Genomic DNA, 230,686 nt, shown 5'->3' with positions numbered 1-230,686 from the left:
AACTCAATTTGATTTAAGTCAAGCAAAATACCATCTATTTCTCCCCTTAATAGATCAATTATCTGTAATCTCAGTTCATTTGTATTGGGGCCATCTAATATCCCCTGAGGTTCAAGAATCACAAATTCCTTAGACATGAGCTTTTCTCCAAATGCAAATAACGATGACTTACTTGTCTCCTAAAACAAGCTATTGTTCTTCTGGCTGCCAGTAAGCAGCTCTGATAATACTCCACAAAAGACCTAAATGGTATACACACCATACGGCATTAATGAAGTAAGTCAATTCAGAAAGTCCATCATAGAATAATAACTGAAATCCTCCCCAGATCAAGGCCATTATTGTTGCCAAAAAGAAAAATATTTGAACCGGAATTAGACTGAAGTATATACCAGACTGGCGTTGTTTTGGGGTGACTTCAAACTTAATCGATGTTCCAGTAAAAACGCTCAAAACAGCCTGTATCTGCAAAGGGAAAAGACCGATCATATATTGTTCATTACGCCAAAGCTCACGCCATGATATTCCCCAAGCGGAAATCCATAATGTTATTCGATTTAACATATATGCTGGAATAAAATGCCACGCAAAATCAGCTCCAAAGGAGCCCACTGGAATTAGTCCTGTCCCCAGAGAAATTAGCGGACAAGATAATAAAATCAAAACAAAAAAACCGGAAAAATAACTGTACATAGTTTGGAAATATTGAATACGTTGTCCAAAACTTAAACCAGTTTTAAATAAAGGATTATCTCGAAGTAAGACTTGAATTGTGCCCTGAGCCCATCGTAGTTTTTGCTGCAACGTAGATCGCAGATCATCTGGAGCCAAACCTTCTGCAAGAATTTCATTATGATAAATAGATCTCCACCCTGTCGCATGTAAACGCATCGCTGTATTCATATCTTCAGTAATACTAATGCTAGACAAAGCCCCAATCATTTCAAATTCTTCTAATTTATTTTCATTACTAATATAATCATCAGAAAAATGTTGCAGCCCCATTTGAACCAAGGCTTCTCGTCTTAGAACAGCATTTGTTCCCGTGTAAAAAGCTGCATTCATGCCGTCTTTTCCCTGTTGGATAGGGCCATAAAAAAAGTGGGCATTATGACCAAAAGGATCATCACTGGGAAGATTTGAAAAAGCTTGAGGCGTCTGTACAAAAGCGACATGATTTAATTCATAGCAGCCATTTTCTATATTGAATCTATAAAAATGTGGAATTACTCTTTGTAAAAAATTTGGTTTAGGGATATGATCAGCATCCAGAGTGAGAATCAACTGGCCATTGGTTTCTCCAGAAAAAATTGCATGATTTATGTTGCCAGCTTTGGCATGATGGGGACGACCTTTTGGTTTTTGACGAGCAATGTAGCGACATCTGGGGAGATCGATCAGTTGCTGCGTATACCTATTAACTTCGTCTTCTAATTCTTTGATTTTTTTCTCATAAACATCAATTATACTTTGAGAGTTTGTGGAATCACTCAATATCAACTGTTTAAGGCCTTGAAGATAATTTTGATACTTTTCTTTTTCGTCTTGGGCACCAACAGGAGAAAGTTCTTTGACGATAATCAAACAATTTTGTTCATCGTCAGTGCGAATATAAAAGAATTGATCTGCCAATTGATAAATAATAGAAATGCCTCGCCCATGTTCAGCGTCCTCTTCGACATCATTGAGATCTTTTAGATGGCTTTCTAAATCAAAAAAATCACCTTTATCCCAAATTCTAAGAACAAAAGCATAATTGAAAATCGCAATTTCTAAAGTAATTGACTGCTCTTGAGGTGAATTTTTATGGGCATGGACAATAGCATTATCTAACCCCTCTCCGAGGATTGTTTGACAAATTATCCAGTCTCGATCTGAAATTGTATTTGGACGAAGATCATTAAGCCAATCAAGGACATTCTTCAATTCTTGGTGATTGCTAGGAATAATCAAGCGATAGCTATTAATAAATCCTTCTATTTCGACTAGATCTTTTTTAATAGCATTCAATTGAGCAATATGCGATTGGCGTAAATATTTTTGTCTTTGAATTGTTTCTGCTATTTCTTGTAGGGCTGGCCGCTGTAAATCTTGAAGACAGACCTTTTCAGCCATTGCTCTCATTTCGGGAGAATTACCATCGTCTAAAATATAGACTCGGAGTTTTTCCAATGGATAGTCCATTGATAGTGCTGCCTGAGCCGTTGTGTAGACCATTTCACTCGGCTCATTGTAACAGGTAATAAAAACATCAACTGAGGGGAAATTTTTTGATAAAAACTGCGGCTTGAGAGCAGATAAGTTTTTATTATTACGCTCAATCGGTCGCCATATAGAATAGAAAAAAAGTATTCCTCCAAGAAACATATAGGTCTCTGCACAAACGAGAGGTATGGCAAACCATAATGCCTGAGGATTTAATGACTCCGTCCAACGCCAATACAAATACCAAGCACCTATAATCAGATTGATTAAAATCATATAGCGCATTAACAATGTATGCTTTCGGAGTGTGACTCTTTTATTTTTAAATGAGGGGACTAGTTCCAACATGGTTAATAAATAAAATGAATAAAAATAAGCTCGCCAAGAAATTAAATCAAAGAAAAATAAATTCGATTTAGTCTAGTGCCCAAGTTCAATTAAATATTGTTTTGATTCAAAAAAATAGTGTTTCATGAGACAAGTTGATTGTATTTTTGAATTGATTTTTTGTAGAATGTATTCTTTTCTTGAACACTATATTTCTCTTGTATGACCTCCATAGAACTTTGCCCTAAGATTATTAATAACAAGAAAAATTCCTAGTAAGAAGAATGATTTTTATGAAAAATAGCCAATTAAATTTTGACTTAATCTTTTCTAGATAGATCATTTGCTTACTCATTTAGTTAGTATGTATTAGCAGTGATTTTATTACCTATGGCTTTCCTTAGACAAGTCACACTCAAATTGAGTTTATATTACATCCAAAAAAACAGTTTATAATCTCTGTTAAGAAAAATATTTATAAATCATTTTGTCTATCTTCACTATGTTACTGAATATTGACAGCAATACCACCCCGATTGAAGTACTAATTCAGAGGGAAGAACGAGAGATAAAAAAGGTTTGGTATCTAGCGGCACCGCAAAATTTAAACCCTAGTTTACGAGAAACATCTACATCCTTTGAAGATGTAACGGAAGATTTACAGACTATTCCTGAGACTTCTTCTACAGACAATGAAGAACAAACAAAAAAGCTAACATCTTTTTGGGATTTGGAATCAGTCACCATAGATTTTCGCTACTTTACCACCAATTTTGAGCAGGATAATCTTTTAATTCAACCTAGAATTACTGGTACTTTACCTAATGGCGATCGCCTGAGTTTGACAAGTGGCTTTAATCGATTCCAGCAACCAGAGATTGATTCGATCCAAAATATTCCTTTACAGTTTGATTGGGAAGGAAAAATTGCTGGTTTAGAGAGTGCTATTGGGACTGGAATTGATTGGTTTGATCGCGTTACGCCAGCTCTTAGTTTTCGGGCTAATAGCCGTGTGAATATCGGTGAACGAGCCAGTTTGTCTTTTTTTGTCGAACATGCTCCCTATAAATTTAATGCAAAAACCGTTGAAAATGAAATCACAAATTGGCGTTATGGCCCCAATCTATTCTGGCAAATTTCTCCAGATACAAGTTTTTTTAGTTTGGTTCGTTGGGGTCGTTACAGTGATGGCAATCATGAACAACAATCCTTTAGTCGATTAGAACATACTAGCGGTGAATTTCAGCTAGCAGCGAATCTTTTTAACTGGCGTTATCGCGAAGATAAAGAAATAGAAAGTGGCTATTTTTCACCAGAAGATTTTCTTGTTATCAATGGTGAATTGATTTGGAATAAAAATATTTTTTCCTGGCTGGATTGTAATTTGTCCGCATCTGTTGGCCAGCAACGCCTCCAAGGACAATGGGATTTTGTATATGGCTATGGTGGTCGCTGTACCACAACACTTGCTGAAGATATTTTCTGGGATCTAGATTATCGTTTTAGTAATGTTTTAGGAGACAACAGTAACAGTCGATATAATAGCGAAACATGGAGAACAATATTGCGGGTACAGCTTTGATTTTTTAACTAATGATTTCTGAGATTTTGAGACACGAAAAAAGAAGATTCTACTTAACAAATAGAAATAAAAATGAGACGTTTATAGTTAGTCATTTACATTAGTTTTGAGATCCCAATATTGGCGATTTCCAGTCCCTTTAAGTTCGATGCGAGGAAAGCTCCGACTGGGGAGTCCTAAGCCATGGCGATCGCCATTTTTGATTTCCTGCCACCAGCGACTTTCTAGATTTTGATGGGGTCGGATAATCGGTTGTTGAGCCATGTATTTATAGAGCAAAGCCTGCAGGATCAAGCTATTTGTACCGCTGGTCAGTCCGAGGCTAAGCTGTCCGCTCTCTTCGTACAAACCTTCGTAATAGCCTAGGTTTGGATCGTATAGGTCTAACGTTGCTTGCCATAGGGTTTTCCCATAGTCATCATCTGGAAACAACGCATGGTAAGCAGAGGCGATCGCCGTACTGACAACACGGCCTTGTGGTACCAGGTTTCCCCCGTCATCCACTGCGGCCCAAGGCTTCCCATTATTAATGACCGTACTGTGGATCACATAGGGGGGCTCCTGAATCAGTGTGGTTCCCGATGCGCTCAACTTCCCCGTCTCTCCATAGCGTTTTGCCTCTGCTCGATAGATACTGTTAATAAAATTACGCCTTTGGGGGTCAAAACCAAATTCCAAACCATAAAGCAGAAAGGGATTCGTGATAGTGCTGGCTCTCTTCTGTTGTTGACCCTGGTTTACTTGAGAGCGCGCCACAGGAATTTTTTCCCCAGCAACCGTTTGGGTTACATAATCATCCCCAATGGCAGAACGATGGACATCAAAACCCCAAAGCTGAAATCCTCGCGCAGCATATTCTTCATAACCAAGCAGATGAGCTGGCTGAACTTGGAGACGCTGTTGTCTGCCCCGGTTATTTTTCTCCACACTGATATTCGCAACTTGGCCATCGCGCACAACCCGTAGATACGACCAATCTAAAACTACCTGATCGACTGCCTCTTGATATTCTGGGTGGCAAGTTTTTAAAACATGGAGAGAGGTCAAAAGCCGACCCAGATCTAAGCCAGACCAACCATTGTTGCTGTGGTTACCACCATAGTCGATGGGTTTCAGGGTCAAAGTATCATAGGCGCGGTAGGGCAACTCCGCCCCAAATAGCTCCATTTCTTGCAAGGCACCGAGAAAGTGGCGCACGCGCTGATCAAAGGTTTCTGGGGAAATTATATTAAGGGTACGGGCCGCATGGAGTGCAGCCAAATAATCTCCCATTCCCCACGCGGTTATGCCTTCTAAATCGCTTCGATCTGGCACCAGACCCGTTTTTCGATGGTTGGTTTCAAAATATTGCCAGGCGATTTCTGCGTAACGACGATCAGCCGGATTTATTTCCTCGCCTGGGGCAGGACAATTGCTGGATTTCACTGGGCGAACGGGGGCGATCGCCGCCACATCAATTTCTTCAGCTTGGGGCGCACAACTAACCGTAGCACTATTGGTAGGTGGCGCAATGGGAGCAACTGAAACCCTTGGAACAGGGGAGCTAGCGATTGAGCTTTGCCCCTCAACCATCGGTTTAAAACCCCTGGCTTTGTAGTAGAGAATTTCAAGGATCAACCCATTGGTATTCCCCGTCAAAATATCGTTGAGGGGCGGCTGCGGATCATAGAGACCCGACTCATAAATCCCCGCATAGTAACCTCTACCGGAATTTGTACTGTCTTTGATATGGTCAAAAACTTTCTGGGCATAGGCATCGTCGGGATAAATGTAGTGCCAACCGAATGCTGATTTTGAACTGAGAGTGCGTAGTTCTGGATATGCTTCGTTGTTTTCTGTGATCACAGCCCAGGGCTGACCATTGGCATAAACCGTGTTGTAGAGAAAGTGGGGGGCCTGATTAATATTATCTTCTGAAACAGAGGTCAACAGTCCTGTCTCCTCATAACGCCGTTTCTGCGCTTCAAATACCCGACGAGCGTGATCTGCCCGTTCTCCCTGTAAGCCAAACTCGATGGCATCTAAAATGTAGGCTTCGCTGACGACGTAGTTATTAGCATTAGTCTCAAAGTAATCGCGGGTATCAACCGGAATTTGCACACCATAGATATCGACAAATTCAAAAGGTTCGTGGGCGATCGCCGCTGGTACCTCAAATCCCCAGAGAGAATAACCCCGGGCTGCATATTCCTCATAACCAAGCCGCCCCTCCTGTACCTTGAGGGTCGAGCCGTCGGGTAAAACCATTGCACCATAGAGGCTGCCATTTTCAACGGACTCCGCAACATTCCAACTTGAAACAATGCCAGAAATCCAGTCTGAATATTGAGGATGGCACCTTTGGACGATATGAAAAGCAGCAAGGAGACGGCCTATATCAAGGGCAGACCAGCCAATGCCTCGTTCAATGGCATTGTTGCCATAGTCTACGATCTCTTTAGTTGCGCTGTTATAGACTTTATTGGGCAGGGTATTTTCAAAGAGTGGCAGTTCGGCGAGGCTCGTCAAAAACTGATTTAATCGACTATCAAAGTCCTCTTGGTTGATCAGTCCTATCCCCCGTGCCGCATTCATGGCCATTAAGTAATTACCTAAATCCCACATCGTACTAGCTGGGAAACTCCCAGCAGCATTTGATAATCCAGTACTGGGTTGTACATTATCGACAAAGTATTGCCAAGCAGACTGAGCATATTTTTGCTCTTCCGGGGTCAGAGGTATGGCGATCGCCCCACACATTTCTGGAGCAGATTGCGCTTTTACCAGTGGAGTTGGCATAAAATTCAGCCCGTAGGATAAAAAAAGACCGAAAACCAGACAAACGAGAATAACCTTAGATCTGCGAATCATGTAAGAAAAAGACATGCGCTCTTAATTCAAATAATAGAAAAGCAATATCAGTCGCACTTAGATTGAGGCTGGCTGAAAAACGAAGACGAAGAGTAATCACTCCAGGGAATAACCATTGAGATAACTCGATGATTAGAAGTTGAACTTGGTTGGGGCGGATTTTTTTTACTTAAGTATTCCAGGAGAATAATCAGTCCGATACCAGATAGCACCCCTGCAATTACGGTACCTATAACCAATATTGTGGGGGGAGCTTCAAAATTCTCATCATCCATAAATCAAAAAACATCCTCACCAAGTGTCAAGCAATACGTAAAAATAATTAATACTCTTGATGGCTTAGCCCTATTGGCTTACTTTTATTAAAATGACAGTATAACAATATTTTAAAAATCAAAACATTCTAGTTAACAAAGTCTGATACTAATATCAATCCTGAGTTTTAAACAAAACAAATAACTGCTTTAGCCTGCCTGGATTACTCCAGCGCAATATACACATATCTTTTTTATGTTATCTACTAAGTTCTGTTAAACAAAAATGCAACCAGCCGCCGAAATCCTTCTCATTGATGATGATGCCCTATCCAGAAAGCTAGTTAAACATATTTTAATCAAAGCGAATTATCGAGTGATTGAAGCGGAAAATGGAGAGCAAGGGATTTCACTCTTTCAAGAGCGATCGCCAGCTTTGATTTTAGTAGATGCTTTGATGCCCGAACTTGACGGCTTTGATTTTTGTCAGATTATTAGAGAGTTCCCACAGGGCAAAGATACTCCCATAATGATGTTAACTTCCCTTGGAGATAATCAATCTATCGATAAAGCATTTCAAATAGGTGTCAGTGATTTTATTACAAAACCCATTCGCACTTCAGTCTTGCTTGGACGGATTCAACATATGTTAAAACTTGTTGATACGATACAAGCACTACGCGACAGTAAAAAAGTATATCAAACACTTGTAAGCAGTCTTCAAGAGGTTTTATTTCACCTTACTCCAGAGGGATATATTACTTTTGTGAATCCGGCTTGGTATCAAATTATGGGCTATCGGCCAGATGAAACAATTGGTCAAAATTTTCTCGATTTTCTTCATCCCAAAGAGAAAAATCATAATCAAACAAAGCTGCAAAAAGCACTAGGAAATGGCAAGATAAGGACCTATAAAACTCGTTTTATTACGAAACTAGAAGAAGTTCGTTGGGTAAATATTCAAATTTCCGGAAAAATCGATAAAAAATCACTAGAATCATCCGGAATCGCTGGCAGACTATACGATATTACTAAAGATTTTTATAATGAAAAATATCGTCGATTGGAACATATAATTAACAAAATTATTTCCCGCTCCGACAGTACCAATCTAACCATTCAATACATATTACAAGCAATTAGCGGAAATTTAGGGTTTTCCCTTGCAGAATTCTGGCTATTAGATCCCCAAAAACAAGAATTAAAAAAAACTGTTCATTGGTATTTAAAAAAATATGAAATCAAAAGTTCAAACAATGCGCCTGATTCTTTTTATCTAGAAGATTGGATGGAAAGTATTTATGATATTACATCTCACATCAGTGAAATCCAGTCTCAACAAGAAATCCTTGAGGTCGAAAGTACGCATCAATCTTCCCAGATCATTTCATTTAAATATGCTCAAAACTGCATCCTTAATCATAGCCAAGAAACGCTAGGCTTAATGGTCTTTTTTGATACAAAACAACAAAAAAGAAATGATATTCTCTCAAGGGGTTTAGAGGTTTTAGGAAAACAAATTGGACAGTACCTCAAAAGAAAACAAATCGAAAAAGAACTACAACAAAAAAATGATCTACTGCAATTTGAACTTGATCAGGCGGCACATTATGTAGAGTCACTATTGCCGAATGAAACCCTTTCTAAGACGCACTCCTCAGTACAAATTGAAACACTTTTTAAGCCCTCCAATGCTCTCGGTGGAGATATCTTTGATTATGTATGGCTTGATCCAGAGAATTTGATGTTCTATGTTTTAGATGTCGCAGGCCATGGCATCAAATCTTCGTTGCTTTCAGTATCAATTTTAAACATCCTACGTCAACAGGATTATACAAAAATGAATTTGTATGAGCCTGAAATTGTTTTAGGGAATCTAAATCGATTGTTTCAAATTAATGAGAGTGGTGAAGATTATTTCACTATCTGGTATGGTGTTTTAAATAAAAAATCTAATATCTTAAAATATGCTTCAGCGGGTCATCCTGAGGCTTTTCTTCTGACCCCAAATAAACAAAAAGTAGATTATGAAGTTCAAGGTCTAAATTCAGGCAATATTGCTGTAGGGTTATTTTCTGACTTTCCTTTTATATCGGCTGAAATTGAAGTAACAAAAGAAAGTCGACTTTTCCTTTTTAGCGATGGCACCTATGAATTTTTTGTCAATGAAAACAAAAACATATTTGGGCTACAAAACTGGCGTCAGTTAATCTTGTCCTATGCTCGATCACATTCATCACCCGATTTGCAATTTCTTTTTCAACAAATCAACCATCTCAATTATGACTACGAGTTGGAGGATGATTGTTCAATCATGGAAATAATATTTTAATCAAAAATATCTCATGTATTTAGGTCACGTCATTTTAAAATTAAATTTCTCGAAGAAATAGCTTTCAAAAAAACAAACTCAAAAACTCCGATGACGTAAAAAATTACAATGAATTAATACCGAATCGCTTGAATTTTACCTTTTGTCAGAGAAGGAGTAACCCATCATTAATATAATCATAGAACGAATGAACTGTTGGCCCCGGAGTGCTTGCGGGGAGCCAGTAACTTTTGGATTCTTTATGGCAATCGGACTAGCCAAGACCTTGAATTGTGCTTAGAATAGTTTAGACCCCTGGAGAGGTGGCAGAGTGGTTGAATGCGGCGGTCTCGAAAACCGTTACTGGGGCAACTCAGTCGGGGGTTCGAATCCCCCCCTCTCCGTTTTAGGATTGACCCCGATAAAAGGAACGTCGTAGGCGTTTGAGTTGCTGCCGGAGGTAGTCCGTATTGGCAGGCTGTTCACCATAGCGCCAGTTGACATAGGCTTCGGTCAGTTCCGTCAAAATTTCTAAGGTTTCAGGACGATATTGTGGTTGAATCGTCTGCAAAAACTCCCAAGGAGTTTGGGTACGTTGTTTTTGGTGCCCTTTGTTTTGGAGCAGCAGGAGCATTTGTTGGTAGAGCTGTTCCATCATCGGTAATCGAGCAAAGCGACGCCGTTGGAACCAGTTGCGAATTTGTTTAATGACAAACCAACCGCCCATGCTGGCGACAGCAACGGCGATCGCTCCCGTAATGGCCCCAACGAGGCCACTGGAAACAAAGCCCCACAACCGCGAAACCACGTAGCCTAGTATTTTCAGGGTGGTAAACCAAAGCCCCTCAAAGAAGCCAAGAATCGGCGACGGCACCCAACCCGCAACCCAACGCCAAAATGATCTCAATACGCCAAAAGCACCACCATCCTCAAAGGAAGGCGGCACAACTTCATAACCCGGCAGTGGATTGAACGCAAACCAACCCTGGCCCGGAAAATAGGCTTCTGTGACAGCATGGGCATCGGTATTGTGGACGAGGTAATAGCCCGTAAATGGATTAAAATCTCCCTGGTCAAATCCCGTTGCAAACCGAGCCGGAATCCCAATAGAGCGCAACATAATTGTGAGGACTGTGGCGTAATGGTCGGCATAGCCCCCCTTGTATTTGAACAGGAAAGCTTCAACGAGATCTTCATCGTCTGCGAAGAACGGAATTTCTTGGGCTTGGGGGAAGCGTTGCTTCAACCCTTGGGCGAGATAGAGAGCCTTTTCGTAGGGGGAAGTGATGGGGCTATTTGCCTGGGAGAGAATTTCCTCGGCAACGGCCCGTACCTCCGCTTTGATTTCTGGGGGGACATCTAGATATTTCTCGGTGACAAAGGGAGGATAATCTGTCCCTGCTGCCGCCAATTCTGTCCGGTTACGGTAGGGTACTTTAGAGACAACGGTATAGGTTAAACCTTCTAAAAGTCCCAAAGGCGATCGCAAATTACCCTCTGGATCTTGGCCAATCTCCGCCGTGGGAAAATAAAGCTCCGTCGGATACTGCATCGCCGGGACAATGTTCGGCAAAGACAAAACGGCGGTATAGCTCTGGATAATTTTTTTCTTTTCCACTGGGTTGGGGATAAAAGGCGTTAGGAAAAAACGTCCTGCCCAGCGGGAACGCTCCGTGAGTTGCAAATCATCGGCATTGGTGACTTCCCAGCCCTGGCCTGTGTAACGGTCAAAGGACATCACGCGCCAAAAACCAGGAGCCTGCGATCGCACCCGCATCACCAGCACCTTTTCCATCTCACCCCGGAGATTTTGGTTGATTTTGCTATTGAAACCGTAATACTGGGTTTTATCGAGTTCCCCTTGACCTTCGCTGGGACTACTGCCCTCACCAGTGCCCGGACTATTCCCAAAGGTCGCACCATCGGCGTTTTCATTTCCTTCGCCGCCAGGATTCTCATAGCCAGGATTGACGAGGCTAAGGTTAGTCGGGCTAAAACGCTCATTTTCAGGGGCATCGGCGGGCAAACTCACAGGCAAGGTGCTGAGTTGATAGCCAGGAAAACGGGGCATGATGCTAAAGAGTCCCAAGCCCAATACCAAGGTGATCCCCAAAATTGCGCCCAGGCGTTTGGGTGACAGGGGAGAATTTTTCAGGAGGTCAGCGCGACCTTTACGGGCACTGGAGCGCTGCGGCCAAAGGATCGTCTCCAAGCCAGCTAGGCCGAGGCGTGAACGGTAATCTAAAACTAGAACAGGGAGGGCGATCGCCAAAAATAGAATTAACCAGGGCGCAAAGGTTAGCGTTTGAGAAACAGTGCCTGCCACCCCCAACAAAATAAGGCCGATCACCATCGAATAACCCAGATCCTTTCGGCGGGGCAAATCGAAGCTGTGAAGAATTTGCAGTTGAATGAGGAGCTCTGCCAGCACCAAACGCGTATCGTTTAAATTGGCATACAGATTCCGGAAAAAGAGCAACAGCATGCCCAACATGCCAATGGCAATAAAAAATTTTGCCCCCACATTCGCCTTCTGACGGTTTTGCCAACTCCAGACTCCCCCCAGGAGCGTTAAGGGTACCGCTAAAACACTGATCGGCCAGCCAAACCAGATCATGTTTCCTTCTGAGGCCACATCCGTCGCAATAATGCCGACAACCACCAATAGCTGTACCAAGGCCCGCAGCAGTACAGAATCTTCGCTTTGGGGTTTGGGAAAATTACGCAATTGGGCCACTAAATCCGCAAAGGATTTCGGTTTGAGGCGTTGGGAAGAGGGTGATGTCATCGTGCTGTAGGCGGAAATCAAAAACCTTCTACTAGACTACCCTTATCCTTCAAATTCAGCATAAATCCCACTGAAGCCATAAAGCAGAACAGCAGCCTACAGTTTTTTGTGAATCCTGACTTAAACCGATGAAAGCCGCAGTTCCATGGTTCGATTAGCGAGATTATCGATTGATTTAATTTTTGTACTCCCCAGGCAAGATTCGAACTTGCGACCAATCGATTAACAGTCGACCGCTCTACCGCTGAGCTACTGAGGATTGTGTGGCGCGTTGTGTTCCAACGGTTTAACATTGTAGCCACAGTTTTTGGATTTGGCAATACCTTGGTTCAAGTTTTTTTTGAGCCGGTTGAACTTTTTGGGTAAAGGTTCAGTCTAAAAAGACGTGCGATGACTGGAGAGGGATATGCCCGATCAAGCTGTTGACCACCCTACTGCCATTTCGGATAGGGAATTGGTTTGTCTTTGCCAAGGGAAAATAGGGTCTATTCGGGGGCGGCGCGATCGCCAAAGTTTCCGAATCCTGTACCGACGCTATCACCAAAAGGTACGGTCTACCCTGTATCAACTCTGTGGGGTGGCGCTCTTGGATGATTTAATTCAAGAGGTATTTTTAAAGGCCTGGCAGGGGCTCCCGCGCCTCAAAAATCCGGACTATTTTGCCACCTGGTTGTACCGCATTACTTGGAATGTGGCGACGGATCAACGGCGACGCTTTGCGAAGCAGATGACCTTAATCACAGGCTTAGAGGCGCAAATTGGTGCGGTAGCAGATCCGGGGCCGGAGGGGCTGAGTCAAATTTATTATCAAGATTTGGTGCAGCGGGGTTTGCAATCGCTAAGCTTGGAACACCGGGCGGTCTTGGTGCTCCATGATCTCAAGGATCTGCCCCAAAAGGAGGTGGCTGAAATTCTTGGGATTCCGCCAGGAACGGTGAAATCTCGCCTCCACCATGCCCGGCGATCGCTGCGTCAGTTTTTAGAAACCCAAGGAGTCAGTCTATGAATTTCCATGACCATGACAACTTAATTCGGTTTTTAAAGAACCACGAACCCTACGGGCCACCGCCACCAGGGGATCACGAAGAAAGGCTTTTGGCGCGACTCAACCAAACAGAACCGTCAAACCTGACAGCTTCGTCCCAGGGGAAATGGTGGGTTCCGACAGTGATTGCTGCCGGGCTTGTGCTCGTGGTTGGCCATGGACAACTGCACCAAGAATTTGGGTCGCTGCCGGAGGTGATGCCGCAACAGTATTGGGGGAGAGTTGAACAACCCCAGCCAAAGGCGATCGCCGGGGGAGCCGATGAAGAACTGGAGGCTTTTCTTGAAGAAAGCTGGTCTTACTCCTTTGGGGAGCACCTTTACCAAGAACAGGAACTGTCCTACGAGTACGTTGATTTTGTTGTCAATACTGATCCCTAGTGCTTCGCAAAACATTCCTAAATTTCAACACTGGGCTAATGCCGTCCTAGCGGAATCTGTGATTAGTTTTGGAGATGAATTTTAATCATGTTTAAAAAACAAGTATTAATGGCTTCTGCGGTGGCCCTCTCGTTGACAGGGGAAATGGCGATCGCCGACTCAACCACGAAAGCCACCCACTTCACCGTTGCCCCAGCACCAGTCCTCATGAGCCAAGGGGATGAGCGGGAAGCAGATCTCGTTGATCGGCTTGACCTCAGTACCGCCCAGAGACAACAAATCCAAGGAATCCGCGCCAATTACCGTAGCCAAATGGGGGCCAAACGGGCAGCAATTCAACAGGCAAAAAATACCATGCGGACATTAATGCGCAATAGCACGACTTCCCGCAATCAATTAGAGGCCCAACACCGTACCATTACAAACCTGCGCCAAGATTTAGCAGATCTCCATTTCCGGCAGATGTTAGACATTCGTGAAGTGCTCACCCCCGCCCAACGGGCAGAATTAGCACAGCATATGGCCCAAAAACGCCAGGGCGATCGCTTCCAACGGTGGCGGAGCTGGTTTGGCTGGCGGCAGTAGTCAAAATTATTGAGACGAGCCTTGCACTTTGCGCCAAATTTCCCCGAACCACAACACAAAAGAGGTTCCTCCGATAATCCACAGCCAATCGCGGCAGGCCAGGGGGACGGTACGAAAGGCACTGCTTCCCCACTGCACCATGGCCACTTGACCGATAAAAATGGTGGCAATAATCGCGCTAAAAGCTGGATTTTTTGAGAGCCCTGTAAACGCAGAAATCGAGAGGCCAAAACAGCGGGCATTAAATAAATTCCACAGTTGCAGAAAGACGAAAATCGCAAAAAAGACGGAAAGCTCGTAGGTATTGATGGTGCCATCGCGCATTTCATACTCCAAAATGCCTACCATCAGCACCAGAAATCCACACCCTAAGAAGGCAATTTGTTTGGCCATGGCCCCGGTGATGATAAATGCCTCGGCTTGACGGGGCGATCGCCCTAGGACTTCTGGATTGGGCGGTTCCGTGGCTAAGGCCAGGGCGGCAAAGGTATCCATAATCAAATTGACCCACAGCATTTGGGTCACCGTTAGGGGAAGCTCAATGCCAATAAATGGCCCCAAAAGAGCTGTCCCCAGGGCTACCACGTTAATGGTGAGCTGAAAGAGAAGAAATTTTTGAATATTTTCATAGAGCGATCTCCCCCAGAGCACCGCATTCACAATGCTGCTAAAGGAATCATCCAAGAGGATAATGTCACTGGCTTCCTTGGCGATCGCCGTACCACTCCCCATGGCGAGGCCCACTTGCGCCTGTTTGAGGGCCGCCGCATCATTCGTCCCATCCCCCGTCACACCAACCACTTCTCCCGATTGTTGGAGCAACTTCACCAAGCGTAATTTATCTAGGGGGCAGGCGCGGGAGAGGATCTTTAAGGACTTCACGGCTTCCCGTGCGGTGTCATCATCCATGGCGGCAAACTCCGGCCCCGTCAGGTGCAAGGCTTTAAAGTTAACCTCTTCGGTTTGGTGCCAGAGGCCAATTTGTCGGCCAATTTCCCTCGCCGTTTGGGGACTATCACCGGTAACAATTTTGACCTGAATGCCGGCACGGAGACAGGCTTTAACGGCGGCGGGGACATCGTCCCGCAGGGGGTCAATAATCGCAAAAAAACCAAGCCATACCAGGTGCCGTTCGATTTCAGTGATTTTAAAATGCTTGAGATCCCCCAGGGGACGGTAGGCAAAACCAAGGGTCCGCATCCCCCGGCTTTGGTAGTCTTGGAGTGTTTTGATAATGGCAGCCCGTTCGGTGAGGGGCATAACCCCACCAGCACTTAATTGATAATCACAGCGTTTGAGTACGACTTCTGGAGCGCCTTTAACGTAGAGAACTTCCTCCTGCAAAATGGGCGATTTGCCGAGGCTGGTCATGTACTTTTTTTCGGCAGAAAATGCCCCCTGGGAACTGAGGTCAAAATTGTAACGGTAGTCGAGGTAGTCAAGGTTTTGTTGATCGAGCCAGAGTAAAAGGGCTCCCTCTGTGGCGTTCCCAATGACCGTGGGCAGCGCTTGGGTGGCGTACTCTAGGTCGGCGGTACTGTTAGCGGCGATCGCCTCGGCGAGGACCTGACGAACATGGGTGGCTTGCGCCGGTTTAGCCTCCACCAGCCCAGGGATACAGGTCTCATGGACATGCATTTGATTACAGGTCAATGTTCCGGTTTTATCGGAGCAGATCACGGTGGTTGCGCCAATGGTTTCACAGGCATGCATCCGCCGCACCAGATTATTTTCGGCGGTCATGCGGCGCATACTGTAGGCCAAAGACAAGGTGACACTCATGGCCAGTCCTTCTGGCACAGCTACCACGATAATCGTCACGGCCACCATGAAGTAATTGAGGAGGGCCAGCCCCACATCTAGGGGAAGCCATTCTCTCACTGTGGGGGATAGCCAGTGGGTAGCAACACCATAGCCGAGACTCCCCCCTAACCAGAGGCTACCCCCAAGCAACATCAAGGGGGTATTTTTTAGGGCCGCCGGGGCTGGAACAGCGAAAACTTCGGGTAACTTTCCCAAGCGTTCGAGTAGTTCTTGGCCATCTTCGAGCACCGGCAGCCACACGGATGCTGACATTACGGCGATCGCCCCCAATAAACAGGCCATCACGTAACCCTGGGAACCTGTTAGCCTCAGTTCTTGGGTGAGGAGACCCCGAATTAACAGAGCAATAAACGTCAAGATGGCGACGGTTAAACCCACCACCCCAATTGCTTTACTCAGGGTTTCGAGTTGTTGATTGAGGGGCGTATTGGGATCATCTTCAACGGTGGCCACCGCTTGGGCTAACTTACCAATTTCAGTGCGATCGCCAACGGCAATGACCTCACAAAAACCATGGCCTTGGGTGACGATGGTACTGCGGTAGACACAATTAAACGGGTAAGCGGACTGCTCGGCTTCTACTTGGAAAGGATCCGCTTGGGCTGATTTGTTAACGGGTTCTGATTCCCCCGTGAGTTTTGCTTGATCAATGTGAAGGGAAACGCTTTCAAGAATTTTGGCATCGGCGGGAACTTCATGGCCCTGTTCGATGTAGATAATGTCGCCCACCACCAAATCCTGGCGCGGCAGACTGTGATACTGGGCCTCGCGAATTACCTTGACCATGACTTGATCGTAAACATGGTTGAGGAGGGCAAATTCTTGGTTCGCTTTAAACTCATTAAAAAAAGCAACGACGGTAGCCAACAAGATCGCGACAATAATCCCCAGACCTTCGGCATATTCGCCCCGCAACACCCCCACCGCAAGGGCGATCGCCGCCGCAATCATCAGAATGCGAATCACCGGATCAGTAAATTTCTCTAAAAAAAGTTGCCACCAGGGACGCCGTTGGGGCGGGGTTAAAACATTGGCGCCATATTCGGCACGATTCGCCTGAACTTGTGCGGCCGTCAACCCTGCATAGGGCAGATGGCGATCGCCTGGAGATGCAATAGTCATAGGTAGTAATGCTGGGAAAAGTCTGACCCTTACGGTAGTGGTCGCTACTTCTACTCCTATGGTAGGTTTCACCCTTTGGCCGATGGGGGGGAACGTTAAAAAAATTTAGCTGAGTCGCGGGGAAGCCCGCGCTGTATGCGTAGCGTCAGCATCGGGATGAAGAGCGAGCGACTGACCAACGGGAGGAAGCAAACTTCCAATAAGTAGTCTTAGGGACTGGCACAACGTCCCTAAGTATTTGCTACAATAGGAGTATGCTCAACCTAACTTACGAGTACAGAGCTTATCCAACTGCCGACCAAGCCCTTCAAATGGCTCAATGGTTGAACACCTGCCGCCGTGTGTATAATTACGCGCTGGCGGAACGTCGTGATTGGATTCAGGCCCGTAAGTGCCCCGTTAATGCTTGTAGTATCCAGCGGGAATTTATTTACCCAATGGATTCAGAAAAGCCGACCTATTACAGTCAAAAGCGCAATTTGACCGCCGCAAGGAAAACTAATTCTTTTCTGCAAGCGGTGCATTCTCAAGTGCTTCAGGATGTGATGGGTAGGCTGGAAAAGGCGTTTAATGCATTGTGGAATAGTGGGTTCGGATTCCCAAGGTTTAAGAAGCGTTTTCGCAGCTTTAACTTCCCGCAGTTGGGCAAAAACCCAATTGGTGACAATCAAATTAAGTTGCCTGTATTTGGTTGGGTTAAGACCGTGATGCACCGCCCGCTCCCTGATGGGTTTGAGGTGAAGCAAGCACGGGTAGTTAAACGCGCTTCTGGTTGGTATATCCAGCTAGTTATCCAAAGCGACGTAAAGATTCCAGATCCCCCGATTGGTGGTTATGCCATTGGGATTGATGTGGGATTAACGGATTTTGTTGCGACATCAGAAGGCGAGTTGATTGGGAGACCCCGATTCTTTGTGGAGGCACAACACAGGCTGAAAGTGCTGAACCGTGCCGTTGCCAGAAAGCAGAAAGGTTCAAAGAACCAGCAAAAAGCTCGTCAACGAGTCGCCAGATTCTATGAACGAATTGTGAACCGACGCAAAGATTTTCACCGTAAGTTAGCCCATCATCTCTGCGACCAAGCAGGGATGATATTTGCGGAGGAGTTGAACCTAAAAGGACTGGCAAAAGGAATGCTGGGGAAGCATTGTCTGGATGCTGGTTGGGGGCAGTTCCTCGAGACATTGAGATGGGTCTGCTTTAAGCGTGGTGTGCATTTCCAAAAGGTTGCTGCTAATGGCACGAGTCAGGAATGCCCATCCTGTGGTGTAGCGGTGAAAAAAGACTTGTCCATGCGTCGGCATGAATGCCCAGAATGTGGCTACACCACCAATCGAGATGTGGCCAGTGGTCAAGTAATTCGCAATCGTGGACTAGCTAGCACTGAGCATGTTGCTGAGCTTGTCGAAGCATGTCGAAGTGTAGCGGTTGGACAGACCGTTCAATCCTGTGGAGCTACGCCCAGTAGGGAGGCTTTGAAGCAGGAATCTCTTAAGGCGACTTAAGAAGCCCGTGCTGTCTCGTAGAGCAGCGCCGGGAGTATGTCACTCTCTGGGTTACTGCTCTAGCCCTTGGTTTTCTGGAAATCAGAAAGGCGATCGCCTTTTTGAAAATATCAGCGAAAAATAATGCTGTACTTTGCCCCTAGGCGACGATGCCTTCACTAAACACCCGGCCAATTACTTCTTCAACGGGAGGATCGTTGACGCTGAGATCCGCTACGGGCAAATTTTCTAAGATTTTGGCGATGCTCTGGGTCAAATTTTCTCGCTTTACCAAAAAACGTACCGCTTGACCATCGATGTGTTCTACTTCTCCAAAAAAGCTCAGGGCCTCGCGGGAATAGGTTTCTGTTAATTCGACCCGCACTTCTCGATAGGGCGCAAAGCGATCCAGTAACTTTTCTAAATTGCCATCGTAGATCAGTTTTCCCTGGTAAATGAGCAACACCCGCTCACAGAGGGCGGTAATATCCGCCATATAGTGGCTGGTTAAAAGAATTGTCGCCCCATAGCGCTGGTTATATTCCCGCAGAAAGTCCCGTACCGCCACCTGGGCATTTACATCTAAACCGAGGGTCGGCTCATCCAAAAAGAGCACCTGGGGATGGTGCAATAGGGCGGCCAGGAGTTCCGCCTTCATCCGTTCTCCTAGGGAGAGTTTACGCATGGGTTGGGTCAGCTTCCCTTCTAGGGAGAGCATCGCGCTGAGTTCTGCCAGGCGTTCTTCAAAAACAGGTTCGGGAATGTCGTAGACAGCAGCATTGATGCGGAGGGAATCGAGGGCAGGCAAATCCCAAAGGAGCTGTTGTTTTTGCCCCATGACCAGGCTGATTTGCTTGAGAAACGCCCGTTGCCGCTGGAAAGGAATCGCCCCTGCCACACGTACTACCCCCGTGGAGGGATAAATTAGCCCCGTGAGCATTTTGAGGGTCGTGGTTTTGCCGGCCCCATTTGGCCCCAAAAAGCCCACAATTTCGCCAGGTTCAATGTTAAAGGTGATCTCCTCAACGGCTTTAATTTGTCGGTATTGTCGCTGGAAAAAGTGTTTGAGAGTTCCCTTAAAACCGGGTTGCTTGAGGGCGACGGGATAGATTTTACTGAGGGAATCGACTTCAATAATTGGCATGGTCAGGGAACGGGCCTAGGCAGCACTCAAGATAGACCTAGATCATATCAGGGGCGATCGCCTCTGGTTCGGGCGATTTTTGTTCCATGATCGTGGCCTTGTAGGGAATGACACCCGTTTCCACGCTATTGAGACAGCGGGCGGCACCAAGGGATAGATCCAGGCTCCGGGGCGGAATATAGGGGCCACGGTCATTGAGGCGGATGATTACACTCCGGTCATTGTTGAGGTTGGTGACCTTGAGGTAGGTATTCAGGGGCATTGAAGGGTGGGCCGCTGTCAGAGCGTATTGGTCGTAGGTTTCCCCATTGGCCGTCAGGCGACCATGGAAGTAGGGGCCATACCAGGAGGCTAGTCCTTCGAGGGATTGACCTGTTTCTTCGAGCTGATACATTTGCTGCTGGGCAGTGACCATATCCAGCGCCGGGACACCGAGGGCGAGACGGAGATTATTCGCCCACTGAATGGCGAGGATCTCATGGTTGAGAACGTCCTCATGGGTAATTGTTTCGTCCACCACTAAAAGAATGTCATCACCAAAGGCGATCGCCGGTTTGTCTTCATGTAACGTCGGGGCGATCGCCGTGGCTTGAAATTCCGCCATCGCCACCAGTTGTTCAAGGCGTTGGGCCAACCGTTCAGCCTCCTGTTGGGAACGAATGGTGGCAACGGGCTTATTCTGGAGCCAAAGTTGATGGCTTTGGGGGTTGGTGGCGGGGCGGTCTGCGTTGTAGCTAATCAGCTGTGCCCCAGACTCAGCAGCAGCTTGGGGTGTTGCTTCCGGCGTAGGCACCACCGCGACGAGGGGGGCAGTGGCCAGCGGCACTTCTAACTGGAGTAAAGCATCGAGGCCCAGACTTTGAGTAAATCGCTGAAATAAATTAAAGGCCCACCACTTAGAGACCTGGGGCGTGAGTTGTTCCGGGTTTGTATCGGCCACGAGTTGCGCTTCCGGGGCCTTATCCAGGGTACTCGCTAAACGGCACAGGGGATTTTCGGCCAGGGTTTCCCGTTGGGCGTTGAGGCTCACTGTTTTGACTGGGTCGGCACTGGTGGCGATCGCCTTAGTTTGAAAGGGAGCGAGGTTAACGGCTGCCGCGCCGAGGCCCATCACTAGGGAAGCGCCCAAAGTAGATAATAATCCTGTGAATTTCGGTAAATGCATACAGAATAAAAGAAAAGCTAAAAATCACAGACAGCACCCATTGTTTAGCAGAGATAATCTGAAACTGGGTTTTAGGTGCCGCGTCACATTGCAGGTTCATCAGATAAATTGCTCTATGTTTTATAGCCCATGAATTTCCGAAAAAAGTTGGCCTTCAGCGACAATCCGAGGCTGAATTGACAGGAAATCCCCCTCTCCGTCATCCCAAAAATTCTTCCAGGCGCTTACTGTGACCACCTTTAGGCACCGCTGGGCAAATCTCTGGTTAACACGACATTATGATTTCTTATTTAATGTTTTTACTAATGCAAAAAATCGCCACTGATAACGAAAGCTAATTTAAAATCCCGCTATTTTGTTCGTTCCGCTACAAAACTTCCAGGCAGTAAGTGAGACCCATGAACCACCTTAGTGTGCATCAACAGCAATTTTTAACGCAACTGGCCGCTGGCCTCCGCCCTGGTCAAGATGCGTTGGCCCAATGGCGGTCTGGAGAAATGGCGATCGCCGCCGTTCCCGGTTCCGGAAAATCCCATGCCCTAGCCGTTGCCGCTGTCCTCACCCTTGCCCGGCAATCTTTGCACCACGGCCAACAGTTAGTCATTGTGACCTTTACGCGAGCCGCAGCCGAGGGGATTAAGCAAAAAATTCTGACCCACCTCAAGGCCGCCCAGTTACCTATCGTGGGTTTTTCAGTACAAACGATTCATGGTTTAGCCTTGCAAATTGCCAGTCGGCACCCGGAGGTTTCTGGCGTGGATCTAGATAGCCTTTCTCTCCAGGATATTCCCGCAAATCACCCCATCCTCCGCACCGCCGTTGAGCAATGGATTCAAGCCCATGGGGAACAATACGAACGTCTTTGTCAGGGGGCACGCTCTGATCAGGAAAAAACGGAGCAATTGCGCCGCCGCTTTGCCCTCAGCACAGAAATTTTGCCAGACCTTGCCCATACGGTGATCCATGAAAGCAAAAGTTCTAATCTCTCGCCCCAGGCCGTAGCCCAACTGGGAGAAACCCTGGACGATCCTTACCAATCCTTGGCGATCGCCGCTGGCATTTATCAGAATTATCAACAACTGCTCCAGGAGAACAATGTCCTTGACTACGACGATCTGGTGTTAGGGGCCATCCGGGTGCTGCAACAGCCGGAGTTACAGCAATATTGGCAGGGACAAATTTACGGGATTTTTGAAGACGAGGCCCAGGATTCTAGTCCCCTCCAAGAGCAATTGATCCGCCTCCTGGCCACAGCTCCCGAATCTGGAGAATGTAACCTCGTGCGGGTGGGCGATCCAAATCAGGCGATCAATTCCACCTTTACCCCCGCTGACCCGTTTTATTTCAATCGCTTTTGCCAGGCCGTAAACTGTGCCGAAATTCACTACGCGGGCCGCTCTAGCCTGCCAATTATCACTGCGGCGAATCAGATGCTCCACTGGGCCAGCCACACCCTTTCACCGCCGGATCGGTTTGCGTTTCGCTGGCAAGAAATTTTTCCGGTGCCCAGCCATGACCCCCAACAAAATGCCAATCCTGATCCCATTGGGGCGGGGGTAGAACGCCATTACCCCCAGGATATTTACGCGACGGTACAACAACTTGGCGATCGCCTCGAAACTTTATTAACCGAAAATCCAGACCACAGTGCAGCAATTCTCGTGCGCAAACAACGTCAGGCCAAATTTGTCATTGAGCAGTTAAGGGCGCGATTTCAGCCAACGACGATTCGCCTTTATGATGCCCGCAGCGGTAATGATGCTAACCACTTGGTGCTAGAGCTTTATCAAATTCTGCGGTTTCTGGAACGGCCCCACTCCCCCGACTGCCTCAAGGGTGCCCTCGATGTTTTAGGCGATCGCCAAAAAATTCCTACCCAGGATTTAGCCCGTCTCGCCACCTATCCCGAAAAATTTCTCTATCCAGGCCCCCTCGATCCGCACCTCTCCTCTGGCCCCGCCCAGGCCGCCCAAACCCTCTGTGTTCAACTGCTCCAGGCCCGCTGGCAACTGCCCCACTACCAACTCTTACCCTTTTTGGCGATGACCCTAGACTATAGCGATGTCGAACTCGCCACGGTGCAAAAACTCGCCGAACGCATCGCCCAGCAAACCCAGGGCCAAAAAAATCTACGCCAGAGCCTCGAAGCGTTAGAAATGCTTCTCCGGGATGGTTTTGAAGGCATTGAACTCGACACCGACGCCCGCTACACTCGCCCGCAGCAAATTACGGTGATCACCATGCACAAGGCGAAGGGCTTAGATTGGGACTATGTCTTTATTCCTTTTTTGCACGACTCCGAAATCCCCGGCATGAGTTGGGTGCCTAGTGGGGCGCAATTCCTTGGTGATTACAACCTGGCGCAGGTGGCCCGGGCCCAAATTCGCCATTTTGTCCATGGCCAAGATCAGGGGCGATCGCCAACGACCCCAGCGACGATTGCGACCCTTTGGCAAGAAGCCCAACAGCTTAAAACCGAAGAAGAATACCGACTCCTCTACGTGGCCATGACCCGCGCCAAACGACTCCTGTGGCTTTCTGCGGCTAAACAAGCTCCCTTTTCCTGGAGTACCTTTAAACCCCACCAAAGTTCATTGCAGTCCCAGAAACCCTGTCCAATTTTTGACGTTTTACAAGGAAAAATTTAAGGATAAAACGCCAACTGCGGTAAGCCTGCCGTTTCCTCCCAGCCCAGCATAATATTCATGCACTGGACGGCTTGGCCCGACTGTCCCTTCAGGAGATTATCAATGGCAGACATCACAATGACGCGGCCCGTGCGGTGGTCTACTTCAATCCCTAGATAACAGAGGTTTGTGCCACAGGCCCACTTCGTCTGGGGATAAACACCGTTGGGTAGAACTTCTACACAGGGAGCTGCTCGATAAAAGGCGCTGTAAATGGTCAGTAAATCATCGCGCACCAAACCCGGATCCCGGAGGGTTGCGTAGACCGTCGCCAGAATGCCCCTGGGCATCGGGATGAGGTGGGGCGTAAATTGCACGCGAATATCTTGGCTGGCGAGTTTGCTACAAATTTGTTCAATTTCTGGAGTGTGACGGTGGGAGGCCACCCCATAGGCTCCCAGGGAAGCATCGGCTTCAGCTAAGAGTAAATTAATTTTCCCTTGGCGACCCCCGCCGGATGTGCCGGATTTGGCATCAATAATTGCGGTTTCTGGCTGAATCAAGCCCTGTTTGAAAAGGGGGGCCAGGGCCAAGAGGCTAGCAGTAACATAACAACCAGGGCAACCCACCAGTTGGGCGCGGCGAATGTCATCCCGGTAGAGTTCTGGCAGACCATAAACGGCGATCGCATTGGTCTCTTGGTCGGTGCGTTCTGTTTTATACCAAGCCTGATAGGTGTCGAGATCCTTGAAGCGATAGTCAGCTGAGAGGTCAAGGACTTTGCAGCCCCGTTCGATCAGTTGGGGGGCAAGGTCACAGGCCAAGCCATTGGGCAAACCGAGAAAAACCACCTGGCAACGGCTGGCAATCACATCGAGATCAATGGGCTCAACGATCATTTTGATGCGGTGGCCGACATGGGGATAAAGTTCTGCGTAGGGTTTTCCGGCACTGCTGTTGCCCCCTAGATAGGTCAGCTCCACTTGGGGATGATCACTCAGCAGACGGACGAGTTGCATACCACCATAGCCCGACGCGCCGACAATCCCGACCGAAACCTTTTCCGAACTGCTCATAAATCCTGCTATTACCTGAACATTGCCTGGGGGCGATCGCCCTTGTTGGCTGCAATTGTACAGGGAAACGCTAAGGACAACCGATTTTATTTTGCGCCATCACCGTGGCCAAGAAAAACCGTTGTCATTCGGAGGGAAACTCGCCGATCAGTCTGGCCCTAAATCAAGCGACACAGTTGATCTTGGTGGAGCACAACTTCCCCTTGGGACGGGAGCCAAGCGACCCAGGATTGTTCTCCGTGGGGACATAACAAAAGCGCATATTCTTCTTCGGCGATCGCCTCAGGGGTTTGGGCTAACTTAACCCAATCACTGTTTGCTTGGGCCGGCGCAAAAGCCGTATCAAAGGGGTGTTCCGTTGTGTTGGGGCAGTAGCGAATACTGGATAAATCAAGGGAAGGGGTGCGTTGCATCAGGATTTTCTCCGAGACGAGTATTTGAGATACAGAGCATAGATGATTAGCCAGCCTAATCATTGCAATGTTTGTATTTAATGATACAGAAAATATTCCAAAAACCAGGGTCTGCCATAGAAGTTTACGGATTGTTGCCCAGGACAACCGCGCCAAAATCTATTGATTTACCCCCATGATTAGGTACAAACGAACGATATTTGTCCTAGGAACAAGGGTGATCATTGTGGGCATAAATGAGTTTCATTAGCCCATCAAAAGACCTTACCCTGGAAATTCCCCCTTGAATGGAGGGGGGGGTTAGATGTTAGGATGAAATTGGATAGGGATAATTAAATTTTTTGAAACTTTAGTTTTCTACACAGAATAATAACCCCTTAAGCCCAAGCAGAATGCCATTTAGGTGCTGCCTTGGGGAGTCCCCCTTAAGTGGGTCGATCTATTTTAGATCTTAATTGGTTCGGGAAAATACGGCCTAATTTTGGCTTTTATTTTCATTGAATGTGTGTGTAAAAAGCGAAGAATGGGAATATTAAAGCTGTAAAGAAAAGCGAACAATAGTCTCAGGTTGATCCCTTTGGGAAAAATCTGAGGACTTAGCGTAATTTCCAGTTGTAATTTCGGATTATGGGGAACAAAAAAACAATTTTACCTGTGGCATAAAGATTAACCACCGGGAAAGTTGGTGCTTCGGAATGCAACTTTTCGCTGCAGTTGATTGTCTCTGTCCAGCACAGAGAGACACCATCTAGTTCAGATATGTGGGGGAAGATCATATGCCAGTACAAATTTATTTCTTGATCGTTGTTTATCTATTCACGATCCTGTGGGAGAAAATTAAATATCAAGATCCTCATTAGGCAGTTGCAGCGGTAGGGTGAAGGTTAGCCAAGCGCCTCGATATTTGGGGTGATTGCGGGCGGTAATTGAGCCGCCGTGGGCAGTAATAATTTGCTGCACGATCGCTAAGCCTAGCCCACTCCCCTGGCGCAAATCGGTATTATCTCCCGGTCTTGTTCTTGCTTGGTCGCCCCGGTACAAGCGCTCAAACACAAATGGCAAGTCTTCTGGATCAAAGCCAACGCCTTGATCGATCACTTCTACGGTAACGAAGTCTGAATCGACTTCAGGGGGAGATACAGTAACAAAAATGGCCTCCCCAACGGGATTGTATTTAATGCCATTGTCAAAAAGATTGAGAAAAACCTGGGTGAGGTGATCGCCATCGGCGGTCATTTTTAATGCATCTGGCCCCTGATATTGTCGCGTGACTTGTTTTTGTTGGGCGAGGGGGGTGAGGGTTTCCCAAGCATCGTTAATCAACTGCACCAGATCAAAGGTTTGGTAGCTCAAAACTTGGTGGGGGTGGGACTCTAGTCGGCTCAGTTCTAGCCAGTCCTGGACAAGGTAAAATAAACGATTAATTTCCTTAAGAATTTGACCAGCCCATTTCAATTCCAAGCCCGTTAGACGCTGTTCTAGGGTTTCTGCGAGGAGCCGCATCGCCGTTAGGGGCGTTCGGAGCTCGTGGGTCAGATCAGACAGTAATTTTTCTTGGGAACGTTTCAGGATGTGAATCGGCTCTTGGTTCTCTAAAAAAACCGCCACATCGCCACGACTTAAAGGGATAGTGCTTCCCCGCAGGTGTATCGGTTGGTTGGGGCCTTCAGCACGGGTTTGGGCGTCATGGCTCGGAAAAAATTCCCATTCCTGGCTTTGGGCGGTGCGAGCGCTGCGGGTGGTTTCGATGAGCTGGTCTAACTCATAGGAGCGGACTAATTCCAGCAAGAGACGAATTTGCCCTGGCTGCCAACGATTCAAGCACAGGAGCTGTCGGGCCTTTGGGTTGCACAAAATGAGTTGATTATCCATGTCAACCCGCAGATATCCAAAGGGGGCATTTTCGATCACCCGATACCATTGGTCTAGTTCTGCCTGGAGTTCTTGTTTTTCTTCGTAGAGGCTTTTTAGTTCCCGGCGGAGGGAAGAAAGGGGCGCAAAGAGAAGCTCGTCACTGGGATGTTCACCGTAGGAGTAAAGCATTTGTCGGACTTGTTGCTTTTGGCGCTGTTGCCAAGTGAAACAAATAATGCCTGCTGTGCCACAGCCAATGATTATCGGAATCCAAATCATGCTTTGATACGGGTGCTTTTGGCGATCGCCGTTATTTGCTAGGGGTTACTCAGGATGATGGCGTTGAGAATGGGGCAGGACTTTCCCATTGGTGGTATTACTATTTAGAAACCACCGTGCCGTTCTTCGCCTGACAACATGGATCTTACCCTGTTCCTCCAGCAACTTCTCAATGGTCTTTCCATTGGTAGTGTCTACGCGATTTTTGCCCTGGGCTATACCCTCGTTTTTTCGATTCTTGGCATTATTAACTTTGCCCACGGAGCGATTTTTACCCTAGGCGCTTACTTCACTTATCTCTTTGCCGGGGGACAATTTGGCTTCAATGGCTTCTTGGCCCAGGTGAAATTACCCTTTGCCCTGCCCTTTGGTTTGGCGTTATTAATTGGCTGCGGCTTCGCGGGCTGCGTTTCGATGTTAGTAGAATGGCTCGCGTTTCGTCCTTTACGCCTCCGGGGCGCCGATCCTCTCCTGAGTTTGGTCTCCAGTCTGGGGGCTGCCGTGGTGATTGTGAATGGGATTCAGCTGTTGGTGGGCGCAGAGATTTATACGTTTCCAGCGGATATTTACGGTGGTTTGCCGGAGTCGATTAACTTTGGCTCTCCAGAGCGACCGATTCTGATCCGGACAGTACAGCTCATTATTTTGATGGTGTCCGCACTGGTTGTGACCCTGTTGACCTATGGCATGACCCGAACGAAATTTGGGAAAGCGATCCAAGCGGTGGCAGAGGACAGCACAACCGCCAGTCTCTTGGGGATTAATACGGAACAAGTGGTGCGGGTGACGTTTTTTGTGAGTGGTGCCTTGGCGGGCCTGGCGGGAACATTGGTGGGTTCTAGCGTGAGCATTGCGGGGCCTTATTTCGGCATTAGCTATGGTTTGAAGGGATTAGGCGTAATTGTTCTAGGGGGTTTGGGAAATATTCCGGGAGCGGTGCTGGGCGGTTTAATTATCGGCATGGCAGAAGCATTCATTCCAGCGGATTTTTCAGGGTATCGGGAGGCGATCGCCTTTGCGTTACTGTTTGGGATGTTGCTGCTCCGGCCCCAGGGGTTATTGGGCCAAAAAACGATTCAAAAGGTGTGAGATGGCGGCATTTTTGAGTACCTATGGCTATTTGATCGTTTCTACGCTTCTGGGGGCACTGTTGGGGATCTCGGTTTACCTACCACTGATGGCGGGGCAGCTTTCTTTGGCGACACCGGGTTTCTATGCCCTGGGGGGTTACATTGCGGCGATCCTCTCGACCCAGGCGATCGCCTTTACGGGGACTATCTTTCCACTGCCTTGGCTCCTGGGGGAAATGGCCCTGGCGGGGTTAGCCTCTGGAATAGTTGCTCTGATCATTGGCGTGCCTGTGTTGCGGTTGCGGGGGATTTATTTGGCGATCGCCACCATCGCTTTAGTGGAAATTGTCCGGGTATTGTCGCTAAATTTGCCCATTACCGGGGGCGCTGTGGGGATTTTTGGCATTCCCCAACCCTTTCGCAGTCCCCTCGGTTATCTGTGGTTGGTGGGGCCGTTGCTAATCATCATGGGTGTTTTGGTATGGCGTCTAGAAAATACCAAGGTGGGCCGCGCCTTTAACGCCATCCGTGAGGACGAACTCGCCGCCAGTGCCATGGGCATTAACCCGACTCAATATAAGGTGTTGGCGTTTGTACTGGGGGCAATTTTAGCGGGTGTTGTCGGGGCGATCGCCGCCCATTTTCTCAACACTTGGAATGCGCGCCAGGGTACCTTTGATGCCAGTATCACCTACCTAGCCTTTGTGTTGGTCGGGGGTAGTCGTACTTTTTTAGGGCCGATTCTGGGGGGCATTGTCCTCACGGCTCTCCCGGAAGTGCTGCGGGGTCTAGGAGATGCGCGGCTGATCTTTTTCGGTTTGCTTTTGCTGCTGGGGACGATTTTTTATCCCCAGGGTTTGATTACCCCCGAACTGCTACGTCGTTGTTTACCCACTGCTTTGAAGCCTAAAATCTAATTTTTATCGTTAAATCGCCGCTTTTTTCCCTTGTTTGACCAATTTATCTAGAAATAATGGAAACAATCACTCTCACTCGCCCCGATGACTGGCATTTGCACCTCCGCGACGGGGAAGCACTCAAGGCTGTTTTGCCCGATACGGTGCGCCAATTTGCCCGGGCCATTGTGATGCCCAACCTCAAGCCCCCTGTGCGTACCGTTGCTGAGGCCGCTGCCTATCGCGATCGCATTTTGGCCGCCATTCCCCCAGGGCAGACCTTTGAACCTCTGATGACCCTCTACCTCACGGACAATACCAGTCCTGCTGAAATTCAAGCCGCGAAAGAATCCGGGTTTGTGAAAGCGGTGAAATATTATCCCGCTGGTGCCACAACCAACTCTGACTTTGGCGTCACAGATATTCGTAAATGTGATGCGGTGTTTGAGGCGATGCAAGCGGTTGATCTGCCCCTGCTGCTCCATGGAGAGGTGACCGATCATCGGGTGGATGTGTTTGACCGGGAAAAAGTTTTTATCGAAACTTATCTCCGTCCCCTGAAGGAACGCTTTCCGCAGCTACGCATTGTTTTAGAGCACATCACCACTAAAGATGCGGTGGAATTTGTCCTGGCGAGCGATGAAAAAGTGGCGGCGACGATTACCCCCCAACATTTGCTGTTCAATCGCAACAGTATTTTCCAGGGCGGCATTCGGCCCCATTTCTACTGTTTACCGATCTTGAAACGAGAGACCCACCGGGAAGCACTTCTGGAAGCGGCAACCTCTGGCAATCCAAAGTTTTTCCTCGGCACCGATAGTGCGCCCCATGGCCGCGATCGCAAAGAAAGTGACTGTGGCTGTGCGGGGTGTTATTCGGCGCTCCATGCCCTAGAGCTATACGCCACGGTGTTTGAAGCAGCAGACGCCCTGGATAAACTTGAAGGCTTTGCCAGTTTCTATGGGCCAGATTTTTACCAACTGCCCCGTAATACGGAAAGAATCACCTTAACGAAAACCCCTTGGCAGATTCCCGACGCGCTGCCTTTTCCGGAATCAAGTCTTGTGCCCCTTTGGGCTGGCCAGGAATTGAGCTGGAAATTCGCCCCGGTCGCCTAGGAATTTTCGTACCAACTGGCGCGCCAGGCGGCCTCTGCTTCGGCGATCGCCAAATCCTGTTTTGCCTTTTGGTAATACTTTTGCAAATTACGGAGCTTATCAACTTGTTCCCGGAGACGGCGGCGCTGGGCCGAAACTTCCGGTTCCGTAAACTCAACTTCTGAAACTTTGAGGTGCACAGCCGTCAGGTGGGTACGGTGCTTCCTCTTCTTCTTTTTCTTACCCAGTTCAGCTTCAATGACGACGTTTACTAAATGGCTTGGCATCTGACCGCCATGCTGTTGATTATCGGCTTGGATCGCCATATCGAGGACGGTGGTTGGGATATTTTCCGGGAGAATCTTGGCGTCCTGGAGCTGGTGATTAACCGTTTGGGAGACTTGGTTAAGGGTGCGACGAATACGTTTTTCAGTGGTTTTGCACCATTCGAGCCAATAATCTGGGCTATTTTCATCAGTGGAGACTTCTACCGCAGGCCCCTGCATCATTTCGGCCAAACTATCGGCGATGCGCTCTGCCAACTGGGACAATTCCCGCCGCTTTTCTTTGTCTTCGAGTTGGGCTGGCAGTTGATCATCTTTATCTATTTTGTCTTCTGGCGGCTCATCGGTGGCGATCGCCTGATCGAGACTTTCAAAAACTTCAAACAATTCTTGATCAAGATCCTCGCTATTTTCCATGTCGCCAGCATCAACAAAAAATTCGGCCATCACTTCCGATTCCGCTTCACTCGGCTGATCCTCTGGCTCTGTTAGGAGGGTGTGCAAGCGAGTCTGGAGGTCGATTCCCTGTTGGCGTAGTTCCTGTTGCAGGGCTTGCCGCTGACTATGGGAAAGTTGCAAAAACTTTTGAGGATAAATCTGGGTGCAGAGTTGGTAACTGGCGAGAACCAATTGACGTTTGAGGCTATCTCCGAGGCAATTGAGGTAATCGCCATAGGCGCTGGTCAGGGCTTCACGCACCCCCACTACCCGCTCACTAATGGTGGCTAAATCTCGACGAACCTGTTCAATTGCTTTGACCATTCACTTCCTAAATCTTATTGGTGTACGGGGGCTTATTTGGACGGGTAACGATGTAACGATTGCAAAAATCAAACCTCAAGATGTTTTATTGTCTGAGATGGTCGACGAAAAGGAAAGGGAGGATGCCGCACTCCCCAAGGGGCGATCGCCCCACCTAAGCCGTCAATTTCTGCTGGGGAAAGTCAAGACGACGAATGTTGCCTAGCTGTCCCCCTTTTTCCTAAGCTTAGACAATCAGCCCCCAAAGCTGACCCTAATCTTTTTAGAAAATCCTTTACCAAACCATTTATCAAATTATCAAAGCAATTTCCTATGTCCCACTCTACCGATGCCCATACCCTTGCCCGCTGGATGGCAGGGGAGTTTTCTAACGAAGCCCAGGCCCTCGCCAATCCGCCCCTCTGGGCTCATATCAAAGTTTGTATGCGCCCCCTGCCTAATCAATTTTTCGATGGCTATGGCCTCTACCTCGAACAGGCCTACAGCTCTGATACCTCTGCTCCTTACCGTTTGCGCCTGTTTCATATCAAACCCGTCGATGACCACATGGAACTGGTGCATTACAAACCCAAGGATGATGCCAAAACCAAATATATGGGTGCTGCCCGCAACCCTGCCATGATGCAGCACTTTGACATGGCCGATCTAGACCCCATGCCCGGTTGCGACATGATCGTCACCTGGAGTGGGACGAGCTTTAAGGGCACTGTTCAGGCCGGAAAAGGCTGCCGGGTTGTGCGTTATAACAAAGAGAGCTACCTCGATAACAGCTTTGAAATCACCGATAACGCCTTGATCAGTATTGATCGCGGTCGTGATCCGGTCACCGATAAAATTCTCTGGGGCTCCCTGGCGGGAGCGTTTGAGTTTGAAAAGATCAACAATTTCTCTGGGGAAGTTCAACCCCATTAACCTCTAAAATAAAATTCATCACAATTAGGAGAGAAGCAAAAATTATGGCGGCTAAACTGAAGAAAGGAAGCCTTGTGCGGGTGATTAAAGAACAATTCACCAATAGCCTCGAAGCGAAAGCGAGTGATTCCCGTTTACCCGCCTACTTTTTCGGAAGCCAAGGCGAAATCCTCGATCTCGACGATGAATATGCCTTTGTACGTTTCTATACCCCAACCCCCAGTGTTTGGCTCCGTCTCGATCAACTCGAAGCTGTTTAAATTTGGAATAGTCCCATGTGTGCGATCGCCGTCCCTTCCATTTCCTGTAAAGCGCCCCAAGTGACGGTGATCGGTGCCGGAAAAGTCGGTAGTACCCTAGCCCAACGGGTCATCGAAAAAAACCTCGCGGATGTGGTCTTGCTCGATATTGTTGAAGGTCTTCCCCAAGGCATTGCCCTTGATTTATACGAGGCCCAGGGTTTAGAAGGGCACCATAAAACCATTCTCGGCACCAATGATTATGCTGATACAACGGGTTCCGACATTGTGGTGATTACCGCTGGGCTGGCCCGCAAGCCCGGCATGAGCCGAGAAGATCTGCTCCATTACAATGCCAAGATCGTTGTCCATGCCACAAGAGAAGCCATGGAGCGCAGCCCCCAAGCCATTTTTATCGTGGTGACAAACCCGATGGATGTGATGACCTACCTCACCTGGAAGGTGACGGGTTTGCCAGTGAACCATGTGCTGGGCATGGGGGGCGTCCTAGATTCAGCCCGTTTACGCACCTTTATTGCGATGGAACTAGGGGTCAGTACCGGGGATGTTTCAACCCTCGTCCTTGGGGGCCATGGAGATTTAATGGTGCCGCTGCCCCATTACTGTACGGTGAGTGGTATCCCAATTACTGAGTTGATGGATGCCACTAAAATTCAAGGATTGATCGAACGCACCCAGAATGGTGGCGCAGAGATTGTGTCCCTCCTTAAAACGGGCAGTGCTTTCTATGCTCCGGCTTCGTCTGTTTGTCACATGATTGAGTCCCTCATTCAGGATCAATCTCGTCTGTTACCTGCCTCGGTTTATCTTCAAGGTCAGTATGGTTTGACGGATTTGTTCTTGGGGGTGCCCTGTCGGTTGGGGTGCCGGGGCGTAGAAGCAATTGTTGAGATCCCTTTGACCGATGCTGAACTGGCACAATTGCATCGCTCTGCGGCTTCGGTACGGGATAGCCGCGATCAGGCCCTCTCTAAACTGAGTTTTTGATAGACCGTCCATGGCAGTGTCGGTGGAATATTGGTTAATTTCCCTGGAAAAACTGGGACAGTCGAAGGCACTGTGGTGGCTCTTGAGCGATGACGAACAACGGCGAGCCAAGGAGTTTAAATTCCTAGACTTGCAACGGCGTTTTATTCTGGCACGGGCTGGTTTAAGGCAAATCCTTGGGTTTTATCTCCAGCGAGATCCCAGGGCGATCGCCTTTGATTATGGTGACCACGGGAAACCGCTGTTGCCGGACATTGCGTTTAATTTATCCCACACAAAAAAATTAGCCCTTTGTGCCATTAGCTTAGATGTTCCCCAAGGCCACTTAGGGGTGGATTTAGAAGCAAAAAGACGAAAAAGTGACATTCTAGGGCTTGCAAAACGATTTTTTACGGCAGCAGAATTTGATTTCCTGCGACAGCTCCCAGAAACAGCGCAACAATCGGCCTTTTTACAACTCTGGACAGCAAAAGAAGCTTATCTAAAGGGCACCGGTTTGGGCCTACAAGGGGGATTAGACGCCGTTGAAGTGCACCTAAAACCCACACCCCAACTCATTACCCCTGACCCGCAACCTTGGTCGTTATTTTGGGGGGAGCCGGATCAAAATCATTGGGGGGCGATCGCCATTGATCAACCTAGTGCCCAGTTTACAAACCGGGGGGAATGGATGCTATATGATGGGGCAGTTTGAGGCTTTCCTTCGTCTTCTCAAAACAAGCTTTTTAATCTCCATCCCTATAAAAAAAATCACAAATCACTATGGTCGGCTATCTCGTCTATCTCACCATCTCAGCGGCAACCTACGGCATTTTTTGTCTGGGCCTCAATTTGCAATGGGGCTTTACGGGCCTGATTAACTTTGGTCATGTGGCTTTTATGACCGTCGGTGCCTATGCCACAGTTTTACTCTCCAGCCAAGGCGTGCCCTTACTGCTTTCTCTCGCCATTGGGGCTGGGGTCGCGGCTTTACTGGGGCTGCTCATTGGCCTCTCAACCCTGCGGCTGCGGGAAGATTATTTGGCAATTGTGACCATTGGGGTGTCTGAATTGGTGCGGTTGGTGGCCCTCAACGAAGAATGGTTAACCAGGGGAGCCTTTGGGGTGCAGGGTTATCCGTTGCCCCTGGGAAGTTTTCGACCGAACCAAGTGGGTAAGATTTCTTTGATTTTTTGGTTGACGATCATTGCAATTTTTGCAGCATGGCAATTGTGGCGGGGGTTGCGCTGGCGCTGGAAAAAACTCAAAAAACAGGAAAAATCTGGTTTAGGGGTGATTGTCTGGGGCATCCTTGGGGGCGGCATCATCACCAGTTTGTTTATCAATGGCTGCATTGCCCTCCAAAATTACAACTACAAAGCAGGGCTGATGTTGCTGTCGGTGGTCGCCTTGACTTTGGTGTATGCCGGTCTGGAATATCTGGTGCGATCCCCCTGGGGTCGGGTGCTGAAGGCGATTCGCGAAGATGAGGAAATCCCCCGTGCCCTCGGTAAAAATGTTTTTTGGTATAAGTTGCAGGCCTTTATGCTCGGTGGGGCGATCGCCGGTGGAGCGGGTTCTTTTTATGCGTGGCAGTTGACCAATGTTTATCCGGCTAATTTTGATCCGTTAGTCACCTTCAACGCTTGGACAATTGTGGTGTTAGGCGGCGCTGGCACGAATCCCGGTACTTTAATTGGTGCGCTCATTTTCTTTGCCTACGACTCCCTGACGCGGTTTGTGTTGCCCCAGTTAAATTTGGTGGACGATGCCCGCCTCGGCGCATTACGGATTATGGTGATTGGTCTAATTTTGATGGTGCTGATGGTGTGGCGGCCCCAGGGAATTTTGGGGAATAAAGATGAGTTGACCCTTGGTAAATAATTGGCAAAATTTCCGGCATTACCGTTATTACTGCTGAGATAAACATAACGTCCTGGCATTTCCTACGTTAATCTATGGGAAATGCTTTTTTGTCGCCCATTATCTCCGTTCATTTGCCATGTCTACCGTTAGCTTACTTGCGGCCCAAGCCTACGAGCTGCCCGAACTGCGCCAATCCCTTGAAACTTTGCTGGAGCCATTGGGGGGGATGGCGGCTTTTGTGAAACCAGGCGATCGCGTTTTGCTAAAACCGAATATGCTCACCGGGGCACGGCCGACCAAAGAATGCATTACCCGTAAGGAAGTGGTTTACTGCGTCGCCCAGATGGTTTTAGAAGCAGGCGGCAAACCCTTTATTGGTGACAGTCCGGCTTTTGGGTCGGCCCAGGGAGTCGCGAAAAATAACGGCTATTTACCCTTGCTCGAAGAGTTGGAGATTCCCCTGGTGGAATTCCACGGCAAACGGTACCGCACGGAAGGGGACAACTACCAAAATTTACGCCTCTCGAAGGAAGCGATGGAGGCGGATGTGGTGATTAATCTGCCCAAGGTAAAATCCCACGTGCAACTCACCCTGACCCTGGGTGTAAAAAATTTGTTTGGTTGTGTGCCTGGGAAAATGAAAGCTTGGTGGCACATGGAAGCGGGCAAAGATCCCGAACAGTTTGCAACGATGCTCATCGAAACGGCCCAGGCGATCGCCCCGGATTTGACGATCCTTGATGGGATTATTGGTCACGAAGGCAATGGCCCCAGTGGTGGCGAACCGAAGCAATTGGGCGTATTGGGGGCTTCTACGGACGTTTTTGCCCTAGACCGGGCGATGGTGGATATTTTAGGCGTTGAACCGGAATTAGTGCCGACGGTGGCGAAATCCATGGAACTAGGACTCTGTAGTGATCTGACAAACATTCACTTTCCCCTAGCGACGCCGCAACAGTTGGCGATCGCCGATTGGAAACTCCCCGAAGCCCTAATGCCCATCGACTTTGCCCTACCCCGCATTCTCAAGTCTACTTTTCGACACTTCTACATTCGCTTTATCAAAGAACCCATGGCTTCCTATAGCGGCAAGTAGGTTGAGTTTGGCCCTGTCTAGTTGCAAAATTTAGTCTGGGCCAGCACAAATTATCTAACCTAGAATTCCTTCTCGGACAATTGCGGCTTTCGGTTTTCTGTAAACTAAGCGGGTGAGGGGAATCGAACCCCTATCATCAGCTTGGAAGGCTGAGGTTTTACCACTAAACTACACCCGCAAGCGGTTTAGACACTCACACAAATCTAGCATCTTTAAGTCACTTTGACCAGAAAAATCATAAATTTTTTCTCTTCTCCCCCAAGGGATTGTTACCGGAAAAACTGTGGTTTAGTCGCGGTACGAGATTCTAGGTATTGGGTCATTAATAGGCTTAGGAAAGAAATCCCTGTCAAAATCGCCACAAATATGGCAGCAAGGGTCTGATCGCCCGTTTGCACCGCTTCATAAATGGCCATGGGCATCGTTTGGGTTAACCCAGGGATATTGCCAGCTACCATCAGGGTTGCGCCAAATTCACCGAGGGCCCGGGTAAAACTCAGCAAAATTCCCACTAAAACGCCACGGTTTGCTAACGGCAGCCACACCCGCCAAAAAATTTGCCATTCCGATTGCCCCAGGGTCGCCGCCGCCTCCAAATAAATGGGATTGACGCTTTGTAGGGCTGCTTTGGTGGTTTTAAACATAAGTGGCAGAGCCATGACTGTCGCCGCGATGGTGGCCCCTTGCCAGGAAAAAATTAGGCGAATTTGAAACCATTGATCTAACCAGAATCCCAGTAAACCCTGTTGACTCAAGAGTTGTAGTAAATAGAAGCCAACGACGGTGGGCGGCATCACTAACGGTAAAGTGGCGATCGCCTCTAGCCAAAATTTCCCCCAGAACTGATAGCGCACGACGCCATAGGCCAACCCTCCCCCAAAAAACGTCGATAAAATTGTGGCGAATCCGGCCACCTTGAGGGAAATCCATAGGGCAGGCAACACAACTGCGATCGCCTCAGGCGAGAACATCAAACCCCAGACCTCAAAACGCGCTTAAAGTTCAAAAAACAGCGGAGAATCCCAGAAAAAATCTCGATTTGCCGGAAAATTGTCAATTCAATCACGTTTTTTCCAAGCCAATTTATCGATACTAAAATAGAGTTAACCCCCGAAACAAGTCGGCATTTGTTTGGCGATCGCCCCAAAATCCCCTACACCAAATTTTCCCATCATCGCTCCGCACACCCATCATTTTTATCAAGGGATCATCTCAATGCACTCTTCTCCTAGTAATCGTCATCATCTTCATTATTCTGGCCTTTTTCGCAACCGACGCCTTGATTTATTCCAATCCCTACGATTTTGGCTCAATGCCATCGAATTCACGACCCCCGAAGCCGCCCACCTCGTCTGCCGCTTGATTCCCGCCCAATGCCCCTTTGCCCGCGATGTGAGCCTTTTAGGGCGCGTTTTATTTAGTATTCCGCCCTTGTGCAAACTCAACCCCCTCTATAACGAACTGGTCGCACTCCGCTTTCGGGCTCTCACCTTCCTCGCTGAAACCGGTGAAGACATCAATATGTACTGCCAATGAGAAACACAGCCCTATGGCAGATCCCACAACCTGAGATACACTAGGTCAAGAATCAATTACCCTTTGGTTTTCCTGAATTTGACCCCTGCTGAGTACAAGACCCTATGCCCAGACAAGCAGACGAATACGCTATTTTTTTCCTGATCGAAGGTGGTCACCGCGAGGAAGTTCGCTTTAGCGACATCAAAGAATTTCAAAAATGGTACAGCAGTGTTCTAATTCCCAAGGCTGAGGCCGACGACTTTATCAATGTGCCGATTAAGAATATGCAGGGAGAATTTATGGTTGTTCGCCCTTCTAGTATCAAGGCCATTCGGGTAGAACCTGTATTTCTCGGTAGTATTGAGCGTTTCTAAAATCGTTCGTTCTCGGAATTATTTGAACTTCATCGGATCACACTGGCCAGTGATTTATCCGATACCGTACAGCTCAAAACAGACCCAGTTTCCTTTGAAAAGCTAAGAACCGTGACACAAATATTAATTTGAAAGTACGAATTTGACTTTTGATGGGGGTAGAGAGACTTGAACTCTCACGACATTTTACTGTCAACGGATTTTAAGTCCGCAGCGTCTACCATTCCGCCACACCCCCGTTTGGGCACTCTTACAAGTAAATCATAGTTTTTAGGTTTCGACAAGCATTCATCTCTGTTTATTACCCTAGAAAAGCAATTTAGTCACTGTTTCGAGTGAGAGCGTGATATGCTTGTTGAATTGTGGAATTTTCTAAAATCCTTGATTGTCTCCATTAAAAAGACAGTCAAATTTTGGAATGTTTACAGCCCGTGGGACGTCAAGTTTCGACCTCCCTCCCGTGGGTAAAAATCTCAAAAAGAGCCGTAGTAAGCGGTTTGGGGTCTTTATTTCTACACTCATTTTTTACTTGTAAGGAGAAAGAAAACCTTATGGCTCGTTATCGTGGAGCACGTCTACGCATCACCCGTAGACTCGGAGAACTACCGGGTTTAACCCGTAAAAGCGCCCGTCGGGAATATCCCCCGGGACAGCATGGCCAGGGTCGCCGCAAGCGTTCTGAATATGCAATTCGTTTGGAAGAGAAGCAAAAGCTACGCTTCAACTATGGTGTATCCGAAAAGCAGCTCATTCGTTATGTGCGTAAAGCGCGACGGACGACTGGTTCTACGGGACAGACCATTCTGCAATTGTTAGAAATGCGTTTGGATAATACTGTCTTCCGTTTGGGGATGGCTGGTACCATTCCTGGGGCGCGCCAGTTGGTAAACCATGGTCACATCTTGGTTAATGGCCGGGTTGTGGATATTCCGAGTTATCAATGTCGTCCTGGAGATGTGATCACCGTGCGTGACCGCGATCGCTCTCGGAAATTGGTCGAAGCGAACATGGAATTTCCCGGTTTAGCGAATATTCCCAGCCACTTGGAATTTGATAAGCCCACTCTAACCGGTAAGGTTAACGGCATCATCGAACGGGAATGGGTTGCACTCCAAATTAACGAGCTACTTGTGGTGGAATACTACTCTCGGATGGCCTAAATATTATTTGGCAATTTTTGCAAAGTTCATTATTTGGGAGAGGGGCAATTATGCCCCTTTTTTTGTAGGGGAGAGTGGCTAGAATGAGGGAAATGTCAGAGGCGATCGCCTTTTTCTTTGTGTTGCTATGGTTCAGTCTGTTCCGATCCTCAAACAAATTCAGGTCGCCCTTGCCGCAAAGGACTATGGCCGGATGCGCCAATTGCTGCTGCAATGGCAAAAGGTAGAGCCAAAAAATCCTTGGTTCCGTTTGTATGTGGCCCGGTGGTGTGAAGAAACGGAACAATGGCAGAAGGCCGAAAAGGGTTATCGACGGTTACTCAAAGGCGTTTCTGTGCCCAAGGTAGTCACCCAAGCGCGGCAAGGTTTGGCCCGACTCGAAGCAAGGGAATTAGCTCTGACCCAAGCTGCGATCGCCGAAGAAAAGGCTGCCCCCGGCGGAGAAGTTTATGGTCTGATCGTGTTAGAGCCCATTAGCCCCAAACAAAAGAAAACAGCCGCCCAATATTTCGCGACAGTATTACGCACCGATGCCTACTCGGCGGGATTACAACTGCCCCTGAAATCTTGGCGCTTATTCCGCACAGGTGCCTTGGGAGAACTCCGTTTTTTAAAGAAAGCCCTCACCCAGGGCAATATTCCCAGTTTTTGTCTCTCTTTGGCCCAGTTACAAAATATTCCGGTGATCCAAGTCCAGACCATTGAACAACTCGATCCCCATTTGCTGCTCCGGGGCCTTGATGAAACCCAACAGGCCGTTGAATATACAGTGCCTTGGTCGGAGATTTCCCAATGGGTAACGGGCATGTTGCCCATTTTTGAAGAATCTCTCGAAAAAGACGGTCGCGGCAAATCTTATTACAAAACAAAAATCCTTGATTATGCTCAATTCTGCGATTTACATTGGGGCGATCGCCAAGTGATTTTCCGGCTGAATGACCAGCATTACCAATTCCAGCAGGGATTATCTTTTCTCGAAGCAACCCAAAATCCCATTGAACATCTCAGTAACCGCCACAACTGGAATCAGATGCAACACCGTCTTACTGAGCACCTGAGCCATAGTCGAAAATGGTCAGACTTTAAGAGTTTCGCAAATAATGCCCGTGACTTTCCGGAACTGCTGCGTAAAATCCAACCCCAAGTGAATCTATTCCGCCAGGAAACTCACCAAGATACCTATTGGGATCCGGCCTGGCACCTCTACAGCACAATTATTTTCGCCCATGGTGCCGAAACCCATTCTGAGGCGATCGCCCAAAAGAACTAACGATTGATTTTGTTAACTTAAATAACCCTAAAAAGTCGGCACCGTATCAGTGCGCATATTGGGGTTGCTGCCAGAACTGGAGTTGGGGTTAGTTGCATTGGGATTCGGCAGCGCCTCCACCGTCCCAGCACAATAATCAGACGCGGGCCAAGCGGCAATGCGAGTATTATTATTGCGGAAATTTACGAGGAAAGACCGGTATCGCTCCAGACTAGACCGATCTTTGGGACTAATGCGCTTCATGGTGTCGAGGACTTGGATCGCCCGGGGCCAGTTTTGCCCGCAGAGGGCTTCTCGCATCTGAACATTGAGAAAGCCATTTTTCATATTGGCCTGGGCGATCGCCTTTGACCCCGGTAGGAGCATTCCCGCCAAGGCACAGGCCCAAACAAAACCCTTTATCTTCATCGGATGTTTCCTCACAGCGATGTTCACGCCCATATTTTACTGGAGAAAACCTTTAGACTTTGGTGAAAGGTTAATTGATTACCTAGGTGGGAATCGCCTCCCCAGGCCGGAGCCGCGCCCATTTTCCTTTTTCTTGGGAAAAACTCGCACAACCCACCACATCCCATTCCATCTCGATCATCTCCCCCTCGGAGCGGATATTGACGTTGATCGTCGGTTCGATGGGAGAAAAATTAGGCTGGTCGGTTAGGTGGGGTTGTTGGTGCTGGGTTTCAACGACATGGTAGGTTTCGCAGCGGTCAACATATTCACAGTCCACGCAAATGCACATGGGGCGCACCTCCAGGGGTTACGGAACTTTGTTTTAGTATAGCGAGATCCCCAGAGGCGATCGCCCCCAAAAAGAATCCCCAATGCCGCACACACCAGGGATTTATTACTTTTTGGCAATAATTAGATTTAATGATCTTTTAGGGTTGCCAAAACCTGTTCCGAAACTTTATCTGGTACCTCCTGGAGGTGGTCATATTGCCAATCAAAAAAGCCGACCCCAAAGGTGAGCGATCGCAGTTCGATGATTAAATTGTGCATTTCGGCGAGGGGGAAATAACCCGTGATGTGGTCCCAACCGCGCCAATCGGTCAAACTTTCGTAGCCGAGAATTTGGCCCCGTTTACTGCTGATGAGCTGCAAGGCATTGGAGGTAAATTCATTGGGAATATAGATATTGATCAGCAAAATAGGCTCTAGCAACTGAGGATCACATAAGGGCATCCCTTCCGTCATCGCAATGCGTGCCGCTTGTTTAAAAGCTTGCTCAGAACTGTCTACGGCATGATACGAACCATTGGTGAGGGTCACATCCACATCCACCACCGGGAAACCCAAAGGCCCCTGAGTTAAGTATTCCCGCACTCCCATTTCCACCCCAGGAATGTACTGTCTAGGGACAACGCCACCGACGATGGTTTCGTGGAACTGAAAACCCGTGCCCCGATTAAGCGGCTTAATTTCGAGGTACACATCCCCAAAGGCGCCATGGCCCCCGGTTTGGTGTTTATAACGACCATGGGAGCTACCGCCATGGCGGATTGTTTCTTTGTAGGGCACCCGTGGTAAATGGGTCGTCATCGGCAGGTTATATTTGCGGCGGAGACGTTCGAGGGCCACCTGGAGATGGATATCCCCTTGGCCCCAGAGGATGACTTCGTGGGTGTCACCATGTTGTTCCCAGGCCAGGGATGGATCTTCATCGACTAGTTTGTTGAGGGCATTACTCAGCTTGACTTCATCTTTGCGATTTTCTGGGGCGATCGCCAAAGCATAAACCGGTTGCATCACCGTGGCTGTCCGGAGCGGCTTCAGGGGTTTATCACCACTACTGAGGGTTTCGCCGACCTTGACATCCTCCAGGCGAGCCAGGGCAACAATTTCTCCGGTAATCGCCCTTTGGATCGGCTTTTGTTGGTGTCCCATCAGTTGGTAAATTCCCGCTGGTCGGAGACCATTGAGGAGCATCCCTTCCTGGAGTTCCCCTTGCCAAACCCGCACTAGGGATAGTTTTCCACCCTGGGGCGTATAGAAGTTCTTTAAAACCTGCACAACGGTTTCCTGGGGGGAAGCTTTGAGTTCCCGACGGGCGGTGGTATCCACAGGGGCCGGGGCCTCCTGCACCAAAATATCGAGGAGTGGTCGGACACCATAATCTTCGCTGGCAATCCCAAACACCACGGGCACAATTTGATCTGCGCTGAGTTCCTTGCGGAGATCCTGGAGAATTTCTTCTGAAGAAGGGGCTACTTCTTCCAGGAGCATTGCTAAAAGTTCATCATCAAAGTCGGCCAGGGTTTCTAGCATTTCTTCCCTGGTGATCTTTTCTTCAATGTGCAGTTCTTCCGGGAAAGGGACTGGATCTGCTGGACAGTCGGGATGGTAGTGATAGGCTTGTTCTGAAACTAAGTCGATGTAGCCCAGGAGGGTTTGCTGATCCTTGCGGATGGGGTACTGTTGGGGCACCAAGGGACGGTTCGAGGCTTCCTGGAGAGCAGCGAGGACATCGAGGAAGTTATTCTTGGCCCGATCCATTTTGTTGATAAAAACGATGTGGGGAATATTCCAATCGTCGAGGAATTTAAACAGGGGCGACAGGGTGAGAATTCTTTCGGTTTCTGGCTCACAAACAATCACAGCGGTGCCGACGCCCACAAGGGCATTGTAAGTTTCCTGGAGAAATTCAATGGAGCCGGGACAATCGAGAAAGGTCAGTTCAATATCTTGATATTTTGTGCTGGCGATGGACAGTTCGACGCTCATGGTATGGTCACGGGCCTCGGGGCTACTGTCACCAACGGTATTTTTGTCTTCGATGCGGCCTTTGCGAGTAGTGGCTTGGGTGAGAAAAAGTAGGCTTTCGAGGAGGGTGGTTTTACCCGCAGAATAGGGGCCAATGATCGCGATGTTACGGATATTTTCGGTCGTTCTGGTCATGATTTTCTCGTCTCGTGATTGAAGCAGGGGGCGCAATGGGGCAATATTTGCGGGGAAGTAGGAGATGATCCGCTGAAAAACGCTGGAACTTATGGGAAAAGCTAATCTTCTTGGGTAAGAGGGACAAGATACGCCCTAGTGGTAAGCCTAACGCCGTTTGGCAGCCTGCCGCGTAAAACTGATATGTCTCGTAAGGTATTTTGCGTTTAAGTTTAAGTTGGATAAATATCTGTAAATCTGTGCTGAATTTGTTTACGCTTCGCAATGTTTTGATCGCGCTGATCTTGGTGGGTTGGCCGAGGGGAGGGGCGATCGCCCAAGATGTTCCCCAGACTTCAGTGCCGCAAACATGGCCGAGTATTACCCCAACAACTCCGGCAGCCAAAGCCAAGCTCAGTGAGGGATTAGCCCTGATCCAACGGGGAAATTTAGACGGGGCGATCGCGCAATTTCAACAGGCGATCGCCCTTGATCCGCTCCTGTGGCAGGCCCATTACAATCTGGGTTTAGCCCTGGGGCAACGGGGTGATTTACCAGGCGCAGCCCAGGCTTTTAGCGAAACCATTGCCCTCCAGCCTAATTTTGCGGTGGCCTATGGCAATCTGGGGGGCGTGCTCATTGATAGTCAAAATTGGCCCCAGGCAGAAACCTATCTGCGGCGGGCTTTAACTTTAGATCCCAATTTGGCGATCGCCCATTACAACCTCGGCTTAATTCAGCGTCACCAGGGCAACCGGGACGCCGCCATCCAAGCGTGGCAAAGGGCCCGTGAATTAGCCCCTAATTTTCCTGACGCCACCATCCAACTGGCAGAGCTATACCTCGCCGGCGAGCGCCCCGAAGCAGCCCAACCCTTGATCCAAGATCTCTTGCAAAATCAGCCGAACCTCGCCGCTGTGCATTATCTCCAGGGACGTTTGCTCACCCAGCGGGGGGATTTTTCGGAAGCCCTCGCCGCTTTTCGGGACAGTAGTGAGCGGGACCCAACCTACGCCAATGCCTACTTTGCGGCGGCCCAACTTCTGATCAGAAATAACCAACGTGCCGCCGCGATGCCCCTGTTGGACTATGCCCATTCCCTCTACGGCCAGCAGCAACAGGCTCCCTGGCTAGAAGCAGTTCAAACCCTACGGCAACAACTTCAAAATCCGCAGTAGGGTCAGAAATAGGCGATCGCCTTTTCCCAAAAAATCCATTAGTGAATGGCTTTTGTTTGTAGGGTCATAATGGTTTGAATCCCTTTTTCTGCAACATCGAGAATTTGATTCAGTTGGGCGCGGTTATAACTGCCTGCCTCGGCGGTGCCCTGCACTTCGATGAGATTTAACGCCTGGCCGCCGATCATCACCACATTGAAATCCACATCCGCCGCCACATCTTCGAGGTAATTCAAATCGAGGTAAGCTTGCCCGGCTATGAGACCCACGGAAATGGCTGCCACTGGGGCAATAATCGGCGATTTCCCTAGGATGCCCGCCTTGACTAAACGCTCACAGGCGATCGCCAAGCCCACATAACCCCCTGTGATTGCCGTGGTCCGTGTTCCCCCATCGGCCTGGAGCACATCCGCATCGATGGTAATTGTCCGCTCACCCAAAGCCTTGAGATCGATTGCCGCCCGTAAACTGCGGCCGATCAGCCGTTGAATTTCCTGGGTGCGCCCCGACAATTTCATAAACTCGCGCCGTTGCCGTTCTGGGGTTGCGCCGGGCATCATCCGATATTCTGCGGTGAGCCAGCCTTGGCCACTATCCCGTAAAAATGGCGGCACCCCTTCCTCTACGGAAACCGTACACAAAACCTTGGTATCGCCACAGCTTGTTAAAACAGAAGCTTGGGCAAATTTTGTAAAATCTAGCTCAAACTTAAAGGGACGCAGTTGATCGAAGAATCGATTATCCGGACGCTGCCAAACCATAGCTTACTCAAAAACACAAACACAGCCCATCATACCGGAACCTTTCCCAAAGGCTATGTAGAGCAAAAAATGAGGAAGTCCCACAAACGTGATGCTTGCAGGACTTCCTAAAAAATGGGTCGTCAGAGATTCGAACTCTGGGCCAATCGGTTAAAAGCCGAGTGCTCTACCGCTGAGCTAACGACCCGTCGTGCTTTTCAACACAGTTATACAATGTAGCACCGAATTTTTGAAAGCGCAAGGTTTTGCGTTAACTTTTTTCTGAAAAATGTCGCCAACCGAGTCAATGGGCCACCCACATCTTGTCAAGCAGGGGGGTTCTCTCTAGAATAAAGGGCATTATCGGCGCAACTTTTGCCCCCAGAGGAAGTGATTCTGGTTACTAAACCAAATGCTTCTGTCATAAATTTTTTTACACATTTGTTTTAACGTTCTTCGTCTATCCCAAAGGATTGATTCGGTTACCATGGCCCCTGCTCCCGGCATTCTCAAAGAAAGCGATCGCCAAACAGTCCGTAAGCCTTACCCAAACTTTAAGGTGATTGTCCTCAACGATGATTTCAACACCTTTGAGCATGTTGCCCATTGTTTAATGACCTACATCCCGAATATGACGGCGGATCAAGCTTGGAATTTAACCAATCAAGTGCATTTCGACGGTCAGGCCATTGTCTGGGTCGGCCCCCAGGAACCAGCGGAACTTTATCACCAACAATTGCGACGGGAAGGTTTGACCATGGCTCCCCTTGAGGCGGCATAGATGGCATCAGAGGAAAAAGGAAGACTCGTTTGGAATCATTCGACCCACATTGAGGGGCTGATCCCAGTGCTCGAAAAATTAGTCAACTGTGAGGGGATTCGCACGATCACACCCGGCGCCCTCAGTCGAACCAGAGGCAATATTCCCCGGTTGAAACTGCGGGTGTCTGTGCCATTGCAAGGGGGCTTTAAGGTCATTGCCCGCAAGGGAAAATCGGTCCAGGAGGTTTTTATCATTACTGACCTCGCCCAGGAACAACTCCAAGCGGCGATCGCCACGGTACTCTAGGAAGTCTAGGGCGAACTTTTCATATCCCCTCGTAGAACACGATGAAAAAAGTGCATCTCATTTTTAATCCGGTATCCGGTGCGGGCCATGCCCCCCAGGAACTGGAACAAATTCGAGCCAAGCTCCTCGATCAGGTTGAGCTTGAGGTTCAATTTACCTCCCCCGAAGAAAGTGCAACGGCCTTGGCAGAAACGGCGATCGCCCAGGGAGCTGATCTCATCATTGCGTCTGGGGGCGACGGCACTGTTTCAGCGGTGGCGACAGTTTTGATGCACAATAATATTCCCCTGGCCGTTATTCCCCGGGGGACGGCCAATGCCTTCGCGGCGGCTTTGGATATTCCCACAGCTATCGACCAAGCCTGTGATGTGATTTTGCAGGGACAGCCCCAACAGATCGACTGCGCCACCTGCAATGGTCAACCGATGATTCTTTTGGCTGGGATTGGCCTAGAGGCGGCGACCATTGGCGAAACTGACCGGGATAGTAAACAACGGTTTGGTTTCTTTGCCTATTTGTCCACGGCGGTACAACAACTGCAAAAGCTGCAACCCTTCCAGGCGACCCTCGATTTTGGCGATCGCCAACAGACCTTTGATGACGTGCTCGCGATCACCGTAGCGAACTTGGCCCCCAGCACTTCAATTTTGGCCCAGGGAACGGGCGGGGCCTCGGGTCAAGATGCCCTACTCGATGTCACCGTTCTCACCATGGCTGACGAGGGAGAGCTTTTTGGTTTGCTCAGTGCGTCCTACGAATTGTTCCAGGCAGCTCTCCAAGACAATCCCGCTGATCATCCCCATATCCAATCTTGGCGCACCGCCGAGTTAACAGTAACCACCATGTCGCCCCAGGCTCTACTCTTAGACGGAGAATTGCTAGAGGAAATAACCATGGCCCAGTTCGCGGCGGTACCCCGGAGCCTCTGGGTGCAGCTTCCCCCTAAAGCGGCAACCCCCCCCTGAAGAATCACCGTAATCCCTGCAATTAATAAACTCAGGCCGATTAACCCCAAACTCCCCAAAATAACCACAATCCGGGCGCGGGGTTGGTGGCTAATCACCCAAGGGATAAGGATTTTGTGCTGGCGATCACGCCGGATCAGCTTGCCATAGATGTAAACCGGATCCCCCGCCACCCAAATGTATTCCCGCAAAACTAGCCCCCGACGATTTCCCAGGGGGCCTCTGGGGTTAATGTGATTCGCTTCTAAAAAGGCGATCGCCTGGGGATCTTTGAGGGGCATGAAAATGTTTTGCTGCACTTGGTAATGGCATTTGCCGAGGCCCACGTAGTTATCCAGTTCCTGCTGGGGAGACGACAGCACAACCCGACTTTTTCCGATGGCGATCGCCGTACCAGAGTGTTGCTGACGGGGGAGCACTTCTAGGATTTGTTGTTGATCGGCGACAAAAAAAGTGCTTTTAGAAGTTTGATCGATGAGGCGTATTGATTGTTTTCCTCGCGTTTCTATCACCATCAATTGCCATCTTAGACAAGTCGTTTTTGTTAAGGGAGAAAGAATACTTTTGCCAACGCTATATTGTCCCTGAAAATAAATTTTCTCACCAGGGCGAATTTGGCCCAGGGGAGGCTTACGGTAGCTCAGTAAAGGACGTAGTTGCTGACCAATAGTTGCTTTAAGGAGCATTCCCCCAAAGAGAATGAACCAAAAACCGATAAACCAGGCAAAAAAGTAGGACATCATTAAAAGAGGCTTCTTTTGCTTTTCAAATCGCCCCAAAAGCCACCATTGTTTGAGTTGGATGGTTATGTGAAAATGCCATCAAAAGCAATTTTAAAAATACTTATAAATTCATTTGGGAGACAAACAAATTAGTTCTTTAAATTAGAATTATTTTGTTTTTTACGCTACTCAAGAATATGTTTTTTGATGAAAATAAGCACCGCCTCTAAGCCAGTTTGGGTCTTGAGATTGGTAAAAATAAAGGGCTTATCCCCCCGCATTTTTTTTGCATCGCGATCCATCACATCTAGGTCAGCACCCACCGCTGGGGCTAAATCGATTTTGTTAATCACCAACAGATCCGATTTAGTGATACCAGGGCCACCTTTACGGGGAATTTTGTCACCTGCGGCCACGTCAATCACATAGATCGTTACATCCACGAGTTCTGGGCTAAAGGTCGCCGCCAGATTATCGCCCCCACTTTCAACGAACATCAGGGTTAAGGGCTGAAATTTTTCTTCGAGTTCGGCGATCGCCGCCAAATTGAGGGACGCATCTTCGCGGATTGCCGTGTGGGGACAGCCCCCTGTTTCAACTCCCATAATGCGTTCTGGGGGAAGTGCGCCGGAGCGGGTTAAAAACTGGGCGTCTTCTTTGGTGTAAATGTCATTGGTGACGACGGCGATCGCATATTGGTCGCGTAGCGCCTTACATAGGGCATCCAAAAGGGCTGTTTTCCCTGACCCCACTGGCCCCGCAATGCCCACTCGCAATGCACTCATTTTTGATTCACTCCAAAATCACCACAAAATCATCATAGTGAGACCGATTCGCTTTTGTCGTAAATGTTGTTGAATTTCACAAAGTCCAGGGGGATTTGGGGCAGAAACAGTAGAATGGGGGACAGATTTTCATGGAAGGGGAATATTTCGGTGGTAAGCGCGGCAATGGATAACGTTGTTTTACGGCAGGTGCGGGTTCTGGATCCCGTGGCCAACTTGGATCATCGCCAAGATGTCTGGTTTAAGGATGGTCAGCTCCAGGCGATCGCCCCCCAATTGTCAGATCTCCCCGCCGCAGTAGAATCCATCGAAGCCGCAGATCTAATCCTGGCGCCCGGTTTAGTGGATCTTTATAGCCACAGTAGCGAACCTGGGTACGAATCCCGCGAAACATTAAAGCAACTCGCCCAAGGTGCCCTCGCGGGGGGGTTTACCCAAGTGGGCATTTTGCCGAATACCCAGCCTCCCCTCGATAATCTTGGCCAACTGCAAAGCTTTCAACAACTCCTCCAGCAATTACCCGGCCCCAAACCAAATTTTTTACCCTGGGCTGCCCTGACGAAAAAATGCCAAGGGGAAGGCCTCACGGAATTAGGAGAACTCGCAGCCGCAAACATTGCCGGATTTAGCGACGGCCAAGCGTTAAACAATTGGCTTCTGCTACGGCGTACCCTCGAATATTTACGCCCCCATCACCGACCCATCGCCCTCTACCCGCAAAATTTAGCCCTCCATAACGGGGGCACGGCCCGCTACGGCAAAGCGAGTTTAGCTTATGGTCTGGTGGAAGAATTAGTCTCAGTAGAAACCACGGCGATCGCCTCGATCTGTGAACTGGTGGCCGAACTGAAAACCCCTGTCCATCTCATGCGCATCTCCACCGCCCGGGGGGTCGCCTTAATTGCGGAAGCCAAACAACGGGGATTGCCAATTACTGCCAGTGTTTCTTGGATGCACCTCCTCTGGAATACGAAGGCCCTCAGCACCTATGACCCGAATCTCCGCCTAGATCCGCCCCTTGGTAATCCCGAAGATCAACAGGCTTTAATCGAGGGGGTGAAAACTGGTGTCATTGAGGCGATCGCCATTGACCACCAACCCTATCTCTACGAAGAAAAAACCGTCAGCTTTGCCGAAGCCCCTCCCGGCGTGATTGGTTTAGAAATTGCCCTGCCAATCCTCTGGCAAAATTTTGTTGTCTCCCAAGAATGGCAACCGATTCAACTCTGGCAAGCTCTCAGTACCAATCCCCAGAAATGCTTAGGTCAGGAAATAAAGGCGATTACTCCCGAAAATTGCCAACCCCTAATCCTTTTTGACCCCAGCAAAACCTGGCAGGTTAACCACGAAAATCTCCACTGTCCCCAGACCAATACCCCTTGGTGGCAAAAAACGCTCACGGGCAAAGTGATCAAGACATTTTTAGGTTAAAACCCGCCATCAAAAAGGGGTTGATCTGGGTCAACCCCTGTCATATTTATTCAAGTTAAAAAGAAATCAAGCTTTAGTACTTGTAGCTTTCCGTTTTGAAAGGCCCTGCCACAGGCACATGGATGTAGTCCGCTTGGGTTTGGGTGAGTTGGGTGATTACACCGCCAAAACCTTGCACCATGTAGCGAGCCACTTCTTCATCGAGATGCTTCGGTAATACCTCAACCGTAATCTTGCGTTCACTGGGATCTTGGTTGGCAAACTGGCGCTCAAACAAGAACATTTGCGCGAGAACTTGGTTAGCAAACGAACCATCCATAATCCGGGAGGGGTGCCCCGTCGCATTCCCCAGGTTGACCAAACGACCTTCCGCCAAGAGAATCAAAAAGTCCTGGGGATCATCACTGCGATAAACCTTATGAACTTGGGGCTTGATTTCTTCCCACTGCCAGTTTTTCCGCATGTAAGCAGTGTCAATCTCATTATCAAAGTGACCAATGTTGCAAACCACTGCACTGGGCTTTAGGGCAGCGAGCATGTTGGCATCGCAAACATTAAAGTTACCGGTGGCCGTCACCAAGAGATCCGTATTCGCCAAGAGATCTTTATTGATGCTTTCTGGCCCATTGTTGATGCCGTTAACGAAGGGTGAAACCACTTCAAATCCATCCATACAAGCCTGCATCGCGCAGATGGGGTCAACTTCAGTGACCTTGACGATCATGCCTTCCTGACGGAGGGACGCAGCCGAGCCTTTGCCCACATCGCCATACCCAATCACCAGGGCTTTTTTCCCGGCGAGGAGGTGGTCAGTGGCGCGTTTAATCGCATCGTTTAAGCTGTGGCGGCACCCATACTTGTTGTCGTTTTTCGCCTTGGTAACGGAGTCGTTAACGTTAATGGCGGGGATTTTTAGTTCGCCCTTTTCGAGCATTTCGTAGAGACGATGGACACCAGTGGTGGTCTCTTCAGTGACGCCATGGATGCGGGAGAGCATTTCGGGATAGGTAGTGTGGATGTAGCCTGTCAGGTCACCACCATCGTCGAGGATCATATTGGCATCCCAAAGTTCGCCGTCAGGGGTGCGGCAGGTCTGCTCAATGCACCACATGTATTCTTCTTCGGTTTCCCCTTTCCACGCAAAGACGGGTACGCCTGCCTCGGCGATCGCCGCTGCGGCATGGTCTTGGGTAGAGAAAATATTACAGGATGACCAACGCACTTCGGCCCCTAGTTCGACCAGGGTTTCAATCAGCACCGCCGTCTGAATGGTCATGTGGATACAGCCAATAATCTTTGCCCCAGCTAAGGGCTTGCTTGCACTGTATTTTTTCCGGATGGTCATGAGGGCGGGCATTTCGCCTTCGGCGATCGCAATTTCCTTGCGGCCCCAGCTTGCCAAATTAATATCGGCGACCTTGTAGTCACGGGTGAGGGTTGAAGTGCTCATAGTTTTGCTGTTGAGTTTAATGTCCAGAGAAAAGTGATTAAAAATATATTGTGGCTGATCTAGAAATATATCGATCCGGTAATCATGCCACTCGCTCGCATGGCTCAGATAGAATTTTCCCTTAGGATCAGCAGTGTTTAAAGTATTCTAAAGTTTAACCTTAAGTCCATTGACTTTGTCAGTCCCATGTTGAGTGTAAATGGGCATAATTGGCGGCAAAGCAATAATTAGGGGTATGGGAGAACGTCAAAAATGTTTAATTGCCTGAAGTCGCTATTTGGAAAAAAAGCAACGGGGATTCATGCCAAGGTTGAAATTTATACTTGGCGGACTTGTCCCTACTGCATTGCAGCGAAAATGTTGCTCTTTTTTAAAGGGGTACATTTCACGGAATACAAAATTGATGGGGATGAGATTGCCCGTAAAAAAATGGCAGAGCGGGCCAATGGCAAGCGTACTGTCCCCCAGATTTTCATCAATAACGCCCACATCGGCGGTTGTACAGATTTATTTGCCCTTGAACAAAAAGGCGAACTAAACGTATTACTACGCCAGTGATTACCCAAGCAGAATATCAACGCCATTATCACTGGATGCAAAAGGCGATCGCCCTCGCAAAAGTTGCCGGACAATCTGGAGAAATCCCCGTCGGTGCTGTGATTGTTGATGGCAAAAATCAATGCCTTGCCCAGAGTGGTAATCGTAAAGAAAAAACCCAAGATCCCACCGCCCACGCCGAAATTCTGGTGATCCGTGCTGCCAGCCAGATGCGCCAAGATTGGCATCTCCAGGACTGCACCCTCTATGTCACCCTCGAACCCTGTCCCATGTGTGCCGGAGCGATGATTCACAGCCGTCTTAAGCAAGTCGTTTATGGTGCTGATGATCCGAAAACAGGCGCTCTACGCAGTATGGCTAATTTTCCCGATGCTCCCTTTTCTAATCATTCTTTCCCAGTTCTTGGCGGGATCGCAGCAATGGAATGTCGGCAACTTCTCCAGAATTGGTTTCAACACAATTGCCGTCCCTGACGCATAATGGGAGGCAAGTATTCATGTTGTCATCTACGGTTTTTGAGTGCCCATGATCTTGACGGGACAATCCAGCAGCTCTACCACCACGGCCCAAACTCAACCATGCCCCACTGATTCTCGACCCTGGGGTACTTTTACGGTTCTCGATGAAGGGCCAGGCTACAAAATCAAACGCATCGAAGTGAAACCCGGTCATCGCCTCAGTCTCCAGATGCACCACCATCGTAGTGAACATTGGATCGTTGTGTCTGGAACGGCCCACGTTGAATGTGGCGACAAAACTGAACTCCTGACCCCAAACCAATCCACCTACGTCCCGGCCTGTACCAAGCATCGCCTCCAAAATCCTGGCGTTGTGCCCTTGATCTTGATCGAAGTGCAGAATGGTGAGTACCTGGGCGAAGATGATATTATTCGCTTCCAGGATGACTATGCTCGCCAGTAGAGCTTGGTTACCATTGGCTTTTCTTTTTTTGAAATGATTCAAATCACTCCGAGCGCCGCCCAAGAAATTAAACGTATCCAGCGTAGTCGCCAAGCGACTGATAGTTATCTCCGGATCACTGTGCAGTCTGGCGGCTGTTTAGACTACATCTACCAATTTTCTCTAGATGCTGAACCCCAGAGCGGCGATCACCAAGAAACGATCCGCAACATCAACATCTTGATTAATCACGATGATGCCGAGCAGCTCAAAGACCTCAGCATTGACTACTCCGAAGATTTAATGGGGGGAAGCTTTCGGTTTAAAAATCCCCACACAATCAAAACCTGCAACTGTGGTCAGTCCTTTCAGAAAGAACCTTGACAGTAGCCGATCTTTGTCACTAAGATTGTAATTTGTCAATGTTAATGACCTACGTTAAACCATCCGCGTAGGGCAATTGTCCATGCCAACTATCCAACAGCTTATTCGTTCAGAGCGCTACAAGCTCAAGAAAAAGACTAAGTCCCCCGCTCTTAAGCAATGCCCCCAGCGTCGTGGCGTTTGCACCCGTGTGTACACCACCACCCCCAAGAAGCCGAACTCTGCGCTTCGGAAGGTGGCTCGTGTACGTTTGACTTCTGGCTTTGAAGTAACCGCTTACATTCCTGGCATCGGCCACAACCTCCAAGAACACTCCGTCGTCCTCATCCGGGGCGGTCGTGTGAAGGATTTACCTGGTGTCCGTTATCACATTGTCCGTGGTACCCTCGACGCGACTGGCGTTAAGGATCGGAAGCAAGGCCGCTCCAAATATGGTGCTAAGCGTCCTAAAGAGTAATCTATCCGGTTGAATGATTGGCAAGAGTTGCGATCGCCAATTTTTCCCAGAATTTAGATTCTCCATTGAATTTATTTAAGCTTGTTGCGAACCTCCCAAAGCTCACGACTACCGGTGGAGTGTTCCATTTATATAAAATTGCTGCCCCTATTTTAAAAATCGCGCCTAGGCCACCTAGCGCAACCACCCTAAGAAAACCCTCTATCTGTAAAAGCATAGAAAAATATGTCTCGTCGCTCAGTTACTAAAAAGCGTGTTGTGCCGCCTGATGCCGTGTACAACAACCGTCTTCTCAGCATGACTATCCGCCGTGTGATGAAAAGCGGCAAAAAATCCTTGGCAGCACGGATTGTTTACGATGCCCTCGACATCATCAAAGAAAGAACTGGCAGCGATCCCATCGAAGTCTTTGAAACAGCAATCCGTAACCTGACTCCCCTCGTGGAAGTTAAGGCCCGTCGTGTTGGTGGCGCAACCTACCAGGTGCCCATGGAAGTCCGCCAAGGCCGGGGTACTGCTTTGGCCCTCCGTTGGTTAATCGGTTATGCTCGGCAACGCTCCGGTAAAAGCATGGCGATCAAGCTTGCCAACGAATTGATGGATGCAGCCAACGAAACGGGCGGCGCCATCAAGAAGCGGGAAGATACCCACCGGATGGCAGAAGCGAACAAGGCTTTCGCTCACTACCGCTACTAAAAACAATCTATGCCGGGGAAGATTTCAGTTTGTTTTTCACAACAAAAAATCCCCCGGTGCTAGACGAAACGAAACAGCAAGACTATAATAATGAGTCGCCATTGCTAAGAAGTATTAAGCAACTGTTTTCATCATCATTTTTCGGCGCGCACACTTTAAAGAGATTTTTTTTGATTGTGCGATCGCCTTTAGAAAATCAGTTTGCAGGAGGTCATCGTGCCACGTAGCATCGCCCTAGAACAAGTCCGTAACATTGGCATTGCCGCGCATATTGATGCGGGTAAAACCACGACAACTGAAAGAATTTTGTTCTACTCCGGGATTGTCCACAAGATCGGAGAGGTTCACGATGGCAACGCAGTGACCGACTGGATGGAACAAGAACGGGAGCGGGGTATTACAATTACCGCTGCCGCGATCAGCACGAGCTGGCGTAACCACAAAGTTAATATTATTGACACCCCTGGACACGTTGATTTCACGATTGAAGTAGAGCGCTCGATGCGGGTGCTCGATGGTGTAATCGCAGTTTTTTGTTCCGTTGGTGGTGTGCAACCCCAATCAGAAACCGTTTGGCGTCAGGCTGACCGGTACCGCGTGCCCCGGATTGCCTTCGTCAATAAGATGGACCGCACCGGCGCAAATTTCTTTAAAGTTTACGAACAAATCCGCGATCGCCTCAAAGCCAATGCCATCGCGATTCAGATTCCCATTGGTACCGAAAGCGAATTTCAAGGCATCATTGACCTGGTGAAAATGCGGGCCCATATCTACAAAGATGATATTGGTCAGGATATTGAAATTACAGAAATTCCCGCAGAACTACAGGATAAAGCCGCTGAATATCGCACGATTATGATCGAGGCGATCGCCGAGAGTGACGAAAGCCTCCTGGAAAAATATCTAGAAGGAGAAGCCTTTACCGAAGCAGAAATCATGGCCGCACTCCGGCAAGGAACCATTGCCGGGACGATTGTTCCCCTGTTGTGTGGCTCTGCCTTTAAAAACAAAGGCGTACAACTCCTCCTTGATGCCGTTGTCGATTACCTGCCCTCCCCCCTAGATGTTCCTCCTATTCAAGGGGAACTCCCCGATGGCACCCTAGGCGATCGCCCAGCCGATGACGAAGCCCCCTTTGCCGCTTTGGCCTTTAAGATTGCCTCTGATCCCTACGGTAGACTCAGTTTTATCCGTGTCTACTCCGGTGTTATCGAAAAAGGCAGCTATGTCTACAACTCCACAAAAGACCAAAAAGAACGAATTTCTCGTCTAATTGTCCTCAAATCCAATGAACGGATTGAAGTTGACGAACTTCGCGCCGGCGATCTCGGTGCCGTCATCGGCATGCGTGACACAATGACTGGTGACACCCTCTGCGAGGCAAATGACCCGATCATCCTCGAATCCCTCTACATTCCAGAACCTGTCATTTCCGTCGCCGTCGAGCCGAAGACCAAACAAGATATGGAGAAGCTCTCTAAAGCGCTCCAAGCCCTATCCGATGAAGACCCGACCTTTCGTGTCAGTGTCGATCCGGAGACCAACCAAACAGTAATCGCAGGGATGGGAGAACTTCACCTCGAAATCCTTGTGGACCGCATGCTGCGAGAATTCAAAGTTGAGGCAGATGTCGGTCAACCCCAAGTCGCCTACCGGGAGACAATTCGCCAGAAAGCAGATGCCGAAGGTAAATTTATCCGTCAGAGTGGCGGCAAAGGCCAATACGGCCATGTTGTCATCCAGATTGAACCTGGAGATGAAGGCAGTGGCTTTGCGTTTGAATCAAAGATTGTTGGTGGTGCCATTCCACGTGAATACATCCCGTCTGTAGAACAGGGGATGAAAGAAGCATGCGAATCTGGTATCATCGCAGGCTACCCGATGATTGATCTCAAAGCCACCCTGCTTGATGGCTCTTTCCACGACGTAGATTCCTCAGAGATGGCGTTTAAGATTGCCGGTTCTATCGCAATCCGTAATGCCGTTGACCAGGCCTCTCCCGTGGTGCTAGAACCCGTCATGCAGGTTGAGGTCGAAGTCCCTGAGGAATTCCTTGGTGACATCATGGGTGACCTCAATGCCCGTCGGGGCAACATCCAAGGTATGAATTCCGAAGAAGGCCTGGCTAAGGTTTCTGCAAAGGTTCCACTGGCAGAAATGTTTGGTTACGCTACCGATATCCGTTCAAAAACCCAAGGACGTGGTATCTTTTCGATGGAATTCAGCAACTACGATGAGGTGCCTCGCCATGTGGCTGAAGCCATCATCGCAAAAAACAAAGGGAACGCAAACTTTTAACGATTAAGGAATAACGAAACTCATGGCACGCGCTAAGTTTGAAAGAAACAAAGACCACGCCAATATTGGTACTGTTGGCCACGTTGACCACGGTAAAACAACGCTAACCGCAGCGATCACTATGGCCTTAGCGGCTCAAGGTGGCGGTAAAGCGAAGAGCTATGAAGATATCGACGCGGCTCCTGAAGAAAAAGCGCGTGGTATCACCATCAACACTGCCCACGTAGAGTACGAGACAGAAAATCGTCACTATGCTCACGTTGACTGCCCTGGTCACGCTGACTATGTGAAAAACATGATCACTGGTGCAGCACAGATGGATGGCGGTATCCTTGTGGTTTCTGCAGCCGATGGCCCGATGCCCCAGACCCGTGAACACATCCTCTTGGCCAAGCAGGTTGGTGTACCTAGCCTTGTTGTTTTCTTGAACAAAGAAGACCAAGTTGATGACGAAGAACTCCTTGAGTTGGTTGAACTTGAAGTTCGTGAATTGCTCAGTGAATATGACTTCCCTGGCGATGATATTCCGATCACCACTGGTTCTGCGCTCAAGGCTGTAGAAGCCCTCGTTGCTAACCCCAACATCAAGCGTGGCGAAGACAAGTGGGTTGACAAAATTTTGGCCCTGATGGATAGCGTTGACGAATATATGCCCCTGCCTGAGCGGGATGTTGACAAGCCTTTCTTGATGGCTGTCGAAGACGTCTTCTCCATTACTGGTCGTGGTACTGTTGCCACCGGTCGGATCGAGCGTGGTCGCGTTAAAGTTGGCGAAACCATCGAAATCGTTGGGATCAGAGACACCCGCAGCACCACCGTTACTGGTGTTGAAATGTTCCAGAAGACCCTCGATGAAGGGATGGCTGGGGACAACGTTGGTGTACTCCTCCGTGGTGTACAAAAAGATGATATCGAGCGCGGCATGGTCCTTGCTAAGCCCGGTTCTATCACCCCCCATACCAACTTCGAAGCTGAGGTTTACGTTTTGACTAAAGAAGAAGGTGGTCGTCACACGCCTTTCTTCCCCAACTACCGTCCTCAGTTCTACGTCCGGACAACCGACGTAACTGGCACCATCTCTGCTTTCACCGCCGATGATGGCTCCAGCGCTGAAATGGTTATGCCTGGCGATCGCATCAAGATGACCGTAGAACTCATCAACCCCATTGCCATTGAGCAAGGGATGCGTTTTGCAATCCGTGAAGGTGGCCGCACTATCGGTGCTGGTACCGTTTCTAAGATCCTGAAGTAAGCCTAACGGCTGAATTCACTGGTGGGGAGCGGGTTTAAAGCATACGCCTACTCCCCATTCAGGCTCAAAACCTAGCTTGGTAAAATTACACAGCCGCTTTTTCGACGTGTGATTTGTAATCTATCCTGCACCTTGACAAATAAAAACAATGGCAACTCTGCAACAGCAAAAAATCCGGATTCGTTTGAAAGCATTTGACCGTCGCCTACTCGACACATCTTGCGAAAAAATTGTTGATACCGCTAACCGTACCAACGCAACGGCGATCGGCCCAATTCCTCTTCCCACGAAACGTAAAATTTATTGTGTGCTCCGCTCTCCCCACGTCGATAAAGATTCCCGGGAGCACTTCGAGACCCGGACTCACCGTCGCATTATTGACATTTACCAGCCCTCTTCTAAAACCATTGATGCTTTGATGAAGCTTGACCTACCGGCTGGGGTAGATATTGAAGTGAAACTCTAGGCTAAGGCCAATATTTTTCAACCTTAAAAAAGTCATCTTTGAATGATATTCAATCTGGGTCTTTTCTGAATTTATTTCGGGGAAGACCCTTTCCGTTTCCCTTAGGTTTTGTATATCCGCTACAGTATAAACAGATCGTATTTGTCACCGCCCATGACCTCTTTTTCCGTTGCTGTCCGAGAACTACCGCTTTTCCCGTTACCGGAATTGGTGCTGTTTCCATCGCGGCCTTTACCGCTCCATGTGTTTGAGTTTCGGTACCGCATTATGATGAACACGATTTTGGAGCATGATCGGCGTTTTGGGGTATTAATGGTCAATCCTGTTGATGGCACGATCGCCAATGTGGGTTGTTGCGCAGAAATTGTCCACTGTGAAAAATTACCCGATGGCCGAATGAAAATGTTGACGATTGGCCAACAGCGATTTCGGGTTTTAGATTATGTCCGTGAAAAGCCCTACCGGGTCGGTTTGGTGGAATGGATCGAAGATGATCCCACGACAGGAAATTTATCTTCTTTGGCGGTGGATGCGAAACAGGTGTTGATGGATGTGGTGGGTTTATCCGCTAAGCTCGCCGGTCAAGATCTAGAACTACCGGAGGAATTGCCGGATCTGCCACGGGAATTGTCTTTTTGGATTGCGGGTAGTTTGTATGGCGTTGCAGAAGAGCAACAGGCCCTGTTGGAATTACAAGACACCCAGGAAAGATTGCGGCGGGAGGTGGAAATTTTGACTTCTACAAGAAATCATTTGGCGGCCAGAACGGCGTTGAAAGATGTGTTTGAATAACTGAGATTGTCCCTAGATAGTCATGGAAAAGTTGTATTAAAGCGATGGTGGACTGGTCACAGACGGATTTGGAAGGGGCGATCGCCAACTTTTCAGAGATTCAAACGGAAATCAATTACCAACACGCCCAGGATGTACTCCGCCAGGCATTGCAACATCTGGATCTCACCCAGACAGAACAACAGGGCCTAGAGGGAGAAATTGCCCAGCTTTCACAGATGCTGGATAAATTAGAACAAACCCGTCTGCAAATCGCGGCCTTTGGTTTGGTGGGACGAGGCAAATCCTCGGTCTTAAATGCACTGTTAGGGAAAGAGGTTTTTCAGACCGGGGCCCTCCATGGTGTCACGACGGATATTCAGCAGGTGCCTTGGACATTGCAGACGGAGGCGATCGCCAATAGCGAAATTCAGCGGGCGACTTTTTTTCGGGAAGGCCAGGGACGTTTAGAGTTGATTGATACCCCAGGTATTGACGAGGTGAACGGCGAAACCCGCGAACAGCTCGCTAAACTGATTGCCAAGCAAATGGATTTATTGCTGTTTGTCATCGCTGGAGATATGTCACGGGTCGAGTTTGAAGCCTTGTCCCAACTCCGGGACGTGGGCAAGCCGATGATCTTGGTTTTTAACAAGGTAGATCAATACCCCAGCACTGACCGAGATTTGATTTACCAAACCATCTGCGATCGCCGGGTGAAAGAATTGCTCTCCCCCGCAGAAATTGTCATGGTTTCGGCGGCTCCCCTCGTCACCAAAATCACTACCGATGCCACAGGACAACGCCACATCCTTCGGGAACGGGGAACCGCGAATGTCATTGATCTCAAGTTGAAAATTCTTGAAATCCTCGACCGGGAGGGAAAAGCCCTTTTAGCGCTCAATTCCATGCTCTTTGTGGATCGGCTCCATGGCCAACTGACCCAACGTAAACTTCTATTGCGCGCCCAGGCAGCGGATCGCCTCATTGAGCGGGCGATGCTCACCAAAGCGGTTGCTGTGGCTTTAAATCCCGTGACAGTTGTGGATGTATTTAGTGGGGCGGTGGTAGATGTGGCCCTGATTATTCGTTTGGCCCAGTGGTATGGTTTGCCCTTAAACCAACGGGAGGCGATCGCCCTGCTCCAGAAAATTGTCTTGAGTATGGGCGGCATTAGCCTTGGGGAAGTGTTGGCAAATCTTGGCCTCAGCTCCCTAAAAACCGCCCTGGGGGTTAGTGCGCCACTTACGGGAGGATTATCGGTCATGCCTTATCTTTCTGTGGCAGTGACCCAGGGGGCGATCGCCGGACTCACGACCCAAATTATCGGCCAAAGCACCCAAACCTATTTAGCCAATGGTGGTTCCTGGGGGGACGCTGATCCGAAAGTCGTCGTTAAAAACATCATTGAATCTTTGGATCGAGACTCTATTTTGCACCGACTACGCCAGGAACTCACGGCCAAATTACAGCCCCAGTAGAGCATCCCAGAAAATCACCGCTACCATGATTGTATCGATACATAATTTTTTAGTAAAAAATGACGAGCCAACCTCTTCCCCACTATTACGCCGTCCAGGCTAGGGCAAGCAACATTAGCAACGTCACCCTCGAAAGTACTGGCCTAAACGCCATGGAGTCTGCTCCTCCTGTAGAATTTGGCGGGCCAGCAGGATATTGGTCGCCAGAAACTTTATTGGTAGCGGCGATCGCCGATTGTTTTATCCTCAGTTTTCGGGGGACAGCCAGGGCCTCTAATTTTGCTTGGGAATCTTTGCATTGTTCCGTGGCAGGCACCCTAGAAAAAGTGGATCGTTTGACCCAATTTACCCATTACCAAATCACCGCAACCCTCATGATCCCCCCGGAGAGTGACCCCGCCAAGGGCGATCGCCTCCTCCATAAAGCAGAAGCCAATTGTTTGATTACGAATTCCCTTTTGGGCACGGTCTCCCTTGAGACCACCATTCAAGTGCATTAAATATTGGCGATCGCCCCCAGGATTTCCTGGGAAATAAAAGGGAGAATGGCGCGATTTTTCGCATTGGCTTCCCCTTCTGTGAACACAACCAATAAATAAGGTTGCTGCCCCGGCACTTCGATGTAGGCCGCATCATGGCGGGCGCGGCTCGTCCAACCCGCCTTCGACCACAGTTGACTACCGTCTGGGAGCACTTCCCCCAAAAAGCCTGTTACTTGATTTTCCTCTTCAAATTCCTGCAGATCCGCCGGATCAAGGGAGCGGTTCAATAAATGAATCATGCTTTGGCACCGTTCACGGGAGACAGCAACGCCACCCATAATGCTGTGAAATAACCGGGCGATCGCATTGGTGGTGAGCATATTTCGATTTTCATAGTTTGCCCCCAAAAACTGCCGCTCCCGACCGTAGGGGCCATTACTCCAAGGTTTTTGATTGACATTGATCGGCGCGAGTTCCGCCCAACCGAGGGACTGATAATAGCGATTGATAATGTTGCGTTGGTGGCTCCAGGTTTGCAATGGTTCCGGGGGGAGTTCCGGGCCGCTGGTGGTTCCGGTGAGACTATCGACAATGTAGCTCGTGGCGTCGTTGCTCGACTCAACAATCATGTCCTGGATTGCCCGTTCTAGCTCGGTGCTGTCCTGGAGCATTCGTCCCTCTAGCCATTCGTGGATCGCCACTAAATAAAAAAGTTTCACCACACTCGCCGGATAAAGGCGCACATCACCCCGATATTGAAACCCCCTGACTGGGTGCTCCCAAAAAGCTTCTGGGGAAAGGGCACCATCGGTATTGACCACCACCGGATTGTCATAGACCAACCACGTTAGGGCGATTTGTTCGGGACTCAGGCTGGGAAATTTGCGCCAGGTCGTCTGTAAAATCTGCTGTCCTAGTTCCGTGAGGCGATCGCAACTTTGATAGAACGGCACACCCTCTCTCCTTGCTTACATTAATGGTAAGATTCTGGCATATTTTCAGTGGGAGGCACGGTTATCGATGGCGGAACCCTGGCAAACGGTCTTAAATTTTTGGTTTGGCCGACCTGATGCGCCGGATTATGGTCAACCCCGCAAAGAATGGTTCCGCAAAAGCCAAGCATTTGACAATGCTGTTGCCGAAACTTTGGGGCCTTTATACCGAAAGGCGATCGCCGCAGAATTCAGTACCTGGCGTGATGCCCCCGAATCTTGCTTGGCTTTAATTTTGCTTTTTGATCAAGTGCCCCGCAATCTCTTTCGTGGTGATCCCCAAGCCTTTGCCACAGATCCCCAAGCATTAGCCCTAGCGAAACAGGCGATCGCCCAGAAATTTGATCAAGATCTTTGGCCAATTCAACGAGTATTTCTCTACCTTCCTTTTGAGCACAGCGAAAATCTTGATGATCAATACCAATCTCTCGCCTTGTTTCGTCAACTGGAAAAAAATACTGCAATGGGCAGCGATTTTTTAGAATATGCCCAGCGCCACTTTGACGTTATTCAGCAATTTGGGCGTTTCCCCCACCGCAATCAAATTTTGGGCCGCACCAGCACCGAGGCCGAATTGGACTTCCTTGCCCAACCAGGTTCCTCCTTTTAACGGGTGCGGGTGCTAAAACGACTGCGCCATTTTTTTATTACAAACTTAGACCGAAACCATGGATCAATTTGCACTTTTTGACCAAGACCTCAGCCCCGAAATTTTAGAACGCTACCTCAAATCTGGGGCGATCGCCGTTGATACCGAAACCATGGGCCTCAATCCCCACCGCGATCGCCTTTGTCTGGTGCAACTCTGTGATGATGCTGGCTATGTCAGTGCGATTCGCATTGCCCAGGGTCAGACCACCGCTCCCAACTTAAAAGCCCTAATGGAAGCCCCTAAAATCACAAAAGTTTTTCACTTTGCGCGGTTCGATCTTGCCCAACTACGCCATGTCTTTGGCATCGAAACACAACCTTTTTTTTGCACTAAGATCGCCAGCAAATTGGGCCGCACCTATACTTCTAGCCACGGTCTCAAAGCATTGGTCAAAGAATTAATGGGCGTCGAACTAGACAAATCAGCCCAAAGCTCTGACTGGGGAAATGTGGCGGCCCTCAGCGTGGAACAGCTCAAATACGCCTCAAACGATGTGCGCTATCTCATTCCGATGATGCACAAGTTGACGGCCATGCTCCAGCGCGAAAACCGTTGGCCCCTGATGGAAGAATGTCTCCGTTGTCTCCCCACCTTTATTAGTTTAGATCTTGCTTTTTATGACAATGTTTTCGAGCACTAAAAGCGTTCGTTAATTACTGGCTTTAGCGGTGACTTCTGCACTTTTTTCGGGTTCAATGATCCGACGAATTTCTGAGTAAAAAGCAGTCTGTAAAACGCCTGTTTTATTCGTGACGATGTTGGTTCTGAGGCGGAGATTTTCATTGCCAAACCATTGCCGCTCGATAATTTTCACTTCTCCCGCTTCCAGGGTAACGATCAGAATTTGATCTTCCCCAAGGCGATACCGACCCTGGGCAAAGGTACGCTCATCTAGGCTGAAGGCTTGCCCTTGGGTCGGCTGGTCGGGATTAATCACAAAGGCAAATAAAGAACTGCCAATCGCTTTCGGTTTGCCCCAATCTACGGAGGTGTCCCAACTGCTCTGGAAGACACGCCAATGTTCATTGGGAGCCTGGGCGATCGCCGTTGCAAAACGACTCACTTCAGGGTGATCGAGGGGCAGTAGCTCAAAGGCTAAGTTGGCTTTGCCATTATCAGGCTCTGGGTGGTGGGCTTGATAAAATGTGCGCTGGGCGAACCAATTGCCCGCACTCTGATGGATAAAGGCGTTGATATCCATAAAAACAGTTACAACAGGATAAAAGTCAGAATTCGATCCATCATACCGGACTGCCCCAGGGCTGACAAAAGTCAGTTATTCCCAGTAAGTTACTCCCAGTAAAAATCGTCATTGCGCACGGTTTGGGGAGTGCGATAGTTGTAAGGCTCGATGCTTAGGGCACTGCTGAGGATTAAATCCAGGTCACGGTCAGCATCAAAGGCGATTACTTCACCGCTGCTATTACCGCCAAGCAACCACCCCCCGAGGGCACCGAGGCCGCCACCCAGGAGAATTTCGCCGAAATCAATGCTGCGATCGCCTGTGAGTAAAGCAATAATCGCTGCCGCCCCAGCCCCGATCGCTGCCCCTTCTAGGAGATCACCGCCATCGGCACCTTGGTTAATATTTTCAACGCGATTATTGACCCGGGATTCAGCATAGATACGCTGGGTGTCGTTATTATCAAAAATCAAGCGTTCAGCAATGAATTGGGAACCGCCCCGCACGGGTCGAATTTGTCCCTCAATTTCTGTGCCATAGGGAATTAAAATCTGGCCATTGCGATCTCGCAGGTTGGCGGCTACTTCCACGGTCAAATCCAGGGTTTCTTCAGAAGACACGAGAATGCGCTCGGCGTCAGGGTACATCACCGGAATACTCGTCCCCCGCGCAATGGTGATCGTTTGGCCGTAATATTGGCCCTGGCGTTGAATGGTCGTGTTGCGGTTCGACTGGCGTGGGAAAAGTTGGGCCTGGGCTGGATTTAGTGCAGCAAAGGGGGCGATCGCCGTACTCAAGAGCAAGGCACTCAAACAAGTAATGGTGCCGGTTTTCCCAGGAGAGATTGAAGTAGTAGACATGGCAAATATCCCTTTACTGAATAATTAAACTGAAAAACTGATTCACATAGGTCAGTCTTTAAAGACGTGCGCTTGGGGTCGTTTGTTTCCAATGACCAGAGCATCCCTCGTTATAATCATAGGCATTCCCTTGAGAAGGCCCAGAATTTTTGCATGTTTGGACAGTTTCAGCAGAGTAACATTCGCCTCGAAATCAACGCTTCTAGCCAGACCATCCGTGAGAGCCTAACCCAGCCTCAGCAACTCAAACAATGGCTCTGGTTGCAGCGCTGGCCGGAGCTGCCCGCCCAATTGACGACGGGGACGACCTTTACGACCCAGATTGGGGTTGTGCCGATTCACCACACCGTTGAGACGCTCCATGACCACGGCATTCGCTTTCTATTGCGCCAGGGGATTGACGGTTTCCATGGGTGGTCTTGGGATGATGGCTGGCTCCAGTCCCATTTAGAAGGCGTTTCTCTGTTACCGTTAAATTTGGGTCAGACAGTAACGCTGCTCAGTTTACGTCGTTTCATCGAAACCAAAGCAGCAAAATCGTAAACAAAATTTCTGTGTGAATTATTTATGGAAAGGGGATTATTGTGGCTGCCGCTATTGGCGCTATTTATCGGGCTAGCCTGGGCTGGTTGGGCCGAATACCAAAAAATTGAGGCCTATCAACGGTGGGCCGAAGGTTTTGATCAAGCAAAATATGATTTGTATTCGATTCTGGGTTACCGCAATGGTCAGATTACCTACGGTAAAGCGACCCGGCGAGGCATGGTGGATCTGCAAACGGTGGCGATCGCCTCAATCCAAAAGATTGCCCTACGCGTTGATCAACAAGTGATTGATCGCTTAGACGAGCCAGAAAAATTACCCCGCCAGGGAAAAGCCTTTTTATTACTCGAAACCCAGGATCAAGGAACCCTCGAAATTCCCTTTACCCAAATTGAATTAGCCGCCCAATGGGGCCTGTATCTCCGCAAATTTCTGGGATTAGGGATCTAGAGATTGACCCTTCTGGGTCCGCAACCGCACGGAATCCCCATGGGAGGGCAGACCTTCGGCTTCGGCCAGGGTTTGTACGGCACTGGCAACGTTTTGGAGTGCCTTGGCAGAATATTGAATAATACTGGAGTGCTTCATAAAAGTTTCTACCCCCAGGGCCGAGGCATAACGGGCTGCCCCAGCCGTCGGTAGAGTATGGTTTGGCCCGGCGAGATAATCCCCCACTGCTTCCGGGGTTGAGTGGCCCAGGAAAATCGCGCCAGCATGGCGAATTAAGGGTAATAGTTCCCAGGGTTCTGCCACTTCCAGTTCGAGGTGTTCTGGGGCAAAGAGATTAGACAGTTCGGCGGCTTTTTCGAGGGAGTCAACCACCACCACGAGGCCATAGTGGGCGATCGCCTTTTCCGTTAACTCTTGACGGGGGTGATTTTCTAACTGTTGGGCTACCGCTGCTTGTACCTGTTCGGCGAATTCTTGGTCGGGGGTGAGGAGGATCGCCGCTGCTAGGGGGTCATGTTCTGCCTGGGCGAGGAGATCCGCTGCTACATGGGTCGGATTTGCACTATTGTCTGCAATCACCAGCACTTCCGAAGGCCCTGCCAAGGAATCGATCCCCACGCGACCGTAGACCATTTTTTTGGCAAGGGTGACGAAAATATTCCCCGGCCCAGTAATCACATCCACTGCCGGAATTGTTTCTGTACCGTAGGCGAGGGCGGCGATCGCCTGGGCCCCCCCAACGCGATAAATTTCTTCGATGCCTGCTTCCTGGGCCGCGACTAAAACCGCCGGATTAATTTTGAGATCTGGCCCTGGGGGCGTCACCATCACAATTTTTGGCACACCAGCCACCTTTGCTGGAATCGCATTCATCAGCACTGTACTCGGATAGGCCGCGCGGCCCCCTGGCACATACAAACCCGCCCGATCCACAGCCGTGTAACGTTTCCCTAAAACCACATCATTTTGGCCAAACTGCACCCAGGATTTAGGCACCCGTTGGCGGTGAAAGGCTTCGATTTGGCGACTGGCCAGTTGGATCGCCTCTAGCAGGGGACGGTCAATTTGTTGGTAGGCCGCATCTAGCTCGGCGGCAGAAACCCTTAATTTTTCGGGGGTGAGGGTTTGGCGATCAAATTTTGCCGTGAAATCAACCAACGCGCGATCGCCACTATTTTTCACCGCTGTGACAATCTCTTTCACCGCCGCCTCTTGGGTTAGAGCTACATCATGGGAGGTGCGGTTCGCAATACGTTGTAACTCAGAAGGGGCATCAGTCTGCTGATAGAGAATGCGCAGCATAGAAAATATCAATCACTCATTGCTTAAAATCTTGTCTCATTCTACTGAATTTTCCTAACCAATGGCAGCCATTCCGCGCTTATCCTCGGTTTTCGTGGTAGAATTTCACCTCTGAAATTAGAGACTTCCAACTCCTAACCTAAATTCTGCGGTGATTGATCTCAGTGGGGCAACTTTTGCTACAATGAGATTTTTGATCATCTATATTTATCTGTCCACCTAAATTAACCTAGACCACTGTGGCTAATATTAAATCTGCGATTAAGCGTATCCAAACTGCTGAACGTAATCGTCTCCGCAACAAATCCTATAAGTCTGCGGTCAAGACCCTCACCAAAAAGTGCCTCCAAGCGATTGAACAATATGCAGCGGCTCCCTCTGCAGATGCCCAGGCAGAAGCACAAAAATATCTCTCTGCAACCTACAGCAAAATTGATAAAGCTGTAAAACGGGGAGTTTACCATCACAATACGGCTGCCCGGAAAAAAGCACGGCTCGCAAAGGAATTTAAACAAGCAACTGGACAAGTGGCCGCCTAGGACGAGAGAGCGGTCGCGTTCTCTGGGGTTTTCCCTATTTGCTAATCATTTGAAGGAGCCGCTGTCACTTTTACCATGCAACTTGTTGACACCCATGTGCACATCAACTTCGATGTTTTCCAAGAAGATATCGAGGCGATCGCCAGTCGTTGGCGTGCCGCTGGTGTTGCCCACTTGGTCCATTCCTGCGTCGAACCCCAAGAGTTCACTGAAATTCAAGCCCTGGTTGATCGGTTTCCGGAGCTAAAATTTTCTGTCGGCCTGCATCCCCTCGATGCAGATAAGTGGACAGAGACCATGGCTGCAGAAATCAAGACCTTGGCCCAGAGTGATTCGCGGATCGTTGCCCTTGGGGAAATGGGCCTAGACTTTTTTAAGGCGGAAAATCACCGTCACCAAAAAAAAGTACTCAGAGCGCAACTTGAGCTGGCGGCGGAACTCGATTTGCCGGTGATCATTCACTGTCGTGATGCAGCGGCAGAATTGTTAGCAATCCTCAAAGAGTTTCAGGCGAATGATCAACCCGTGCGCGGTGTAATGCATTGTTGGAGTGGCACCCCCGAAGAAACTCAATGGTTTCTTGACCTTGGTTTTTTCGTTAGCTTTAGTGGTGTGGTGACTTTTAAAAATGCTGAACAGGTCAGGGATTCCGCTCGTCTAGTGCCCGATGATCGCCTTTTGATCGAAACAGATTGTCCTTTTCTTGCCCCTGTACCCAAACGGGGAAAGCGAAATGAACCAGCCTTTGTCCGCCATGTGGCAGAATACCTTGCCCAATTACGGGAAACTTCTTTGGAAACCCTTGCCCAACAAACGACAGCTAATGCCCGCCAGCTGTTTCGGCTGCATTTCTAAATATCTTTTTTATTTTGTCGGCATTCTCGTCACCTTAGGGGTCAACCTAGGGATCAGAGAAGGTCGCATTCTGCTGTAGGAGCCTTTGTCCCGGACTATCATTGAAGGGCCTTTTGACTTCTACACAAACTCTCTACCTAACCCAAGGCGATCGCCTGCCATCTGCTGCACCATTGCCTCCCAGTTATCCCGACCCAAGATAATACTTATGACTCATATCACCCAAAGCCTGCTTCCTGATCTAATTGATATTCAACGGTCAAGCTTTCGTTGGTTCCTTGAAAAAGGGTTAATTGAGGAGCTCAACAGTTTCTCGCCCATCACCGACTATACCGGCAAATTAGAGCTGCACTTCATTGGGGAAAAATACCGTCTCAAAGAACCCAAGTACAGCATGAGTGAGGCCAAGAGTCGGGATAGCACCTATGGTGTCCAGATGTATGTGCCCACCCGCCTCATCAACAAAGAAACTGGCGAAATCAAAGAACAGGAAGTCTTCATTGGGGATCTACCTCTGATGACAGACCGTGGTACCTTCATCATCAATGGTGCAGAACGGGTAATCGTCAACCAAATTGTGCGATCGCCTGGGGTTTATTACAAATCCGAAGTCGATAAACATGGTCGTCGCACCTACTCCGCATCCCTCATTCCTAACCGTGGGGCATGGTTGAAATTTGAGACAGACAAAAACAACATTGTCTGGGTGCGGATTGATAAAACCCGTAAGCTTTCAGCCCAGGTACTCCTCAAGGCCATGGGTCTATCCGACAGCGAAATCCTTGACGCCTTGCGGCATGCTGACTTCTACCAAAAAACCCTCGAAAAAGAAGGCAATCCCAGCGAAGAAGAAGCACTCCTCGAACTCTATCGCAAGCTCCGCCCCGGTGAGCCTCCCACGGTCAGCGGTGGTCAGCAGCTATTAGAATCCCGTTTCTTCGACAACAAGCGCTACGACTTGGGTAAAGTCGGTCGTTACAAAATCAATAAAAAGTTACGGCTCAACATCCCCGATACCGTACGGGTACTTACTCCCACCGATATCCTCTCGGCGATTGATTATCTTATTAACCTAGAATTCGATACCGGAAACATTGACGACATCGATCACCTGGGCAACCGTCGTGTCCGGTCCGTGGGGGAACTCCTACAAAACCAAGTACGTGTTGGTCTAAACCGTCTTGAACGCATCATTCGTGAACGCATGACTGTCAGTGAAGCCGACACCCTAACACCAGCCTCCTTGGTTAACCCAAAACCCCTTGTTGCGGCGATTAAGGAATTTTTCGGCTCCTCCCAGCTTTCTCAGTTTATGGATCAAACCAATCCACTCGCTGAGTTGACCCACAAACGGCGTCTATCCGCCCTCGGCCCTGGTGGTTTAACCCGTGAACGGGCCGGCTTTGCTGTGCGAGACATTCACCCCACCCAGTATGGTCGGATTTGCCCTGTAGAAACCCCAGAAGGTCCCAACGCTGGTCTCATCGGTTCCCTAGCAACCTATGCCCGCGTTAATGAATATGGCTTTATCGAAACGCCCTATTACAAAGTCGAAAACGGCAAAATCCTCTTTGACCAAGGCTCTGTTTACCTCACGGCAGGCGAAGAAGACGATCTGCGGGTTGCCCCCGGCGATGTACCACGGGATGAAGACGGTAACATTCTCGGTGAAACAGTTCCCGTGCGTTATCGTCGCGAATTCTCGACCACCACTCCCGAACAAGTAGACTATGTGGCAGTTTCGCCCCTACAAATCGTCTCTGTTGCAACCTCACTGATTCCGTTCCTAGAGCACGATGACGCAAACCGTGCCCTGATGGGTTCTAACATGCAACGGCAGGCTGTTCCCCTCCTCAGACCAGAACGTCCCCTTGTTGGCACCGGTCTGGAGGCACAAGCAGCCCGTGACTCTGGGATGGTTATTGTGTCCCGGTGTGATGGTGTTGTTACCTTCGTTGACGCTACCGTAATCCGCGTGCAACCAACCGGTGAAGGAACCGAGGACGCCGCTGAAATTGTTTATCCTCTGCAAAAATATCAGCGTTCTAACCAAGATACTTGTCTTAATCAGCGTCCCCTTGTAGACATTGGTGAAGATGTTGTCGCTGGTCAGGTTCTCGCAGATGGCTCCGCAACTGAAGGTGGTGAAATTGCCCTCGGTCAAAATGTGACCATCGCCTATATGCCCTGGGAAGGCTACAACTACGAAGACGCAATCCTAATCAGTGAGCGCCTTGTATATGACGATGTGTATACCAGTATCCACATTGAAAAATTCGAAATTGAAGCCCGTCAAACAAAGTTGGGGCCTGAAGAGATTACCCGTGAAATTCCCAACGTTGGGGAAGATGCTCTGCGTCACCTCGATGAACAAGGGATTATTCGCATTGGTGCTTGGGTAGAATCTGGTGACATTTTGGTCGGTAAAGTCACTCCGAAAGGTGAGTCCGATCAGCCACCGGAAGAGAAACTCCTACGGGCAATTTTCGGGGAGAAGGCACGGGATGTACGGGATAACTCCCTCCGGGTTCCCAACGGTGAAAAGGGACGTGTGGTTGATGTCCGTGTCTTTACCCGTGAGCAGGGCGATGAATTACCCCCGGGTGCCAATATGGTGGTTCGGGTCTACGTGGCTCAAAAACGAAAAATCCAAGTTGGGGATAAAATGGCAGGCCGCCACGGGAATAAGGGGATTATTTCCCGGATTCTCCCGATTGAGGATATGCCTTACTTACCCGATGGTTCCCCTGTCGACATTGTGCTCAATCCCCTAGGGGTTCCCTCCCGGATGAACGTAGGCCAAGTTTTTGAGTGTCTCCTAGGCTGGGCCGGCGAACATCTCAATGCTCGCTTTAAGATGATGCCTTTCGACGAAATGCACGGAGCTGAAGCATCACGGGAAACCGTACATGGCAAAATTCGCGAAGCAGCGAAAAAGCCAAACAAAGACTGGGTCTTTAATGAAGATGAACCTGGCAAAATCCAAGTCTACGATGGTCGGACTGGGGAATCCTTTGATCGAGCCGTGACTGTCGGTAAAGCGTACATGCTTAAGCTTGTTCACTTGGTTGACGATAAGATCCACGCGCGTTCTACGGGGCCGTACTCTCTGGTGACGCAGCAGCCCCTTGGTGGTAAAGCCCAGCAGGGTGGTCAGCGCTTCGGGGAAATGGAGGTTTGGGCTCTCGAAGCTTATGGAGCCGCCTATACTCTCCAAGAGTTACTCACGGTGAAATCCGATGATATGCAAGGACGTAACGAAGCCTTAAATGCGATCGTCAAAGGGAAGCCGATTCCTCGCCCAGGTACTCCCGAATCTTTCAAAGTTCTAATGCGAGAATTGCAATCCCTGGGTCTCGACATTGCTGTTCATAAAGTGGAAGCAGCCGATGATGGTACCAGTCGTGATGTGGAAGTAGATTTGATGATGGACAATCAACGTCGCGCCCCTAACCGGCCCACCTATGAGTCAGTCACCAATGAAGATCAAGAGGATTTAGTAGAAGAGGCAGCAGAGTAAGCATCCTTAAAAGTAGTGGGGCCAGCATTTTGCCAAATGTACCCCATGCTTTTTGAAGCTTACACAGGCCAAATTTTATTCGTCGAGTCGTTTTTAAAGAGCAGTTACGGGCATGAAAAGTCAACAAGAGCAACATTTCGATTACGTCAAAATTGGTATTGCTTCTCCTGAACGGGTACGCCAGTGGGGAGAGCGGACTTTACCAAATGGTCAAACCGTCGGCGAGGTCACAAAACCAGAAACCATTAACTACCGGACGTTAAAACCGGAAATGGATGGTTTATTTTGTGAGCGGATTTTTGGCCCGGCCAAGGACTGGGAATGCCACTGTGGTAAATACAAGCGGGTTAGACACCGGGGAATTGTCTGTGAGCGTTGTGGCGTAGAGGTCACTGAATCCCGGGTGCGTCGTCATCGCATGGGGTACATCAAGCTCGCTGCGGCAGTTACCCACGTTTGGTATCTCAAGGGGATCCCCAGCTACCTCAGCATTTTGCTGGATATGGCACTGCGGGATGTGGAGCAGATTGTTTATTTCAATGCCTATGTCGTCCTCGATCCGGGTAATGCGACTAACCTCAGCTATAAGCAACTATTGACGGAAGATCAGTGGTTAGAAATTGAAGAGCAACTCTACAGCGAAGATTCTCAGTTAGAGGATGTGGAAGTTGGCATTGGGGCTGAAGCGATTGAGCGTTTGTTGCAAGAGCTTGAGTTAGAGGCGGTTGCTGAGGAACTACGGGAAGGCATTGCTAATTCTAAAGGTCAAAAACGGGCGAAGTTAATTAAACGTTTGCGCGTTATTGATAACTTTATTGCGACTGGGGCACGCCCTGAATGGATGGTTCTGAACAGTATCCCTGTCATTCCACCGGATCTGCGCCCGATGGTGCAGCTCGATGGGGGCCGCTTTGCCACCTCCGATTTGAATGATCTTTATCGCCGCGTTATCAATCGAAACAACCGTCTCGCTCGATTACAAGAAATTCTGGCACCGGAAATTATCGTCCGCAACGAAAAACGGATGTTGCAAGAGGCGGTGGATGCGCTAATTGACAATGGCCGTCGTGGTCGGACAGTTGTCGGTGCAAATAACCGTCCCCTCAAGTCTTTATCGGACATTATTGAAGGGAAGCAAGGTCGTTTCCGGCAAAACCTCCTTGGGAAACGGGTTGACTATTCTGGTCGTTCTGTCATCGTGGTTGGGCCAAAGCTAAAAATTTATCAGTGTGGTCTGCCCCGTGAGATGGCCATTGAACTGTTCCAGCCTTTTGTAATTCAGCGACTGATTAAGAGCACTATTGTCAGCAATATTAAGGCGGCGAAAAAGCTGATTCAACGGGGGGATGAAAGTGTTTGGGATGTGCTCGCTGAAGTAATTACGGGTCACCCTGTACTACTCAACCGGGCACCAACGCTACACCGACTAGGAATTCAGGCTTTTGAACCGATTCTCGTGGAAGGTCGCGCGATTCAGTTGCACCCGTTGGTTTGTCCTGCGTTTAACGCTGACTTTGATGGCGACCAAATGGCGGTGCACGTGCCTTTGTCTTTGGAGGCCCAAGCTGAGGCTCGTCTGTTGATGCTGGCTTGTCATAATATTCTTTCGCCCGCTACGGGTAAACCCATTGTGGCTCCTTCCCAGGATATGGTTTTAGGTTGTTATTATTTGACGGCGGAAAATCCAGGGGCACAGCGGGGTGCGGGACGCTACTTTAGCAGTATGGATGATGCGTTGCGGGCCTATGAGCAAGGGGATGTGGATTTGCATGCCTATGTATGGTTGCGCTACCTCGGCGATGTTGAGACCAATGAGGCGGATGATCGGGTGTTGGAATCTGAAACGTTAGAGGATGGTTCTATTTTGAAAATTTACCGTGAACGGAAGGTTCGGGAAACGGCAGAGGGTGAAATGATTAGTCAGTTTATCCGCACAACGCCGGGACGAATCATCTACAACAAGACGATCCAAGATGCCCTTGATTTAACCGAGCGGACGCTCCCAGAAGGACTACCTGTATAAGGTGACTGTAAGCGGAAAGAAAAGGGCGATCGCCTTTTGCTTTCTTTAAGTTTTTCTTCTTAAGTTATTAATACCAGAGATCACAAAAAACCATGACCAAGGAAAAACCCGCCGTTTTTTACAACCGCATCATCGATAAAGGACGTCTGAAAAAGCTGATGTCCTGGGCCTACACGAGTTTTGGTTCTGCCCACTGTGCCACCATGGCCGACGAACTGAAAACCCTTGGTTTTCGTTACGCAACCCAGGCTGGTGTCTCGATTAGTGTCGATGACCTCCAGGTACCGCCCATCAAGCGGCAGATGCTAGACAGCGCCGAACAGGAAATTAAGACCACAGAAGCGCGCTATTCCCGTGGTGAAATCACTGAGGTTGAGCGTTTCCAAAAGGTTATTGACACCTGGAACAGCACCTCTGAATCCCTTAAAGATGAAGTGGTCAAAAACTTCCGGGAAACCAACCCCCTCAACTCCGTTTACATGATGGCCTTTAGTGGTGCCCGGGGTAATCTCTCCCAGGTGCGTCAGTTGGTCGGGATGCGCGGCTTGATGGCGGATCCCCAAGGGGAAATTATTGACTTGCCGATTAAAACCAACTTCCGGGAAGGTCTGACGGTAACTGAGTATATTATTTCCTCTTACGGTGCGCGGAAAGGTCTGGTAGATACGGCACTGCGGACTGCGGACTCCGGTTACCTAACCCGTCGTCTGGTGGATGTTTCCCAGGATGTGATCGTTCGCGAAGAAGACTGCGGCACCGCCCGGGGTCTCAAACTCCGCGCCATGACTGATGGTGAGCGCGAACAGATTTCCCTCGAAGACCGCCTCTTTGGTCGGGTACTCAATGCCGATGTGGTTGATCCCAAAACTGGGGAAGTCATTGCCCAACGAAATCAAGATATTGATGCTGATCTGGCGAAGAAAATTGCGACTACGGTAGCTGAAGTGGAAGTGCGATCGCCTTTAACCTGTGAAGCGGCCCGTTCCGTCTGTCGCAAGTGCTATGGTTGGAGCCTTGCCCACGGTCACATGGTCGATATGGGAGAGGCCGTCGGGATTATTGCGGCCCAATCCATTGGGGAGCCTGGCACCCAGTTAACCATGCGGACTTTCCACACCGGGGGGGTATTTACCAAGGAAGCCGCCCGGACGATCAAAGCCTCCAAAGCTGGCACGATTCAATTTAAAGATGGCCTCAGCACGCGGCGGATGCGGACGCCCCACGGGGATGAAGTAGAGCAGGTAGAAGTAGCCGGTACTCTGGTGTTGAAGCCCAGCGACAATGGCAAAATGGTAAGCCATGCGCTCTCACCGGGTTCCTTTGTCTTGGTGGCAGAAGGAGCTTCCGTCAAGAAAGGCGATCTGCTCGTTGAAGTTGGTGCGGGTCAGAAAACCCAAAAATCCACCGAGAGAGCGACCAAAGACGTTTCCTCCGATCTGGCTGGGGAAGTTCTCTTTGATAACCTCATTGCCGAAGAAAAAACGGATCGTCAAGGCAACACAACCCGCTCCGCCCAAAGAAGTGGTTTGATGTGGGTTTTAGCTGGGGATGTTTATAATCTGCCGGCTGGGGCTGAACCCGTCGTTGAAAACGGCACCCATGTCAATGTGGGTGATATCCTCGCTGAAACAAAATTAGTTTCCCTCTCCGGTGGTGTTGTACGACTCATTCCCAACAGCCGAGAGATTGAAATTGTCACCGCTTCGGTACTCCTAGATGAGGCGAAGGTACTCCACGAAACTGGGGGCGGCTCAGAACAATACATCATTGAAACCTCTAAAGGGGATCAGTTCCTCCTGAAAACAGCCCCCGGCACGAAGGTGCAAAACAACGCCAACATCGCTGAACTTATTGATGACCGCTACCGGACAACCACCGGAGGCATCATCAAATACTCTGGTGTAGAAGTGGCCAAGGGCACGAAAAAACAGGGCTACGAAGTGCTGAAAGGGGGCACACTCCTTTGGATCCCAGAAGAAACCCACGAGGTAAACAAGGATAGCTCTCTGCGTATCGTCGAAGATGGCCAGTACGTCGAAGCGGGCACAGAAGTCGTTAAGGATATTTTCTCTCAGTCGGCTGGGGTCGCAGAGGTCATCGAAAAGAATGACATTCTCCGGGAAGTGATTATTAAGCCGGGTGAATTGCACCTGACCGAAGAGGCGATCGCCGATAAATATCACGAACAACTGATCCAGCCCGGTGAAGAGGTGATCCCTGGGGTGACCATCGACAAACTGAGCTACGGCGAAAAAGTGATCAGCACCGAAGGGGTCGCGCTCCTTGTCCGTCCCGTCGAGGAATTCCAAGTCGAGGATACTCCCGTTGAACCGTCCCAAGGTTCCATTAACGAACAGGGCGCAGGCCGGAATATCGAACTCCATGCTGTCCAGCGCTTATTCTTTAAAGATGGCGAACGGGTGAAATCCGTTGATGGTGTTTCTCTCCTGAGCACCCAATTGATTATCGAAATTGGTGCCATTGAAGGGGAAGATGAAGATGTCCTGGCGAACCTCTATGCGGACATTGAACTTCAAGATGATCCCACCGATGACGAAGTAAAACGTCTCCAGTTAGTGATTCTTGAGTCCTTGATTCTCCGCCGTGATTCCGATAGTGATCCCTTTGGCGGCCAAGTTCAGACCCGACTCATGGTCGAAGATGGCCAGGAAATTGCCCCTGGCGCAGTGGTGGCCCGCACGGAAATTCAATGTAAAGAACCCGGTGAGGTTCGAGGGATCCGTTCCGGTCAAGAAGCGATCCGCCGTTTGTTGATTGTGCGTGATAGCGATCGCCAAACCCTCGCCATCGACGGCAAAGCCAAGGTGAAAGAAAATACCCTGGTGGTTGCTGGCACCGAAATTGCCGAAGGCGTTGTGATCGAAGATTCCGCCCAAGTCCTTAAGGTCAGCGACAAAGAAATTGTCCTCCGTCATGCCCGGCCCTACCGTGTGTCTGGTGGTGCAGTCCTGCACATCGACGAAGGTGATCTTGTCCAACGGGGTGATAATCTCGTGCTGCTCGTCTTTGAGCGGGCAAAAACTGGGGACATCATCCAGGGTCTCCCCCGGATCGAAGAACTCCTCGAAGCCCGGAAACCCAAGGAAGCAGCAGTGCTCGCCCGTCGCCCTGGCACCTGCCAAGTCGAATACCTCGACGACGAAACCGTGGATGTCAAAGTCATCGAAGATGATGGTGTCATTAGCGAGTATCCGGTTAGCCTCAACCAAAGTGTGATGGTAGTTGATGGTCAACGGGTTGGCCCAGCAGAACCCCTCACTGACGGCTTGAATAATCCCCACGAAATCCTAGAAATTTTCTTTGATTACTACGCTGAGAGTAAGGGGATATACGAAGCAGCTTTGATTGGTCTCCGGGAATCTCAACGGTTCTTGGTAGAAGAAGTGCAGCGGGTTTACCAGTCCCAGGGCATTGACATTTCTGACAAACACATCGAGGTGATCGTGCGTCAGATGACGGCAAAAGTCCGCATCGATGACGGTGGCGATACCACAATGTTGCCAGGAGAATTAATTGAGCTACGTCAAGTAGAACAAGTTAACGAAGCCATGTCCATTACTGGTGGTGCACCGGCCCGTTACACTCCAGTGCTCCTGGGGATTACCAAAGCTTCCTTGAACACCGATAGCTTTATTTCTGCGGCTTCCTTCCAAGAGACCACACGGGTACTTACCGAAGCGGCCATTGAAGGTAAATCCGATTGGTTACGGGGTCTTAAGGAAAACGTGATTATCGGTCGCTTGATTCCGGCCGGAACGGGGTTTGCGAGTCAAAATGATTTCGTGGACGAAGGCACTTCACGGTCTCCCAATGGCTACAGCAATGTTGTGACCAATGACAATGGTGCTGGGTTATCGAGTCGTACCTATGATGACCTCGATGGCAGCGAAATTCTCGATGATCAAACAGCGCGGGCCTTTACGGAAGGAAAATCAAACCGTAAGGATATTATCTCTGGCGATGAATTGATTTCTGATGATACGCCGATCCCGTCGGATGTTCAGGGAAAAGCACCTGTGATTGATGATGATGCGATGATTGATGATAATTGGATGAAAGACCAATAATGGTGATCTAAAACCTGAAAATCATCAAACAATGTGGGTTAGTCTTCGGGCTGGCCCATTTTTTTATGTGGCTAAAAACTCATTTTTAAATCGCCTTTTTAATTGTCTTCATCTGTTATTTTCTGTTTTAAGAAAGCTTGAAAATTACGCATTGCCTCCATCTCATCCTCTACTGCCTCAGCGAGAAAACGATATAAATCTTCTTTCTGCACAATCGAGAATAATGGACTGGTTTCACGTTCTTCATATTCGCCATTGTTTAGTGTGAATATGCGTAGAGTTTCGCCATTATATCGCCAAAATTCAGGGACGCCTATAGCTGCATAAAGTTGATTTTTATTAATATCTGTGTTGGTAATATCCACTTCTACGATGAGATCGGGCGGCGGATCTTTGTCAAAATCAACATTACGTCCTGCAACCTGGGGCTGATTTTGAATGTAATAGGCACAGTCGGGCTCTGCTCCTTTCTTTACATCCTTACGATTTATGGTTGTTGAACCCATTGTCTTCATTTTTAATCCCATTTCAAGGACAAGGAGTCGAATAAAGAGTTCAATGAGTCGTAGGGCAAATTCGTGATCTTCTAAAGGCGCGGTGATTTCTAACGTTCCATTACAAAATGAGAGGCGGGAATGGCGGTCTTGGGGTAATGCTTGAAAAATCTTGAGATAGTCATCCCAACTGAGGTTATGAAATGCGACCCGCTGTTCTCCCACTGGTTTAGGAATATTTGTTCTAATTGGTGTTGCGACCATGGTATTTCCTCTTCACAACAAAACCTAAATCTATCTTACTGAAGTGCATTGGTTTAGAGTGGCGATCGCCTTCCCTTTTGCCTGAGGCGATCGCCTTTTTATATCCTATGAATTGCTGGGTAATTGACTCATTTTTTCGAGGTCGAGAACTTGGGCTAGGGTCGCTTCATCCATTAAGCCCCGTTCGAGGACAATTTGCCGGAGGGTTTTGCCCGTTTGCAAGGATTCCTTGGCGACATCGGCAGCGTTGAGATAACCGATATGGGTATTGAGGGCTGTCACAAGGGACAGACTGCTTTCAGCATAATTGTGACAGCGTTGTTCGTTGGCGGTGATGCCTGCAATACATTTGTCGCTGAGGGCCTTGATGGTGTTGCCGAGAATTTCGATGCTGTGGATTAAATCGTAGGCAATCAGGGGCATCATCACGTTAAGTTCCAATTGTCCGGCTTGGGCGGCAAAGGCGATCGCCGTATCGTAGCCCATCACCTGAAAGCAAACCATAGAAGTCATTTCCGCCATGACGGGATTGTACTTACCGGGCATAATCGAGGAACCGGGTTGCACAGGGGGCAGTTGGATTTCCTTAAAGCCAGTGTTAGGGCCAGAATCCATCAGACGCAGATCGTGGGAAATTTTCACAAGATCCTGAGCAAGGTTACGCAACGCACCGGACACATTGACGAAGGGCGACATACTTTGCATCGCAGCCATCAGGTGGGGGGCGGAGGTCAAAGGTTGCCCGATCAGTTCACTTAAAATTTCGGCGACGCGGAAACGATATTGGGGATGGGTGTTTAAACCTGTTCCGGAAGCACTACCGCCTAAACCTAAAACCGTTAAATCTTTGGCGGCGGTTTCGATGCGTCCCATGTGGGCGGTTAAAATTTCTGCCCAAGCGCGGAATCCTTCCCCAAGCCGGACGGGAACGGCATCCTGCATGTGGGTACGTCCAGATTTGACGATGTGGGCAAATTCTTCGGCTTTATTATCCAAAGTGGCGATCGCCCCAGAGAGAGCTGGATATAAACAATGTTCGAGGGCTAATAACCCACCGATGCGGATCGCCGTGGGAATCACATCATTGGTGGATTGCCCGTAGTTCACATGATCGTTGGGGCTAACGGTTTGGTAATCGCCTTTTTCGCCACCGAGAAGTTCGAGGGCACGGTTCGCCAAGACTTCGTTGACATTCATGTGGTGGGATGTGCCAGCCCCCGCTTGGTACACATCGACGACGAATTGGTCTCGTAATGCCCCCTGCAACACTTCATCACAGGCTTTTACAATTGCCTCGGACATCTGGGCTTCAATACAACCGAGTTCCGCATTGGCGATCGCCGTCGCTTTTTTAATCAGAACGCAAGCATCGATATAAGTAGGGAGAGGTTTAATGCCGCTGATCGGAAAATTTTCCGTCGCCCTCAGGGTTTGGATGCCATAGTAGGCGTCGTGGGGGATTTGGCGATCGCCCATGGAATCTTTTTCAATGCGAAAATCTGCGCTCATATATTTTGACTGAATCGAGTTTGTATCCCCCTAGTTTAAAAGGATGGCACGAAATTCAGATCTTACAATGGAGCTAACCAATGCTCTGGAGGATAACCGATGGTTGCTTCGATGAAGAATGCCCGCCAGAAAGAGGCGATCGCCCCTTGGGTTCCGTCCCAGTGGGAAGCGTACCAACAACAGCGGGATTTGCCCACCGATGATCTCAATAAACAAAAGCTGTATTTTTATCAAAATTCATTATTAATTGAAATGGGCGCAGAAGGAATTAATCACGCTTCAGTAAATAATCTATTTACTTTACTCATTGGTTTTTGGTTTGCGTTCAATTCAGAAAATACAGGACATTTAATGGGCGGCTGTCAACTAGAAAAAAGCTCAAAAAAAATTGCCGCTGCGCCTGACTTGGTTTTGTATCTTGGGAAAAATCATCCTGTGTGGAAACAGGGCGATCGCCGTTATTTAAACTTAGATGAATGGCGCGTGCCAGATTTAGTGGGTGAAATTTCTGACACGACAATTTTCCATGATTTAGACCGTAAAAAAGAAATTTACGCTGCGTTAGGTATCCCTGAATATTGGGTGATTGATATCCAAGCCCAACGTTTTTTTCTCTTAGTTTTAAATGGGGCTGGACGCTATGAATCCGTTGAAACATCTCAGGTTTTAAAGGACTTACCGAAAGCGTTATTGGAAGAAGCCCTAGAACGTGTTGCCTCAGACGGCAATGCCCAGGTGGCCCAGTGGTTTATGGGACAATTGCAAGCCGAACAGCCCCAATGATGTGGTTTTAGTTTTGGGAAATTGAAGGATTATTCGCTTTAATGGGGAATAATTGTTGTCAATCCAAAACTTTCTATGGCTAGCGTAACGTTCGAGCAAGTGACGAAGCGATTTGATGATTTTGTCGCCGTCAACAACCTCAACCTTGCCATCGAAGATGGTGAATTCTTAGTATTTGTGGGGCCGTCCGGCTGTGGGAAAACGACTTCTCTCCGGTTGCTGGCGGGTCTGGAATCGATTACCGATGGGCAAATTTGCATTGGCGATCGCCGGGTCAATCACCTCTCCCCTAAAGATCGCGACATTGCGATGGTGTTCCAATCCTACGCCCTCTATCCCCACATGAGTGTCTATGAAAATATGGCGTTCAGTCTGCAATTGCAGGGAGTTGCTCAAACCGAAATTAACAAGCGTGTCCAGAGTGCCGCCGCCCAATTAGGCATCGAAAGACTATTACAACGCAAACCCAAAGAACTTTCTGGGGGACAGCGGCAACGGGTCGCCGTGGGGCGGGCAATCGTCCGTAAACCCGCCGTCTTTCTGATGGATGAACCCCTTTCTAACCTTGATGCAAAATTGCGTGTCCAGGCCCGTAAAGAAATTAGTAAACTCCACCAAGACCTCAACACCACCTTTATCTACGTCACCCACGACCAAGTGGAAGCGATGACCATGGGCGATCGCATTGCCGTGATGAAGGATGGAATTTTGCAGCAGGTCGATAGTCCCGGCAATCTCTATAACAATCCCAATAATTTGTTTGTCGCTGGATTTATTGGCAGTCCCGCGATGAACTTTTTTGACGTCGAACAAACCACCAATGAAGGGGAACCCTGTCTCAAACTGGGGGAAAACTTAATTTCAATTCAAAAGTATTTACCGCAATTTATAATCGATGGTGGCGTGACTTTCAAGGATCGGCCCCTTACCCTAGGGATTCGTCCTGAAGATATTTATCATCCCCAATATTTACCCCCTGATATTCCCACTGTCGCTGTGCAAGCGACGATCAATATGATTGAAATGATGGGCAATGAACTCATTGTTTATCTCACAACGGCTGAACAAGGGGAATTCGTCGCGCGCTTTGATCCCCGTGCTACGGTTAAACAAGGAGAAACCCTTGATGTGTTATGGAATGTCCAACGCTTGTATCTTTTTGATCGCGAAATGGAAACCGTTATTGCATAAAATCATCTACTATTTTTGGGGCGCTTAAACCCCGTTCAAAATAAAACTTCTCTTTTAATTTATCTGCTGAATTCAACTTTTATGAATGTTTTTTGTACAAAAAAAATCTCCACTTAAGCTTACTTCCCTTGCACTTAGTTCCGCACTGGTTTTAACGGGCTGTGTTGGCGAACAAACAACCTCTGGAGACGATACAGCAAGCGACACCAAACAAGTCACCGTTTTCGGAGTAATGATCGGGGAACAACAGGAAAAAATTGAGGCGGCACTGGCTCCCTTTACCGAAGAAACAGGCATTGAAGTGGTTTACGAAGGCACAGATACCTTTGCGACGACCTTGCCGATTCGGGTTGATTCCGGCAATCCGCCAGATCTAGCGATGTTTCCCCAACCGGGGCTGATGGCGGATTTTGCGCGGGAAGGTCGGTTGGTTCCCCTCACAGAATTTATGAGCCTTGAGGATTTGCAGGCGGCCTATGATGAGTCTTGGATTCAGCTCGGTAGTGTGGAAAATGTGCCCTATGGGGTATGGTATCGGGCTTCGGTTAAAAGTTTAGTTTGGTACAACCCGCAGCAGTTTGCGGCGAATGGTTACGAGATTCCCACCACTTGGGATGAAATGCTAGCTCTGAGCGATCGCCTTGTGTCTGAAGGCAAAACCCCCTGGTGTATTGGCATGGAAAGTGGCGATTCGACGGGTTGGGTTGGTACTGATTGGGTCGAAGAAATTATGCTACGCACCGCAGGCCCCAATGTCTATGACCAATGGATCAACCACGAAATTCCCTTTAACGATCCGGCGGTGGAAAATGCGGTCAATATTTTCGGTGACATTGTTCGCAACGAAGATTATGTCTATGGTGGCGTGGTAAGTGCTCTGAGTACGCCTTTTGGAGATTCGATTCAAGGATTGTTTGGCGAAGATCCCAACTGCTATCTACACAAGCAAGGGAATTTTATTGAGGCATTTTTACCAACGGACATTAACCTCAATGAAGATGTGGATGTGTTCCCGCTGCCGCAGATTAATCCGGAGCAAGGTTTGCCGATCCTCGTTGCGGGGGATGTGTTCGCAATGTTTAATGACACCCCCGAAGCGCGCCAGTTGATGGAATATCTCGCCAGTAAAACGCCCCACGAAGTTGCCGCAGGACTGGGGGGTTATCTTTCGCCCCGACAGGGCATTGATTTGGCCCTATATCCCACAGATTTAAGCCGCAAACAAGCAGAGATTTTGGGGAATGCGGAAGTGATCCGCTTTGATGCGTCGGATATGATGCCGGGTGCGGTGGGCACGGGCACGTTCTGGTCGGGCATGGTGGACTATGTCGGCGGCGCAGATGCCGAAACGGTTTTAACCAATATTGAAAACAGTTGGCCTGAGTAATATCCCTCTAAATCCCCCTTCAAAGGGGGACTTCGATTCCCCTGAATCCTTCTTTAACCGAGACTGTAAGTATTTCATGGAGGTCATGATGGAATTCTGGACGCGTCTACTGAACGTGGTCTTGGCGATCGCCATTGGTTGTGGCGGTGTGATTGGGCTGTTTTATTTAGCGAATATTGCGATTAATGCCCTACCGAAACCCTGGAATCAGCGACTGTTGCCGTGGGTGTATATTTCTCCGGCATTATTATTGCTTTCTGCCTATTTAATTTTGCCGACGGTGCAAACTTTTTATTTGAGTTTTCTAGATGGGCGATCGCAAAATTTTGTCGGACTCAAAAACTATATTTTTGCCTTCACTGATCGGGCAATGTTAATTGCTTTTAAAAACAACTTGCTTTGGCTTGTTTTGGTTACAGGTGTCAGCGTCAGTTTGGGGTTAATTATTGCCGTACTGGTTGACAAAGTGCGCTATGAACCAATTATTAAATCCTTGATTTTCTTGCCGATGGCAATCTCCTTTGTGGGGGCGAGTGTCATCTGGAAATTTATGTACGCCTACAAACCGGCTGGAGATGATCAAATTGGTGTTTTAAATGCGCTGTTGGTGAATTTTGGCTTTGAACCCGTGGGCTGGATTGTCGAACAATCGGTAAATAATTTTGCTTTGATTGCAATTATGATCTGGCTCTATACGGGCTTTGCGATGGTGATTTTATCTTCGGCGGTCAAAGGTATTCCCGAAGAAGTGATCGAAGCGGCGCGGATTGATGGGGCGAATAGTTGGCAAATTTTTTGGCGAATTACGATCCCAATGATCCGTTCCACGATTCTCGTTGTCAGTACCACGATTATTATTTTGGTCTTGAAAGTATTTGATATTGTTTTTGTGATGACGGGGGGTAATTATGGCACGGAAGTGATTGCCAGTCGCATGATTAAAGAGATGTTTAATTATCGAAATTTTGGGCGTGGTAGTGCGATCGCCATCGTGCTTTTAATCTTAATTATTCCGGTAATGATCAGTAATATTCGACGGTTTAGGACACAGGAGAAATTACGCTAATGGCACAGCAAAAGCAAACTCAATTTTGGCAAAAAACACCGATTCATATTTCGTTATTGGTGATCGCTTTTATCTGGACATTGCCGTCGGTGGGGTTACTCATTAGCTCCTTTCGGCGACGGGATGCAATGCTGGAAACGGGCTGGTGGACAATTTTTCAACATCCCTTTGAACTAACCCAATATCACATTGGAAATTATGTGGATGTGCTCCAAGCGGAGGGGATGGGACAGGCCTTTTTTAATAGCTTGACGATCGCCATTCCCGCGACGGTGATCCCGATTGCGATCGCCTGTTTTGCTGCCTATGCCTTTGCCTGGATGAAATTTCCGGGGCGACAATTTTTATTTATCGTGGTGGTTTGTTTACTGGTTGTCCCGCTACAAACGACCCTGATTCCGATTCTGCGGGCCTATCGAGATTTTGGTCTGTCCAACAGTTTTCTGGGGGTGTGGCTCGCCCATGCGGGCTATGGCTTACCCTTGGGGATTTATCTTCTGCGGAATTATATCGGCGAACTACCAAAGGATTTAATCGAAGCGGCGGCGGTGGATGGTGCGTCCCACCTGAAAATTTTTACGAAATTAATCGTCCCCCTCTCGATGCCGGCGATCGCCTCCTTTGCGGTCTTCCAATTTTTGTGGGTGTGGAATGATCTGCTCATCGCCCTAGTTTACTTGGGCACCACAAATGACGTTGCCCCCGTCACGATCCAACTGAGTAATTTAGTCGGGTCACGGGGCCAAGACTGGCACCTGCTTACTGCCGGCGCCTTTATCTCGATGATCGTTCCTCTCGGCGTTTTCTTCAGCCTACAACGCTATTTCGTACGGGGAATTTTAGCGGGTTCAGTGAAATCCTAGTCCTTTGTCCACACGGGATGTTGGAACAGCGCGAGGATCGTTTTTGCGCCCCGTAACTGGTTGGAGGTGGGCAGATGTCCCCTGGGTGCATCCAGATTCCAAATAAATGCTTTGGGATAACGCGCCCAGGTTCTCCCATCTCGCCAGGCAATTTTTTCCCAGAGGGCATTGAAGTCTTTACCGAGGGAATTCCATAATTTACGCTGCACCGAAAAGCCAAATTTCCCGCCAGAATAAACCTGCCACAGCTGATCGAGGGTGAGCAGATCCTCGTCGGGAAACCGCTCTACCTCCGTAAAGTAGAGCCATTTTCGTTTCATAGCAGATTCTCCTGCCAGTTCACACATTTTCTGGAGGGTTAAGATATCTGCTTCCAGAAACTCCTCTTCGATCAATTTGTCTTGAATAATCTGGTAATCAATCTCTCGCGCTGACTTAAGTTCAACGACCCCCTCCGGAAATTCCTGCTGCATGAACAATAAATTTTCGGCGGTTTGATTCTGGGTGAGCACCTGGCAAATTTTTCCCATGACAGGGGTTGCCGCCTGGCCCTGTTGCGCCATCAAAAATTCTCTCAAGCAAGCAAAACCAGCATCCCCTTGGTCAATCAGTTGGGGGATTTGTTCTAGCTGCTTTTTCGCCGATAATGCCGAAAATTCTTGCAGTAAATCGCTGGTTGCCTCCATGTAAACTGTGTCTCCCCAATGTGTTGCGTCAAAAAATTGTGATGGATGTAGTGCGTGGGCGATCGCCGTCAAAATCTACTATTGAGTCAAGCAGAGCGATAAAGCTTTACCCAGTGGGACGGAAATCACCATCAAACCAGACTATCACAGGACACAGTAGGAAATATTGACTCTTGTTGAAGAATCTTTTGGATAATGCCACTGGTAGAGGTCGGAATTTCAATCTGGATCAGCTCAATTTTGCCGCCGTAGGCCTTGACGGTAGGCGCTTCTGGGAGTGTTTCTGGCGTGTAATCACCCCCCTTAACATAAATATCCGGTTGTAGGGCAGCGATGGTTTGGGTGGCGGTGGGTTCATCAAATAACACGACGGCATCCACAACAGCGAGAGCGGTCAAAAGTTCAGCGCGTTGGGCTTCGGGGATGATGGGACGATCGGGTAAATGGTCGGGTTGGGGTTTAAGGTCTGCCACGGAGCGATCGCCATTTAAGCCAATCACCAAAGTTTTGCCCAGTTGTTTCGCAGCGGTTAGATAACGGACATGGCCCACGTGGAGCAGATACAAAACAGCCATTGGTAAACACAAGGGGACGCCAGCGGTCTGGATCAGTGGCGATCGCCCGCTGCAACACCGCCAACTCATAAACCTGTCCCATTAGTTGTCCTCAGAATGATTTGCTGGTTTTTCATAGCCATTTTCATAGGCAAACCGCACCAATTGAGACCGATTTTCAAGGTTTAATTTATTCAAAATACTACTAAGGTGCGTCTGGACAGTGCGCGGACTGACATAAAGATGCTCGCTGATTTGCTTATTAGTCCAACCTTGAACCGCCTCCCAAAAAACACGCATCTCGGCGGGGGTTAACGGGAGTGGTTCTGGGGCTTGCTTCATCTGCTCAACGTTAGCCTGGGCAGCGAGCCGTTGCATTTCTGCGCGAATATTCTCTATTCTGGCTAGCTGGCGCTCAATCTTTGCGAGTAATTCCTTCATTTCAAAGGGTTTGGCGATATAGTCGTCGGCCCCTGAAAAATGACCCTCGACGCGCGCTTCTACATCAGTCTGACTCGACAAAAATAGAAAAGGAATCAACTGTCCTGTCGGTTGAGAACGAATATACCGGCAGAATTCAAAACCATCCATTTCTGGCATACGCACATCAGAAACGATTAGATCCGGTTGAAATTCCAGCCAAATATCGAGTCCCTGCTTTCCAGACAGAACGACCGCGACGAGATATCCAGCTTGCGTGAGTAAATTTTCCAGGATCTTTTGCAAGATAGGATCATCATCGATCACAAGAATTCGTTTCATGTCATTGCACCAACTGAAAATAAAGATTTACGGGTTAATCTACAGACTACAGACATTTCGGAAAGCTCTTCTCCACCCAAAAAACGTGGTTAGATCAAGGGTATTACAGATAAGAGTGATACGAGTGGTTATTTTGTAACCAATCTACAGATTTATTTACAATTTTTTGTAAACTATGGGGAGTGTCAATTGCTTCTCAGTTCAATTTTGCGCCCCAGGGACGCCAGGAGGTCAACGCCAGTTATGAAAATTAGGCTCAAGCCAGAAGAATATTTATTGTGGGGCCATGGGTTGGCCATGGCCTTTGGTTTAGCAGGCTTACTGCTTGTTTTACCAAATGCCAATTTCATTGCCGGCTTGCCAGATTTTGGCCAGGTTGCTTTTCGTCTCTCGATGGCTAATGGTGGTGTGATGTACATGCTCCTGGGGATGGCTGCGGTCACTGTTTATGCCTACCGTCTATTGGGAAAAAAATATTTGTTGTCCTTTCTTATTCCAGCGCTAGCAGTGTCGGTATCAGCGGAACTAATGGGCACCAGTACGGGGTTTCCGTTTGGGGCTTATCACTACACCAGCGGTTTGGGCTATAAGATTGCGGGGTTAGTCCCGTTTACCATTCCTCTGTCTTGGTTCTATCTGGGCTTTAGTAGTTTTCTGATCGCGCGGGTGGGTTTGCAGAAATATAATTTGCCCCGGTGGATTTATTCTTTAGCGGCGATCGCCCTTGGAGCGTTATTGCTCACCTCTTGGGATTTTGTCCTAGATCCGGGGATGAGCCAAACTGCTGTACCTTTCTGGGAATGGGAAGTGGTCGGGCCATTTTTTGGGATGCCCTACGAAAATTTCTCCGGTTGGTTTGGTACCGGTTGTGTGTTTATGGGCATTGCCAGCCTGTTTTGGGGCAAACAACCCCTTGAGCTGTCCCGGGAACAGTTGATGTTGCCCTTCGCCATGTATCTTTTGAATTTTGGCTTTGCGACGATGATGAGCATTGGTGGCGGCATTTATCCACCGATTTTGTTGGGAATCCTGCTGGGCTTGGCACCGGTTACTGTGCTGTACTTCAGTATCCCTAAAGCAAGCCAAGCAACGACGACGCTGCCGATGGTGGATACCACGACTGAGAAAATGCCCGTGAGCGCCGGTCGTTAACTATTTTTTTCGTATTGCCCCCATCCTCTAAAATTGGGGGTTTTTTGTGTTTATTTTTAGCTGGAAATTACTTGAGTTATGGATTTTTCCCCGGTATGGATCGGTGGTCTTTGTCTGTTTGGCTTGCTCATTCAGGGTAGTGGAGCTTTAGTTGTCCTGGCGCGGTTAATGAAGGGGGCCGTGCGGCGATCGCCTTTGACTCCCCAAGCTTCAAATTCTGATAATTTAGCCGCCGTCACAGTGGTGGTGCCGAGCCTCAACGAAGTAGAACGGATTCAACCCTGCCTGGATGGGCTAAGTCAGCAAAGCTATGAAGTGCGAGAAATCCTCGTCGTTGATAGTAATTCCACCGATGGCACCAGGGAAAAAGTTTTAGCCAAAGCTGCAACGGACCCCCGGTTTCGCTTACTAACGGATGATCCACTACCCCAAGGTTGGGTGGGCCGTCCCTGGGCGTTAAATTGGGGCTTTGAGCACAGTTCCCCAGACAGTGAGTGGATTTTGGGAGTCGATGCCGATACCCAACCGCAGCGAGGCATGATCGCCAGTGTTCTCCAGGCCGCTGAAGAGGAGGGGTTTGATTTAGTGTCCCTCTCGCCCCAGTTTATTTTGCGATCGCCTGGGGAGTGGTGGTTACAGCCAGCGCTGTTGATGACCTTGCTGTTTCGCTTTGATGTGGCGGGGATTCGCCAACCAGATCAAGACAGTGTGATGGCTAATGGGCAATGTTTTCTCTGTCGGCGCGAGGTTTTAGAAAAAGTAGGGGGCTACCGCTCGGCGGCGGGATCTTTTTGTGATGATGTGACCCTAGCGCGCAATATTGCCAAGGCTGGGTATAAGGTGGGCTTCTTGGATGGGGCGAAAATTATTAAAGTCAGAATGTACGAAGGGATGCGAGAAACCTGGGATGAGTGGGGGCGATCGCTCGATTTAAAAGATGCCACCTCCCGGACAGAACTCTGGGGACAACTGTGGCTGCTGACCATGGTGCAAGGCCTACCGATTCCCTTGACGATGCTTTTGTTTGGGGGCATCGAAGAAGGTTTAAGCAACCCCTTTTTGTCTGGTTGGTTGGGCTTAAATGTCTTTTTGCTCCTGGTGCGCTTCGGGATGCTGTTGGCCATTTCCGGCTCCTACGATCGCCAATTTAGCATCGGTAAAAGTGCATGGCTATTTTGGTTATCTCCCTTCGCCGATCCCTTTGCGGTGGCACGGATTTTTCTCTCAGCCCGACAAAAACCCAAGGCCTGGCGGGGGCGCGTGTACAGCTAAAAACGGTATGATATCTCTGTTTTGTTCTTGGCAATAGGTGAAAAAATGGCGATCGCATTACCGAAAAAAATCATGTTGTTGGGCTCTGGGGAACTGGGGAAAGAAGTGGCGATCGCCGCCCAACGTTTAGGCAATACCGTGATCGCTGTGGATCGCTATGACAACGCCCCGGCAATGCAGGTGGCCGACCAACGGGAAGTCATCTCTATGCTTGATGGGGTAGCCCTCGAAGCGGTGATCAAAAAACATCAACCGGATCTGATCGTGCCGGAAGTAGAAGCCATCCGCACCGAAAAACTCATCGAATTAGAACAGCAAGGCTACACCGTTATCCCCACCGCCGCCGCCACCAACTTCACCATGAACCGCGATCGCATCCGGGATCTTGCCAGCGAAGAATTAGGCCTGCGTACCGCCAAATATGCCTATGCCACCAACCTCGCAGAACTCAAAACCGTCGCCCAGGACATCGGCTTTCCCAACGTGATCAAGCCCGTAATGTCCTCCTCTGGTAAAGGGCAATCCGTGGTACAAACTGCCGACGAATTAGAAACGGCCTGGAATTACGCCATTGAGGGGGCCAGGGGGGACACCGCCAAAATTATCATCGAAGAATTCATCGATTTCGAGGTAGAAATCACCCTCCTCACCATCCGCCAATGGGCAGGAGAAACCCTCTTTTGTCCGGCGATCGCCCACCGCCAAGAACGGGGTGACTACCAAGAATCCTGGCAGCCCGTTGGTTTAACCGCAGCCCAAGTGAAAGATGCCCAGGACATTGCCCGGAAAGTTACCGATAAACTCGGTGGCGCTGGCATTTTTGGGGTCGAGTTTTTTATCACCAAAGACGAAGTGATTTTTTCGGAATTATCTCCCCGGCCCCACGATACGGGCATGGTGACGCTCATTTCCCAAAACCTGAATGAATTTGAACTCCATCTCCGGGCAATCTTGGGTCTACCTATTCCCACCATTGAATTACTGAGTCCAGCGGCCAGTGCGGTGATTTTAGCTGAGAAAAATAGCGATCAAATTATTTTTACTGGCGTCGCGGCAGCCTTGGCTATTCCAGACACAGATCTCCGTTTATTCGGTAAGCCTGATTCTCGTCCCTACCGTCGCATGGGGGTCGCCCTCGCCAAGGGGAAAGATGCTACCGAAGCCCGCCAAAAGGCAACGACGGCAGCAGCCACAATTAAGATCGTTGAATCGCTCTAATTGACTGTGGTTTGACCGGGGAGATTATTTGCGAGGGTAAGCCAGTCGCGGCCCAGTTGAATCGTGATATCAGAGTTTAATACTCCGGTACTTTCTACTCGCACTTCCCCAAATCCTAGGTTTGCGCGAATTTCGGAAGCCGCTAGATCATCTCCTTTTTGGGCGACGATGCGCGTGTTTTCCAACGGTTCTGACCAGTCCTGGGCAATGCTGACCCGACTGTAACCCGCTTCGTTTAAACGCTGGAGGAGCGATCGCACGGCTTGGGAATTCCCGGTACTGTCTTGGATTGCAATGCGCACATCCCCAGGGGAGAGAAAGTCTAAATTGCTGGCGTAATCGGTCTGGATGTCAAAATGCTGGGCCATCACCCGACTAATGCGGCTGCGGTGGGGTAACCAATAGCTTGTGCTGCCGTTTCTGCCGTCGCCGCTAAATTCCCCTGGGAGCATCACCATCTGAATATTACTGCGCTCGATCTGAGAACCAAAGCCAGCGAGGGCAATCAGTTCTTGCACGCTCATATTCGTATCAATATGGGATTGAATAATCGACATGACCTGGGGAAATTTCACCAAGTTACTGGGAGTTAAACCTTGCTCTAGAACGGCACGGATTAGGGTCTGTTGGCGCTGGACACGGCCAATATCGCCATATTCGTCATAGCGGAACCGTAAAAATTGGAGGGCTTCGTCGCCATTGAGGTGCTGTTCTCCTTCCTTGAGGTTGATGTAGAGACGCTGACTATCGTCCTGGTATTTCATGTCCTTCGGGACGTAGACTGTGACCCCACCGAGGGCATCAATGAGTTTACCAATGCCCTGGACGTTGACGCGGATATAGCGGTCAATTTCGACGCCACCCAGAAGATCCCCAACGGTTTTAGCGGAAAGGACTGCACCACCGTAGGCGTTGGCATGGTTAATTTTCGAGAGACCATAGCCTTCGATGTTGGCCTGGGTGTCCCGGGGAATGGAGAGGATAGAGATTTGTTTGTCAGTGGGATCAAAGCGCAATAGCAACATCGTATCGGCCAGCCCTTCAAAGGAATTCACGAGGGCGTGGTAACCGAGGTCTTCATTGGTGCCGTCATCCACTTCAGAGGTGAGCACTTTTGTCCCCAACAGCAGAATATTTACGGGGCGCGTCAGTTCTGGTAAACGGAGGGATTGTTTGGCGATCGCCTCATCCTGGGAGAAGACGCTGAGTTCTTCCGGGGCGAGGGGCGTTTGGCGCAGGGGGGTTGAGGAGAGGGACACCGCCAGTAAAGCACCCGCCGTAGCAGACACAATCGAAACGCCCGTCAATCCACACCAAATCATTAACCAGTGCCAGGTCGAAAGGGGCCGCCGTTTTTTCGACGACGACTTCTGAAAAGGGTTAGCTTTAGCGTTTTTTTGTTTTTGGGTTGCTTTGGCCGATAGACGTTGATTTGCTAGGGACGATTTTGTTGCAGGCACAGGTTTCCTCACACCGGAAAGACCACACTAAAAATTGCGGGACGAGATACTTTGATAGCTATGCTAAACCAGAGGTTCCACTTTTGGTGAGTTTTACTTCAGAAAATATTCCTCGAAATTGTCGGCCATCTGATCAGTGCTTGTTGGGGGTGTTTTAGCGGATTTTTGCCAAACACGTACCATCAAAACAAAGCAACCGAGAAAATATCCAGACGTCAGCAGGGCATTGAGATACATCATCCGAAACCCGCCAATTCCCGCCAGATGGTCACTCCCCCAGCCTAACCCCAGGTAGAGGCTTAGCCAGCTCAGCATTAGCATAATCGCCTGGCGACTAATCTGTTGTTCACGGCGATCGCCTTTGGATCCATAGAGCTGCCATAATGCCGGAACAAAACCCAGAATCGGCACCAAATAGAGGTAAAGACGTAATTGTCGTAGACGATTCTCACCAAGGCGATCGCCAGATTCAGCCATAGATCTCGACTCCGCAGGGACTACATTTATCCTAGCTTAAGTTCTTAATGCTCCAGCTCCAGCTTTCCTCCAGCGGGACAGCACCGGATTTAACAACGCCGTTGGCCATCGGGCATAATTGCCCCCTGCAAATTGACCCGTCCCAAAGCGACTCCTTCTAGGTCAGCATTTTCTAAGTTGCAACCCTGGAGATTTGCCCCCTGGAGCAGACAACCCCGCAGCTTTGCCCCCACCAAAGACGCCCCGGTCAGATCACTATGACTGAGATCTGCCCCCCGGAGATTGACCCCTTCTAGATCCGCCCCCACCAGATTGCTATAGGCCAGATTGCTCCAGCGTACATCGGTTTTACGGAGGGTCGCCCCCTGGAGATTTGCCCCAAACAGGTAACTGTGGTGGAGGTGGGCTTGGGTCAAATCCGCGCCCACAAGTTTGACTTTATAAAGCTGCCCCTTGCCGACTTCTGCCTCGAATAAATTGGCTTGGCTGAGATCGGCTTCATTGAAACTCACTTCATTCAGGTTCGTTTCGCTTAAATTAGCGCGATGCAGTTGGGCTTGGCTGAGGTTTGCCCCTAGGAGGCTGCTGTAGCGGAGATTGGCCCCAATGAGGTTTGTGTGGTAAAAATTGACTCCCTGCAAACAGCATTGACGCAAGTCCGCCCCGATCAAGTTAGCAAAACTGAGGTCGGCCCCCGAAAAATTACTATTGGCAAAGTGGCCATTACTGGCGTTGGCAGACTGCAAATTGGCATCCAAAAGCTGCAGAGACTCCCCTTGGGCACCACTCAAGTCGGCTTGTTGGAGATTAGCGGCAATTAAGCGACTGTGGTCAAGGAGACATTGGGACAGGTTGCAGCGACTGAGATCGATTCCCCGCAAGTTGAGGCGACTGAGATTGGCGTGGCTCAAGTCAGGAATCACGGTGGGGTGGGCTTGCCGCCATTGGAGCCATGCCAGGGTACCTTGTTTGAGGATATTGAGCGGTTGAGATGCCATGGTTCGTTTCAGAATTATTCTTGACGCTGGGTTGATTGGGGTCGGCCAGGGGCATAGGCGATCGCCGCAAGGGCGGCCTGGGAACCGGCAATAATGTCCCGTTCTTCACCCCCAAGATAGACCCGGCCAAAACTCCCCACCGCCGTCACCTGCAAAATATTAATCTGGGCATATTTTTCCGCCTCATTAGCTGCGAGGGCCGCATAGGCTGCGGGCTGCACTTCCAGGACATAGAGGGTTTGGCCCGCCAGCAACATTTGCCCCCGTCGATTCCGGTTTACCAATTGGGCCTGGTGGGCATCAATATTACGAATAATTTGGCTCGAGACCACCTCCGGTTTGAGGCAATCCTTAGCCGTTACTCCAAGGGAATCGAGGATTGCTTGGCCCGCAGCTTTCGTTTCCCCTTGGCGGGGCGAGTGAATTTCGAGTAACCCATACAAACGTTCGACAAACTGTACCCCTGGGCGCACGGAGGTGGATTTGAGGGCCACATCGGTGATGCGGTTGATTTCAATGCCTGGGGACACTTCAATCCAGAGGGATGAGTCTCCTGGTAAAGGTAGAAATCCAAGGGCGACTGTACCAATGTAGGATGCGTGTTGCGGTTGCAGGCTATCGAGATAAACATAGCTGCGCAGTTCAATGCCCAAGATTGTCTCCCTGTATTGTCTGGGTTTACTGGGTTAAAAGTTTACCCCACTTCTGGGCCTTGCTGGATCTTTACGGGGCTTTGGCCGAGAACGGTTGGGACACAGGTTATTGTAATTGCTGGGTTATGGCGAACACTTCATCTCAATGGCTTAACTTTCAATGGGCTGCCACTGGGGAGAACGACCAAATAGCAGAAAAATGGCGGTATCGGCGAGAGAGGAGGCTGGGTAAACTCGCTTGGTCATCAAAAAAATGAAGCTTAAATAAATGGCGATCGCCCCACAAAATACGCAAAATAACGGCAAGCTGAGGAGCCCAGCCTGGAGTAAGCAGGCAAAAATCCCGACCCGCATCAACAGATCCCAGAGGGTGCTGGCACACCAAATCCGGTCTTTCCCGGCGATGAGGAGGGTGCCGGAGCGGGACAACATTAACAAATTCCCCACCACAAACAACACTTGGGTTGTGAGGGAGAGGGCCGCCAGATCATCGGGATAAATTAAGCAGTTCACAAACTGGGCCAGGGAGTTAAACATAAACAACAGATTTGCCGTCCAGCCCGCCAAACCGCGCCAGCCCCGCCGCAGCCAGCTTTTCAACCAAGTGCTCTGGGCCATTACCCCCCGTCGCCAGCGGTTTTGGTATTGAAAAAAGTTGGGTAGGCTTACGGTTTGCCGTTGAATTAGTTGCACCATCAAGCCACTCAAGAGGAATGCCGCTCCAAGGCCCCCTGGCCATTCTGGGAGATTTGGGAAAAAAGCATCGTGGAGTTGGAGCACAACCAATGCGGGGAGTAGAGCAATGCCGAGCCACTGTAAAATGCGTCGCCATTGGGGCCAAAATTGCGCCTGCCAACTGGGGCGATCGCCAACGAGAAAATGGCCGTAGTTCAGCACCATCCCCACCAGCAAAAATAGGGTCGCTGGCCAAAATAACCAGCCTGGAATGAAGCCCACCTGGAACAGTTGAAAGATCACAATGTCGGCGGTGACAATCCCTACCGCCTGGACGGTGGTGCCCCAAAATTCCCGTTGTCCAGCAAGGAAGTTCATCAACAGCAAATTACCTAAAATTCCGGCTGCATAACCGCCCACGGGAATCACCCCCAGGGTGGCGATCGCCGCTGGATTTCCCGTACCAATGACGGCGGCATTGCTGATCACCTGGGGAAACTGGAGGGGTAAAAAGGCTAAAATTGAGAGACTCACCAGGAATTGATTCCAGCGGTCCCAACTGGTCAGTTGCTTCAAAAACAAAAACATAGGCGGTGCTTGGGCGATGTCCGGGAATAGCCTAACAAATGGTTGGCGATCGCCTAATCAGAAAAAATGATGATTTTTTGCTGAATTGTTGAAGAACCCAAGTCGCGCTAGTCAAACGAAATATCAAGTTGAGCGGTTACGGCCCTGGCCCATCCTTTTGCACCGGGTTCTGGAGCGACAAGCCAGCCTTTTGTTTCAATCTGGGACACGAGTTTGGGATTAACCCCTTGAGGCCCCGGCACGGCGATCGCCACATCCATAGCCTCTAGTAGAGACAAATCATTGGGACTATCCCCCAAGCCGAGGGTTTTGATCGGTGCTTGATCGAGATGGGCTTGTTGCCACGCCTGCTGGAGGAGTTGCACAGCCCGCCCTTTTCCTGCGCCTGCGCCTAGGAGATGACAGAAACGATTGCCCACCAGGATTTGTAGGCCAGCTTTTGTCGCTAAGAATTCTAGTCGCCCTAAATCCGTCTGGGGTCGCAAAAACGGTTCACTAAATTGGCGATCGCCCGCCTGTTTTAACGCCGCCAAGGGCAATTGCGTAAGATCCTGCAAGGCTGCCAGACTCAAATCCCCAAACCCCGTCAACGGTTCCCCAATCTGTTGGGCCAAATGCTGGAGGGATTGTCGCGCTTGGGCGTAAGCAATGCCGAGGGTAATAGTGGTTAGGGTTGCCTCGGTTGTCATCTCCAGATCCAATGCCGAAAAATCAAAGCGTGGATCGTCAGATTCTAGGAAAATGCCGCTGCCATTCTCCACAATGAACGGATCTTTTAACCCAAGGGCTTCCCGCAGTTCCAGCACTTCAGCTTTTGTTTTGCTGGTGGTGGGAATAACCGGAATTCCTAATTTTTTTAAGGTCTGGATCGTCGGTATCGCCGCATCGTAGCGATAGTCATCATGGTTGAGGAGGGTGCCGTCGAGGTCAGTGAAGCAGAGGAACATTGGTAATCCACGCAGTTTGATAGGGGGCTAGGGAAATGTCCGTTGTGCCTTCTTCTAACACAACTTCATCTAATAAATCCTGCCAGTCGTCGGTGCAAATGAGATTTAGGCTGGCTACTGGGATGGTTGTCGGGCGATCGCCTAGGTTAAACAAGCAGAAAATACTCTGGCGGCGATCGCGACTCTGACGCCAAAACCCAAAGACTGCCGGACTCTGGAAATCAAGGGTATATTGGGTTGCGTTGGGATGAAATGCCGGCTGCTGGCGACGGATCCGGATGAGTTTTGTCAGTTCTTGCAACACCCAGGCTTGGTCAGAATCAGGGTTAGCGAGCTTTTGCTGGAGTCGGTCATAGTCCCATTGGTGACGGTTAATGCTGCGGTTATGGTTTGTCATCGCCACCTTGGCGTCATCATTGGGGGTCGCCAAAAAACTATGGATATAGAAAGCGGGCACTCCCTCTAAGGACATCATGATCGCCTGGGAACAGAGGAATCGTTGCCGTTGCCAAGGATCGGGGCCTGTGATGGTGCCTTTGAGGGCATCGAACAAAGAAATATTCAGTTCATAGGGTTTTTCGGTGCCATTGGGCAAACTACGGTAGCTAATTCTGGCCCCAAAATCGGCCATGGTTTGGATCAATTGATCGAATTCTTTGCCTTCTAGCAGACCTTCGGCGGGGCGGAGGCCAATACCATCGTGGGAGGCGGTGAAATTAAAGTAGGCGCAACCATCCTGGGCCGGGGGCATACTTTTCATCCAGGTTTTGAGGTGCCGGGCTTCGCCCCGAATCAGCGCATTGAGGAGTAGGGGCGGCAGGCTGAAATTGTAGATCATGTGGGCCTCGTTGCCCTTGCCGAAGTAGCTGAGGTTTTCCCGGTTGGGGACGTTGGTTTCGGTAATCACCACGGTGCGTGGGTAGGTGACAGCAAGAATTTCCCGGATCAATTGGATTACCAGATGGGTTTCCCGCAGGTGAATGCAGGCGGTTTGTAATTTTTTCCAGAGAAAGCCCACCGCATCAAGGCGAATAAAGCGGATGCCGTGCTGACAGTAGCCCAAGAGGATATCGATAAATTCAAAGAGGACGTCGGGGTTAGCAAAGTTGACATCTACTTGATCGCGGCTAAAGGTGGTCCAGACGTGGCGATCGCCTTTTGTCGTAGCAAATTGACTCAGGAGCGGGCTACTGCGGGGGCGCACCACTAACTGGGTATCGGTATCTGGGGGCACCTCAATGAAATAGTCACAACCGGGTTTTTCCTGGGCGAGGAATTGCCGAAACCAGGCTGATTCGCTGGAGACATGGTTGATCACAAGATCGGCCATCACTTCAAATTCTTTGGCGATCGCCTCGATATCTTGCCAACTGCCCAACTGTGGATTGACCTGGCGGTAATCGATTACGGCAAAACCATCATCGGAACTGTAGGGAAAAAACGGCAGAATATGCACACCGCTAATTACCCCCTGGAGCCGTTCCCGCAGAAAAGCCAAAAGTACCTGGAGGGGGTTGGGGCCATTGTCAGCATTGGCTTGGTACAGGCTATCCCCGTAGGTAATCATCAGGGCCGTGCTTTGATCCCATAACTCTTCATTTTTCGTCGTCGCCGTCACATGGGGCGCAAGCACCTGCTCCAAACGCGCAACTAATGCTGCAGGCGGATGATCAGGATATAGGGTCGCAAAAAATTCATCAAGGCGATCGCCAAGACCTGCAATCTGGGGAATGGTCATAGGAGTAACAGGACAAACACGCTAATTTCACTCATCGGGGACAAGCCCACGTCGCTTTTTTAAACCCCAGAGCCTCGTGATTACAGGATCAACAGACATCATTTTTAAAAACTCGCTTGATCTGTTTTTTCAGTATTTTCTTGGGGGCGAAAAAACGGCTGACTCATCCTTTATTCAAGTTAAATCTCAGCCTATCAACAAATGCGGATGACATTGTAGTGATTTTTACGTCGCTTTAGATACGGCCAACCCCCAAAAATTGGGTTACTTTAAAGGCAAATTTTAAGATTTTCTTTTTATTTAGGTGACTAGCAATGGACTTTTGCCAAGAATTCATCACCACCATCCATGATCTTGATGCCGATCTGGACTACCTCGAAAAACGCCTGATGAATCTTCGTGAAATTTGCCCCATGGCGTTACTCATTCCCTCACTTTATGAAGAACTTCAACGGCCTGCCCTCACTCGGATCAAAGAGCATTTAAAAGGCTGTGCCTACATCCAGACCATCAATGTTTGTCTCCACGCCGAAACCGTCGAACAGTATCACCATGCTGTGACGTTTTTTCGTGAATTGCCCCAAAAGGTCAACGTCATTTGGACGAATGGAGCCCGAATTCGTGGCATCTTAGAAAAGCTCGCCCAGCAAAATCTCAATCTCCTTGACTACATGGGCAAGGGTTGGGCGGTGTGGCTAGGCCTTGGTCTGGCGTCCCTAGATGCCCGGGCGATCGCCCTCCATGATGCTGACATTGTCACCTTTGACCGTTCCCTGGTGGCCAAGCTGTTCTATCCCATCGTGGAGCCAGAATTCGGCATTGCCTACAACAAAGCTTATTACACCCGTCTCGGCCTCGAAAACCGAGCGATGAATGGCCGGGTTGTGCGTCTCTTTGTTGCGCCTCTGTTGGCAACCCTTGAAGACGTCCTGGGGCGCAATGCTTACCTCCACTACCTCAAGTCCTATCGCTATCCCCTCGCCGGCGAATTTGCCATGACCGCTGATTTGGCCTTAAATCTGCGCGTTCCCTGTGACTGGGGCATTGAGGTGGGGCTATTGGCAGAGGTTTATCGCAATGTAGCGCCGAAACGAGTGGCCCAGGTGGATCTGGGGTTCTTTGACCACAAACACAAAGCCGTGGGCAACAATCCCCAGGAAGGGCTACAGAAAATGTGTACCGAAATTTTGTCTTCGATCCTACGCACCCTGACAGAAACAGAGTCAATTGTTTTCTCTGAAGGGCACCAAATCGCGCTCCAGGTGAAATTCCGCCGCGTCGCCCAGGATATGATCCGTCAATATTTTGTGGATGCGACCTGTAACGGTATTCCCTACGATCGCCACCGGGAAGAAATGACCGTCGAAAGCTTTGAACAGATCATTCCTTTAGCCTTTGATAAATATATGCACGAGCCGGCTGTGTACCGCATTCCAGACTGGACAAGGGCCTTGGCGGTGATGCCTGACCTCCGGGAGCAACTGATGGCAGCGGTGGAAGCGGATATGGCAGAGGTGCAGTTAGAGGCGACGATGCAGCGCTCGGAAATTCCCCCTTTGGAGATGGTTTAAAGTTCCAGGGCGATCGCCATTGCCGCAACAGATGATGGGGGGAGGATGCCGAAGGCCACCACAATCGATACAATCTTTAAACACAGTTGTCGCCCTTACTCCCCCTATGTTGCGTGAATTTTTCCCCTTTATTATTCCCATCGAAGCCAGCACGATCGCCGGCGCTTGCCTCTGGGCCTTTGCCCTTTACATTGGCATTGCTCCGTTGCGGGAAGGGATCTTGAATGGTCTGGAACGTTGGATGAACTGGGCCGAGCGATCGCTCTATTTTTCCGAAGAAGAATTTGAGAAGGACAAAGAAATTCGTGAATCCAAGAGTGCTTTTTCGGCCTCGCTCCTGAGCATTGTGCCTTTTTTATTATTTGGCGCAGGGTGTAATTTTGGGGTGGAGTGGAGCCTCGGCCACAGTTGGGCAATCAGTTTGGGAGTGATGGCCTGTGCTGGCTGTGGGGTGTATGAACTAGGGCGTTTAGATGGGGCGCAGCGCAATGAAGAAGAATAAAGTCTTGAAACTTTCTAAATTATTTCGGTTACAGCGGTTTTGGGCATTTGTGGCGGCGATCGCCTTTACCTTGACTTTGCCCTCTGTCCTCACCGCCTGTAATCCCCAAGCCAGTAACGCCACGGGGGCAGGGGACAACCAAATTGTGATCAGCGTTCTCAGTGACCCGAAAACCTTTAACCCGGCCCTCTCGGCAGAGTCCCCCAGTATTTTTGGCCTTACCTATGAAGGCTTAGTTTCAGAAAACCCCGTCACGGGGGAAACGGAGCCACGGCTTGCCGAATCCTGGGAATTTTCCGAAGACCAACTCAGCTTGACCTTTACCCTGCGGGACAACCTGCAATGGTCTGACGGGGAACCGCTCACCGTTGATGATGTGGTCTTTAGCTACAACCAGATTTATCTCAACGAAAAAATTCCCACTAACTCTCGTGATGGCCTCCGGGTGGGCGTTGCCGGAACCTTGCCGACGGTGGAAAAAGTAGGCGATCGCCAGGTGAAATTCACCATCACCGAACCCTTTGCGCCTTTCCTCAACAATACGGCCCTGGAGATTCTGCCAGAACACGTCCTCCGCGAAAGCGTTGAGCAGACCGACAGCGAAGGTAATCCGCTCTTTTTGGGTACCTGGGGCGTCAGTACGCCTCCCCAAGACCTGGTTTCCAGCGGCCCCTACCAGTTAATTAACTATGCCGTGGGTCAGCGCTTAATCTTCCAGCCCAACCCCTACTACTGGCAAACCCCCAAACCCTACGTGGATCAAATCGTTTGGCAAATCGTCCCCAACACCGACACCACTTTGCTGCAATTTCGGTCTGGTGACTTGGATGTTACAGGGGTCAGCCCAGATTATTTTTCGCTCCTGAAACGGGAAGAAGACCGGGGTAAATTTACCATCTACAATGGCGGTGAAGCCTACGGCACCAGTTTCATTTCCTTTAACCTCAATACCGGGAAGCGGGACGGCAAACCCCTCGTCGATCCCATCAAGTCGAAATGGTTCAACAATCTGAAGTTTCGTCAGGCTGTGGCCTATGGCATTGATCGCCAGCGCATGGTGAACAATATTTACCGGGGTTTGGGGGAAGTGCAACATTCGCCGATTTCGGTACAATCTCCTTTCTATAATGATCAAATAAAAACCTACGATTACGACCCAGACAGGGCCAAGGCGCTCCTCGAAGAAGCGGGCTTTTCCTACAACGCCCAGGGACAATTAATCGATGCCGACAATAATCCCGTGCGTTTTTCCTTGATTACCAATGCGGGCAACAAAATTCGCGAAGCAATGGCGACTCAAATTGAGCAGGATCTCGAAGCCTTGGGAATGCAGGTGGACTACAGTCCGATTGGTTTTAATATCCTCGTCGATAAGTTGAGCAACTCCCTCGATTGGGATTGTTTCTTGTTGGGCTTAACGGGGGGCAATGAACCCAATGGGGGCGCGAATGTGTGGTTTCCGGAGGGGAATTTGCATATGTTTAACCAAGCGGCGCGGCCAGGCACCACCCCCCTGACGGATCGGCTGATCAATGACTGGGAACAGGAAATTGCGGATCTCTACATCCAAGGGGCTCAGGAGCTGGATCTCGACAAACGCAAGGAGATTTATGCTAAAACCCAAGAACTTGCAGCGGAATATTTACCGTTTATCCATCTGGTAAACAATTATTCCCTCGCAGCGGTGCGTGACAAAATTGAAGGGGTACAACATTCGGCCCTGGGTGGCCCCCTCTGGAACCTAGAAGATTTAACGATTGCGGCTGAAATTAAGGAGTAAAGATCGATGACGACCCTCACCATGCAACAAATTACCGATGCCCTCAAGGGGGCGATCGCCACCCATCAAGAGGCTGTGGACTACCTAGAAATTCGGGTGCAGCAGAGTGAATCTACCAGTCTGGCCTTCCGGGGGGCGCAGTTCGACGGCAGTAACCGTAGTTTTGCCCTCGCCGGCGGGATTCGGGCCTGTCACCAGGGGGGTTGGAGTTTTGTCACGTTCAATGGCCTTGCCGAATTAGGCGATCGCGTTGCCGAAGCGGTTTCCCAGGCGAAACTTGTGGGCAAAGAATCGACCCAACTGGCTCCCAGTGGGGCCATCGAGGACTATGTACCGGTAGAGATTAAAACCGACCCCCGCACCATTTCCCTCAAGGAAAAACGAGATTTGTTGGCGAAATACAACCAAATTTTGCTGGCTTATGATCCCCGGATTCAAACGACGATGGCCAGCATTAGCGATAGTTTCGTCACCACCTACTTCGTCAATTCCAATGGCAGTTGCATCATCCAAGAACGCCTCGATGTCAATGGCCGATTTGGGGCGATCGCCAGGGGAGAAAATGGTGTCGTGCGCCAGGGCTTTGAATCGATTAATTCCCGCTGTGATTTTGATGCGCTCATTGGAATCGAAGACCGTGTTAAAGGTGCCGCAGAACGAGCGATCCGTCAACTAGAAGCCAAGCCCGTCAAAGGCGGACAATATACCGTTGTTCTGGATCCTTATCTTGCAGGGGTCTTTATTCACGAAGCCTTTGGCCACCTATCCGAAGCCGATTTTGTCTACGAAAATCCCCGGATGCAGGAACTTTTAACCATCGGCAAACCCCTCGGCATTTCCCAACTGAATGTGATCGATGATGCCACCCTCCCTGATCTGCCCGGCACGATGAAATACGATGATGAAGGGGTGCCCGGCCAACGCAAATATTTAATCAAAGACGGTGTGCTCACCCAGCGACTCCACTCCCGCGAAACCGCAGGGAAAATGAGTGAAGCGCCCACAGGGAATGCTCGCGCCATTCAAGCTGGTTATCCGCCCCTGGTACGCATGACGAATACGGCAATTGAACCGGGCGATACGCCCTTTGCAGAAATGATCCAAGATATCCAAGAAGGAGTCTATGCGGTGCGGATGATCGGTGGTCAAACTAATGGGGAAATGTTTACCTTTGCGGCGGCGGAAGGCTACATGATCCGTGATGGTAAAATCGCCGAACCTGTTAGTGATGTCACCCTCTCTGGGAACGTCTTCCAAACCTTAAAGGACATTGAGGCGATCGGTAACGACACCCTCTATACCAACGGCGGATGTGGTAAAGGTGGCCAAGGAGGTTTACCTGTCAGCGTTGGCGGCCCGCACTTGCGCATTAAAAATGTTGTCGTCGGTGGCCGTTAAATAGAATTTAAAATCTCAAGCTATCTGCAATCTGCGATGCCCTGCTTCAACATAGAGAAAATTAGCAGGGTTTTTTGTTGGTTTTATTTTGAAAGCTCAGGCAAGAGTGTCAATAGTTTTGATGATGAAGCTCGTGAGCTGTGTTTAAACTTTTGCAGCGAGCATGACGATTGTAGAAGCTACATAAAGAGTCCGTTATTCGCACTGGAGCAGAGCATCTAAATCTGCTGCGACAATTTTTTCTAAATTGCGGGTAATTTTCTCGATCTCCCAATCCCACCAAGCGACTGATAGTAAGGTTTTAATCACTTCATCGGTAAAGCGTTGTCGAATACATTTGGTGGGGTTGCCACCCACAATGGTGTAGGGAGGGACATCGTTAACCACGACTGATTTTGCGGCAATAATCGCACCATCTCCCACGTGCACACCGGGCATAATCACGGCTTCGTAGCCAATCCAAACATCATTACCGATGACCGTATCGCCTTTGTAGGGAAAGTCACTAGGTTGCAGGGCGAGTTTGTCCCAACCATTGCCGAAAATCTGAAATGGATAGGTGGAAAAACCATCGATTTTGTGGTTACCCCCGTTCATGATGAACTTGACGCCCCTGGCCAGAGCGCAAAACTTGCCAATAATTAGGCGATCGCCAATGAAGGGAAAATGATACAAAACATTGCGTTCAAAGTTTTCTGAATCCTCCGGATCGTCGTAGTAAGTGTAATCGCCGATGATGATATTCGGATTTGTCACCGTGTTGCGGATAAAACAAATCTGTGGGAATCCTGCCATGGGATGCGGATCATTGGGGTCGGCTCCATACACAGCCAGGTGCTCCTATTGCTAAAAAAATTCGTAGTTCCTTGAATCTTAGCGAGGAATTGAGAGCGAAGTTACAGCAAATTCGCAAAATCTGTCCAAACTTAATCGCTTTGTCAAAATTCTTTAGCGGCTCAACTGCCAACTGGCGATCGCCAAACAGATCCAGCCAATCAAAAATGCTGCCCCACCGAGCGGTGTAATGGCCCCCAAGATTTTCACTCCACTTAAACTCAAGGCATAGAGGCTACCGGAAAAGAGCACAATCCCGACAATAAAGGCAATGCCAGCCCCATTGAGCCAACTTTTGGGGAACGATCCCTGGACAGAAAATAGGCCCACCAGCAGTAAGGCGATCGCCTGGTACATTTGGTATTTAGCGGCAGTTTCCCAAATATCAAGGGCATTGGCGTCGAGGGTTCCTTTAAGGCCATGGCTGGCAAAGGCACCAGCAGCAACGGCGAGACCAGCAAGGATGGGGGCAATAACTAAGAAAAAACGGGTCATAGTCTTTGTTTAATTGAGTTGTAGAGTCGCTTTAACCACTTCAAAATTTTGGCGCTTGAGGGTAAAACCAGCTTTTTCTGAAACCCGTTGCATCCCTTTATTTTCTGAGAGAATGTCGGCGGTAATGGCAGTCAGCCCTTCATTGCGACCAATTTCCACCAGACGCCGGAGCAATTCGGTACCGAGGCCCTGGCGTTGGATCGGGTCACTGACAATCATCGCAAATTCTCCCTCCGTGGTGCCGTGGAGTTGACTCAAACGGGCCACAGCATAGACTTCTTTTTCGTGGGTATCAGGGTCGGTGTATTCAGCAACCAGCGCCATTTCCCGGTCGTAATCAATGAAACAGAGGCGGGTTAACCGTTCGTGGGCGATGCGACTTTGCAGGGTGACGAGGTGAAAATAACGAAAATACACACTTTGTTCAGATAGAGTTTGGTGAAATTTGACGAGCATCGGTTCATCTTCAGGGCGGATCGGACGAATCATAAACTCCCGTCCATCGGCGCTTGTCCAGGGTTTTTCATATTGCAAGGGGTAGGGGCGAATGGCAGGTTTTGGTAAGTCTTTTTCGGCTAAGTCGAGGGGATGCAACACAATCCGTGCGTCAAGGGCAACGAGGCGATCGCCGGAGGCAAAGAGGGGATTAATATCCATTTCTTTGATCCAAGGTTGCTCGACGATTAAACGGCTAAAACGGATTAAAATTTGCTCTAGTTCGTCTAAATTGACCGCTTTTCGACCCCTTACTCCCTTGAGGGCTTTATAAATTTTGGTTTGCTCCATCGTACGGCGGGCGAGGGTACTATTTAGCGGCGGCAAGGCGATCGCCCGATCCTGAAAGACTTCGACGAGTTGTCCACCACTGCCAAAAACTAACACTGGCCCAAACTGCCCATCGATACTGCTGCCGAGGATTAGCTCATAACCGTCCTTGAGGTTGAGCATCGGTTGCACTGTCACCCCGTGGAAATGCTCTGCACCGACTTTTTCGGTGACGCTCTGGCAAATCCGCTCAAAGGCACGCTCGACACTCGCCGCACTGTTTAAATTGAGTTCCACACCCCCCACATCGGTTTTATGGGTGATCGTGGTGGAGAGTAGTTTCAAAACCACTGGGTAGCCAATTTCATCGGCAAGGGCGATCGCCATTTCTGGGGTGCTGGCATTGCCCGTCGCGACAATGGGAATGCCGTAGGCGGCTAACACTTTCTTCGACTCGGATTCCGTGAGGAGTGTCCGACCTTCGGCGCGAATCGAATCAAGGATCACTTTGACATTGTGGCGATCAATAATCCCATCGGTGTCGGGGGCGAGGGTCGGCGTTTCGTAAATGCCTTCGAGGGTGTATTTATAGCGCCACAATAATTGGAATAAATAGGCGGCGGAATCGGGATAACGGTAGGTGGGCACTTGGGAGCGATTTAAAAACAGTTCCCCCTCGGTCACTTCGTTGCCCCCCATCCAACTGGCAAGGACGGGTTTATCGGTTTTTTCGACACATTTTTGTAGGGCGATCGCCGTGGCGGTAGGGTCAGTCATCGCTTGGGGGGTCAGGATCACCAAAAATCCGGCACTGTTCGGGTCAGCGATCGCCACATCAAGGGTTTTGGCATAGCGTTCCGGTTCCGCGTCCCCCAAAATATCAATCGGATTACTGTGGCTCCAGTGGCTCGGTAAAAATTCATCTAGGGCGGCGATCGTTTCCGGAGCCAATTCCGACAGTTCTCCCCCCCGCTGAATAATTGCATCGGTCGCTAAAACTCCAGGCCCCCCCGCATTGGTAATAATCGTCAATTTCGGTTTTTTCGGTAAACGGGTCTGTTTCGCGAGAATTTCCGCCAGATTAAATAATTCTGAAATACGATCCACCCGCAACACCCCACAGCGTCGAAAAGCCGCATCTAACACCGCATCACTCCCCGCCAAGGAACCCGTATGGGAAGCTGAAGCCTTTGCTGCCGCCTCCGTCCGTCCCGCCTTAATCACAATAATCGGTTTCGTAATGGCCACCTCCCGCGCCGCCGAAAGGAACGACCGAGCATCCCCCACCGACTCCATATAAATCACAATGCTTTTGGTGTTCGGGTCATCGCCGAGGTAGGTGATCAAATCCCCCCAGTTCACATCCAGCATCGACCCCAGCGAAATAAAGGCACTAAAGCCCACATTCTCCGGAAAACTCCAGTCCAACACCGCCGTACAAAAGGCACCACTCTGGCTGATAAACCCCACATGGCCCGGTTGTGCCATCGCGTGGGCAAAGGTGGCATTTAGCCCACTATGGGGATTCATTAACCCCAAACAGTTCGGCCCAATAATCCGCAATTTCCCAGCGGCGATCGCCATAATTTTTTGTTCCAGCGCCTTCCCTGCCTCACCAATTTCCTTGAAGCCCGCCGAGATAATAATTGCGGCTTTTACCCCCACATCAACGCATTCGCGCACCACTTGGGGCACAAACTGTGCTGGAATTGCAATCACTACTAACTCCACCGTTTCGGGGACTGCGGAAATATTGTCGTAGGCTTTAATCCCCAACACACTATTGCGCTTCGGGTTTACCGGATAGACCGTCCCGCCAAAGGGATGACTAATTAAATTCCAGAGTAATGTCCGGCCCACGCTACCTTCCTTGTCCGTGGCACCAATGACAGCAACAGATTTGGGATTAAAAAAATAACTGAGGGGTTGTTTTTCCGAGCGAAGAATATCGTATGCCGGATCAATCGTGATCGTCAGGGGAGAGCTTGCCATGGGAACTCGCTAAACTGCTGTTGCCGCTATGCTACTGTGAACCATCCAAATTTTTACGGTTTTTTTACAGAATATTTCTCCAGGAAAATTGAGCAATAAAAAACCCCACCGACTGGCAGGGTAATTCTAAAATTTTATGTTCTCAGTATTCAGCTTTTAAAGATTGAGACTGAATATGGCCTAGCGGATATATTCTTTCAGGATGCTGTTGCGGTTCGGGTGACGCAGTTTACGCAGCGCTTTTGCTTCGATCTGACGAATCCGTTCACGGGTTACGTTAAAAATTTGGCCAATTTCTTCGAGGGTTTTCATGCGGCCATCATCCAAGCCATAACGGAGACGGAGGACATCACGCTCACGGGCACTGAGGGTATCAAGTACATTTTCAAGATCTTCCCGCAGGAGGCTCTTGGAGACTTGATCCTCGGGGGTTTCCCCATCGGCTTCGATAAAGTCACCCAAGCGAGAATCTTCTTCTTTACCAATCGGCGTTTCGAGGGAGATCGGTAACTGGGCAGACTTGGCGATGAAGCGCAGTTTTTCGATGGTCATTTCCATGCGCTCAGCAATCTCTTCCTCGGTGGGTTTGCGGCCTAATTCCTGGGAAAGAATCTTGGTGGTTTTTTTGATGCGGGAAATGGTTTCGTAGAGGTGAACAGGCAGACGAATGGTACGGGATTGATCGGCGATCGCCCGCGTAATCGCCTGACGAATCCACCAGGTCGCGTAGGTAGAGAACTTGTAACCCTTCTCATGGTCAAACTTTTCGGCGGCACGGATCAGACCCAAAGAACCCTCTTGGATCAAGTCCTGAAACGAAAGGCCGCGGTTCATATACTTTTTCGCAATGGAGACCACCAGACGGAGGTTTGATTGCACCATTTTGTCTTTGGCACGGCGACCATGGAACAAGCGACGCCGAAAATCTTTGAGGGGCATCCCAGCGGCTTCGGCCCACTCTTTGTCCGTAGGAACGCGAGACTCATGCTCGGTGAGTTGTTCCCGCATCCGCTCTAGTTCGAGCAAATCAGCAATTTTCCGGGCCAGCTCAATTTCTTCTTCAGCCCGCAGCAGACGAATCCGGCCAATTTCTTGGAGGTAAATCCGAATCGAGTCTTCGGTGTAGGGTTTTTTCTTGGTGGCAGTTTCCTTACGACGACTGGTTTTTGCTTTCCGACTTTTTTTCGTGGGGAGGGTAAGTTCTACATAGTCGGTACCTTCTTTAATTTGCGCTTCCGCAAGGGCACTGTAATCAATATCACCCTCATTCCGAGTCTGATCCAGTACGGGGTTCGTCGCTTGGGTCATGCCTATTTCCTCTTGTTCGTTTAAAAAAGCAACTAAATGGACATTCAATGGGGACTTCTAGCAAACAGAATGATTCTGTCGAAGTCGAGGTTTTCCCTACCAAAGGATATGTTTGATAGAAAAAAACTGTGGGTTTTGATTGTACTAGTAGATGGGAACTTTCCTGCTACCTTTTGGGGGTTTTATTCCGTCTCTAAAACTAGTCAAAATCTGTAATGAGCTTCTCCGACGAGATAGCTTGGAGCAAATCCTTAGCCATTTTAGTGAATTTGTCTTTTATTGCCCACATGGTTATAGCAAAATCTGTAAACTTCGCCCACCCATAGGTTTTTTTGTTAAGTACAAATATTCTAGTGCCCAAGTAAAGCGACTGATGGATGGCGATCGCCTCTAGCATCGCCAGTCGCAAAAACTACTTCAGGTGGGATGCAACCTTTGTCAAGGGCTATCCAGAAACTTGATGCTAATAGGTTAACTGATCTTTTCTGAAAATGTTCACCATGGGCAAAATTTTCTGCGCTAAAGGTTTTCAAACCGAGACATCTGTGCTTTGGTAATGCGATCGCCGCAAGATTTCCATGCCAATGATTCACAGCCTCCAGCGTTTTTGATCATCCACTCAAGAAAGGTATGCTGCAAAGCCCGTCTCGAAGCGATCGCCCCATGTTGGTGGGGAAAGATTCTGCTATGGTATTAAACCAGTTTAACCATCAAAACTTCTGGTTGACGGTTTTCCCAGATCCCTATTTCTAAAAACATCTCAGGCCATATGAAATCCTATCTCGCGGCAGCGATCCAAATGACCAGTAAGCCCGACTTAGACCACAACTTGGGCGAAGCAGAAGACTTGATTCAATTGGCTGTCAACCAAGGGGCGAAACTTGTGACGCTTCCGGAAAATTTTTCTTTCCTCGGCGAAGAAGCCGCTAAGCTTGCCCAAGCCGATATCATTGCCCAAAAAAGCGAAAAATTTCTCAAGACTATGGCCCAGAGATTTCAAATCACCCTCCTCGGTGGTGGTTTTCCGGTGCCTGGCGGTGACAATAAAGTCTTTAACACGGCCCTGTTGATTTCCCCTGATGGCCAAGAATTGGCCCGCTATCACAAGGTGCATTTGTTTGATGTGAATTTGCCCGATGGGAATACCTACAAAGAATCAAGCACAGTCCAGGCGGGCGATGCACTTCCCCAAATCTTTGCTTCGCCGGAGTTGGGCAAAATCGGTTTATCCGTTTGTTATGATGTGCGCTTTCCGGAGCTATATCGTTCTTTATCAAAGCAAGGAGCCGATATTCTTTGCATTCCCGCCGCATTTACCGCCTATACCGGCAAAGATCACTGGCAAACCTTGATTCAAGCCAGAGCCATTGAAAATACCTGTTATGTAATCGCACCAGCACAAACAGGCAACCATTACGGCATGCGTTATTCCCACGGTCACGCGATGATCGTCGATCCTTGGGGAACTGTGCTGAATGATGCAGGTGTTCACCCAGGGGTGGCGATCGCCGAAATTAATCCAAATCGCCTAGCCCAAGTGCGCCGTCAAATGCCCTCCCTCGAACACCGGGTTTTCGGTTAGGCTGCAACCAAGACAGCGGTGGGCTTTGGTAAAGTTTCTCCTGCCGCTTCGTAGTCTTCAATTAAGCTTTCTAGGCATTCAACACCATTTTGAACAGCTTCTTGATAACTCTCACCATGGGTACGCCAGGTTTGACCAATAAAATCCGGAAAGCCAACCAGATAACAATTATCAGGGTCACTCCACTGAATTACCATTTGATATTTGAGTTTATCCATCGTCTTTTGCCTCGTTAACCTGTTGAATGGCATCTAGAATAGTTTGTTCCTGATAGGGCTTTGCGTCTGTTCCATCTTTTCCGGCCAAGGTGATCCTGCCTGCATATTTTGGATGTGTCCAGTTGGTATGACTTCCTTTGCCAGGTCGCATCGTAAATCCAGCCCGACGCAAGAGTTTTTTTAACTCACGAATCTTTTTAGGCATCCTTCACTGCTTATATTTTAGGTGTCAACATAATTAACTGTCGGGCCTGGAGCGATCGCCCTAGATCTAACCCGACTCCCAGAGCTTGGGAAATTTCACCAAGCGTTTTTGTGCCGTCGCAAGCCTGCATAAACTGAAACTCAGTGTCGTTGAGGCTAACGAGTTGGTAGTCGTAGTCAAAGAGAGACTGGCTAGGCCAACCGTTCAGACAAGGATGAACCTCTGCTGTTGCTTCGGTAAGAGTTTGATCGTCAGACCAATCCATTTTTGCCAGGGGCGGTTTGCAGAGGAAAAATTCGTAGTGGCTAATGGTGGTATCCAACAATTCGATTAAACGATAACGGGAACGTTCATCTAAGTTTTTTGCCCGCTCAATTAACTCTGGTTCCTTGCCCACGAGTCGCTCTAGATCCCAAAACTGTGGATTAGAAAAACCAACAAATTCTAGTCCTGACGCATCAATGAGTTCAAATAAAGTCTTGATGTTGTAGTCCACTTCCTGGGGATGAACATACATATCTGCAAAGGATGCATCCCGGTGATTTTCTAAAGACCAGCGTTCTTTGTCGTATTGAACGAGGCGATTATTTTCTGGTAGGTTCGCGAAAATTTGGCGGCCTACTTTAACTCCGTCAATATAGTCACCGCGCTTATCGGCCTGCAAAATGGCGATCGCCTCTTGCATCAGTTGAATTTCCCAACGGCCCAACTCCGCATAGACAAAAATATGGAAAATGCCGCCGGGGGCTAGTTTTTGCGCGAGGGCTTGAATTCCCTGAATTGGGTCAGGCATATGGTGCAAGACGCCGACGCAATTAATTAGATCAAATTCCCCTTCTAGTTCCGTTGCTTGCTCAATAGGTAAACGCTTAAAGGTGACTGGTGCGGTGTGGCGATCGCGTACCCCAGACTGTTGACAGCGTTTTTCGGCGACTTCTAAGGCCCCTTCACTGAGGTCAATGCCGACAATTTCAGCGGCTGGGTTTAAATGAATTAAATATTCCGTACCGACTCCTGTGCCACAACCAGCATCGAGGATGCGAATTTTATCTGTGCTCGGTTTACGTCCAGTGCAAAAGTTATAGGCGGCCTGCCAATGCCAACGCCAGTTATACCCTGGGGGCGGTTCATCCAACAGCGGCTCCGGCGGAAAAGGATAGGTATTGTAGAGATTTCGGACGGCTTGTTGGCGATCGCTAGGGTGAGTCATAGAGGGAAGGTCGCAAATAGATTAACTGGCTTGAAAACAGTACAGGTCACATTGTGCAACCTTGATCCCCAGTTTTTCTGAATTTTTGACATACTTCTTAATAAATTTCGTGTCCGGGCCGGAAACGTTCTACCCTAAAGTCTAGCTAACTAATAAACATCTCATTTAATAAAGCATTTGGGAGAAGCGATCGCCAAAGGGAACCCGAAAACTCTTGCTGACTTTCTCCCCAATTTCGCTATAAATTGAACATTTTTGATTGGAGATAGTTGAAAATCCATGACGATTAAGGCCAGCGGTGGAAGCTCTTTAGCTCGCCCCCAGTTATATCAAACCGTTCCCCTCTCCAACATTTCCCAGGCAGAGCAACAGGATCGCTACCTGGAATCTGGAGAACTAACGGCACTGAGAACGTTTTATGACTCTGGACTCAAGCGTTTGGCGATCGCCCAAGCGATTAAACTGAGTTCCCAGCTCATCGTCTCCCGTGCCGCGAACCGGATTTTTGCCGGTGGATCCCCCCTTGCTTACCTCGACCAACCGGAAACCGATACCGATGACAGCGATCTCGGCGTTTCCATGGCCGTCGGGGATGCCAGTGGTGCCACAGGGATCTTTGGTGGTGTCAAAAATTTGTTTCTCGGTTCTGGTGGCGGTAAGATTCCCGCTGGTTTCCGGCCAATCAGTGTTTCCCGTTACGGCCCCCGCAACATGACCAAGTCCCTGCGGGATATGGCTTGGTTCCTCCGCTACACTACCTATGCCATTGTGGCCGGTGATCCGAGCATCCTCGTGGTCAACACCCGTGGTCTAAAAGAAGTCATCGAAAATGCTTGCTCCATTCCGGCGACCATCGTGGCGATCCAGGAAATGAAAGCGGCTTCTTTGGATCTGTTCCGGGGCGATCGCGAAGCCCAAGAAACCGTGGTTCAGTATTTCGACGTGTTAATCACTGAAATGCAGACCCAAGTGCCCAACGATAAATTGCGCCAACGGCCTTCCATCGATGCCCAGGGTTTACAACTGCCCCAGAGCTACTTCAACGCCGCCGAAAAGCGTCAGAAGTTCGTGATGAAGCCTGGCTTGTCTGCCCTAGAGAAAAACTCAGTCGTCAAAGCCGCCTATCGTCAAATCTTTGAACGAGACATTACACGGGCCTACAGCCAATCCATTTCTTACCTTGAATCCCAAGTGAAAAATGGCGACATTTCCATGAAGGAATTTGTCCGTCGCTTGGCGAAATCTCCCCTTTATCGGAAGCAATTTTTTGAACCTTTTATCAACAGCCGAGCTTTAGAACTTGCTTTCCGTCACATTCTCGGTCGTGGCCCCTCTTCCCGCGAAGAAGTCCAAGAATACTTTGCCATTGTCTCTAGCGGTGGTTTAGCGGCCCTGGTCGATGCTTTGGTTGATTCCCAAGAATATGCCGATTATTTCGGGGAAGAAACCGTGCCTTACCTCCGTGGTTTAGGCCAAGAAGCCCAGGAATGTCGTAACTGGGGCATGCAACAGGATCTGTTTAAATACAGCGCACCTTTCCGCAAAGTCCCTCAATTTATCACGACCTTCGCCAGCTACAATCAGCCCCTACCGGATCAGCACGTATATGGCTCTGGTAACGATGCCTTAGAAATTCAGTTCGGGGCAATCTTCCCGAAAGCAACCCGGAGTCCCAGCGCCAGCCCTGCTCCCTTTAATAAAGATACCCGGCGGATCTTGATTCACCGTGGCCCTGGCATTAACAACCAACTGGGTAATCCCCGTGCCCGCGCCACACAACCCGGCAGCCTTGGAGCTAAAGTATTCCGTCTCAATAACGAATTACCATCAGGTAAGACTACCAACGTTAGTTTCTCGGAAAGTGCGACCCAAAAGGTCATTGAAGCGGCTTACCGTCAGGTCTTTGGTCGGATGGTCTATGCTGGCCAACGCCAGAAAGTGGCAGAGATCAAGCTTGAAAATGGTGAAATCACCCTGCGGGAATTCATCCGGGCTTTGGCAAAATCTGATGTTTTCCGGAATACTTACTGGTCTTCTCTATACGTAACCAAGGCTGTGGAGTACATCCACCGTCGTCTGTTGGGTCGTCCCACCTATGGTCGTCAAGAAATCAACAGCTACTTTGATACCTGTGCGAAAAAAGGTTTCTATGCCCTCGTTGATGCGATCATTGACAGTAAAGAATACGAAGAAGCTTTCGGTGAAGATACAGTTCCCTACGAACGCTATCTGACTCCCGGTGGTTATTCGCTGCGCCAGACTCGCCCCGGTGCGCTCCGTGAAGATGTGGGGGCTAAGGTTCAGGTTGAGAAGACAGCTCGCTTTATTGAGTTGGGCACTTCTAGCACGAAGAATCTACCGGTGACGGATGTGGATGCTCGCCTCAAGCAAGGGGTTAACGTCCAACGTCAGCAAACGAAGGCCTTTAAACTCACGGATACCTTCAACAAGGTCGAACTGAAAACGGCGATCGCCGCGGCTTACCGTCAGATCTTTGAGCGGGACATCGAACCCTATGTTGTCGATGCGCAATTTACTGCCCTCGAAAGTAAGCTGGGCAACCGCGAGATCAACATGAAGGAATTCATCGAAGGTCTGGGTTGTTCTGAGCTGTACCAGAAGGAATTCTATACTCCCTACCCCAACACGAAGGTGATTGAAATGGGAACGAAGCATTTCCTTGGTCGGGCTCCCTTAGATCAGCAGGAAATCCGTAAGTATAACCAAATCCTTGCTTCCCAAGGTCTGAAAGCCTTTATCGGCGCGATGGTTAACAGCATGGAGTACCTCGATAACTTCGGCGAAGACACAGTGCCCTTCCGTCGCTTCCCGACTTTACCGGCGGCAAACTTCCCCAATACGGAACGACTCTACAACCAACTCACGAAGCAAAATCGTGATCTTGTGGTACCGAGCTTTGAGCCTGCGGTAAAACGCTAAAACACGAAAATTCGGTTAAGACCATAAAAACTGCCCCCCTTTCAAAATTAAGAGAGGAGGGCAATTTTTTGATTGATTTTCCAGAGGATTATTTTGGGGAACCGACGGTTGTTGATGCTACTGGGAAATTTGTAAAACGTAGGGAGCGCGACCTGCATTACCAGCTTGTTCAAAGTTGCCGATAAAGACTTGGTAGCGGCCTGGATTCCAAACACCACCAATTTCGGCAGGAATCCCGCTAAAAGGATCGGCGATCGCACAGAAGGGATCTGCACTGGGATCATCGGCATTTTTGATCAGAAGCGTAAAGGGTCTGGAAACGCCACCGTTAGGATCGACGACGCTGAGATTGAGAGACATCAGGCCATTGCCATTAATGCGAAAGGTGTGGTTAGGGCGATTGGCAATCCAGCCACAAAAGTTACTATTGGTTGGCCCCCCAGCCTGGCCGGTGATTGTCCCGTTAAAGACTTCATTGGAGGTAATGGATCCGTTAGCGGCGATCGTAAAGGTTTCCGGGCCGGCGATCGCCCCTTGAATACCACCAAGACCAGCAGCAATGGTCAGGAGCGTTGTTGCCCCAATAATGGTCGGTGCATAAAATTTTGTCATGGCTGTCCCCCTCCCCAGTTGGGTTATACCGTCAGAGGCTCCCTCGATAAAGTGAGCGTCTAGGCTCTATGAAAGAAAAGATTCCAGGAAAGTTCCACTACTGCTGTTTTGTGAAGGCTTGTTAAGCAAAAAGGCCCTGAAACAGCGATGGCGATCGCCACCTTTAAGATCGATACCAAGCAAAAATAAACCATGGTTGAACATGGGAAGATTCGCAATTTGCCAATCGAGCGGTACCATTTTAAAGGGTTTGAGCGAAATTTCCCGTCACCTTATCATAAACAATTTGATCACCCTCCCCCAAAAGGAGCCGATTAGTAAGCATCTAAGGAGAAAGTCCATGAGTCGCGTGTATGTCTTGCTGTTTAATGCCCGGACAGAAAATGAAGGGATTCACACACTCCAAACTGGCGATCGCAACAAGATTTTAATGTTTGAAGACGAAGATGACGCCACCCGGTTTGGGCTAATGTTGGAAGCCCAGGATTTCCCGCCCGTCTCCATCGAAGCCATGGATGAAGAAGACATTATCGAGTTTTGTCGGGATGCAGATTATGATTGGCAACACGTTGCCGCCGGTGAATTAGCCACGCCCCCCGAAGCAAATGTGACGGATTTAGCTTGGGATCCAGAGGGAAAGCAACAGCCAGCAGAGCAAACCACAGCGTCAGAAAACGATTTGTCGGATACAGAATTAGACCGCATTCGACGTCAATTAGAAGGGCTTTTGTAGTGTATTTGGGTAATAGATTAGATTGACAACATCTTAATGCCCAAGGCGATCAAAACTCCACCGCCAAAAAATTCTACTTTTTCACCTAAGTGCCCGGAAATGAGTTTGGCACAAAATAGGCCCCCATAGGTAGCGCAAAAAGCAGCCAAGCCAATGCTGAGGGAGTAGGGCACAAGCGGTTTACCAATGAGGCCGAGGGAAACGCCCACCCCCAAAGAATCGATGCTGGTGATACTAGAAATAAACAAAATTTTCCACAGGCTATGGATTTTGACGGATTCACCATCGTCATCGCCTGGCTTGGCTCGCATCTCTTGGTAAGCGTTGTAGCACATATGTCCACCCACCAAAACCAATAGGGCAAAGGCCACCCAATGATCGTAGGCCATAATTATAGTCTGGGCAAAACGTCCCAAAATGAAGCCGAGGGCGATCGCCACCCCTTCAGAAAGCCCCGAACTGAGCGCAAAAAATAAAGCCCGTTTTCCAGAAAAGTGACGAATACCAAGGGCTAAGGCAGCGGAAAAAGAGTCAATACTGAGGACAAGGGCGAAAATAATAATGTCTAATTCAAAACCCATAAATGCCGTGGCGATCGCCAACTCGAAAAGAATGCATTTATTACTATAAACGAAAAATCGTGGGTCGATTTATCATAGTTTTTTCATTGTTTCCAAGTTCCACAAAATTATTTAAAAAATTCGTCCCAAAAAGTAATTGTCTATAAATAAATCCCAATTCTCGTGAAACTGAGCGAAATAACAATCTGCTTTCTACTTGGTAAATGACGACTTTAGATTCACAAAAACTGAGGCCAGACGACTGTTAAATTGAGAGCATTTTAAGGCCCATGGCAATCAGAATGCCACCGCCGAAAAACTCTACCTTTTCCTTCAATTGACTAGAAATTAATTGTGCGCAAAATAAGCCCACATAAGTAGCAAAAAAAGCGGAAATCCCGATCCCCAGGGAATAGGGAATTAAGGGTTTGCCCATTAAACCAAGGGAAATACCAACCCCCAAAGAATCAACACTGGAAATGCTAGAGACCAAAAGAATTTTCCAAAGACCATGAATTTTTCTGGGTTCACCCTTATCATCTGGGAATTTTTGCATTTCTCGGTAGGCGTTGTAGCACATGTGAACACCGATAAGGATCAAGAGAATAAAAGCAATTCCTTGATCATAGAAAGTAATGTATTGGGCAAAATTACCCAGGAGAAAACCGAGGGAAATAGCACCGCCACCGGAGAAACCTGAACTGAGCGCAAAAAATAAGGCCCGCTTGCGGGAAAAATGGCGTGCTCCTAGTGCAAGGGCGACGGAAAAACAGTCAATACTCAGCACTAGGGCAAAGAGAAGAATATCTAAGTCAAAGTCCATGAAATCCCCTATGGGTACTCCCCTAAAAAGATTGTGGCGATCGCCATCAACAAAAAAAACAAAAAATTGAATTATTTGATCCTTATTTCCTACGATTCTTAAACCTTAAAAAGCGGCTTTTAAATTCTCAGAAAGATAATCTGCTGTGGCTTCAACTAAGGCGATCGCATTTTCATAGAACATCCGCGTCGGGCCAAGCACTGCAACACTGCCAACGGGCGTTTTTTCTTGGTAATAATATGTGGAAATAAGGGCGCAGGTTTTCATGGGTTCTAGGGGATTTTCGGTGCCGATGTGAATGAGCGTCGGGCGATCGCCTGGTAAACCACTAAAAACCACCGGGAGTAGCTGTTCTTGTTTCGCCTCTAGCAAGTGCAATAGGGTTTGTAACTGCTCAATTTGGGAAAACTCAGGTTGCCGCAGCACTTCCGAAATGCCCCGTACCAGAATTGGCGTCGCAATCGTATTGGGCACAATCTGAGCAATCTTACCCAAAATCGTCTCCAATAACAGCTGACAATGGTGAAAGTCTTCGTCTAAAGCCTGGGGATCAAGGCTGGCAATTTCTTGGAGCGATCGCCCCTGGAGATGGTGATTCAAAAAATTCGATAGAATCTCTAGCTCATCGGGGTCACAGTCCAGGGTCAAGGACAACGATTGGGGTTGATAACTATCCGTCACCACAATCATCATCACCTTCTGATCCCCCAGGGGGAGTAACTGTAGATAGCGTAGGCGAGCATGGTTTTGATGGGGCACCGTGATTAGAGCAATATAACCACTTAACGTCGCCAGGATTTGCGTTGCCCGCTGGAGGGTCGCATCTAGTCCCCAATACTCTGCGGCAGTCTGTTCCTGTAACGTTTGGCTCGCTCGTTTGCGGGTCTGGGAATTGGGGGTGACGAGCTCGTCCACATAGAAGCGATAACCGGAATCAGAGGGGACTCGTCCCGCCGAGATGTGGGGTTGATACAAGAAACCTGCCTTTTCCAACTTGCCCATCACATTACGAATGGTGGCAGAACTGACCTGGAAGTCATATTCCTCCACAAGGGTTTTGGAGCCTACGGGTTCCGCTGTGGAAATGTAATGGTTGACCGTTGCTCGAAAAATATTTTGGTGACGGGGATTAAGAATTTTCTGAGCAACCATACGCCGACAGTAGTGCTTTCAATAACTAAGAAATATAAAAAAATAGTAAAAAAACTTGGCTTAACTTAAGAAAGATTTAAGGTCTAAGTTTGGGTTAGTATAGCTCATTCTTCCCTAGTAGCGCGGTAGGCTTTGATCCACAGAGAGGGTGTAAAGGTGAATCCCACCTTCAATATTGATCACTTGGGTAAAACCTTGTTGTTGCAGCCAATAACACATTTGCGCCGAACGCACACCATGGTGACAAAGCACATAGGTTTCTGCCTGGGGGTCAAAGTCCACGGCAATGCGGGCAGCCCATTGTTCAAATTGACTCAGGGGTAAATTGGTAAAGCCTGGGAGAGCGACAATCTCTAGCTCATCGGGCTCACGCACATCAATGAGTTGCAAAGATTCGGTCGTGGCGACGCGCTGGGCAAAAACCGTGGGACTGACGGCCTGGAGTTGTGGGTTAGAACTAGGGTTGGTCATGGTCAAGCTACTGATAAAAAATTAAGAAGTGAGCATTCCTAGCATTTTCTGACTGCGTTTGGGAAGGCCAAGGCTGAATTGCTAGGGGATCTTCACCTTAGGGGGCGTCAAAGTTAAGGAGTATTGCAGTTCCCCCGGAGAGTCGGTCAAGAAAATTTGGGAATGGTACAAGTAACGTTAGAGGCGTTAGATCTTCTGTCCCACTTTTTGAAGATGGTACAGGGTAAAGCATTTTGCTTGGCGATCGCCTTGATTCTGCGTTAACGATTTATAAATATTGCATTTTTTAAGAAACAGCCATTAATTTTTTTGAGTTTGTATGAACTTTGCAAATTTTCCGTGGTTATCCACGATTATTTTATTTCCCATTATTGCGGCATTATTTTTGCCCCTCATCCCCGACAAAGATGGGAAAACAGTGCGCTGGTATGCCTTGACCATTGGCTTAATCGACTTTGTGATCATCGTGACAGCCTTTTACACGGGCTACGATTTTGGCAACCCGAATCTGCAACTGGTAGAGAGCTATACCTGGGTCGAAGCAATCGATCTGCGCTGGTCAGTGGGGGCCGATGGCCTTTCCATGCCCTTGATTCTTCTCACGGGTTTTATCACCACTTTGGCGATCTTGGCGGCCTGGCCCGTAAGCTTTAAGCCAAAGCTATTTTATTTCCTGATGCTGCTGATGTATGGCGGTCAAATTGCTGTCTTCGCCGTGCAGGATATGCTGCTGTTTTTCTTTACCTGGGAACTAGAACTGGTTCCGGTTTATCTGATTCTGTCCATTTGGGGTGGCAAAAAACGGCTCTATGCCGCAACGAAATTCATCCTCTACACCGCTGGCGGTTCGTTATTTATTCTGATTGCCGCCCTGACCATGGCCTTTTATGGGGATACGGTCACCTTTGATATGACGGCGATCGCCCAGAAAGACTTTGGCATTAACCTCCAACTGCTGCTCTATGGTGGCCTGCTTATCGCCTACGGGGTGAAGTTACCGATTTTCCCTCTACATACCTGGCTCCCCGATGCCCACGGTGAAGCCACGGCCCCGGCCCACATGCTCCTCGCCGGAATTCTCCTAAAAATGGGCGGCTATGCCCTACTGCGGATGAATGCGGGGATGCTCCCCGATGCCCATGCCCTGTTTGGCCCAGTGCTCGTGATCCTCGGAGTCGTCAATATCGTTTATGCGGCCCTCACTTCCTTTGCCCAACGTAATCTCAAACGAAAAATCGCCTATTCCTCCATTTCCCACATGGGCTTTGTGCTAATTGGGATGGCTTCGTTCACCGATTTGGGGACGAGTGGTGCAATGTTACAGATGATTTCCCATGGGCTCATTGGGGCAAGTCTCTTCTTTATGGTTGGTGCCACCTATGACCGTACCCACACCCTGATGCTCGATGAAATGGGTGGGGTCGGCAAAAAAATGAAGAAAATTTTTGCGATGTGGACGACCTGCTCGATGGCTTCCTTGGCGCTGCCGGGGATGAGTGGGTTTGTTGCTGAATTAATGGTATTCGTCGGTTTCGCCACCAGTGATGCCTATAGCCCTACTTTCCGGGTGATCATTGTTTTCCTCGCGGCAGTGGGCGTCATTTTAACGCCGATCTATCTGCTTTCGATGTTGCGGGAAATCCTCTACGGCCCAGAAAACAAAGAGCTTGTGGCGCATGAAAAACTGATCGATGCCGAGCCTCGCGAAGTCTTTGTGATTGCGTGCTTGTTGATTCCGATTATTGGGATTGGTCTGTATCCGAAGGCCGTGACCCAGATCTATGCTTCTACGACGGAAAATCTAACGGCGATCCTGCGCCAATCGGTGCCAAGTCTTCAGCAAACGGCACAGGCACCTAGTTTAGATGTTGCGGTTCTGCGTGCCCCAGAGATTCGCTAATCATTCAAACTTGAGTCCATAATTTTTGCAAGGCGGTGTGTTAATGGGCACCGTCTTTTTTGTTAAGAAGATAGCGACGGCAATGGCAGCCTAACCACTCACAGAGAAGGTATCAGTTTCGCCATACCAACCCGCTAAACTCTGGCCAGAAGCGACGGTGTAGGGAAGTGGGCAACCTTCTAGGGCTTCGCGCTCCGTTAAGGGGGTTTCGTCGATGAGGCTATAGTCTGGCTTCACGTAGGCGTGTTTTGTTTCGTCGTAGGCTAACACTTCGCCATTTTCGATGTTGTAGATCCAGCCATAGATTTTCAGTTTGCCCTGGTGGAGCCGCGATCGCACTACGGGGTAGGTTTTGAGATTATCAATCTGGACAAGGACATTTTCCGCAACGAGGGTTTCGACCAGTTCTTCCCCTTCACAGTGGGGGTAAGTATCCCGGACGAGGCGACGGGTGGCTTCGGCGTGCTTGAGCCAATCGTAAACCAAAGGCATATCCGCTTGGAGTTTGTTGAGCTTGAGCAACCCCTTCATCGCGCCACAGTGGGAATGGCCACAGACAATAATTTGCCGAATATCGAGGCCTTGGAGAGCATATTCTAGGGTGCCCCCTTCGCCGCCATTGGCCGCACCATAGGGAGGAATAATATTTCCGGCATTGCGGATGACGAAGATTTCACCAATATCCGTTTGGGTAATCAGCGCTGGGTCAACACGGGAATCGGAGCAACAAATGAACAGAACGCGGGGCTTTTGGCCGTGGGAAAGTTGTTCAAAAAGATCCTGGTGGCTCGCAACATAGCTTTGCTTAAATTTGTCCAGGCCGCGAATAAGTTTTTTCACTGTTCGATCGTCCGATGTCAAAACGAGGTGACTACTGAGGGATCATAGTAAACCAAAACAATCCATTTAGATAAATGAGGATGGCACATATTTTTCATAAGGTAGACCAATCACCTGGGGAGATTTTTGGCGATCGCCGACTCAATAATCCCGTTAATTTCCCCCCTAGATGCCGCTAAAATAAGCTTGATTTAATCGGTCGAGCCTATGCCGGATTTAGCCATCCCCATCCTCAACGTTCAACATTTGACCCGGCGCTTCGGGGGCTTGGTGGCGGTACATGATGTGTCTTTTCAGGTGGCCCCAGGGGAAATTTTCGGCTTGATTGGGCCGAATGGGGCGGGCAAAACAACTTTTTTTAATCTGTTGACCGGGATGATTCCCCCTTCCCAAGGAAACATTCTGTACCAAGGCCGCAAGATTCACGGTCTGGCTCCCCACCAAATTGCCGCCTCTGGTATTGCGCGGACGTTTCAGAATCTGCGCTTGTTTGGAAATTTGTCGGCCCTCGAAAATGTGGCGATCGCCCGCCATCTGCACCAAAAAAACAATATTTTTGAAGGAATTTTAGGTTTACCCAAAGCGAAAAAAGCTGAGCAAGAAACCTACGACCGGGCGAAGGAATTGCTAGATTTGGTCGGCTTAACCGGAAAATACCGTCAACAGGCGAAAAATTTTTCCTATGGTGATCAGCGGCGTTTAGAAATTGCCCGCGCCTTGGCTCTAGAACCCCAGCTTTTACTCCTCGATGAACCTGCTGCCGGGATGAACCCCAACGAAAAAGGCGCGTTGAGTGATTTAATTCGGCAAATTCGGGCGCAATTTGACCTAACGATTCTGTTGATTGAGCACCATATTCCCCTGGTGATGGGACTGTGCGATCGCCTGGCGGTGTTGGATTTTGGCGAACTGATTGCCCTCGGTTTACCAGAGGATGTAAAGGCAGATCCAGCGGTGATTGAAGCGTATTTGGGGGATGAGTAAATGTTGGAACTCATTGATGTCTCAGTCAATTATGGTGGTATCGAAGCCCTGAAAAATATCCACTTAACGGTCAATGCCGGGGAAATTGTCACCCTGATCGGCGCGAATGGGGCAGGAAAAACCACCACTCTCAAGGCCATTTCGCGGCTGGTCAATCTCCGCCAAGGTCGAATTTTGTATCATGGCACTGAGATCACCAAAAGTGCCCCCCATGCCGTTGTCAGGGCTGGCATTGCCCATAGTCCAGAGGGAAGACGAATTTTAGCGCGACAAACAGTTTTAACGAATTTGGAATTGGGGGCCTACACGCGCCAGGATCGGTTAGGGATTAAGGCGGATCTCGAAAAACAATTTGTCATTTTCCCGCGCCTCGCAGAACGGAAAAATCAAATTGCGGGCACCCTCAGCGGTGGGGAACAACAAATGTTGGCGATCGCCAGGGCGGTGATGGGGCGGCCAAAACTTTTACTCCTTGATGAACCGAGTCTTGGTTTAGCGCCCCAAATTGTGAAGGAAATTTTTCAGGTAATTCAACAACTTCACGCCGATGGCACCACGATTCTTTTAGTCGAACAAAATGCGAGTTTGGCCCTCGAATGTAGCGATCGCGCCTATGTTTTAGAAGCGGGTTACCTTAAAATTAGCGGCAACGCCCGGGATCTACTCACCGATGAACGGGTTAAAGCAGCCTATCTTGGCTAGGTAGGTGCTCACTTCTTCCCTGCGGTACCAATTGTGAAAGCTGTTCGTTTTGTTCCCCTGCGCCCCAAGGCCTGGCAGAAGGTCATTCGTTTATTTTTCGCCACGGCGATCGCCTTGATCTTGGTGCGAAATGCGTTGCCTTTGATCAGACAGATTAGCTTTTTTGGCCTGTACCAAGTCGCCACCCCAGAGAAAGTTGTTGCTTTGACCTATGATGATGGCCCGGCACCGCCCTATACCGAAGCCATTTTAGAGATTCTCGACGACTACCAAGCGAAGGCCACCTTCTATGTGGTGGGGCAAAATATCGAACTCTATCCAGACACCGTCCGCCAAACCATCGCCGCTGGCCATGAACTGAGTAACCATTCCTACGAACACAAATACATGGCCTTCCGTTCCTGGGACTACATCACCAACGAAGTGGACAAAACGGATCAACTGCTGCGGAATTTGGGGGTCACGGGCCAGATCGATTTTCGGCCGCCCTGGGGTCGTCGTTTTCTTCTGCTGCCCCTTTATCTCCATCAGCAACAGAAACGCCTCGTGATTTGGGATGTGGATTCTTTTGATTGGGAAATTGAGGCTAGTCCTGCGGACATTGCGGCCCGAGTGATTGGGGCTGTACAACCCGGATCGATTGTTTTGATGCACGATGGTGGCGGCGATCGCCAACGCACCGTAGAAGCGACAGATTTGATTTTGAGTCAGTTGACCGAAGCTGGCTATCGCTTTGTAACCGTGGCTGAACTCTTTGAATTGTCCTAAAAAATTAAGCCGATTGCACCGAATCTATTTCCCCCTGCAAAGGACAAACGCAAGTCTCTTGTTCCAACCATTGGGAGCCAACTTGGTGGAGGGCGGTCATTACAGGCTGAATTTCTCGTCCCTTTGCTGTTAATGAATATTCCACCCGGGGGGGAATCTCTGCGTAAATGCGCCGTTCCACCAGGCCATGGGCTTCTAGTTCTCGCAGGCGTACCATTAACGTTTTGGTACTGATCCCCGGTAAAGCCTTGAGCAGTTCATTGGTGCGGCGATCGCCTGTAAAAAGCTCCCGCAACACTAAAATTGACCATTTATTTCCCAACAAATCCACCACAAATTGGATCGGACATTGGAAATTAACATCATTACAAGGGTTGGGGTCAGTCATTGGCCAAACATACTTCATTGCTAAAACTTTAACATTTCTTCAATGTCCCCGGAATCCTAACAAAGGCAACATTTTTTTACCCCAGGTAACTATAGGCTAGCCGGAGAAACCCTCTTGAAACTTCAGGATAATTCCGAAAAGATAAGTCCCAGAAAGATTTAAAAAACACCTTTTAATCAGCCTATGGTTATGCTCACTGACCAGCCGAGTCCAGAACTCCTCAGACCAGGGGTTAAAAAACCAGTTCAAGAAACCCTCCTAACACCCCGCTTTTACACCACGGATTTCGATAAAATTGCCAACATGGTGCTCTCTTCCCACGAGGAAGAAATTTTGGCGGCCCTCGAAGAATTACGGGCCGATTATAACCGCAACCATTTCATCCGTGACGAAAGTTTTGAGAAATCTTGGGATCATTTCGACGAGAAAACCCGCAGTATTTTCATTGACTTTTTAGAACGTTCTTGCACTTCTGAGTTTTCTGGCTTTCTTTTATTTAAAGAACTGTCCCGCCGCCTCCGCGATCGCAGTCCGATTTTGGCCGAAGCTTTTCACCTGCTGGCCCGGGACGAGGCACGCCATGCGGGATTTATCAACAAATCAATGGTGGATTTTGGTCTCTGTTTAGACCTGAAATATCTCACCCAAAAACGAACCTATACTTTCTTTCCGCCGGAGTGGGTAATTTATACCGTTTACCTATCGGAAAAGATTGGTTATTGGCGCTATATCCTCGTGTATCGTCACTTGGAGAAACACCCAGAACACAATATTTATCCGCTGTTTAAGTATTTTGAAAGCTGGTGCCAGGACGAAAACCGCCACGGAGACTTTTTTAAAGCCCTATTGCGATCGCAAAAATCCCTCTGGAAAACTTGGCAATCTCGCTTGTGGTCGCGCTTTTTCTTGTTAACGGTATTTGTCACCCATTCCCTGACAACCCTGGAACGGTCTGATTTTTACGAGATGATTGGCCTTGATGCCCACCAATACAATCGGGACGTGATTCGCAACACCAACGAAACGTCTCTACGGGCTTTCCCGGAAGTGCTCGACACAAACCATCCCCAGTTTTTCACCCGCCTAGAAGCCTGCGCCGCCGCCAATGAACACCTCAAGGCGATCGCCACCAACGGCAACCCCAAAGTGATTCAGTTTTTCCAAAAAATCCCCTGGATCACCAACATCGTTTGGCATATGGCTTTGATCTTCTTCACCAAGCCTGTGGATGCCGAAGCCCTACGGGCCGAGGTTCACTAAAGATTTCCCTCAGCATTTTTCCGCTTATTTACCCCATGGAGTAGCCATGACGACCCTATCCCAACGCCTCCGCTTTGGTACCCAAACCTCCCATACCCTCTCAGAAAATACAGCTTTTATGAAGTGTTTTTTGAAAGGCATTGTGGAGCGGCAACCCCTCCGGAAATTGATGGCCAATTTGTATGCGGTCTATTACACCCTGGAGACGGCTTTTGAACAGTACAAAGACCACGAAATTCTAGGGGAAATCTATTTCCCGGAGTTGAACCGAGTGCCCCATCTGGAAGAGGATCTTGCCTTTTACTACGGTGAGCATTGGCACAGGCAACTGGAACTACTCCCGGCGGGGAAAGTCTACCAAGCGCGCTTACAAGAACTGGCTGCCACTGATCCGCTGCTCCTGATTGCCCATGCCTATGTGCGCTACATGGGGGATCTGTCTGGGGGTCAGAGTTTAAAGAATATTATCCGCTCGGCTTTAGAGTTACCCGATGGCCAGGGCACCAGATTTTATGAATTTGACCATTGGCCGACCCCAGGCGATCGCCGCAATTTCAAGTTGCAATATCGAGACGCCCTGGATCGGTTGAATCTAGACGAAGTAACGATCCAGAAGATTATCAACGAAGCGAATTATGCCTTTGCCCTCAACCGGGATGTGATGCACGAGTTGGAGCCGGACGTAAAAGCGGCCATCGGCGAACACACCTTCGATTTGTTAACTCGCCAAGACCGCCCGGGCAGTACCGAAAACCGCGATCGCCAGCCCGATGATCCGGCCCTTATCGCGTCTTCCTAGAACCAGTTTTAATCCTCTATTCCTACGAGTTTCCCCGAGCGCTTTTAAGTATCGTTTGAAAGCATTATTTCTCACTGAGATTAGGAGTGCTAGGGGATTTTTTTTGAAAAATCAACTTTAATTAATCTCTTTTTCCGATGAATTTAGCCTGTCAAAATGTCCGCTTTAATGGGCCGCTCCTCCAAAAATATAATCAAGCGGTTCCCCGCTATACCAGTTACCCCCCCGCAACGGAGTTAACCCCTGATTTTGAGGGGGATCTTTTCCGCCAGGCGATCGCCATGGGGAATTATAAAAAAACGCCCCTTTCCCTCTACTGCCACATTCCCTTTTGTGAAAAGCCCTGCTATTTCTGTGGCTGCAATACGATCATTACCCAGTACAAACCGGCGGCGGCCACTTACCTGGATTACCTGATCCGTCACATTCAACAGGTTGCCCCCCTCGTCCAAGGCGATCGCCTGGTACAACAACTCCATTGGGGTGGCGGCACGCCCAATTATTTAAACTTGGAGCAAGTGACGCGTCTGTGGCAGACCCTCCAGGACAATTTTCAATTTGCGCCCGATGCGGAGATTTCCATCGAGATCAACCCCTGCGAGGTGAGTCGCGAGTATATTTTTGCCCTGCGCCAACTGGGTTTTAAGCGGATCAGCTTCGGCATCCAGGATTTTAACCCCCAGGTGCAAGCGGCGGTAAATCGCATCCAACCGGAGGAAAAACTCTTTGAGGTGATGGCCTGGATTCGGGAAGCAGGTTTTGAAAGCGTTAATGTGGATTTGATCTACGGCCTGCCCTACCAAACCCTGGCGACGTTTACAGAAACTGTCCAGAAAACGATCCAACTTAACCCCGACCGGATCGCCGTCTTTAGTTTTGCCTATGTGCCCTGGCTGAAACCTCTGCAAAAACGGATGCCCGAAGCGGCGATGCCCCCCACCGCCGAAAAGCTAGAAATCCTCAAGATGACGATCGCCAACCTCACCTACCACGGTTATGTGTTCATCGGCATGGATCACTTTGCCAAGCCCAACGACGAATTGGCGATCGCCCAACAGGCCGGGGAATTGCACCGGAATTTCCAAGGCTACACCACGAAGCCGGAATCCGACCTTTTAGGGTTTGGCATGACATCGATCAGTATGCTCCAGAACGTTTATGCCCAGAACCATAAAAAACTCAAAGATTTTTACGCGGCCATTGATCAACGGGTTCTCCCCATCGAAAAGGGTGTCCAGCTCACCCAGGATGACCTGATTCGCCGCACCGTGATTATGGAATTAATGTGCCAGTTTCGCCTGTCGGCCCCGGAGTTGGAGAACAAATATCACCTGGGCTTTGATTTGGACTTTAACGACTATTTCCAAGCCGAATTGAGTGCTTTAAATGATTTGGAAGCCGACGGCTTGATTCACCGTTCTGGGGATGGCTTCCAGGTAACGCCCAGCGGTCGGCTCTTGATCCGCAATATTGCGGCGGTGTTTGACACCTACCTACAACACAAAACCGAGAAAACTTTCTCCAAGGCGATTTAGCGATCGCCACCGTTTCCCCTGGGGCGGATCATCAACCGGGTTCGCCCCATTGTCTTGTTCTATTGTTTGAGAATTCATGACCCAATCTGTGCAACAACTCCCCCAAAAACCAACCCTAGACTGGGTTGCTGTGTTCTTTTTCGGCGCGGTTCATCTCCTGGCCCTTGGTTTGGCCCCCTTCTTTTTCTCTTGGTCGGCGATCGCCGTTTGTCTGTTTCTCCACTGGCTCTTTGGCAGCATCGGTATTTGCCTTGGTTACCATCGCCTCTTGAGCCACCGCAGTTTCAAAGTCCCGCAATGGCTGGAATATACCCTGGCGTTTATCGGTGCCCTGGCTCTCCAGGGTGGCCCTATTTTTTGGGTGGCAGGCCACCGGTTACACCATGCCCACACAGAAGATGAAGTTAAAGACCCCTATTCCGCCAAACGGGGTTTTTGGTGGAGCCATATGCTCTGGATTTTCTACCCCGATCAACAATTTTTTGATGCGGATCAATACAGCCGCTATGCCCAGGATCTCGCGAAACAGCCCTTTTACCGTTGGCTAAACCGCAATTTCCTACTGCTACAAATTCCCTTGGCGATCGCCCTTTATCTCCTCGGCGGTTGGTCTTGGGTCGTCTACGGGATGCTCGTGCGGGCGGTACTGTTGTGGCATAGCACTTGGTTTATCAACTCCGTCACCCATGTGTGGGGCTACCGCAGTCACGCAAGCGACGACAATTCCCGTAATCTCTGGTGGGCGGCAATTCTCACCTATGGCGAAGGCTGGCATAACAACCACCATGCCTATCCTAATGTGGCGAAAGCCGGTTGGCGCTGGTGGGAAGTCGATGTTACCTGGTGGGCCATCTGGCTCCTACAACGGCTTGGTCTCGCCACGAAAGTCATTTTGCCGCCAGCCGTCGTCACAGAATAAATTTGCGTTTGATCATTACCGCCAATTCAAAAAAATAACCCCCCATTTTCCGTTTGGCATGGGGGATTTTTGTAGCAATATCAATCGTGGTTAGCCTAGCGAATCCCAAGCAATTCCACATCAAAGATCAAAGTGGCATTGGGGGGGATCACACCACCAGCACCACGGGAACCATAGCCCAGTTCCGCGGGAATAATCAGCGTGCGCTTACCACCAGGCTTCATGGTAATGACACCTTCGTCCCAACCTTTAATCACTTGCCCAACACCGATCACAAAAGAAAAGGGTTCATTGCGCTTGACGGAGCTGTCAAACACGTCGCCGTTTGTCAGTTTGCCAGTGTAATGAACCGTCACCATTTCCCCTTCCATGGGGGATGCCCCTTCACCGACAACTTCATCGATGTACTGGAGGCCGGATTCGGTTGTGACTGCTTTTGATAAATCAATATCCATATCTTTGAGTTCCTCGGTGGGATTGGCGGCAATTTGTACCACTGGACTGGTCGAGTCGAGTTCAGCGGCGATCGCCGTTTGACTGGCCCCATTAAAGACCGCAGACAAGATTAACATAACCCCACAGATAACGATGACCCCAAAACTAAGCCAAATTTCTCGCATGGATGTTCATTCACTCCCAGATTTACAAACAGTGTGCATTGCTTTCCTATCTTACCGGGCCTATCGCCACTGCTTATTTTCCAGTTCGCGCACCTGCCGCTCTAAACGATCAATGCGACCGCGCAGTTCATCCATTTCTGACTGACGAGGCACCCCAAGATCCCGCAAAATATTCCGTACCTGCCGCTCGAAATAAGCCTCTGCATTGCCCTGTTCGAGTTTGAGTTGGTTCATCATGTCATCGAGCATTGTTTTGGCCTGCTCTGGGTTGATCGTCCCTTCTTTTACCCACTGGTCACTGGCTTCTTTGACTTTTTCGGCGACGATCGAGGTGGTCCCAATCCCAATCATCAGCATTTGTTGCAGGAAGTTGTTGTTGTCCATGGTGTAGTCTGTCTTGTCTTCAGTATGGGTTTCCCTAAATGGTTTCAACCTTAAGCTAGAATAGCTTAGCGAATTTGAACCTAGTTATATTCTAATGATGCCTGCTTCTTCTGAGTCCCCCCGGATTGCGACCGTTGCCCGGATGACGGGTGAAACCAATGTGAAAGTAACGGTCAATCTGGATGGGACCGGAAAGTGTGAGGTCAATACTGGGGTACCCTTTCTCGACCACATGCTGCATCAGCTTTGTTCCCATGGTCTATTGGATCTGCACATCCAGGCCCAAGGGGACTATGAGATTGACGACCACCACACCAACGAGGATGTGGGCATTACCCTGGGGATGGCGATCGCCAAAGCCATTGGTGAGCGCAAAGGGATTCAGCGGTTTGGTCATTTTGTCGCGCCCCTCGATGAGGCCTTAGTACAGGTCGCCTTAGATTTTTCTGGTCGGCCCCACCTCAGCTATGGTTTAGAAATCCCCACGGAACGGGTCGGCACCTACGATACCCAACTGGTGCGGGAATTTTTTGTGGCGATCGTCAACCATGCCCAAATGACGATTCACGTGCGCCAACTAGACGGTATTAATTCCCACCACATCATTGAAGCGACCTTTAAAGCCTTTGCCCGGGCGATGCGCATGGCCCTGGAAATTGACCCCCGTCGGGCGGCAACGATCCCTAGTTCTAAAGGGGTTCTTTAGGGTCTTTTTTAAAATTTTTATGCCCAACATTTGCAAGCAGATTTTCACAGCTAAAGTGTATTGGGGCATTGCTTCGCTCCTCCCCCCTTGCGGAAAGGTTAAGGTACACTTTTCTGAAGAATTGGCTCATTTAATCAAGAATGCTCACGGAAAACCCACCCACCTCTAGTCCGAAAGCTACCCGTCGTCTTTGGCTTGCGGCGATTAAACCCCCCATTTATACGGTGGCAGTGACCCCTGTGATCGTGACAACGGCAGCGGCCTATGGGGAATTTGGAATGTTTAACCCGGTGCGGTTTGGGCTTTTCCTAGGGGCGGCGATTTGTTTGATCGCCTGGATGAATCTCAGTAATGATGTGTTCGACGCGGACACGGGCATTGATGTCAATAAGGCGACTTCAGTGGTCAATCTCACGGGCGATCGCCCATTGGTTTTTGGCATTGCCCTCGGTTTTTTGGGTCTGGGAATCACCGGAATTGCCCTAATCAGCTACCTCCAGCAGGATTGGATGGTGTTTAATTTGTTGCTCCTGGCAACGGCGATCGCCTATACCTACCAGGGGCCGCCATTCCGGTTGGGTTATCTCGGCATTGGCGAGTTTGTCTGTTTTCTCGCCTATTGGATCACGGGGTTGGGAGTCTTTTATAGCCAAGCCCAAACCCTCACGCTCAATGCGGTCTGGGCCTCGGCTTGGGTTGCTTTGACGACGAGTATTATTTTGTTTTGCTCCCATTTTCACCAGGCTGAAGATGACCTAGCCGCCGGGAAAAAATCACCCATTGTCCGCCTCGGCACCTACCAAGGGGCGCAGGTATTGACCTACAGTTTGGGAACCGTTTTAGTTTTAACCTGCCTATTGGTGGCTGTCGGCACCTGGTCACCCTGGATGCTCCTCACGTTTGCCAGTGCCCCCTTTGCCCTGAGTCTGATCAACCATGTCCGCCTGAACCATGACCAACCTGACAAGGTGAGTAACTGCAAATTTTTTGCGGTCAAGTTTCACTTTGCCAGCGGTCTATTGTTGGCGATCGCCTATGTTTTGTCCTATTACAACCTAGAGTTTCTCAGCGTTACGGGCTTGGGTTATTAGCGATAGTTCGTAAACTGAATCGGCATCGGGAAATCCAAATCTCGCACCGCCTGCATTACTGCCTGGAGGTCATCCTTTGACTTGCTCGAAATGCGGACAGCATCTCCTTGGATCGAAGCCTGCACCTTTTTAAAATCTGTTTTGACCATCTTGGTGATTTTCTTCGCATCATCCTTAGAAATGCCCTGGCGCAGGGTGATCACTTGGCGCACGCGGCCACCACTGGCGGATTCTGCCTCACCATAATCAAAAAGTTTCGGTGACAGGTTCCGTTTAACGGCCTTAGTGACCAGGATAGTTTGCACTGCATCGAGGGTAAAATCGCTGGCAGTATTGATCGTGATGGTGTTTTCTCCCAGCTCAATGGTAGTCTTGGTATCCTTGAGGTCATAGCGCGTGTTGATGTCCCGGAGAGCTTGATCAATGGTATTGACCACTTCCTGACGATCAAAATCACTCACCACATCAAAGGAATTTGTAGAAGCCATAAAGATACTTAGCTGAATTCAACAGATAAAAATTTCAAGGTTCACATTGGCCTGTAAACGTTGTGCGAGGCCCTGGGGATTTTCCTAGAGGCTCTGGACGGCGATCGCACTCAAGGCAAAAAGCGTAATGTTGGCGATATTCCCCACGGCAAACATCATCGAACGCAATACTGGAATATTGAGGATATAAAACAACGGGTAGAGAGTTCTCGCCACCAAAAAGGCGATCGCCGCAATCTTTGCCCAGGGAGAATCCACCCCCGTTACCAACGCAGACAAGCAAGCAACGCCATAAACCGCCAACGCTTCAAAAGCATTCTGGTGGGCCCAATTGGCCCGCTGTGCATAATCTGGCAATAGATCTACCGTTGCCCTAGGCCGCCGAAACATCTCCAGGCGATCGCTCATTTGACCAGCCAGTTTAACCCGCGCATAGCCCACCACCCCATAGGGTAGATAAACCAGAAATACCGCGCCGATCAACGAATAAATAAGGACAGCAGAAACAGACAGATTCATGGATTAATCCTAAACAACTGGGCAAATGGGTAGCACAAAAAAATTAATCGAAATAGAAGAGGGTGACAAGTTTTCGCTGTTCTTCTGCTTCTTGGCAGGTTTGCAGGAGCGTATCGCTGTCATGGAACGCAAAACAAATAAGCTGTTGGCAGCGGGAGATAATTTCACTATTACACAGGCTGCTGGCTTCCCCTAAAGATAGTTCGTCGTTTTCGGGATGCTCGACCAAATGCACGACCTTTTCGAGTTCCACACGGGATTCACGGGGTTGCTTTTCGAGGCTCTGGGGCAGAATTACAGTTAAAAGGCTCGAATCAGCCCGCATTACGCCCTTGATCGCCGCTGAATTTGTCCCCGTTGCGCCGGAGGTAATAATTCGATTTCCCCCTAGGGCTAGGGCATAGCTCATCATTTCGATCAGGTGCTGGTGGGTAATCGGGACATGCCGAGAACCGAGAAGAGCAATGCGCTTAGAGCCAGTTTGTTGAATGGCAGCTAGCTCCTGTGCCAGGGTGTCAAGGGTCGGAATATCTAAAGATTGACTCAAAGATCGTAAGGGGACTCGATAGCCTGAATAATCGATGCCATTTTAATCAAACATCCCTGATAAAGCAATCCTTCTGTTTTTCTTTGCCGAGATGCTTGCATATTCTTAAATGCTAGTGCTACATTTATATACTGTTTGCAACCCGGACGTATAGCTCAGTTGGTTAGAGTACATCGTTGACATCGATGGGGTCACTGGTTCGAATCCAGTTACGTCCATACAGAAAATACCCCCTAGCAGTTTCCCGACTAGATACTGGCGAGTTCGGGTCGGAAAATGCCCTGTCTCGTTTTTCTAGCCCATTAGCGCTATGATTTTACGGCACCTAGGGGGCGATCGCCTATGGTCTTTCCCGGTGATTGAGCCGCTGTCTGGCCGATACTGATTCAACCGGAGGAGCTGTGCCCATTGACTTGAGGTTGTGAAAATGGGACTGGTAATTCTCATTCTCAATGCTCTAAATACTGGGGCAAAAATACCGGGATTGACAACATTAGGCTATATTTCTGCATAACAAAATTAGAAAACTCCTTTATTATTCCTTAAGGTCAGGCTCCACAAACTGTTGCGTCCCCTTAGCTTTTGATTTACTGCTTTATGACGTTTCTCCAGCATTCTATCCAGGCACAAGCATCGTTGCTCGATATCCTCAATGAGCGGGCACGCAGCCAACCCAATGCCCAAGCCTATGTTTTTTTAGAAAATGGAGAAACTGAATCTGGTCACCTTACCTATCAAGAATTAGCAACCCAGGCGAAGGCGATCGCCTCCCATCTGGCCCCCTGGCGTGGGGAACGGGCTTTATTGCTGTATCCATCTGGATTGGCGTTTATCACAGCATTTTTGGGGTGTCTTTATGCCGGGGTGATTGCGGTGCCTGTCTATCCGCCGAAGCGCAACCAAAAGTTATCGCGCCTGTTGGCGATCGCCGATAATGCCCAGGCCGAACTTGCCCTGACCACCGAGGCCTTGTTAGGAGATATTCAACAAAGATTTGCCCAAGCAAAGCCGTTTCAGGATCTAACCTTTTTGGCGACGGATACTTTAGAACAAGCTCCCCAAGGCTTCAAGCCCCAGGAGATTCAGGGGGATGATCTGGCATTTCTGCAATACACTTCTGGCTCCACAGGGACACCCAAGGGCGTGATGGTTTCCCACCGGAATATCCTCCACAACCAGCGACTGATTCAAACCGCCTTTGGCCATAGCGAAAAGAGTATCGGGGTCGGTTGGCTGCCCCTTTTCCATGATATGGGTCTCATTGGCCATGTACTCCAGCCGCTTTACGTGGGCTTTCCCAGTATTTTGATGCCTCCGGTAGCGTTTTTAACTAATCCTCGTCGCTGGCTCCAGGCGATCGCCAAGTATCGGGCTACGACCAGCGGTGGGCCAAATTTTGCCTATGATCTATGTGTTGATCGCCTGACGGACAGTGATCTAGCCGATCTAGATTTAAGCAGTTGGAATCTTGCTTACAGCGGTGCGGAACCAGTGCGAGCGGCGACCCTTGAAAAATTCAATCAAAAATTTGCCCCCTGTGGTTTCCGGCCAGAGGCCTTTTATCCCTGCTATGGCATGGCGGAGGCGACCCTATTCATTACGGGGGGTGATAAGCAACAAGCCCCGATCACCACCAGTTCGTCCGAAGAGTCAGACAATTTATTTGTTAGCTGTGGCCAACCCTACCATGACACCCAGGTGGCGATCGTTGATCCGGAATCTTTCGCTCCTTGTCCTGAAGGGACGACTGGGGAAGTGTGGGTGCGGGGGGACAGTGTCGCCCAGGGCTATTGGAATGCCCCCATTGCCACCCAAGAAACCTTTACGGCAACTCTCAATCACCATCAAAAATCTTTCTTGCGCACTGGTGATCTCGGTTTTATCGCCGCAGGAGAACTGTTCATTACCGGTCGCCTCAAGGATTTAATTATCGTCCGAGGAAAAAATCACTATCCCCACGACATCGAGCTTACGGCCCAACAGTCCCACCCAGCTCTCCGGGAAAATTGCGGGGCGGCCTTCACGGTAGAAATTGACGGTACAGAACGCCTAATGCTAGTGCAAGAGGTAAAACGAACTTTTCTCCGAAATCTGGATGTCGAGGCGATCGCCCAAAAAATCCGTCAGGCGATCGCGGCAAACCATGAACTACAAACCTATGGCATCATCCTGATTAAAACCGGTAGTATCCCGAAAACGTCCAGCGGTAAAATCCAACGACACCGTTGCCGTCAGGCGTTTCTGGCCGATGAGTTGATGGTTGTGGGCCGCAGCGTCCTGGGTGAAGTAGATCATGCTTCCGCCCAAAGTTTTAATCCTCCCCAGAAACAACCACCCTCCCAGCCGACCACTGACTTAATTAAACCCCTCCGCGAACAATTGGCCCAAGCCCTCTCGTTGCCCCTTGATACCATCCAAGACGATCAGCCCATCGCTGCTTTGGGCCTAGATTCCGTGCAAGTTGTTGAAATCAAGCATTACATCGAGCAAAAATTCGATTTAATAGTGCCCCTTGAAAAATTTTTTGAGGATCTTACCGTTGCCCAACTCGCCCAAGATATCCTGACTCTAGCTAATCTCCCCCAAGAATCCCAACATCACCAAAACGGACATTTCCCCCAAGCGACTCAGCTAGAAGCAGAGGGCATTGATCTCGATCAACGGTTGCGCCTCGCTTATAAACCAAGCCGCAATGTCCTCGATAAAGCCAGGGAGTTTAACCTGCCGGATCAATTGCGAGCCAATGATCTACTGCCCTATTTCCGAGCCCTTGAACGCAATGAAGGGGCCACCTGTATTTTTGAAGGGCGACAACTAATTATGTTGGGCTCCAATAATTATCTGGGGCTGACTGCCGATGTCCGAGTACGAGAAGCCACTGCCAAGGCCGCTCTAGAAGAAGGGCCGAGTTTAACGGGATCACGATTGCTCAATGGTTCGACCCGCCAACACCGAGAATTTGAGCGAAAACTTGCCGCCTTCGTCGGTCATGAGGATGCTCTAGTCTTTACCACGGGATATCAGGCGAATTTAGGCTTTATTTCTGCCTTGATGAACGAAAATACAACGATGATCCTCGACAGTGAGGCCCATGCTTGCATTTACGATGGGGCGTTTATGAGTCGCTGCCGGGTAGTTCAATACCAGCACAATGACCTGCAAGATTTAGAACAAAAACTGATCCAGGTGACGCCAGAGTCCGCAACAATGGTCACGATTGATGGTCTGTATTCAATGACGGGGGATATTGCGCCCCTACCAGAAATTCGGCAATTATGCGATCGCCATGGGGCTACCCTCGCAGTAGATGATGCCCATGCTCTGGGTGTTTTGGGAAAAACGGGCCGGGGGACGGAGGAGCATTTCGGGATGATCGGCAGCAGTGATATTCTCTGTGGGACTTTTTCCAAGAGTTTAGCTTCCATTGGCGGTTGGGTCGCCGCCGAAGCAAAGGTGATTGATTGGATTCGTTTTAACGGGCGGTCAATGTTATTTTCTGCTTCTATTCCGCCTACTTCCCTGGCTGCGGCTGCCACGGCCTTGGATATTTTGATTGCCGAGCCCTGGCGGGTACAAAAGCTCCATGAAAATGCCCAATATTGGCAACGGGGGTTACAGTCCCTTGGGTTTACGGTCGGTACCGCCCAAACGCCGATTATTACGGTACACATTGGCGATGATTTTAAATGTATGCAGTTCTGTAAGACGCTACTAGAGGCGGGAGTTTATGTGAATGCGGCGGTGTATCCGGCGGTGCCTCGTAATAAAGCCGCCCTCCGCACCAGTGTGATGGCGACCCACACCCAGGAACATTTAGACAAAGCCCTTGCAATTTTTGCGGAAGTCGGTCAGCAATTTCTGGCTGAAATCGAGGCTGAATAGATGCGACACGCAATTATTACGGGGGGATCGAGTGGGATTGGTTTGGCGATCGCCTGTCAGTTAGCTCAACAGGGGAATGTCAATCTTTCAATCATTGCCCGCAGTCCCACTAAACTCCAGGTAGCGCAAACTCGGATTCAAGAAGCTTTTACCGATGTCCAGCAGCAATGTTTAACCCTCAAGGCAGATGTGGCCCAACGTAGCAATATTGAACAGGTGATCGCCACAGCCATTGAAAAATTTGGAGCGCCGGATTTATTAATCACCTCAGCGGGCATGGCTCACCCCGGTTATTTTCAGGAACTGCCCCTGGAGATTTTTGAACAAACCATGACGGTAAATTATTTCGGCACGTTGTATGCGATTCGCGCTACTCTCCCAGCAATGCAGACCCAAAACCAGGGCCAAATTGTGATGATTTCCTCTGGAGCGGGTCTAGTGGGTTTGTTTGGCTATACCCCCTACAGTCCGAGTAAATTTGCCCTGCGGGGTCTGGCGGAATCTCTCCGGGGAGAATTAAAGCCCCAGGGGATTCAGGTGGCGATCGCCTATCCGCCCGATACCGATACCCCCCAACTGGCCGCCGAAAATTTGACAAAACCGCCGGAAACCAAGTTAATTACAGAGACCGCCCAAATGTGGACAGCAGAACGGGTTGCCGCCACCATTCTCCGGGGTATCCAGCGACAACAATTCGTTATTACCCCTGGCTTGGAAATGCAACTACTTTATCGCCTCCATAGCCTGCTGGCCCCCGTCCTGCAATGGTATTTTGATCGACTGGTGGCCCGCGCCCGCCAACACTAAATCTTTGTCCTTTTCCTTTACCCTGACCCCATGGGATCGCCCACCATGACCCATTCTGCGAAAACCATTGTTGATCTGCTTCGTCACCGCGCTGACAGCACCCCCGACCGCACCGCCTATCACTTTATTTCAGGCGAAGATAGCCTCACAACCCTGACCTATGCCCAACTAGAGCACCAGGTAAAGGCGATCGCCGCCCATTTGCAAACCTTTATCGAACCAGGCGATCGCCTTTTGTTAGTGTTCCCCTACTCGGCGGGCCTCGAATTTGTTGCTAGTTTTTACGCTTGTCTCTATGCCGGGGCGATCGCCGTCACCATTAACCCCAGTCGCAGTGATGATGCCCTCGAAAAGCTCATGGAACGGGTAGAAGATTGTCAGGCCAAGGGAATCCTCACAACCCGCGCCCTCATTGACTATTTCCAAAAGAAACTCACTAAAGCCCCCCGCCAGGCCGCTGGTCTTGTGCGCAAATTTAGCCAAGTCAAAGTAATTGCGATGGATGAAATTCCCGCAGATCTCGCAGCAGACTGGCAAGCCCCCAACATTACCGACGACACCCTCGCCTTTTTGCAATACACCTCCGGCTCCACAGGGAAACCCAAAGGCGTGATGGTCACCCATGGTAATGTGCTCCATAACTCCGCCGTGATCTACAAATCCTTTAGCCACAGTCCCGAAACCCGGATGGCCAGTTGGCTCCCCATGTTTCACGATATGGGCTTGATCGGCGGTGTTCTCCAGCCCTTCTACGGCAACTTTGAGGCCTTTCTGATGTCTCCCATCGAGCTAGTACAAAAGCCTGTCCGGTGGCTAGAGATCATCTCCCAGCACCGCATCACCACCAGTGGTGGCCCGAACTTTGCCTATGATCTGGTTGCTCGCCAAGTCACCCCAGAACAACTCAAAACCCTCGATCTCAACTCTTGGGATGTGGCCTATAGTGGCGCTGAAACTGTCCGGGCCAGTACCCTCGAAAAGTTTGCCCAGACCTTTGCCCCCTGTGGGTTTCGTCGCGAAGCCTTTTATCCTTGCTATGGCATGGCCGAAGCGACTCTGTTCATCAGTGGCGGCTCCAAGGAAAAAGCGCCAGTGGTGCAATATATGGCCCCCGAAGCCCTCGAACAAAACCAAGCGATCATCAGTACCGATGGCAGTCGGGGCATTGTCAGTTGTGGCTGGACATGGCTTGACGACGAAGTAATTATCGTTGACCCGGAAACAAAAACCAAACTTCCCGAAGGCCAAGTGGGCGAAATTTGGGCCGCAGGCAAAGGCATTGGTAAAGGCTACTGGGAACGGCCAGAAATCACAAAAGAAACTTTCCAAGCCTATGTGGATAACCAAGGTCCCTATCTCCGCACGGGGGATCTCGGCTTTTTAAAAGATGGCGAACTCTTTATTACCGGACGTACGAAGGACGTAATGATTCTTTGGGGCCGTTACCGTTATCCCCAGGACATTGAACTCACTGTGGAGCAATGTCACCCGGCTCTGCGTCCCTGTGCGGGTGCGGCTTTTTCCGTTGAGGCCGCCGATGAAGAACGACTGGTGGTGGTTCAAGAATTGGAACGGAGCTATGTCCGTAACTTTGATCTAGAGGAAATTGTTGGGGCAGTTCGCCAGGCTGTTTACGAGGAACATACGGTGGAAGTTTACGGTATTGTCCTCTTGCGAACGGGCAGTATCCCCAAAACTTCTAGCGGTAAAATTCAGCGGCAAGCCTGTCGTCAGCAGTATCTGGCAGGTACCCTCAACGGTTTGGGGGAATGGCAGTTGGCGATCGCCGATAGTGATGTCACGGCCCTGGCCAATAGCCTCTAAAGGGTGACGATGAAAGTTGCGATTATTTCGAGCACCTTTTTGCCTTCCCACGATGGAGTGAGCATCACGCTATTTGAACGTTTAAAAGTCCTATCCGCCCAGGGACATCGGGTGCTCTGTTTGGTTTCCAGTTACCAGGAAGTCGCCGCTATTTATCCCCGTTGGGCTGATTATGTGGGCGATTTGTTTGCAAATGTCGCAATTGTGCCGTTGCCCAGTGTGGCCTGGTTGGGGATTCCCCAGGAACGCAATCCCAAGCGGAGTAGTTTAAGACGCATCGAAACAGAATTAGCACAATTCCAGCCAGATTTGATTCAAGTCGAAGAACCAGAACGGCTTTGGACGACGCTTTTCGCCTTACCGGGGTGGGATTATGCCCAAGCGCGAAATATTCCCTATATCGGCTGTTACCGGACGAATTTTGTCGATTATCTCCAGGACTATGCCCCGGCTTGGTTGGTGCCTCTGACAAAGCGAGCGGCTCTAGCCTTAACCCGTCGGCTCTATGGCAAATGTTCTGTAACCTTGGTGGGAAGTCGTTTCATCGAACAGCGTCTCAAGGCATGGCAACTAGAAAATGTGGTTTATATGCCCGTGATTGGCCCGCCGAAAATTGCGAACCCCCAAGCCCTAAAACAGACCAATTTTTTTCAGCAGCATTATGGCTCACCAGACCTAGATCAGCAGGTCAAAATTTTTTTTTTGGGGCGACTGTCTCCCGATAAAAATTGGGCTTTTATTCTGAAGCATTTACCGGAACTTGGTCGAGCAAACATTACTGAAAATTTCACACTACTGGTAGCAGGCCGGGGAGAATTAGCAGAGGCGATCGCCGAGAGTGAATTTGCCCAAAGCTTACCGACAGTGATCCTGGGGGAGGTGCCCCACGAGCAGGTGCCAGCCCTCTTAGCGAACGTGGATCTTCATGTGACTGCTTCCCTTAAAGAAACCTTTGGCCGCACAGTGCAAGAATCTCTCTATGTGGGGACACCCGTTTTAGCCCCGGACTGTGACTGGGCGCAGAATCTGATTGAGCCTGGGGTCAATGGTTGTTTGTTTCAACCTGAAGATGGAAAAGATTTTATTCAGCAGCTAGCTCAGTTGATCGACTCTAAAGGCGATCGCCAACGGCTGCAAAACAATATCCAAAAGCAAAACCAAAATCGAGAGACGCAACTTGATCCCAGTGAACAATGGGTTCGTTATTTAGAAACCCAAATCCGATCAACGGGTTAAATATTCCGGCGTTGGTGTCGAACGTCGTTGCACTTCCCGCCACGTACAGAATAAATTCAGTGAAAACCCAACACCATTGGCAATGAGAGTCGCCATGCCTGCCCCCAAAGCTCCGTAATAGTAAGCCAAAACCACCAGTAACGGCAGATAGAAAAGAAGAATGGCGGTGGCATTATTTCGCAGTGAGATATGGGGCATTTCCATCGCAAACAGGGCTGGTTCAAGCAGATAGTTCCCCATCATCAAAATACCGCCGGTAATTAGCAAAACTAAGGTGCCATAGGCCGCCGTAAACTCTTCCCCCATCGCGTAGTAGAGTAACCCTTTACCCCCCAACAGAATGGCAATTAGCAAAATAAAACCAATCCCCTGGAGCACCCGCCCTAGTTTCCACAGGAGCTTTTGAAATTTGCGCCAGCGTCCTTGGGCACTCAAGTGGGCTAATTCAGGATAAACCGACTGAGTAAAAATTAAAGCGAGTTCTCGGAAAGGGGTCGAAAATTCGTAGCCAGCCCGAAACAAGGCCACAGCGCTGGGGGTTGCCACCGCGCCGACAATCAGCGGACTCAGGGTGATCGCCAGGGGTAAAGAAGAGTTCAGATTAGAAACGAAGCAAAATTTTAGGATCCGGCGATCGCCAAACAAAAAATCCGGCAAAGACCAATCCCAACGACGCAAAATTTGCTTTTTATGGGCTTGCCACAAACCCAAAGCCAACAGCGAAAGACCATTAAGTGCCTCCCCACACAACCAAGCCAGAAGATAGCCCATCAAAGGAGCATCGAGCCAGAGGGCAATGAGAGTGCCCACAAGACGCGTAAGCGGTGGCACCAATTGTTGGGCCGCGAGTAGATCAAAACGATCATCGAGTCGCAGTAAACCAATAGGGGTTGAGCCAAGGGTACAAAGCATCAAAATACTGGCCTGCTGCACAGCATGAATCGTCTGCGGCTCCCACCCCACGATTGGCCCGACCCACGGCGCCGCCGCAACAGCAACTAGATACCCCCCCAAAGAACCCAGAAGATCCAGGCCAGTGGTTAATTTAAATAACTCGCATAAACCCTTAGAATCCTTGTTCTTTACATAATCAGCGCCATAACGAATTAACGCTTGCCATGACTGAAAAGTCGTCAAGCCAATCAAAAGCTCAATGTAGGCCCGGAGTAAAATTAACCTCCCAAAAGTCTCAACCCCAAGGGCATGGGCCGTGAGACTGAGATAACAGAAGTTGATGATCGCCGTCAGGATTTGGCCACAGAGCAACCAACTGAAATTTTTTAAGATTTTGCGGAGAATGCGGTCTGCCCAAAAAAATTTAGCCATTGATTCGTGACGGAAAAAAAATTACGGCCTTCACTGTTGAGACCCAAAGGTTTGCCGGGACAACTATAATACAAAAGTTCACAAATGTTCCCTGGCCCAATCATGGCGAACCGCAAGGGTTGTAGCCAACATAGCCTGTTTACTCTATTGAAGTTTTGCGTGAACTGCAAGTGTGACCTATGGAAATTTTGTTGCCTTTACTCATCTTCAGCCTGGCCTTTATCTTCGGTAGTTTTCTGGAATATTGGATTCATCGAATTTTCCATGCTTCCCCCAAGCATCCCCTGAAGCGCATTTTTCCTAAACTGGGCCAAGGCCATGCCCAACATCATGTTGGCGGTACTGGCCAGGGTTTTCTTTGGGAGTTTCGCAACTATGTTTTCGGGATTAATGTTGTGATGTTGCCTTTTTTTCTCCATTCTCTGACCCTAGGAATCAGTTGGTTTCTGGGCTGTTTTTTCTACGCGGCCTTTGCTGCCTTCGCCCACCAATTGCAACATGACAACCCGGTTAAATGTTTTTGGCTACCGATGCCCGTCCATTACGTTCACCATAAATACAATCAGTGGCACCATAATTTTGGGATCGGTGTTGATTGGTGGGATCGGCTTTTTGGCACCTATCGTCCGATGCCCGCTTGGCTCACAGAAAAGGAACAGCGCACGGCAGACCAGAAATTTTGGCAGATTAAATGGCTCTAGAGAATATGTAGTCTGAGCAGCATTTCTTCGGACAAAAAAAATGGGCTACTTAGAGCCCATCCGTTTCAGATTATTTTCCTAAATTTATGGTGCTAACCCAAGGAGCTTATCAATGGAAAGCATCCAATGTTGCTAAAAACGAGGAGCAATCAGGGCCGGCATTTGCGAGCTTAAACCCATTTGCGCTTGGCGATCGCCATTTTGGGGGAGTTGCTCTGCATACAACGGTAAAGCGGCCCGTACCTTCGAGGCGACCTCAACGGTTTTGAGATCATAGGTAGTCGTTGCCAGTTTTGGATAAAGGCCGATGGCAATAATCGGGGCCAGCAAACAAACTGCCACAAAAATTTCTCTCGGTTTGGCATCTTCCCCCGCCGCAAGGCTGAGCGGAGCCTGGGAGCCTTTGCCGTAGAATACTTCTCGCAGCATTGAAAGCAGGTAAATAGGCGTTAAAATCACCCCAACCGCCGTTAAGAAAATGGCGATCGCCTTAAAGCCATAGCTATAGGCATCACTATTGCTTAAACCGAGGAAGACGGTCAGTTCACTGACGAAACCACTCATCCCTGGTAGTGCCAAAGACGCCATCGCCGCCGCCGTAAACATCGCAAAGGTTTTGGGCATCAACCGCGCAATACCGCTCATTTCATCCATCATTAAAGTATGGGTGCGTTCATAGGTGACCCCAGACAGGAAGAACAGGGCCGCCGCAATGAAACCATGGGACAACATCTGTAACACGGCACCATTCATTCCCAAATCGGTGAATGAAGCAATCCCAACGAGAACAAAACCCATGTGGGAAATAGAAGACGAAGCCAAACGTCGCTTTAAGTTGGTCTGTCCAAAGGCGGTCAGCGCCCCATAGACAATGTTGACAATCCCCAGAACAATCAGCAGGGGAGCAAAACGAATATGGGCATCCGGCAACATTTCCATGTTTAACCGAATCAAACCATAGCCACCCATTTTTAAAAGCACACCAGCAAGGATCATGGAGACCGGCGCAGAGGCTTCACTATGGGCATCCGGTAGCCAAGTGTGGAGGGGGAAGATAGGCAATTTAACGCCAAAGCCAATGAGAAATCCAGCATAGGCCAGTAATTCTAACGCTAGCGGATAATCCTTTAATCCCAAGGCTTGCATATCAAAGGTCACGTCACCGCCATAGAAAGCAAGGGCTAAGGTAGACGCGAGGATGAAAACAGAACCTAGGGCCGTATAGAGAATAAATTTAGTGGCCGCATAGAGGCGTTTTTTTCCGCCCCAAATGGAAATGAGCAAATACACAGGAACTAGCTCTAATTCCCACATAATAAAGAACAGCAGCAAATCCTGGACGGCAAAAACACCGATTTGCGCACTCAGCATCACGAGGATGAGGCCCGCAAAGAGTTTCGGCTTCTTGGTGACGTTCCAGGCCGCGAGGGTCGCCAAGGTGGTGATCAGGGTCGCCAAAATAATTAAAGGCATTGACAAACCGTCAACGCCTAGGGACCAGTTCAACCCCAATTGGGGAATCCATGCAAAATTTTCAGTGAGTTGAAATTCTGTGCGACCGAGATCGTAGTTTTGCCAAAAAGCAGTGACTAAAAGGGCGAAATCGGTGAGGGCAACGCCTAGGGTATACCAGCGGATGGTTTTACCTTCTTTGTCGGGGATGAGGGGAATGACAAGGGCGGCCAAAAGCGGAAAGGCGATCGCCGTAGTGAGCCACGGGATTTGCAAGCTATCCATAGGACTAGGAAAAAATACTTATTATTGCGTTCGCCTCCGATTATATGAATTTTTGTTACAACCTGCCAAGGGGTTAAAGTAAAAACTTTTTATGGTCATGTTTATTTTTTGTGTTGTCTGTCTATCAGAAGACAGAATCCTGGTTTTGTGATGGAAAAAAGAAAAAAAATAATGCTTTTTTTACATCGAAATTCCCCCCAAACAAAAATCCACGGCGAGGCAGCTCACCATGGACGATGTGGGCAAAACTTAACATCAGCCGAAACATTAGGGCGACTCTGTGGTGGCCAGTTTGGGAATTTGGAGAACTGGGCGATTTAGAGCGACCACAAGGGCTTCTTCTCCCTGGGGAGAGGTTTCGACTAGGGCAGCGGTGGGTTGCTGATCGGGGTCATTTTTAGCAAAGCGATCAAAGTTAAGGCGCGGCATCTGACCCATAATCCCAGCCACAAAGAGAGCGGCGATCGCCCCACTGCCCCAGAGGGAAAGGGTGCGTAACTGGGAACGACGCAACCGCGCCAATACCCGTTGACCGAGATATTGGGCCGAAATGCTGGTGGGAATGGGCAGCAACTGTAGCGCTTGTTTGAGCTGCCGTAGCTGTTGATATTGCTGTTTGACCTGGGGGTCAGTATCCAGGAGGTGCTGAATTTCCTTGCGTTCTGCTGGGGTGGCCTCCCCATCAAAATAGGCGCTCAGGCGCTGGAACTGCTCAAAATTGTGGCCCATAGGAGTTTCAGAATCGGTGTGGTGTTGGTGAGAAGTGTGGTTTTTTTTCATTTCTAGGTCACCCCCTCTTCGGCGATCGCCATCGGTTTGCCGCTGAGAAAAGCTTTCATTATCTAGTCTGCCAAATAGGGCTGGAGCATTTCCTGTAACTTGGCCCGAGCCCGGGCGATCCTTGACTTGACGGTGCCGAGAGAAACCCCGGTGATTTCCGCAATTTCTTCGTAGGCGAGCCCTTCAATTTCCCGCAGCACGATTGTTGTGCGAAAGACTTCTGGTAGTTCGGCGATCGCCTCCCGTAAATGTTCGTAAAATTCCTGGGTTGCCAGATCATCATCGGGGCTGGGATCATCAGAAGCCACATCCCAAGCCACTTCTCCATCCTGGGTCTGAAACGGATTGTCCAACGAGAGGGGACGACGAACCCGTTTACGTTTGCGTAGCTCGTCATAGAAGAGGTTTGTAATAATTCGACTCAGCCAACCCTTAAATTTTTGGGGATCATTCAAACGCTGAAGATTGCGATAAACTCGAATCCAAACTTCCTGGGATAAATCAGACCGATCCTGCCAATCCGGAGCGAGGTGGTAGAGGAGTCGATCCACATGGGACTGGTAACGTTTTAATAATTCCACGAAAGCAGCCCGCTCAGGCTTACTACCCGCCTGGCAACGGAGAATTAAATCATAGTTAGAGAGTTTTTCCGGAGACACACCACTTTTGGGAACGACTCCCTGCTGGGAAGGAATGGGGATAGAAAGGGATCGGTTCATGCTCTCTTCACAAAGAACTCATAACGGGACTTCTTCTTGTAAAGACCCTACGGCCCAGAAAAAAGTTCCAGCCCTAGCTCTAAGTGTCAGCCCCCAGTCCTAGGAAAACACATTCTCTTCCTGTTCAAAGCCCGGTGCATAGCCTTCCAGGAGCTTACTGACCTGGGCTAACATGCTCTTGTCTTGGTTCGGAGAGGCGATCGCCTGGCGCTCAGGGAAAAAGTCCGGTCGGTCTAGATAACGAGATAGGGCAGCATCCACCTGTTCATTAATTAAACCCTGCAATTCCTCACGGGCCTTTTGACGCTGATAATTCGCTCCCTCTTCCGTCGTTGCGTAGAGCGGTGGCAAACGGTTTAGGGCATAGGCCGCAATATCCCCCACATCTAAACTTTGGGTGCTACTCGCCTCGATCTCAGCGACCCGGGCAATGGAGCGGCTAATGACTAGCTCCTCCATGACATTGATGAATTGTTTCCGGGGGACAGCAATCACTTCCCCCGTGAGTAAAGCCCCCATCAGGCGATCTAGTGCCATATATTCCTCAATGGAAAGCTCAGAGGACATATCGCAAATGCGTCCAACTTCCGCTTCCATGCTCGGGGTGAGATAGCCGTCTTTTAGGGCTTGTTCAACAATTTGATCAATACTCATAGGTTTCTTGGAAAATTCCGGGACAAGGGGGCCAATCACTTCACTATCTTTGCGTAAAAATCGGGGAAAAACCACGATTCTCTAAGAAAGTACATCCCATTACTATCATTCCAATTTATAGCAAGGGAATGGGCAATCTTTTTGCTTGACTTACACAGATTTACAAATGTTTTACTTCCCAGATAGGGAATGTAATTTACTCTAAAGGATTTTTGTCAATTTGCTACCGTCTATTTTGCCGCGACTAACGCCTTTGTTCTAGACACTCATCTCTAGCATTTTCTGAATCGGTTTCAAGGCCGCCGTCGCAATGTCGGGGCTAAGAGTGATTTCCGGCGCTTTATGTTTCATGGCCAAATAGAGTTTTTCTAGGGTGTTGAGGCGCATGTGGGGGCATTCATTGCAGGCACAGTTACTGGTAGAAGGGGCCGGAATAAAAGTTTTACCGGGGCTGGCCTTTTCCATTTGATGGATGATGCCTGGTTCGGTGGCGACAATAAAAGTCTGACTGGCACTCTCTTGGGATCGCTTTAGTAGGGCGGTCGTGGAGCCGATAAAGTCAGCATGGTTTAACACAGGGGTTTCGCATTCAGGGTGAGCGAGCACCTCCGCGTCGGGATGTTCGAGTTTGAGTTCGATGATACGTTTTTCGGAAAAGGTTTCGTGGACAATGCAACTGCCCTGCCAGAGGAGGAGATCCCGTCCGGTTTGTTCACTCACGTAACGGCCTAGGTTTTTATCGGGGGCAAAGATGATCGGTTGGTCGGCGGGAATTTGGTTGACGATTTTGACGGCGTTGGAGCTGGTGCAGATAATATCGCTCATCGCCTTGATCTCGGCGGTGCAGTTGATATAAGAGATGACGATGTGGTCTGGGTGCTTGGCTTTAAATTGGGCAAATTCGGCGGGGGGGCAACTGTCGGCGAGGGAACAACCGGCATCGAGATCGGGCAGAAGCACAAGTTTATTGGGGTTGAGGATTTTTGCGGTTTCTGCCATGAAATGTACCCCAGCGAAGACAATCACTTCGGCATCGGTTTGGGCGGCTTGACGGGCTAATCCCAGGGAATCACCAATGTAGTCGGCAATGTCTTGGATATCGTTTTCTTGGTAGTAGTGGGCGAGAATGATGGCGTTGAGGTCTTGTTTGAGGTCGGCGATCGCCCCAAAGAGGTCTTGGGGAATGGCGGGTGTTGTCGGGCGGGCAGCGGCAGCAGCAAACATGGTCGTTTTTCCGTGAGAGATAGGATCGCGGCAAATATGGAAATTCAGTCTAGCAAGGATTGGCAAGGAGCAAAACTTAGAGGGTGAGCTGGGCAGTGGGGTTAAAAAATTGCCGATAAAGGCCCTCAGTCACCAGGGAAGTACAGATGAGGTTAATGGTCACAATCAAAAAGAGAATCAAAATTTGATAGGAGGCAGCATTAAGCGGATCAATACCTGATAAGACTTGCCCCGTAAACATCCCCGGTAAACTCACTAAACCTACTACCATCATAGAATTGATCGTCGGGATTAGGCTGGCGCGGATCGCTTCGGTACGGTAGCTGGCGATCGCCTGTTTGGGGGTTGCACCGAGACAAAGCTGGGTTTCGATTTCCAAACGACTGGTTTTAATCCGACTGCTGAGCCGTTCTCCCGCCAGGGAAGCACTATTCATCGCATTCCCCAAGACCATCCCTGCCAACGGAATCAAATACTGGGGGTCATACCAAGTTTCTGGCTGCACAATCACCAGTAGGGTATACGCCAACGGCACACTGAAACTGATAAAAATTGATCCCCAGATCAACGGCAATTTAACCCGATCATTAATCCGATTTTTCGCGGCGATCGCCGCAATAGTCAACATCACCAAAACAATCCCTAACACCGCCAATGGGTGCGCTAGAGCAAAGACCATTTCCAGGGCATAGCCCACCACCAACAATTGCAAAATTGTCCGTCCCGTTGCGAGTAAAAGCTGCCCCTCTAGCCCCAACTTTTGCCACCGGGCCAGGGCGATCGCCAAGGCAATTAGTCCCAACGCCCAGCCCAAATCTCCCGGATCTAAGGCAATAAATTCACCCATGCGCTTTTTTTTTTCACTCCCATAACCTATAACATTTATATTTACGCTTTTATGCGAATTCCTACCCAAAAAATCACCGTCACCCATGAGCCAAATTCCTCCCGTTGATCTAGGGCGCCAGTATGCAACCATTGCCGATGAAACCAATGCCGCCGTCTTGGAAGTGCTCAGTTCCGGTCGCTATATCGGGGGGACAGCAGTAAGCGAATTCGAAAAACATTTTGCCGCTTATCACCAAGTTAACTCTGCCATCGGCTGCAACTCCGGCACCGATGCCCTTTATCTTGCCCTAAAAGCCCTTGGGATTGGCGTTGGCGATGAGGTGATCACCTCTACTTTTACTTTTATCGCCACCGCAGAAGCCATTGCCATGTGTGGCGCAACCCCTGTCTTTGTTGATATTACCGCCGCAACCTTCAACCTCGACCTCGATCAATTAGAAGCGGCCATTACTCCCCGTACCAAGGCCGTGATCCCCGTCCATCTCTTTGGACAACCTGTGGACATGACCCGTCTTGGGGAAATTGCCCAAAAACATAGCCTGTTTATCGTTGAAGATTGTGCCCAGGCCACGGGAGCAAAATGGGGCGATCGCCAGGTGGGAGCCTGGGGAGATGCTGGCTGTTTTAGCTTTTTTCCGACGAAAAATTTAGGCGGTTGTGGCGATGGTGGTGCTGTGACGACCAACAATCCTGATCTCCATGGGCAGATCAAAATGCTCCGGGAACATGGTTCCAAAGTCCGCTATCAACATGAAGTGCTGGGGGTAAATAGTCGATTAGATGCAGTGCAAGCCACGATTCTCGCCGTTAAATTGCGTCACCTCGACCTTTGGAATCAACAACGTCAGGCGATCGCCCACCGTTACCATGAATTGCTGGCTGGGATCGAAGGCATTCAACTCCCCCAAGCGACCCCTGGTGGGGCCCATGTCTGGAACCAATACACGATCCTTGTTCAAGCCGGCGATCGCGATACCCTCCGTAGCCAGCTACAAGCCGAGGGCATCATTGCGATGGTGTACTATCCCAAACCCCTACATCTCCAGCCCGTGTTTGCAACCTTTGGCTATCAATCCGGAGCATTTCCCATTGCTGAGCAATGTTCTCACCAGGTGCTGTCTTTGCCTATGTTCCCCGACCTCAGCATCCCAGAACAAGAACAAGTGGCCATAACCCTCAAGCGTTTATTGGCGGCTTAACAACGCAGTAATATCGATCAGTCAAAAAATAAAAAAGCCCAGAGAGTCAACGTTGTGACCATCTAAGCCTCCGTACACATTTTTAGTTTGTCCGACCAAAGCCAACTTCTATTTAGGGGCAACCATTTCCTTAAACTGTTTACCAGCAGAAAATGCGGGCACTGTGGTTGCTGGAATTTGCATTTTTTCGTTGGTCTTAGGGTTGCGACCTTCTCTCGCTTTGCGGTGGCGGGGTTCAAAGGAGCCAAAACCGACGAGGGTTACTTTGTCACCATTGGCAACGGTTTCCATGATTGCCTCTACGGTGGCACTAATCACAGAATCTGCCTGCTTTTTGCTGATACCAGCTTTCTCAGCGACTAAATCGACTAATTCGCCTTTATTCATTAAAAATCTCCTGAATTTTAGATATTGTGAGAAGTATAGGTAAAAAAACCAGGCAAAACAAGAATCCCAGAAGAGATATTTTGCACTGTTGCGGGTCAAACTTATCTTGTTGCAAGGTTTTCCTGCATTATTCTAAGCGTTCTTTGCTCAATATGGATCGCTGAAAGCATTAATTTACATAGATTTCAACAATTTTTCCGTTTCAAAACTTTAAAAACAGAACAAGGGAGAGCAAATTTGTCAGAGAACGCCAAAATAATTGCTATCTAGACTTGATTTTTCTCAGATTTATGGCTGTCGGACAGGGACGGAGTCGCCGTTGAGGTGAGGGACACGGGTAATGGTTTTGTTTTGAGGTAAAGATTATCGAGCAGTACAGCGGCTCCCGCAACCCAGGGTGGCACAATCACCGCGCCTAAAATTCCCAGCACCTGGGCCCCTCCTAAAACCGCCAGCAACTGATAAAGCGGGTTCACTTTGACCGAAGAACCGACTAATAACGGATCTAATACATAGGTTTCGAGGTTTTGGATCAAGGTAAAAAGCAGTAGGACGGAGAAAAATGTCCATCCTCCCTGGGCGATCGCCACAATCAGAGCCGGCACAGCACCTAGCACAGGCCCAAAAAACGGAATTAAATTTGTCACCGCCGCGATCACCCCCAAACCGAGGGCTAATTCTGAAATCCCCAGCAGCCTTAGGCCAATGGTGATGACAATGCCGAGAATCCCCGAAACCACGATCCGACCTTGAATATAACTTCCCATCCGCTCGCTCATGGGCTGCACCTGTTCCAGAAGTTGTTCATCCCAGGGAGCCGGAAAAAGACTGACAAAGCCTTTAATTAATTTGTCAGAACCAGACAGCATATAACCAGAGAGCATAAACGCCAGAATCAAGCTTAAAATGCCCCCAATGACCCCCCGCGTAATGCCGTAGGAACGAATCAGCAGCTCTTGGGAAGAACGGAAGGCCCAGGCTGTCAACGCTTGCAAATCAAAAAGACGGTTCAACTGTTCTAAAACTTGTGGCTCTGTCATGCCCAAGCGCACGGCCCAGGATTGAACCAAAACCCCAACAATTTCTAAATACAGGGGTAGCTTCCGGATCAACTTTTGAATTTGATCAACTACCGTGGGGCCAATGAGTAAAACTACCCCCGTGAGAATTGAGATCAAGCCGAGGTACACACCGATCACTGCCAGCCAGCGGGGCACCCGGAAAGATTCAGCGATGGTAATCACTGGTGCAAGGGTCGCTGCAATGACGACGGCAATCATGAGCACAACCAGCAGACTACGTAATTGCCAGAGTAAAAATAGCAATAGCACTGCCCCGACAATCAACAGCAGCGTTGAAAAAGATACTGTAATTTTCCGCTCAGACATACTGAATTTTGCTATTGGTCAGAATTGTTCCCATTGTCGGGGCAAAGTTGCTTGAATGTCACACAAAAGCTATTTTTCTTTTGAGAATACGTCGTTAATACGCAACTAGCCAAGAAATTATTTTTAGAGATTTAAGTGCCCACTTTTCGGGGAGCGCCCACCACTTCTGCAAAGGCAAAATCTGGAGCGGCGAGAACAAACACGGTGCTTGGTAAGTTCTGGGCCCGTTGGGAAAGGCTTTTGTAATAGTCCTGGAAATCGGCAGGCTCGTGGGGGCGGGCCATGCCAAGGAAAACAAGATCTGCACTCGCAGAGGATTGGTACAGGATATCTTCAAAGGAGCGATCGCCAGCGATAATAACCATCGGTTCTGCTTTGATACGGGCACTACTAATCAGGGACTCTAGGTTTAAACGGGCGGCCTGGGCGGCTGTGGCATCCTGTACCACCAGCTTGAGGTAAATCTGGGCACTGCGCCACCGGATATCGGTACGGAGCAAATAAGCCAGCATCAGCATTAAGCCGCCATTGCTCTGAACCCCACCCCACCAGATATCAATCCGTTTTTTACGACCAAAAACTCGCTCTGGATTTTCATGGAAGATAATAATATTGCGTTGGGCAATGTGAACCTGCTGCAAAAGATGACAGTAGGCGGCAAATCGTTCGGGTGATTCTGTACTGCCCAGCAAAACCGTGTTGGGGGTTAAGTCCCCTAGGCCATAGGTTTCAATTAAATTTAAGGCGCCAACAAAGGGATCATCGGCGGTACTGAGACGTACCAAGGCTTTTACGCCCCGTTTTGCCAAATAATCGCGGATTGTGGTTTCCATTTTCACCTGTTGACCAGGGTCACGGGAGCCTTCGGGGAGCACTGTGGCCACCGTCATCAAGGCCCGATTGTGACTAAAACCATCTGCTAGCTCGATTAAAGACCAACGTTTTCGGGGTGCCCCAGAAAGCACTAGGAGGTGAGGCCGCCAGTTTTTGCTATCTTCGGCCCCTGCCACTTGATAAATCGCTTTACTAATCAGGGCCATCCATAAACCACGCCGAACATCTCCCCAGGTAACTTGGAGTTCCCGCCGCTGTAGCCAAAAGTAAATGATCGTCACGATCAAAGCGGCAACGACCGTGGCGATCGCATTAATTAAAAACATCACCCCAAGGCAGCCCACAGCCCCCAACAGAGAAAGCGCCCAGTGCACCCTAAAGGTCGGTCGGAAGGAAGGACTTTGGAGGAGCGTTTCAATACCAGCGGAAATATTGAGGACGAGATAGGTGGTCAAGAAAAACATCGTCAACACCGGCGCAATGATGTTGAGATCACCAATACAAACAGCGGCGATCGCCACCCCCAAGGTGACAATGGTGCCAATACGCGGCTCATCCTCCGACCCACTACCAGATCCCAGAAAACCTAACCATGGCGGCAACACGCCATCCCGGGCGAGGGCTTGTAAAACCCTAGGGGCACCGAGGATACTCCCAATTGCGCTACTGAGCGTTGCTCCCCAGACCCCCAATAAAATCGCTGGCCCCCAAACAGACAAGCGTTGCATCACCAGGGGATCCTCAATGAGGCTGGCTGTATCTCCCCGTTGGGCCAACAGCAACGGAATGAGCATATAGATCACATAACCAGTACCCACGGCAGCCAGAGTACCAATGGGAATTGCTTTAATCGGATCCTTGAGATCACCGGACATATTTACGCCAGACATAATCCCCGTAACTGCCGGAAAAAATACTGCGAAAACTGTCCAAAAGGGGACTGTCACCTCAGCGCTAGAACCCCATAGGAGAATATCTCCAGCTTCGGGCAAGGGGCGACCCAGCACCAGGGAAACAAGAGAAAGGGCGATCGCTGCCATAATGAAGTACTGGGCTTTAATGGCAATGCTGGCGGACGTAAGGGCTAAAACTCCCACCAAAATTGTCACAATCAAAGCCACATAAAGCTGATTTAAGCCGCCGAAAACTTGGACAACACTCTCTGCAAAACCAATGGTATAGAGGGCCACCGAAAAGGCCTGGGCGAAATACAACGGGATTCCCACCGCCCCTCCAGTTTCTAGTCCCAAAGAGCGACTAATCATGTAGTAAGCGCCCCCCACACGAACCACCTTATCCGTGGCGATCGCACAAATCGAAAGGGCCGTTAAAAAGGTAATGGCATTGGCGAGGGTAACAATGGCGAGGGAGCCTAACAATCCTGCATTACCCACAACCCAACCAAACCGGAGATACATGATCACCCCAAGGATGGTCAAAATAGAAGGAGTATAGACCCCCCCAAACATTCCTAACCCAGATTTTTTCTCACTCGCCATAAAAATTCTAAGCTTGCCAAGTTTGTGTCCAGCATAGCGTTATTTTTTCCTTCCTTTGTGCAGAAACAAACTATTTCCGCCTTTTCTAGGATATTTGACCCATTGTCCTAGGTTTTTTTCATCGCAAAGCAAAAACCCCCTGCCTAAAAGACAAGGGGTGAGATTTTAGCAGGTTAATTTTCAGAAGAACTTAATTAACCAAACTTACCTGACGTCGAGGCAATCAGGAAGGCCGCGTAGGTGAGGACGTAACCCACCGTGAAGTGAGCTAAACCAACCAAACGAGCCTGAACGATGGAGAGCGCAACGGGCTTGTCCTTCCAACGAACAATGTTCGCCAGGGGAGTGCGCTCGTGGGCCCAAACGATGGTTTCGATCAGCTCTTGCCAGTAACCACGCCAAGAGATGAGGAACATGAAACCAGTTGCCCAAACAAGGTGTCCGAAGAGAAACATCCAAGCCCAGACGGAGAGATTGTTTACACCGTAGGGGTTGTAGCCGTTGATCAACTGTGCGGAGTTCGCCCAGAGGTAGTCACGGAACCAGCCCATCAGGTAGGTGGAGTTTTCGTTGAACTGAGCAACGTTACCTTGCCAAATGCCGAGGTGCTTCCAGTGCCAGTAGAAGGTCAACCAGCCCAGGGTGTTCAGCATCCAGAACATTGCGAGGTAGAAGGCATCCCAAGCGGAGATATCACAAGTACCGCCACGACCGGGGCCATCACAGGGGAAGCTGTAGCCGAAGTCTTTCTTATCGGGCATCAGCTTAGAACCACGGGCATCCAACGCACCTTTCACAAGAATGAGAGTGGTGGTGTGGAGACCGAGGGCGATCGCGTGGTGAACGAGGAAGTCACCAGGACCAATGTTGAGGAAGAGAGAGTTAGAACCGCTATTGATGGCATCTAACCAGCCGGGAAGATAAGCCGCACTTGCATTAGAAGCGATGCTATCAGCGTTGGAAAGAAGTACATCAAAGCCGTAGAGTGCTTTACCAGAAGCCGCTTGGACAAACTGAGCAAAGACAGGTTCGATGAGGATTTGCTTTTCGGGGGTACCGAAGGCAACCACTACATCGTTGTGGACATAGAGTCCGAGGGTGTGGAAACCGAGGAAGAGAGATACCCAGCTGAGGTGGGAGATCAGGGCTTCCTTGTGCTCCAGCATGCGATAAAGAACGTTGTCTTTGTTCGCTTCGGGATCGTAGTCACGGACGAAGAAGATCGCACCGTGGGCAAACGCACCGACCATCAAGAAACCAGCGATGTACTGGTGGTGGGTGTATAGGGCTGCCTGGGTAGTGTAATCCTTGGCGATGAACGCGTAGGAAGGCAGAGAGTACATGTGCTGTGCCACCAAGGAGGTGATTACACCCAAGGAAGCAAGCGCCAGACCCAACTGGAAGTGGAGGGAGTTGTTAACGGTATCGTAAAGACCTTTGTGACCGGCACCGAGCTTACCACTGGGGGGCTGGTGGGCATTGAGGATCTCTTTGATGCTGTGACCAATCCCGAACTTGGTGCGATACATGTGACCCGCGATGATAAACAGCACGGCGATCGCCAAGTGGTGATGGGCAATGTCAGTCAACCAGAGAGACTCAGTTTGGGGGTGGAAACCACCAAGAAAGGTCAGAATTGCAGTACCTGCACCTTGGGATGTGCCAAACACATGACCCGCAGTATCAGGATTTTGCGCATACACACCCCAGTTTCCAGTGAAGAAGGGCATCAAACCAGCGGGGTGAGGCTTCACAGAAAGGAAGTTATCCCAGCCAACATGAACACCGCGAGACTCAGGAATTGCAACGTGTACGAGGTGACCTGTCCAAGCCAAAGAACTGACACCAAACAAACCAGCTAAGTGGTGGTTGAGGCGAGATTCAGCATCCTTGAACCACGCAAGACTAGGACGGAACTTGGGTTGCAAGTGCAGCCAGCCTGCGAACAAAAACAGAGAAGAGAGGATCAGAAGGAATACTGCGCCTTGGTAGAGGTCAGCATTGGTGGTCATCCCAATGGTGTAGAACCAATGGTAAACCCCAGAATATGCAATGTTTACAGGGTTAGAAGCGCCCGCTTGGGTAAAGGCATCAATTGCGCCTTGACCAAAGTGGGGATCCCAGATCGCATGGGCGATGGGACGGACATTCAGGGGATCTTTGATCCACTGCTCGAAATTGCCTTGCCAAGCAACGTGGAAGAGGGTGCCGGAAGTCCACAGGAAGATGATTGCGAGGTGACCGAAGTGGGAAGCAAAGATCTTTTGGTAAAGATTCTCCTCAGTCATCCCGTCGTGGGTCTCGAAATCATGTGCTGTAGCGATTCCGTACCAAATCCGACGCGTAGTGGGATCTTGAGCAAGGTCTTGGCTAAATTTTGGAAATTTAGTTGCCATAACTATGCTTGAGGTTCTCCTCGTTAAACAAATGAGGGTGAGGTCTTCAAATGTAACCTCTGTATTTTCCCGCAGGGAAAGATACTAGGAGCCAATTGGGAGGGAAGGTGAATCGAGTGAAATACAACTCTTACAACTCCCCCTGAAATTGGCGATCGGTAAACCATTTCAGAGTTAACCGATGGACAAGCTTCTCGCTAGGAAGAAGGCCCAGGTTGTCACGATCCCACCGAGGAGATAGTGAGCAACACCAACCGCACGACCTTGAACGATGCTCAAAGCACGGGGTTGAATCGCAGGAGCCAACTTGAGCTTATTGTGTGCCCAAACGATGGACTCGATGAGTTCTTGCCAATAGCCACGTCCACTGAAGAGGAACATGAGACTGAAGGCAAACACAAAGTGACCCGCCAGGAACATGATGCCGTAAGCCGACAGTGCAGAACCGTAGGAGTTGATCACCTGAGAAGACTGTGCCCAGAGGAAGTCACGGAGCCAGCCGTTAATGGTAATTGCGCTTGTGGCAAAGTTACCACCAGTGACGTGGGATACGCTACCGTCTGGGAGGATTGTGCCCCAAACATCGGATTGCATCTTCCAGCTAAAGTGGAAAATCACGATAGAGAGGGAGTTGTACATCCAGAACAGGCCAAGGAAGACATGGTCCCAACCAGAAACTTGGCAAGTACCACCACGACCAGGACCGTCACAGGGGAAGCGGAAGCCCAGTTGACCCTTATCGGGTACGAGACGGGAGCTGCGGGAATAGAGAAGACCCTTCAGCAGAATAAGTACAGTGACGTGGATGGTAAACGCATGAATATGGTGAACCATGAAGTCAGCAGTACCGAGGGTGATGGGCATTAGGGCAACTTTGTTACCGATTGCCACTACGTCACCGCCGAAAACTTGACTCGCAGAGGCGATCGCATTGGGAGCGGTGCCACCAGGAGCAAGGGTATGGATGTTTTGAATCCACTGCGCGAAGATAGGCTGCAACTGAATCGCAGAATCAGAGAACATATCTTGGGGACGACCCAACGCACGCATGGTGTCATTGTGAATGTAGAGACCAAAGCTGTGGAAGCCAAGGAAAATACAAACCCAGTTGAGGTGAGAAATAATCGCGTCACGGTGACGGATTACGCGGTCTAAGAGGTTGTTGACGTTCTTAGCAGGGTCGTAATCGCGAACCATGAAAATTGCGCCGTGGGCACCAGCACCAACAATGAGGAAGCCGCCAATCCAAGTGTGGTGAGTGAACAGAGACAGCTGAGTGCCGTAATCTGTTGCCATGTAAGGATAGGGAGGCATGGAATACATGTGGTGCGCGATGATAATGGTTAAAGAACCAAGCAGCGCGAGGTTAACCGCCAATTGAGCGTGCCAAGAGGTGGTTAGAATTTCGTAAAGACCTTTGTGACCTTCGCCAGTGAAAGGGCCTTTGTGGGCTTCGAGGATCTCTTTCATGCTGTGGCCAATACCGAAACCAGTCCGGTACATGTGACCCGCGATGATGAAGAGAACAGCGATCGCCAAATGGTGGTGAGCCACATCGGAAAGCCAGAGGCTACCAGTAGTGGGATTCAAGCCACCCTTAAAGGTTAAAAAATCAGAGTATGCAGCCCAATCTAAAGTGAAGAAAGGCTTCAGACCCTGGGCAAAGCTGGGATACAGTTCCGCCATTACCGAAGCATCAAAGAACTCGTGGGGTAAAGGAATATCCTTTGCAGCCACACCAGAATCTAGGAGCTTGTTTACCGGTAAAGAAACGTGGATCAAGTGGCCAGTCCAGCCCAAAGAACCACAACCTAACAATACGGATAGGTGATGATTCATCATGGCTTCAGCATTCTGGAACCATTCCAGTTTTGGAGCTGCTTTGTGGTAGTGGAACCAACCGGCAAACACCATTAGGGCTGCCATAACAAGACCGCCAATGGCAGTCACATAGAGCTGATAAGAGTTGGTAAAACCAGCAGCACGCCAGAGGTAAAACAGGCCAGAGGTAATTTGAATACCGCTGAAGCCGCCACCGACGTCTCCGTTCAGAATGCCTTGACCCACAACGGGCCAAACCACTTGTGCACTTGGCTTAATAACAGTGGGGTTATTTAACCAAGCTTCATAGTTAGAAAATTTTGCGCCATGGAAGTACATGCCGCTGAGCCAAACAAAGACTACAGCAAGGTGACCGAAGTGGGCGCTAAAGATTTTGCGCGAAATATCTTCGAGATCACTTGTTTGGCTATCGAAATCATGTGCATCAGCATGGAGGTTCCAAATCCAGGTGGTGGTTTTTGGACCCCGTGCCAGAGTTCGGTCAAAGTGACCCGGTTTGCCCCACTTCTCAAAGGAAGTTGGTACCGGATCCTTATCAACCTTTACTGCCATGAGGATTCTCCTCTCTAGACAATCGACGTAATAAAGGTTCTATCTAAATAGATGTATTCAAATAGATAAGCTGTGAGCGAATCACCAGCTTGCAAGGTTTCCAGTGATTTAGGACTGCTCTAAAACCCATTGGGCAAAAAGCATTGATGTAAATGATAGGGCCTACTTTCCAAGGATGTTGGGGGACATTAACAATATTTAAAACTCCCTGAAATCATTACGGCACAATGGCTGAAATCAATTGAATTCCGCCGAAAAACTGAAAACTCAAACGGTTTTTTGTAACAAAAAGCAATGTAACGTTACCTTTCATTATGGTGAAGTTCTCTGGCGATCGCCCCTAGGGACGACGGCCATGATTCCAAGGGGGTCCCTTCGTTTTTTATAGAATGCCTAATATGAACACTAAGGTTAAGTGAAATAATGGTTGTTGGCGATCGCCTTAAGTCGTTTTTGTCACGCATCCCAAGCCTGTTCTCCGTAGACCTCTCCCCTCAAATGCGGAGCTATGCTACCCTGATAAGGTTGTTTAAAACTCGCACATCTGGGATTCTTTCGGGTGTTTCGCACAGATGAAATGTCCCCAGATGAAGGTTTAACCCGAAAAGGAGTAAACAGAATATGCCCGTTGTATCTCTCGCTGAGCTACTAGAATCTGGTGTCCACTTTGGGCACCAAACCCGCCGCTGGAACCCCAGAATGGCACCTTACATCTACACATCCCGTAACGGTGTCCACATCATTGACCTGGTTCAAACTGCGCAACTCGTTGAACAAGCCTACACCTACATGAAGGAAGCTTCCGAAAACGGTAAGCACGTCCTTTTTGTCGGCACCAAACGTCAGGCCGCTGGCATCATTGCCCAAGAAGCAAAACGCTGTGGCGCTTTCTACATCAACCAGCGTTGGCTGGGGGGAATGCTCACCAACTGGGAAACCATCAAGACCCGTGTTGAGCGCCTCAAAGAATTAGAAGCCCTCGAAGAAAGCGGTAACCTTGCTCGCCGTCCGAAAAAAGAAGCCTCCATGCTTCGTCGCGAACTGGACAAGCTGCAAAAATACCTCGGCGGCATTAAGAATATGCGCAAAATCCCTGACATTGTGGTGATCATTGACCAACGTCGGGAGCACAATGCCATCCAAGAATGCCAAAAATTAGGGATTCCCATCGTTTCTCTCCTAGATACCAACTGCGATCCCCAAACCGTTGACTTGCCAATTCCGGCCAACGACGATGCAATTCGTTCCATTAAATTGATTGTGGGTAAATTGGCCGATGCAATTTATGCCGGTCGCCACGGTCAGCCCGTTGATGATAACGGTGACTACGGAGACTTCGATGAAGCAATCGATGAGTACGCCGATGAGACCGATGCATCTGAGTCTGAATAAGCGTAATATCTTCTTGAATTGACCTGATAATTTTTTGGTGAACAGCAACATGGCACAAATTTCTGCAAAGCTTGTCAAGGAACTGCGCGATAAAACTGGCGCAGGGATGATGGATTGCAAAAAAGCGCTTGGTGAAACCAATGGGGACATCACTAAAGCGATTGAGTGGCTCCGTCAGAAAGGGATTACCTCTGCTGAGAAAAAAGCAGGTCGGGTAGCAGCCGAAGGACTGATCGAAAGCTATATTCACACCGGTGGTGGCATTGGTGTTCTCGTAGAAGTGAACTGCGAAACGGATTTCGTTGCCCGTGGTGATATCTTCAAAGATCTGGCCAAAGGGATTGCGATGCAAATCGCTGCTTGTCCTAATGTTCAGTATGTGAAAGTCGATGACATTCCGACTGAAATTGCCGACAAAGAGCGCGAAATTGAAATGGGTCGCGATGACCTGGCCGGTAAACCCGATAATATCAAAGAAAAGATTGTTGAAGGCCGCATTGCTAAGCGCCTAAAAGAGCTTTCTTTGATGGATCAGCCTTACATTCGTGATCAGAATATGACGGTTGAAGAGCTTGTGAAGCAGTCGATCGCCACCATTGGTGAAAATATCCAAATTCGTCGTTTCCAACGGTTCGTCCTGGGCGAAGGCATTGAGAAAAAAGAAGAAGACTTCGCCGCAGAAGTCGCTGCGCAAATGGGTCAATAGGAACTCTAATTTCTGATTTGATTGTGTGTGCTTAAATATTGTCCCGCCTTCTCCATGTTATGGGGGAGGTTTTTTCTATGGTTGATGGTCAAGGTTTGCCTGGGCATTGCGTCGCCACATGGCTGGTTTAATACGCCGCAGCGCCGATCCTGTGAGTCTTTGATCCCATTCTGTTTCGGATAAGGTGGCAAGTTCGGCTAACTTTGGCGCACGATGTTTGGGGTAAGGCTGAAAATCTTCAATATTGGTGGGTTGGGCAAAGCGCTGGTTCCAGGGGCAGACATCCTGACAGATATCACAACCTGCCACCCAATTTTGTAGGTGTGGGGCAATGTGAGGGGGCAGTTGTTCGGCTCGATTTTCGATGGTGTGATAGGCGATGCAACGGTTCGCATCAACGGTAAAGGGAGCGGCGATCGCCCCGGTTGGACAAGCCTCGATACAACGGGTACAGGTACCACAATGCTTTGTATGGGGCTGATCCGGCGTCAAAGCCAAGGTGGTGAGGACTTCCCCCAAAAAGACCCAACTACCGTACTCTCTGGTAATGACATTGCTATTTTTGGCAATCCAACCGAGGCCAGCTCGTTCTGCCCAAACCTTATCCTGGACAGGCCCGGTATCCACATAGAAACGGTGGTGTTCCTCCGGAAATTCTTTGGTGAGCCACTGGCAGAAAGCTTTTAGACGTTTGCCTAAGACACGATGGTAATCTCGGCCCCAGCCGTACCGGGAAATCTTGCCTACGCCTGGTGCTTCAGAATGGGCATGGGGTGTGTAATAGTTGAGGGCCACACAAATGACCGACTGCACCCCTGGTAAACAGGCTTGGATATCCTGGCGTTTTGGGTTAGTCATCCAGGCCATTTCCGCTTGATACCCTGCCGCCAACCAAGCCTGTAACTGCTGTTGATTGTGAGCATTGTCCACGGTAGCATCGGCAATGCCCACCAAATGAAATCCTAAACTTAAAGCATAATTTTTGATTCGGACAGTCCTATCTGTTTGCAACTGCGACATTTTGAATAATTTGATGAATCTCCGCCAAGGCGCTTTTTAACCGACCAGACCAGAACGAAGGGCACGCACAGCAGCCTGGGTACGGTCATCGGCACAAAGCTTATTGAGAATATTGCGGACATGGGTTTTAACGGTACCCACGGTGATAAATAAATGCTCGGCAATTTCGGAGTTGCTGCAACCATCAACAATCAATTGGAGTACTTCCAATTCTCGATCCGTTAGGGGACAGCTTTCTAGGAGTTGTTGATCTTCTGGGGAAGTCGCTTGAATCGTAACTGTAGAGCCAGAAAGGGATTCTCCCCCTTGCACTTGATTGAGGACAATGCGGGCGATCGCCGGATCAATCCAACTGTTGCCTGAGTCTGTCGTTTTGACCGCCTCTACCAAGTGATCAAACGTAATATCCTTCATACAATAGGAATCAGCTCCTGCCGCAAAGGCTGCTAAAACAGCGGCATCATCATCCTGCAACGTCAAAATCAAAACCTTTGTTTGCGCCTCGTGGGACTGATCCTTGAGCTTTTCCTGTTTCAAAATCCGGGTCAACTCAATCCCATCAAGCTCAGGCAAACCAATATCCACAATCGCTAAATCAGGATGAATCTCTTCTAACAAACGCAATCCATCCGCTCCATTGGCCGCCTCTGCTAAAAGTTCAATGTCCGCACATTGTTGTAGAGAAGTTCTTAGCCCGATGCGCGTTAAATCATGATCTTCAATTAGAACAACCCGAATTTTTTTCATGGTTTTCCCGGAGACTTTCCAAAATATAGCATGATCGATATACATTTATATGCAGTGAATCTTCAAGCCCTCCTTGTAAAAACCGTGTTAGAACAATCCGTAATCACCTCGACCCTCCTCCTTACATTGCTCTTGATGGTCGGTCTGTTTTTTTTCATTCGCGCTTCCATCAAAGATCGCACCGAACAAGTAGAGCTATTGGCAAAAGAGCCTGAAGAATCCATCTTTGAGCGTCTCCAAACCTACTTCGAACAGCGAGCCTATCGGATTACCACCGTTGATGGTGTCAATAATATTGTCACCTATGAAGGCTTTGTTCCTCCCAGTGGCTTTATTGCTGTTTTTTTAAGCCTATTAGCAGCCCTCGGCTTAGTTTGTATTGCCCTGGTCTTAGCACTGCTCTATCCTAATATTGGCTTTGCTTTCCTTGGTATTTGTCTCCTGGCTCCCTTGGCAGGTCTCTTTTACTGGCGTAAGGCAGGGAAGGTAGAAAAAGTTATTTTACAGATCACCACACAAACACCGATTACTGAGACTCCCACCCAATTAATTACGGTGACCGCCCACCGGGATGAGTTGATCCAACTGCGTCAGGTGATGCCTTACCAGCTCCATGAAGCTTAGGAAATGTCCCCAACAATAACCAATTGAGCTATCCATTAAAATCATGGCAAAAACGCGACAAAAATAGCCCCGACCCGAAAATGGGTGGGACTAGGGAGTATTGAAATTGATAGAAGGGGATTAGAGATCACCTAAACGTTAGGTTAAGTGATATATTTTTGAAGGAACTTTAAGCTTTGCTAGAAACAGTCGCTTTTTCAGATACTTCCTCATCGGCGTTGCTACAAAGCACCCGTAGACTGGGGAATAAAAAGTGATTCTCCTCTACATATTGGGCACCAAATAATCCTTTTTCTGCCCAAAAGTACCGATCAGTGGTATGCTCATTACGCTTAACTACAACGACTGCTGGGGGCATAATCCCATTCGCAGCGATATGCTTGCGGGCTGCAGTCACGGGTTTGTCATCACCGCTTTCGATATTATATTGTGGGACAATCTCTAAAATTTTTCTTCCTTCTTGCCGACGCCGACTCTTGCGTTTACGCTTTCTTGCCAACCCAGTACCTCCTCTTCTTTACTTTTTTAGAACAGCTGTAACAGGAGTTACAGAATGTCGAGCAAAGTATATCGGCTCCATTGAAAAAAATCAAGTGAAAATTGACTGGTTTTCGCGATGGGTTGGATTTTTTGTATTAAGAAATCTACTACAATCCAATGAAGGTAGGCGATCAATCCAAAAGTGAAAAAAGAATTAAGTTTTTTGTCAAAACCCCTGATTTATCAAGGTTTCCTGGGAAATATCCCCTAGGGATTGCGGCTTGGGAGGATGAAATTCATGACGACATTACCGCAACTGTTGCCAGTTAGCCCAGAGTATTTGTCCCTGTGCCAAGGGCAGTTGCAATTGTTAGCCCAAGGCGTTGGGGCAGAGTGGGGGATTGTTTATTTGGCCCAGCCAGATCAAGAGAATCAAGAAATTACGCTCCAACCCATTAGTGCCTTTCCCGATCGTTTGCTGGCGGCGGGGAGGCAGGGGTCAACGGAGATGGCAACGATGGTTCCGGATCAAGAGGAATGGCTTGATGTCTCGATGGGTGAGGAAGCGGCTGCTTTGCCGGATGATCTTGTGGGTTTGTTGGGGGAACCAGCTCGGGCATTTCCCCTGTGGCATGGTGATTTAATTTTGGGAATTTTAGCGACGGGACGCCGGGATCGGGGTTGGCGATCGCCAGAGGTGACCCAGATTGAATTGATCGCCGAAAGTTTAGTGCTGGCCTGTGTGTTGGATCAGCAAAAGAGTTGGGCAACGGAACGGCTCACCCAGCAGCAACATCTCCAGGCCCTAGAGCAAGAGCATTTCCATGATCTGCTACACCAGCTCCGTAATCCAACGATGGCGATTAGTACCTTCGGTAAGTTGTTGTTGAAGCGGTTACTGCCGACGGAGAAAAATTATCCGGTCGCCGAAGGCATTGTCCGGGAAAGCGATCGCCTGAAAGGATTGCTCACCCAATTTAGTGAAGAGGTGGATCTCTTAACGGCCCAAATTCCCCAGTTGGAGGGAGGGCCAAGTTTAGCTTTACCGCCCAATGGTGAACCGAGTTTTGCCCCAGACCGTTCCCTCTCCGTAGAGCCGTTACCCGTGGCAGAAGTGGTGCTTCCCCTCGTCGCTTCCCTGGGGGCGATCGCCACCGAGCGGGGAATCACTTTAAATTATGGGTTGCCAGAACCGTCTCCTTGGGTTTTAGGGAATCACACGGCTCTGATGGAAGTTTTGAATAATCTTTTAGAAAATGCGCTGAAATATACCCCGTCCGGGGGGCAAGTGTTCTTGCAGGTAGAAGCCCAGGCCCAGGAACTGACCATTGCCGTCCACGATACGGGCTACGGCATCCCCCCAGCGGATTTGCCCCATGTCTTTGAACGGCATTACCGGGGAGTGCAGGCGGAAAGCACCATTGAAGGTACTGGGCTGGGGTTGGCGATCGCCGCTGATCTTGTGGGAAAAATGGCCGGGGACATTGAAGTATATAGCCCAACCATTGGCTTACCCCATACCGAAGCTCTCCCCGGTAGCACTTTTATGTTGTGGCTTAAAGTCGCGTCAAATCCTCATCAAGTTACCTCTGCCGAGCTTCCCCAAGGCAATTGATTTGATTATTTAATTTTTGAGATTTAGAATGCTATTTTTGCATTAAGCAACTTTTCGGTATTGCAGACAATTTCCCAGTACAGTGGGGACGATAAAAATAGTTGAGGTTTTACATGGGACAACTAGAAGCCCTGATTTTTGATGTGGATGGCACCCTGGCCAACACGGAAAAGGATGCCCACCGCGTCGCCTTTAACCGCGCCTTTGCGGATGTCGGTTTGCCCTGGGATTGGTCGGTGGATCTATACGGTCAGCTCCTGAAGGTGACGGGGGGTAAAGAAAGAATTCGTTTTTACATTGAATCTTGGCAGCCACAAATGCCATCGGTCGGTGATCTGACTGCTTTTATCAAGGATCTCCATGCCCGCAAAACCCAGCATTACTGCGATTTGTTAGCCAATGAAGTTTTACCATTGCGCCCCGGCGTTAGACGACTGATCCAAGAAGCACGGGATCAAGGCATTCGTTTGGCGATCGCCACCACCACTACCCCAGCCAATGTCACCGCCCTATTGACCCATTCCCTCGCCCCCGATGCCATGGATTGGTTTGAGGTTATTGCCGCTGGCGACATGGTCCCCCAGAAAAAACCGGCCCCCGATATCTTTTTCTATGCCCTCGAAAAAATGAATCTCCGGGCCGATCAATGTGTCGCCTTTGAGGATTCCGGTAATGGCTGGCTTTCATCACGGGATGCGGGCCTCACCACCGTCGTCACAGTGAATAACTACACCGCCAACCAAGATTTTACAGGGGCTGACCTGGTACTCAGTGATCTAGGTGAACCGGATCAACCCTTTACAGTATTGGCCGGAGAGGTGGGGACTTGGCCTTATTTTGATGTGACTTTAGCCGCCGAATTACTCAAGCGAAAAAGCAAAAGTTGATTTACCTGATCGGTACTGAAATTATCATCGCTGATCAACAGTAAACTTTGGCTGCCATCGGCAAGCTGTGGCCCTAGGGTCATACCTTCTAGGTTATCGAGACCAATCCCCAACTGTCGCAGATCCAGCAATAGGGTTTTCTGCATGGGGACAACGGTCTCTGGATTTCCGGCAAGGGATTCGATGCGGGCAGTGTCGGTGGCATTGCCAATGGTTACCTGGAACAGTTTCGCACCAACCCCCCCAAGGCCATAGCTGCGCTCCAGGCTGAGGAAATAGCCTTCCTGGGGGAGGGCAATCATTTCCACCAGGCCATTGGAAAAGGTTCCTTGGGGTGCAGGTTCTAAAGGATAGAGGTGTTCGGCGATTAACACAGGTTCGCCGATGGGATTGATAACGTAATGCAGTAGACGGATGGGCGCACCCACATTATCAGAACGCGTGTCTTGATAAAGGGATGATTCTGGAGCGACAAAAATCCGAAAGGGATCAACGGCGGCTTGGGAAGGAGCAGAAATGGCCAAGGATTCAAATCCTAAATTATTGCGCACACCCCGCTGGCGATCGCCTGTTAGAAAACGTTGGGGAATTCTGAGGGAAGTTAATTCGTGCCCTCCGCGGTCAAATTCTTTCACAAACGGGTCAATGGCGGCGTCGGTATCTCCCTCGCTGGAAATAAATAACGTATTGCGGGGCGAGAGAATCAATCCTTCTGGGTCAAGGCTTCCTGGGGCAAAGGTTTCACCGTCAGGGGTGGTTAAAGGCGTCATGCCCTTGAGGTTGAGCTGCTGGATTTGGGGAATGGCTCCGGTTTCGTCGATGTCCAGATCGAAGGTATAAAAGCGGGCCGGGGCAAACTGGGAACGGTCGTCACTCAGGGCATAATAATCACCGGTCTGGGCATCGTAATAGAGAGCCGATAGGCCGCCGACTGTTGTCCCTTGAAACTCTGTTTTGGGTAACCAATATTCGTCTAGGAATTCTACGCTCAGGGGGGCAAAGGTGCGGGGATTGCTTTCTGCCGGGGGGACAACGGGGGTACAACCGATCAGTAAGCTGCCAATCAGACAAAACTTGATCCATAAAATTTTTGGCGATCGCCACCAGGTATTTTTCGGCTTCATCACGGCTTTTGGCTTTCCCACAACACAACAAAAAAGAGAGGTGATTTTCCTCCCTTAAACTAGCAGATTATCAAAATTTGCCTGGTAATGGCTGGTTTTAGATTTCTCCGTAGGCGCGGTCAATGAGCCGCCGGGCAACGGTTTGGGTGCCTGTGTGTTCGTAATAGTTGGTACTGAGATCCAAGAAGGCCGCCACATAATCGAGCTTGTTATCGGAAACTTCCACAAACCCTTGGATATGATCCATGATTTTTTCGGGGGTCAAACCACGGGCGCTCACAAAGCCGCTCATCCAGCCCTGCATGGAGCTAAAGCTGCGGTTAATAAAGGCCAATTTCCCCGCAGGATTCCCACCCGGCAAGAATTCTCCGACACGACCAAAGGCTGGATTATTGCTGAGTTCTCCCGCCGAAAGATTATTTAAGGTGCGGTCAATTTTTTGGAGGAAATCTGGCCCCAGGGGAATCAAACCATCCACACAAATCAGGGTCGCAATCCGCATCAATTCTTCGCCACTGTAGTCGGCGATCGCCTTCATGAAATCTCCCAGACTATCCCCCGGAATGCCATTAATCTGACAAAAACAGGTAATTTCGGCGACCAGCTTTAGACATAAATCAATCGCCTGAGCTTTATCAGCGTTGGGGGTCACTTTCTGCATCAAGCCACCTACCAAGGGGATTTTGTCGCCCACTTTATTCGCCAGGGCTGCCGCCGCCAATGCTTTATCCGCCTGGTCAACGGTTTGGTAGATCCACATCGCCCGCTGATAACCCTGGGATTTGTCGCTGTAGAGGACAATGGCGCGATCGCGCACCGCTTGGATAATTGCCGGATCGGTTTCCCGCGTCACCGCTTTGACCATATTGTCGAAGCCAACAATGTTCGTCCATTCCCCAGGCACCACAAAATCCAGACCATTTAAAAGCATGGTCGTGAGATTTTTTTCGGGTAACTGATCCATCAACTCCACAATCGAAGCACTCATGAAAAACCTCCTAATTTAGTCAATAGAAAATTACGGCTGTGGTTTACAAAAAATTGACTTTATAAACTCGCTAAACCCTGTAGATTCACCTTGGCAAGCCAAGCCTTGCGCTCATCGGGGCCAAAACTAGGATCCCGCGACATCACTTTCACTTGATAGCGATCGCCCACTAAAACCGCATGGGCATTTGCTCCCTGGGCCACGAGGGGGAACCCATCAACCGTTTCTTCGGCATCGGCAAATTTATCGCGGGCAGCGAGATTGGTGGCGGTATCTGAGATGGAAATTTTTGCCATTTCTGTACCATTGAGGGTTAATTTAATTTCCGCGAAACCCTCTTTTTCTTGGGTAAAGACCCGGTCATAGCCCTCGGTTTTGTCCGCTGGGAAAAATTGATTAAAAGCACTGCCTTTTTGGGGTGTTTGGGCCGTCTCCGTTGCCGGGGTGGTGACTTCAGTATTAGTCCCAGGGTTCGGGTCAGGGGGGGGAACCGGGGCATTGCCACCACAGGCTGTTAGGAACAATAGACTCGCCAGAAGCACAGGGGCGATCGCCCGATAGATAAATTGAAAACGCATGGGATGATTGGGAAATTTACGCTCACTTGGTTTCAATTTTGAACGCAAATTCCCAGAATCTCCCGAAAAATTAATAATCTAGCAAGAAAGTTACGCCAAAATGCGGGGTTGACGGCCCTTTTGTCCGGTCATGAGTTTGAGCGCAAACAGGCGCAGGGGATTAAATTTCGCCATCATAATCAGCCCCAGACGGCGCACCCAGACCACGGGCCAAATGCGGTTGGAAAAAAGGCGGTTGAGGAAATCCGTAAAGCCAAGAATTACCAGATTTTCACGCTTGCGCCACCGTTCATAGCGTTTCAACACAGCCAAACTTCCTAGATCCTGGCCCCGTTGCTGGGCTTCGATCAAGGTTTGGGCGAGGGCCGCCGCATCGCGGATCCCTAAATTGAGACCCTGGCCCCCCACCGGGTGACAACAATGGGCCGCATCTCCCACCAACGCGAGACGATGATTCACATAGCGATCGCCTTGCATCAGCTGCACCGGAAAGACCTGGCGATCGCCAAGCAATTTTAAGTGACCGAGCTGGGGGCCGGTGTGTTGTTCTAAATATTCTAGGAAAACTTCCGGAGGTAATTCTTTCAGGCGTTGGGCTTCGGCATGGGGATTTGTCCAGACGATTTGACAGCGATTTTCGGTTAGGGGCAAAACTCCCATCGGCCCCGTACCCCAGAACCGTTCAAAAGCAACATCATTGCGGGGGGCATCATGTTCGACAACGCAGGTGACACAGGATTGCCAATATTTCCAACCCCTCGTTTTAATGCCTGCCCCTTGGCGCACGAGAGAGCGCGGCCCGTCGGCTCCAACTACCAAGGCCCCTTGAATCTTGATCTGCCCCTGGGTTTCGCTAGATAACTCCACGATCGCCTGCTCAGACTCGTAGTGAATGGCGGTAACTTGGGCTGGACAGAACCAGCGGATATTGCCATAGCCCCGCAGAGAAGCCTGGAGAGTTTCAAGAACAACTTGGTGCTGCCCCGAAAACCCAAGAAAATCGGTCTTGAGATCCTGGCGGGAGAATCTAACGACACTAGAAAAATCTTCGTCCGACAGTTGAATATTGCGGTATTTGCCACTACGGGCGGCGATCGCCTCCCAAACCCCCAACTCCTGAAAAAGCCGCTGGGAAAGCAGGGACATCGCATAGGCCCGCTGCCGTTGGGTCACCACATCAAGGGGTTGTGCTTCCACGATGGCAATCCGCAGATTTGTCCGTTTGAGGCAGGCCGCGAGGGTGACCCCGACAATACCGCCACCGACAATGATCACATCAAACCCAAGGTGAGATTTTTCCATTACTGAGCGCGAGAAACTAAAGACCGTAGGACGTGGCTTGTCCTAAACAAAAGGTAACATTTTCGCGAGAGAGAAGGCTATGGCGTGATTATCCCTGGCGTAGTTGGCTGCGCACCTGCATTAACACTTTGCCAAGATAATTGTGCCCGCTGCCATCGGCACCACAGCCCCAGTAATAGTCCACCGGGGAATTTTCAATAATTGCTGCGTCCCCCGTTGCCAGCAAAATTTGGGCAATGTCAGGGTGGGTTTTAAATTTTGTCCAAACCCCTTGCCACATCACGGTTCGTTTAACCTCTTCCCAATCGGGGCGTTTGGGGTGCTGGGGATCGCGGCCTAGGGCGGCGGCAATTTCTGGGGTCGGGGCAGCGCGAATTTTGTCGATGAGATCTTGTTGGTGGATAGGGAGAAATTTATGGGCCTGGTAAAAATGCTCAACGGTAGGCCAATTTAGGGCTTCGCAGTGGATCGGGTGCAGGGAAAAATTCGAGAAACAGCCATAGGGGTCATGGGCCTTGTAGAAATAAATCGGTTCGGCGGTTGACTCCATCATGACTCCTGTGCGCAAGCAAAACCTCAGCTATTATAAATTCTCCTCTGGCCGTCTGGTGCTGGGGGCGATCGCCTGGGTGGGGATCTGAGTCAGGGTTTGCCATTCGCGGCCCGTTTCGCCGGTGACCACCCAGAGGATTGAGCGGAGTCCATCGCGGATACATTTCATCGTCGTTTCCGGGGGATTATCCGATGGGACAGGCACTGGTTTAATGGCAATGTCACGGGTGCCGAAAACAATGCTGGCCACGAGCTTGGCGCGGTTCATGTGGTTTTCGGAGGTGATGAGGTAGACGCTATCGATATTTTCTTGTTTAAATTCGTCTACGAGGCTGGTGAAGTTGGTGACGGTGTCTTCGGCCTGGTAATCGAGCTGGAGGCGATCGCCTTCGATTTGATAGTTCGCAAAGATCTGGCGGGCATATTCCGGTGGACTACCGGAGGAAACCCAAACTTTTAGATCCGGATGTTCCTGGGCAAACTGGGCCGCAAACCGCTCCCGTTCTTCGTGGCCCCCAAGGACAAAAATGGCTTTGGCTGGACGTAAAGCGCCTTGGATACGTTGGTAGGCGATCGCCCCACAGGTTAGGCCAATTAGACCCAAAACAAACCAGCGCCGTCGGCAAAACGTTGTTTGCTGCTGTCGGGGCGATCGCGGTCGCGCCACTTTTCTAGGAGAAATAGCCATGCCAAGGGAAAAAGAGGAAGCGAAACATCGCCAATTATAGGCAATGGGTAGAAAAATTTACGGGGAGCATAGCCCCATCTTAGCCCCGCCGCTGGAAGGGCTGTCCCCAGTAGCGCCAACATTCTTTATTAAACGGCGATCGCCACTTCAAGATTAAATCCCGTTCTAGGGCGAGCCGTTGGGAACGGTCTGTGGGGACTGACACATTAAACGCTAAATTGACCGCCACATTCAAGCCATACTGACGGTGCAAGCTGATGTAAGCATCAATGTAATCTTTACAATCGTGAACCCCTTTCCAGCGTTGCTTAATCGATAATTTTGTTTCCCCCACATAGAGCAGCAATGGCACCGCATGGTCGAGGACAAAGTAAATATTCGCTTGACCTTCTTGGAGGGGATCATAGCGCTCCCGATAGAAATCCCAGGGCTTCGGCGGCAGGGTAAAGGGGTCAATTTTTTCGGCGTCCCAGTGGTCTGGCTTCGACTGGGTCTCAAAAAGTAAACTGGTTTGGCTTGCGCCTGGATTTTGACGAACCTTGTCCTGAAAGTTTTGCAGTCGTTGCTTCCATTGCAGGAGGCTTTCTTTGCCCATGGTAAGCCTGGGGGCGCGTTCGACGCGGTAAGGATTGGGGGCATCGGCCACAGAAAAAAGCTTGAGCTGTTCGTCGGTCATGGGCGAGAAAAAATTCACAGGCTCTCCAGTGTAGCAAAGGGCAATTTTAAGCTCGTGCTCCCTGATACCGGATAAATTCGAGGGGCAGACCATCGGCATCGGCAAGGAACATCACCTCATAAATGCGATCGCCAATCATCTGCTGTTGGGGTTTTAGAAGAACCGTGATCGGTTCCGGGGCATTTTGTTGCAAATCGGCGAGCCAAGTGGCTAAATCTGGCGTGATTTCCGTCAGGTCAAAGGATAAATGATAGTAGCCGACATAATGTTCATCACCAAAGGCATCGGGGGCGGGCTTTGGTTGGGGGATTTGGATGAGTTCCAAACGTCCAAGGGGGCCTTTAAGCCAACAGGCGAGGGTGTACCCCGTGGTGAACTGGGTTTCCATGGCAAAACCGAGCTGTTCGTAAAAGGCGATCGCCCGGTGGATATCGGCGGTGCGAATTGAAGCGTGGTGCATGGTTGACTGGTTTCGGTAGAGGACAGATCAATTTTCCCCCAGGGCTAAATCTGTCGCCAAAAATCCCCTGCGTTACCATAGCCATAGTTTTTTGCGTTCTCTTTGTTTTCTAAAAAAAGATTTGTGGGGAAAAGTTTATGGGAGCATGGCGCAGTGCTTGGGGTTGGCTATTGTGGGGAAGCATTTTTTTCTATGGCTCCTTCGCCTATGCCGATGACAGTTTCGGCAATACTTTAGAGACGATCACTGTCAAAACCGCGCCCACAACCGACGCCAGGGCTGCCCTCGCCACCCTGAAAACAGCGCAAGTCATTTACCTCGGTGAACACCACACCAGCGAGGCTGACCACATCGCCCAGTTAGAAATTATCAAAGCCCTCCACGACCATCATCCCCAGGTGGCGATCGCCATGGAAATGTTTCAACGGCCCTTCCAAGGGGTTTTAGATCAATACATTGCCGGGGAAATTAGCGAAGCTGACCTTGTCGCCCAAACAGAATATGAAACCCGTTGGGGTTTTGACTGGGAATTGTATGCGCCCATTCTTCGTTTTGCCCAGGAAAAACAGATTCCAGTGATCGCCCTCAATGCCCCCAATGAAGTGGTACGTCAGGTATCCTCAGTTGGTTTGGCTAGTTTAGAGGCGGCAGATTTTGAATATTTGCCTCCCCGCAGCGATTTAGACTTGAGCAATGAAAGTTATCAGGCGCTTCTCCAGGAGGCCTTTACGGGCCATGGTCAGCATGGCAACTTTGACTTTGACAATTTTTTCGCCGCCCAGGTGGTCTGGGATGAAACCATGGCCGAGGCGATCGCCAATTTTGCTCAACGCAACCCCAAGACCCAAATCATTACCCTCGCGGGTCAAGGTCATGTCATTTATGGATATGGCATTCCTAAGCGGGTGCAACGTCGCCTCGGCGAAAATCTAAAACAGCAGATCGTATTGCTCAATCCCAATCCTGATCTCACCCCGACGCCAGAGGTTGCCGATCTTTTCTGGTGGACGGAAGCGCCGACCATTCCCTAGCCACCACTAATTTTCGCCTTGTAACCTTGGTCAAGGAGGAATGCGAGAATCGGCTGGCACTGATCCCCCTGGATTTCTAGGGTATTGTCCTTGAGGGTGCCCCCGGAGCCACATTTATTTTTCAATTGCTTTAGAAGTTTTTGTAACGTCTCTGGGGAATGTTGTAGTCCCGTAATTACAGTTACCGTCTTGCCCTTACGACCAGAGCGGCTCGCTTGGATGCGGGGACTTTGTTGTTGGGGCGGCAGATCAACGATTTCCGGGGTCTCGTCTGGGACAGTGTTACCAAATTCTTGATAGACAACTTTTTTACGCGCCATCGTTCACATTTAATCGATTGGGTGTACTTTTCCCTAGCTTACGGGTTTTATGGGATCTTGGATTACAAGCTACTTTTTTTGAAATTTTAAATGCCCACAAAAAAGAGCGACATAGCCGCCCTTGGTGAACTTGATTCCATCAATATCCTTGTGGTGGGCCAGGTACAGCCCGAGAAAACTTGACCAAAACTGCTTTCAGGAAAGAGAAAAATGGTGCGGTAAAACCCAATAAAGAATTGGGGTCAAAATTATAAACGCAACCGTAAAAATCCCAATAATCTCAACAGCAAGAAGTCCTTCATTCATGGCGATCGCCTCTTAAATGTGATTGATCCATCACATCTTTAGTGTAGCCTGACTTCCTTAGCCGCCAGACCAGACCCCTAACCGGAGATCAGCACCGTGACACCGATGAGGGTCGCCACAAGTACGCCTCCTAGAACACCAATAACCAGCAAATTTTTTTGTTCTTTCGCTGTTTTCGCCTCTGCTTGGTACATTTTGGGCTCTTGGGCAAAATTATTCAGCTTACCGTCTTCATCTTCCATGTAGCGCATGGTGGCTCCTTCAAATTTGTCAATCTTTAAACCCCTTGGGGGTTCGATCATCATAGGAACCGGACTTTATAGCTATCAATAAAACTCAACAAAAGTTAAGCTTCCTACGCACCCATGCCGGAATAATGTTTCAAACCTTTGCGCCAAAAGTAGCGATTTAGGCCATAGAAAATCAAACTCCAGACGCCCATGACAATGAAGCCTTCGGTGAGACGCACCGGCAACCCCATCAAGATCGCCGAGGGGAAATACACCACATAGGGGAAGGGAGTCAGCAGGGCAATTTCTTTCATGAGGGGCGGAAAGGTTTCCAGGGGAGCGATATAGCCAGAGAGGAAAATATAAAACAAAAACCAAATTTGTTCGATGGCGCTGGCCCGTTCCACCCAAAAGGCCGCCATCGCAAAGGTGTATTGCAGGAGGAAACGCAGACCAAAGGCGATCGCCGCCGTCAGAATACAGAGCAGTACCTGGGTCAAGCTCGGTACCCAAAATGCCTGGGGATAAAGGGCAAAAAACAAGAGCACCAGGGCAATGCTAAAGGGCAGACGCGCAAATCGTTCCGACACATGGCTCGCAAAATGTCGCCAAACGGGATCAATGGGTTGGAGTAGAGCAAAGGACAATTTTCCCTGGGAGACTTCCTTTTCAAATTCCCAGATCACCCAGACGAGGGTCAGTTGGCGAATAAAAAAGACGGCGATAAAGTAGCGGGCAAATTCAATCGCAGACAGGGGCAACTCCACTTGGTTCGAGGCTTCTGTCCAGACCCCCAACAGGATAATCGGTAGGGACGAGTTGAGCACCCAAAAAAATAGCTCGGCCCGATATTCCACCATGTAGGCGTAGTAGGTAGTGAATAAAACCTGTGCTTTTCGAAACGGCGATCGCACCATAATCTCCCAGAAAAAAGTCGTTTTTATCATAGGCTGAAAGTTTAACCCATGGCTGAGTTTTAGGCCGCGCAGAAAAATCTAGGCCATTTGTGTTATTGTCGAAAAAAGAAGTTCAGAAAATTACCATTAATCCGATGCGCATCAAAAGTTGGGAAAGTCCCCGGCGTCGGGGTCGTAACGATAAAGGCAAAGGCGGCGCGGCCCGTCAACGGCAACTAAAAAAACGCAATAAAATGCTCAAAAACAAGCTCAAAGGCAATGACCACGGAGGGGAAATTTATCCCCTCTTTTTTATGGCTTCTACGACCCACTCAGATAACAATTAACGAGGCGATCGCCCCCAGTTAATTTCACCAGTCTTTGTCCTGCGCTATCCTTTTCAGCCAGATTAAATTTACTTAAAGGCAACAGATCAAGGTTTTCTTGGGAATCTTTTACTAATAAAAATCCCTGCTGATCGGGAACGAAAAGTGTGAGGAGCAGATCAGTTTTTGATTCAAAGCGCATCACATGGTTGCCCATGTCACCCCGTTTACCGAGCCGTAAGCTGCTGGCGGCTAATTTTTTGCCGTAGCCTTCCTCGGAGATTAAGTAAAGTTCGTTGTGCCGTTGGCAGGGAACACAGGCGACAATTTGCTCGTTAAAGCGGAGGCGCAGGGCTTGGTTCCCTTGGGAGGTTCTGCCCATCACGGGGATTTCGTGATCGTTTACGGGCAAATGCAAGACCCGCCCACTGCTGACGGCGATCGCCACCTGCTCACCCCCCTTCACGAAACAGGCGAATTTGAGGGTGTCCTTGTCCTTGAGCTTAATCAAACTCAAGCCGCGACTGGTGAAACTTTCAAGTTCGATCACCGGGAGACGTTTAATCCGTCCTTGGGCTGTAAGTAAAAGTAAATCGTACTCTGCTAAATTATCGGGCAATAAAAACTGGGTAATCGGCTGATAATTATCCCGTAGGGCATGATCCGGTAATAAATCGATTAACTGGGGCTTATCCCGCTGTTCTTGGTAGGGTAAATCGGCGATCGCCACCGGAAAGGCTTTTCCTTGATCGGTGCAGACGATTAAATTTTCCTGCGTACCAATCTGCGCCTTAAAAATGGTCGGTTCCTCATCCAATAGCCCCGCATCATCATTACCCCAATACACCCCTCCCGACGCGGCGATCGCCACATGGGAAGTCTCCGTTAGTTGCGGCAGGAGGGCAAGCACGGGTTCCTCCTTTTTGCGGGATTGGCGTTTTTTCTTCGGGGTCGCTGCGGGGGTGTCTGGCTCCGCCTCGACTGTGACAGGTTCCGGTTCGGGGGATGGCACATCCGGTAAACGGGTGCGACGCGGGTCGGCAAATTTCCGTTTTAAACTGCGCAATTCCCGCTTTAGTGCCTTGAGTAATTCGTGGCGATCGCTCAACAACTTATTTAACTTGCCAATCTCCGTCGCCAGTTCCGTTGACTCCTGTTCCAGTTTTTGCCGTTCCAAGCCCGTTAACCGTCGCATCGGCATCGCCAAAATCGCATCCGACTGACTCTCACTAAACCCCAATGCCGCCTGAAACTGCTGTTTTGCCGTCGTGCCATCCGCCGCATTCCGCAAAATGTCGATCACCGCATCCAAATTATTCAGCGCGAGTAATAACCCCTCCACCGAATGTTGCCGCGTTTCCTTCTGCTCTAACTCATACCGATATTGCCGAGTGACCGTTTCCTCCCGAAATTTAAGAAATTCCTGCAAAATCGCCTTTAATGACAACTGGCGCGGCTGATTATTCACCAAAGACAGTAAAATTGCCCCAAAATTGGACTGCAACGCCGTTTTCTTATAAAGCAGCTTCAAAACCTTCTCCGGTTCCGCATCCCGCTTCAGTTCAATCACTACCCGCATCCCTTGGCGATCACTCTCATCCCGAATATCCGAAATCCCCGAAATCTTGCCATCATTCACCAGATCCGCGATCTTTTCAATCCACGCCGCCTTATTCACCTGATAGGGCAGTTCCGTCACCACCAGCGCATTCACATCCCGCTTCCGTTTCCGCCCCACCTGCAGCACTTCCAAATGGACAATGCCCCGCATCGGAATAATGCCCCGTCCCGTCCGGTAGGCGTCGCGCACCCCAGCGAGATCAACGATTTCTCCCCCTGTCGGAAAATCCGGCGCAGGAATAATTGCCCATAACTTCTCATCCTCAATTTCTGGATCATCAATCAAAGCGATCAACCCATCCACCACTTCCCCCAAATTGTGCGGCGGCATATTCGTTGCCATCCCCACCGCAATCCCCGAAGAGCCATTCAGCAGCAAGATCGGCAACTGTACCGGCAGCACCACCGGTTCCTGCTGTGACCCATCAAAATTATCCGTAAAATCAACAATATCCTCACTAATCTGCGCCAACATCGCCTCAAAACTCACAGGCGATAACCGCGTTTCCGTATACCGCATCGCCGCCGGCGGATCATTGTCAATCGAACCAAAATTCCCATGTCCCGCCAACAACGGATAGCGCGTCGAGAAATCCTGCACCAACCGCACCAAGGCATCGTAAACGGACTGATCGCCGTGGGGATGATACTTCCCCAACACATCCCCCACCACCCGCGCACATTTGCGGTAAGGGCGATCCGGACTTAAGCCCAACTCATACATCGCATACAAAATCCGCCGATGCACTGGTTTAAGACCATCCCGCACATCCGGCAATGCCCGTCCGACGATCACACTCATCGCATATTCCATATAGGACTGTTCCATTTCCACATGGAGCGCTGTCGGGATAATGTGACCGGACTGGAGCAGATCGAGTTGTTGTGCCATGAATTTATGCTGATTGGACAATAATGGGGAACGCTGTTTTCAAGGAATATACTGTTGATTCTTAAATCTTTACAAGCGTTTGCATCTTTTTCACCATAAAGGCATAGGGCTCTCTGTCGCAAAAAACATTGTTATGGATTCGCTTTGCTTTGGGTAGAAATAAGTTACGCGATGTCTTTAATTTAAGGGGGTAATAATCGAGGTGACAGAGATGATATATTGTGCTTCTGCTCAATGGCCCGCAAGACCCCAGTGATTACGCCATAGTGAATCCCAGAATTGATTGTTTGCAGTTGTCCCTAATCTCAAGAAAGTAGTTATGGCCACGATATTGATAGTTGAAGATGATCCGATTAATGTGCGTGTTTTCAGCACAATTTTGCAGAAACGGGGCCAGTTCGATGTGCTCTGCTCTGAGAATGTCGGGGAAATTATGGCCTTAACGTCAGCGGGAAAGGTTGATCTGGTGATGATGGATGTTTCCCTAACGGCCAGTCTCTATGAAGGGGAGTCAGTGGATGGAATTCGGATTACCCAAATGCTCAAAGCAGATCCCCAGACGAAGGAAATTCCAGTGATTTTAGTGACAGCCCACGCGATGCAAGGCGATCGCGAAACCTTCCTGAGCAAGAGTGGGGCTGAGGGTTATATTTCTAAGCCAGTGGTTGATTATGATGATTTTTTGCAGCAGATCCATCGCCTAATCGGAGAGTAACCAATAAAACTTGGCGATCGCCTTTTTTTGCTTCAGGGAAAATCCGTTGACGTTAATGGTTTACAACACTTGCGATCGCAGTAGGGCAACGGGCAGATAAACCATTTTCTTAGCCGTCGGCACATAGGCGCGGCGGTTAAAAACATCGTAGTCATTTTTCTCGATGATATCGAGGATCCCTTGGTACAACATCAAGGCAGACCACACCGGCCAGCGGGCATCGGGATGGAGCGACCGAATTCCTCGCTCGGCAATTTGGTAGTAATGGCGGGCCCGCTTAATTTGAAATTTCATTAGCGATCGCCACCGCTCATCGATGACCCCCGCAAACAAGTCCTTTTCGGAATAGTTAAATAGCGCTAAATCTTCTAGGGGCAGGTAAATGCGACCACGGCCCCGGTCTTCCCCCACATCCCGGAGAATGTTCGTTAGTTGATTGGCAATCCCCAGGGCGATCGCCTCTTCCGTCGGCATCTGAGACTGGCTTTGACGATTCCAGGGGGCCGTATTCGTGCGATTTTCTAAACCCATGACCGCCCCGGACATCAGGCCCACAGTCCCAGCGACTCGATAGCAATAGAGCTCCAAGTCCTCAAATGTTTCATAGCGACTGCGATACAAATCCATGCGCTGCCCAGCAATCATGTCCCGAAAGGGTTGGATATCAAGGGGAAAGCGATTCAAGCTATCCACCAAGGCCACATCTGGATCGGCAACCGGTTGCCCCGCAAATACAGATTCGAGATCCCGCTCCCATTGATCGAGGGTTTCTGGGGTAGTATTAACCGCTTCTGGCCCATCAACCAGTTCATCGGTGCGACGACACCAGACATAAATGGCCCAAATTGCCTCGCGTTTTTCCTTGGGCATGAGGAGGGTGCCTAGGTAAAACGTCTTAGAATACATCGCCGTAACAGTACGACAATATTCGTAGGCCTCTTCACGGGAGATGAAGGACGAGGCAGTGGGTGGGGAAGGTTGAAGTCTAGACAATTGCAGCATGCGTTGCGGGCGAAGTGTCTGGGGAGTCGTTTCCGGGCCTCCCCGTGGGCAAAAAAAGCCATAATGATTGTCGCATTGTACGAGTCAAATGGGAAATTAATCTTAATTTTGTCAAGAAGTCTCCCACGGACTGATTTTATGCGGCAACGGAAACAGTGGTGGCCTGGTCAGCAAGGGTGGTTTCAGCCGCTTTCGCAACAGCTTGGGCGGTGAGTTTCCCGGAGAGGACGGCCCCTTCCATACTGGCGAGATAGCGCTGCATTGTGTAGTCCCCAGTGAGGAAGAAGTTAGAGATGGGTGTCTCCTGGGAGGGACGGTGATCTTGGCGACCGGGGGTTGACTTGTAAACGGAGCGGGGAGTTTTCACCACATGGTACTTCAAAAGTTTGGCTTGATTATCACCCGTAAAGTCATCGGGGAAGAGTTGTTGCAATTCCTCCATGGTGGCGGCGATGATCTCCTCATCGGACTTGCTAATCCAGTCCTTCGCGGGGGCCAAGACCAGCTCTAACATGGATTTGTCGCTGTAGTAGCCACGGCAAGTGTTGCTCATGTCCGCATACACGCTTAATAAAGGCGATCGCGAAAAGAGGAGATGATCCACATCGGTTAATTTGCGATCAAACCACATATGCAGGTTGATTACCGGGACGCCTTCGAGGCCATCCAGTTTCTGGAAAAAGGACATTTCTTTCCAAGGCTTGGGCAACATTACCTTGAGGGGATCAACAGGCATCGCTGATACATAGGCATCAGCGGTAAAGAATTCGTCTTCGGCACCGTTTAGACCACGCAGCAGGAAGCCTTTTACAGAGCCATCTTCGTTGAGTTGAATTTCTTTGAGGGGACGGTTGAGATGGACTTCGCCGCCCCGTTCAGTGATGTAGTCCACGATGGGTTGGCAGAGGCGTTCGGTGGGAGAGCCATCGAGGAAGGCCATCTTTGAGCCGTTCTTTTCTTGGAGGAAGCGGTTAAGGGCGGTGAGCAGAATGGTGGCAGAAATTTCATCGGGGTTGATGAAGTTCAAGGCCTTGGACATGGCGATGAAGACTTCTTTTTCGACCCGCTCAGGGATTCCCTGTTTCTTCATCCATTCAGACCAGGAATATTTGTCCATGTCTTCGACATATTTTTGGCCCTGTACCATCGCCGGAATTAAGCCGATGCCAAATTTGATCTTTTCTTCCCAGGTGAGCATGTCGTTGTTGCGGAGGATGGCAAACACACCGTTGATGGGAGCGGGCAGATCGGGGAAGTCAAACCGGGAATAGGTACCAGGAGCGTCGGGTTGATTGAAGATCATCGTATGTTCTTTCCACTGCAGACGATCTTCGATGTTGAGTTCTTTAAAGAGCTGGAGCATATTGGGATAGGCTCCAAAAAAGATATGTAAACCAGTTTCGTACCAGTCTCCATCTTCGTCTTGCCATGCGGCGACTTTGCCACCGAGAACGTCTCTTCTTTCGAGGACAATAGGAGTATGTCCTGCATCAACAAGGTATTTCGCACAGGATAATCCTGCTAATCCGGCTCCGGCGATCGCAACTCGCATGGTGAAGGGCTTCCTACTCTAACGAACGACAACTAAAAATTAGATGTTGTTCATTATACTTTGCAATTCGTTACATTTGAGTTTTTCTCCAGAAATCCCTTGATTTTCCACAAAATTAACGGTCTAAATTGCGGCAAGGGCGATCGCCTTTATTTTGATGCCAGATTACCTACATCGGAAAAAATAGGGTCGGGAACCAACTGCGGTGCAATAAATCGCTGGCATAGCTATGCACCGTGAGTTCAAGGAGTTGATTGCGGGGTTTGCTGGCGATGGCGATCGCACTAATATCTTCTTTGACGGCAATGTCGAGGGTTTCACTGAGGGGATTGCCGATTTTAACGGCGGTTTTGACCGTCAGTCCCAAGGCTTCTAGCTCCCCTTTAACTTTCGCGAGTTTTTCCTCGGCTTCCTTTTGGAGATATTCAATCTGAATGCGCTGGATACCAGAATTATCAAGGACGGACAACAAAAAACAATTGGCGATCGCCCCTGGGGGCGCATTTTTCGCAAAAGTCTTCACCTGTTCAATTAAATATTTCGCCTCATCACTGCCATTGTAGGGAAGCAGCAGATATCGCCACAGATGGCGGCAACGCAGCGCCAACTCCTCACAAGTATAGGTAGAGACAATCTGGGGCCGGAGGATCATGATCGGCTTTTTCAGAGACTTGATCAGACCCAGGCTCGTACTGCCAAACATTTTTTCTTGGATTAAATTTTTGATGGGGGTGCCCACCAAGATGACATCACATTGATATTGCTCAAGGACTTGGGGAATATTATCGAGGGCATTCCCAGAAACAATTTCTACTTTGACATCTGCACCAGCCGGCACCTGGGTGAGGGCCTTGGAAAGATGGGCTTGGGCAGCGGCAACTTTTTCTTTGTCAATGCGGGGGATATTGCCTTCTGTCCAGAGGGGCACACTATGGAAAAAAACAATTCGGGATAGTCCTCCCTGTACCAGATTTGCGATGCAGCCAGTGAGTCGATCTAAGCCATCGGAAAAATCTGTACAGACTAAGGCGCTATGAAACATGGCAATATCGCTAAAAATTGTGGGCTAAGAATCAAAATTTTCTTTACGGTAGCACTTCTCCCCGAAGAAGTTGAACTGCAAGTCAATAAATCGTTTGGAATTTTTTCCCTACCCCCACATCCCTAGCGTGATGCCGTTGTGATCAGGCTTGAGAAGGAGGCCAGTGAAAAATATTCACGTTCACCAGTGGATGCTCTTAGTCGGAATAAACTTGACTATTAGTGCTGTTTCCAGCATTTGGACTATTCCCTAGAGTCCCCATTGGTGTTTGATCACTTCTTTGTACATATTCTCCCGTGAGAGCATTTGCTCATAAAGTTTTACGAGGTGCTCTAGGGCTTGCTCACGGTTCATCTGTTGCACTTGGCTTTCGAAGGAACGGAGACTGAATTGTTGTTCTAATGAGAGCTCGTTATTTGTTGGAAACATAGTTATCTCCTGAACAGTTTTGACAATTAATACTGGGCTGAATTTCTACTGATGCAGAAATACCCGGCCAACTATTACATATTGTAAACAATTATTGACAACTGTGTGATTGCGTCAATTCGTTTTTAGCGATTCTTCCCCCAAGAAGTTGCTCAAAGTGAACAAAGCAATGAGTAAAAATACTTGTTTGTCTGGATTTCTAGATAAAATCAGTAAAAATCAGGGACAGCCAAACTAGCAGTAGGGAGAAATGTCTTCGTGGTACAGGAATTTCGTTTGGGGTGTGCAGTCTGGGCCTACCGGGGTTGGTTAGGGGATTTTTACCCAAGGGGCAGTGCTGCGAAGGATTTTTTGAGGCTCTATGGCGATCGCCTCCATGCCGTAGAAGGAAATACGACGTTTTATGCGGTGCCATCCGCCGAAACTGTGACACGCTGGCGGGAACAAACACCCCCTGAATTCCGCTTTTGCTTGAAATTTCCCCAGACCGTGACCCACCAAGGCCCGTTAATGGCTCAATTAGACCAGGCAAAGGCGTTTATCGACCGGGTTGCACCTTTAGGCGATCGCCTAGGCTGTATCTTTGCCCAGCTTCCCCCTTACTATTCCCCGAATTACTACGACGATCTACAGGCATTTCTACTCGCTCTAGCAGATTCTCCCGTCACCCTAGGCGTAGAAGTACGCCACCTCGACTGGTTTCAGACGTCCCATCGCCTGCGCCTTGACACCCTGCTCGCTCACCACAGTGTGAGTAAAGTTCTATTAGATACCCGCCCCATTTACAATTGCCCCGATAACCCCCAGGCCCATTCCCAACGCCCCAAACCAGAAGTGCCGCTGATCCCAACAGTAACGAACCAGAAAGCCATTGTCCGTTTTATCAGCCATCCCAAACGTTCCTTAAATCAGCCCTACTTTGAGCAATGGTGCCAGCAGATTCAGCAATGGTATGCCGCTGGCCACTCCATCTATTTCTTCATGCACTGTCCCATCGAAGATCACTCCCCCGGCCATGCCCGCTATTTCCAAGAACAACTACAACAGGCCCAGATTCCAGTGCCGCCCCTTCCCTGGCAGGAGCTCACCCCCGAACCAGAACAACTCAGTCTTTTCTAAAAACCATTGGCTTTCGGCATCGACCCCCCAATCCTGGCATTTCTATGCGTGTCAAAGTCTATTCCATGACAAAATTCGAGGTCTATTTTTCAGTAAACCTGCCAGCACCTGAGAAAAATACCAGCTCTAGTCCCTCAGGACAGCACTCAACCCAAGATCCCCCTTAGCCCCTGTAGATGTTAAAAACTGTTACGAAACAACAAGGAGAGGTGACACAGTAACGCAAAATATTTGCGGATGGCTGTAGGAAAACCTAGGACAGTGTCGGCTTATTTCTCTGATGAAACATTTAGGTAGTAATCCGGACGCTTAGGGGCTTCACACACCCACAATGTTGGTTTTAATTTGAGCAATATAAAGCAAATTAAAGAAAGCCACCATTCATTTGATAAAAAACCAGTTTAAACCTAAAATCTGGTAATTATTTACTTTATTTAGTCTCATATCTAGAGGAGGAATCCATAGATGAGTATTGTCACGAAATCCATCGTGAATGCCGACGCTGAAGCTCGTTACCTCAGCCCCGGTGAACTCGATCGCATCAAAGCTTTTGTTACTTCTGGTGAAAGCCGTCTTCGGATCGCTGAAACCCTGACTGGCTCCCGTGAGCGCATCATCAAATCTGCTGGTGATGCCCTCTTCCAGAAGCGCCCCGACGTTGTTTCTCCCGGCGGTAACGCTTACGGCGAAGAAATGACTGCAACTTGCCTCCGTGACATGGACTACTATCTCCGTCTAATCACCTACGGTGTCGTTGCTGGTGATGTAACTCCCATCGAAGAAATCGGTCTTGTTGGTGTTCGCGAAATGTACAAGTCCTTGGGCACTCCCGTTGATGCGGTTGCTCAGGCCGTTCGTGAAATGAAAGCTGTTGCGACTGGCATGATGTCTGGCGACGATGCAGCTGAAGCTGGTGCTTACTTTGACTATGTCATCGGAGCAATGGAGTAATCATAAAATTTGATTACTTTCTCCATAGTGGTTTTTACCCTCTGGAACTTCGTTAAGACCTACTAAGATAAGGAATTATAACAATGCAAGACGCAATTACTTCTGTAATCAACTCTGCTGACGTCCAAGGTAAGTACCTTGATGGCAGTGCAATGGATAAGCTCAAGGCTTATTTCACAACTGGTGCTCTCCGTGTCCGTGCTGCTAGCACCATCAGTGCTAACGCTGCAGCAATTGTAAAGGAAGCTGTTGCTAAGTCTCTCCTTTACTCCGATGTAACTCGTCCTGGTGGCAACATGTACACCACTCGTCGTTACGCTGCTTGTATTCGTGACCTCGACTACTACCTCCGCTATGCAACCTATGCAATGCTTGCTGGCGATCCTTCCATCCTCGATGAGCGTGTGCTCAACGGTTTGAAAGAAACCTACAACTCCCTCGGTGTACCCGTTGGTTCTACTGTTCAAGCAATCCAAGCAATGAAAGAAGTCACTGCTGGTCTTGTCGGTGCTGACGCTGGCCGTGAAATGGGTGTTTACTTCGACTACATCTGCTCTGGCTTAAGCTAATGCTTCGCATCTGTCGGATGCAAATGGTGTAGTAACCCAATTGAGTTCGGAGGTATGCGCTCACTGTCTAGCTCTTTATAAGCTTTTACTAGGTTTATCTGGGTACAAGTTTTGGGGATCTAGGATCTGGGTTGCGACTTCCGAACTTTGCTATATCAGCCTTGATAATAAAACTCTTTCAGATAAACGACTGGGTTCAAAAACTTTTAAGGAGATCATTAAGCTATGCGGATGTTTAAAATTACGGCCTGTGTACCAAGCCAAAGCCGAATTCGGACACAGCGTGAATTACAAAATACATACTTCACCAAGCTAGTTCCCTACGACAATTGGTTCCGTGAGCAACAACGCATCATGAAGATGGGCGGCAAGATTGTTAAGGTGCAACTGGCAACTGGTAAGCCCGGCACCAATACTGGTTTGACCTAAATACAAATCGTCAAGTGTCCATCTGTTTTTGGGTTTGACTTGGGGAGGTCGATTAACGGCCTCTTATTTTTTTGGCAAAATCTGGGGTCATTGGCAAAAATTTGGTTCACGAATGGGTAACGAAGTCTAAATTTCACGTCAAAATTGACTACCCTAGATCTTGTATTTTCAGTGTCTCTTTGTGGTGGTACTCGCGATGACCCAACAAAATCCCCAACCTCCAAAAACACAATTGGGACAGATGGTCACCCAAGCCTTCAACACGATGGTTCACTTTGGGCAGCATACCCTCAAGCCTGGTGCTCGCGTACCTGAGCTACACATTGAAGGCCAGACACAACCTTTTCCGTTGATTGGCGATCGCCACACAGGGGGCCGGAGTTCGAGCCAAGACATCACCATCCGCAACGAAACGGTGAGTGCCCAACATTTTTCACTTAGTAAAGATCCCGAAAATCCGCGCCATTACCTCATCCATGACGAACGCTCTTCTAATGGTATTTATGTCAATCGGCGTAAAGTTAAACATTTTCCCCTCCGCCATGGCGACGTGATTCATCTTGCGCCCCCCGAATTAGCCCAGGCCGCTTGTTTGACCTACCGTTATGAAATGCCGGTCTGGGTCAAAATTATTCGGTATAGTCTGTTAAGCGGTGGTGGCTTCGTCGGTTTCTTGACCCTATTCTTGCTATGGCAATGGACAAAATATCCTTTAAATCCTCTCCCCTCCGGCGTTACAGGCCCCGTCGTGATTTTTTCCCGGGACGGAGAGACCGCGATTAATCCTGTCACCACCGATAGCCATCGGGAACTGCAGCGGCTCAAGGATTTTTCACCTTACCTAAAAAACGGGGTAATGGCTTCTGAGGATGCCCGTTTTTATTGGCACCCAGGCATTGATCCCATTGGGATTGCGCGGGCGATCAGGGTGGCCCTTTTACGGGGAAGCGCGACCCAAGGGGCAAGTACAATTACGCAACAGGTGGCCCGGAGTCTATTTCCAGAGGTGGGGCGAGAAAAAAGTGCCAGCCGTAAGTTACGGGAAATAATTGTCGCCTTGAAGATGGAAACTTTCTTCAGTAAAGATGAAATTTTGCTGCTGTATTTAAACAAGGTTTACCTGGGGGTGGGCCAATCGGGTTTTGAGGATGCGGCTCAGTTTTATTTTGATAAGTCGGCCCGAGACCTCGATTTGCTGGAATCTGCGACTTTGATCGCCATGTTGCCCGCCCCAAATGCCTTTAATCCCATTGTTGATCCGGATAAATCCCGCGAACAGCGCAATCTTGTGATTGACCGGATGCACAAGTTGGGGATGATCACCGATCAAGAACAACGTCAGGCAAAGTTAACCCCCATCGAAGAGCGTTTAAGTGAAGAAGCCCGCCGTTCGCTATCGAACAATGCTGCTCCTTACTTTTATGGCTATGTACAGCAGGAGTTGACGGAATTACTGGGGGAAGATGCCCTGAAAATGGGGAATCTCTACATCGAAACGGGGCTGGATATCACGATGCAACAGAAAGCTGCCTCGGCTCTCAAGGCCTCCATTGAGCAGGATGGCACCCAGGTCGGATTTTCCCAAGGGGCGATCGCCACCCTCGATAGCGACACGGGTGAAATTCTCGCCATGGTTGGCGGCAAAGATTATGCCGAAAGCCAATTTAATCGCGCCGTCCAGGCGAAACGACAACCAGGTTCAACTTTTAAAGTGTTTGGCTATGGTGCCGCCCTTGAACAGGGCATTTCCCCCTACACTGCCTTTTCCTGTGCGCCTCTCAATTGGCAAGGACAACAATACCGTGGTTGTGAGCGCACCAGCACCGCCAGTACCGATATGTTTCGCGGCATGGCCCAATCGGAAAATGCGATCGCCCTGCGCATTGCCCAGACAGTGGGGTTAGATGGCGTCATTAACTTTGCCCAACAGTTAGGCGTAGACTCACAACTGAGACCCTCCCCTGGTTTGATTTTGGGAGAAAGTGAAGTCTCTGTTTTAGAAATGGCAGGGGCCTATGCGACCTTTGCCAACGACGGTACCTGGAATAAACCCCACGCCATCCGTCGGATTTTTGACAGCAGCGACTGTACTGGTGAAACCATTGATAGCTGTCATTTACTCTACGATTTTAGTAACCGCGCCGATCTCCACCGAGAACAAGTCATTTCCCGCGATACCGCCCGCACCATGACCAGTATGCTTCAGGGAGTGATTCAAGGGGGCACAGGCACCGCCGCCCGTCTGGGCCTTGATGAAGCCGGCAAAACAGGGACAACGAACAGTAATGTTGACCTGTGGTTTGTTGGCTATGTCCCCTCCCAAGATTTAGTAACGGCCATTTGGTTGGGAAACGACGATAATAGTCCAACCCGGGGCGGGAGCTCATACGCGGCTAAACTGTGGGGCGCTTATATGCGTGAGGCCTTTTAAAACCGCTTCCAATACGGAAATCTAACAACGCACCATCGGGAAAACCAAACCATTCTTGGCAGAGCAATTTGCTATTCTATGGTGTAGTGAATCATGACCCCCGCAAGGAGGCTTAATTTCGATGGCAGCAACGGATTTTAAAGATTACTATTCCATCCTTGGGGTCAGTAAAAGTGCCTCTGCCGATGAAATTAAGAAAAAGTTTCGCAAGCTCGCTCTCCAATACCATCCTGATCGCAATCCAGGTAATGATGCCGCTGAAGCGAAGTTTAAGGAAATTAGTGAAGCATACGAAGTTCTTTCTGATCCAGAAAAACGACAAAAATATGATCAGTTTGGCCAATACTGGCAACAGGCTGCTCGCGGGGGCGGTAGTCCCTATGGTGCTGGCGTAAACGTCGATTTTGAGAACTTTAGTAACTTCGACTTTGGTAATTTTGGCAGCTTTGATGAATTTATTAACGATTTACTCGGACGAGCCGCAGCGGGCGCTGGGCCAAGAAATTCCGGGAATCCCTACAGTGATTTTGGTTTCAATACAGCAGCGAGTGGTACAACCCAAGGCGCCGATCGAGAAGCAAATATTCAACTGACATTGTCCGAAGCCTTTCGCGGTGTTGAAAAACGGTTGAGCCTAGGCACAGAGACAATTACAGTCAAAATCCCAGCAGGAGTAACCAACGGTAATAAAATCCGTGTCAAGGGCAAAGGTTCTCCCAGTGCCATGGGCGGCCAGAGGGGTGATCTGTATTTAATTGTTCAGCTCCAGGCCCATCACTTTTTCCACTTTGAAGGGGATAACTTAATCTGTACTTTACCCATTACCCCCGATGAGGCTGTGCTAGGGGCATCTGTTGCAGTCCCAACGCCGGATGGTATGGTGACGATGAAAATTCCCCCAGGGATTAAATCAGGACAATCACTGCGACTCCGAGGCAAGGGCTGGCCCAAACCAAAGGGAAACCGCACGGATCAGCTTGTCAAAATTGAGATTGCTGTCCCTGCTGCACCCACCGAGGCGGAAAAAGAGTGTTATGAGAAGCTCCGGGGGCTTAATTCTTTTAAACCCCGCGATCGCCTCCAAAATGTAAGCCTCTAACTAATCACCACCGAGGATTTTCTTAAGGGAATTAATCCCTTTTTTAATCCGCCGTGACACGGTAATAACACTCACTCCTAGTAGGTCAGCGGCCTCTTTTTGGGTAAGGTCATGGAGAAAAACAAATTCCAATACCTTGCGGGTATGTTCTTCGAGTTGAGCAAGGCCCTGTTGAATGCGAATTTGATCTTCAATGGCCAGTTGAAAGCTTTTGTAACCCGGATCCGGAACCAGATCTCCTAAAGAAGTATTTTCCCCTTGGTCAGCTTTTACAGAAACATCAAGACTGACAGGATCACGGTTTTGATAAGCCAGATTAATGGATTGCCATTCAGTTACAGAAATGTTGAGGTGTTCAGCGATTTCGATGGCAGAGGGTTGTCGATTATGTTCTTGGCGAAAAGTGTGGATAAAGCGATTAGACTGTTGCCGCAATTGCAACATTCGGCGGGGAATACGGACAGTAGAGCTTTTATCTCGCAGGTAATGTTGAATTTCACCGCGGATATAGGGATTCGCAAAGGAACTGAAAGCGTTGCCCCGCTCTAGGGTAAATCGCTCAATGGCCCGGAGTAAACCCAAGCTCCCCACCTGCATGAGATCATCAAAATTTTCGCTACATTGTCTCGACCAATGGTGGGCTTCTTTGCGAACCAAGCCAATATTTAAACTTACAATCTGATTACGAATTTTGACATCTTGGGACTGCCGATATTCCTGTAACAGTTCCAGGGTTTTTGACTTAATATTGTCACTAACTTTTGTCGTCGTAGGTTCCATTATTTTTCGGCCAGATTAATGGTCAAGCGATTACTGAGAAATGGATTGGAGCAAGCTAAAAAAGATACGCTATTTTTCTGATGAAAAACTTCAAAATTAATGCGAGACTAAGGGAGGATTTTGGGAAGGATAAATTTAGATACCCCTAACATCCATCAGTTGTACTATTCGTGATCATAATATTGGCATAGGTAGATCCGAAATAGTATTGATTTTTATCAAAATTCACTACTTTTTACGGAATCTTCAACAAAACTCCGTGAAACTACTGAAAAACCAGGGAAGATGACCTTTTAAATTCTTTCCAAAGACTCCCTAAATCTACGGAATTAATAGTCTTTGGCCTGCGGCGGATAATGATCTTGATTATTAGTTGATTTGGGTAAATTTGATTTTAGTGCTTCCGGCACAAGCCATTCTCCCATGACTTGCAGTTGAATTTTACCGGGTAAAGTGCTGAGGCGATCGCCATTGCAGCCATGGATCAACTCGACTGTAGCGCTAATTTGGGCGAAGGTAGGCATTTTGGGCAAAATCCGCTGGAGGTATTGCCGGATAATGCGACGTTGGAGGGCAATGTGTAAGGGCTGTAGGACAAGGCGATGGAGATGTTGCTGGGGAGTTAGGGCTTGCTGGAGATATTGTTGGGCGATCGCCTCAAGGTAGTCATTTTCATCCTGCAAAATGAGCGCTGTTTGGGCAAGGTGTTTATCGGCTTGGGTGTTTAATGTCCGTAAATGGGGCAAGATTTGCTGGCGTATTTGGTTGCGTTTAAAGCGCATTTGTTGATTGAAAGGATCAAGACACACAGGCAGATTAAATTGTCGGCAAAATTCCCCCGTTTCCTGTCGCGTAATTGTCAACAAAGGACGCACCAGCTTGACCTTATCGGAGAGCGATCGCCGTTCGGTGAGACTGCCTAGACCAGCCGTCCCCGCCCCCCGCACCAAGTTATATATTAGGGTTTCTGCACGGTCACTTTGGGTATGACCCGTCACCACATAGGCCTGATCGAGTTGTTCTGCTAAGTGAGTTAGGGTTTCATAGCGCCAGCGGCGTGCCGCATTTTCTGTTTCTGGGAGAGAAGACGCCGCGCGGCAGAGGTAGAAAGGTAACTGCCATTGTGCCCCCAGAGTTTGTACGTGGGCGGCAATCTCTTCATCACCGGGCCAGCCATGGTGACAATGGGCGATCGCCAAGGACCATTGCCAATGGCGTTGTAAGTCCAGCATTAACCGACTTAAACACACAGAATCTTGCCCGCCGGAGACAGCCATGATGAGCTTGGCCCCTGCAGGCAATAAATTTGACTCCTTCAAATGTTGGTGTAGCCGCGCGTGTAAAGGACTCCAGTTCATGGAATCATCGATCTACTAATACGCCCATAGGATCATTACCTTCGTATCCAGGCTTATGGCTTTTTACGAAACATCGCAACATTAATAAACTGGCCCAGATCATCCTCCGATGCTTGGGGATTTTGGGGACTTGAAACTTCTGAGTCATCAAAAAGATCGTCTAAATCGAGATCACTATCCTCGGATAATGGCTCTTCTGCCTCATCTAAAGACAACTCCAAATCCCCTGACAGATCATCTAGACTTTCGGCATCCTGACCTGTAAACACCGCAAACGGATCATCTGCCTCTGAAACATCCGCCTGGGTTGGTGCTTGATCTTCTGTCACCTCTCCAAAGGGATTAGGGGCCTCAAGAGAATCTGTTTCTAGGGCTTCAGGAGTACTTTCTGTCTCCATCTCCGGTAGATCTTCTGGTAGATCTAAAGTTTCTAAATCACCAGTCTCAGGGGTTGGGCTCTCTTCCAATAGGGATTGGAATAAATCGTCTTCCTCTGGAATTTGCTCCGGTTCATCAAACAGGTCTGTAAGGGCCATTTCCTGTTCTTCAATGCTATCGACGGTGATTGCAGTTGGCTCATCGTCGTCGGCAAATTCATCTAAATCTAAATCAAGATCAAAATCGCCCTCTTCTGTATCACCAAACAAATCATTGAGATCTTCGTCAGAAATTGCTTCATTTAGCGCATTAGCTGGTGTATCTTCCGCAAATAATGCCTCTAAATCATCGGTTTCTTGAAGCTCAGCTTCTGCCTCTGAAGTTTGTTGCTCTGGGGATTCAGAAGTTTCTTGATCAAAAATATTTTCTAAAAACTCTTCATCCGGCTGCACCAGGGTCTCTTGAAAAACAATGGTTTCTTTACCATTAACGGTGGACTTTTCAACGGGTTCTGAGGTGCTAGTCGAGATATTCTCCTCACCGTGATCAGCTTCTGGGGCGATCCCGGTAAAATCTGCCTCGGGAGTCATTGCCTCGGCAAAGTCTGGCGTCTCTTCTAATTCCCCTGGGTCTAGGTCTTCTGAGAAGGTATCAGTGACTCCCGCAGTTTCCTCTGATGCCGTGTCAGGCCCATGAATCTCAGGTTCTGCTTCGGCAACAGCAGCATCAAAATCAAAGTCTTCTTCCCCGAACAGATCATCAAGGTCGTCGATTGGTTCTGCCAAGTCTGCTTCGGCTGTGTCGCTAGATTCTTCAAAAAGGGCCTCAAAATCATCGAGGTCATCCTGATCAGAGAAATCAGCACCATCGGCAGTTGCTAGATTTAAATCTTCTAAATCTGCACTAATATCTTGGGGCTCGACCTCCATGTCCGGCAGGTCAAGGTCTGGTAGATCTGTCTCTGGGGTATCAGATTCAGAATCATCAAAATCCAAACCAAGGTCAGCAAATTCTGCTTCGTTAAACTCTAGTTCCAAATCATCAAAGTCTGATTCTGATTCAGAAGTCGTAGAGGCAGTCGCACTAGGGAAATCACTGGCAGCTACCGAAGGAAGGAGATCAGCAGCTGCCTTAGGCTTTGGGTCTGCGCTTGCCTCCCCACCGTCTTCTTCGGCAAATTCAAGGTGTAGCCTGACTTTTCCTTTGACCCAACCAGAGGCACCAAACCGCAGCACATCACATTCAATGCCGTTATCCGTTAACCAATCAACGGTTTCTTCGGTGAGTCCCCCCAACCCTTGTTCTAGCAAGAGTTGCTTTAAAGCGGCGGCGAACTCGTCAACGCGAAAAGTGCTATGGCCGATTACAAAACGGGATTCGCTATTAATCGACAGCACTTCACCGCTGCTCAGTGGTTGAAAGTTTTTGCTCACGGTTATTTCCCCACAGTGTCAAAATAGTTAGGTCATCAAGCTAAAAGAGGGTTCGGGCGGATTGATCACAATTCCCGCCTTTGTGTCTTATTTTAATCGGGCTTTTCCTACGGAAATGTCTTTTTCTCTTTAAAATTTACGGATTTTTAGAAAAACCAACCGTAGGAATGCAATCCTTTACCAAGAATATTGACCCCTAGATAACATACCCAAACGACGAAAAAACCTGCCGCTGCGAGAAAGGCGGGTTGTCGACCTTGCCAACCCCGGGTGATACGGGCGTGTAAATAAGCGGCGAAAACTAACCAAGTGATAAGGGCCCAGGTTTCTTTGGGATCCCAACTCCAATAGGAACCCCAGGCTTCGTTGGCCCAAACGGCACCGGCAATAATCCCAATGGTCAAAAGCGGAAATCCTAGGCCAATGATGCGGTAGCTGATGTTATCGAGGGTATCGGCAAGGCTCAACATCTGAGGGCTGAGAGCTGGGGTCGTAGTGAGCTGCTGGAGGTCAGGGGATGCTAGGACGGCGGTATTACCGTTACTTTGGGGTTCGGTTTTCTGAAAAGCGACTACGGTCACTGGGGTTTCGTCGGTGGTGTTTTGGGGCTGGCGGAGTCGATAGCTGCCATTACCAACGGAACTGCCCCGCAATTCAATTTTCTGGCCTTTGGTGACAATTAAAAAGGCGATCGCCAGTAAAGATCCAACCAAGAGTGCGGCATAGCTAATCATCATCACACTGACGTGCATCATCAGCCAGTTAGATTTGAGGGCCGGGACGAGAGGGGCAGAATTTTGCATTTCCGCCGGAAGCGATAGGGCAGCAAAGGCCGTGATCCCCATGGCAACCGGAGCAGTAATTACACCGACCCAACGACTGCGACTCATCCATTCGGCGACGAGGTGCATGGTGGTTACCCCCCAGGCGAGGAAAAAGAGCGATTCATAAAGATTACTAAGGGGGAAATAGCCGGCTTCTAACCAACGGGCTCCCAGGAGGGTGGCCATGCAGAGATTGGCGATCGCCACGCCGAGGGTGCCTAAACCGGTTAAGCCCGGAATGTTCGGAAACGCAGCCCCGCCCCAGTAGAGGAGCATCGTCAAGAAAAGAACCAGAAAAGAAGTGTTATCTAAAAGGCTTTGGAGTGCGACCAAATCCATTGTGCGATTCTCCTAAAAAAATATCGATCAAAAAAGCTTGGACTTTTAGCGGACTGTAATTAAAAAATTTTTATCGTTACTTACTTTCCCATTAGATCATATCGGCTGAGCTCCCCCGACGGCTATGTCGATCCTGATAGAGGGTGGTACGTTCTGCGGGAAGGCGATCCACTGAGGCGATCGCCGTTCGTAGCTGAGAGACCGTTAAACAGGTTCCCCCTTGGGCCCCCGCCATGGTTGTAATGTGTTCTTCCATGAGGGTGCCGCCCAAATCATTGCAACCCCAACGGAGGGCAGTGGTGGCCCCCCCTAAGCCCAGTTTGACCCAACTCGGCTGGTGATTGATGATCCATTTGCCAAGAAAGAGACGCGCCACTGCCGTTAATAACAGGGTTTTTTGTAGATCCGGTTGATCCCGGCCCACTTTTTTGCGGAGTACCTGGGGCGCGGCTTGACCGACGAAGGGCAACAGAATAAATTCGGTAATTTTAGCGGGTTTCCCCTCGGCGATCGCCTGTTGTTGCAGCTGCCGGATCTGGGCTAAATGTTGTACCTGGTGCAATGGTGTTTCGATGTGGCCACAGAGCATTGTGCTGGTGGTCGGTAATCCCAGGTGATGGGCTGTACTGACAATTTCTAGCCACGTTGCCGCCGTCAACTTTTCGGGGCAAATTTGACGACGAATCTGATCGTCGAGGACTTCTGCCGCCGTACCCGGTAGGGAACCAACGCCAGCGTCCTTGAGGGCAATGATTACATCCTGGAAGGACAGCTGATCCTCGCGGGCAATAAATTCAATTTCCTGGGGAGAAAAGGCGTGGAGATGCAAACCCGGAAAAGCATCCTTCAAAGCAGCAACCAAATCGAGGTAGTAGTCGAGCGATCGCCCATTACGTTTTGCCTGGGGATTTAACCCCCCCTGGATGCACAGTTCTGTTGCCCCCTCCGCCCAGGCCGCCGCCGCTTTTTCCTGGAGTTGTGCTTGATCGAGCCAAAAGGAATCTGGATCTCCCGCATCCCGTCGAAAGGCGCAAAAGTGACAGTGCTGCTCACAAATATTAGTGAAGTTTAGATTGCGGTTCACCACATAGGTAACGGTTTCCCCACAAAGCGATTGTCTGAGGGTATCAGCTGCCATGCGGATACTTTCGATGGCCTCCGGCTCCGTTTGGGAAAGGAGGAATACTCCGGCCTCAACTGTGAGATCAACACCGGCGATCGCCGCATCTAGTACCTGCAGTAACTTCATCCTTGGCCTAACTCGACAGAACGGGCCTTCGCCGCGGTAACAGCAGCAATGACCCCTGAGCGAAACCCGTGGGCTTCAAGGGCCGCAACACCAGCGATGGTGGTGCCCCCTGGACTGGTCACCCGATCTTTGAGTTGAGCGGGATGTAAGCCGGAGGTTTGGAGTAATTCCGCCGTTCCCTTGACCGTTTGGAGGGCGAGTTGTTGGGCTGTGGCCCGGGGCAAACCTGCCGCAACGCCGCCATCGGCCAGGGCTTCTACCATCAAGGCCACAAAAGCCGGGCCAGAGCCAGAAAGTCCAGTTACCGCATCCATCAGAGACTCTGGTACTGCCACCACTTCACCCACAGCCCCAAAAATTTGTTTTGCGAGGGCGACCTGGGCCTCTGAAACGCGATCCCCAGGGGCGATCGCCGTCATCCCTTGGCCAATAATCGCCGGTGTATTCGGCATTGCCCGCACCACTGGATAGTCCCTAAAACCGTCTTGTAACTGAGCCAGGGTCACCCCAGCAAGAATTGACAACACCAGGGGAGGCGCTTCTAGCTGCTGGCCTTGGAGTTCAGTGGCGACTTGATTAAAAATTTGTGGTTTGATTGCCAACATCAGAACCTCAGAGGCGATCGCCGCTTCCTGGTTACTGGCCGTGACACCCACCTGATATTCCTGCTGTAAATAAGCCCGCCGTTCCGCCACAGGTTCACTCACAATCACATCTGCTGGCAAGTAAATTTGTTCCTTGAGGAGCCGTGCCAGGAGGGCCTCTCCCATGACACCACCGCCAATCATGCCGAATTTTGCCGCCATTTTAATTCTTCACATTCATCCCTGAAATGACGCATTCATCTTGACTGATTTTTTCCCAGAAGGCAAATGCAGCGCACCAAAAAGGGGACAGAAAATCTATCCCCAAAATTTGGCGATCGCCTTAGACCTTACAGCGTTTTTGTTAAGCCAATTCTTATTGAGCCTGGGCCATCGGTGTCATCTCATCACTCCAAGCGGGAGCAGGGGCCGCTGGGCGAGCCGGGGTGGCAGGAGTTTCTTCGCGGCTTAAGCTATTTGTGACTTGTACACAATTCGGTGTGAAGAGGAAAATGCTATCGCCAATCCGTTCTTGGTGGCCATCAATAGCAAAGGTTCCACCCGCAACAAAATCTACTGCCCGCTGTGCTTCGTCGGGATCCATCATGTTGAGATTGAGGACAATGGAACGTCGATCCCTAAGGGCTTGGATAATTTGAGGCATTTCTTCAAAGGAATGGGGCTCACAAACAACCACTTCAGCCGGGGAGTTACTGACGCCAGGGAGGCCGATGACATTGTTACGAGTGGGGGTGGTGTTAGAGTTCATGGCAAAGTTAGAAGCAACGGTAGGGTTTTCAGGTAGACGACGGGGGGCAGGCGCACTCTCTTCGGGCAAAGGGGTGGGCATTTCAGCAGGATAGAGGGCATGATAATCGTTGTTATCAATTTCCCCTTCATAGTATTCTTCGTATTCTTCTGGTTCGCTGAAGCCTAGGAAGTTACGTATGCTGTTGAACATGGGGCTAAATATCCTTGGTTATAGGGTTTTCAATATTGATTGATGATATGCTTCGTCGGCTTGGTAGATGGTGGGCAACATCTCCAAAAATTGTTTGTCCAGGATATAAGGCTCGAAGGGTGAAGAGACTTGACCAAGACTTAGGTAATTTTGAGCATATTCTAAGGGATGAATTATCTAGGGTTTCGCCAATTTAAAATTCTTAAGCTTAGCGATCGCCTTGGGACATATGGCTTATTTTGCCCTAAAAGTGAAGTTTTGGAGAATCGACATTGATAAGATTTTGTGAATCGAACATTGCAAATTCTAGATATTTTTCATCAATAGATTTGTTGCAAGAGGATCAATTTCAAAATTCTTTATGGAACTGCGGCCATTCACTGGGGTGATCAACAAATTTTTCAGCGGTTAGATTGGCTTATTCCCGTGCCCCGAAGATCCCCTGGCCAACGCGAATCATTGTTGCTCCAGCCTCGATCGCCAGGGGATAATCACCGGACATTCCCATGGATAATTCTGTTAATTGCTCCGGTAAGCTTGCCATCTGATTCAGTTGTTCCCTGAGGGAAAATACTTGTTCAAAGGCCATCTGGGTCTCAGTGCGGGAAAGCCCCAGGGGAAGAATTGTCATTAAACCCTGAAGCTTGAGGTGTTGACAGGTGGCGAGGTGCGGTAGATCGCTCAGGAGTTGGGGAATTTCCCAGCCAAATTTATTAGGGTCAGGCAGGGGTTTGATTTGTAAACAGCAGCGGGCTGGATTTTCTAAATCGGCGGCGTACTGATCCAGTTTTTGGGCGAGGGCGAGACTATCGACGGTATGAATCCAATCGAAAAGGGCGATCGCCTTTTTTGCCTTATTTTTTTGCAGATGGCCAATAAAATGCCACCGGATATCCGGCAAGTCCTCTAATTCCGCTTGTTTTTGCTGGGCTTCCTGGAACCGATTTTCGCCAAAATCTCGAATTCCCGCCGCGTAGGCCAGGCGAATTTTTGCCGCAGAGTGGGTTTTGCTAACGGCGATCAGGCGCACCTCCGGGGGGATTTCTTCCCGTAGTCGGGCAATATTTTCGGCGATCTCATCTGACATTACTAAAAAAATGACCCGTAAATTTTAGACTCAACTAACTCGCTTATTGGAACGTCCGTTTATAGAGCGCCTGTAATACTTGAAACTCAGCCATGGCACCGGATCGGCGCACCTGACGCAGGCGATTTTCCATTTTTAACCGGGCATCCATCCGGGTGACCGACTCAAAACTCATGCCATTGGTATCTTGGTGCACAATGAAAAATAGCCGCTGGGCATAGAGCGTTGTAAATAACTCTTGCTTGTCTTCCAGTTCACAAATCCGAAAGAGCATCCCAAATGTCGGGTGATTAAAATAAGATTCCGTATTCATTCAAATTTTAGCGAGTTCACCAATAGCCACAAAGCACCCTCTCCTTCTCGGTTTTCGACCACAAAAAATCAGAGGTTAGCTTTGCTGTAATCAAAAATACACATCAAAAATATTAGACATAGTATATAGGCAAGGCTCCCCCTGGGATAGCGTGATCCAGAGTTTTCACAACTCACATCAAGGTTTTGGCGGATTCACATCCCCATCTCCCACAAGCGAAACCTAAATTGGTAGAATAAAAAGCTGCTAATTTGCCTAGCCCATTATTTTTGAAACGACCATGACTAAGCCTCGTCAATATCACATTACCACTTTCGGTTGTCAGATGAACAAGGCCGACTCTGAACGTATGGCGGGCATCCTCGAAGAGATGGGCTATCACTTCACCGAAGATCCCTATGCTGCAGATCTCGTCCTCTACAACACCTGCACGATTCGGGATAATGCGGAACAAAAAGTTTACTCTTACCTCGGTCGTCAGGCTAAGCGGAAACAAGAAAAACCCGACCTCACCCTGATCGTCGCTGGTTGCGTCGCCCAACAGGAAGGAGAAAGTCTCCTGCGCCGTGTCCCGGAACTGGATCTGATCATGGGGCCTCAACACGCCAACCGTCTCCAGGATTTGTTAGAGCAAGTTGAAGGGGGAAGTCAGGTGGTGGCGACGGAGCCAATCCATATCGTCGAGGACATTACGAAACCCCGGCGAGACAGCACGGTTACGGCCTGGGTCAATGTGATCTACGGCTGTAATGAGCACTGTACCTATTGTGTTGTCCCTGGGGTGCGGGGCACGGAACAATCGCGCTATCCAGAAGCGATCCGGGCAGAAATGGAAGAACTAGGGCGACAAGGGTTTAAGGAAGTCACGCTCCTCGGTCAAAACATCGATGCCTATGGCCGGGATCTACCGGGTACCACAGCGGAGGGCCGGAATAAATACACCCTCACTGATCTTTTATATTACGTCCACGATGTGCCGGGCATTGAGCGGATTCGCTTTGCCACCAGTCACCCCCGCTACTTTACGGAACGTTTGATTAAGGCTTGCCAGGAGTTACCCAAAGTTTGTGAGCATTTTCATATTCCTTTTCAGTCTGGGGACAATGAGGTGCTTAAGGCGATGCGACGCGGTTATACCCACGAAAAATATCGCCGCATTATCAATACCATTCGGAGTTATATGCCCGATGCTTCCATTAGTGCGGATGCGATTGTGGCGTTCCCCGGAGAAACGGAAGAGCAGTTTGAAAACACCCTCAAATTGGTGGATGAGATTGGTTTTGATCAATTAAATACGGCAGCCTATTCTCCCCGACCCGGCACCCCCGCCGCCACTTGGGATAACCAATTGTCAGAGGAAGTAAAAGGCGATCGCCTTCAACGTTTGAATCATTTGGTCGCCCAAAAAGCAGCAGAACGCTCCCAACGCTATGCCGGACGGATCGAAGAAGTGCTTGTTGAAGATCAAAATCCGAAAAATCCGAGTCAGGTTATGGGACGGACCCGGGGCAACCGCCTCACCTTTTTTGAGGGAGAGATTAATGAACTCAAAGGAAAAATTGTTGCGGTCAAAATCACCGAAGCACGGGCCTTTAGCCTAACCGGAGAAGCCGTTGAAGCCCTCGTAACCGCCTAGTAGATACTATGACCACTCAACCTTGGCTCACCCCAGCGGCGATCGCCCAAGTGCAGCTTATTTTGGATAGTTATCACCATTGGTTTGGGGCGGATTTGATTGATCGCAGTGAATCCCCCCAAAAGCAGGCGGCGATTTTATTTGATGCACCGCTGGTGGTATTTTCCCATGGCACAGAGGCCGACCCAATTTATAACTATGGTTCTCGCCTCGGTTTAGAACTTTGGGAACGGTCTTGGGAAGAATTGTTACAGATGCCCTCTCGACAGTCGGCGGAGCCTTCGGCACAGGTGCAGGCAGAGCGCGATCAATTGTTAGCCAGCAGCCGTAGCTATGGGTTTAAAACAGGTTTTTCGGGGGTGCGCATTACCAAGAGTGGGAAGCGGGTACGGATTGAGGATGTTAAGCTTTGGGACTTACTCGACCCGGCGGGAAATTACCGGGGGCAAGCTGCCGTATATTCTAAATGGACAAATTTAGATTAGGACATGAAAGAGCAATTTATCCTGTGGTTGGATCGTCTATTGGTCGCGGATGTATTTGTGGTGTTATTCGCCTTTTTTTGGTTTGCGATCGCCTTAGTTGGCCGCTCATCGGGGGTTAATCTGGGCTGGGATTTGTGGTATTCCCTCTGGGAGCCTGTGTTTACGCCAGCCATTGGTATTTTGATGTTGGGAGCAATCCTCAGTTGGGTGGTGAAAAAACTGGGCCTCTGGTTTGGTGATAAATCCGATGAACTGTCTTAACTCTCTTCCCCATTAATCCCATTAATGAGGCGCAGTCTTACTGGATTAATTAGCTAGGATTGGTGCAAATGCAACCTAGGCATTAAGTTGATGAAACTCTCTGACCGATTTTCTGAAGCGCTGGTTTTTGCGGAAAAATTGCACCGTCAGCAAGTGCGTAAAGGTTCTGGCGTTCCCTATGTGGCCCATCTCCTGGGGGTTGCCAGTTTAGTGCTCGAAGCCGGGGGTGATGAAGACGAGGCGATCGCCGCCCTGCTCCATGATGCCATCGAAGACCAAGGGGGATGGGAAACCAGAACTTTAATCTGTGAAAAATTTGGCGAGCGGGTGGCAACCATTGTCGAAGGCTGTTCCGATAGTTTTGATGGTGAAAAAAAGAAGCCTTGGCGGGAACGCGAAGAAGCTTACCTCCAGCATCTACAAACAGCTTCAGCCTCAGTGCACCTCGTTGCCATGGCCGATAAACTTTACAATGCCCAATCTATTTTGCGGGATTACCAACGGATCGGTGAAGCCCTCTGGCCCCGTTTTAAAGGCGAAAAAGAGGGCACCCTTTGGTATTACAACTCACTTTTGAAAATCTTCGATTTATCCCATCCCCTCGCCCAGGAACTGCAACAAACTCTCCAGACTTTAGAGACGCTCATTCAAACTCAATCTACCGTCAATCACCGTAACTGAATGAATTGCCAAGCGTTGTAGTTAGCGATGACTTCATAGTCTAAGTCTTTTTCTGGGAGGTGTTCTGTCTCGATCCAGACATATTGGTCTGCTTTGAGGGCATCAATGGTCTCAGTTTGGTAGTCAATATGAGGAAAATAAAATCGAATGAGCACCTTTGTTTTGCCGCCACCAATCACTGCAATTGTTTCCGTATTGGCGATCGCCTGGATTGTCGGCTGTTTAACCATGGCTTTAAATGCTGGACTAACATCCGTCAGTAGTCCCGAACCAGCTAGGATGACAAAAGCGAGCCATTGACCAACCAATAAACTCAGCACACTGCGCTGATCAAATCGTTGCCAAGCAAACAAACCAGCCCAGAGCCAACCCAGTCCCAGGGGAAAAGCAATCGCCAAATATGCCCTAGGAATCTGCTGTAAATCCAGTCTGAATAACGATAAATCAAAAGCTTTTAGAAGAGAAATGCCTACGCCAAAACTAAGAATAATGCCTCCGAAAATCCCCAATCCAAGACATAAAAAGCGGACTGTTTTCTGTAGCAATCCTTGATAATCATGAATATCGCTAGCACGCTCAATTGCCATGGCAGTAAAAATTGCCATAAAAGGATACAGGGCCAAGGAATAATGGGACAGTCGTGTTGAATAAAGCGTAATAGCTCCAAAAATAATCGTTGGTGGAATGACAAGTAAAAATCGTTGATAACGACAAAGCCTTAAAATTTCTCTATATCCTAACCCCGCAAAAACTACCCAAGGAAAACCAAGACCGAGGGTTGTCCATAAATAATAAAAATAGCCATTACCTCGCCGTTCTTCCTGGGAAAGGGAAACAAATAAATTCACTAAACTCTCGATTGAACCAGATCCAAAGCGTTGACTACTCAGTAACAACCAAATACACAGAGGCAGTAGCCCAATGCTCAAGCCTACATAAAGTGATAATTTTTGTCCTAAACGCTTTTGAATAAGATATGGAACGAGACTGAAGATTAACATTAATCCCAGGAAACCCCGGAAAAGAAGCATCATGGCGAAACAGATCCCCACAGCAAACAAATAAATATCTATCGTTTTAAGATGAAATCGTTTATCTATTTTTTGTGTCAATTGTGCTGTATAGCAGAGATTAAGCGCCCCTAGAAACAGAAAAATTGTAATGTGATCCGGATTAGCCAAATAACTGTATCGCACCCAAAGAAACTCGAGACTTAGAATTCCCCCAGCGAGCAAAGCAATTTTTTGATCACATAGAGAGACTGCAATTTTATAAACCAACAAAACACAGCCTAAAGCCAGCACAAGATTAGGCAATCTTAGGGCGATTTCATTGACCCCAAATAGAGAATAACTAAGGGCAATTAGCCAGTAAATCCCCGGAGGTTTATGGTGGGGTTCGGCCCAAGGATTTATCCAATCGCCAGTATCAAACATTAGTTTTGCTCTAGTGGCATAAAGCCCTTCATCATGAGCCATAATGCTTTGGTCGGCAAACAAACCAATGCCTAAAATAGGCACTGTCCATACACAAAGAAGAACATAGGGATTGCGTAGAAGCGATTGAAAACTGCCCATCAATACCTCTTGGATCAAGGATTTATTGCTAAACAAAAAGACAGGTATTGACCATACCTGCCTGTAATGGATTATAAAATTCTTAATTAGAGCTTTAGTAGTCGAGTTGGCCAGCGGCTTGAACCCGTTCTACCTGTTTCTTCTTCAGAACGAGGAAGATTTGAGTCAACATAATCCCAGCAACAAAGGCCATGTAGCCATAGATGCGAGCGGGATTCTGGAGGACAACTTCTGTATCTTTTTGGCCAAATCCACCGACGTTGGGGTTGTTCGTGAGGGCTTCACCAGCGGCGATCGCCTGACCTTCAGAAACAATCACTTCGGGGCCAGCCGGGATCGTATCGATCACTTCGCCCGCTTCAGTGGAAATGGTGATATCCGTACCCGCAGCCTCATTCACCGCAATATTGGTGATGGTGCCGGTGGCAGACGCTTTAAATTGATTGTTATTGCTTAGTTCACCAGTGGGATAAACCTGACCACGGCCACGGTTCGCACCGAGGTGGACTGCATATTTACCGTAGTTGATGTTCTTATCGGTTTTCGGATCGGGGGAGAGTACCGGGAAAACGATCTCTTCATATTGATCACCGGAAATCGGCCCAATGATCACGACGTTTTCTTGATCCGGAGCGTAGGACTGGAAGTAGAGACCTTCGGTTTTTTCCTTCAGTTCGTCAGAGAGACGATCAGCGGGCGCAATTTTGAAACCGTCAGGAAGCATCAAAACAGCACCAACATTGAGGCCACCCTTGGAGCCGTCCCCTAGAACTTGCTGTTGGCTGTGGTCATAGGGAATTTTGACAACGGCTTCAAAAACTTGATCGGGTAAGACAGACTGGGGAATTTCCACCTCTGCTTCTTTGGCAGCGAGGTGACAGTTGGCACAGACGATCCGGCCTGTTGCTTCACGGGGCGTTTCTGGGGCGGTTTGCTGGGCCCAAAAAGGATAGGCAGCAGCGGCTTGGGGGAAAAGGGCATCACTGGCGAAAAATAAACCAAAGGTGGCGATCGCCACGAGGCAGGCGGTCTTCAGCCGTTGCCAGATTGCCATCAGTTCAGGTGTTTTCATCGTAAATTTTTACAAGCGTTTTCTCTAATGGATGAACCCGTATGGGGTTTTTAGGCCCACCAAGGAGCTTCGTCAGTACGGAAATCGGTTTCTGTCCAGTCGGTGAAGGAGATCTTGTCATCTTCAGTCACTTCCGCATGGACAAGGGCCAAGGATAAGGGGGCCGGGCCGCGGACAACTTTCCCGGTTTCGTCATACTGAGAACCGTGGCAAGGACACATGAATTTATTTTCAGCGGTATTCCAAGGGACGACACAACCAAGGTGGGTACAGATGGCGTTGATCCCATAGCTGGAGATGGTGTTATCCCCTTCGACAACCACATAGGTGGGATCCCCTTTGAGGCCTTGGGCCAAGGAGCGATCGCCTGCGGTGTGGGTTTGGAGATAGTCGCTCACGATAATGTCATTACCGAGGGCATCTTTAGCAATCACGCCACCACCAGCGCCACCACTAGAAGGAGGAATAAAATATTTAATAACGGGATATAAACCACCGAGAGCCGTTCCCGCCGCCGTCCCCACCCAGAGGAGGTTCAAAAATTGGCGACGACCTAGATCTGGAACATCGGAGGAACCTGATAATTGAGTCATAATCAGAGCCTTTTTGTATAGTTATGTAAGCGTTTCTACAATACTTCCTATGAAGAATATCATCCAAATGGCGAGCAAAGATGGCGTTTTACCTGAGCTTGAGCCTTAGTTGGTTGCCGGATAGCCTTTAAAAAGGTTAACAAAGTTTTGTAGATAAATTATTACAGATCGGCTGAGATTAGGCTTTTGGCCACAGAAATGTCAATGAACCGCAGGAGGAGTGGGCGATGAATGGTGGAGAACTACGGGAACTTTTGTGGCGTAAATGGGGACGATCCTATGACATCCAGCTGCGACAAATTAAGGGGGAATGGTATCTCCAGGTGATGTGGAAATATTTGGAACAGGTTTCTTTTCCCCTCTCGGAGGCTCAATATGAGGAACATCTCCAGGCGATCGCCACTTATTTAGGGGAATGGGGTGTGAGTCAACAAGTCCATACTTACCTCGAAGAAACCACAGAACGCCCCAGGGTCGGCAAAGCAATTAGTATTCGTTTGGAATTGGGAGAACGGGCCTCAGAATGGCTGTTGGGTTAATCCAAAAATATTTTAATCAGAGTGTCTGTGTAGTGCTGGTGTTGGTAGCCGGACTGAGCCACAGCCCCAAGGCGATCGCCGATCCGCCGTCAGAGTTGCCCCCCTCCAAGATTGGGCCTTTGACCCCCAAGCGCAGCAACTCCGCCTCCAAACCGCCCCAACGACGATTCCCCAATATTCTCGCCTCAGTAATCCGACTCGTCTGATCATTGACCTGACCGATACCCGCTGGCCCGCTGCCACCTTGACCCAGGCCTACGACGGCACCATTCGTCAACTGCGCATTGGCCAATTTAATGACCGCACCACCCGCATTGTCTTAACCTGGGCTGGGGAAATCCCGCCCACTTGGTCGCCCACCTTTCAACGTTTGCCCCAGGCCGATGGTTCTGTGGTGTGGCGCTTTGAATTCCAAGGGGCGATCGCCAGTGCAGATCTCCCCTTCACATTTCCCCCGGCTCTCTTGCCTCCCACCCAGGCGATACCGATCCAATTGCCCCCATTGCCAGAACTTCCTTAACGGTTTGTGGCGATCGCCACTATCTTTAGACAGAAAAATATCCTCCTTGGGCTACACTCAGGGATGAATCTCCGCTTCGGGCGCTGACTTTTTATGACAAGCCGAGCAAAATTTCCCCTTGTTTTCTGAACTTCCGTGGGCAGAATTCCCCTGTCATCGCTTTGACTATTTAAATTCAGCAATTTTTTTCGCAGGCCACTGGCACGTGTTATTTCCCGTGAAACTCCTATGACTGATCTGCAACTCCGCATCCAAGCTGAGGGCTACCCAGAACGTATTGTGGTGGTCGATCAAGGGGAGTTTGTGATCGGTCGCTTGCCTGAATGTAGTCTCTCGCTACAGATGACCCAAATTTCCCGGTACCACGCCCGGATCAAACGGCGGCAACAGGCTTGGATTTTAGAGGACTTGGGCAGCACCAATGGCACATATCTTAATCACGTCCGGATTACTGAGCCCCAAACGATCCGCCAAGGAGATCTAATCCGTCTTGGCCATGCCTCAATTTTAGTCACGTTCCAGAATGTGACCCTCGACGAAACCACAGATCTACAGGCCGACCAATGGGGATCGGGGCGCACCATTCTCCGTAACGCCGAAGATCTCAAGGAGCAATGGCTACAGGGGGAAGAAGGCTATGGTCATCAGCCCCACACGGAAACGGCGATCGCCCGCCTCAAGGAGTTGGTGGACATTGTGAAACAACTTAGTTCTGCCGAATCCATTGAAGCTATTTTTCGCCTGACCCGGAATGTTATTTTTCAGGAATTGCCAGGCTTAGAACGGCTGGCGCTACTCATTGATATTCGGGGCAATGGCAAATTAGAACTCCTCAGTGCTGCGGCCCAGAGTCTCCCGGATAATCACCCGGCCATCCGCACCAGTGCTTGGATTAGTCAATCGGTCTGCCAAAAGGTCTTTAAAGAAAGGGTTGCCCTCAAATCCGTAGATGCCCAGAGCGACCAGCGCTTTGCGGGGGAAGATAGCATTTTGGCAAAGGGGATTCGAGGAGTGTTGGCGGTGCCCCTATGGGATCAAACAAAAGTGGTGGGAGTTCTGTATGGTGATGCCCACTTGAAGTTAGATGAATCAGAACCGTTAACCGATGATGATTTAAGTTTTTTTTCGACCATTGGCCATCTGTTGGCGGCCAGTGTGCAACGGTGGTTGCTGAGCCGTCGTCTCCAGGAACAGGCCCAAATTCGCCAAAAACTAGAGCGTTACCATTCGCCTGCGGTGGTACATCAATTAATTTCGGTGGGAGCGTTAAAAAATGGGCGACTCCCCCCTAGGGAAGCGGAAATCAGTATTTTATTTGCAGATATCGTTAATTTTACGCCCATTGCGGAGCAGTCTTCCCCCAGTGCCATTGCGGATTTGCTGAACGTTTTTTTCGAGGAGATGCTCCACTCGGTGTTTTCCCAAGGGGGAACCCTCGATAAATTTATTGGCGACTGCATCATGGCGTTTTTTGGGGCACCAGAACCCCAGATCGACCATGCTGAACGGGCGATCGCCACTGCCATGGGCATGCTCAACCGCCTTGATCAGCTAAATTTACAAAATATCTGGCCCCAACCGATTCAACTGCGGGTTGCGGTAAATAGCGGCAAGGCTTTTGTGGGCGATGTGGGCAGCTCCCAGCGGGTAGACTACACGGTTCTGGGGGGAACGGTGAATCTTGCGGCCCGCCTTGAGACCATTTGTCCACCGGGGGAATGTGTGATCACCGATGCGACATATCAAGCGATTGGCGATCGCCACCAGGATTTATTTATTCCCATGGGTGCTGGGCGATTTAAAGGCATTGACCGCCCCATCCAGGTTTACCGTACCCAACGGCACCGCCACCCCAAACCGCTATCGTTAAAAAGCACCGAGGTTTCCAGCTCCTAGGTTTTTGGCATTTCATCACGGCTCTGCAAAATAAATTCGGCGATCGCCAAATCTCCTGGCGTCGTAATTTTGAGGTTTGTTTCTTCCCCAGAGACAATTTTCACAGGCAGACCACAACGCTCGAACAAAGCCGCATCATCGGTCACTTCCCAACCCAGGGTTTTGCCTTTTTCGTGGCAATCCTTGAGGCGCTGCACCGTAAACCCCTGGGGCGTCTGGGCAGCCCAAAGCTTCGCCCGCTCCGGCGTCTCTTTGACCCAACCTTGTCCATCTACCACCTTAATGGTGTCCTTGACGGGGATCGCCGCAATTAAGCCCTCACAGGTTTCTAGGGCCGCTGCACAGCGATTAAATAGCGCCGGGGTGGCCAAACATCTTGCCCCATCGTGGATCAGCACCTGGGTTGCCTCTGGGGGAAGGGCTTGTAGGCCGTTATAAACTGATTCTTGGCGAGTTTTGCCACCTCGAATCAGTTGGACAGGCTTAGAAAGCTTTAAATCGGCCAAAATTGCCTCAAAGTCCGGAAAATCTAAGGGCTGTCCCATGATGCCAATCCAGGCCACCGAATCCGCCGCCGCCGCTGCTTGGAGCGTCCAACTAAAGAGCGGTTTATCCTGTAGTGTCATCAGCAGTTTGTTGCGATCGCCGCCCATCCGTTTGCCGACGCCCGCCGCAGGCAATAACAAGTGCACCATGGCTTTTCCCTAAGTTACTAAACGTTTCCGCCTATTCTCTTCTAAAATGATGCTGGATACGTAAGTTTATACCCCCAAGATGCGCATACTAGCCCTAGTTCCCGGAGGAGTTGGCGACCAAATCCTCTTCTTCCCGACCCTCGCTGATCTCAAGGAACGTTATCCCGAAGCCATGATTGACGTTCTGGTCGAACCCCGTGCCAAGGCAGCCTATCGCGTCTGTCCCCAGGTTCATGAAGTGCTGACCTTCGACTTTAAAGATCGCAATGGCCCGGCTGACTATCTCAATATTCTCGGCACCATCCGCGATCGCGAATACGAAATTGCCCTCTCCCTCGGCAAAAATTGGGCTGTGGGCTTCCTGCTCTGGCTGAATGGAATTCCCACCCGCGTGGGCTACAAAACCGCAACATCTTGGTTTATCTCCAATCCAGCCCCCCTCAACGAAAACCAATACGCAGCGGCCCTCTACCACGATCTCCTCAAAGGCTTAGGCATTGACACCGATTGTCCATCCCCCAGTATCACAGTGCCCAATGGGGACATTCAGTGGGCCGAAGGGGAACAAAAACGCCTGGGCTTAACCGAGGGGTATATCCTGATCCACGGTGGTGCCAGTCAACTCTCCCAAGCCAAGGGCATCAACAAACTCTACCCTGTGGCAAATTGGCAACCGATCATTGAAGATATCCAGAGTAAGCAGCCAAACCTCCCGATTGTCTTGCTCCAAGGCCCGGACGATGCCCCTTGGGTCACGGAACTCATTGCCCTTTATCCAGCGCTAAAGGTGACACGGCCTGAGGATATTGGTAAAGCAGCAGCCATGATTGCCGGGGCCAACTTGATGGTTTGTACAGATAGTGCGCCGATGCACCTGGCCGCCGCCGTGGGGACTTACACCATTGCTCTCTTTGGTGCGACCCACGCCGAAAAGCTCTTACCGCCAAAGAATGATAAATTGATTGGCATCCAGTCTCCCACTGGAAAAATGGCAGATATTCAACCCAAAGACGTATTGGCTCAAATTTGGCGTGGCTAAACCAGCAGTTTTCCTTGATCGTGATGGTGTCCTTAACATCGAAGCAGGATATATTCACACCCTCGAAGACCTGAATCTAATTCCAGGGGTGGCGGCGGCTGTGCGATCGCTCAACGATCAAGGAATTTTTTGCTGCTTGGTTTCCAACCAATCGGGGCCAGCCCGGGATTACTACGGCATTGACCATGTAGAAGCCCTCCACACCAGACTGCGTACCCTCCTAAACCAAGAAGCGGCGGCCCACCTCGATGCGCTGTATTATTGTCCCTACTTAAGCCAGTCAGCTGGGGGCACCCACCCAGACTTTACCCAGTGGGGCACCTGGCGCAAGCCGAATACGGGAATGTTGGTGACAGCGGCCTGGGAACATGATTTAGATTTACGCCGTAGTTTTATGGTGGGGGACAAGGCGACGGATATTGACCTCGCTCACAACGCTGGCCTCCGGGGAATTTTGGTTCAAACAGGCTACGGTAAACAAGTCCTCAGCGGCAAATATCAACACCACACCAAGCCCGATTATGTCGCCAAGGATCTCCAAGATGGGGTGAATTGGGTATTACAACAGCTCCAAAAGAAGCCATAGGAATCAAGAAAATACGGAAATCCGCATCTGGGGATGGGGGCGATCGCCGCCTTGAGGTTTTCCCAAGTTCCGGCAAAATAGAGGACGAATCCTTAGACCAAGTTGGAAGCATACGACCTATGGCAGTCCTCGAAAAAGGCAATATTACAATCCATACCGAGAATATTTTCCCGATAATCAAAAAATCTCTGTATACCGACCACGAGATCTTTTTACGGGAACTCATCTCCAATGCCGCCGATGCGATCACCAAGCGCAAAATGGCAAAAATGGCCGGTGAAAGTAGCGTTGATGTGCCCGATGGGGAAATCATTATTGACGTTAACAAGGAGAAAAAACAACTCTCCATTACTGATAATGGCATTGGGATGACCGCCGACGAAATCAAAAAATATATTAACCAAGTCGCCTTTTCGAGTGCCGAAGAATTTATTCAAAAATATGGCAAGGATGCGAACGATTTAATCGGGCATTTTGGTTTAGGGTTTTATTCCGCCTTTATGGTGGCCACCCACGTAGAAATTAATACCCTTTCCTGCAAAGATAGTGCGGAAGCGGTTCATTGGAGCTGTGATGGTTCCCCCGAATTTCAACTTAGTGCCAGTGACAAAACCAGCATCGGCACGACCATTACCCTCACCATGATGGACGAGGAAACAGAATATTTAGAATCCCAACGGATTCGCCAATTGGTCAAAACCTATTCTGATTTTATGCCCGTTGCCATTCGCTTTGAAGGGGAACAAATCAACAAACAGCGGGCCATTTGGAAAGAATCTCCCCAGAATTTAACCGACGAAGATTACCTCGAATTTTATCGCTATCTTTATCCTTTCCAAGAAGATCCGCTGCTGTGGGTTCACTTGAATACGGACTATCCTTTCTTGCTCAATGGCATTCTTTATTTTCCGAAACTGCGCCCGGACATTGATGTTACTAAAGGACAAATTAAGCTGTTCTGTAATCAGGTTTTCGTCAGTGACCATTGTGAAGAAGTCATCCCTGAATTTCTGATGCCGCTGCGGGGCGTTGTGGACAGCACCGATATTCCCCTCAATGTTTCCCGCAGTGCCTTAACAAACCACCGGACAGTGCGCCGCATCTCCGATTACATCGCCAAAAAAGTTGGCGATCGCCTGAAGTCCCTCTACAACGAAAGCTATAGTGACTACGTTAAAAGTTGGGAAGATGTCGGCACCTTTGTGAAGTACGGTAGTATCCGCGATGAGAAGTTTAAAAAACAAGTCGAAGACATTCTCATTTACCGCACAACCCACCAACCGGAAACAGCGGTAACGACCCCTAAAGTAGAAGTACAGGGTAATGATGGCGATGTGTGGGAAGACGTGAAATCCGAAGACACCCAGGCAACGTCTACGGCCCCCTACACAACCCTCAAAGATTATTTAGAGCGCAATAAAGAGAAGCACGAAAATCGCGTTTTTTATTGCACCGATCCCAGCACCCAGGGCACTTACATTGAACTGTACAAAAACCAAGGTTTAGAAGTCCTTTACATGGACTCCTTTATTGATACCAATTACTTCATTCCTTTCCTAGAACAGGAATACAGCGATGTGAAGTTTTCACGGGTGGACTCGGAGCTAGATCAAAGCCTCGTAGAAGACGATAAGGCCAGTGAAATTGTTGACCCGAATACCAACAAAACCCGTGGCGACGTCGTTAAAGAGTTGTTTGAAAAGGCAATTGGGAAACCAAAGGTCAACATCAAAACCCAATCGATTAAATCCGCAGAAACAGCGGCAACGCCCCCGGCAATGGTGCTTTTACCAGAGGCCATGCGACGTCTGCAAGAGATGACGGCGATGATGCAACAAACGACGATGCAATTCCCAGAAGATCATGTGTTGATGATTAATTTGTCGCATCCCTTGATCGAAAATATTTACCAACTCAGCCAGGGTTCAATTATCCAAGCAGATGGCAAAGCCTCGAACCAGGAAACCATCGATATGATGTGTCAGCACGTTTATGATTTGGCATTAATGGCCCAGAAGGCCTTTGATGCGGAGGGGATGAAAGCGTTTGTGGAACGTTCGAACCAAGTGTTGACCCGTTTAACCCAGAAGTAAGCCTTCATTTAACTCGCCCGATGATCTCCCCCCCGGTGGGGAGATTTTTTTTGTAAACACAATTAACGGACGGGCATTGCGCTATGCTCAGTAGCTGTCCCTCTGCGTAACATTTGGCTATGGCTCGCCTCTCCCAAGAATTGCACCGTTATTTTTTTGAAGAAGACCGTGGTGAAACCGTTAGTTTAGCCCAGGCGATCGCCCTCGCAGAGGAAAAAGTCTTTGGGGTCATTTTGCTACTGTTGGCTTTTCCGTCGGCCCTGCCAATTCCGGCCCCAGGCTATTCGACGCCCTTTGGGATTTTAATTTTTGCGATCGCCCTCCAGTTGATTTTTGGGCGGAAAAAACTCTGGCTTCCGGTTGCTTGGCAACGAAAAACCGTCAAAACGACCATGGCCCAGGGCATCCTGAAAAAAGGTCTCCCTTGGCTCAAAAAAATTGAGGCGATCGCCCACCCCCGGTTTCCCATCGTTTGCCAGAGTCGCCTGGGTCGCACAGTTATGGGTTGTACCATTGCCCTGATGGCTACCTCGATGATGATCCCCATTCCCGGCACCAATACCCTCCCGGCCATGGCGATTTTCCTCACCGCCTTTGGCCTCCAAGAGGACGATGGCTTGATCAGTGGCGCTGGGGTTGTTTTCTCTGTTGTCATTGCCGTGCTGATGGTGTCCGTCATTTATGTGTTCTTCAACGGTGGCCTCAGCCTATTGGATCTGCTCAAAGACTGGGTCACGGTACGATTAGGGGGCTAGTTGTTTTCGTTTTGTTGCCGCCATGTCCCAGTTCCCATCCCTAGAAGCCGCCCTCAAACACTTCTTTGGATATGACAATTTCCGCCATGGCCAAAAGGCGGTCATTACCGCTGCCCTGGAAAACCGTGACGTCCTGGCTCTGATGCCAACGGGGGCCGGTAAGTCCCTTTGTTTTCAACTGCCCGCCCTGCTGAAACCAGGGTTGACGGTGGTGATTTCTCCTTTGATTGCCCTAATGCAGGATCAAGTCGATGCCCTGACAGACAATGGCATTGGTGCAACTTTCCTAAACAGTACCCTCAACCTCGACCAAGCGCGATCGCGAATCCAGGCAATTTTTAACGGCAATATTAAACTTCTCTACGTTGCCCCAGAACGGCTGTTTAACGAGGGCTTTCAGCAACTACTCACAGATGTAGATCAGACCATTGGCCTGACTGGATTTGTGGTGGATGAGGCCCACTGTGTTTCAGAATGGGGCCATGATTTTCGCCCAGAATACCGTCAACTGAGTCGCATCCGGAGACGCTACCCCCGGACTCCTTGCCAGGCCTTTACCGCTACCGCCACCCAGCGCGTCCGGGAAGATATTATTGATCAACTTGCCCTACAGAACCCCAGCTTTCACTGCACCAGCTTTAATCGCCCCAACCTTTACTACGAGGTTCTTCCCAAAGACCGGAAAAGTTACACGCAACTGCTGCGCTATGTTCGTCAACGGCGTGGGCAACCGGGAATTATCTACTGTTCTAGCCGCAAAAAAGTAGACGAGTTGGCCGATCGCCTCAAACAAGATGGCGTTAAAGCCTTGCCCTACCATGCAGGACTGGCCGATCGTTTACGGGCGGATTATCAAGAGCAATTTATCCGGGATGATGTGCCTGTGATGGTCGCCACCGTTGCCTTTGGCATGGGCATCAACAAACCCGACGTGCGCTTTGTGGTGCATTATGATTTACCGACCAATTTAGAACGCTATTACCAAGAGTCGGGTCGTGCGGGTCGGGACGGGGAGCCTGCCCACTGTACTCTGTTCTATCGGGCAGGGGATATTAAAAGAGCCGAATATTTCATTGAATTCAAGGAAGACGAACAGGAAAAACGAATTGCCTACCAGCAACTGCAAAAGATGATCGACTATGCCGAGGGGATCGATTGTCGGCGGACGATCCAACTGAGCTATTTTGGGGAGCAATTTCCGGGGGACTGTGGCGGTTGCGATAATTGCCAGAATCCTCGCCCCGTCGAAGATTGGACGATTGAGGCCCAGAAGTTCTTATCCTGTGTTGCCCGCTGTCGAGAACGTTATGGCATGACTTACATTATCGATGTGTTGCGGGGTTCCAAGAAAGAAAAAATTATTCAAAATGGTCACCATCAACTGTCTACCTATGGCATTGGCCTCGACCATACTAAGGAAGCATGGAAAAATTTAGGGCGATCGCTCCTACATCAGGGCTTGATGACCGAAACAAGCGATGGCTATCGGGTCTTGAAGCTCAACGCTCGCAGTTGGGAGATTCTGCGACAACAGAAAACAGTGAAAATTGCTGTGGAACGGCGGCAAACGGCCCAGGAAATTCTGGGGATTTCTGAAAGTCGCCTCGATGCGGAAATTCTTTTTGGGCAACTGCGACAACTGCGGAAACAATTGGCCGATGCAAATTGGGTTGCCCCCTATATGATTTTTTCCGATGCGACCCTCCGGCAAATGGCAACTCGGCGACCCTGCACCCAGGCAGATTTTTGTCTGATTTCTGGGGTAACGAGTGCGAAATACCAGCGTTATGGGGAGCCTTTCCTCGCGGCGATTCAGGAATTTTGCGCCAACCAGGAGCCACCGAAACCCCAGGTCAATGGCACCCAGTTACTCACCCTCCAGCTTTATCAACAGGGCCTTTCGGTTACAGAAATTGCCAAGCGGCGCAGTCTGACGGCGGGGACGATCAACGAGCACCTGGCAACATTACTCCAGAATGGCGAGATTACTGACCTAGACCGCCTCGTCAAACCAGCCGCCCAAGTGGAAATTGAAAAGGCGATCGCCACCGTGGGGCCAGAATCCTTAACGCAGTTGCGGGAGCACCTCCAGGAAAAATACAGCTATGATGCGATTAAACTGGTACGGGCTAAACTGCTGCAAACTGCAAAATCAGCCTAGAATCTTGAAATTTACTGGAGATTGAGAAAATTATCTAAATCTTCAAGGACTTTCGGTGGAAAGCGACGAATATCCTCTAACCATTCTAAATCCCGGTAACGATCGTCTAAACCCGCTGCGGCCACCCAGTTACTTTCAGCCTCGCCGAATTGATGGTTCCCCCAGAGCATCGCTGTCAGGGCCACTCGCGCATCGGCAAACATCGGGTATTTGCGCACCAGGCCTTTCATTCGCTGGATCGCTTGGTTGTTTTCGCCAACTTGATACAGAGCAAGGGCATAACTTTCGGCGGCCCAGGCAAAGCGAGGATCAAGTTCCGTTGCTTTCTGGTAGTCCTGGCGGGCCTGTTCCCAATTGCCCAAACTGCCGTAGGCATTGCCGCGATTGTGGTAGGCGATCGCCTCTTGGGGATCGAGTTCAATGGCTTTGTCATAGTCGGCGATCGCTTCGCTAAACCGTTGCTGTTGTTCGAGGATCGCACCGCGATTAAAGTAGGGTTCGACTTGGTCTGGGGCCAGGCGAATCGCTTCATTGAGATCGTCAAGGGCTGCATCAAACTGATTTAAACTCGCCCTCGTATTGCCTCGGTTGCTCCAGAGGGCCGGATTTTGGGGAAATGCTTCAATTAAATCGGACCAAATTTTTTCGGCGGTAAACAAATCACCTTTTTTCGCTGCCTGGATCGCGGTTTGGGTGAGGCGATCGCCTTCAGAGATTTGAGCATTAGTAAGGGCAACACTAGGCCAACAAAGGCTAATCCACAGCAGCAGACTACACAGAAAACTAAAAATTGGGCGCATAGATAAATCGCTCAACGGCGTTCAGAGAAAGGGCTAAGGGTACTATAACGCGTCTCTACCAAGTGACTTTTCCGGCCAGGTCGGCGGCCTTTTTTTCGCCAATGCCCGACACCCGTTGCAGATCCGTCAAACCAGAGTAGGGACGGCCTTCGATAATCCCTTGGGCGAGGCTGGGGCCAATGCCAGGTAGGGTTTCGAGTTCGACGGCACTGGCGGTATTAAGGTTCACAGGGCCATCGGTGGCGGCCACGGTACAGTCAGCGGGAATCGGTTTTTGTTTGCTGGCGATAAAGGGCGGAATCCCCAGGTAGGCCGTGGTATAAAACTGATCGAATTCAGCTTGAAATTGTTGGGCGATCGCCTCGTTCTGGATAATTAAGAGGGTTTCGTCGTTCTGGTTGTTGGCAGCAGCCGACCAATTGTGGGAGCCGGTAATTACGGTTTTGCCATCGATAACGGCGAATTTGTGGTGAAATTTGTCCCCCTTGGGTAATTTTGGCGTGCCGACAGTTTGGATGGGGTTAGCCCAGGGCCGATTAAAGGGGTCACATTTTTCCTTGAGATTCACCCCCAACAGATCCAGCCCATCGCTATATTCCCGAAAGGCAAAACTCGGATCAATTAAGGCGCGGATTGCAGTGCCCGCTTGGGCTTCTTTTTCTAAAATATTGGCGATTTTTTGCTCAGAGAACACGAATAGGGCCAGGCTAATCGACTCTTGGGCTTGGGCGAGGGTGCTGCCAATGAGACCATTGCTCGTATTTTCCCAGGGCTGGGAACTAGAGAAAGGCGAAAACTGAACGGTGACGCGACTGTTACCCACGCTAAAGGTTTGGGGCGGTTCCTGAAGTTTCTGGACTCCAAACTTACGCCCTGTCCACATCTCCTCAAATTCTGTTGTAAAAACCTGGGCGATCGCCGCATCTTGGATCCGCATTAGGTGATTTGCATTGCCCCTGGTTTCCGGGTTGGCGAAATCTCCGTGGATGCCGCTTAATGTCCAGTTTGCTGAGCCGGTGATCACCGTTTCCCCATCGACCACCATAAATTTGTGGTGCATCAGGCCGCTCCCTTTGGAACCGTCGGCGGTGTCGTCTAAAATCGGAATCTTTGCCCGTTCTAAAATGGCGATCGCATCATATTTAGCCGTCTCTGCCGCATCCAAAAAGCCATCTTGGTTTTCGTCGGCGAGGGCGACAAATTCTTGGTATTTTCCCTGATCCCGTTCATCGAGTTCTAAAATTTCTGTCGAATCAGGTTCGGCCCAGGGTTGACGGTAATTATTTTCGACGATGACGCGAATTGTGATTCCCGCAGCGGCTTGGTCGGCCAGAGCTTCAGCTACCAGGGGCAAGTTCAACTCCTGAATCGCAATATCAATGGTGCTTTGGGCACTGTTAATGCCCTCGATTAGAATAGCTTCGAGGTTATCCCCTGGGCGTTTCAGTTGGCGGTAGGGTTCGGTGTAACTAATACGTCGGCCTTGACGCTGATTGAAATACACCTGAATGGATTCATCCTGGGGCGATCGCCCCCTTCCCCCCTGGCAACCCAGCAGACCAACGGCCAACAGACCCCAAAGAACGAAAAATGGGCGGCGAGCGGCGGGATTAACCATCGAAGATTTAAGAGCGCGACACCACCCTTATACCTAATAATCGTAAGGATTTCTGGGGGTGGGAATTGGTTCGACGGCACTGGCTTGGATCACCAACTGACGCTGGGGCAAATTATTATCACCCTCAGCTTCTGTGGTGAGTTGGAGATCCTCGGTAATCATTTCCCCCGTGACTTCTACCCAAGAGTCCGGCGCAAAGGCTTGGCGATCGCCTTCGAGTTTCACGGGCAATCCCACCGGATAGGCATCCACTGCACAACAGGTCAACACAAACCGCGACACCATCATGTAATTGTCCGGCAACTGGGGCAGGTGAGTCACAAAGCCGTTCACCTTCACCGGATCCCCCGTATAGGCATCGGGTTCCGGGTAAACATTCAACGTCCGAATCCAATCCAATAACGTCCGCTCCTCTGGGGAGGTACCGACCCGAAAACTTTCCGGTTGACTCCGGGTGAGGGGCAATTCTTCCGTTAAACCCCGTTGAATCGCCGTTTGGCTCGACAAAATGGTCGGCGGGATCAAAAATCCGGCGATCGCCACCACAATTAATAGAGCACTCCCCACATTCTGGGGTAATAGCGTAATGTGCTGCACCGACTCCCCGCCACTAACTTGGGGACGCACCTGTTGTAGTAATTTTCCCAACCCCAGCAGAAGGAGAATGATCCCCGCCGCCACACATAAACCGAAGTAATTAGGGTGGATCAACAGAGCTAGCTGGCCCGTAATCGCATACTTGAGCAGCAAAGCTCCCCACAACAACAGGGCCGTAATATCAAACCAAGGGGCCAAACCAGCCGCTTTCGGAGCAGAAAAATTAACCATTGCGTTCCTGGAAAAAATACCTCAAACAACTATCACCCGTTTCCGTTAAGGCCACCCTAAAACAAACGTGTTGCCTCTTCATCAGCCATCAGTTCTTGATCCTCGGCCAACATCGCCGGATCAATGAGCGTAATGTCAAAGGGATCTTCTTCCCCTGGCTGAGTGCGCTTTGAAGCACGCGGCGATCGCCGTTCATAACGACCCAAAATTTGGGGGCCAAACGTGACGACATCCCCATCCTGGAGTGTGACCGCATTCACTTTGTTCCCATTGACCAAAATGCCATTGGCACTCGCCTCCTGCAAACCGTCCCCATCAACAATGCGATAGTAAACATGATCATCCGTGAGATGCCGGACTAAGGTGGCATGGAGACGAGACACAAACTGAGACTGGAGGTGAATCGCACAACTACTACGACGCCCAATAGAATAGCGAGCATCCGTCAAAATATATTCCCGTTGTCCAGTGTCATCTTGGACAACAAAAACATGTTGAGGTTGATTCATTGTGACGGTAGGAGCAACAGCCATGGATTCCAAATCAGTGCAGAAAAATTGTCGTTAAACAAAGACAATACTAAGTCCTCACATTTAAACATATCAGCTCAACATTCAATCGTGGTGTGAACCTACAAAGCCCAATTCATGTTCAGTCTCTAGGATTGTCCTATCCTATCGAAGTGCCGTCTTTTTTGGTCAACCCGTAACAAATTCAATCACAAACAAAAAACCCATTACCGGCAACAGCGGGCATGGGTTACGGCTGAGACAAAAATTTAGTGTAGCGTTGCGAGAAAAACAGACCCTAAAGTCATTCCCTCAAATTAACCGAAACGGCCACTGACATATTCTTGGGTGGCCTGTTCCCGGGGATTTTGGAAAATAACCTCCGTGCGGTCACATTCCCCTAGATAGCCCTGGCGGGTACCATCATCATTGGTTTTCACGTTGAAAAATGCCGTCATATCAGCGACCCGCGAAGCCTGTTGCATATTATGGGTCACGATAACAATCGTGTATTGCTCTTTGAGCTGGTGGATCAACTCTTCAATTTTGAGGGTCGAAATCGGGTCTAAAGCAGAACAAGGCTCGTCCATCAGTACCACCTCTGGCTGAATGGCGATTGTCCGGGCAATACAAAGCCGTTGCTGTTGCCCCCCAGATAGGGCGAGGCCACTTTGACGCAATTTGTCCTTAACCTCATCCCAAAGAGCGGCTTGGCGCAGTGAGCGTTCTACCAGTTCGTCCATGTCGCCCTTGTAACCATTGATCCGTGCCCCATAGGCGATATTGTCATAGATCGATTTGGGGAAGGGGTTTGGCTTCTGGAACACCATGCCAATGCGACGGCGCACTTCCACTGGATCTACACCGGATCCGTAGAGACTACTGCCGTGGTAAGCAATGTCGCCATCTATGCGGAAAGAAGGAATGAGATCATTGAGACGGTTATAGCAACGCAGCAGAGTGCTTTTACCGCAACCAGAGGGGCCAATAAATGCTGTTACTTGATTTTTGGGAATGTTGAGGTAAACGCCTTTGATCGCCAGGAAGTTACCGTAATAGACACTGACATTTTCTGTCTGCAGAACGTAGTCTGTGGCGTTTGCATTGTCGAGTTCAATCATTGGAAAAGCAGCTTATCTAGGCCGGATGCGGGGAGTCAAGAAAATAGTCAATCACTTGCCGAATGACTTGATGGGGCTAATGTTGAGGCTTGTTTAAATCTGAGAAGAGCTTAACGATGGAGAGGGTTTCCGCGTTTGCCAGCTTTATCAGTTTTGCCTAGACCATTAGAATACAAAACCTTCGGCTCCAGTATATTATCAGTCCTGCGACATCTTGACTTTAAGAACAGGTAAACCTTTTGATTGGTGCTAGATAGGGTCGTTCTTTGTCGGTTATTGTTAGGTTGAACTAAAGCGGAAAGCTTGATCTTTCAAAGATTTCTGGTTGACAATTGGAGTCTTTTTTACTGGCGTGGTGGGGCCATGTCCAATTGGGGTAAATCTAAATCATGGGGATCGATGTCATCGGCTTTGACTTCTTGGATTGGACTGACCTGAAACACAATTTTAAAAATTTGCCGATTACGCTTGCGTAAGAATTCCTCAACGAGGAGAGCCTGTCTGGGGGTAATTTCTTTTTTCGCCTGGAGATTAACGTAGATAATCGGCGGGGAAGAAGTCCAGTCAACCCGCACCCGAACATTTTCAACGTCCTGACCAACAGTGACGGTTTTAGTTGTGAGCTGGCTGGTAATGGTTTGTTGCAGGCGGAGTTGTTGCACGAGTTGAACAAATCTTGCCCCCAGGGGTACTAACAAAATCAGGGTTAGGGCCATCGTCCAACCCAGGGCGTGGTTGATCTCGGCATAACCGGCCAAAATATAAACCACCATGCAAGCAAGGGTAATGCCGAGGAGGTTGGTTAGATAGAGTAAGAAAGCGCCACGGGAGTAATTGAAATAACCTTGGGAAAAAGATAGGCCCACCACACAGAGGGGAGGCATCAGGGCAACGGCGATCGCCGTCCCTGCGAGGGCATCGCTAATCCCTCGGCGCACCTTCGCAAAACCGCTAATCCCCCCAGCGGCCACGGCAATACCAAGGTCGATCAGATTTGGCTGCGTCCGAGCCGTCAGTTCCGAGCCAAAATCAGGGATGCCAATGACGACGCCGATCATCCAGGATAAAGCCAGGGAAAGGGCGGTTGCGCCGGTAATCGAATACAGCGATCGCCAAAATAATTTCAATTCCCCTTCTAGGGCGGCAAAGGCCAATCCCCGCAACGGCAACATGAGCGGCGCCACCAGCATCGCCCCAATAATCACAGCCGTACTATTACTAATGAGCCCAAAGGTGGCAATAATACAGGAGCTGACCGTCAACATCACAAAATTAAGCCGCCAGCTCGCCTCGATCAAAAGCTGCCGATACAGACGCCGCGTCTTTTTCCCCGTCACCGGGCGAGGAATAAACCACTGCACAAAATCGACCCAACCCAACCACCATTCCATCACTACCCCATAGGCTTGGGGATTACGGTATAGCCGTCGTCGATACCACACCATCGCTGTTAAGACTCCTGGACAAATAGACACACAAATGCGATTTCGATTGTAAAAGCTTGGTTCCTCTCTGGTGGGATTTGCATGGATTTCTTTACCCGTGACAAACCCCGCCTTCGTTCAACCCCACAATTCAAGAGATTCTGACGGAGGACTTACTTTTTGGGAGAGAAGATTTTATAATGGTAATTCTGTAAAAATCTGTAGTTAATCCCATGGCAGTTCCAAAGAAGAAAACCTCAAAGGCAAAGCGTGACCAACGCCGGGCCCACTGGAAGCGTAAGGCAACCATCGAAGCCCAAAAGGCCCTTTCCCTTGGCAAATCCGTACTCACTGGTCGTTCTAGCTTTGTTTATCCTTCCCCCGAAGACGACGAAGAGTAAATTCAGTATTTTTCTGGCCCCAGTGCCCTCTAAATCTCTTATTAAAAATAAATATAATTCTGATACAGCAAGGTGGAAAGTTTTCCGCCTTTTTTTGTGACAAAGGCCCATGTCCAACAAAGAACTGCCGCCGCAATATCGCCGGAGAGTTACCCTACTAATCCCAAGGGAAATAAAGGTAGACTATGTAACAGTCAAAATTTAGCCTACCTTGCGAGCCTCACCGTTTATGACCGCCAAAACTGCCATTTCTGCTCCCCAGTACGATGTGATTGTCATTGGTTCCGGTATCGGGGGCCTCGTCACGGCAACCCAATTAGCAGCAAAAGGGATCAAGGTGCTGGTGCTAGAACGCTATGTGATCCCCGGTGGCAGTGCTGGTTATTTTGAGCGGCAGGGTTATCGGTTTGATGTGGGCGCTTCGATGATCTTTGGCTTTGGCGATCGCGGCACCACCAATCTCCTCACCCGGGCCCTCGCCGCAGTGGATATGTCAATTCCGACCATCCCAGATCCGGTGCAAATTCATTACCATCTCCCCAATGATCTTGAGGTCAAGGTACACCGTGACTACGAAGAATTTTTAACGGAGTTGACGGCACGGTTTCCCCACGAAGCCAAGGGCATTCGTAAATTTTATGATGAATGCTGGAAAGTATTTAATTGCCTCAATAGCATTCAGTTGCTTTCCCTCGAAGAAATTCGCTACCTGCTGCGGGTCTTTATGCAGAAACCCTTTGCTTGCCTGGGGTTACTTAAATATTTACCCAAAAATGCTGGGGATCTCGCCCGTCAATATATTAAAGACCCCGAACTGCTGAAGTTTATCGATATGGAATGTTACTGCTGGTCAGTGGTGCCAGCTGAACTGACTCCCATGATTAATGCGGGTATGGTGTTTAGCGATCGCCATTATGGGGGCATCAACTATCCAGAAGGCGGAGTGGGCCAAATCGCCCTCAAGCTGGTTGAAGGTTTAGAGCACCATGGCGGTGAAATCCAATACGGTGCAAATGTCTACGAAATCATCACCGACCAAGGCCAGGCCGTCGGCGTGCGTTTAGCCAATGGCACCGAGTATTTCGCCAAAAAAGTCATTTCCAATGCCACCCGCTGGGACACTTTTGAAAAACTGCTCCCCAGTGAAAATAAACCCTTTTTTGAAGAAAAGTGGACGGAGAATTACCAAAAATCCCCCAGTTTTCTCAGCGTTCACCTCGGTGTCAAAGCCGATGTTCTTCCTCCTGGGACGGAATGCCACCACATTTTGCTCGAAAATTGGGACACCATGGAAGCCGAACAGGGTACTATTTTTGTTTCTATTCCGACGCTCCTCGATCCGAGTCTGGCCCCTGAGGGATACCACATCATTCACACCTTTACCCCCAGTTGGCTGAGCGAATGGCAAGGCCTTTCTCCCCAGGAATATGAAGCCAAAAAAGAAGCCGCCGCCTGGCAACTCGTAGATCGCCTTGAAGCTATTTTTCCAGGATTAGATGCGGGATTAGACTACATGGAAGTGGGGACACCGCGCACCCACCGTAAATTCCTCGGACGGGTCGATGGCTCCTACGGGCCGATTCCCCAGCGCAAACTTTTGGGGTTATTGGGAATGTTTAATTTTGCTGGTTTTCCACCCCGGGTCAATAAAACAGAAGTCTCTGGACTTTATTGTGTCGGCGATAGTACCTTCCCCGGACAGGGCTTAAATGCTGTGGCGTTTTCTGGTTTTGCCTGTGCCCACAAGGTGGCGACAGATCTCGGCTATTAAGTGACAGGCACAAGAAAGGCGATCGCCCTTGGGAAAAACAAAAAAAGAGGGGTGCAATCCCCCTCCTTCGATCTTGTATTTACTTTCACGTTGAAAACTGACAGTTACCGTGGCGTCAGCTTCGCAATGGTGGCATTTTGGTAATAGTGACGCAGAATTTGTTGGTAATCAATGCCCTGGGCTGCTAAACCATTAGCTCCCCATTGACTCATACCAACGCCATGGCCAAAGCCTTTACCGTAGATATAAACGTCGCCCTGTTGGATTCTGGCATTGATCAAAGTGCTACGCAGTTCTAATAAACTACGCAGTTGATCGCCACTGATATTTTTGGTGCCGCGATCGCCAATCACTTTCATCGTAATCACCCGACCCTGGGGGGTAGCCCGTTGGGGAATGAGTTGCTTTACGGTACCAACACCACCAACCAGTTCTCCTAAGCGAGCTGCAGAAATGGTTTTACTCCACTGATAGACTGGGGAAGATTGGTCATAATCCACAACCCCCCGGAGATAGGGCAGAGGTTGACTCCAGATATCCTCAACATTTTCGGTATGGCCGCCCGAAGAAGAATGGAATACCGCCAGAATAACACTACCGTTATAGGTCATCACCTGACTTTCCGTGGCGTTAACGGCAGCATGGGTTGTGCTGTACTCGCTATTTAGACCCTTGTAGACCTGTGTCGCCGTCGTGGTGTCTAGGTCATAGGGTTTCCCGGCATTTTCCGAGCGTTTTTTTAATGCATAGGTACGGGCCGCGACAGCCTGGGCTTTGAGGGCTTCCTGGGGCCAACTGGGAATTGCTTCAGCGCCGACAACACTATAGAGATAGTCTTCGAGATCGACGTGATTGATGGCGAGAATTCCGTTGCCACTCTGCCGGAGTTGGGTGCGCCCCCGGTACCAGCGATCGCCAATCCACACATAGCCATCACCCTGGGGCTCAATCCAGACCTCAGTTGCCCGCCAACGGTCAAACGCCAATTGATTACCCTGGCGTCCTACAGCAAAGGAACTCATTCCGGCAATTTCACCGAGGACTTGGCCTTGGCCATTTCTGATTAAAGCATTGGTGGAACTGCCCACCTGGAGATTGGTCGTCGTCTGCCGTACAGCGACCCGAAGATCAACCGCTGCCTGTGCAGGTGCAAGGGTTCCTAGCCATACAAGCCCCGAAAGAACCCAGGAATGTCCGATTAATCTACGTAAGGGTCTTAGCATAAACACATTAGAAATCTACAACAAATATCAATGGCATAAAGTGGTGCAGTCGATCACTATATAGCTTTACTCTAGAATCGCTTTTGATGTGGTTTGTTCCATTACAATTTCACGACTCAATCTAGCACGAAAATTAGGCGATCGCCGTACCATCATCCGGAAAAACATCCTGTAAACGTTGGGGGCCAACCGCCTTCACCGCTTCAGCCAAATTAATGTCCCCGGTATAAATCGCCCGGCCCACAATCGCTCCTGTGACTCCGATCCCTTCGAGGGCCACAAGATTAACCAGATCCGCCAAAGAACTTACGCCCCCCGACGCAATCACCGGAATCTCAATGGTGGCCGCCAATTCCCGCAGCGCCTCCAAATTAGGGCCAGCCATGGTGCCATCCCGATAAATATCTGTGTAAATAATGGCAGCGACGCCCTGGGTAGCCATCTGTTTCGCCAAATCCGTCGCCAAAACCGCCGACGTTTCCAACCATCCCTTTGTCGCTACCTTTCCATCGCGGGCATCAATCCCAACCGCAATCCGGCCCGGATATTTGGCACAGAGTTCTGTCACGAGATCCGGGTTATCTACCGCCGCCGTCCCAAGAATGGCTCGCTCTACACCCACATCAAACAATTGCGCCACACTTTCTACCGTACGGAGACCACCGCCCACCTGTACAGGAATATCAATCGCTGCTGCAATTTTGGCGATCGCCCCTAGATTGACCGACTCTCCCTGTTTTGCCCCGTCTAAATCCACCACATGGAGCCGCGTTGCCCCCTGCTCAGCCCAAGTCCGTGCCACCTGAACCGGGTCATTATTAAACACTTGCGCCTGTTGATAATCACCCTGGTAGAGGCGCACACATTGGCCACCGAGCAGATCAATAGCGGGAATAACTTCCATAACGAAAAAAATGTTGTGATGTGAACAAAAGCCCTGTTATAATAGCGAACTGTTGACCCGGTGGTATAGCCAAGTGGTAAGGCAGAGGTCTGCAAAACCTCCACTCCCCAGTTCGAATCTGGGTACCACCTTATTGTTATTGTTTCATAGCTGAAATCGACCTAGAACTCGCTCCGTAAGTAGAACTTCTAGTTCCTTTATTTTTTTATGCCCTAAATAAAGGCTAATTAAATACGCGAATTTCTCTGCAAAGAACCAAAAAGGTTCAAGAAATAGTCTCAAACCCTCTTAATTATTAGATGAAATAAATTTTTATTTGACGACCGCAGTGATGATCGTCGTGATCGTGGCAGTTGCCAGTAGGCCAAAGGCGAGATTAACTACCCATTGAGATGCCATCTGGTAGGCATTAAAGCGGATGGTCAATTCTTTTTGTTCGTCCCGTTGGGTTTTGATAGCTTCAGTAAGCTCCTGTACGTCATCGGCGAGCTTGTCGAGCATTTCGTCTGTCCAGCGTTGTGTCATGGTTTGTGCTACCTCACTTTTGCTTTATTAAATGGGTGGTCATCTAAAAATTACAAGGGATAATGATGAGGATTCATATCCAGTCTCTCTTAAACCCAACAAGAAAGGTCTGGAGACAAACTCCCAGACCCTGTAAATATAGTTCAACAGCTAACGACAAAGATTTTTGATCTTTCTATATTTCGCCGGATAGAGCCTTGGCTTTATCGGCCTGTTTTTGAGCAAGCATTGCGGCTGTTTTTTCTCGATCAATTTTTAGGACAACCACGCCGAGGGGCGGCAAACACAAGTCAACCGAATAAGGAAAATTATGGAAACTCCAGTCTTCAGTCCAGACGCCACCGAAGTTGAGCAGATTACTCCCCCCAAAGGTTTCGGCATCACTATTCAAAATTTCTTGATAGTAGCCCTCTTCTGGAATGCCAATTCGATAATGGCTATGGGGTTGCGGCGTAAAATTGCAGACCACAACTAAAAAATCATTGGGATCTTTTGCCCGTCGAATAAAGGAAAGAACACTATTTTGATTGTCAGAGCAGTCGATCCATTGGAATCCTTCCTCTTCAAAATCCCGTTCGTAAAGGGCCGGTTCCTGTTTATAGAGACTATTTAATGCCCCGAAGAAACCTTTGAGTTTGGCGTGGGGTTCATGTTGCAGCAAATCCCAACTCAAGTCACTCCAAACATTCCACTCATTCCATTGGCCAAATTCCATGCTCATAAACATGGTCTTTTTACCAGGATGGGTAAACATATAGGCAAATAAAGCCCGCACATTGGCAAATTTCTGCCATTCGTCCCCCGGCATTTTGCCAATAATCGAGCTCTTACCATGAACGACTTCATCGTGGGAAAGGGCCAACATGTAGTTCTCGCTGTGGTGATACCACATACTGAAGGTAATGCTGTTTTGGTGGTGCTGCCGGAACCAGGGATCCATGCTGAAGTATTTAAGATTGTCATGCATCCAGCCCATATTCCACTTGAGGTTGAAGCCGAGGCCGCCGAGGTAGGTGGGGCGAGAAACCATGGGCCAAGCGGTGGACTCTTCGGCAACGGAGATAATCCCTGGATAGTATTTGAAGATGAGATTGTTGGTTTGGCGGAGAAATTCTACGGCTTCGAGGTGTTCGTTGCCGCCGTAGTCATTGGGAAGCCACTCGCCATCTTCCCGGTCATAGTCGAGGTAGAGCATTGATGCCACTGCATCGACCCGAATGCCATCGATGTGATATTTATCAAACCAGAATAGGGCATTGGCAATCAGGAAGTTGCGAACCTCATTGCGATTGTAGTTAAAGATCAGGGTGCCCCAGCCTTTGTGCTCACCTTTGCGGGGATCGGCATGTTCATAGAGATGGGTGCCATCGAAGTAAGCGAGACCATGGGCATCCTTAGGGAAATGGCCAGGAACCCAATCAACGATTACCCCGATACCATTGGCGTGGCATTGATCGATGAAATACATCAGGTCTTCGGGATTGCCAAAGCGGGAAGTAGGGGAATAGTAGCCGGTTACTTGGTAGCCCCAGGAGCCGTCAAAGGGATGTTCAGCGACAGGCAGTAGCTCGATGTGGGTGTAGCCCATGTCCTTAACGTAGGGGATGAGCTTATCGACAAGTTCGTAATAGCTCAAGAAGCGGGCACCGGGTTTTTGTTCGCCTACGGGAATGGGATCGACTTCACCGGAAAGGAGTCGCATTTTTTCGGTGGCGGAACCATGGAGCCAGGAGCCGAGGTGTAGTTCGTAGATGGAAACAGGATTTTTGAGGGGATCTTGTTTGGCACGTTGTTCTAGCCAATCGTGATCCTGCCATTGGTACTGGTCGAGGTCAGCAACGATGGAAGCAGTGTCGGGGCGCACTTCCCGGAGAAAGCCGTAA

213 protein-coding genes and 7 tRNA genes (2 of these 220 cut by a window edge) are annotated in these 230,686 nt (G+C 49.4%); 109 read left to right on the top strand and 111 right to left on the bottom strand.

The features are described 5' to 3' along the window. Positions 1 to 137 carry the 5' end (the start) of an STAS domain-containing protein gene (locus FEK30_RS14855; RefSeq protein WP_030006637.1) on the bottom strand. It extends 196 nt beyond the left edge of the window, so only the first 137 of its 333 coding nucleotides appear in the window; its start codon is at positions 135 to 137; the stop codon falls past the left edge of the window. A gap of 52 nt (positions 138 to 189) precedes the next feature. Then, on the bottom strand, positions 190 to 2,490 hold the full coding sequence (locus tag FEK30_RS14850; protein WP_255447905.1) for a glycosyltransferase family 2 protein: 2,301 nt from the start codon (positions 2,488 to 2,490) through the stop codon (positions 190 to 192). 544 nt (positions 2,491 to 3,034) lie between these two features. Between FEK30_RS14850 and FEK30_RS14845 the strand changes: the two genes are divergently transcribed. Further along, entirely contained in the window at positions 3,035 to 4,114 is a 1,080-nt protein-coding gene (locus FEK30_RS14845) for a hypothetical protein (RefSeq protein WP_255447904.1), read from the top strand. An 87-nt stretch (positions 4,115 to 4,201) separates the two neighbouring features. On the opposite strand, the gene FEK30_RS14840 is transcribed toward FEK30_RS14845, so the two are convergent. Next, a complete protein-coding gene (locus FEK30_RS14840; RefSeq protein WP_255447903.1) occupies positions 4,202 to 6,892 on the bottom strand; it encodes a DUF3131 domain-containing protein in 2,691 nt (896 codons plus the stop codon). Positions 6,893 to 7,504: 612 nt separating this feature from the next. Between FEK30_RS14840 and FEK30_RS14835 the strand changes: the two genes are divergently transcribed. Together FEK30_RS14835 and FEK30_RS14830 are read left to right on the top strand one after the other, a co-directional pair. Then, the gene (locus tag FEK30_RS14835) at positions 7,505 to 9,550 is read left to right on the top strand and encodes a SpoIIE family protein phosphatase (protein ID WP_138073601.1); all 2,046 of its coding nucleotides are present in this window, start codon (positions 7,505 to 7,507) and stop codon (positions 9,548 to 9,550) included. A gap of 296 nt (positions 9,551 to 9,846) precedes the next feature. Beyond that, positions 9,847 to 9,933 (top strand) — tRNA-Ser (locus tag FEK30_RS14830). A 2-nt stretch (positions 9,934 to 9,935) separates the two neighbouring features. Here the strand turns inward: FEK30_RS14830 and FEK30_RS14825 are convergent. Further along, entirely contained in the window at positions 9,936 to 12,317 is a 2,382-nt protein-coding gene (locus tag FEK30_RS14825; RefSeq protein ID WP_138073600.1) for a transglutaminase TgpA family protein, read from the bottom strand. A 187-nt stretch (positions 12,318 to 12,504) separates the two neighbouring features. Continuing rightward, a tRNA-Asn gene (locus tag FEK30_RS14820) sits at positions 12,505 to 12,576 on the bottom strand. A 147-nt stretch (positions 12,577 to 12,723) separates the two neighbouring features. Here FEK30_RS14820 and FEK30_RS14815 point away from each other — a divergent pair. The 3 genes from FEK30_RS14815 (at position 12,724) to FEK30_RS14805 (ending at position 14,327) form a co-directional block, all read left to right on the top strand. Then, on the top strand, positions 12,724 to 13,323 hold the full coding sequence (locus tag FEK30_RS14815; protein ID WP_138073599.1) for a sigma-70 family RNA polymerase sigma factor: 600 nt from the start codon (positions 12,724 to 12,726) through the stop codon (positions 13,321 to 13,323). Beyond that, a complete protein-coding gene (locus FEK30_RS14810; protein WP_138073598.1) occupies positions 13,320 to 13,742 on the top strand; it encodes a hypothetical protein in 423 nt (140 codons plus the stop codon). The genes FEK30_RS14815 and FEK30_RS14810 overlap by 4 nt, the downstream gene beginning before the upstream one ends. An 87-nt stretch (positions 13,743 to 13,829) precedes the next feature. Next, positions 13,830 to 14,327, top strand: a complete 498-nt coding sequence (locus FEK30_RS14805; RefSeq protein ID WP_030006644.1) for a Spy/CpxP family protein refolding chaperone — start codon at positions 13,830 to 13,832, stop codon at positions 14,325 to 14,327. Between the two features lie 6 nt (positions 14,328 to 14,333). On the opposite strand, the gene FEK30_RS14800 is transcribed toward FEK30_RS14805, so the two are convergent. Further along, on the bottom strand, positions 14,334 to 17,273 hold the full coding sequence (locus tag FEK30_RS14800; RefSeq protein ID WP_138073597.1) for a calcium-translocating P-type ATPase, PMCA-type: 2,940 nt from the start codon (positions 17,271 to 17,273) through the stop codon (positions 14,334 to 14,336). A gap of 254 nt (positions 17,274 to 17,527) precedes the next feature. Between FEK30_RS14800 and FEK30_RS14795 the strand changes: the two genes are divergently transcribed. Next, on the top strand, positions 17,528 to 18,778 hold the full coding sequence (locus FEK30_RS14795; protein ID WP_138073596.1) for an RNA-guided endonuclease InsQ/TnpB family protein: 1,251 nt from the start codon (positions 17,528 to 17,530) through the stop codon (positions 18,776 to 18,778). A gap of 139 nt (positions 18,779 to 18,917) precedes the next feature. Here FEK30_RS14795 and FEK30_RS14790 read toward each other — a convergent pair whose 3' ends face one another. Together FEK30_RS14790 and FEK30_RS14785 are read right to left on the bottom strand one after the other, a co-directional pair. Next, on the bottom strand, positions 18,918 to 19,901 hold the full coding sequence (locus FEK30_RS14790; protein WP_099238804.1) for an ABC transporter ATP-binding protein: 984 nt from the start codon (positions 19,899 to 19,901) through the stop codon (positions 18,918 to 18,920). Between the two features lie 37 nt (positions 19,902 to 19,938). Beyond that, a complete protein-coding gene (locus tag FEK30_RS14785; RefSeq protein ID WP_255447902.1) occupies positions 19,939 to 21,066 on the bottom strand; it encodes a septal ring lytic transglycosylase RlpA family protein in 1,128 nt (375 codons plus the stop codon). Between the two features lie 398 nt (positions 21,067 to 21,464). On the opposite strand from FEK30_RS14785, the gene FEK30_RS14780 reads away from it, so the two are divergent. Beyond that, the gene (locus FEK30_RS14780; RefSeq protein WP_138073595.1) at positions 21,465 to 23,714 is read left to right on the top strand and encodes an ATP-dependent helicase; all 2,250 of its coding nucleotides are present in this window, start codon (positions 21,465 to 21,467) and stop codon (positions 23,712 to 23,714) included. Here the strand turns inward: FEK30_RS14780 and argC are convergent. From argC to FEK30_RS14765, 3 genes are all read right to left on the bottom strand, one after another. Further along, complete coding sequence (gene argC / locus FEK30_RS14775; protein WP_062435191.1) at positions 23,711 to 24,769, bottom strand: N-acetyl-gamma-glutamyl-phosphate reductase; 1,059 nt, start codon at positions 24,767 to 24,769, stop codon at positions 23,711 to 23,713. The two genes, FEK30_RS14780 and argC, sit on opposite strands and share 4 nt — an antisense overlap. Before the next feature lie 158 nt (positions 24,770 to 24,927). After that, a complete protein-coding gene (locus FEK30_RS14770; RefSeq protein ID WP_138073594.1) occupies positions 24,928 to 25,182 on the bottom strand; it encodes a hypothetical protein in 255 nt (84 codons plus the stop codon). A gap of 837 nt (positions 25,183 to 26,019) precedes the next feature. Then, complete coding sequence (locus FEK30_RS14765; protein ID WP_138073593.1) at positions 26,020 to 27,315, bottom strand: PAS domain-containing sensor histidine kinase; 1,296 nt, start codon at positions 27,313 to 27,315, stop codon at positions 26,020 to 26,022. Between the two features lie 138 nt (positions 27,316 to 27,453). Between FEK30_RS14765 and FEK30_RS14760 the strand changes: the two genes are divergently transcribed. The 3 genes from FEK30_RS14760 to pyrC are packed head-to-tail and all read left to right on the top strand — an operon-like array spanning position 27,454 to position 30,399. Continuing rightward, the gene (locus tag FEK30_RS14760; protein ID WP_030006650.1) at positions 27,454 to 28,404 is read left to right on the top strand and encodes a branched-chain amino acid ABC transporter permease; all 951 of its coding nucleotides are present in this window, start codon (positions 27,454 to 27,456) and stop codon (positions 28,402 to 28,404) included. Position 28,405: 1 nt separating this feature from the next. Then, entirely contained in the window at positions 28,406 to 29,302 is an 897-nt protein-coding gene (locus tag FEK30_RS14755; protein ID WP_138073592.1) for a branched-chain amino acid ABC transporter permease, read from the top strand. Between the two features lie 56 nt (positions 29,303 to 29,358). Beyond that, complete coding sequence (gene pyrC / locus FEK30_RS14750) at positions 29,359 to 30,399, top strand: dihydroorotase (protein WP_138073591.1); 1,041 nt, start codon at positions 29,359 to 29,361, stop codon at positions 30,397 to 30,399. Here the strand turns inward: pyrC and FEK30_RS14745 are convergent. Next, the gene (locus FEK30_RS14745) at positions 30,396 to 31,424 is read right to left on the bottom strand and encodes a hypothetical protein (RefSeq protein WP_138073590.1); all 1,029 of its coding nucleotides are present in this window, start codon (positions 31,422 to 31,424) and stop codon (positions 30,396 to 30,398) included. The two genes, pyrC and FEK30_RS14745, sit on opposite strands and share 4 nt — an antisense overlap. Before the next feature lie 312 nt (positions 31,425 to 31,736). Here FEK30_RS14745 and FEK30_RS14740 point away from each other — a divergent pair, with 312 nt between their 5' ends. The 6 genes from FEK30_RS14740 (at position 31,737) to FEK30_RS14715 (ending at position 36,524) form a co-directional block, all read left to right on the top strand. Further along, positions 31,737 to 32,336, top strand: coding sequence for a chromophore lyase CpcT/CpeT (locus tag FEK30_RS14740; protein ID WP_030006655.1), 600 nt, complete (start codon positions 31,737 to 31,739; stop codon positions 32,334 to 32,336). Positions 32,337 to 32,380: 44 nt separating this feature from the next. Then, the gene (locus tag FEK30_RS14735; RefSeq protein ID WP_012307699.1) at positions 32,381 to 32,596 is read left to right on the top strand and encodes an NAD(P)H-quinone oxidoreductase subunit O; all 216 of its coding nucleotides are present in this window, start codon (positions 32,381 to 32,383) and stop codon (positions 32,594 to 32,596) included. Between the two features lie 15 nt (positions 32,597 to 32,611). Beyond that, positions 32,612 to 33,583, top strand: coding sequence for a malate dehydrogenase (gene mdh / locus FEK30_RS14730; RefSeq protein ID WP_138073589.1), 972 nt, complete (start codon positions 32,612 to 32,614; stop codon positions 33,581 to 33,583). 10 nt (positions 33,584 to 33,593) lie between these two features. Next, positions 33,594 to 34,277 (top strand): 4'-phosphopantetheinyl transferase family protein, encoded by a 684-nt coding sequence (locus FEK30_RS14725; RefSeq protein WP_138073588.1) that lies wholly within the window; start codon positions 33,594 to 33,596, stop codon positions 34,275 to 34,277. Between the two features lie 68 nt (positions 34,278 to 34,345). Next, a complete protein-coding gene (locus tag FEK30_RS14720; RefSeq protein ID WP_138073587.1) occupies positions 34,346 to 35,446 on the top strand; it encodes a branched-chain amino acid ABC transporter permease in 1,101 nt (366 codons plus the stop codon). 118 nt (positions 35,447 to 35,564) lie between these two features. After that, positions 35,565 to 36,524, top strand: a complete 960-nt coding sequence (locus FEK30_RS14715; protein ID WP_138073586.1) for an Npun_F2552 family protein — start codon at positions 35,565 to 35,567, stop codon at positions 36,522 to 36,524. Between the two features lie 107 nt (positions 36,525 to 36,631). Here the strand turns inward: FEK30_RS14715 and FEK30_RS14710 are convergent. Both FEK30_RS14710 and modB read right to left on the bottom strand, forming a co-directional pair. Next, positions 36,632 to 36,702: transfer RNA gene (locus FEK30_RS14710), tRNA-Gly, on the bottom strand. A gap of 91 nt (positions 36,703 to 36,793) precedes the next feature. Beyond that, positions 36,794 to 37,495 carry a molybdate ABC transporter permease subunit gene (modB, locus tag FEK30_RS14705; protein ID WP_030006660.1) on the bottom strand — a complete coding sequence of 234 codons (702 nt, stop codon included), beginning with the start codon at positions 37,493 to 37,495 and terminating at the stop codon, positions 36,794 to 36,796. A 244-nt stretch (positions 37,496 to 37,739) separates the two neighbouring features. Here modB and FEK30_RS14700 point away from each other — a divergent pair, with 244 nt between their 5' ends. Further along, positions 37,740 to 38,060, top strand: a complete 321-nt coding sequence (locus tag FEK30_RS14700) for a Mo-dependent nitrogenase C-terminal domain-containing protein (protein ID WP_138073585.1) — start codon at positions 37,740 to 37,742, stop codon at positions 38,058 to 38,060. A gap of 104 nt (positions 38,061 to 38,164) precedes the next feature. Further along, complete coding sequence (locus FEK30_RS14695; protein ID WP_012307691.1) at positions 38,165 to 38,416, top strand: hypothetical protein; 252 nt, start codon at positions 38,165 to 38,167, stop codon at positions 38,414 to 38,416. A gap of 153 nt (positions 38,417 to 38,569) precedes the next feature. Here FEK30_RS14695 and FEK30_RS14690 read toward each other — a convergent pair. After that, positions 38,570 to 38,654: transfer RNA gene (locus tag FEK30_RS14690), tRNA-Leu, on the bottom strand. Between the two features lie 313 nt (positions 38,655 to 38,967). Between FEK30_RS14690 and rpsD the strand changes: the two genes are divergently transcribed. Then, entirely contained in the window at positions 38,968 to 39,576 is a 609-nt protein-coding gene (rpsD, locus tag FEK30_RS14685) for a 30S ribosomal protein S4 (RefSeq protein ID WP_030006662.1), read from the top strand. A gap of 127 nt (positions 39,577 to 39,703) precedes the next feature. Continuing rightward, positions 39,704 to 40,846, top strand: a complete 1,143-nt coding sequence (locus FEK30_RS14680; protein WP_138073584.1) for a hypothetical protein — start codon at positions 39,704 to 39,706, stop codon at positions 40,844 to 40,846. A gap of 27 nt (positions 40,847 to 40,873) precedes the next feature. On the opposite strand, the gene FEK30_RS14675 is transcribed toward FEK30_RS14680, so the two are convergent. The 3 genes from FEK30_RS14675 to FEK30_RS14665 form a co-directional block, all read right to left on the bottom strand. After that, complete coding sequence (locus tag FEK30_RS14675; protein WP_030006664.1) at positions 40,874 to 41,254, bottom strand: hypothetical protein; 381 nt, start codon at positions 41,252 to 41,254, stop codon at positions 40,874 to 40,876. 82 nt (positions 41,255 to 41,336) lie between these two features. Continuing rightward, positions 41,337 to 41,585, bottom strand: a complete 249-nt coding sequence (locus FEK30_RS14670; protein WP_138073583.1) for a Ycf34 family protein — start codon at positions 41,583 to 41,585, stop codon at positions 41,337 to 41,339. Between the two features lie 128 nt (positions 41,586 to 41,713). Continuing rightward, the gene (locus FEK30_RS14665; RefSeq protein WP_065711048.1) at positions 41,714 to 43,741 is read right to left on the bottom strand and encodes an elongation factor G; all 2,028 of its coding nucleotides are present in this window, start codon (positions 43,739 to 43,741) and stop codon (positions 41,714 to 41,716) included. 239 nt (positions 43,742 to 43,980) lie between these two features. Between FEK30_RS14665 and FEK30_RS14660 the strand changes: the two genes are divergently transcribed. Then, on the top strand, positions 43,981 to 44,898 hold the full coding sequence (locus FEK30_RS14660; RefSeq protein ID WP_255447901.1) for a tetratricopeptide repeat protein: 918 nt from the start codon (positions 43,981 to 43,983) through the stop codon (positions 44,896 to 44,898). A 38-nt stretch (positions 44,899 to 44,936) separates the two neighbouring features. Here FEK30_RS14660 and rph read toward each other — a convergent pair whose 3' ends face one another. Together rph and FEK30_RS14650 are read right to left on the bottom strand one after the other, a co-directional pair. Then, a complete protein-coding gene (rph, locus tag FEK30_RS14655; protein ID WP_138073581.1) occupies positions 44,937 to 45,659 on the bottom strand; it encodes a ribonuclease PH in 723 nt (240 codons plus the stop codon). Positions 45,660 to 45,774: 115 nt separating this feature from the next. Beyond that, a tRNA-Lys gene (locus FEK30_RS14650) sits at positions 45,775 to 45,846 on the bottom strand. Positions 45,847 to 46,125: 279 nt separating this feature from the next. Here FEK30_RS14650 and clpS point away from each other — a divergent pair. From clpS to FEK30_RS14635, 3 genes are read left to right on the top strand one after another with little or no spacing between them, the layout of a single operon-like run. After that, positions 46,126 to 46,419, top strand: coding sequence for an ATP-dependent Clp protease adapter ClpS (clpS, locus tag FEK30_RS14645; protein WP_012307683.1), 294 nt, complete (start codon positions 46,126 to 46,128; stop codon positions 46,417 to 46,419). After that, the gene (locus tag FEK30_RS14640; protein ID WP_012307682.1) at positions 46,420 to 46,707 is read left to right on the top strand and encodes a DUF2103 domain-containing protein; all 288 of its coding nucleotides are present in this window, start codon (positions 46,420 to 46,422) and stop codon (positions 46,705 to 46,707) included. Positions 46,708 to 46,748: 41 nt separating this feature from the next. Continuing rightward, positions 46,749 to 47,672: a YegS/Rv2252/BmrU family lipid kinase gene (locus FEK30_RS14635; RefSeq protein WP_138073580.1), complete on the top strand. Its 924-nt coding sequence runs from the start codon at positions 46,749 to 46,751 to the stop codon at positions 47,670 to 47,672. 907 nt (positions 47,673 to 48,579) lie between these two features. Here the strand turns inward: FEK30_RS14635 and ureG are convergent. Then, positions 48,580 to 49,179: an urease accessory protein UreG gene (gene ureG, locus FEK30_RS14630; protein ID WP_138073579.1), complete on the bottom strand. Its 600-nt coding sequence runs from the start codon at positions 49,177 to 49,179 to the stop codon at positions 48,580 to 48,582. Positions 49,180 to 49,344: 165 nt separating this feature from the next. Between ureG and FEK30_RS14625 the strand changes: the two genes are divergently transcribed. Then, positions 49,345 to 50,610, top strand: a complete 1,266-nt coding sequence (locus FEK30_RS14625) for a dihydroorotase (protein WP_138073578.1) — start codon at positions 49,345 to 49,347, stop codon at positions 50,608 to 50,610. Positions 50,611 to 50,683: 73 nt separating this feature from the next. On the opposite strand, the gene ahcY is transcribed toward FEK30_RS14625, so the two are convergent. Then, entirely contained in the window at positions 50,684 to 52,060 is a 1,377-nt protein-coding gene (gene ahcY / locus FEK30_RS14620; RefSeq protein ID WP_065711043.1) for an adenosylhomocysteinase, read from the bottom strand. Positions 52,061 to 52,312: 252 nt separating this feature from the next. On the opposite strand from ahcY, the gene grxC reads away from it, so the two are divergent. From grxC to FEK30_RS14560, 12 genes are all read left to right on the top strand, one after another. Next, on the top strand, positions 52,313 to 52,618 hold the full coding sequence (gene grxC, locus FEK30_RS14615; protein ID WP_030006673.1) for a glutaredoxin 3: 306 nt from the start codon (positions 52,313 to 52,315) through the stop codon (positions 52,616 to 52,618). After that, entirely contained in the window at positions 52,615 to 53,091 is a 477-nt protein-coding gene (gene tadA, locus FEK30_RS14610; protein ID WP_198158641.1) for a tRNA adenosine(34) deaminase TadA, read from the top strand. Before grxC ends, tadA begins: the two co-directional genes overlap by 4 nt. 52 nt (positions 53,092 to 53,143) lie before the next feature. Next, positions 53,144 to 53,539, top strand: coding sequence for a phosphomannose isomerase type II C-terminal cupin domain (locus FEK30_RS14605; protein WP_138073828.1), 396 nt, complete (start codon positions 53,144 to 53,146; stop codon positions 53,537 to 53,539). A gap of 33 nt (positions 53,540 to 53,572) precedes the next feature. Continuing rightward, on the top strand, positions 53,573 to 53,902 hold the full coding sequence (locus FEK30_RS14600; RefSeq protein ID WP_138073577.1) for a HesB/IscA family protein: 330 nt from the start codon (positions 53,573 to 53,575) through the stop codon (positions 53,900 to 53,902). 82 nt (positions 53,903 to 53,984) lie between these two features. Then, entirely contained in the window at positions 53,985 to 54,359 is a 375-nt protein-coding gene (rpsL, locus tag FEK30_RS14595) for a 30S ribosomal protein S12 (RefSeq protein ID WP_012307672.1), read from the top strand. A 225-nt stretch (positions 54,360 to 54,584) separates the two neighbouring features. Continuing rightward, a complete protein-coding gene (gene rpsG, locus FEK30_RS14590) occupies positions 54,585 to 55,055 on the top strand; it encodes a 30S ribosomal protein S7 (RefSeq protein ID WP_012307671.1) in 471 nt (156 codons plus the stop codon). A gap of 216 nt (positions 55,056 to 55,271) precedes the next feature. Beyond that, positions 55,272 to 57,353 (top strand): elongation factor G, encoded by a 2,082-nt coding sequence (gene fusA / locus FEK30_RS14585; RefSeq protein ID WP_138073576.1) that lies wholly within the window; start codon positions 55,272 to 55,274, stop codon positions 57,351 to 57,353. 22 nt (positions 57,354 to 57,375) lie between these two features. Continuing rightward, entirely contained in the window at positions 57,376 to 58,605 is a 1,230-nt protein-coding gene (gene tuf / locus FEK30_RS14580) for an elongation factor Tu (protein ID WP_012307669.1), read from the top strand. A gap of 148 nt (positions 58,606 to 58,753) precedes the next feature. After that, a complete protein-coding gene (rpsJ, locus tag FEK30_RS14575; RefSeq protein WP_002800099.1) occupies positions 58,754 to 59,071 on the top strand; it encodes a 30S ribosomal protein S10 in 318 nt (105 codons plus the stop codon). A 153-nt stretch (positions 59,072 to 59,224) separates the two neighbouring features. Next, positions 59,225 to 59,863 carry an LON peptidase substrate-binding domain-containing protein gene (locus FEK30_RS14570; protein WP_012307668.1) on the top strand — a complete coding sequence of 213 codons (639 nt, stop codon included), beginning with the start codon at positions 59,225 to 59,227 and terminating at the stop codon, positions 59,861 to 59,863. A gap of 44 nt (positions 59,864 to 59,907) precedes the next feature. Next, positions 59,908 to 61,323, top strand: a complete 1,416-nt coding sequence (locus FEK30_RS14565) for a GTP-binding protein (protein WP_138073575.1) — start codon at positions 59,908 to 59,910, stop codon at positions 61,321 to 61,323. Between the two features lie 59 nt (positions 61,324 to 61,382). Next, the gene (locus tag FEK30_RS14560) at positions 61,383 to 61,823 is read left to right on the top strand and encodes an OsmC family protein (protein ID WP_062435128.1); all 441 of its coding nucleotides are present in this window, start codon (positions 61,383 to 61,385) and stop codon (positions 61,821 to 61,823) included. Here FEK30_RS14560 and FEK30_RS14555 read toward each other — a convergent pair. After that, positions 61,820 to 62,758 (bottom strand): serine hydrolase, encoded by a 939-nt coding sequence (locus tag FEK30_RS14555; RefSeq protein WP_138073574.1) that lies wholly within the window; start codon positions 62,756 to 62,758, stop codon positions 61,820 to 61,822. The genes FEK30_RS14560 and FEK30_RS14555 overlap by 4 nt on opposite strands. A 67-nt stretch (positions 62,759 to 62,825) precedes the next feature. Here FEK30_RS14555 and FEK30_RS14550 point away from each other — a divergent pair, with 67 nt between their 5' ends. Both FEK30_RS14550 and FEK30_RS14545 read left to right on the top strand, forming a co-directional pair. Next, positions 62,826 to 63,407, top strand: coding sequence for a DUF924 family protein (locus tag FEK30_RS14550; RefSeq protein ID WP_138073573.1), 582 nt, complete (start codon positions 62,826 to 62,828; stop codon positions 63,405 to 63,407). 58 nt (positions 63,408 to 63,465) lie between these two features. Continuing rightward, the gene (locus tag FEK30_RS14545) at positions 63,466 to 64,089 is read left to right on the top strand and encodes a ribonuclease D (RefSeq protein ID WP_138073572.1); all 624 of its coding nucleotides are present in this window, start codon (positions 63,466 to 63,468) and stop codon (positions 64,087 to 64,089) included. A 9-nt stretch (positions 64,090 to 64,098) separates the two neighbouring features. Here the strand turns inward: FEK30_RS14545 and FEK30_RS14540 are convergent, their stop codons facing one another. Continuing rightward, a complete protein-coding gene (locus tag FEK30_RS14540) occupies positions 64,099 to 64,650 on the bottom strand; it encodes a phycobiliprotein lyase (protein WP_138073571.1) in 552 nt (183 codons plus the stop codon). 89 nt (positions 64,651 to 64,739) lie between these two features. Continuing rightward, positions 64,740 to 65,492: a hypothetical protein gene (locus FEK30_RS14535; RefSeq protein WP_138073570.1), complete on the bottom strand. Its 753-nt coding sequence runs from the start codon at positions 65,490 to 65,492 to the stop codon at positions 64,740 to 64,742. A 153-nt stretch (positions 65,493 to 65,645) separates the two neighbouring features. On the opposite strand from FEK30_RS14535, the gene FEK30_RS14530 reads away from it, so the two are divergent. Continuing rightward, positions 65,646 to 66,035 carry a hypothetical protein gene (locus FEK30_RS14530; protein WP_012307660.1) on the top strand — a complete coding sequence of 130 codons (390 nt, stop codon included), beginning with the start codon at positions 65,646 to 65,648 and terminating at the stop codon, positions 66,033 to 66,035. A gap of 24 nt (positions 66,036 to 66,059) precedes the next feature. After that, a complete protein-coding gene (locus FEK30_RS14525; protein ID WP_138073569.1) occupies positions 66,060 to 66,485 on the top strand; it encodes a hypothetical protein in 426 nt (141 codons plus the stop codon). Here FEK30_RS14525 and hisD read toward each other — a convergent pair. Next, positions 66,474 to 67,787, bottom strand: a complete 1,314-nt coding sequence (gene hisD / locus FEK30_RS14520; RefSeq protein ID WP_138073568.1) for a histidinol dehydrogenase — start codon at positions 67,785 to 67,787, stop codon at positions 66,474 to 66,476. The two genes, FEK30_RS14525 and hisD, sit on opposite strands and share 12 nt — an antisense overlap. Positions 67,788 to 68,026: 239 nt before the next feature. Here hisD and rpsT point away from each other — a divergent pair, with 239 nt between their 5' ends. The 5 genes from rpsT to FEK30_RS14495 all read left to right on the top strand — a co-directional run bounded on the left by rpsT (position 68,027) and on the right by FEK30_RS14495 (position 78,812). Further along, positions 68,027 to 68,326, top strand: a complete 300-nt coding sequence (rpsT, locus tag FEK30_RS14515) for a 30S ribosomal protein S20 (RefSeq protein WP_012307657.1) — start codon at positions 68,027 to 68,029, stop codon at positions 68,324 to 68,326. Positions 68,327 to 68,401: 75 nt separating this feature from the next. Next, positions 68,402 to 69,181: a TatD family hydrolase gene (locus tag FEK30_RS14510; RefSeq protein WP_138073567.1), complete on the top strand. Its 780-nt coding sequence runs from the start codon at positions 68,402 to 68,404 to the stop codon at positions 69,179 to 69,181. A gap of 208 nt (positions 69,182 to 69,389) precedes the next feature. Next, positions 69,390 to 72,701 carry a DNA-directed RNA polymerase subunit beta gene (gene rpoB, locus FEK30_RS14505; protein ID WP_012307654.1) on the top strand — a complete coding sequence of 1,104 codons (3,312 nt, stop codon included), beginning with the start codon at positions 69,390 to 69,392 and terminating at the stop codon, positions 72,699 to 72,701. Positions 72,702 to 72,813: 112 nt separating this feature from the next. Next, positions 72,814 to 74,724, top strand: a complete 1,911-nt coding sequence (locus FEK30_RS14500; RefSeq protein ID WP_012307653.1) for a DNA-directed RNA polymerase subunit gamma — start codon at positions 72,814 to 72,816, stop codon at positions 74,722 to 74,724. 92 nt (positions 74,725 to 74,816) lie between these two features. Further along, positions 74,817 to 78,812, top strand: a complete 3,996-nt coding sequence (locus FEK30_RS14495) for a DNA-directed RNA polymerase subunit beta' (protein ID WP_138073566.1) — start codon at positions 74,817 to 74,819, stop codon at positions 78,810 to 78,812. Between the two features lie 98 nt (positions 78,813 to 78,910). Here FEK30_RS14495 and FEK30_RS14490 read toward each other — a convergent pair whose 3' ends face one another. Together FEK30_RS14490 and FEK30_RS14485 are read right to left on the bottom strand one after the other, a co-directional pair. Further along, positions 78,911 to 79,570, bottom strand: a complete 660-nt coding sequence (locus tag FEK30_RS14490) for a Uma2 family endonuclease (RefSeq protein ID WP_138073565.1) — start codon at positions 79,568 to 79,570, stop codon at positions 78,911 to 78,913. A gap of 105 nt (positions 79,571 to 79,675) precedes the next feature. Beyond that, positions 79,676 to 81,079: an aspartate ammonia-lyase gene (locus FEK30_RS14485; RefSeq protein WP_138073564.1), complete on the bottom strand. Its 1,404-nt coding sequence runs from the start codon at positions 81,077 to 81,079 to the stop codon at positions 79,676 to 79,678. A gap of 99 nt (positions 81,080 to 81,178) precedes the next feature. Between FEK30_RS14485 and FEK30_RS14480 the strand changes: the two genes are divergently transcribed. The 5 genes from FEK30_RS14480 to FEK30_RS14460 all read left to right on the top strand — a co-directional run bounded on the left by FEK30_RS14480 (position 81,179) and on the right by FEK30_RS14460 (position 86,369). Further along, positions 81,179 to 81,862 carry a Uma2 family endonuclease gene (locus FEK30_RS14480; protein ID WP_138073563.1) on the top strand — a complete coding sequence of 228 codons (684 nt, stop codon included), beginning with the start codon at positions 81,179 to 81,181 and terminating at the stop codon, positions 81,860 to 81,862. 75 nt (positions 81,863 to 81,937) lie between these two features. Beyond that, a complete protein-coding gene (locus FEK30_RS14475; protein WP_138073562.1) occupies positions 81,938 to 83,053 on the top strand; it encodes an ABC transporter ATP-binding protein in 1,116 nt (371 codons plus the stop codon). A gap of 232 nt (positions 83,054 to 83,285) precedes the next feature. Then, positions 83,286 to 84,440 carry an ABC transporter substrate-binding protein gene (locus FEK30_RS14470; RefSeq protein WP_255447900.1) on the top strand — a complete coding sequence of 385 codons (1,155 nt, stop codon included), beginning with the start codon at positions 83,286 to 83,288 and terminating at the stop codon, positions 84,438 to 84,440. An 85-nt stretch (positions 84,441 to 84,525) separates the two neighbouring features. Beyond that, on the top strand, positions 84,526 to 85,506 hold the full coding sequence (locus FEK30_RS14465; RefSeq protein WP_232318803.1) for a carbohydrate ABC transporter permease: 981 nt from the start codon (positions 84,526 to 84,528) through the stop codon (positions 85,504 to 85,506). Next, the gene (locus FEK30_RS14460; protein ID WP_012307645.1) at positions 85,506 to 86,369 is read left to right on the top strand and encodes a carbohydrate ABC transporter permease; all 864 of its coding nucleotides are present in this window, start codon (positions 85,506 to 85,508) and stop codon (positions 86,367 to 86,369) included. Before FEK30_RS14465 ends, FEK30_RS14460 begins: the two co-directional genes overlap by 1 nt. On the opposite strand, the gene FEK30_RS14455 is transcribed toward FEK30_RS14460, so the two are convergent. The 3 genes from FEK30_RS14455 to FEK30_RS14445 all read right to left on the bottom strand — a co-directional run bounded on the left by FEK30_RS14455 (position 86,366) and on the right by FEK30_RS14445 (position 88,371). Beyond that, on the bottom strand, positions 86,366 to 87,055 hold the full coding sequence (locus tag FEK30_RS14455; protein WP_012307644.1) for a GUN4 domain-containing protein: 690 nt from the start codon (positions 87,053 to 87,055) through the stop codon (positions 86,366 to 86,368). The two genes, FEK30_RS14460 and FEK30_RS14455, sit on opposite strands and share 4 nt — an antisense overlap. A 131-nt stretch (positions 87,056 to 87,186) precedes the next feature. After that, the gene (locus FEK30_RS14450; protein WP_255447899.1) at positions 87,187 to 87,699 is read right to left on the bottom strand and encodes an adenylyltransferase/cytidyltransferase family protein; all 513 of its coding nucleotides are present in this window, start codon (positions 87,697 to 87,699) and stop codon (positions 87,187 to 87,189) included. A 12-nt stretch (positions 87,700 to 87,711) separates the two neighbouring features. Beyond that, positions 87,712 to 88,371 (bottom strand): response regulator transcription factor, encoded by a 660-nt coding sequence (locus FEK30_RS14445; protein WP_012307642.1) that lies wholly within the window; start codon positions 88,369 to 88,371, stop codon positions 87,712 to 87,714. A 243-nt stretch (positions 88,372 to 88,614) separates the two neighbouring features. Between FEK30_RS14445 and cruF the strand changes: the two genes are divergently transcribed. The 3 genes from cruF (at position 88,615) to purT (ending at position 92,013) form a co-directional block, all read left to right on the top strand. Further along, on the top strand, positions 88,615 to 89,523 hold the full coding sequence (cruF, locus tag FEK30_RS14440) for a gamma-carotene 1'-hydroxylase CruF (RefSeq protein ID WP_138073560.1): 909 nt from the start codon (positions 88,615 to 88,617) through the stop codon (positions 89,521 to 89,523). A 78-nt stretch (positions 89,524 to 89,601) separates the two neighbouring features. Continuing rightward, complete coding sequence (gene cruG, locus FEK30_RS14435; RefSeq protein WP_138073559.1) at positions 89,602 to 90,795, top strand: 2'-O-glycosyltransferase CruG; 1,194 nt, start codon at positions 89,602 to 89,604, stop codon at positions 90,793 to 90,795. A 45-nt stretch (positions 90,796 to 90,840) separates the two neighbouring features. Beyond that, positions 90,841 to 92,013 carry a formate-dependent phosphoribosylglycinamide formyltransferase gene (gene purT / locus FEK30_RS14430; RefSeq protein WP_030006701.1) on the top strand — a complete coding sequence of 391 codons (1,173 nt, stop codon included), beginning with the start codon at positions 90,841 to 90,843 and terminating at the stop codon, positions 92,011 to 92,013. Here purT and FEK30_RS14425 read toward each other — a convergent pair. The 7 genes from FEK30_RS14425 to FEK30_RS14395 form a co-directional block, all read right to left on the bottom strand. Beyond that, positions 92,010 to 93,335: an LCP family protein gene (locus FEK30_RS14425; protein ID WP_315862721.1), complete on the bottom strand. Its 1,326-nt coding sequence runs from the start codon at positions 93,333 to 93,335 to the stop codon at positions 92,010 to 92,012. The two genes, purT and FEK30_RS14425, sit on opposite strands and share 4 nt — an antisense overlap. Before the next feature lie 231 nt (positions 93,336 to 93,566). Further along, the gene (locus tag FEK30_RS14420) at positions 93,567 to 93,950 is read right to left on the bottom strand and encodes a hypothetical protein (protein WP_030006703.1); all 384 of its coding nucleotides are present in this window, start codon (positions 93,948 to 93,950) and stop codon (positions 93,567 to 93,569) included. An 89-nt stretch (positions 93,951 to 94,039) separates the two neighbouring features. Next, the gene (locus FEK30_RS14415; protein ID WP_138073557.1) at positions 94,040 to 94,948 is read right to left on the bottom strand and encodes a pentapeptide repeat-containing protein; all 909 of its coding nucleotides are present in this window, start codon (positions 94,946 to 94,948) and stop codon (positions 94,040 to 94,042) included. Between the two features lie 14 nt (positions 94,949 to 94,962). Next, entirely contained in the window at positions 94,963 to 95,601 is a 639-nt protein-coding gene (gene ccmP / locus FEK30_RS14410) for a beta-carboxysome protein CcmP (protein ID WP_012307634.1), read from the bottom strand. A 150-nt stretch (positions 95,602 to 95,751) separates the two neighbouring features. Beyond that, positions 95,752 to 96,864: a hypothetical protein gene (locus tag FEK30_RS14405; RefSeq protein WP_138073556.1), complete on the bottom strand. Its 1,113-nt coding sequence runs from the start codon at positions 96,862 to 96,864 to the stop codon at positions 95,752 to 95,754. A 107-nt stretch (positions 96,865 to 96,971) separates the two neighbouring features. Next, on the bottom strand, positions 96,972 to 97,811 hold the full coding sequence (locus FEK30_RS14400) for an HAD-IIB family hydrolase (RefSeq protein WP_138073555.1): 840 nt from the start codon (positions 97,809 to 97,811) through the stop codon (positions 96,972 to 96,974). Beyond that, complete coding sequence (locus tag FEK30_RS14395) at positions 97,792 to 99,549, bottom strand: sugar phosphorylase (RefSeq protein WP_138073554.1); 1,758 nt, start codon at positions 99,547 to 99,549, stop codon at positions 97,792 to 97,794. Before FEK30_RS14395 ends, FEK30_RS14400 begins: the two co-directional genes overlap by 20 nt. A gap of 314 nt (positions 99,550 to 99,863) precedes the next feature. On the opposite strand from FEK30_RS14395, the gene FEK30_RS14390 reads away from it, so the two are divergent. The 4 genes from FEK30_RS14390 to FEK30_RS14375 all read left to right on the top strand — a co-directional run bounded on the left by FEK30_RS14390 (position 99,864) and on the right by FEK30_RS14375 (position 104,800). Next, complete coding sequence (locus FEK30_RS14390; RefSeq protein WP_062435044.1) at positions 99,864 to 101,120, top strand: glycosyltransferase family protein; 1,257 nt, start codon at positions 99,864 to 99,866, stop codon at positions 101,118 to 101,120. A 106-nt stretch (positions 101,121 to 101,226) separates the two neighbouring features. Next, positions 101,227 to 101,622 carry a hypothetical protein gene (locus tag FEK30_RS14385; protein WP_012307629.1) on the top strand — a complete coding sequence of 132 codons (396 nt, stop codon included), beginning with the start codon at positions 101,227 to 101,229 and terminating at the stop codon, positions 101,620 to 101,622. Continuing rightward, positions 101,609 to 103,402 (top strand): ABC transporter substrate-binding protein, encoded by a 1,794-nt coding sequence (locus FEK30_RS14380; protein WP_138073553.1) that lies wholly within the window; start codon positions 101,609 to 101,611, stop codon positions 103,400 to 103,402. Before FEK30_RS14385 ends, FEK30_RS14380 begins: the two co-directional genes overlap by 14 nt. 6 nt (positions 103,403 to 103,408) lie before the next feature. Next, positions 103,409 to 104,800 (top strand): TldD/PmbA family protein, encoded by a 1,392-nt coding sequence (locus tag FEK30_RS14375; protein WP_138073552.1) that lies wholly within the window; start codon positions 103,409 to 103,411, stop codon positions 104,798 to 104,800. A 195-nt stretch (positions 104,801 to 104,995) separates the two neighbouring features. On the opposite strand, the gene FEK30_RS14370 is transcribed toward FEK30_RS14375, so the two are convergent. The 4 genes from FEK30_RS14370 to rpoD all read right to left on the bottom strand — a co-directional run bounded on the left by FEK30_RS14370 (position 104,996) and on the right by rpoD (position 110,194). Continuing rightward, a complete protein-coding gene (locus FEK30_RS14370) occupies positions 104,996 to 105,634 on the bottom strand; it encodes a Vat family streptogramin A O-acetyltransferase (RefSeq protein WP_445260584.1) in 639 nt (212 codons plus the stop codon). A 114-nt stretch (positions 105,635 to 105,748) separates the two neighbouring features. Continuing rightward, on the bottom strand, positions 105,749 to 106,129 hold the full coding sequence (locus FEK30_RS14365) for a DUF423 domain-containing protein (RefSeq protein ID WP_138073550.1): 381 nt from the start codon (positions 106,127 to 106,129) through the stop codon (positions 105,749 to 105,751). A 9-nt stretch (positions 106,130 to 106,138) separates the two neighbouring features. Then, a complete protein-coding gene (locus FEK30_RS14360; protein ID WP_138073549.1) occupies positions 106,139 to 108,886 on the bottom strand; it encodes a bifunctional acetate--CoA ligase family protein/GNAT family N-acetyltransferase in 2,748 nt (915 codons plus the stop codon). A 180-nt stretch (positions 108,887 to 109,066) separates the two neighbouring features. Beyond that, positions 109,067 to 110,194 carry an RNA polymerase sigma factor RpoD gene (gene rpoD / locus FEK30_RS14355; RefSeq protein ID WP_012307623.1) on the bottom strand — a complete coding sequence of 376 codons (1,128 nt, stop codon included), beginning with the start codon at positions 110,192 to 110,194 and terminating at the stop codon, positions 109,067 to 109,069. Between the two features lie 769 nt (positions 110,195 to 110,963). Here rpoD and FEK30_RS14350 point away from each other — a divergent pair. Beyond that, the gene (locus FEK30_RS14350; protein ID WP_099238812.1) at positions 110,964 to 111,776 is read left to right on the top strand and encodes a carbon-nitrogen hydrolase family protein; all 813 of its coding nucleotides are present in this window, start codon (positions 110,964 to 110,966) and stop codon (positions 111,774 to 111,776) included. Here the strand turns inward: FEK30_RS14350 and FEK30_RS14345 are convergent. From FEK30_RS14345 to FEK30_RS14335, 3 genes are read right to left on the bottom strand one after another with little or no spacing between them, the layout of a single operon-like run. Beyond that, positions 111,773 to 111,994, bottom strand: a complete 222-nt coding sequence (locus tag FEK30_RS14345) for a type II toxin-antitoxin system HicB family antitoxin (RefSeq protein ID WP_030007874.1) — start codon at positions 111,992 to 111,994, stop codon at positions 111,773 to 111,775. The two genes, FEK30_RS14350 and FEK30_RS14345, sit on opposite strands and share 4 nt — an antisense overlap. After that, positions 111,987 to 112,199 carry a type II toxin-antitoxin system HicA family toxin gene (locus FEK30_RS14340; RefSeq protein WP_030007873.1) on the bottom strand — a complete coding sequence of 71 codons (213 nt, stop codon included), beginning with the start codon at positions 112,197 to 112,199 and terminating at the stop codon, positions 111,987 to 111,989. The genes FEK30_RS14345 and FEK30_RS14340 overlap by 8 nt, the downstream gene beginning before the upstream one ends. A 10-nt stretch (positions 112,200 to 112,209) precedes the next feature. Beyond that, positions 112,210 to 113,409, bottom strand: coding sequence for a class I SAM-dependent methyltransferase (locus FEK30_RS14335; protein ID WP_138073548.1), 1,200 nt, complete (start codon positions 113,407 to 113,409; stop codon positions 112,210 to 112,212). A gap of 279 nt (positions 113,410 to 113,688) precedes the next feature. On the opposite strand from FEK30_RS14335, the gene FEK30_RS14330 reads away from it, so the two are divergent. Then, complete coding sequence (locus tag FEK30_RS14330) at positions 113,689 to 116,349, top strand: phycobilisome rod-core linker polypeptide (protein WP_138073547.1); 2,661 nt, start codon at positions 113,689 to 113,691, stop codon at positions 116,347 to 116,349. A 117-nt stretch (positions 116,350 to 116,466) separates the two neighbouring features. On the opposite strand, the gene FEK30_RS14325 is transcribed toward FEK30_RS14330, so the two are convergent. Beyond that, positions 116,467 to 116,961, bottom strand: coding sequence for a lipocalin/fatty acid-binding family protein (locus FEK30_RS14325; RefSeq protein ID WP_138073546.1), 495 nt, complete (start codon positions 116,959 to 116,961; stop codon positions 116,467 to 116,469). A gap of 340 nt (positions 116,962 to 117,301) precedes the next feature. Between FEK30_RS14325 and FEK30_RS14320 the strand changes: the two genes are divergently transcribed. Next, positions 117,302 to 117,694: a DUF3110 domain-containing protein gene (locus FEK30_RS14320; RefSeq protein WP_012307615.1), complete on the top strand. Its 393-nt coding sequence runs from the start codon at positions 117,302 to 117,304 to the stop codon at positions 117,692 to 117,694. Positions 117,695 to 117,711: 17 nt separating this feature from the next. Here FEK30_RS14320 and FEK30_RS14315 read toward each other — a convergent pair whose 3' ends face one another. From FEK30_RS14315 to FEK30_RS14300, 4 genes are all read right to left on the bottom strand, one after another. Next, entirely contained in the window at positions 117,712 to 118,296 is a 585-nt protein-coding gene (locus FEK30_RS14315) for a manganese efflux pump MntP (protein ID WP_012307614.1), read from the bottom strand. Positions 118,297 to 118,519: 223 nt separating this feature from the next. Then, positions 118,520 to 119,077, bottom strand: coding sequence for a manganese efflux pump MntP (locus FEK30_RS14310; protein ID WP_138073545.1), 558 nt, complete (start codon positions 119,075 to 119,077; stop codon positions 118,520 to 118,522). 105 nt (positions 119,078 to 119,182) lie between these two features. After that, positions 119,183 to 120,229, bottom strand: coding sequence for a heat-inducible transcriptional repressor HrcA (gene hrcA, locus FEK30_RS14305; protein WP_030007867.1), 1,047 nt, complete (start codon positions 120,227 to 120,229; stop codon positions 119,183 to 119,185). Between the two features lie 114 nt (positions 120,230 to 120,343). After that, positions 120,344 to 120,700 (bottom strand): rhodanese-like domain-containing protein, encoded by a 357-nt coding sequence (locus tag FEK30_RS14300; RefSeq protein WP_030007866.1) that lies wholly within the window; start codon positions 120,698 to 120,700, stop codon positions 120,344 to 120,346. 319 nt (positions 120,701 to 121,019) lie between these two features. On the opposite strand from FEK30_RS14300, the gene FEK30_RS14295 reads away from it, so the two are divergent. Then, positions 121,020 to 122,600 (top strand): NAD(P)H-quinone oxidoreductase subunit 4, encoded by a 1,581-nt coding sequence (locus tag FEK30_RS14295; protein WP_012307609.1) that lies wholly within the window; start codon positions 121,020 to 121,022, stop codon positions 122,598 to 122,600. Positions 122,601 to 122,690: 90 nt separating this feature from the next. On the opposite strand, the gene FEK30_RS14290 is transcribed toward FEK30_RS14295, so the two are convergent. Continuing rightward, entirely contained in the window at positions 122,691 to 123,440 is a 750-nt protein-coding gene (locus FEK30_RS14290) for a carbonic anhydrase (protein WP_012307606.1), read from the bottom strand. 207 nt (positions 123,441 to 123,647) lie between these two features. On the opposite strand from FEK30_RS14290, the gene FEK30_RS14285 reads away from it, so the two are divergent. The 3 genes from FEK30_RS14285 to FEK30_RS14275 are packed head-to-tail and all read left to right on the top strand — an operon-like array spanning position 123,648 to position 125,894. Continuing rightward, a complete protein-coding gene (locus FEK30_RS14285; RefSeq protein ID WP_030007864.1) occupies positions 123,648 to 124,424 on the top strand; it encodes an ABC transporter ATP-binding protein in 777 nt (258 codons plus the stop codon). Next, positions 124,425 to 125,126: an ABC transporter ATP-binding protein gene (locus FEK30_RS14280; protein ID WP_138073544.1), complete on the top strand. Its 702-nt coding sequence runs from the start codon at positions 124,425 to 124,427 to the stop codon at positions 125,124 to 125,126. A gap of 33 nt (positions 125,127 to 125,159) precedes the next feature. After that, positions 125,160 to 125,894, top strand: a complete 735-nt coding sequence (locus FEK30_RS14275; RefSeq protein WP_030007862.1) for a polysaccharide deacetylase family protein — start codon at positions 125,160 to 125,162, stop codon at positions 125,892 to 125,894. Positions 125,895 to 125,898: 4 nt separating this feature from the next. Here the strand turns inward: FEK30_RS14275 and FEK30_RS14270 are convergent, their stop codons facing one another. Further along, on the bottom strand, positions 125,899 to 126,300 hold the full coding sequence (locus tag FEK30_RS14270; protein ID WP_030007861.1) for a winged helix-turn-helix transcriptional regulator: 402 nt from the start codon (positions 126,298 to 126,300) through the stop codon (positions 125,899 to 125,901). Between the two features lie 165 nt (positions 126,301 to 126,465). On the opposite strand from FEK30_RS14270, the gene acsF reads away from it, so the two are divergent. The 4 genes from acsF to FEK30_RS14250 all read left to right on the top strand — a co-directional run bounded on the left by acsF (position 126,466) and on the right by FEK30_RS14250 (position 130,795). Next, positions 126,466 to 127,542: a magnesium-protoporphyrin IX monomethyl ester (oxidative) cyclase gene (gene acsF, locus FEK30_RS14265; RefSeq protein WP_138073543.1), complete on the top strand. Its 1,077-nt coding sequence runs from the start codon at positions 126,466 to 126,468 to the stop codon at positions 127,540 to 127,542. A gap of 46 nt (positions 127,543 to 127,588) precedes the next feature. Next, positions 127,589 to 128,341: a biliverdin-producing heme oxygenase gene (locus FEK30_RS14260; RefSeq protein WP_138073542.1), complete on the top strand. Its 753-nt coding sequence runs from the start codon at positions 127,589 to 127,591 to the stop codon at positions 128,339 to 128,341. Between the two features lie 137 nt (positions 128,342 to 128,478). Then, positions 128,479 to 129,876 (top strand): oxygen-independent coproporphyrinogen III oxidase, encoded by a 1,398-nt coding sequence (hemN, locus tag FEK30_RS14255; protein ID WP_138073541.1) that lies wholly within the window; start codon positions 128,479 to 128,481, stop codon positions 129,874 to 129,876. Positions 129,877 to 129,952: 76 nt separating this feature from the next. Further along, positions 129,953 to 130,795, top strand: coding sequence for an acyl-CoA desaturase (locus FEK30_RS14250; protein ID WP_030007857.1), 843 nt, complete (start codon positions 129,953 to 129,955; stop codon positions 130,793 to 130,795). Positions 130,796 to 130,890: 95 nt separating this feature from the next. On the opposite strand, the gene FEK30_RS14245 is transcribed toward FEK30_RS14250, so the two are convergent. Together FEK30_RS14245 and FEK30_RS14240 are read right to left on the bottom strand one after the other, a co-directional pair. Continuing rightward, positions 130,891 to 131,415, bottom strand: a complete 525-nt coding sequence (locus tag FEK30_RS14245) for an FKBP-type peptidyl-prolyl cis-trans isomerase (protein WP_030007856.1) — start codon at positions 131,413 to 131,415, stop codon at positions 130,891 to 130,893. Between the two features lie 60 nt (positions 131,416 to 131,475). Continuing rightward, the gene (locus FEK30_RS14240; RefSeq protein WP_012307595.1) at positions 131,476 to 131,799 is read right to left on the bottom strand and encodes a phasin family protein; all 324 of its coding nucleotides are present in this window, start codon (positions 131,797 to 131,799) and stop codon (positions 131,476 to 131,478) included. A 97-nt stretch (positions 131,800 to 131,896) separates the two neighbouring features. On the opposite strand from FEK30_RS14240, the gene hisB reads away from it, so the two are divergent. After that, a complete protein-coding gene (gene hisB / locus FEK30_RS14235) occupies positions 131,897 to 132,505 on the top strand; it encodes an imidazoleglycerol-phosphate dehydratase HisB (protein WP_445260583.1) in 609 nt (202 codons plus the stop codon). Between the two features lie 140 nt (positions 132,506 to 132,645). Continuing rightward, on the top strand, positions 132,646 to 133,596 hold the full coding sequence (menA, locus tag FEK30_RS14230; RefSeq protein ID WP_138073539.1) for a 2-carboxy-1,4-naphthoquinone phytyltransferase: 951 nt from the start codon (positions 132,646 to 132,648) through the stop codon (positions 133,594 to 133,596). Here the strand turns inward: menA and FEK30_RS14225 are convergent. The 3 genes from FEK30_RS14225 to FEK30_RS14215 all read right to left on the bottom strand — a co-directional run bounded on the left by FEK30_RS14225 (position 133,593) and on the right by FEK30_RS14215 (position 135,150). Beyond that, entirely contained in the window at positions 133,593 to 134,084 is a 492-nt protein-coding gene (locus FEK30_RS14225) for a YajQ family cyclic di-GMP-binding protein (protein ID WP_012307592.1), read from the bottom strand. The genes menA and FEK30_RS14225 overlap by 4 nt on opposite strands. Before the next feature lie 84 nt (positions 134,085 to 134,168). Beyond that, the gene (locus FEK30_RS14220; protein ID WP_012307591.1) at positions 134,169 to 134,603 is read right to left on the bottom strand and encodes an MAPEG family protein; all 435 of its coding nucleotides are present in this window, start codon (positions 134,601 to 134,603) and stop codon (positions 134,169 to 134,171) included. A 43-nt stretch (positions 134,604 to 134,646) separates the two neighbouring features. Continuing rightward, the gene (locus FEK30_RS14215; protein WP_012307590.1) at positions 134,647 to 135,150 is read right to left on the bottom strand and encodes a hypothetical protein; all 504 of its coding nucleotides are present in this window, start codon (positions 135,148 to 135,150) and stop codon (positions 134,647 to 134,649) included. 144 nt (positions 135,151 to 135,294) lie between these two features. Between FEK30_RS14215 and FEK30_RS14210 the strand changes: the two genes are divergently transcribed. The 5 genes from FEK30_RS14210 (at position 135,295) to FEK30_RS14190 (ending at position 142,899) form a co-directional block, all read left to right on the top strand. Next, positions 135,295 to 135,368 (top strand) — tRNA-Val (locus FEK30_RS14210). A gap of 379 nt (positions 135,369 to 135,747) precedes the next feature. Then, entirely contained in the window at positions 135,748 to 139,032 is a 3,285-nt protein-coding gene (locus tag FEK30_RS14205; protein ID WP_255447896.1) for an aminotransferase class I/II-fold pyridoxal phosphate-dependent enzyme, read from the top strand. After that, the gene (locus tag FEK30_RS14200) at positions 139,033 to 139,839 is read left to right on the top strand and encodes an SDR family oxidoreductase (RefSeq protein WP_138073537.1); all 807 of its coding nucleotides are present in this window, start codon (positions 139,033 to 139,035) and stop codon (positions 139,837 to 139,839) included. A gap of 45 nt (positions 139,840 to 139,884) precedes the next feature. Next, positions 139,885 to 141,663, top strand: a complete 1,779-nt coding sequence (locus tag FEK30_RS14195) for a fatty acyl-AMP ligase (protein ID WP_138073536.1) — start codon at positions 139,885 to 139,887, stop codon at positions 141,661 to 141,663. A 9-nt stretch (positions 141,664 to 141,672) separates the two neighbouring features. Continuing rightward, entirely contained in the window at positions 141,673 to 142,899 is a 1,227-nt protein-coding gene (locus FEK30_RS14190) for a glycosyltransferase (RefSeq protein WP_138073535.1), read from the top strand. On the opposite strand, the gene FEK30_RS14185 is transcribed toward FEK30_RS14190, so the two are convergent. After that, positions 142,888 to 144,225 carry a lipopolysaccharide biosynthesis protein gene (locus FEK30_RS14185; RefSeq protein ID WP_138073534.1) on the bottom strand — a complete coding sequence of 446 codons (1,338 nt, stop codon included), beginning with the start codon at positions 144,223 to 144,225 and terminating at the stop codon, positions 142,888 to 142,890. The genes FEK30_RS14190 and FEK30_RS14185 overlap by 12 nt on opposite strands. A 179-nt stretch (positions 144,226 to 144,404) precedes the next feature. Between FEK30_RS14185 and FEK30_RS14180 the strand changes: the two genes are divergently transcribed. Then, positions 144,405 to 144,926, top strand: a complete 522-nt coding sequence (locus FEK30_RS14180; RefSeq protein ID WP_030007848.1) for a sterol desaturase family protein — start codon at positions 144,405 to 144,407, stop codon at positions 144,924 to 144,926. A gap of 132 nt (positions 144,927 to 145,058) precedes the next feature. On the opposite strand, the gene FEK30_RS14175 is transcribed toward FEK30_RS14180, so the two are convergent. From FEK30_RS14175 to FEK30_RS14150, 6 genes are all read right to left on the bottom strand, one after another. Further along, positions 145,059 to 146,663, bottom strand: a complete 1,605-nt coding sequence (locus FEK30_RS14175; RefSeq protein ID WP_012307583.1) for an NAD(P)H-quinone oxidoreductase subunit 4 — start codon at positions 146,661 to 146,663, stop codon at positions 145,059 to 145,061. A 267-nt stretch (positions 146,664 to 146,930) separates the two neighbouring features. After that, positions 146,931 to 147,443, bottom strand: a complete 513-nt coding sequence (locus FEK30_RS14170) for an anti-sigma factor family protein (protein WP_138073533.1) — start codon at positions 147,441 to 147,443, stop codon at positions 146,931 to 146,933. A gap of 62 nt (positions 147,444 to 147,505) precedes the next feature. Next, positions 147,506 to 148,162 carry a sigma-70 family RNA polymerase sigma factor gene (locus tag FEK30_RS14165; RefSeq protein ID WP_012307580.1) on the bottom strand — a complete coding sequence of 219 codons (657 nt, stop codon included), beginning with the start codon at positions 148,160 to 148,162 and terminating at the stop codon, positions 147,506 to 147,508. Between the two features lie 99 nt (positions 148,163 to 148,261). Beyond that, entirely contained in the window at positions 148,262 to 148,816 is a 555-nt protein-coding gene (locus tag FEK30_RS14160) for a late competence development ComFB family protein (RefSeq protein ID WP_030006461.1), read from the bottom strand. A gap of 258 nt (positions 148,817 to 149,074) precedes the next feature. Further along, positions 149,075 to 150,040, bottom strand: a complete 966-nt coding sequence (nadA, locus tag FEK30_RS14155) for a quinolinate synthase NadA (RefSeq protein ID WP_012307578.1) — start codon at positions 150,038 to 150,040, stop codon at positions 149,075 to 149,077. Positions 150,041 to 150,116: 76 nt separating this feature from the next. After that, a complete protein-coding gene (locus FEK30_RS14150) occupies positions 150,117 to 150,887 on the bottom strand; it encodes an ABC transporter permease (protein ID WP_030006459.1) in 771 nt (256 codons plus the stop codon). 85 nt (positions 150,888 to 150,972) lie between these two features. Here FEK30_RS14150 and FEK30_RS14145 point away from each other — a divergent pair, with 85 nt between their 5' ends. Beyond that, complete coding sequence (locus tag FEK30_RS14145) at positions 150,973 to 152,088, top strand: DegT/DnrJ/EryC1/StrS family aminotransferase (protein WP_138073532.1); 1,116 nt, start codon at positions 150,973 to 150,975, stop codon at positions 152,086 to 152,088. Between the two features lie 108 nt (positions 152,089 to 152,196). Here FEK30_RS14145 and FEK30_RS14140 read toward each other — a convergent pair whose 3' ends face one another. The 5 genes from FEK30_RS14140 to psaA form a co-directional block, all read right to left on the bottom strand. Then, entirely contained in the window at positions 152,197 to 152,475 is a 279-nt protein-coding gene (locus FEK30_RS14140) for an HU family DNA-binding protein (protein ID WP_012307575.1), read from the bottom strand. Positions 152,476 to 152,741: 266 nt separating this feature from the next. Beyond that, positions 152,742 to 153,863, bottom strand: coding sequence for an AI-2E family transporter (locus FEK30_RS14135; RefSeq protein WP_138073531.1), 1,122 nt, complete (start codon positions 153,861 to 153,863; stop codon positions 152,742 to 152,744). A gap of 131 nt (positions 153,864 to 153,994) precedes the next feature. Beyond that, positions 153,995 to 156,196: an APC family permease gene (locus FEK30_RS14130; protein ID WP_045441614.1), complete on the bottom strand. Its 2,202-nt coding sequence runs from the start codon at positions 156,194 to 156,196 to the stop codon at positions 153,995 to 153,997. A 194-nt stretch (positions 156,197 to 156,390) separates the two neighbouring features. Next, entirely contained in the window at positions 156,391 to 158,592 is a 2,202-nt protein-coding gene (psaB, locus tag FEK30_RS14125; protein ID WP_012307572.1) for a photosystem I core protein PsaB, read from the bottom strand. A 174-nt stretch (positions 158,593 to 158,766) separates the two neighbouring features. Then, positions 158,767 to 160,986: a photosystem I core protein PsaA gene (gene psaA, locus FEK30_RS14120; protein ID WP_099238850.1), complete on the bottom strand. Its 2,220-nt coding sequence runs from the start codon at positions 160,984 to 160,986 to the stop codon at positions 158,767 to 158,769. Positions 160,987 to 161,607: 621 nt separating this feature from the next. On the opposite strand from psaA, the gene rpsB reads away from it, so the two are divergent. Together rpsB and tsf are read left to right on the top strand one after the other, a co-directional pair. Continuing rightward, entirely contained in the window at positions 161,608 to 162,378 is a 771-nt protein-coding gene (gene rpsB, locus FEK30_RS14115) for a 30S ribosomal protein S2 (protein WP_012307569.1), read from the top strand. Between the two features lie 49 nt (positions 162,379 to 162,427). After that, entirely contained in the window at positions 162,428 to 163,084 is a 657-nt protein-coding gene (gene tsf, locus FEK30_RS14110) for a translation elongation factor Ts (protein WP_012307568.1), read from the top strand. A 75-nt stretch (positions 163,085 to 163,159) separates the two neighbouring features. Here the strand turns inward: tsf and queG are convergent, their stop codons facing one another. Beyond that, positions 163,160 to 164,104 carry a tRNA epoxyqueuosine(34) reductase QueG gene (gene queG, locus FEK30_RS14105; RefSeq protein ID WP_138073530.1) on the bottom strand — a complete coding sequence of 315 codons (945 nt, stop codon included), beginning with the start codon at positions 164,102 to 164,104 and terminating at the stop codon, positions 163,160 to 163,162. 36 nt (positions 164,105 to 164,140) lie between these two features. Further along, positions 164,141 to 164,851 carry a response regulator transcription factor gene (locus FEK30_RS14100; protein ID WP_030006454.1) on the bottom strand — a complete coding sequence of 237 codons (711 nt, stop codon included), beginning with the start codon at positions 164,849 to 164,851 and terminating at the stop codon, positions 164,141 to 164,143. 84 nt (positions 164,852 to 164,935) lie between these two features. On the opposite strand from FEK30_RS14100, the gene FEK30_RS14095 reads away from it, so the two are divergent. Continuing rightward, a complete protein-coding gene (locus FEK30_RS14095) occupies positions 164,936 to 165,475 on the top strand; it encodes a cofactor assembly of complex C subunit B (protein ID WP_232308889.1) in 540 nt (179 codons plus the stop codon). A gap of 169 nt (positions 165,476 to 165,644) precedes the next feature. Here FEK30_RS14095 and FEK30_RS14090 read toward each other — a convergent pair whose 3' ends face one another. After that, a complete protein-coding gene (locus tag FEK30_RS14090) occupies positions 165,645 to 165,974 on the bottom strand; it encodes a DUF3155 domain-containing protein (protein ID WP_030006452.1) in 330 nt (109 codons plus the stop codon). 279 nt (positions 165,975 to 166,253) lie between these two features. Here FEK30_RS14090 and FEK30_RS14085 point away from each other — a divergent pair, with 279 nt between their 5' ends. Both FEK30_RS14085 and FEK30_RS14080 read left to right on the top strand, forming a co-directional pair. Then, positions 166,254 to 167,570 (top strand): sensor histidine kinase, encoded by a 1,317-nt coding sequence (locus tag FEK30_RS14085; protein ID WP_138073529.1) that lies wholly within the window; start codon positions 166,254 to 166,256, stop codon positions 167,568 to 167,570. Between the two features lie 113 nt (positions 167,571 to 167,683). Next, positions 167,684 to 168,457: an HAD family hydrolase gene (locus FEK30_RS14080; protein WP_012307563.1), complete on the top strand. Its 774-nt coding sequence runs from the start codon at positions 167,684 to 167,686 to the stop codon at positions 168,455 to 168,457. On the opposite strand, the gene FEK30_RS14075 is transcribed toward FEK30_RS14080, so the two are convergent. From FEK30_RS14075 to FEK30_RS14040, 8 genes are all read right to left on the bottom strand, one after another. After that, entirely contained in the window at positions 168,403 to 169,581 is a 1,179-nt protein-coding gene (locus tag FEK30_RS14075) for an esterase-like activity of phytase family protein (protein ID WP_339374195.1), read from the bottom strand. The genes FEK30_RS14080 and FEK30_RS14075 overlap by 55 nt on opposite strands. Before the next feature lie 97 nt (positions 169,582 to 169,678). Then, positions 169,679 to 170,569 carry a hypothetical protein gene (locus FEK30_RS14070; RefSeq protein WP_012307561.1) on the bottom strand — a complete coding sequence of 297 codons (891 nt, stop codon included), beginning with the start codon at positions 170,567 to 170,569 and terminating at the stop codon, positions 169,679 to 169,681. Between the two features lie 59 nt (positions 170,570 to 170,628). After that, positions 170,629 to 171,147, bottom strand: coding sequence for a hypothetical protein (locus FEK30_RS14065; protein WP_255447894.1), 519 nt, complete (start codon positions 171,145 to 171,147; stop codon positions 170,629 to 170,631). A gap of 90 nt (positions 171,148 to 171,237) precedes the next feature. Next, a complete protein-coding gene (locus FEK30_RS14060) occupies positions 171,238 to 172,449 on the bottom strand; it encodes an FAD-dependent hydroxylase (protein WP_138073527.1) in 1,212 nt (403 codons plus the stop codon). 88 nt (positions 172,450 to 172,537) lie between these two features. Then, on the bottom strand, positions 172,538 to 173,002 hold the full coding sequence (gene ybiA, locus FEK30_RS14055; protein ID WP_138073526.1) for a riboflavin biosynthesis intermediates N-glycosidase: 465 nt from the start codon (positions 173,000 to 173,002) through the stop codon (positions 172,538 to 172,540). A gap of 30 nt (positions 173,003 to 173,032) precedes the next feature. Continuing rightward, the gene (locus tag FEK30_RS14050; protein WP_138073525.1) at positions 173,033 to 173,689 is read right to left on the bottom strand and encodes a YdcF family protein; all 657 of its coding nucleotides are present in this window, start codon (positions 173,687 to 173,689) and stop codon (positions 173,033 to 173,035) included. Between the two features lie 79 nt (positions 173,690 to 173,768). Further along, positions 173,769 to 174,365, bottom strand: a complete 597-nt coding sequence (locus FEK30_RS14045; RefSeq protein WP_138073524.1) for a hypothetical protein — start codon at positions 174,363 to 174,365, stop codon at positions 173,769 to 173,771. 46 nt (positions 174,366 to 174,411) lie between these two features. After that, the gene (locus FEK30_RS14040) at positions 174,412 to 174,825 is read right to left on the bottom strand and encodes a VOC family protein (protein WP_138073523.1); all 414 of its coding nucleotides are present in this window, start codon (positions 174,823 to 174,825) and stop codon (positions 174,412 to 174,414) included. Positions 174,826 to 174,962: 137 nt separating this feature from the next. On the opposite strand from FEK30_RS14040, the gene FEK30_RS14035 reads away from it, so the two are divergent. After that, positions 174,963 to 175,856: a ChaN family lipoprotein gene (locus tag FEK30_RS14035; protein ID WP_138073522.1), complete on the top strand. Its 894-nt coding sequence runs from the start codon at positions 174,963 to 174,965 to the stop codon at positions 175,854 to 175,856. On the opposite strand, the gene FEK30_RS14030 is transcribed toward FEK30_RS14035, so the two are convergent. The 3 genes from FEK30_RS14030 to FEK30_RS14020 all read right to left on the bottom strand — a co-directional run bounded on the left by FEK30_RS14030 (position 175,853) and on the right by FEK30_RS14020 (position 177,629). Beyond that, positions 175,853 to 176,176, bottom strand: a complete 324-nt coding sequence (locus FEK30_RS14030) for a translation initiation factor (protein WP_138073521.1) — start codon at positions 176,174 to 176,176, stop codon at positions 175,853 to 175,855. The two genes, FEK30_RS14035 and FEK30_RS14030, sit on opposite strands and share 4 nt — an antisense overlap. A 383-nt stretch (positions 176,177 to 176,559) precedes the next feature. Further along, the gene (psb34, locus tag FEK30_RS14025) at positions 176,560 to 176,787 is read right to left on the bottom strand and encodes a photosystem II assembly protein Psb34 (RefSeq protein ID WP_255447893.1); all 228 of its coding nucleotides are present in this window, start codon (positions 176,785 to 176,787) and stop codon (positions 176,560 to 176,562) included. 50 nt (positions 176,788 to 176,837) lie between these two features. Beyond that, entirely contained in the window at positions 176,838 to 177,629 is a 792-nt protein-coding gene (locus FEK30_RS14020; protein ID WP_065710975.1) for an ABC transporter permease, read from the bottom strand. Between the two features lie 134 nt (positions 177,630 to 177,763). Here FEK30_RS14020 and FEK30_RS14015 point away from each other — a divergent pair, with 134 nt between their 5' ends. Then, on the top strand, positions 177,764 to 177,955 hold the full coding sequence (locus FEK30_RS14015; protein ID WP_099240828.1) for a hypothetical protein: 192 nt from the start codon (positions 177,764 to 177,766) through the stop codon (positions 177,953 to 177,955). Here FEK30_RS14015 and FEK30_RS14010 read toward each other — a convergent pair. Then, positions 177,930 to 180,446, bottom strand: a complete 2,517-nt coding sequence (locus tag FEK30_RS14010) for a DNA gyrase/topoisomerase IV subunit A (protein ID WP_168191153.1) — start codon at positions 180,444 to 180,446, stop codon at positions 177,930 to 177,932. The two genes, FEK30_RS14015 and FEK30_RS14010, sit on opposite strands and share 26 nt — an antisense overlap. A 319-nt stretch (positions 180,447 to 180,765) precedes the next feature. Between FEK30_RS14010 and FEK30_RS14005 the strand changes: the two genes are divergently transcribed. After that, positions 180,766 to 181,161 (top strand): response regulator, encoded by a 396-nt coding sequence (locus FEK30_RS14005; RefSeq protein WP_012307547.1) that lies wholly within the window; start codon positions 180,766 to 180,768, stop codon positions 181,159 to 181,161. A gap of 60 nt (positions 181,162 to 181,221) precedes the next feature. Here FEK30_RS14005 and crtB read toward each other — a convergent pair whose 3' ends face one another. From crtB to FEK30_RS13985, 4 genes are all read right to left on the bottom strand, one after another. Beyond that, positions 181,222 to 182,163, bottom strand: a complete 942-nt coding sequence (gene crtB, locus FEK30_RS14000) for a 15-cis-phytoene synthase CrtB (protein WP_012307546.1) — start codon at positions 182,161 to 182,163, stop codon at positions 181,222 to 181,224. Positions 182,164 to 182,299: 136 nt separating this feature from the next. Beyond that, positions 182,300 to 183,715 carry a 15-cis-phytoene desaturase gene (pds, locus tag FEK30_RS13995; RefSeq protein ID WP_030006437.1) on the bottom strand — a complete coding sequence of 472 codons (1,416 nt, stop codon included), beginning with the start codon at positions 183,713 to 183,715 and terminating at the stop codon, positions 182,300 to 182,302. Positions 183,716 to 183,884: 169 nt separating this feature from the next. Then, on the bottom strand, positions 183,885 to 184,757 hold the full coding sequence (locus FEK30_RS13990; protein WP_138073519.1) for a universal stress protein: 873 nt from the start codon (positions 184,755 to 184,757) through the stop codon (positions 183,885 to 183,887). A 249-nt stretch (positions 184,758 to 185,006) separates the two neighbouring features. Next, positions 185,007 to 185,186: an NblA/ycf18 family protein gene (locus FEK30_RS13985; protein ID WP_030006436.1), complete on the bottom strand. Its 180-nt coding sequence runs from the start codon at positions 185,184 to 185,186 to the stop codon at positions 185,007 to 185,009. Positions 185,187 to 185,444: 258 nt separating this feature from the next. Here FEK30_RS13985 and FEK30_RS13980 point away from each other — a divergent pair, with 258 nt between their 5' ends. The 6 genes from FEK30_RS13980 (at position 185,445) to FEK30_RS13955 (ending at position 191,784) form a co-directional block, all read left to right on the top strand. Next, on the top strand, positions 185,445 to 186,305 hold the full coding sequence (locus tag FEK30_RS13980) for a DUF72 domain-containing protein (RefSeq protein ID WP_138073518.1): 861 nt from the start codon (positions 185,445 to 185,447) through the stop codon (positions 186,303 to 186,305). A gap of 465 nt (positions 186,306 to 186,770) precedes the next feature. Beyond that, positions 186,771 to 187,256 carry an allophycocyanin subunit alpha gene (gene apcA / locus FEK30_RS13975; RefSeq protein WP_012307540.1) on the top strand — a complete coding sequence of 162 codons (486 nt, stop codon included), beginning with the start codon at positions 186,771 to 186,773 and terminating at the stop codon, positions 187,254 to 187,256. 83 nt (positions 187,257 to 187,339) lie between these two features. Then, positions 187,340 to 187,825, top strand: coding sequence for an allophycocyanin subunit beta (gene apcB / locus FEK30_RS13970; RefSeq protein ID WP_012307539.1), 486 nt, complete (start codon positions 187,340 to 187,342; stop codon positions 187,823 to 187,825). Between the two features lie 225 nt (positions 187,826 to 188,050). Next, positions 188,051 to 188,254, top strand: a complete 204-nt coding sequence (locus FEK30_RS13965) for a phycobilisome linker polypeptide (protein WP_012307538.1) — start codon at positions 188,051 to 188,053, stop codon at positions 188,252 to 188,254. Between the two features lie 196 nt (positions 188,255 to 188,450). Then, complete coding sequence (locus tag FEK30_RS13960; RefSeq protein WP_030006434.1) at positions 188,451 to 190,685, top strand: PBP1A family penicillin-binding protein; 2,235 nt, start codon at positions 188,451 to 188,453, stop codon at positions 190,683 to 190,685. 121 nt (positions 190,686 to 190,806) lie between these two features. Then, positions 190,807 to 191,784 carry a DnaJ C-terminal domain-containing protein gene (locus tag FEK30_RS13955; protein WP_138073517.1) on the top strand — a complete coding sequence of 326 codons (978 nt, stop codon included), beginning with the start codon at positions 190,807 to 190,809 and terminating at the stop codon, positions 191,782 to 191,784. Here the strand turns inward: FEK30_RS13955 and FEK30_RS13950 are convergent, their stop codons facing one another. The 9 genes from FEK30_RS13950 to pipX form a co-directional block, all read right to left on the bottom strand. Then, positions 191,785 to 192,564, bottom strand: a complete 780-nt coding sequence (locus FEK30_RS13950) for an RNA polymerase sigma factor SigF (protein ID WP_012307534.1) — start codon at positions 192,562 to 192,564, stop codon at positions 191,785 to 191,787. A 329-nt stretch (positions 192,565 to 192,893) separates the two neighbouring features. Beyond that, positions 192,894 to 193,922, bottom strand: a complete 1,029-nt coding sequence (gene tilS, locus FEK30_RS13945; RefSeq protein WP_138073516.1) for a tRNA lysidine(34) synthetase TilS — start codon at positions 193,920 to 193,922, stop codon at positions 192,894 to 192,896. A 53-nt stretch (positions 193,923 to 193,975) separates the two neighbouring features. Beyond that, complete coding sequence (locus tag FEK30_RS13940) at positions 193,976 to 195,733, bottom strand: KGK domain-containing protein (protein ID WP_168191152.1); 1,758 nt, start codon at positions 195,731 to 195,733, stop codon at positions 193,976 to 193,978. Between the two features lie 146 nt (positions 195,734 to 195,879). Continuing rightward, positions 195,880 to 196,896, bottom strand: a complete 1,017-nt coding sequence (ccsB, locus tag FEK30_RS13935) for a c-type cytochrome biogenesis protein CcsB (RefSeq protein ID WP_012307531.1) — start codon at positions 196,894 to 196,896, stop codon at positions 195,880 to 195,882. Between the two features lie 91 nt (positions 196,897 to 196,987). After that, the gene (gene cofH, locus FEK30_RS13930; protein WP_138073514.1) at positions 196,988 to 198,145 is read right to left on the bottom strand and encodes a 7,8-didemethyl-8-hydroxy-5-deazariboflavin synthase subunit CofH; all 1,158 of its coding nucleotides are present in this window, start codon (positions 198,143 to 198,145) and stop codon (positions 196,988 to 196,990) included. After that, positions 198,142 to 198,951, bottom strand: a complete 810-nt coding sequence (proC, locus tag FEK30_RS13925; RefSeq protein WP_138073513.1) for a pyrroline-5-carboxylate reductase — start codon at positions 198,949 to 198,951, stop codon at positions 198,142 to 198,144. The genes cofH and proC overlap by 4 nt, the downstream gene beginning before the upstream one ends. A gap of 154 nt (positions 198,952 to 199,105) precedes the next feature. After that, positions 199,106 to 199,690: a cell division protein SepF gene (locus FEK30_RS13920; protein WP_030006429.1), complete on the bottom strand. Its 585-nt coding sequence runs from the start codon at positions 199,688 to 199,690 to the stop codon at positions 199,106 to 199,108. A gap of 418 nt (positions 199,691 to 200,108) precedes the next feature. Beyond that, positions 200,109 to 200,777, bottom strand: coding sequence for a YggS family pyridoxal phosphate-dependent enzyme (locus FEK30_RS13915; protein WP_138073512.1), 669 nt, complete (start codon positions 200,775 to 200,777; stop codon positions 200,109 to 200,111). A 43-nt stretch (positions 200,778 to 200,820) separates the two neighbouring features. Further along, positions 200,821 to 201,090 (bottom strand): transcriptional coactivator PipX, encoded by a 270-nt coding sequence (gene pipX, locus FEK30_RS13910; protein ID WP_012307526.1) that lies wholly within the window; start codon positions 201,088 to 201,090, stop codon positions 200,821 to 200,823. 280 nt (positions 201,091 to 201,370) lie between these two features. Between pipX and miaB the strand changes: the two genes are divergently transcribed. The 4 genes from miaB to FEK30_RS13890 all read left to right on the top strand — a co-directional run bounded on the left by miaB (position 201,371) and on the right by FEK30_RS13890 (position 204,153). Beyond that, positions 201,371 to 202,726, top strand: coding sequence for a tRNA (N6-isopentenyl adenosine(37)-C2)-methylthiotransferase MiaB (gene miaB, locus FEK30_RS13905; protein ID WP_030006427.1), 1,356 nt, complete (start codon positions 201,371 to 201,373; stop codon positions 202,724 to 202,726). Positions 202,727 to 202,734: 8 nt separating this feature from the next. Continuing rightward, the gene (locus FEK30_RS13900; RefSeq protein WP_138073511.1) at positions 202,735 to 203,211 is read left to right on the top strand and encodes an MEKHLA domain-containing protein; all 477 of its coding nucleotides are present in this window, start codon (positions 202,735 to 202,737) and stop codon (positions 203,209 to 203,211) included. A gap of 3 nt (positions 203,212 to 203,214) precedes the next feature. After that, a complete protein-coding gene (locus tag FEK30_RS13895; RefSeq protein ID WP_012307523.1) occupies positions 203,215 to 203,472 on the top strand; it encodes a DUF8620 family protein in 258 nt (85 codons plus the stop codon). A gap of 90 nt (positions 203,473 to 203,562) precedes the next feature. Further along, positions 203,563 to 204,153 carry an HD domain-containing protein gene (locus FEK30_RS13890; protein ID WP_138073510.1) on the top strand — a complete coding sequence of 197 codons (591 nt, stop codon included), beginning with the start codon at positions 203,563 to 203,565 and terminating at the stop codon, positions 204,151 to 204,153. On the opposite strand, the gene FEK30_RS13885 is transcribed toward FEK30_RS13890, so the two are convergent. From FEK30_RS13885 to petC, 3 genes are all read right to left on the bottom strand, one after another. Beyond that, a complete protein-coding gene (locus tag FEK30_RS13885) occupies positions 204,141 to 205,730 on the bottom strand; it encodes an ArnT family glycosyltransferase (protein WP_138073509.1) in 1,590 nt (529 codons plus the stop codon). The genes FEK30_RS13890 and FEK30_RS13885 overlap by 13 nt on opposite strands. Positions 205,731 to 205,824: 94 nt before the next feature. Continuing rightward, positions 205,825 to 206,802 carry a cytochrome f gene (petA, locus tag FEK30_RS13880; protein WP_138073508.1) on the bottom strand — a complete coding sequence of 326 codons (978 nt, stop codon included), beginning with the start codon at positions 206,800 to 206,802 and terminating at the stop codon, positions 205,825 to 205,827. 50 nt (positions 206,803 to 206,852) lie between these two features. Next, positions 206,853 to 207,395, bottom strand: a complete 543-nt coding sequence (gene petC, locus FEK30_RS13875; RefSeq protein ID WP_012307519.1) for a cytochrome b6-f complex iron-sulfur subunit — start codon at positions 207,393 to 207,395, stop codon at positions 206,853 to 206,855. A 227-nt stretch (positions 207,396 to 207,622) separates the two neighbouring features. Between petC and FEK30_RS13870 the strand changes: the two genes are divergently transcribed. The 4 genes from FEK30_RS13870 to FEK30_RS13860 all read left to right on the top strand — a co-directional run bounded on the left by FEK30_RS13870 (position 207,623) and on the right by FEK30_RS13860 (position 210,350). Then, entirely contained in the window at positions 207,623 to 207,934 is a 312-nt protein-coding gene (locus tag FEK30_RS13870; protein ID WP_012307518.1) for a DUF3067 family protein, read from the top strand. Then, entirely contained in the window at positions 207,919 to 208,140 is a 222-nt protein-coding gene (locus FEK30_RS17180; protein ID WP_255447892.1) for a hypothetical protein, read from the top strand. Before FEK30_RS13870 ends, FEK30_RS17180 begins: the two co-directional genes overlap by 16 nt. Beyond that, positions 208,101 to 208,454 carry an AMIN domain-containing protein gene (locus tag FEK30_RS13865; RefSeq protein WP_255448029.1) on the top strand — a complete coding sequence of 118 codons (354 nt, stop codon included), beginning with the start codon at positions 208,101 to 208,103 and terminating at the stop codon, positions 208,452 to 208,454. Before FEK30_RS17180 ends, FEK30_RS13865 begins: the two co-directional genes overlap by 40 nt. A 228-nt stretch (positions 208,455 to 208,682) precedes the next feature. Continuing rightward, positions 208,683 to 210,350, top strand: a complete 1,668-nt coding sequence (locus FEK30_RS13860; RefSeq protein ID WP_138073506.1) for an adenylate/guanylate cyclase domain-containing protein — start codon at positions 208,683 to 208,685, stop codon at positions 210,348 to 210,350. On the opposite strand, the gene ispD is transcribed toward FEK30_RS13860, so the two are convergent. Further along, complete coding sequence (ispD, locus tag FEK30_RS13855) at positions 210,347 to 211,042, bottom strand: 2-C-methyl-D-erythritol 4-phosphate cytidylyltransferase (RefSeq protein ID WP_065711698.1); 696 nt, start codon at positions 211,040 to 211,042, stop codon at positions 210,347 to 210,349. The two genes, FEK30_RS13860 and ispD, sit on opposite strands and share 4 nt — an antisense overlap. 82 nt (positions 211,043 to 211,124) lie before the next feature. On the opposite strand from ispD, the gene FEK30_RS13850 reads away from it, so the two are divergent. The 5 genes from FEK30_RS13850 (at position 211,125) to recQ (ending at position 217,679) form a co-directional block, all read left to right on the top strand. Next, positions 211,125 to 212,084 carry a glycosyltransferase family 9 protein gene (locus FEK30_RS13850; protein WP_030006419.1) on the top strand — a complete coding sequence of 320 codons (960 nt, stop codon included), beginning with the start codon at positions 211,125 to 211,127 and terminating at the stop codon, positions 212,082 to 212,084. Then, positions 212,077 to 212,670, top strand: a complete 594-nt coding sequence (locus tag FEK30_RS13845; protein ID WP_012307513.1) for a D-glycero-alpha-D-manno-heptose-1,7-bisphosphate 7-phosphatase — start codon at positions 212,077 to 212,079, stop codon at positions 212,668 to 212,670. Before FEK30_RS13850 ends, FEK30_RS13845 begins: the two co-directional genes overlap by 8 nt. Before the next feature lie 119 nt (positions 212,671 to 212,789). Further along, positions 212,790 to 214,763 (top strand): molecular chaperone HtpG, encoded by a 1,974-nt coding sequence (htpG, locus tag FEK30_RS13840; RefSeq protein WP_138073505.1) that lies wholly within the window; start codon positions 212,790 to 212,792, stop codon positions 214,761 to 214,763. Between the two features lie 119 nt (positions 214,764 to 214,882). After that, positions 214,883 to 215,518 (top strand): exopolysaccharide biosynthesis protein, encoded by a 636-nt coding sequence (locus FEK30_RS13835; RefSeq protein WP_030006416.1) that lies wholly within the window; start codon positions 214,883 to 214,885, stop codon positions 215,516 to 215,518. A 22-nt stretch (positions 215,519 to 215,540) separates the two neighbouring features. Beyond that, positions 215,541 to 217,679 (top strand): DNA helicase RecQ, encoded by a 2,139-nt coding sequence (recQ, locus tag FEK30_RS13830; RefSeq protein ID WP_138073504.1) that lies wholly within the window; start codon positions 215,541 to 215,543, stop codon positions 217,677 to 217,679. A gap of 11 nt (positions 217,680 to 217,690) precedes the next feature. On the opposite strand, the gene FEK30_RS13825 is transcribed toward recQ, so the two are convergent. The 6 genes from FEK30_RS13825 to FEK30_RS13800 form a co-directional block, all read right to left on the bottom strand. Beyond that, on the bottom strand, positions 217,691 to 218,479 hold the full coding sequence (locus FEK30_RS13825; RefSeq protein ID WP_062434815.1) for a tetratricopeptide repeat protein: 789 nt from the start codon (positions 218,477 to 218,479) through the stop codon (positions 217,691 to 217,693). Positions 218,480 to 218,534: 55 nt separating this feature from the next. Next, on the bottom strand, positions 218,535 to 220,097 hold the full coding sequence (locus FEK30_RS13820; protein ID WP_138073503.1) for a phospholipase D-like domain-containing protein: 1,563 nt from the start codon (positions 220,095 to 220,097) through the stop codon (positions 218,535 to 218,537). Positions 220,098 to 220,130: 33 nt separating this feature from the next. Continuing rightward, complete coding sequence (locus FEK30_RS13815) at positions 220,131 to 220,925, bottom strand: TIGR03943 family putative permease subunit (RefSeq protein WP_012307507.1); 795 nt, start codon at positions 220,923 to 220,925, stop codon at positions 220,131 to 220,133. 56 nt (positions 220,926 to 220,981) lie between these two features. Further along, complete coding sequence (locus FEK30_RS13810) at positions 220,982 to 221,434, bottom strand: FHA domain-containing protein (protein WP_030006412.1); 453 nt, start codon at positions 221,432 to 221,434, stop codon at positions 220,982 to 220,984. A 317-nt stretch (positions 221,435 to 221,751) separates the two neighbouring features. Next, complete coding sequence (pstB, locus tag FEK30_RS13805) at positions 221,752 to 222,555, bottom strand: phosphate ABC transporter ATP-binding protein PstB (protein ID WP_012307505.1); 804 nt, start codon at positions 222,553 to 222,555, stop codon at positions 221,752 to 221,754. Between the two features lie 344 nt (positions 222,556 to 222,899). Beyond that, positions 222,900 to 224,000: a DUF389 domain-containing protein gene (locus FEK30_RS13800; RefSeq protein WP_030006411.1), complete on the bottom strand. Its 1,101-nt coding sequence runs from the start codon at positions 223,998 to 224,000 to the stop codon at positions 222,900 to 222,902. 212 nt (positions 224,001 to 224,212) lie between these two features. On the opposite strand from FEK30_RS13800, the gene rpmF reads away from it, so the two are divergent. Both rpmF and crtH read left to right on the top strand, forming a co-directional pair. Beyond that, a complete protein-coding gene (gene rpmF / locus FEK30_RS13795; protein WP_012307503.1) occupies positions 224,213 to 224,380 on the top strand; it encodes a 50S ribosomal protein L32 in 168 nt (55 codons plus the stop codon). A 229-nt stretch (positions 224,381 to 224,609) separates the two neighbouring features. Further along, complete coding sequence (gene crtH, locus FEK30_RS13790; protein ID WP_138073502.1) at positions 224,610 to 226,151, top strand: carotenoid isomerase; 1,542 nt, start codon at positions 224,610 to 224,612, stop codon at positions 226,149 to 226,151. Between the two features lie 104 nt (positions 226,152 to 226,255). On the opposite strand, the gene FEK30_RS13785 is transcribed toward crtH, so the two are convergent. After that, positions 226,256 to 227,374, bottom strand: a complete 1,119-nt coding sequence (locus tag FEK30_RS13785) for a SpoIID/LytB domain-containing protein (protein WP_138073501.1) — start codon at positions 227,372 to 227,374, stop codon at positions 226,256 to 226,258. A gap of 133 nt (positions 227,375 to 227,507) precedes the next feature. Then, positions 227,508 to 228,278: a 1-(5-phosphoribosyl)-5-[(5-phosphoribosylamino)methylideneamino]imidazole-4-carboxamide isomerase gene (gene hisA / locus FEK30_RS13780; protein ID WP_138073500.1), complete on the bottom strand. Its 771-nt coding sequence runs from the start codon at positions 228,276 to 228,278 to the stop codon at positions 227,508 to 227,510. Between the two features lie 59 nt (positions 228,279 to 228,337). Between hisA and FEK30_RS13775 the strand changes: the two genes are divergently transcribed. After that, a tRNA-Cys gene (locus FEK30_RS13775) sits at positions 228,338 to 228,409 on the top strand. A 181-nt stretch (positions 228,410 to 228,590) separates the two neighbouring features. Here the strand turns inward: FEK30_RS13775 and FEK30_RS13770 are convergent. After that, a complete protein-coding gene (locus tag FEK30_RS13770; RefSeq protein WP_030006408.1) occupies positions 228,591 to 228,803 on the bottom strand; it encodes a ssr2422 family thylakoid membrane protein in 213 nt (70 codons plus the stop codon). Between the two features lie 175 nt (positions 228,804 to 228,978). Then, positions 228,979 to 230,686 carry the 3' portion of a 1,4-alpha-glucan branching protein GlgB gene (gene glgB, locus FEK30_RS13765; protein ID WP_138073499.1) on the bottom strand. It continues 626 nt past the right edge of the window, so the window shows 1,708 of its 2,334 coding nt (coding positions 627-2,334); its start codon lies beyond the right edge, outside the window; it ends in the stop codon at positions 228,979 to 228,981.

It is taken from the genome of Picosynechococcus sp. PCC 11901 (genome assembly GCF_005577135.1).
In the GTDB taxonomy this organism is placed as follows: Bacteria; Cyanobacteriota; Cyanobacteriia; order Cyanobacteriales; family MRBY01; genus MRBY01.
The sequence above is the reverse complement of the archived record's forward strand: the minus strand, read 5'-3'. Positions and strand labels throughout refer to the sequence as shown.

Coding starts and splice junctions, on each gene's coding strand:
- FEK30_RS14850 (WP_255447905.1), bottom strand. CDS start 2,490: ATGCGCTATATGATTTTAATCAATCTGATTATAGGTGCTTGGTATTTG.
- FEK30_RS14845 (WP_255447904.1), top strand. CDS start 3,035: ATGTTACTGAATATTGACAGCAATACCACCCCGATTGAAGTACTAATT.
- FEK30_RS14840 (WP_255447903.1), bottom strand. CDS start 6,892: ATGCCAACTCCACTGGTAAAAGCGCAATCTGCTCCAGAAATGTGTGGG.
- FEK30_RS14835 (WP_138073601.1), top strand. CDS start 7,505: ATGCAACCAGCCGCCGAAATCCTTCTCATTGATGATGATGCCCTATCC.
- FEK30_RS14825 (WP_138073600.1), bottom strand. CDS start 12,317: ATGACATCACCCTCTTCCCAACGCCTCAAACCGAAATCCTTTGCGGAT.
- FEK30_RS14815 (WP_138073599.1), top strand. CDS start 12,724: ATGCCCGATCAAGCTGTTGACCACCCTACTGCCATTTCGGATAGGGAA.
- FEK30_RS14810 (WP_138073598.1), top strand. CDS start 13,320: ATGAATTTCCATGACCATGACAACTTAATTCGGTTTTTAAAGAACCAC.
- FEK30_RS14805 (WP_030006644.1), top strand. CDS start 13,830: ATGTTTAAAAAACAAGTATTAATGGCTTCTGCGGTGGCCCTCTCGTTG.
- FEK30_RS14800 (WP_138073597.1), bottom strand. CDS start 17,273: ATGACTATTGCATCTCCAGGCGATCGCCATCTGCCCTATGCAGGGTTG.
- FEK30_RS14795 (WP_138073596.1), top strand. CDS start 17,528: ATGCTCAACCTAACTTACGAGTACAGAGCTTATCCAACTGCCGACCAA.
- FEK30_RS14790 (WP_099238804.1), bottom strand. CDS start 19,901: ATGCCAATTATTGAAGTCGATTCCCTCAGTAAAATCTATCCCGTCGCC.
- FEK30_RS14785 (WP_255447902.1), bottom strand. CDS start 21,066: ATGCATTTACCGAAATTCACAGGATTATTATCTACTTTGGGCGCTTCC.
- FEK30_RS14780 (WP_138073595.1), top strand. CDS start 21,465: ATGAACCACCTTAGTGTGCATCAACAGCAATTTTTAACGCAACTGGCC.
- argC (WP_062435191.1), bottom strand. CDS start 24,769: ATGAGCAGTTCGGAAAAGGTTTCGGTCGGGATTGTCGGCGCGTCGGGC.
- FEK30_RS14770 (WP_138073594.1), bottom strand. CDS start 25,182: ATGCAACGCACCCCTTCCCTTGATTTATCCAGTATTCGCTACTGCCCC.
- FEK30_RS14765 (WP_138073593.1), bottom strand. CDS start 27,315: ATGATTTGGATTCCGATAATCATTGGCTGTGGCACAGCAGGCATTATT.
- FEK30_RS14760 (WP_030006650.1), top strand. CDS start 27,454: ATGGATCTTACCCTGTTCCTCCAGCAACTTCTCAATGGTCTTTCCATT.
- FEK30_RS14755 (WP_138073592.1), top strand. CDS start 28,406: ATGGCGGCATTTTTGAGTACCTATGGCTATTTGATCGTTTCTACGCTT.
- pyrC (WP_138073591.1), top strand. CDS start 29,359: ATGGAAACAATCACTCTCACTCGCCCCGATGACTGGCATTTGCACCTC.
- FEK30_RS14745 (WP_138073590.1), bottom strand. CDS start 31,424: ATGGTCAAAGCAATTGAACAGGTTCGTCGAGATTTAGCCACCATTAGT.
- FEK30_RS14740 (WP_030006655.1), top strand. CDS start 31,737: ATGTCCCACTCTACCGATGCCCATACCCTTGCCCGCTGGATGGCAGGG.
- FEK30_RS14735 (WP_012307699.1), top strand. CDS start 32,381: ATGGCGGCTAAACTGAAGAAAGGAAGCCTTGTGCGGGTGATTAAAGAA.
- mdh (WP_138073589.1), top strand. CDS start 32,612: ATGTGTGCGATCGCCGTCCCTTCCATTTCCTGTAAAGCGCCCCAAGTG.
- FEK30_RS14725 (WP_138073588.1), top strand. CDS start 33,594: ATGGCAGTGTCGGTGGAATATTGGTTAATTTCCCTGGAAAAACTGGGA.
- FEK30_RS14720 (WP_138073587.1), top strand. CDS start 34,346: ATGGTCGGCTATCTCGTCTATCTCACCATCTCAGCGGCAACCTACGGC.
- FEK30_RS14715 (WP_138073586.1), top strand. CDS start 35,565: ATGTCTACCGTTAGCTTACTTGCGGCCCAAGCCTACGAGCTGCCCGAA.
- modB (WP_030006660.1), bottom strand. CDS start 37,495: ATGTTCTCGCCTGAGGCGATCGCAGTTGTGTTGCCTGCCCTATGGATT.
- FEK30_RS14700 (WP_138073585.1), top strand. CDS start 37,740: ATGCACTCTTCTCCTAGTAATCGTCATCATCTTCATTATTCTGGCCTT.
- FEK30_RS14695 (WP_012307691.1), top strand. CDS start 38,165: ATGCCCAGACAAGCAGACGAATACGCTATTTTTTTCCTGATCGAAGGT.
- rpsD (WP_030006662.1), top strand. CDS start 38,968: ATGGCTCGTTATCGTGGAGCACGTCTACGCATCACCCGTAGACTCGGA.
- FEK30_RS14680 (WP_138073584.1), top strand. CDS start 39,704: ATGGTTCAGTCTGTTCCGATCCTCAAACAAATTCAGGTCGCCCTTGCC.
- FEK30_RS14675 (WP_030006664.1), bottom strand. CDS start 41,254: ATGAAGATAAAGGGTTTTGTTTGGGCCTGTGCCTTGGCGGGAATGCTC.
- FEK30_RS14670 (WP_138073583.1), bottom strand. CDS start 41,585: ATGTGCATTTGCGTGGACTGTGAATATGTTGACCGCTGCGAAACCTAC.
- FEK30_RS14665 (WP_065711048.1), bottom strand. CDS start 43,741: ATGACCAGAACGACCGAAAATATCCGTAACATCGCGATCATTGGCCCC.
- rph (WP_138073581.1), bottom strand. CDS start 45,659: ATGGTTTGGCAGCGTCCGGATAATCGATTCTTCGATCAACTGCGTCCC.
- clpS (WP_012307683.1), top strand. CDS start 46,126: ATGGCCCCTGCTCCCGGCATTCTCAAAGAAAGCGATCGCCAAACAGTC.
- FEK30_RS14640 (WP_012307682.1), top strand. CDS start 46,420: ATGGCATCAGAGGAAAAAGGAAGACTCGTTTGGAATCATTCGACCCAC.
- FEK30_RS14635 (WP_138073580.1), top strand. CDS start 46,749: ATGAAAAAAGTGCATCTCATTTTTAATCCGGTATCCGGTGCGGGCCAT.
- ureG (WP_138073579.1), bottom strand. CDS start 49,179: ATGAGTGCATTGCGAGTGGGCATTGCGGGGCCAGTGGGGTCAGGGAAA.
- FEK30_RS14625 (WP_138073578.1), top strand. CDS start 49,345: ATGGATAACGTTGTTTTACGGCAGGTGCGGGTTCTGGATCCCGTGGCC.
- ahcY (WP_065711043.1), bottom strand. CDS start 52,060: ATGAGCACTTCAACCCTCACCCGTGACTACAAGGTCGCCGATATTAAT.
- grxC (WP_030006673.1), top strand. CDS start 52,313: ATGTTTAATTGCCTGAAGTCGCTATTTGGAAAAAAAGCAACGGGGATT.
- FEK30_RS14605 (WP_138073828.1), top strand. CDS start 53,144: ATGATCTTGACGGGACAATCCAGCAGCTCTACCACCACGGCCCAAACT.
- FEK30_RS14600 (WP_138073577.1), top strand. CDS start 53,573: ATGATTCAAATCACTCCGAGCGCCGCCCAAGAAATTAAACGTATCCAG.
- rpsL (WP_012307672.1), top strand. CDS start 53,985: ATGCCAACTATCCAACAGCTTATTCGTTCAGAGCGCTACAAGCTCAAG.
- rpsG (WP_012307671.1), top strand. CDS start 54,585: ATGTCTCGTCGCTCAGTTACTAAAAAGCGTGTTGTGCCGCCTGATGCC.
- tuf (WP_012307669.1), top strand. CDS start 57,376: ATGGCACGCGCTAAGTTTGAAAGAAACAAAGACCACGCCAATATTGGT.
- rpsJ (WP_002800099.1), top strand. CDS start 58,754: ATGGCAACTCTGCAACAGCAAAAAATCCGGATTCGTTTGAAAGCATTT.
- FEK30_RS14570 (WP_012307668.1), top strand. CDS start 59,225: ATGACCTCTTTTTCCGTTGCTGTCCGAGAACTACCGCTTTTCCCGTTA.
- FEK30_RS14565 (WP_138073575.1), top strand. CDS start 59,908: ATGGTGGACTGGTCACAGACGGATTTGGAAGGGGCGATCGCCAACTTT.
- FEK30_RS14560 (WP_062435128.1), top strand. CDS start 61,383: ATGACGAGCCAACCTCTTCCCCACTATTACGCCGTCCAGGCTAGGGCA.
- FEK30_RS14550 (WP_138073573.1), top strand. CDS start 62,826: ATGGCGGAACCCTGGCAAACGGTCTTAAATTTTTGGTTTGGCCGACCT.
- FEK30_RS14545 (WP_138073572.1), top strand. CDS start 63,466: ATGGATCAATTTGCACTTTTTGACCAAGACCTCAGCCCCGAAATTTTA.
- FEK30_RS14540 (WP_138073571.1), bottom strand. CDS start 64,650: ATGGATATCAACGCCTTTATCCATCAGAGTGCGGGCAATTGGTTCGCC.
- FEK30_RS14535 (WP_138073570.1), bottom strand. CDS start 65,492: ATGTCTACTACTTCAATCTCTCCTGGGAAAACCGGCACCATTACTTGT.
- FEK30_RS14530 (WP_012307660.1), top strand. CDS start 65,646: ATGTTTGGACAGTTTCAGCAGAGTAACATTCGCCTCGAAATCAACGCT.
- FEK30_RS14525 (WP_138073569.1), top strand. CDS start 66,060: ATGGAAAGGGGATTATTGTGGCTGCCGCTATTGGCGCTATTTATCGGG.
- hisD (WP_138073568.1), bottom strand. CDS start 67,787: ATGCTGCGCATTCTCTATCAGCAGACTGATGCCCCTTCTGAGTTACAA.
- FEK30_RS14510 (WP_138073567.1), top strand. CDS start 68,402: ATGCAACTTGTTGACACCCATGTGCACATCAACTTCGATGTTTTCCAA.
- rpoB (WP_012307654.1), top strand. CDS start 69,390: ATGACTCATATCACCCAAAGCCTGCTTCCTGATCTAATTGATATTCAA.
- FEK30_RS14500 (WP_012307653.1), top strand. CDS start 72,814: ATGAAAAGTCAACAAGAGCAACATTTCGATTACGTCAAAATTGGTATT.
- FEK30_RS14495 (WP_138073566.1), top strand. CDS start 74,817: ATGACCAAGGAAAAACCCGCCGTTTTTTACAACCGCATCATCGATAAA.
- FEK30_RS14490 (WP_138073565.1), bottom strand. CDS start 79,570: ATGGTCGCAACACCAATTAGAACAAATATTCCTAAACCAGTGGGAGAA.
- FEK30_RS14485 (WP_138073564.1), bottom strand. CDS start 81,079: ATGAGCGCAGATTTTCGCATTGAAAAAGATTCCATGGGCGATCGCCAA.
- FEK30_RS14480 (WP_138073563.1), top strand. CDS start 81,179: ATGGTTGCTTCGATGAAGAATGCCCGCCAGAAAGAGGCGATCGCCCCT.
- FEK30_RS14475 (WP_138073562.1), top strand. CDS start 81,938: ATGGCTAGCGTAACGTTCGAGCAAGTGACGAAGCGATTTGATGATTTT.
- FEK30_RS14470 (WP_255447900.1), top strand. CDS start 83,286: ATGATCGGGGAACAACAGGAAAAAATTGAGGCGGCACTGGCTCCCTTT.
- FEK30_RS14465 (WP_232318803.1), top strand. CDS start 84,526: ATGATGGAATTCTGGACGCGTCTACTGAACGTGGTCTTGGCGATCGCC.
- FEK30_RS14460 (WP_012307645.1), top strand. CDS start 85,506: ATGGCACAGCAAAAGCAAACTCAATTTTGGCAAAAAACACCGATTCAT.
- FEK30_RS14455 (WP_012307644.1), bottom strand. CDS start 87,055: ATGGAGGCAACCAGCGATTTACTGCAAGAATTTTCGGCATTATCGGCG.
- FEK30_RS14450 (WP_255447899.1), bottom strand. CDS start 87,699: ATGAGTTGGCGGTGTTGCAGCGGGCGATCGCCACTGATCCAGACCGCT.
- FEK30_RS14445 (WP_012307642.1), bottom strand. CDS start 88,371: ATGAAACGAATTCTTGTGATCGATGATGATCCTATCTTGCAAAAGATC.
- cruF (WP_138073560.1), top strand. CDS start 88,615: ATGAAAATTAGGCTCAAGCCAGAAGAATATTTATTGTGGGGCCATGGG.
- cruG (WP_138073559.1), top strand. CDS start 89,602: ATGGATTTTTCCCCGGTATGGATCGGTGGTCTTTGTCTGTTTGGCTTG.
- purT (WP_030006701.1), top strand. CDS start 90,841: ATGGCGATCGCATTACCGAAAAAAATCATGTTGTTGGGCTCTGGGGAA.
- FEK30_RS14425 (WP_315862721.1), bottom strand. CDS start 93,335: ATGATTTGGTGTGGATTGACGGGCGTTTCGATTGTGTCTGCTACGGCG.
- FEK30_RS14420 (WP_030006703.1), bottom strand. CDS start 93,950: ATGGCTGAATCTGGCGATCGCCTTGGTGAGAATCGTCTACGACAATTA.
- FEK30_RS14415 (WP_138073557.1), bottom strand. CDS start 94,948: ATGGCATCTCAACCGCTCAATATCCTCAAACAAGGTACCCTGGCATGG.
- FEK30_RS14405 (WP_138073556.1), bottom strand. CDS start 96,864: ATGTTTTTGTTTTTGAAGCAACTGACCAGTTGGGACCGCTGGAATCAA.
- FEK30_RS14400 (WP_138073555.1), bottom strand. CDS start 97,811: ATGTTCCTCTGCTTCACTGACCTCGACGGCACCCTCCTCAACCATGAT.
- FEK30_RS14395 (WP_138073554.1), bottom strand. CDS start 99,549: ATGACCATTCCCCAGATTGCAGGTCTTGGCGATCGCCTTGATGAATTT.
- FEK30_RS14390 (WP_062435044.1), top strand. CDS start 99,864: ATGGACTTTTGCCAAGAATTCATCACCACCATCCATGATCTTGATGCC.
- FEK30_RS14385 (WP_012307629.1), top strand. CDS start 101,227: ATGTTGCGTGAATTTTTCCCCTTTATTATTCCCATCGAAGCCAGCACG.
- FEK30_RS14380 (WP_138073553.1), top strand. CDS start 101,609: ATGAAGAAGAATAAAGTCTTGAAACTTTCTAAATTATTTCGGTTACAG.
- FEK30_RS14375 (WP_138073552.1), top strand. CDS start 103,409: ATGACGACCCTCACCATGCAACAAATTACCGATGCCCTCAAGGGGGCG.
- FEK30_RS14365 (WP_138073550.1), bottom strand. CDS start 106,129: ATGACCCGTTTTTTCTTAGTTATTGCCCCCATCCTTGCTGGTCTCGCC.
- FEK30_RS14360 (WP_138073549.1), bottom strand. CDS start 108,886: ATGGCAAGCTCTCCCCTGACGATCACGATTGATCCGGCATACGATATT.
- rpoD (WP_012307623.1), bottom strand. CDS start 110,194: ATGACCCAAGCGACGAACCCCGTACTGGATCAGACTCGGAATGAGGGT.
- FEK30_RS14350 (WP_099238812.1), top strand. CDS start 110,964: ATGAAATCCTATCTCGCGGCAGCGATCCAAATGACCAGTAAGCCCGAC.
- FEK30_RS14345 (WP_030007874.1), bottom strand. CDS start 111,994: ATGGATAAACTCAAATATCAAATGGTAATTCAGTGGAGTGACCCTGAT.
- FEK30_RS14340 (WP_030007873.1), bottom strand. CDS start 112,199: ATGCCTAAAAAGATTCGTGAGTTAAAAAAACTCTTGCGTCGGGCTGGA.
- FEK30_RS14335 (WP_138073548.1), bottom strand. CDS start 113,409: ATGACTCACCCTAGCGATCGCCAACAAGCCGTCCGAAATCTCTACAAT.
- FEK30_RS14330 (WP_138073547.1), top strand. CDS start 113,689: ATGACGATTAAGGCCAGCGGTGGAAGCTCTTTAGCTCGCCCCCAGTTA.
- FEK30_RS14325 (WP_138073546.1), bottom strand. CDS start 116,961: ATGACAAAATTTTATGCACCGACCATTATTGGGGCAACAACGCTCCTG.
- FEK30_RS14320 (WP_012307615.1), top strand. CDS start 117,302: ATGAGTCGCGTGTATGTCTTGCTGTTTAATGCCCGGACAGAAAATGAA.
- FEK30_RS14310 (WP_138073545.1), bottom strand. CDS start 119,077: ATGGACTTTGACTTAGATATTCTTCTCTTTGCCCTAGTGCTGAGTATT.
- hrcA (WP_030007867.1), bottom strand. CDS start 120,229: ATGGTTGCTCAGAAAATTCTTAATCCCCGTCACCAAAATATTTTTCGA.
- FEK30_RS14300 (WP_030007866.1), bottom strand. CDS start 120,700: ATGACCAACCCTAGTTCTAACCCACAACTCCAGGCCGTCAGTCCCACG.
- FEK30_RS14295 (WP_012307609.1), top strand. CDS start 121,020: ATGAACTTTGCAAATTTTCCGTGGTTATCCACGATTATTTTATTTCCC.
- FEK30_RS14285 (WP_030007864.1), top strand. CDS start 123,648: ATGCCGGATTTAGCCATCCCCATCCTCAACGTTCAACATTTGACCCGG.
- FEK30_RS14280 (WP_138073544.1), top strand. CDS start 124,425: ATGTTGGAACTCATTGATGTCTCAGTCAATTATGGTGGTATCGAAGCC.
- FEK30_RS14270 (WP_030007861.1), bottom strand. CDS start 126,300: ATGAAGTATGTTTGGCCAATGACTGACCCCAACCCTTGTAATGATGTT.
- acsF (WP_138073543.1), top strand. CDS start 126,466: ATGGTTATGCTCACTGACCAGCCGAGTCCAGAACTCCTCAGACCAGGG.
- FEK30_RS14260 (WP_138073542.1), top strand. CDS start 127,589: ATGACGACCCTATCCCAACGCCTCCGCTTTGGTACCCAAACCTCCCAT.
- hemN (WP_138073541.1), top strand. CDS start 128,479: ATGAATTTAGCCTGTCAAAATGTCCGCTTTAATGGGCCGCTCCTCCAA.
- FEK30_RS14250 (WP_030007857.1), top strand. CDS start 129,953: ATGACCCAATCTGTGCAACAACTCCCCCAAAAACCAACCCTAGACTGG.
- FEK30_RS14245 (WP_030007856.1), bottom strand. CDS start 131,415: ATGCGAGAAATTTGGCTTAGTTTTGGGGTCATCGTTATCTGTGGGGTT.
- FEK30_RS14240 (WP_012307595.1), bottom strand. CDS start 131,799: ATGGACAACAACAACTTCCTGCAACAAATGCTGATGATTGGGATTGGG.
- hisB (WP_445260583.1), top strand. CDS start 131,897: ATGCCTGCTTCTTCTGAGTCCCCCCGGATTGCGACCGTTGCCCGGATG.
- menA (WP_138073539.1), top strand. CDS start 132,646: ATGCTCACGGAAAACCCACCCACCTCTAGTCCGAAAGCTACCCGTCGT.
- FEK30_RS14225 (WP_012307592.1), bottom strand. CDS start 134,084: ATGGCTTCTACAAATTCCTTTGATGTGGTGAGTGATTTTGATCGTCAG.
- FEK30_RS14220 (WP_012307591.1), bottom strand. CDS start 134,603: ATGAATCTGTCTGTTTCTGCTGTCCTTATTTATTCGTTGATCGGCGCG.
- FEK30_RS14205 (WP_255447896.1), top strand. CDS start 135,748: ATGACGTTTCTCCAGCATTCTATCCAGGCACAAGCATCGTTGCTCGAT.
- FEK30_RS14200 (WP_138073537.1), top strand. CDS start 139,033: ATGCGACACGCAATTATTACGGGGGGATCGAGTGGGATTGGTTTGGCG.
- FEK30_RS14195 (WP_138073536.1), top strand. CDS start 139,885: ATGACCCATTCTGCGAAAACCATTGTTGATCTGCTTCGTCACCGCGCT.
- FEK30_RS14190 (WP_138073535.1), top strand. CDS start 141,673: ATGAAAGTTGCGATTATTTCGAGCACCTTTTTGCCTTCCCACGATGGA.
- FEK30_RS14185 (WP_138073534.1), bottom strand. CDS start 144,225: ATGGCTAAATTTTTTTGGGCAGACCGCATTCTCCGCAAAATCTTAAAA.
- FEK30_RS14180 (WP_030007848.1), top strand. CDS start 144,405: ATGGAAATTTTGTTGCCTTTACTCATCTTCAGCCTGGCCTTTATCTTC.
- FEK30_RS14175 (WP_012307583.1), bottom strand. CDS start 146,663: ATGGATAGCTTGCAAATCCCGTGGCTCACTACGGCGATCGCCTTTCCG.
- FEK30_RS14170 (WP_138073533.1), bottom strand. CDS start 147,443: ATGAAAAAAAACCACACTTCTCACCAACACCACACCGATTCTGAAACT.
- FEK30_RS14165 (WP_012307580.1), bottom strand. CDS start 148,162: ATGAACCGATCCCTTTCTATCCCCATTCCTTCCCAGCAGGGAGTCGTT.
- FEK30_RS14160 (WP_030006461.1), bottom strand. CDS start 148,816: ATGAGTATTGATCAAATTGTTGAACAAGCCCTAAAAGACGGCTATCTC.
- nadA (WP_012307578.1), bottom strand. CDS start 150,040: ATGTTTGCTGCTGCCGCTGCCCGCCCGACAACACCCGCCATTCCCCAA.
- FEK30_RS14150 (WP_030006459.1), bottom strand. CDS start 150,887: ATGGGTGAATTTATTGCCTTAGATCCGGGAGATTTGGGCTGGGCGTTG.
- FEK30_RS14145 (WP_138073532.1), top strand. CDS start 150,973: ATGAGCCAAATTCCTCCCGTTGATCTAGGGCGCCAGTATGCAACCATT.
- FEK30_RS14140 (WP_012307575.1), bottom strand. CDS start 152,475: ATGAATAAAGGCGAATTAGTCGATTTAGTCGCTGAGAAAGCTGGTATC.
- FEK30_RS14135 (WP_138073531.1), bottom strand. CDS start 153,863: ATGTCTGAGCGGAAAATTACAGTATCTTTTTCAACGCTGCTGTTGATT.
- FEK30_RS14130 (WP_045441614.1), bottom strand. CDS start 156,196: ATGGCGAGTGAGAAAAAATCTGGGTTAGGAATGTTTGGGGGGGTCTAT.
- psaB (WP_012307572.1), bottom strand. CDS start 158,592: ATGGCAACTAAATTTCCAAAATTTAGCCAAGACCTTGCTCAAGATCCC.
- psaA (WP_099238850.1), bottom strand. CDS start 160,986: ATGGCAGTAAAGGTTGATAAGGATCCGGTACCAACTTCCTTTGAGAAG.
- rpsB (WP_012307569.1), top strand. CDS start 161,608: ATGCCCGTTGTATCTCTCGCTGAGCTACTAGAATCTGGTGTCCACTTT.
- tsf (WP_012307568.1), top strand. CDS start 162,428: ATGGCACAAATTTCTGCAAAGCTTGTCAAGGAACTGCGCGATAAAACT.
- queG (WP_138073530.1), bottom strand. CDS start 164,104: ATGTCGCAGTTGCAAACAGATAGGACTGTCCGAATCAAAAATTATGCT.
- FEK30_RS14100 (WP_030006454.1), bottom strand. CDS start 164,851: ATGAAAAAAATTCGGGTTGTTCTAATTGAAGATCATGATTTAACGCGC.
- FEK30_RS14085 (WP_138073529.1), top strand. CDS start 166,254: ATGACGACATTACCGCAACTGTTGCCAGTTAGCCCAGAGTATTTGTCC.
- FEK30_RS14080 (WP_012307563.1), top strand. CDS start 167,684: ATGGGACAACTAGAAGCCCTGATTTTTGATGTGGATGGCACCCTGGCC.
- FEK30_RS14075 (WP_339374195.1), bottom strand. CDS start 169,581: ATGAAGCCGAAAAATACCTGGTGGCGATCGCCAAAAATTTTATGGATC.
- FEK30_RS14070 (WP_012307561.1), bottom strand. CDS start 170,569: ATGAGTGCTTCGATTGTGGAGTTGATGGATCAGTTACCCGAAAAAAAT.
- FEK30_RS14065 (WP_255447894.1), bottom strand. CDS start 171,147: ATGCGTTTTCAATTTATCTATCGGGCGATCGCCCCTGTGCTTCTGGCG.
- FEK30_RS14060 (WP_138073527.1), bottom strand. CDS start 172,449: ATGGAAAAATCTCACCTTGGGTTTGATGTGATCATTGTCGGTGGCGGT.
- ybiA (WP_138073526.1), bottom strand. CDS start 173,002: ATGATGGAGTCAACCGCCGAACCGATTTATTTCTACAAGGCCCATGAC.
- FEK30_RS14050 (WP_138073525.1), bottom strand. CDS start 173,689: ATGGCTATTTCTCCTAGAAAAGTGGCGCGACCGCGATCGCCCCGACAG.
- FEK30_RS14045 (WP_138073524.1), bottom strand. CDS start 174,365: ATGACCGACGAACAGCTCAAGCTTTTTTCTGTGGCCGATGCCCCCAAT.
- FEK30_RS14040 (WP_138073523.1), bottom strand. CDS start 174,825: ATGCACCACGCTTCAATTCGCACCGCCGATATCCACCGGGCGATCGCC.
- FEK30_RS14035 (WP_138073522.1), top strand. CDS start 174,963: ATGGGAGCATGGCGCAGTGCTTGGGGTTGGCTATTGTGGGGAAGCATT.
- FEK30_RS14030 (WP_138073521.1), bottom strand. CDS start 176,176: ATGGCGCGTAAAAAAGTTGTCTATCAAGAATTTGGTAACACTGTCCCA.
- psb34 (WP_255447893.1), bottom strand. CDS start 176,787: ATGATGATCGAACCCCCAAGGGGTTTAAAGATTGACAAATTTGAAGGA.
- FEK30_RS14020 (WP_065710975.1), bottom strand. CDS start 177,629: ATGGTGCGATCGCCGTTTCGAAAAGCACAGGTTTTATTCACTACCTAC.
- FEK30_RS14015 (WP_099240828.1), top strand. CDS start 177,764: ATGCGCATCAAAAGTTGGGAAAGTCCCCGGCGTCGGGGTCGTAACGAT.
- FEK30_RS14010 (WP_168191153.1), bottom strand. CDS start 180,446: ATGGCACAACAACTCGATCTGCTCCAGTCCGGTCACATTATCCCGACA.
- FEK30_RS14005 (WP_012307547.1), top strand. CDS start 180,766: ATGGCCACGATATTGATAGTTGAAGATGATCCGATTAATGTGCGTGTT.
- crtB (WP_012307546.1), bottom strand. CDS start 182,163: ATGCTGCAATTGTCTAGACTTCAACCTTCCCCACCCACTGCCTCGTCC.
- pds (WP_030006437.1), bottom strand. CDS start 183,715: ATGCGAGTTGCGATCGCCGGAGCCGGATTAGCAGGATTATCCTGTGCG.
- FEK30_RS13990 (WP_138073519.1), bottom strand. CDS start 184,757: ATGTTTCATAGCGCCTTAGTCTGTACAGATTTTTCCGATGGCTTAGAT.
- FEK30_RS13985 (WP_030006436.1), bottom strand. CDS start 185,186: ATGTTTCCAACAAATAACGAGCTCTCATTAGAACAACAATTCAGTCTC.
- apcA (WP_012307540.1), top strand. CDS start 186,771: ATGAGTATTGTCACGAAATCCATCGTGAATGCCGACGCTGAAGCTCGT.
- apcB (WP_012307539.1), top strand. CDS start 187,340: ATGCAAGACGCAATTACTTCTGTAATCAACTCTGCTGACGTCCAAGGT.
- FEK30_RS13965 (WP_012307538.1), top strand. CDS start 188,051: ATGCGGATGTTTAAAATTACGGCCTGTGTACCAAGCCAAAGCCGAATT.
- FEK30_RS13960 (WP_030006434.1), top strand. CDS start 188,451: ATGACCCAACAAAATCCCCAACCTCCAAAAACACAATTGGGACAGATG.
- FEK30_RS13955 (WP_138073517.1), top strand. CDS start 190,807: ATGGCAGCAACGGATTTTAAAGATTACTATTCCATCCTTGGGGTCAGT.
- FEK30_RS13950 (WP_012307534.1), bottom strand. CDS start 192,564: ATGGAACCTACGACGACAAAAGTTAGTGACAATATTAAGTCAAAAACC.
- tilS (WP_138073516.1), bottom strand. CDS start 193,922: ATGAACTGGAGTCCTTTACACGCGCGGCTACACCAACATTTGAAGGAG.
- ccsB (WP_012307531.1), bottom strand. CDS start 196,896: ATGGATTTGGTCGCACTCCAAAGCCTTTTAGATAACACTTCTTTTCTG.
- cofH (WP_138073514.1), bottom strand. CDS start 198,145: ATGAAGTTACTGCAGGTACTAGATGCGGCGATCGCCGGTGTTGATCTC.
- proC (WP_138073513.1), bottom strand. CDS start 198,951: ATGGCGGCAAAATTCGGCATGATTGGCGGTGGTGTCATGGGAGAGGCC.
- FEK30_RS13920 (WP_030006429.1), bottom strand. CDS start 199,690: ATGTTCAACAGCATACGTAACTTCCTAGGCTTCAGCGAACCAGAAGAA.
- FEK30_RS13915 (WP_138073512.1), bottom strand. CDS start 200,777: ATGTCAGATGAGATCGCCGAAAATATTGCCCGACTACGGGAAGAAATC.
- pipX (WP_012307526.1), bottom strand. CDS start 201,090: ATGAATACGGAATCTTATTTTAATCACCCGACATTTGGGATGCTCTTT.
- miaB (WP_030006427.1), top strand. CDS start 201,371: ATGACTAAGCCTCGTCAATATCACATTACCACTTTCGGTTGTCAGATG.
- FEK30_RS13900 (WP_138073511.1), top strand. CDS start 202,735: ATGACCACTCAACCTTGGCTCACCCCAGCGGCGATCGCCCAAGTGCAG.
- FEK30_RS13895 (WP_012307523.1), top strand. CDS start 203,215: ATGAAAGAGCAATTTATCCTGTGGTTGGATCGTCTATTGGTCGCGGAT.
- FEK30_RS13890 (WP_138073510.1), top strand. CDS start 203,563: ATGAAACTCTCTGACCGATTTTCTGAAGCGCTGGTTTTTGCGGAAAAA.
- FEK30_RS13885 (WP_138073509.1), bottom strand. CDS start 205,730: ATGGGCAGTTTTCAATCGCTTCTACGCAATCCCTATGTTCTTCTTTGT.
- petA (WP_138073508.1), bottom strand. CDS start 206,802: ATGAAAACACCTGAACTGATGGCAATCTGGCAACGGCTGAAGACCGCC.
- petC (WP_012307519.1), bottom strand. CDS start 207,395: ATGACTCAATTATCAGGTTCCTCCGATGTTCCAGATCTAGGTCGTCGC.
- FEK30_RS13870 (WP_012307518.1), top strand. CDS start 207,623: ATGAATGGTGGAGAACTACGGGAACTTTTGTGGCGTAAATGGGGACGA.
- FEK30_RS17180 (WP_255447892.1), top strand. CDS start 207,919: ATGGCTGTTGGGTTAATCCAAAAATATTTTAATCAGAGTGTCTGTGTA.
- FEK30_RS13860 (WP_138073506.1), top strand. CDS start 208,683: ATGACTGATCTGCAACTCCGCATCCAAGCTGAGGGCTACCCAGAACGT.
- FEK30_RS13850 (WP_030006419.1), top strand. CDS start 211,125: ATGCGCATACTAGCCCTAGTTCCCGGAGGAGTTGGCGACCAAATCCTC.
- htpG (WP_138073505.1), top strand. CDS start 212,790: ATGGCAGTCCTCGAAAAAGGCAATATTACAATCCATACCGAGAATATT.
- FEK30_RS13835 (WP_030006416.1), top strand. CDS start 214,883: ATGGCTCGCCTCTCCCAAGAATTGCACCGTTATTTTTTTGAAGAAGAC.
- recQ (WP_138073504.1), top strand. CDS start 215,541: ATGTCCCAGTTCCCATCCCTAGAAGCCGCCCTCAAACACTTCTTTGGA.
- FEK30_RS13825 (WP_062434815.1), bottom strand. CDS start 218,479: ATGCGCCCAATTTTTAGTTTTCTGTGTAGTCTGCTGCTGTGGATTAGC.
- FEK30_RS13820 (WP_138073503.1), bottom strand. CDS start 220,097: ATGGTTAATCCCGCCGCTCGCCGCCCATTTTTCGTTCTTTGGGGTCTG.
- FEK30_RS13815 (WP_012307507.1), bottom strand. CDS start 220,925: ATGGTTAATTTTTCTGCTCCGAAAGCGGCTGGTTTGGCCCCTTGGTTT.
- FEK30_RS13810 (WP_030006412.1), bottom strand. CDS start 221,434: ATGAATCAACCTCAACATGTTTTTGTTGTCCAAGATGACACTGGACAA.
- pstB (WP_012307505.1), bottom strand. CDS start 222,555: ATGATTGAACTCGACAATGCAAACGCCACAGACTACGTTCTGCAGACA.
- FEK30_RS13800 (WP_030006411.1), bottom strand. CDS start 224,000: ATGGTGTGGTATCGACGACGGCTATACCGTAATCCCCAAGCCTATGGG.
- rpmF (WP_012307503.1), top strand. CDS start 224,213: ATGGCAGTTCCAAAGAAGAAAACCTCAAAGGCAAAGCGTGACCAACGC.
- crtH (WP_138073502.1), top strand. CDS start 224,610: ATGACCGCCAAAACTGCCATTTCTGCTCCCCAGTACGATGTGATTGTC.
- FEK30_RS13785 (WP_138073501.1), bottom strand. CDS start 227,374: ATGCTAAGACCCTTACGTAGATTAATCGGACATTCCTGGGTTCTTTCG.
- hisA (WP_138073500.1), bottom strand. CDS start 228,278: ATGGAAGTTATTCCCGCTATTGATCTGCTCGGTGGCCAATGTGTGCGC.
- FEK30_RS13770 (WP_030006408.1), bottom strand. CDS start 228,803: ATGACACAACGCTGGACAGACGAAATGCTCGACAAGCTCGCCGATGAC.